Origin of the sequence: Amycolatopsis sp. FU40, assembly GCF_021903635.1 — a bacterium.
Lineage (GTDB): Bacteria > Actinomycetota > Actinomycetes > Mycobacteriales > Pseudonocardiaceae > Amycolatopsis > Amycolatopsis dendrobii.
Map to the genome: position 1 here is coordinate 8,692,925 of NZ_CP091381.1, position 227,059 is coordinate 8,919,983.

A 227,059-nucleotide genomic window follows, 5' to 3' on the forward strand; every position below is an offset into this window, starting at 1 on the left:
CCGCCGAACTGCTGCCCGCGCTCGCCCGCACCGCGCCGCCCGGCTGGACCGTGTCCAGCGTGGTCGCGCGGCACGCGGACGTCTCCGCGGCGCGGATCGAAGGGGTCGAGGGGCCGCGCGTGCTGCCGTTGCCGCCGAGGGCGCTGGTCGCGCTGTGGCAACTGGGCCTGCGCTGGTGGCCGGGCGGTGACGCGGTGCACGCGCCGACCCCGTTCGCGCCGCCCCGCGCCCCGGCTGGGCGAACACTGACCGTCACGGTGCATGACACCGTGCCGTGGACGCATCCGGAGACCCTGACCGCCCGCGGCGTCAGCTGGCACCGGTCGATGATCGCGAGGGCGGCGCGGCGGTCGTCCGGGCTGATCGTGCCGACCCGAGCGGTCGCCGACGAGCTGGCGGTGCTGCTGGACGTGGACGTCCCGGTGCGGGTCGTGCCGCACGGCGTGACCGTGCCCGAGGGGTCCGCGAAGCTGGATCTGCCGTCGCGGTACGTGCTGGCGGTCGGGACGATCGAACCGCGCAAGGGCATGGACGTGCTGGTCGACGCGGTGGCGCAGCTCGACGGCACGGACGAGGTCGGCGACGTCGGCCTGGTGCTCGCCGGCCAGCCCGGCTGGGGCGGCATCGACCCGGTGCGGCTGGCGGCCGACCGCGGCCTGAAATCGGTGCGGGTCCTGGGCAAGGTGACCGATGCCCAGCTGGCGACCGCGATGCGCGGCGCGAGCGTGCTGGCGATGCCGAGCCTCGCCGAAGGCTTCGGACTGCCGCTGCTGGAAGCGATGGCGATCGGGGTGCCGGTGGTGCACACGGACGTCCCGGCCCTGGTAGAGGTCTCCGGCGGGGCGGGGGTGGTGGTGCCGCGCGGGGATGCGGACGCGCTGGCTTGGGCGCTCAAAGAGGTGCTGCTGTCGCCGGACAAGGCCGCGGAGTTGTCGAAGCTGGGGCGTGAGCGGGCTCGGACGTTTACCTGGCGGGCGGCGGCTGAGGCGGTTTGGGCCGCGCATCGGCGGTCTGGCTGACGGGTCCGGCTGGCAGCTGCGGCGCCGGTCTGGCGGGCTGGGCGTCGGCGGTCGAGCGCCGGTCCGGGCTGCGATCGGGGTGACACGGTCGGGTGAACCCAGACGGGTGAGCGCAGGTGGGCGAGGGTGGTGGCGCCCGGAGTCGGCGGCAGTTTGCCGGTTCCTGACCTGTGCGGTGGGTGATCGCCGTACGCTGCACTCGTGACCGGTGATCCCCGTGTGCTGATCGACGCGACCGCGGTGCCCGCGGATCGGGGCGGGGTCGGCCGATACGTGGACTCGCTCGTCGGCGCGCTCGACCAGGACGGGGCCCGGCTGACGGTGGTCTGCCAGCCGCGTGACCTGCCGCTTTACAGTCAGCTCGCGCCCAGTTCCCGGATCGTCGCCGCATCGCCCGCGACCTCGACCCGCACCGCCCGGCTGACCTGGGAGCAAGCCACCTTGCCCCGGCTCGTGCGCCGGCTCGCCGCCGACGTCGTGCACTCCCCGCACTACACGATGCCGCTCGCCAGCGGGGCCGCTTCGGTGGTCACGCTGCACGACGCGACGTTCTTCACCGACGCGGTCCTGCACTCGTCGGTCAAGGCCCGGTTCTTCCGCGCGTGGACCGCCACCGCGCTGCGGCGGGCGACACTCTGCGTAGTTCCCAGTCACGCGACAGCGGTAGAGTTGGCCCGGGTGAGCCCGGTGCGGCACGCGGAGTTGGAGATCATCCATCACGGCGTCGACAGCGAACGCTTCCATCCGCCGTCCCCGGAGGAGATCGCGGCGGCGCGGAATGCGGTCGGGCTCGGCTCGACGCCGTATATCGCGTTCCTCGGGGCGCTTGAGCCGCGGAAGAACGTGCCCGCGCTGATCCGCGGTTATGCCCGCGCGGTCGCTGGGCAGCGGGACGCGCCGGCGCTCGTGCTCGCTGGGCAGCCTGGCTGGGACACCCAGGTGGAGCGCGCGCTGGACGCGGTGCCGCACCGGCTTCGGGTGATTCGCGCGGGGTATCTGCCGTTCGGGACGCTCGCCGGGTTCTTGGGCGGCGCCGAACTCGTGGCATACCCGAGCCTCGGCGAAGGCTTCGGGCTGCCAGTGCTCGAGGCGATGGCCTGCGGTGCCGCGGTACTGACCACGCGCCGCCTCTCCCTGCCGGAAGTCGGCGGCGACGCGGTCGCGTACTGCGGTGTCGGCGCGGGCGATGTCGCCGCGGCGTTGACGGAATTGCTCGCCGATCCGTCGCGTCGCTCAGTTTTGGCTTCCGCGGCGCAGCGGCGCGCCAAGGAATTCTCGTGGACGACAACGGCGGATCGGCACCGCGAGGCTTACGGAAAAGCCTGGCATCAGCATTTGCGCAACCGCTAACGGAGGCCGTAAAGGGTTTCCGCGTTGGCGTGCGCGATCTTTTCCCGGTCTTCCTCGTTGGGCAATTTCTCCAGGAATTCCGTGATGGCCGCGGCCTGGACCTGATGGAACGGGTAATCACCGGACAGCAGGATCCGATCGGTGGTAGTGTATTCGAGCGCGTTGCGCAGCATTCGCGGGACGAGCATTCCGCTGGTCGCCAGGTGAATGTTCGTGCGGAAATACTCGGAGACGCGACGTTCGAGATGCGTGGCCGTGTGCGACAGGCTGTCGATCCGGTCCAGCGCGAAGAGGACGACCTCGCCCCAGTGGCCCAGGACGACCTGCAGTCCGGGGTGGCGGTCGAACGTTCCGCGCAGGATCAGCCGGATGACGGCGAGCCCGGCCTCGTAGTGCCAGCCGAGGCCGTACGTGGCCAGCCCGAGATCGAGCTCGGGACTGAAACCGCGGTAGGAAGCCTGGCGGACGGATTCCACCGGGATCTGCGGGTGGACGAAGACCGGCCGGCCGAGCGCGGCGGCCGCGCCGAGCAGTTCGTCGTACGCGGGATCGTCGAGCGGACGGTCGCCGCTGCGGCCGTAGGACATGACCCCGACGTGCGCCGGATCCTTCGCGGTCCGTTGCAGTTCGGCGAGCGCCGCGTCCGGATCGGACATCGGCAGGGTTGTCATGGCGCGGAAGCGGTCGGGGTGCTTCGCGACCGCCTCGCTGACCAGGTCGTTCGCCTCGCGGCTCAGTTCGATGCCTTGCGGGACCGGGCATCCGTGCGTTCCCGGCGGCGCGATCGAGAGGATCTGGACGTCGATGCCCGCCTCGTCCATCCACGCGACGCGCTGGTCGCCGATGTCGAGCAGCCGCTCGGGAAGATCGCCCCGGTCGTTGTGCGCGATGCTCGGGTCGCCGGATTCGGTGCGCAGCATCCGGTCGATGCCGGGGGTGGTCCAGTGCTCCTCGATGGCGACGGTTTTCATCGGTCCCCTCTTTACGGCTGGTGGTTTCGAGATTACCAGCGTCGGTTAACGGGACTGGGACGTTTGCGGACGTGATGGGCGACCGCGACCGCTACTCCGCTCGCGACGAAGAATGCGGTGACCGCCGGATTCATGGATTTGGACAAACTCGGCGCGCTTTCCGGACTTAACGCCCACAGTGCGAGCACTCCGAGATAGACGGCGGCCAGTCCGGCGGACCACCAGCGCAGCGCGCGCGGCTGGGAATCGCGCAGGCTGGAGATGAGAAGCGCGATCAGCGGAATGCCGGAGAGCAGTGCGAACTGTCCGAGGACGAGAGCGGGGACGGACCAGGCAGTGATCAGGATGGGCAGCGAGGCGCGGGACGCGGTCATGACGATTCTCCTTCTCCGAGGTGTGTTCAGCGGCGAGCTTCGGCGGCGGTCTTCAGGTCGGCGAGCCAGAGGTCCAGGCCCGGGGCCAGGTATTTGATCGCGGTGGCCGGGTCGGCCTCGATCTGCTGACCGGTCCAGCTTTCTTCGGTGCGGACGACGACCCCGCCGCGCACCGGGACGAAGTTCCACACGTGCGTTCCCTTGTCGATCCGCAGGCCGTTGCCGATCGCCGGGCCGGACCACCGGACGCACTGGCCGGGTTTGACCTGGTGGACGGTCGACGTGATGACCAGCGTGGTGGCCGGCGTCGAGGGGGTGGCCGGAGCGGGCGTGGTCCAGCGGAACTGCGAACCGGGGTGCAGGCGACCGGGGTCGAGGCGCTGCACGCTTGTGAGCGGCTTTTGCCAGCGCGGCCAGCTTTCGACGTTGGTGTGCAGCCGCCACACAGTGCTCAGCGGAGCCTTGATGAAGGTCTCCGCGCGGTGGTGGAGCCGCGCGGCCGGGTTGATGCCTTTTCCTTGGCAGGTCAGGGAACCCGGGTGCGTGGTGGCGGCTTGGGCGGGCGCGGCGCCGAGCAGTCCGGCGGCGACCGGAAGGGCCAGCAGTGCGGCGCGCAGCCGCGGCTTGATGTTCGGCATTGGTGAACTCCATTAGTGATAGTTAATAGTCTTAACTCTGGTGAAGACCGTACAAGCTCCCGGCTGTGAACGTCAATAGCGGAAGTGAAGGAGCTTAACTACACTGGGCGGAGAGGAACGAAGGGGAACGGCCGATGACCGAACAGGCACCGCGGGAGCGCTACCGCGAGCAGGTGCGCGAGGAGATCAAGCAGCACGCTCGGCAGCAGATCGCCGAGGCGGGGCTGCCCGCGCTGTCGCTGACCGCGATCGCCAAGCAGATGAGCATGACCGTGCCCGCGCTGTACCGGTACTACCGCGGCCGGGACGAGCTGATCACCGCGCTGATCCGGGACGCGTTCCGGAGTCTCGCCGACACCGTCCGGGCAGCGGCGGATTCCGGGGCGGACCTGCTGGCACTGGCGCACGTCATCCGGGACTGGGCCAAGGCCGATCCGCAGCGCTACTTCCTCATCTACGGCACGCCGGTGCCCGGCTACCACGCGCCGCCGGACACGACGGCGATCTCCAACGAGGTCATGGAAGTCCTGATCGAGGCGAACGCGGCACTGGGCGAACCGGAGCCGGCGACGACGTTCCACGTGCACCTGGAAACCCATCGCGAGTGGGTGGACAGCGACACCGTCGGCACCGGCGCGGTGCGGCGCGCGCTGTCCTTCTGGACCCGCCTGCACGGGGTCCTGTCGCTTGAACTCGCCGGCCACTTCACCGGGATGAAGTTCGACCCGGCGCTGCTGATCGACGACGAGTTGGCAGAGCTGAAAGCGTAAGCGGAAGTGACTGCGGGTGACCGGGTCGGTGGGCTGACGTAGCCGTCGGTGAGCAGTGGACAATGGCGCGGTGACTGAGCAGCGCACGTATGGTGACCGCGTCGGCGTCGTGACCGTGACCTACTTCCCGGGCGAAACACTCGAGAAGTTCCTCGACACGCTCGACAAGGCGACTGACCGCGACGTGCACGTCGTCGTCGCCGACAACGCGTCCACCGACGGCGCTCCGGAGAAGGCCGCCGAACGCGAGAACGTGACGCTGGTCAGCATCGGCGAGAACGTCGGCTACGGAACGGCCGCCAACCGCGGTGTCGCGGCGCTCGACGACAGCTACGGCTGGGTTGTCGTGGTCAACCCGGACCTCGAATGGGAGCCGGGCTCGCTCGACGCGCTGATCGAGGTCGCCGGGCGCTGGCCGCGCGGGGCCGCGTTCGGGCCGCTGATCCACGACCTCGACGGCACCGTCTACCCGTCCGCGCGGCTGCTGCCGTCGTTCGGGCGCGGGATCGGGCACGCCGTCTTCGGCAAGATCTGGCCGAGCAACCCGTGGACCCGCGAATACCGCCAGGAAAACGCCGCGCCGACCGAGCGCACGTCCGGCTGGCTGTCGGGCTCCTGCCAGCTCTTCCGGCGCGAGGCGTTCGACTCCGTCGGCGGCTTCGACACCCGCTACTTCATGTACTTCGAGGATGTCGACCTCGGCGACCGGCTCGCGAAGGCGGGCTGGCAGAACGTCTACGCCCCGTCGTCGAGCGTGATGCACATCGGCGGCCACTCGACGGCGCGCGCCTCGGCGAAGATGCTGCGCGCCCACCACGCGAGCGCCTACCGCTACCTCGCCGACCGGCACCAGGGGCTGCTGTGGAAGCCGGTGCTGGCCGCGGTGAAGCTCGGGCTGGCGCTGCGGGTGAAGCTGGAGACGCGCAAGGGCTGAGCAGTCCGCGATGCCGGGACTCGTGCCCGGTGCCGCCCGTGCCCGTAGGTGCGTGCGGGAAACCCGGTCTCGAGGCAACAGCGGCGGCGGTCCGCAAAGGACGGGAGGGCGCCCGCTGTGCCTTCGCGGACGTCCGGATGCTCAGCCGCCGCAACACTTTGCGGTCGTAAAGATCGCTCGCGGGAGACGCGGCCTCCCGCACGGGAAGTCTCCCTGGGCAATCCGGGCAACCCGGGCCGAGGCAGACCCCGCGAGGATCACAGCCCGTCGAGCCGCCGGGACAGATTGGACCGTCCGCTGTTCTGCTTGATCGTCGGGACCAGGCCGGTCATTTCCTCTTCGGCCGGTTCCTTCAGCGGGCTCGCCACCGGCTTCGCCTGCGGGCGCGGGACCAGCGGCGTCGTCGTCTGCGGACCGGCCGGGCTCGGCACCGTCGGCTGCGGCGCGGTGTTCTGCTGCGCACCGGGGATTTCGAGCGGCCGCGTCGGCGTCGGCTGGGCCAGCGGATGCGGCGACGGCTGCGTTCGCGTGCCGCTGGCCAGCGGATGATCGTTCTCTTCGATCAGCGACGCGGGCAGCTGCGTCGTCGTGTCGGGGTCCAGCCCGGAGACCACCGAGGCGGAGATCTGCTGGGTGCTGGAGGAATCCATCGGAGACGTCATGTTGTCCGGCGTCACCACGAAGGCGCCGCGGGATCGTGCGCGTGCGAGCAAAGCGTCCGCGCGATCGCGGGGGTCCATTCCCCTCGGCCTCCCGACTGACCCGGGGCCTCTAGGGAAAGGCCCGCCTGTTTCCTGTCTAGGGTAGGCCCTCGGGGCCCGCGCCGCCCACGTTTCCCGCGGCTTGTCGCTCAGCGGTGCGTGATACAAAGGAGATTTCTGTGACGTCCGAGGTCGAGGTCGACGCCGTCGTACTGGTCGGCGGCCAGGGCACGCGGCTGCGCCCGCTCACGCTGTCCGCGCCGAAGCCGATGCTGCCGACGGCGGGAACGCCCTACCTGAGCCACCTGTTCTCCCGCATCCGCGCGGCCGGGATCCGGCATGTGGTGCTCGGCACGTCGTATCGGGCCGAGGTGTTCGAGGAGTACTTCGGCGACGGGTCCGCGCACGGCCTTGAGCTCGAGTACGTGGTGGAGGAGGAGCCGCTCGACACCGGCGGCGCCATCCGCAACGTCTACGACCGGCTGCGCGCCGACCACGCGATCGTCTTCAACGGCGACATTCTCTCCGGGGCCGACCTGCACGCCCAGCTGCGCACCCACCTCGACTCCGGCGCGGACGTGACGCTGCACCTTCAGCGCGTCCCAGACCCGAGCCGGTTCGGTTCGGTGCCGACCGATGGCGACGGGCGCGTCACCGCCTTCCTGGAGAAGACGCCGAACCCGCCGACGGATCAGATCAACGCCGGCTGCTACGTCTTCCGCCGTCCGGTGATCGAGACCATCCCGGCCGGGCGGCGGGTGTCGGTCGAACGCGAGACGTTCCCCGGGCTCCTCGAAAATGGCGCGCATCTGCATGGATTTGTCGATTCTTCGTACTGGCTCGACGTCGGTACCCCGGAAGCGTTCGTCCGCGGCAGTGCCGATCTGGTCCGCGGCGTCGCGCCCACCTCCGCGCTGGCCGGGCCGACCGGTGATTTTCTGGCGCTGGACGGGGCTTCCGTCTTCACTGGCGCGAAGCTCACCGACGGCACGACGATCGGTGCGCGGGCCGTCGTCGGCAAGGGCGCGACGGTCGCCGGCTCGGTTGTGTTCGACGACGCGGTGATCGGCCCGGACGCGATTGTGGAGAATTCGGTGCTGGGCCGCGGAGCACAGGTCGGCGAAGGCGTGGTGCTGCGCGGCGTGGTGCTCGGCGACGGTGCGTCCGTGGGGGCTGGCTGCGAACTGCTCGACGGCGTGCGGATCTGGCCCGGCGTCGCGGTGCCGGACGGCGGCATCCGGTTTTCGAGCGACGCGTGATGGAGTGGTGTCCGGGGTTTCCGGTGGATCTGGCACAGGTGCTGGGTCCGCTGAGCCGTGGGCGCGGGTCGCTGAACTTCCGGCGCGACCGCGGCGTCTGGTGGCTGGCCGCGAACACGCCCGGCGGCAAGGGAACGCTGGCGCTGCTGCACCGGCCGGACGGCGTCGTCGAGGCCGAAGCTTGGGGCGAGGGCGCGGACTTCCTGCTCGACGGCGTGCCCGCGCTGCTCGGCGCGGACGATGACGACACCGGATTCGTCGCGCACCACGACGTGATCGCCGCGGCCCGTCGCGACACGCCCGGCCTGCGGCTCGGCTCGACCGGCCGGGTGTGGGACGCGCTGGTGCTGGCGATCCTCGAACAGAAGGTGAGCGGCAAGGAAGCGATCCGGTCGTGGGCGGAGCTGTGCCGGTGGTTCGGCACGCGCGCCCCCGGGCCGGGACCGGACTTCCTGCGGGTGCCGCCGGATCCGGTCGCCATTCGGTCCATTGTGGACTGGAACTGGCACAAGATCGGCGTGGACGTGAAGCGCCGCACGGCGTTGATCGAGGCCGCCCGTGTCGCTCCGCGGCTGGAGGAAGCGGTGCGGCTGCGCGGGGCCGAGGGGCGGGCGTGGCTGCGCAAGGTGCGGGGCATCGGGGTGTGGACGGCGGCGGAGATCGCTCAGCGCGCGTGGGGCGATCCGGACGCGGTGAGCTTTGGCGACTACAACATTCCGGCGGTGGTCGGGCACACGCTGCTCGGGCGGGAGATCGACGACGAGGAGATGGCGCGGGTGCTCGCGCCCTACGCGCCGCAGCGGCAGCGGGCGATCCGGTATTTGGGTGCGGCCGGGGCTCGGCGGCCGAGGTTCGGGCCGCGGATTGAACTGCGGGATTACCGGGCGATGTGAATCAGCGCGGCGGGTACGGGTTCTGCGGACCCTGCGGCGGGTATTGCTGCTGCACACCCGGCTGCTGCGGGTACTGGCCCTGCGGTGAGTACTGCTGCTGCGGGACGTTCGGGTACTGCGGACCGGACGGCGGATAGCCGGGGTAGTTCTGCGCGGGATAGCCCTGCTGGCCCGGGTATCCCTGGCCGGGCGGTGGCGGGTAACCCTGCTGCGGCGGGAAGTAGCCCGGCGGAGGCCCTTGTTTCCGCTTGGCCGAAGCGCGCACCGCGACCACGATCGCGACCACCAGGAGCAGCAGGACGATGAGGTGCCAAGGCTGCACAGCCACGATGAAGGTCCTCCCTTGAGCGAGGCTTCATCGTAGTCCGCTCAGTCCGGGCGGAGCGGTGAAACACGTCAGCCCGGCGGGGGCTGCTGCGGCGGATACTGCTGCCCCGGCTGCTGCGGATACTGCTGTTGCGCACCCGGCTGCGGCGGGTATTGCCCCTGCGGCGGGTACTGGCCCTGCGGCTGCTGCCCGTACGGTGGCTGTCCCGGATACTGTCCCGGCCCGGCCTGCGGCGGCTGCTTCGGCCGTCCCAGGGTGAATTTCAGGATCAGCACCACTACCAGCAGCACGATCAGCGCGACCGGCAGGACGAGTTTCAGCATGGGGTTCCCATCGGATCGGGCACGGACGCAACGAATGCTAAAACCTCGCCGCGGTCAGCGCAGGGCAGCCGCCGCGATGGCCACGCCTTGTTCGGTCGACAGTCCCAAGCCCCGGATCACCTCGGCGTAGGCGGCCGCGGCGGCTTGCGCGCGCGACAGCGTCTCGTCGCCGGTCGCGCTGACGAAAGTGCCTGCTCTGCCTCGGGTTTCCAGCAGACCGGCTTCCTCGAGTTCGCGGTAGGCGCGGGCCACGGTGTTTGGAGCGATGCCCAGCTCCGCAGCCAGTCCGCGCACCGTCGGGAGTTTCGTGCCGACGGCGAGGGTGCCGTCGTTGATCTGGTTGGCCAGCGACGTCCGGACCTGTTCGAACGGCGGAACGGACGACGCCGGGTCGTAGGTGATGCTCATCGTCGCCGCCGTTTCTCCGCGGTGCCCAGGTCCATGCGCCAAGGTTAACGGGCCGCGGCGATCAGCTCGGCCAGATCTTCCGAACCCGCGGGCAGCGCGTCGACCGGCCACCAGCGCAGGTCGTCGGATTCCTCGCTGCGCACGGGTTCCGCGCCGGGCGGGGCGTGCACGGCATACCGGACGTCGAAATGCCGGGTGGGGACGCCGAGCGAGCAGGTGATCGGGTGGACGTCCAGGTGCACTGGCGTTTCCCCGATGACCAGGCCGCTCATGCCGGATTCCTCGGTGGCCTCGCGCAGGGCGGCTTCGGACAGCGACGCGTCGGACGGTTCGCAGTGGCCGCCGAGTTGCAGCCAGCGGCCGACGCGGGGGTGCAGGGTCAGCAGGACTCGCGTGCCCGTGGAGTCGAGGACTACCGCGGACGCGGTCAGGTGCCCGGCCTCGCAGGAGCGCTGGCAAGTGTCCGAACGCGACGCCAGGAAGCCGAGAAACGCTTGCCGCAGCGACTCTTGTGCCGCTGCCTCCGGCTTCCAGCCGGCCAGCGTGGCGACGGCGGATTCGTGCAGGGTCATCGTTCGATCAGCCAATCGCCGGTGGTGAGCGGTCCGCGCGGGGGAGCGGGTTCGGCCGGGTGCCCGATGGCGACCGCGCCGAGCGGGTGCCATTGGTCGTCCAGATCCAAAGCGGACCGCACCAGGTCGGCGGCGAAGATGGTCGAGCCGATCCAGCACGAGCCGAGGTCTTCGGCGGCCAGCGCGACCAGCAGGCCCTGCACGGCGGCGCCGGCGGCGACGGTGAACATGGTGCGCTCGTGCCGGTTTCGCCGGTCGTCGCGGTAGGTGTGCGCGCCCTCGGGCAGCAGGAACGGGATGACCAGTTCCGGTGCGCGATAAAGAATGTCGCCGCGGGACAGGCGCTTCGCGATCTGCTCGGGGGTGAAGCCGTCGCTGGTCAGATCGGCTTCCCAGGACGCGCGCATCGCGTCGAGGAGCTTGCGGCGCAAGCCTTCGTCGCGCAGCCAGATGAACCGCACGGGGTGCGTGTGGTGCGGCGCGGGCGCGGTCAGCGCGGACGCGACGGCGCGACGCAAGGCCTCGGGGTCGACGGGCTCGTCGCTGAACTGCCGGACGGAACGTCGGTGCGGGACCGCTTCCCGGCGGCCCTGCGCGATGGATTCGTTGGTGCCCAAGCGAAAGAGATCGGTCTCGCTCGGGCGGATCAGGCTCCGCGCGGTGGATCCGTCGTCGTGGATCCGCAGGCCGCGCACGACCGCCACCGGCAGTCCGCCGAGTTTGCCTTTCACCAGATCAGCCGCGGCGGCGATCTCGTCCGCGACCGCGATTTCCGTAACAGCCAGCTCGTTTCCCTGCGAATCGACCTGTCCGGCGTACCCGTGCAGCACGCGCAGGCCGGACGCGCCGATCGCGGCGTCCGTCTGGCCGACTCGCCAGGCGCGGCCCATGGTGTCGGTGACCACCACGGCCACCTCGACGCCCAGTCGTTCCCGCAAACCGTTGCGCAGCGCCAAAGCCGACGCGTCCGGGTCCGCGGGCAGCAACGCCACCTCGTCGCCGCGCACGTTCGACGCGTCGATCCCGGACGCCGCCTGGACGATGCCGAGCTGGTTCTCGGTGATCATCGTGCGCGCGATCCGGGCGACCACCCGCACCGACTCTTCCTCGACCAGCTTGCGCCGGGCCGCGTCGCGCGCCTCGGGGTCGCTCGGCACGCGCACGAGCCGTCCCTCGATTTTCGAGAACGCCTTGCTGGTCACCACGACCACGTCGCCGGAGCGCAGCCACGGCGCGGCGGACACGATCGCGCCGGTCAGATCGTCGCCGGGACGGAACTCCGGCAAGCCGGGGACCGGCAGGATCTCGATCTTCTGGGAAGCGTGGTCAGCCAAGAGAGACTCCAGCCACGTCGAGCGCCGCGCGGACCATGTCCGCCGTCGCGTCCACATCGGACATCAGCAGCGGCACCGCGCGCACGTCGACGCCGGGCACCTTGACCTCGTGATCCTCCGGCGCGACGAGCCAGCCGTCGAGCACGCCGCCCTCCGAACGCGCTCCGTAGTGGCGGCCGACCGCCTCCGCGGAGGTCTCCACGCCGATCGCGGTCAGGCAGGCGTCGGCCATGCCGCGCAACGCTTTGCCGCCGATGATCGGCGACACCCCGACGACCTTCGCCCGCGATTTCCGCAGCGCGTCGCGCACCCCGGGCACCCCGAGCGTCGTGCCGACCGACACGACCGGGTTCGACGGCGCGAACAGCACGACGTCCGCCTCGGCCAGCGCCGCCAGCACGCCGGGGCCGGGCTTGGCCTCGTCGTTGCCGACCGCGACGATCGAATGCGCGGGCACGCCTGCCCGGTACCGCACCCACCACTCCTGGAAGTGCACGGCCTTCTGCTGGTCCGGCTGCTCCGGATCGTCGATCACGACGTGCGTCTCGACCCGGTCGTCCGACATCGGCAGCAACCGCACGCCGGGCTGCCAGCGGTCGCACAGCGCCTCGGTGACCTGGGACAGCGGATAGCCCGCGCGCAGCATCCGCGACCGGATGAGGTGGGTCGCGATGTCCTTGTCGCCGAGCCCGAACCAGGTCGGCTCCGCGCCGTAGGCGGCGAGTTCCTCCTTGACCGTCCAGGTCTCGCCCGCGTGGCCCCAGCCGCGTTCGGTGTCGATGCCGCCGCCGAGGGTGTACATGCAGGTGTCGAGATCCGGGCAGATGCGCAGGCCGTGCATCCACACGTCGTCGCCGGTGTTCACCAGCGCGGTGATCTCGTGCGGGGACTCGGCCGACCCCTCCGAGCCGATCGCGGGCAGTCCGAGTGCGGTTTTGACCCCGAGCAGGAAGCGGGCGCCGCCCACCCCGCCAACCAGTACGACGATCTTCACGACTGGCGATCCTCGCACGTCCGCGGCGCCGGGCCCCAGTACCGGTACCTGTGGTGCTCCGAACAGCCCAGCGCGGAATACAACGCGAGCGCGCCGGCGTTGCCCACCGCCACTTGCAGGACCCACTGGCCGGCACCGTGCGCGCGGCCCCAGTCCGCCAGCGCGTGCAGCACTGTGGTGGCCAGGCCGCGGCGGCGAAACTCCGGCGCGACCGCGAGACGGGCGACGTGCAGCCAGTCGTCGACGACGGCTCCGCGCACCGCGCCGGCGGTGATTCCGTCGGCCAGCACCACGCCGTAGCCGACCTTTCCGGTGGTCACCACGTGCCACTGGGCGGAACTCGGCGCGGTGGTGTTCTCGGCCAACTCCCACCATTCCGGCGTCGCCTGGTCGAGGACCTCGGCACCGCGCGAGGGCCCGGACGGCAGCGGACCGGTCAGTACCGACACCCGGTGCCCAGCGGCGTGCTCGACCTGCTCGCGCCAGCCCGCCGCGGCCACCGCTCGCTCCAGTTCGCTGTCTTCCAGCACCTGGACCGCGGGCGGAATGCCGCGAGCGTGGGCGAAGTCACATACCGCCGCGAGCGCGTCCGGGACCGGACGGCCGGGGTCGCCGACGGCGAGTGCGCTGTTCGCGCGCCCGGTGAAGCCGTCCGCCCAGCGCAGAGTCCATTCTCCGAGCGGCTCCTCGACCACCGCGGGCCATGCTTTCGCGCACACGATTTCGAGCTTTTCCCGGGAGTTCACGGTTAGATTGTGACGGAGAGAGCTGTCCCGTTCCGCAGGAGAACCCCATGAGCTACGCGCGCAAGGACGACCGGCACAACGATGAGCTTGTCGACGAGATCGCCGACGGGTTCAAGCGGACTCTCGAAGAGAAACGCGAGGACGGCAAGCCCGCCGGACCCGCTTTCACCATTACCGGCGATGCCCGGAACGCGCCGAAACCGCGTCGCCGGGACCGCTGAGCGGCGCGGATCCGCCCCGTTTCCAGGGGTGGGATAAGGGTCGCCTAACCACCACCGGGGGCCAGGGAAGCGCGTAATGTCCGCACCGACCGGCCCAGCAGGAGAAGCCAGGAGTACGCAGTGACCTACGTGATCGCCGAGCCCTGCGTCGACGTGCTCGACAAGGCGTGTATCGACGAGTGCCCCGTGGACTGCATCTACGAGGGCGAGCGGATGTTGTACATCCACCCGGACGAGTGCGTCGACTGCGGCGCCTGCGAGCCGGTCTGCCCGGTCGAGGCCATTTACTACGAGGACGACGTCCCGGACAACTGGTCCGACTACACCAAGGCGAACGTCGACTTCTTCAACGAGCTGGGCTCGCCCGGCGGCGCCTCCAAGGTCGGCAAGACCGCGCACGACCCGGGGTTCATCAAGGCTCTGCCCCCGCAGGGCGAATGACCCGGCTGCCCGACTTCCCCTGGGATTCGCTCGCCGAGGTCAAGGCCCGCGCGCAGGCGCATCCCGGGGGCATCGTCGACCTCTCCGTCGGCACGCCCGTCGACCCGGTGCCGGACTCGATCCGCGCCGCGCTCGCGTCGGTGTCGGAGATCCCCGGCTACCCGACCACGCACGGCACGCCTGAGCTGCGCGAAGCGGCCGTGACGGCGTTGCGGCGGCGGTACGGGATCACCGGCGTCGAACCGGACGCGGTGCTGCCGACGATCGGTTCGAAAGAGGCCGTGGCCTGGCTGCCGCGGCTGCTCGGCTTCGGGCCGGGCGACGTGGTGGTCATCCCGGAGCTGGCGTATCCGACGTACGAGGTCGGTGCGCTGCTCGCGGGCGCCGAGGTGGTGCGCGCGGACGGGCTGACCCAGCTCGGCCCGCGCCGCCCGGCGATGATCTGGCTGAACTCGCCGTCGAACCCGACCGGCCGCGTGCTCGGCGTCGACCACCTGCGCAAGGTGGTCGAATGGGCGCGCGACCGCGGCACCGTCGTGGTGTCCGACGAGTGCTACCTCTCGCTCGGCTGGGAGGCGGAGCCGCTGTCGGTGCTGCATCCGTCCGTCCACGGTGGACAGACCGACGGCCTGCTCGCGGTGCATTCGCTGTCCAAGTCAGCGAACCTCGCGAGCTACCGCGCGGGATTCGTGGCGGGTGACCCGACGCTGGTGAAGACCCTGCTGGAGGTGCGCAAGCACGCCGGCATGATCGTGCCGCGCCCGGTGCAGCAGGCGATGGTGGCCGCGCTCACCGACGACGAAGCCCTTGCCGAGCAACGCGAACGCTATCGTGCGCGCCGGGTCGTGCTGCGGAAGGCGTTGCAGGACAACGGCTTCGAGATCACGTATTCCGAGGCTGGACTGTATCTCTGGGCCACGCGCGGGGAATCCGCGCAGGCCACGGTGGAATGGCTGGCCGAGCGCGGGATCCTGGTCGCTCCGGGCACGTTCTACGGGCCCGCGGGTCGCGATCACGTGCGGGTCGCGCTGACCTCGACGGACGAGCGCATCGAGGCTGCCGCGGAGCGGCTGGCGCAGGGCTAACCCCCCTTTGCAGACGTCCGTGAAGGGCTCCTTGAGGGAATCAGATTCCTTCAAGGAGCCCTTCACCGACCTTCGTATCGCGTACCAAGCCCGTCGGCCGGGCTAGTAGTCGCGGCCGGTGAAGCCGCGGTAGACGAACCGTGTGAGCGCCTCGATCGCTTCCTCGTCGGAGGGCTGGCTCCAGCCCGCGGGCGGCGGGGTCACCAGCCACATCTGCGCGAAGTTGTCGATCAGCTGGTACATCATCGCGATGGTGAGCTGGGTGTTCGCCGGGAGCCGCAAGCCGGCCGCGGTGACGTGTTCGAGGTGGCTCTCGACGTCTGAGGCCTGGGTGGCGCCGAAGTTCGCGTACGTGGCGGCGAAGTCCTCGTTCACCATCGCCGCCTGGCGCAGCGCGAGCATCGTGGGCGCGTTGGCGCGGTAGAAATCCCAGTACTGCCGCACGTGCCAGCGGACCGCGGCGGGATCGCTGAAATCGGACAGATGGCCCTCGGACGTGGCCTGCTGGTCGCTGTCCTCGGCCAGGTCGGCCAGCAGCGCGATCAGCAGTTCTTCCTTGCTCGCGAAGTGGTTGTAGAACGACCCCGCGGCGCGGCCGGCTTCCTTGGTGATGTCGGTGATCTTCGTGTTCAGGTAGCCCTTGGCCGCGAACACGCGCTTGGCCGCGTCCTTGAGCGCCGCTTCCGTTTCGGCGGCTTTGTCCCGGCGGCTCGTCGCTGTCATCCGGCACCTCCCTTGACGCGAACGCTATCAGCGGGCACTCTGAATCTGAATTCAGTGAATCAAGATTCAGTTTGACGGGAGAAGGTCATGACGGTGCTGGTGGCAGGGGCGGGCCCGACCGGGCTCACATTGGCGATCGAGCTGGCGCGGCGCGGGGTCGGCGTGCGGGTGGTGGACAAGGCGGAGCAGTACTTCGTCGGCTCGCGCGGGGACGGGCTGCAGCCGCGCACGATGGAGGTGTTCGAGGATCTGGGCGTGCTGGACGCGGTGCTCGCCGCGGGCGCGCCGCCGCATGAGATGCGCGTGTACCTCGACGGGGAGTTCACGATGGTGCGGCGGATGGCCGAACCGGTCGAGCCGACGCCCGCGGTGCCGTATCCGAACGCCTGGTTCCTCGGCCAGTCGCAGACCGAGGGGATCCTCCGGGACCGGCTGGCCGAGCTCGGCGTGCGGGTGGAGCTGAACACCGCGTTGACCGGTTTCACTCAGGACGAGGAGGGCGTCACCGCGGAGCTGTCGACGGGGGAGACGGTGCGCGTGGAGTACCTGGTCGGCGCGGACGGCGGGAAGAGCTTCGTGCGCAAGGCGCTGGGGATCGCGTTCGAGGGGACCACTGACGAGTCGATCCGGATGCTGCTGGGTGACGTCTCGGCGGAGGGGCTCGACCACGGCTCGGCGTACTGGTTCGCGAAGGCGGACGAGCCGATGTCCGGCGTGGCGTTCACGCCGCTCCCGGGGACGCCGTATTTCCAGTTCGCCTCCCCGCTCGGCGACGGCGACGCGGGCACCTCGCTGAGCGCGTTGCAGGAGCACTTGGACGCGGTGTCGGGCGGCGGGATCCGGCTGCTCGACCTGGCGTGGTCAACCGTGTGGCGGCCGAATATCCGGTTGGCAGCGGCATTCCGGAAGGGCCGGGTGTTCCTCGCCGGGGACGCCGCGCACGTCCACCCGCCGACTGGCGGGCAGGGGCTGAACACCGGCATCCAGGACGCGTACAACCTCGGCTGGAAGCTCGCCGACGGATCGCCCGAGCTGCTGGACAGCTACGAGGCAGAACGGCGTGCGGTCGCGGCGCGGGTTCTGGGGGTGAGCACTGCGTTGCTGGAGAAGTACAAGGAAGGTGCGGAGGACGCGCACGAACGCGGGCCGGAGACGCAGCAGCTCGATCTGACTTATCGGGGTGGGCCGCTTTCGCCGGTCGGAGTGGGGGCGCTGCGGCCGGGGGATCGGGCGCCGGACGCGCCGCTCGTGGACGCGAATGGCAAGAGCGTGCGGTTGTTCGAGTTGTTCCAGGGTCCACATGCGACAGAGCTCGTCTTCGGGGACGGGCCGCTCGGAACGGAGCATCCGGCGTATCGGATCCTGCCGCAAGGGGCTGCGGGGGAACTCGTGGACGCGGGCGGGCATGCGTATGCGGCGTATGAGGGAGCGCCGGGGAAACGAGTGCTGGTGCGACCGGACGGGTACGTGTGGTCGGTTAGCTGACCGCGTGCTCGGCGGCTTCGATGCGGTGCCATACGTCGCGCCAGACGGCGCGGGCGTGGGCGCGTTTGGCGAGTTCGTGTTCGACGATCCGGCCCGCGACGAAGCCGATCTCGGCGTCCGCGTTGGGGAGGACGCCGCGCACCTTCTCCGCGGCGAAGACCGCGTCCTGATGATCGCCCAGCACAGTCTGGAATTTGCGAGTCGCCTTGATCAGTTCGGACAGCTTCTCGGCCTGCTTCTTCTTCGCCGCTGACCGGGCCAATTCGGCGGTGTAGCGGAGTTTCTTGCCGTGGATGCGCAGCGCGTGCAGGTCGTCGTCCGGGGGATTCGGGGGCAGGGCGGCGACTGCGCGGGCCAGCTTGCGGTACGGCTTGCGCACGTCGGCGGCCAGACTGGGCTTTTCGGACGGTGTCTCGTCGATCTCGTGCTCGGCGGTGCGGGACAACTGGGCGATGCCCTGCAGCAGGGTCGCGTACCGGGGGCTCGACAACGCCCGGTTCAACCGGCGGCGGGCGGTGGTGCGTTCGGAGACGAAGCGGGACACCAGCCGTCGTCCGGCGGGCTGGTCTCGGACGTCGAAATCGGCGATCACGTCGCGCAGGTGTCCGATCAGGACGTCGTAGTCGCGGACCTCGCCGAGGACCTGGCCCAGCCAGCCGAGGTCGGCGCGCACCGGTTCCGCGGTGGGGCCGACCAGCGCGCTCGAGGATTTCAGCACGCTGCGCATCCGCCGCTGCGCGACGCGCATCTGGTGCAGTTCTTCCGGATCGGTCCCGGCCCGGGTGCCCGGTTCGCGAGACAACAATTCGCGCAGTTCGTGGTCGAGTTTGGCGCGGACGTGTGCGGCCGCCGGCGCCTCGGGGTCCGCCTTGGCCGGTTCGGCGGGGAGCCCGAGAGCGGCCGGCGTCGTCGGTTCCGGAGTACGGCGGCGGCTGGTCGCTTCGGAAGTCACCTGGTTAATGGTAGGTGAACGACGATCGGATCGGAGTCCGCCGAAACAGCGAGAGGGTGCGCTCCCGCGGCGGGAAGCGCACCCTCTCGAAGGCTGGATCAGTTGGCGTGCAGTGCTTCGTTCAGCTGGATGCCGACGCCGCCGCGCGGCACGACCTCGACCGCGCCGGTCGCGGAGTTGCGCCGGAAGACCGCGCCGGAGATGCCGGACAGTTCGCGTGCCTTGACCGTCTTGCCGTCGACCTCGACCTTGGTGCCCGCGGTGATGTACAGCCCGGCCTCGATCACCGAATCGTCGCCGAGGGAGATGCCCGCGCCGCCGTTCGCGCCGATCAGGCAGCGTTCGCCGACCGAGATGACCTCGGTGCCGCCGCCGGACAGCGTGCCCATGATCGACGCGCCGCCGCCGACGTCGCTGCCGTCGCCGACCAGCACACCCGCCGAGATGCGGCCCTCGACCATCGACGCGCCGAGCGTGCCCGCGTTGAAGTTCACGAAGCCCTCGTGCATCACGGTCGTGCCGGACGCGAGGTGCGCGCCGAGCCGCACGCGGTCGGCGTCGGCGATGCGGACGCCGGTCGGCAGCACGTAGTCGACCATGCGCGGGAACTTGTCCACGCCGTACACCGCGACCGCGCCGCGCGACCGCAGCCGCAGCCGGGTCTGCTCGAAGCCCTCGACCGGGCACGGGCCGTGGCTCGTCCACACGACGTTGGCCAGCAGGCCGAAGATACCGTCGAGGCTCTGCCCGTGCGGCCGGACCAGCCGGTGCGACAGCAGGTGCAACCGCAGGTAGACGTCATGGGCGTCGGCGGGCGCGGTGGCAAGGCTGCCGATCGTGACGCGCACCGCGACGACCTCGACACCGCGGTCGGTGTCCGGGCCGAGCAGCGCGGCCGCGGACTCGCCGAGCAACTCGGCGGTCTGCTCCGCGGTCAGCCGCTCGGTGCCGCTGGTGCCTGCGTCGACCAGCTTGGGGTGCGGGTACCAGGTGTCCAGCACGGTTCCGTCGGACGTGACGGTGGCCAGCCCGACGCCGACGGCGCCGGTCGTTTCGGGGTCAGGGGTCTGCTCGCTCACGCTGGTCACGGTAGCCGAAGCGGACCGGATCAACCCGTGGTGGCCAGCTGGTTCACCTTTTGCTTGACCTCGGTCAGCGCGGTCGAGATGGACACGAGCGCCTGCGTGCACGCCCCGCCCGCGGTCGGCACGGTGGTGCAGCCCGCCTGGCGGAACGCGCCGACCGCCTGGTCGATCGCGGTCGCGTCGCGGTCGAGCGGCTGGTTGACCGTCTTGCCCGCTTTCGCCAGCTTGTGCACCGAACCGGCGGTGTTGCCGACCTCGGTGACGTATTTCTCACAGCCCTTGGGCAGCTGGGTCTGCGGGCCGGTGAAACAGGCGTCGGCCGAGAGCGCTTCGAGCTTGGTCGGCAGGGCGTCCGGACCCGGATCGCCGGCTCCGGGACGGGCCTTGGGCCCGGCCTCGTTGCTGCAGCCGGTGAGGACGAGGGCGAGGACGCCGAGAGCGACCAGAGAGCTTCGCGTGCGCACGTCCTCACGGTAGCCCCCGCGCTGGCTGGGTACGGTGCCGGTATGACCTCCCTTGACCTGCGCGCCGATCCGGCCGAGCTCACCGCCGCCCTTGTGGATGTGTTCAGCGTCTCCGGGGAGGAGGGCAAGCTCGCGGACTTGGTGCAGGCCGCGCTGAGCGAGCAGGCTCCGCATCTGGAGGTCGTGCGCAATGGGGACGCGGTGTTGGCGCGGACCGATCTCGGCCGTCCTTCGCGGGTGATTCTCGCTGGGCACCTGGATACGGTGCCGGAGAATTCCAACCTGCCTTCCCGGCGTACTGGTGCTGGGGACGACGAGGTGTTGCACGGGCTCGGGTCGGTGGACATGAAGGGCGGGGATGCGGTCTTTTTGCATCTCGCCGCTACTTTGCCGGAGCCTCGGCATGATGTGACGTTTGTGTTTTACGACAATGAAGAGGTCGAGGCGGTCAAGAACGGTCTTGGCCGGATCGAGCGGGAACTGCCGGAGTGGCTGGCCGGCGATCTCGCGATTGTCGGGGAGCCGTCCAATGGCGTGATCGAAGCCGGGTGCCAGGGGACGTTGCGGGTTGAGGTGCGGACTTCTGGGGCTCGGGCGCATACGGCGCGGGCTTGGATGGGGTCCAATGCGATTCATGCGCTGGCGGAACCGTTGCGGCGATTGGCTGCATATTCGGCTCGGGTGGTGGATATTGACGGGCTGACTTATCGGGAAGGGCTGCAGGCTACTGCTATTTCTGGCGGGGTGGCTGGGAATGTGGTGCCTGATGCTGCTGTGTTGACGGTTAATCATCGGTTTGCGCCGGACCGCAGTGCGGAGCAGGCCGAGGCGCATGTGCGTGAGGTGTTTGACGGGTTCGAGGTGACGTTGGTGGATATGTCGCCTGGGGCGTTGCCTGGGTTGTCCGCGCCTGCTGCTGCGGAACTCGTGGCCGCGGCTGGGGGGTCTGCTGCGGCTAAGCTGGGGTGGACTGATGTGGCCCGGTTTGCCGCGTTGGGGATGCCTGCGGTGAATTTCGGGCCGGGGGATCCGACTTTGGCGCATACGCGGCAGGAGAATGTTCGGGTGGGGGAGATCCGGGGGGTTGCTGCTGTGTTGAGGAAGTTTCTTAGCTGAGTGTGCGGCTCGTCGCCTGGCGGCGACATTGCCCTCGGTGGGTGCGTGGGGCACCCCGAAGCTTGATTGTGCTGACCGCAGGGACGCTTCGTATCGGGGTGCGGGGGAGGGGCTGGGTGCCTCGATGGTTGGGTGCACCGGCTGCGGTTTGGTGAGTGGGGCTAGCGCCCCAATGTGGCATTGGGTGCGTGCGACGCACCCAATGTGGCGTTCGGTGCGTCTGACGCACCCAATGCCACATTGGGGCGCATTCCGGCGGGCCTGTGCGTTGAGCTGAGGCCGGGGCGGCGCCGTGCGCAGCACCCCGGCCCACAGCGGCTTTTACCTGCCTTGCAGGGACTTCACGTTGTCGCCGAAGGTCCAGCCTCGTGAGCCGTCCCAGTTGATCGACCAGTCCATCAATCCCTTGAGGCCTGGGACGCTTTGGTAGGCCTGCGAAACCGAGCCGGGATCCATGTAGCCGCCGCCCGCACCGGGCTGGGCGGGGAGGCCGGGGACCTGCTTGTCCACCGGGACGCGGATTGTCGTGCCTTGGACAGTGAGGCCCTTGTCCAGGCACTGGGTCTGCACGGTGAAGCCTTGCACGGTGCCGGCTTCGTAGCTGTCGCCGGAGCAGCCGTACATGGAGCCGTTGTAGTACTGCATGTTCAGCCACCACAGCTGGCCGTTGTCGGCGTACTTCTTGATGATCGGCAGGTATGCGCCCCAGATCGATCCGTAGGTGACCGAGCCGCCGGTTACGTACGCTGTTTCCGGGGCCATGGTCAGGCCGAAGCCGGAGGGCATCTGCGACAGTACGCCGTCGATGATGCGTTCCAGGTTGGCTTGCGAGGCGGACAGCGAATTGATGTCGCCGCTGCTCGACAATCCGGTTTCGATGTCGATGTCGATTCCGTCGAAATTGTACTTTTTCAGGATCGGCACGATGGTGCTGACGAACTTGTCGGCGACCGAGCTGGACGACAAATCAATGCCTGCCGCCGCGCCGCCGATGGACATCAGGATGGTGGCTCCGGCGTCTTTCGCCGCGCACATTTCAGCGGGCGTCGACACCTTGACCGTCGAGTCCATGCCGTCTTCCCACTGCACGGTGCCGTCGGAAAGGATTACCGGGAAGGCGGCGTTGATGACGTTGTAGCCGTGTGCGGCCATGCTGGGGTCGTTGATCGGCACCCAGCCCATGCCGGGGTGGACGCCGTTCGAGGCTCCGTCCCAGTTTTCCCAGTAGCCCTGCAGCACCGGGCCGGAGGGTCTCGGCTTGACCGCGCAGGTGTCCGACTGCGGTGCGACGGCCGCGGAGGCGGGGACGATTCCCGCGAGCGGCAGTGCGAGCAGGGCCGCTACTGCGGTCCCGAACCAGCGTGACTTCCGTCCGTTCATCACGGCTCCCGTCCCCGGTAACGGTGTTGCCGCAACGGTAAGCGGCGCGCTGGGGGATGCCTACCCCCGATCGTATGGTCTAGACAAATTCACGGCAGGTGGTCTGGACAAGTACAAACGCGGACCAGCCGGGCACGAGGCGCCGTGCCCGGCTGGTCCAAGGGGTCGGAAACCAGGGTGCGATTACCGCGTCAGCAGGCCCCGCTGTCGGTCCAGACGGCCCAGGAACCGGGCGCACCCGGCTCAGCGCCGACGGAGTACCACGACGAGGTCCACTTGTGGCTCTTGTACGAGACGACGTCGCCCGGACCGTAGAACGTGTTCGAGTCCCATGCCGTCACGCCGCCGCAGCCGCCGGGATTGCCGCTGCCCACGGTGAGCGTGAAGTCGGCGGTGTGGGTGGCGTTGGCGCCGGTCGCGGTGATCGTGACCTTGCTGGTGCCGTTCGGCGTGCTGGCCGTCGTGGCGATCGTGACAGTCGCGGTGGCGCCGGACTGGACGGTCGCCGGGTTGAACGTCGCGGTCGCGCCCGAGGGCAGGCCGCTCGCGGTCAGCTTCACCGACTGCGCGTTGCCGTTGGTGATCTTGGTGGTCACCGTCGACGTGGCCGACTGTCCAGGCTGGACAGTCGCGGTCGAGGGCGACAGGCTGACCGAGAAGTCGTTGCCCGCGGGCGGGTTGCCGGTGCAGGTGGCCTCACCGGAGACCGCGCCGACCGAAACCGCGTCCCACGCCGCCTTGGTGGCGTTGAACTCGGTGCAGCTGCCCGGGAACAGGTCGACCGCCGCCTGAAGGGTGGCCTTGCGGGCCGCCTTGTGGTTCCAGGACGAGGTCTTGTGCAGCAGGCCGTTGTAGAAGATCTTGCCTGCCTTCTGGATGCCGATGCCGGTGACGCTGCTGTTGTTGCAGGTCGGGCTGGAGGGCTGGCCGTCGGTCGGCGAAGAGCCTTCGGACAGCAGGTAGAACCAGTGGTTCTGCGGGCCCGCCGCCGCGTGCACCTCGGTGTTCGGGATCGACGACGAGTAGCAGTTCGGGTCGCCCTCGCGGCTCGGGTCGTACATGTAGCGGATCGGGCCGTTGCCGACCAGGTTCACGCCCTCGCCAACGGTGAAGTCCGGGGTGTCGACCGGGTTGTTCGCGTAGAACTCGGTCAGCGCGCCGAACACGTCGCCGGTGGACTCGTTGAGTCCGCCGTTCTCGTTGCCCGAACCCGCGCCGCCCGGCGTGTTCTGGAAGATGCCGTGCCCGAACTCGTGGCCCGCCACGTCCATCGACGTCGCCTGGCGCTGGTTGTCCTGCGAGTGCCCGAAGTGGGTGGACGAGCCGTCCCAGTAGGCGTTGACGTCGTTCAGGCCGACCGACGCCGGGAAACCGTTGCCGTTGCCGTCGATGCCGCTGCGGCCCAGCCAATCCTTGAGCATGTTCCACTCGGTCTGCACCGTGTAGAGCACGTCGACGCACCCGGTTTCGAGGTCGGTGCCCTGTCCGTTGCCCCAGTTGTTGCTGGACTTCGTGAACACCGAGCCGCCCTCGCGGCCGCAGCTGATGCCGGGCCGGGTCGAGTCGCGCATCGAGTACGAGCTGCCGGAGCCGCTGGTGTCGATGCTGACCTGGCCGGCGTAGTAGCTGTTGCCGTTGCCCGCCGCGGCGGGGGCCGCGGCGTTCGAAGCGGACTTCGCCGGGCTTTCGGCCTTCACGTCGTCGCGCTGGTCGAGGACCTTGCCGGTGGCGGCGTCGACGAAGACGTGCAGGTTGCTCGGAGCCTTCGCGGTGCGTCCCTTGACGACGACCTCGTAGGCCAGTTTCGGCTGTGCGCCGCCGAGGACGACCAGATCAGGCTTGCTCACCGTGCTCACGGTCGGCAACTGGCCGCGGGCGACCGAGGCCGCGCGCGCCGCGTCGACAGTGGGCTTGGTGCCCACGGTGATGGCCGCGCCCTCGGCGGAGTCGGTGCCGCGCACGCGGCCCGTTCCGTCGGCGACGATCACCGCATCCCCGCCGACGACCCGGAGGCCGTCGTAGGTGCGCTCGTAGGAGTTGTAATACAGCCCGGCGTCGCCCAGGGTGGTGCTGACGCGGTGCAGGCTTTCGGCCGAGCTCTTGCGGAGCCCGACCGCGCCTGCGGCGGCGACCCGGTCGGCGGCCGCGATCGCGGTGGCCTGCGGGTCTGCGGAGGGTTGGGCGGGGGCCGCGGATGCCGGGGTCACCGGCAGCGCGAGCAGGGAAAGGGCGAGACCGGCGACACTTGCGATGCCGGTGGCGAGCCCTCTTCTGGACGTCATCGACAGTCCTTTCGGGGTACACGATGGGGAAAAGCGCAACGCGTTGAGCTGGGCTGATCAGGCCGCGGACACCGTGAGTAAAAAAGCGCTCACGGGGGTGGTCAATGCGCTGAACGGACCAGCGGGACCCCGGGGGCGATCAGGACTATTCCCCGCAGGTGGCCTCGTAGCAGGGAAAACGCCGGTTTGGGACGGGTCGGGCGACTTTCGTAGGTAGTTCCTGACAACCGGCCGTTGGTAGGAGGACCGGAACCCGCTGGTGGTCCGCTTTCCCGCGTTCAGCCGCGGGCAACCGAGCCGTCACGCTCTGGTGCCGACGCGGGCGCCCGCCGCGGCCGAACGGCCCGTAGGCTTGGCTGGTGAGCGAACAGTCTGAGTTTCCCGACGGCCAGTACCCCGAACGTCCGGTGGAGCGGCACAAGGGCCCGGTGGTGCTCCGGCGCGATCGGCGCGACCAGGGCAGCACCACCGACCAGCGGCTGCTCGACTCGCGGGGGCCGAGCGACTGGGTGCACACCGACCCGTGGCGGGTGCTGCGGATCCAGGCCGAGTTCGTCGAGGGATTCGGCGCGCTGGCCGAGGTTCCGCGCGCGGTGACCGTGTTCGGTTCGGCCCGCACCAAACGCGACAACCCGGAGTACGAACTGGGCCGCAAGATCGGGGCCGCGCTCGCCGACGCCGGGTTCGCGGTGATGACCGGCGGCGGTCCGGGCGCGATGGAAGCGGTGAACCGCGGCGCGAACGAAGCGGGCGGGTTCTCTGTGGGGCTCGGCATCGAGCTGCCGTTCGAACAGGGCTTGAACCCGTGGGTCGACCTCGGCGTGAACTTCCGCTATTTCTTCGCGCGCAAGACCATGTTCGTCAAGTACTCGCAGGCGTTCATCTGCCTTCCCGGCGGATTCGGGACGCTCGACGAACTGTTCGAGGCGCTCACCCTGGTCCAGACCAAGAAGGTCACGAAGTTCCCGGTGGTCCTGTTCGGCACCGAATACTGGGGCGGGCTGTACGACTGGATCGAGAAATCTGTTCTGGGCAGCGGGAAAATTGGTGAGAAGGACCTCGCTCTGCTGCATCTGACCGACGACATCGACGACGCGGTGCGCGTCGTGCAGGAGTCTTATCAGGCTTGGGAGGACACGCACTGATGCGGATCTGTGTGTTCTGCGGTTCGGCGCAGGGCTTTTCGCCGGAGTACGCCGAAGCGGCGGCCGGTGTCGGGAAACTGCTGGCACAGCGGGGAATCGGCCTCGTTTACGGCGGCGCGAGCGTCGGCACGATGGGCGTGGTGGCCAATGCCGCGCTCGCCGCGGGCGGCGAAGTGATCGGCGTGATCCCGGAAGTGCTGTCGAACGTGGAAATCGCGCACGGCGGGCTCACCGAACTGCACGTGGTCGCCGACATGCACCAGCGCAAAGCGAAAATGGCCGCGCTGTCGGACGCGTTCGTGGCGTTGCCCGGCGGTGTCGGCACCCTCGAGGAATTGTTCGAGGTGTGGACGTGGGCGCAGCTCGGCATTCACCGCAAGCCGATCGGACTGCTCGACGTGGCCGGGTATTACTCGCCGCTGGTCGAGTTCGCCGATCAGATGCTGGAGAAGGGCTTCCTGCGGCCGGAGACGCGGGAGTTGATCAGTGTCGCGTCCGATGCGGAGAAGCTCGTCGACATCATGAGCCGCTCGGTCGGATAACGCGGCCTACGACGCTTTTTCGTCCGGCCGTTTGTGGTAGGTGTCGACGTATTCCTGCCCGGACAGTTCCAGAATCGCGTACATGATCTCGTCGGTCACCGACCGGCGGATCGCCGAGGACGAGTCCTGGCCCTCGTAGCGCGCGAAGTCCAGCGGCTCGCCGAACCGGACCCGGATCTTGGCGAGCCGCGGGATCCGCGCGCCGTTCGGCTGGATGCCCTCGGTGCCGTACAACGCGACCGGAACCACCTTCGCCCCGGTGGACAGCGCGAGCGCGGCGACGCCGGTGTGCCCGCGGTGCAGCCGTCCGTCGAGCGAGCGGGTGCCTTCGGGGTAGATCGCGAAGACGCCGCCGTCGGTGAGCACCTTGCGGCCCGCTTCGAGCGCGGCGAGCCCGGCTTGTGCGTTGCCGCGTTCGACCGGGACGTAGCCGAGCGCGTCGAGCGATTTCGCGATGAACCGGCCCTTGATGCCCTTGCCGGTGAAGTACTCGGCCTTGCCGAGGAACCGGACCTGCCGCGGGGTGGTGAACGTGATCACACCGGTGTCCAGCGCCGCCCGGTGGTTGGAGGCGAGCAGCACCGGACCGTCCTCGGGGATGTTCTCGACGCCCTCGACCTGAGGCCGGTAGAGCGCGCGGACCAGCGGTCCGAGCACGAAACGGACGAGCAGCGGCAGCAAGGGTTCTCCCTCCGGAGGATCGGGCACCGGCTCCAGCATGGCACGATCGCCTCCATGAGCTGGTTTCACCGTCGCACCTGGCAGGAGCCCGGGTGGAGCGCCGCGGACATCCTCGCCGCCAAACGCGGCCGGACCGTGTCGGTCGTGCTGCCGGCGCTGGACGAGGAGGAAACGGTCGCCGCGGTGGTCGCGTCGGTGCGCCCGCTGCTCGGCGGGGTGGTCGACGAGCTGGTGGTCGTCGACTCCGGCTCCACCGACGCGACGGTCGAGGTCGCCGCGGCCGCCGGGGCTCGCGTGGTGCGCCGCGAGGACGTCGTGCCGGAGCTGCCGCCGCGTCCCGGCAAGGGCGAGGTGCTGTGGCGCTCGCTCGCCGCGACGACCGGCGACGTCGTGGTCTTCCTCGACTCCGACCTGGTCGACCCGGACCCGGCGTTCGTGCCGTCGCTGCTCGGCCCGCTGCTCACCGAGGACGGGGTGCACCTGGTCAAGGGCTTCTACCGCCGCCCGCTGCGGCTGGAGAGCACCGGCGGCGGCCGCGTCACCGAGCTGCTGGCGCGCCCGGTGCTGTCCGCGCTGCGCCCGGCTCTTGGCGAGCTGGTGCAGCCGCTGGGCGGCGAGTACGCGGGCACGCGCGAGTTCCTGGAGTCGGTGCCGTTCGCCGGGGGATACGGCGTGGAGATCGGCCTGCTGCTGGACGCCGAGGAGCGCTACGGCCTCGACGGGCTGGCGCAGGTCAACCTCGGCGTGCGCAAACACCGCAACCGGTCGCTCCTGCAACTCGGCGTGATGGCCCGGCAGATCCTCGGCACCGCGCTGGCCCGCTGCGGGATGCCGAGCGCGGAGGCGGCGCGGTTCACGCAGTTCGTGCAGGTGTCCGGGGAGTGGGTGCCGGACGTGACGGAGGTGCCGGTGGCGGACCGGCCGCCGATGCGGGAGGTGCTGGCCGCCCGGCAGTGACCGGTCTGTCCACATCGGACTAGAGCGCGGTCTTTCATCGAGATGTCATCGCCGCACGCTACGTTCCGCAGCCGATCCGATTCGAGCAGCGGGGGCGATGGACGTGGCCGAACACCAGCTGGATCCCGGCAGTGCGCAGCGGCTGAAACTGCGCGATCTGGTCGTGCGGCAGCCGGACCGGAAGACCGTGCGGGTCTTCGCCGACGACGGCAGCCGGGACGGGTTCCTGGTCGGCTGGGCCGAGCTGGCTCCGCATCCTTTTCACGGGCGTCCCGCGTGGCAGACGGTCTACCGAAGCGTTCCGGGCGACGACTACAGCTACTGGCGCGGCGGAACTGCCCGCCGGGCTCATTACACGGCAATGGATTACGGGGGAAGCGACGAGATCCGCTTGGCGATCGACGAGATCCTCACGCTCGCCCGCTGGGGCGACGTCCTGGCCGACCGCGAAACCCGGGCCGGCCGGACCGGGACCTACACCGCCACGATGGACCCGGTGCAGGCCGAGTGGCTGGCCGGTCTCGACGAGCCGAAGGGGATCACCCACCTCGGCGGCGGGCGGGTCCGGCTCACGAATGTCGTCGTCGCGCTCTTCCGGGGTTCGCCGGAGTCGCAGCCGCACGTCGACGTCAACGACCTGTTCCACCTCGACCCGATGGATTCGCCGATCCAGCTCATCCGCGAACGGTGAGCGCCTCGCGCCGAAGCGCTGGCCGCCCGTCTTCCAGGGTGAGTACCTGGTCGAACCCGGCGACGTGCTCCGGCCGGTGCGTCACCAGCACGACGGTCCCCTTCGCCTGGGCGAGAACCCGCGCCAGGACCTCGTCGCCGTGCGCGGGATCGAGGCCTTCCACCGGCTCGTCGAGGACCAGGACCGGCGGTGCGGCCAGTACCGCGCGGGCAAGGATCAGCCGTTGCCGTTGACCGCCGGAGAGGGCGTCGCCGTCCTGGCCGGTGTCTCGGTCCAGCGGGAGGTCGAAGCCGGCGGTTTCGCAGGCAGCGCGCAGGTCGTCGTCGGTGGCCTCCGGGTTGGCGAGCAGCAGGTTTTCGCGGACGGTCGTGGCGAAGACGTGCGCGTCGGCGAGGGCGCCGGAGACGACGGCGGGGTGCGGTCCGGCCACGGGACGGCCGTCGACGGTGATCGAGCCGGACGTGGGGGAGACGAAGCCGAGCAGGACGTGCAGCAGGGTTGTCTTCCCGGCTCCGGACGGGCCGAGGATGCCTAGCCGGGTGCCGGGAGGCAGATCGAGGTCGACGCCTTCGAGTGCGGCTCGGCGGCCGGGATGCTGAACGCCGACGTTGGCCAGCCGGAAATGCCCTGGCCCGGGGATGGGTTCGGGGGCTGATTCCGGTGCGGAGAGGACGGCGCGCACCCGGCTCAGCGAGGCGCGGATTTCGGGGATTCGTTCGACGGCGGGGAGCAGCGGCAGGATCAGCTCGAACAGTGCCATCGTGGTCAGGGTGAGGGCGGCGGTGACCGGAATGCTCGCTGGGCTGAGCAGTGCGACCGCGGCGGTGGTCGCGAATTGCCCGGCCACTCCGGCGGCAGTGGTCAGGGCAAGGCGGCGGCCGGTGCGACGGGATTCCGCGGCCAGGTTGTGAATGATCGCGGTGGCGCGGGCTTTTTCTCGTTGTTCCCAGCCGTAGGCGATGAGTTCGTCGCGGCCGAGGACGAGTTCTACGGTGTGTTCGGCGAGTTCCTGCCGTGGCTCGGGTGCTTTGCTTCTCGGGATCAACAGCAGTCCTGTCGTGAGCAGTCCAATGAGGACGACTCCGGCGAGCGGAAGGCTTACCAGTCCGGCGAAGATCACCACCGCGAGACCGACGGCGCCCGCGACCACGGCCGGCAGCGCGAGCCGGAGAATGGCGTCCTGTACGGCGTCCACATCGGACACCAGGCGGGTGACCAGGTCCGCGCCGGAGTGTTCGGCGACGCGACGGGGGAGAAGGGCCTGGTACACCCGGGCCCGGAGGGAGCCGAGGTAGCGGAGGACAACGTCGTGTCCGGCAAGGCGTTCGGCGTAACGGAGCCCGCCGCGTGCCAAGGCGAAGACGCGCACGGCGACGATCGCGAGGGTGAGCGCGGCGAGCGGAGGTTGCTCGGCGGCGCGCATGAGCAGCCAGGCCGCGGTGCCGGTCAGGCCGAGTCCGGCGAGTTCGGCGCCGACGGCGAGCAGGGTCGCGCGGACGAGTTTCATGCGGTCACCCCATGTTTCAGTTCGACCGTCCGCGACGCGAGTGCCGCCAGCGCCGGTCGATGCGCGACCAGGACGGCGGTACGGCCGGGCAGCAGTTCCTTGGCGCCGGCCAGCACGGTCGCTTCCGTACGGGCGTCGAGGCGGGCGGTGGGTTCGTCCAGCAGGACGAGTCCGGCTTCGGTACGGGACAAGGCTCGGGCCAGTCCGACGCGTTGGCGTTGCCCGGCGGACAATCCGGCGCCTAGTTCGCCGATCTGGGTCGCGTAGCCGTCGGGGAGGTCGGCAACGATGTCGTCGACGCGCCGTCCGCCGGTGTTTTCCTTGAGGCTGCCGCGAAACAGGGTCGGACGTTGGGGCAGCCACGCGGTGTCGCGCAGCCAGGACGAGTGGTCGAGGTCGCGCAGGTCGACGCCGTCCACGAGCACCCGCCCGGAGGTCGGCTCGACGAAGCCCAGCAGTACGGCGAGCAGAGTGGATTTGCCGGAACCGCTCGGCCCTGCCAAGGCGAGGTGCTCGCCGGGATGAATCGTTAAGTCTACTTCGGACAGTGCGCGGGTTTCGCCGTAGTGCACGGAAACGCGGTCGAACACCACTTCCGGCGGGCCGAGGCGGCGTGTTTGCGTGCCAGATCGGCGCGTTGCCGTTGGCGCGCTGAGGATCTCCTTCACCGCGGTGAGTCCTTCGGCGGCGGCGTGGAACTTCGCTCCGGCGGCGCGCAGCGGCAGGTACGCCTCGGGAGCGAGGACCAGGACCAGCATCGCGGTGTGCGCGGTCATCGAGCCGGACAGCAGGCGGAACCCGATTGGTACTGCGACGAGCGCGATCGACAGGGTGGCGACGAGTTCCAGTACCAGCGCGGACAGGAAGGCGACCTTCAACGTCCGGATGGTGGCGTCGGCGTGTGCGTCGGCCATCTCGCGGACGATTCGGGTCTGGGCTTGCGCGCGGCCGAACAGCTTGAGCGTCGGCAAACCTCGAACGACGTCGAGGAAGTGCCCGCCCAGTCGAGTCAGCAGTGTCCACTGTGTACGTGCCCTCGTATGTGCGCCGATTAACGCGCCGAAGAGCGGGATCAACGGGACAGTCGCGGTGACGATCAAGGCGGAGGACAGGTCGGCAGTGAAAAGCTTTGCCAGTACTGCGACCGGCACCAGCACCGACAACACCATTGCGGGCAGGTAGCCCGTAAGGTAGGTGGCGGTCGCGTCGACGCCTTTGGTGATTCGCGTGGCGGTCACGCCGGGGTCGCCAGTCGCGTCCAGCAACCGGCGACGCATGGCTGCTTGCGCCGATGCCGCGAATCGACTGGTGAGCAAGCCCTGCGCGACGGTGAGCAGAAGCCGCGCCCCGACGGCGACGAACAGGGCGATCGAAACGCCGCCGCCGGTGAGCAGGGTCGCCAGCCCGTCCGCCTGGACGAGCACGGTGACAGCGGCGCCGACGCCCAGCACGGCGAGAGCCGCGAGGTAACCGCGAAGACCAGGCATGGCAAGACTCCTTTAGAAGTGCAGCAATGACTTCTCGTCGATCGGACGTCGATGTGCCCGCCAGGTCAGCCACTGCACGATGACCAGCACGAGCAGCGTGGGCGCGGCGAACCAGCCGATCACCGCGGCCATGTCCGGCGTGGTGGCAGCCTGGTCGACAGTCAGCTGGTAACCGGTGCCGGAGGACAGGACGACCGGGAATCGCAGCACACCGACCAGCAGTGCCGGGCACGCGCTCAGCAGCATGACGGCGGGCAGGGCCGACTGCGGTCGATTGAGTCCAAAGAGGACCACAAAGTAGGCTGCGAAGGCCACGGCGACAACCGCTAACGCAGCCCAGGAACCGCCGGAAACCGAGAACGCGCCCCAAATCGTCGCTCCAGCCAGGAAAACTCCGGCCGGCAGCAGGAACGACCGCGCCAGGCGCCGAACCCGCCCAGCGATCTCCGCCGGACCGCGCACTGCGAGAAAGATCAGCCCCTGCAAGCAGAACAGCGCGACAAACCCGAGCCCCCATAACACCGCGTACGGATTGAACAACGCCAGAATGTCGTCGACCGGACGTCCTCCCGCGTCGAGCGGGAGCCCGCGCACGAGGTTGCCGAGGAACAATCCCCACGAAACCGCCGTGACCAGCGCACCCGCGGTAATGGCGAACGTCCACGCGCGCCGGTTGCCCTCCGGATGCCGACTTCGCAGCTGCACCGCCGCGGTGAACGTGACCAAGCCCAGCAGCAACAGCACAACCAGCACGTAAGCCCCGGCGAACACGCGTCCCTCCAGATGCGGGAACGCGCCGAACAACACGCCGACCGCAGCAATCAGCCACACCTCGTTGGCCAGGAAGAACGGGCCGACCGCGCCGAGTACCCGCCGCTGTCCGGCTTCGTCGCGAGAGAGCGCGGGCAGCAGCATCCCGACGCCGTAGTCGTAGCCTGCCAGCGCGAAGTAACCGCCCAGCAGCAAACCGAGCACACCCCACCAGATCGTCACCACGGGTCACACTCCACTCAGGACGGGAAGTTCGGTCTCCGCCGCGGCGACGGCCGGACCGCGTTTGGCGATCCGGGCGAGCAGCACCCAGTCGGCGATGGCCAGTGCGGCGAACAACAGCGTGAAAGCAATGAAGGAGAACAGGATCTGCCCGCCGCTGACGTCGGCGACGGCGTCCGCGGTGCGCAGCTTGCCCCACACCAGCCACGGCTGACGGCCGATCTCGCGGACCAGCCAGCCCAGGATCGCCGCGATGAACGGCACGGCGATCCCCGGAACCATCAGGAAGAGCACCAGCCGAGCCCGCAGCAGCCGGTCGCGGAACAACAGCAGCGTGCCGATCAGCGCCGCGAAGAACGCGAAGAAACCGACATTGATCATCATCCCGAGCGGCAGCCCGACGGCCACCGAACCCTTGAACTTGTCCGGCTGATACCCGGCGACCTCGGCGAACTGCGCGAACCCGGCCTGGACCACCAGCACACTGCCGATCAGCGACGTCACGACACCGATCCGCAGCGACCGACGGAAGAAGTCGATCTCGCTGGTGCGCTTGAGAAAGTGGTACGCGCTGACGCCGGTCACGAAGAAACCGCCGGTCAGCAGTGCGGCCCCGATGACGTGCGGCAGCGACGCGACGAGCGCCGGGTTGGCGAACAACGCACCGAAGTCGTCCAGTCGCAGCACGCCGTTCTCCATCCGCGAGCCGACCGGGTTCTGCAGGAACGAGTTGGCGACCATGATGAACAGCGCCGACGCGTACGCGGTCAGCGTGACCAGCCACAGCACCACGAGGTGCAGCCACTTGTTCATCCGGCCGCGGCCGAAGATCCACACGCCGAGGAACGTCGATTCCAGGAAGAACGCCACCAGTGTCTCGATCGCGAGCGGTGCGCCGAAAACGTCCCCGGCGAACGCGGACAGCCCGGTCCAGGTCATCCCGAACTGGAATTCCATCACGATTCCGGTGACGATTCCGAGCGCGTAGTTGACCACGTACAGGCGGCCCCAGAACGCGGTCATCCGGTGCAGCTGCTCGCCTCCGCGCAGCGTCGCGCGGGTCTGCATGATCGCCACCATGGTCACCAAGCCCAGGGTGAGCAGCACAAACAGGAAATGGAACGAGGTCGTGGTCGCGAACTGGAGTCGCGCTATCGGCAGTGGGTCCATGCCGACGGAGCCTATACGTAGCGCGGCTACATGTAGCGGCAAAACCCATGAGATCGGGGTGATCTCAGGGTTTTTCCCGGACGGTTCCGGCGGGCGTGGAGATTAGCCTGCCAAGGTCAAGATGAGTAGACTGCCGACCTATGAAAGCGGACACGTTGCGCGGACACCTCGACGCGTTGCTGCTCGCCGTCCTCGACGGCCGCAAGCTGCACGGCTACGCGATCATCGAGGCATTGGCGCTGCGCAGCGACGGAGCGCTCGACCTGCCCACCGGCACGGTGTACCCGGCGTTGCGCCGGCTCGAGCGCGCAGGCTGGCTTGCCAGTGAGTGGGACGTGGTGTCCGGCCGCAAACGGCGCACCTACCGGCTCACTCGCGCCGGGCAGCAGGCGCTGGCCGCGGAACGGGTGCAGTGGCGGGAGTTCACCACGGTGATCGGTGGAGTGCTGGAACCATGACCACGACAAGCCAGACCGCGTTGAGTCCCATCGAGGCATACCTGGCCGAGTTGGACCGCGCGCTGATCGGCCGCCGCGGCACGAAGGCGGACCTGCTCGCCGAAGCACGCGACGGCCTGCGCGACGCCGCTGAGGCGTACCGCGAAGGCGGCTGGAGCGAGACCGAAGCACAACGCCGCGCGGTAGCGGATTTCGGCCAGATCCGCGAGATCGCCGGTGACTACCAAGCGGAACTGAGCATGCACAACGGCGTACGGACGCTGTGGCTGCTCGTGCTCGGCGTGCCCGCGATGCAGACGTCGTGGGAGGTGGCGCGCATCTTCACCTACGGCTCTTGGTCGCGACTGACCACGCCGAACCCCGGCTGGTACCCGTACGTCACGCAGTTCACCCACGCCGCGATCTACGCCGTGCCCTTCCTCGGCCTTCTCGCGCTGCTGGGCACGCGGTTCCTCAGCCGCCGGTTCGACGGCGTGCGCACGGCCCGGGCCTGCCGGACGCTCGGCGCGATCGCGGTGGGCCTCAACCTGTTCTCCGTGCTGCTGCTGATCGGAGCGACCGGTGTAGTCGACGCGGCGCGGCTGTTCCTGAGCGGTCCGTGCGGGCTGCTGATGGTCGCGTGGGTGGTCCTGTCGTTCCGACTTGCCGTGCTAGCGCGACGTTCCTGGCGGGGGTGTGCCACGATCGTCGCGTGACGACCGCGCTGATCTACCTCGTAGTCATGCTGCTGGTGGCCGCCGTGGTGTTCCTCCTGGCCGCTGTGGTGTTCGGCCGGGGCGAGGAACTGGCGCCGCTGCCGCCGGGCAGCTCGCCCACCCGTCTGCCCGCCGAGGACATCACCGGCGAGGACGTCCGCCAGGTGCGCTTCCAGCTCGTGTTCCGCGGCTACAAGATGTCCGAAGTGGACTGGGTGCTGCGCAGGACCGGCGTGGAACTGGACGAACTGCGCGAACGGGTCGCCCGCCTCGAGGCGGCGCAGCAGCCGCGCGAAGCAGCGCACCGGAGGCCGGCAGGTGAGTGACCTGGTGCTGTCGGTAGACGTCGCGGCACCGGCTGGCACGACCTGGCTCGCGCTCACCGACTGGGCCCGCCAAGGCGAGTGGATGCTCGGCACGCAGGTGCGGGTCATCGAAGGCAACGGCCGCAGCGTCGGCTCGAAACTCGCGGCCTTCACCGGCTTCGGCGGCATCGGTTTCACCGACACCATGGAGATCACGACCTGGGAACCCCCCTTGCGCTGCACAGTGCGTCACCTGGGCAGCCTCGTGCAGGGAACCGGTGTGTTCCAGGTCCTGTCCAAGGGAGCCGGCCACTGCACCTTCGTGTGGGCCGAACACCTCAAACTGCCCTTCGGCCTGCTAGGCCGCGCAGGCTGGCCCTTGGCGCGCCCCGCGTTCGCCCTCGGAGTGCGCCACTCGCTGCGCCAGTTCGCGAGGTTCGCGGAGAACTATTCAATGGGGGAACAATGACGGAACTGCTGGGCGAAGACGGCATCGCCCGCTGCAGCTGGGGCAACTCAGCCCCGGACTACGCGACGTACCACGACGAAGAGTGGGGTGTCCCGCTCCACGGCGAAGCTGAGTTGTACGAACGCTTGTGCCTCGAATCGTTCCAGTCCGGACTGTCCTGGATCACCATCCTGCGCAAACGCGAGAACTTCCGAAAAGCATTCCGAGGCTTCGCGCCGGAGAAGGTCGCCCGCTTCGGCGAGAAGGACGTCGAGCGCCTGATGCAAGACGCCGGAATCGTCCGCAACCGCGCGAAGATCGAGGCGGCTGTGAAGAACGCCCGCGCAGTCGCAGACCTGGACATCCCGCTGGACAAACTGCTGTGGTCCTTCGCCCCCGCGAAGCACCGCCGCCCCCGCACCATGGCCGACGTCCCAGCCATCACCGACGAGTCAAAGGCCATGGCGAAAGACCTGAAGAAGCGCGGCTTCGCCTTCCTCGGCCCCACCACCTGCTATGCCCTGATGCAAGCCACCGGCATGGTCGACGACCACGTAAAAGGCTGCTTCCGCGCCGCGTGAAGTCCGTAAGGCCCACCCTCACTGACTCTGTTTCACCCAGGGTTCCCCTCACGCCCCGCCCCGCCCCGCCCCGCTCCGCCCCGCCCACCCGCCGGAATGCGCCCCCAATGTGGCATTGGGTGCGTCAGGCGCACCGAACGCCACATTGGGTGCGTCGCATGCACCCAATGCCACATTGGGGCGTTAGCCCCCACCACCTACGACACCGCAGCCGGTGCACTCAACCATCGAGGCGCCCAGCCCTTCCCCAACCCCGATACGAAGCCGCCCCGCGGTTCGGGGGTGCTTGTCAAGGCATCTTTCCCGCCTAGACAAGCCACCCCAGACCGTCAGCACAATCAAGCTTCGGGGTGCCCCACGCAACCCCCTTTTTCAGCGGCGCAGCCGCCTACTTCCCCTGAAAGTTCGGCTTCCGCTTCCCCACGAAGGCCTCCACCGCCTCAGTGTGATCCGCAGTAGCCCCCAGAGCAGTCTGCGCAGCGTCCTCAGCAGCCAACGCCTCCTCCAGCGAAGACTCCGCCGCCACCGCCAGAACCCCCTTGATCTTCGCGTAAGCCACCGTCGGCCCAGCCGCGAGCTTCGCCGCCACCTTCTGCGCCCGGGCCGCCAGCTCCTCGTCCGGCACGACCTCCCCGACGAGCCCGATCCGCAACGCCTCCGCCGAGTCCACCGTCCGCGCCATCAGCATCAGCTCGGCAGCCCGCCCGTATCCGATCAGCCGCTGCAGCGTCCACGACGCGCCCGAGTCCGGCCCGAGGCCCACATTCGCGAACGCCATCAAGAACGAAGACGACTCAGCCGCGATCCGCAGGTCACTCGCGTACGCGAAGGCCGCCCCTGCCCCCGCCGCGGTGCCGTTCACCGCCGCGATGACCGGCTTCGGCATCCCGGTGATCGCCTTGACGATCGGGTTGTAGTGGTCGCTCACCGTGTGCAGCGGGGCCGGGTCGTTCGCCTGCAGCAGGCCGACGTGCTCCTTGAGGTCCTGTCCGGCGCAGAACGCCTTGCCGGTGCCGGTGAGCACCACCGCGCGGACGTCCGGGTCCTCGGCGGCCGCGCGCAGCTCGGCGATCAGGCGCTCCTTGAGCTCGACGGTCAGCGAGTTGTACGCCTCCGGCCGGTTCAGCCGCAGGGTGCGCACGCCGTCGGCGTCGGCGGTCAACAGGACGTCGGATGTGGTCACGAATTGCTCCTCTGAAGCGGCGGCTCGGGTTCTCGGGACTGAGTCTCGCACCCTCGGCGGGCGGCATACCAGCACCGATGCGGCGGCAAATGATCGGTCCGCGTTCGCGCCCGGGCGCTGATGAGGGACAATGGGGGACGAGACCCGGCTGGCATGGGAGTGCGCGACCCGGGCGCGCCGGTTGAGACGGAGGGAGCACGCTATGGCGGCCATGAAGCCCCGGACCGGAGATGGTCCCCTCGAAGTGACCAAGGAGGGGCGGGGCCTCGTCATGCGGGTGCCACTGGAGGGTGGCGGCCGGCTGGTCGTCGAGCTCTCCGCGGAGGAAGCGAAGGACCTCGGAGCCGCATTGCAGGAGGTCACTGGCTGACCTGCGCTCTCCCCGCTCTGTCCACTGTGCACCCCGGTCTCCTGATGGAGGCCGGGGTCGGTTCGTCTGCGCCCTAAGGTTGCTCGCTGTGCGTAACTCGCTACCACCCGTTCCCACGAAGCTGCCCGAAATCGAGGTCGTCGCCGCGACGCGCCGCGGAATCCCGCGAGCAGTGCTGGTCGCGCCGGCCGAGGCGGAGGAAGGCGCGGCGTACGGGACGAGCGGACGTACCGCCGAAGTACGCGAAGTGCCCGAAGACGGCGACGCTCCGCGCTGGGCCGCCGGTATCGGCGAAGGCGCGCCGAAGGACTTTCGACAGACCGGTGCCGCGTTGGCGCGCGCGTTCCGCGAAGCGGCCGGGAACCGTCCGATCCGGACAGTCCAGGTCGTACTGCCCGAAGACGCGACTGCCGAGCACGCGGCCGAGTTAGCGATTGGACTGTCGCTGGGCGGGTATCGGTTTGTGGTCACCGCCACAGAGCCGAAGCCGCCTGTACCCGCTGTACGCCTCGTTGTCGCGCACGAGCGCGCTGTGCCCGCGTACGCAAACGCTGTCGCCCGCGTACGCGTTCTTGCGGCGGCTGCTGCCTTTACGCGCGACCTCGCGAACACGCCGTCGAACATCAAGAACCCGGCGTGGCTGGCGAACACCGCGGCGAAGGTGCTGGGCGGCACGGTCGACGTGACGGTGCGGGACGAGAAGTGGCTCGCTGACAAGGGGTTCGGCGGAGTCCTGGCGGTCGGCGGCGGGTCGGCTTCGCCGCCGCGTCTGATCGAAATGACGCACCGTCCGCGCGGCGCGACGAAGCACCTGCTGTTCGTGGGCAAGGGGATCACCTTCGACACCGGCGGTCTTTCGCTGAAGCCCGCCGACGGCATGCACCTGATGCGCACCGACATGGCGGGCGGCGCGGCCGTGATCGCCGCGATGCGCGCGATCGGGGAACTGAAGCTGCCGGTGCGCGTCACCGCGCTGGTGCCCGCGGCGGAAAACCACGTCTCCGGCGGCTCGTACCGGCCAGGCGACATCGTGCGCCACTACGGCGGCCGGACCACCGAGATCGGCAACACCGACGCCGAAGGCCGGATGGTGATGGCCGACGCGCTCGCCTACGGAATCGCCCAGTTCAAGCCGGACCTGATCGTCGACGCGGCCACGCTGACCGGCGCGATGAAGGTGTCGCTTGGCCTGCGCACCGGCGGTGTCTTCGCGACGGAGGACGACCTCGCCGCCCGCGTGATCGAGGCGGGCGCTCGCGCCGGAGAGGCGTGGTGGCGGATGCCGCTGGTCGAGGACTACGCGACCGGCATCGAGGGCGAACTCGGCGACGTCCGGCAGGCCCCCGGCGGCCCGGGCGGGATCATGGCGGCGCTGTTCCTGCGCGAGTTCACTGCGGGGCTGCCGTGGGCGCATCTGGACATCGCGGGCCCGGCGCGCGCGGACAAGACGTACGACGACGTGGTGCCCGGCGCGTCCGGGTTCGCGGCTCGGACGTTGGTGGAGTTCGCGGCGTCTTACGAGGGCTAGTTCTTCGCCGCGAGTTCTTCTTCGCGGCGGGTCAGCACGATGGGGTCGCCGTCGGTGATCGCCACCGTGTGCTCCGAGTGCGCGGTGCGGGAGCCGTCGGCGGAACGGATGGTCCAGCCGTCCGGGTCGTAGACGATCTTGTCGGTCGTGCGCGCGAGCCACGGCTCCAGCGCGAGGGTCAGGCCGGGCCGGAGTTTCATGCCGCGGCCTGCCTTGCCGCGGTTGGACACGTGCGGTTCGCCGTGCATGGTGCGGCCGATGCCGTGCCCGCCGAATTCGGTGTTGACCGGGTAGCCGTAGCCGGTCGCGACCGCCTCGATCGCGGCCGAGATGTCGCCGAGCCGGTTGCCCGCCCGCGCCGCCTCGATGGCGGCTTCCAGCGCCTCTTCGGTGGCCCGGATGATCCGCTGGTCCTCCTCAGCGGGCGTGCCGACGATGACCGTGCGCGCGGAATCTGCTGCCCAGCCGTCGATGGTGACCGCGATGTCCGCGGTGAGCACGTCGCCGTCGCGCAGGGTGTAGTCGTGCGGCAGGCCGTGCAGGACGGCGTCGTTGACCGACAGACAGATGACGTTGCGGAACGGGCCCTCGCCGAACGACGGCGCGTAATCCCAGTAGCACGAGACGGCCCCGCGCCGCTTGATCATGCCGCGCACGTGGTGCTCCAGGTCCATCAGGTTGACGCCGACGTCGGCGAGCTTGCCGACCTCGGTCAGCACCTCGGCGATGAACCGCCCGGTCACGTGCATGCGGTCGATCTCCGCAGGCGTCTTCAGCTCGATCACGACTACCTCGCGTCCTCAAGTTCCGGTATTTCTATACCGGAAACGGTAGCACGGTACCGGGATACAAATACCACCCCGGTCGCTAGTCCGTCCTGCCGAGCACGTGGTCCCGGAACGCTTGGACCGCGGGCGAAAGCGGTTCCCCGGCACGCCAGGCGAGCCCGATCGTCCGGTGGACCGGCGGGTGCAGCGGCACCTCCGCGACCCCAGCAGGGGAGCCGGGTTCGAAGCGCGGCAGGAGCGCGACGCCAAGGCCGGCCCCGACGAGTCCGCGGACGGTGTCGGATTCCTGTCCCTCGAAGGCGACCTTCGGGGTGAAACCGGCGGCGGCGCAGAGGTCGTCGGTGATCCGGCGCAGGCCGTAGCCGGGTTCGAGGAGGACGAACGGCTCGTCGGCCAGCTCCGCGACGCGCACGCCGCGCCGTCCGGCCAGCCGGTGCCCGGCCGGGACCGACAGGTGGATCGGCTGCCGGTCGAGGACGACGGTCTCCAGCCGTTCGTCCTCGACGACCGGGGCGAGCAGGGCGAGATCGAGGTCCCCGGACACGAGCCGGTCGACCATGTCCTGCAATGAACCCTGCACGAGGGAAAACCGCGCGGTCGGGGCTTGTTCGCGATAAGTGCGCAGCAGTTCCGGCACTAGAGACCGGCCGAGCAGGTGCAGAAATCCGAGCACGACGCGGCCGCTCGCCGGTTCGATTTCCTCGCGCGCGAGGCGGACTCCCGCGTCGACCGCGGGCAGTGCGCGCTCCGCCGCGTCGGCCAGAAGTTCGGCGGCGCGGGTGAGCCGGACACCCCGGCCGTCGGGCACGGTCAGCGGCGCGCCGAGGGCCTGTCCGAGCGCGGCCAGCCGCCTGCTGACTGTGGGTTGCGGCACGCCGAGGATCTCGGCCGTGCGAGTGACGTTTCCGGTGCTTCGCAGCGTGGCCAGCAAACACAGGTGCGGGACGAGCTGCGCGGTAAGGCTCTCATTCGGCACAGTATGAATCTTGGCAGATGAACGTATTAGACGTATTGATTAGCCAAGCTTACTTTCAAGGTCATGCTCTCCTCCGCCCGTCGGGCCAAGGTCGCGGTCGCCGCCGCGGGCTTCACGTCGTTCGCCCTGCTCTACGCCCCGCAGGCGGTCCTGCCACAGCTCGCCGGGCAGTACCGCCTCGATCCCGGCGGCGCGGCGCTCGCGGTCAGCGTGGCGACCGGTGCGCTGGCGATCTCCGTGCTGCCCATCGCCGCGCTGTCGGAGGCGATCGGACGGCGGCCGGTGATCATCGCGTCCGTCGTGCTCTCCTCGGTGCTCGGGCTTCTGCTGCCGCTGATGCCGAACTACTCGCTGCTGCTGGTGCTGCGCGCGGTGCAAGGCGTCGCGATCGCCGGATTCCCTGGCGTGGCCACGGCTTATCTCGTGGAACGGCTCGGGAAGACCGGCGTCGCGGCCGCGGTCGGCGCGATGATCGCGGGCAACACCGTCGGCGGCATGACCGGACGGCTGGCCACCGGGTTCACCGCCGGCCCGTTCGGCTGGCGCGGCGCGCTGTACGTGGTGGCCGGGATTTCGCTGGTCTGCGCGGTCGTGACGGTGGTGACGCTGCCGCCTTCGCCGGCCCGGACAGGGGAGCGGCAGGGCCTTCGCGACATCGGCATTGGCCTGCTTTCCGCGGTGCGCCGGCCGGTGTTGCTCGCGCAGTACGCCGTCGCGCTGCTGGCCATGGGCGCGTTCGTCGCGCTGTACAACGCGGCGGGGTTCCGGCTGACCGGCGAGCCGCTGAACCTGTCGCCAGCGATCGCGTCGCTGGTGTTCGTGTCGTACGCGCTGGGCTCGGTTTCCTCAGCCACAGCCAACCGGTTGTCCGCGCGGATCGGCCGTCGACAGGCGCTGGTCGGCGTGCTGGTGCTGACCGCCGTTGGCGCGTTGCTGACGATTCCGGACTCGCTGCCGCTGATCGTCGTCGGCTTCCTTGTGCTGACGACGGCGTTCTTCGCGGCGCATTCGATCGCGAACAGCTGGGCCGCGGCCGACGCCCCGGAGAACGCGCGCGGCCAGGTCGGCGGGCTGTACATGCTCATGTACTACCTGGGCAGCAGCGTCGGCGGCGGGGTCGGCAGCGTGGTCTACGGGCGGGCCGGGTGGAGCTGGCTGATCGTGGCCGTCGTGGTGTGGCTGGGGCTGGCCGTGACGGTGGTGGCGGTGGGGACGCGGGCGCGGCGGGAGGCGCGGGTGCTGGTGGGGTCGTGAGTGCTAATCGCGGTTCTAACCGTGATTGCCACTCACGAGCAGGCCGTGGCCACCAGCAGTCCTCCGCCGACCGGCAGCAGTGCCGGGATCAGCCGCTCGTCCTCCCGCACGGCCCGCGCGACCTCGCGCAACGCCATCGTCTCCGGGTCGCGCCGGGCCGGGTCGGTGAGCCTGCCGCCCGCCAGGACCTGGTGGAACACGATCACCCCGCCGCGGCGCAGCAGCGCGACGCCCTGCTCGTAGTAGCCCGGGTACTCGATCCGCGCGGCGTCGACGAACACCAGGTCGTAGCCGCCCGGCGTGAGCCGCGGCAGGACGTCCAGCGCGCGGCCGACGATGAGCCGCATCCGGCCCGGCGGATAGCCCGCTTCGAGGAAGGTCTTGCGCGCCGCCCGCTGGTACTCCGGCTCGACGTCGATCGAGGTCAGCACGCCGTCGGCAGCCATCCCGCGCAGCAGGTACAGCCCGCTCACGCCGGATCCGGTGCCCACCTCCACGACCGCCCGCGCGGCGACCGTCGCGGCGAGAAACCGCAGCGTCGTGCCTGCTCCGGGGGCCAGCGGAGCGCAACCGAGGTCGACCGCGCGCAGCCGCGCGGCGGCCAGCACGTCGTCGTCGGGCAGGTACCCGTCGACCTGCTCGGCGCCGACCGCCCCGGTCTCGGCCGCCGCCTCTGTCCCCGAACTCACGCGCGAAGGTTAGCGCTGGTTGTCGATAAATCAGCGAAGGCTCCCTGGTAAGCGCCTTCCGGCCCGGGGCAAAGCCCGCGAAAACCCTGGAAAGGCCCTCGCCGGCCAACTTCTCAGGCTGCTCTCAGATCGGTCTCATGAGTTCCATAAGGAAGGCCGACAGACTGAGTCTCAACCACACGGGAACACCGTGTGCCCGGCCCGCGTTGGCAGAGGTGAAGAGGAGTTGACCCAGATGGAGGTGCCTGCTCCCCTGATGCAGAACGCCGAACTGCCGGAAGCCGCTCCGGTGACCGTGGACGCAGCCGAGGCGGCTTGGACGCCGCCCTCGTGGGACGAGGTCGTGCGCGAACACGCCGACCGCGTGTACCGGCTCGCCTACCGCCTCACCGGCAACACGCACGACGCCGAGGACCTGACCCAGGAGACGTTCATCCGCGTCTTCCGGTCGCTCGCGTCCTACAAGCCCGGCACCTTCGAGGGCTGGCTGCACCGGATCACCACGAACCTGTTCCTCGACATGGCGCGCCGCCGCTCGCGCGTGCGCATGGAGGGTCTGCCCGAGGACACCGACCGGATCGTCGGCGACGACCCGAGCCCCGAGCAGCACTACAGCGACACCCACCTCGACCCCGACTTGCAGGAGGCGCTCGACGAGCTGCCCCCGGAGTTCCGGGCCGCGGTCGTGCTGTGCGACGTGGAAGGACTGTCGTACGAGGAGATCGGCGCGACGCTGGGCGTCAAGCTCGGCACCGTGCGCAGCCGCATCCACCGCGGCCGCTCGGCGCTGCGCGCGTCGCTTGAGCGCCGTCGCGCGACCCGGGAGGAATCTGCGAAGGTGGCTGTATGACCGGCTGGCGTTTCGCCGAATCCCACCTCATGCCCGACGCGGTAGTCGCACTGGTCGACGGCGAGCTGACGCCGGTCGCGCACGACCGGGCTCTCGCGCACCTCGCGCGCTGCCCGGACTGCGCGGCGGAAGTGACCTCGCAGCGGCAGGCGGTCGCGGCGGTGAAGGACGCCGGTGCGCCGTCGATGTCCGCGGGATTCCTGGCCAGTCTGCGGTCCATTCCGGAACATACTGATCTGCCTGGTTCGCCGGACAATCTCGCGGTCACCGCGGACGGTCAGCTGGTGGCGATCCAGCGGCCGGACCGGGTGGCCGGGCTGCGTGACGCGGGCGTGCTCGGGGGTGCCGCGCCGTTGGGAACAACCGCGCCGCTCGGGCAGTCGGCGAACGTGCTCGGCGGCGGAAGGTTCGCTTTCAGCCGGAAGCGGGCGGCGCAAGGGGCCGGAGTCGTGGTGTCGGGGCTCGTGCTGAGCGCGCTCGCGCTCGTCGGGACCGCGGCGGATAGCGGGGAAGGGTCCGGCGGGACTGGTCCGGTGCGGGTGCCTAATGCGAATTTGCTGCCGGCGCATATGACTGTGCCCAAGACTGCGGAGGACGGGGCTTCGGTTGGGGAGCCTGAGTCCGAGGTGCCCGACGTGGTGCGGGCTGGGGCTGCTGTCGCGGCTCGGTAGGTCTCGGGCGGCTCGTCGCCTGGCGGCGACATTGCGCCCGGTCGTGCGGTGGGGCACCCGAAGCTGATTGTCATGACGGACGGCGGGTGCTTGTCAAGGCGGGAAAGATGCCTTGACAAGCACCCGCCGTCCGCATTTGGGCTTCGTATCGGGGTGCGGGGGCGGTGTGGGTGCACCGACAGTCGGTGCATCGGCTGCGGGTTGGTTGGTAGTGAGGGCTTGCGCCCCAATGTGGCATTGGGTGCGTTGGATGCACCCAATGTGGCGTTCGGTGCGCGGGACGCACCCAATGCCACATTGGGGCGGCATCCGGGTGGCGGGAGGGGCGGGGAGCGGGAGTGCAGGCAACAGGCATTTCACTGCGGTCTGGGCACACTTCTTCCTAGGCTTGGGTATCGTCGACTCCCAGCCGAACTGAACCGCATCCCGGGGAATGATGACCGACCAGCCGAACGCTAATTCTGATCAGTCCGGTGCCGTCGGAACGGACCGGTTGGGGCCTCGGCCGCTTGAGCGGCCCGCGGTCGACCAGCAGCAGGCTGCTGTCTTCGGGCGTCCGCACGGGGTCGAGGGGGCGTTCGACAAGCTTTACACCCCGGCGCCCAACGGGAACGGGCAGAAGCTCAATCTCGCGCCGCCTACGCCGGAGTCGCTGGCGGAGGCGTTCAGCCGCCCCGCGGGGGCTGAGGGCGTGCGGTTGCAGCGGCCGCTCGAGGCTTCCGGGGAGAGCGGCAGTTCCGAGGATCCGTTGTGGACGGACACCAGCGATCCGTGGCGTGATCCGGCGGCTGGGGCGGTGCTGGCCGGGCCCGCGGTCGTTCCGGAGGAGGACGAGGCCGAGAAGCCGAAGCTGCCCAGCGGTGCGCAGTTGAGCTTGCCTGAGGTGTTGTTCGGGCGGCGGGTGCAGCCGAAGGCGTTGGCTCTGCTCGGGGTTGTCGCGTTGGTGATCGGCGCGGTGGGCGGGCTGGTCGGCTGGTGGGTCGCGGACACGGGGTCCGCGTTGACCGGCAGTGCCACGATTTCCGAGGCGGAGGCGGCCAAGGAGCGGCCGCCGGGGTCGCTGGCGGACATCGCGCGGCGGGTGGCGCCCGCGGTGGTTTCGCTGGAAGTCGTCAAGCCCGGTGCGGACAGCGGCGAGCAGGGTTCCGGCGTGGTCATCGATCCGCAGGGGTACGTGCTGACCAACGAGCACGTGGTCGCGACCGCGGTCGGCGACGCGGCCACCAAAATCACCGCGGTGTTCAACGACGGGACGCGCACCGAGGCCAAGATCGTCGGCGCGGATCAGAAGACCGACCTCGCCGTGGTGAAGGTCAACGTGACCAATCCGGTCGTGATGCAGGTCGGGAAGTCGTCCAATCTGCAGGTCGGGGACGCGGTGATCGCGGTCGGTTCGCCGCTCGCGCTGCAGAACTCGATCACCGCGGGCATCGTCAGCGCGCTCGATCGGCCGGTCACCGCGGGCGGCGACAACGGGGCGGCTCCGGTCACCTATTCGGCCATCCAGACCGACGCGGCGATCAACCACGGCAACTCGGGCGGTGCGCTCGTCGACTCGACCGGGGCGCTGGTCGGGATCAACTCCGCGATCCGCTCGTCGAGCTCCGACGGCGGCAGCATCGGCATCGGGTTCGCCATTCCCAGCGATTACGCCATCAAGATCGCCAAGGCGCTGATCAAGGACGGCAAGGTCAAGCACGCCGACATCGGGATCAACGCGGCCTCGACGGTCGCCGGCTCGTCCACGATGGGCGCGCAGGTGCGCAACGTCGCTCCGGGCGGACCGGCGGCGGGCGCGGGGATCAAGGAAGGCGACGTGATCACCAAGGTCGGCGACCACGTCGTGCGCGACTCCGCCGAGCTGACCGTCGCGGTGCGCAGCCACGACCCCGGCCAGGTCGTCCCGGTGCAACTGGCCCGCGACGGCGCGCTGCTCGTGGTGGACGTCACGCTCGGGTCGGACTGACACCCGCTCTTGCTAACCCGGCCAAAAGCAGGCCGGCCCCCGCGCGGCAGGCAACCGTCGCTGCGAAGCCATTCGGCCGTGGCTGTGGTCGGGTTGGTAACGATCGGCACAGCCGGTGCAGTGCGACGTTCGGGCCTGCCGGGACGAGAAACGGCCCGGGTAGTCTTGGGCGGGGCAGCACCGAGCGGAGGTTTCACGGGTGTTCGACAGTGTCGGCTGGGGCGAGATCCTCGTGATCATCATCGCGGGGCTTTTCATCCTCGGACCCGAACGGCTGCCGGAAGCGGCGGCCTGGATGGCGAGGAGCGTCCGCAAGGCCCGCGACTTCGCGACCGGCGCGCGCGAGCAGCTGCGCGAGGAAATGGGCCCCGAGTTCGACCAGCTGCGCAAACCCCTCGAAGACCTGCGCGGATTGCGCAACCTCGACCCGAAGCGGGTCGTCACGCAGCACCTGTTCGACGGGGATTCGGACCCGCTGGGGCTGAACGGGTTCAAGAACGACCTCAACGGGAACGGGTCGAACGGGTCGAACGGCACCCCGACGATCAAGCCGCAGACCGCGGTGCCGCAGCCGGAGCCGTTGAAGCCGGGGGAGCGTCCGCCGGTGGATCCGGACGCCACCTGATTCCCGCTCACGACCAGCCAAGCCGACGCGCGACGCGCTGATCAGGCTGGGTAGCCTCAGGGCATCAGCTCAACCGACCCTGGAGGTTCCCGATATGTCACGCCGTGCGGCTGCGCTGGCCGGAACGATCGCTGCGGCCGCCTTCGCCGTCGCCGGGTGCAGTGCCGACGACGAGCCCAGCACCAAGGCGCCCGCCACCTACACTTCGGTGCCCGCCCCGGCGATGCCGTCCTCTTCGGCGCCGTCGAACGCTCCGTCGAGCGCTCCCGGGAACGGCAGTGCCACCGGTGAGCAGCCGAACGTCAAGCGCGGCGCGCAAACCGGCGAGGCGGGCGTCGACGTGCTGGTCACCGTCGCCTACCAGGGCGGGAAGGTCACGCCGCCGGCCGGCGTCGTCGACGTCAAGGTCGGCAACAAGGTGAAGATCCTCGTGTCGTCCGACCAGCCGCAGAACATCGACGTCCAGGATCTGCCCGACAAGTCGGGCGACGTGTCCGCGAAGAAGCCCGAGGACATCGACTGGACGGTGACCAAGCCGGGCGACACCAAGGTGACGCTCCGCGAGTCCGGCGCCGTCCTGGTGACGATCCACGCGGCCTGAGCGCACGAAAAGAGGCGTGCACCTGGACCAGGTGCACGCCTCTTTCGCTGAGCGGGGATCAGCGTCCGGCGGGGCTGACGTTCAGCATCATCCCGGCCAAGCCGCGCGCCCGGACCGACAGCTGCTTCGCCGCGTCCTTCAGCACCAGCGCCGCCGGGGCCTCCGGATCGGACAGCACGATCGGCGTGCCTTCGTCGCCCTGTTCGCGCAGGCGCGGGTCCAGCGGGACCTGACCCAGCAGCGGCACCGTGGATCCCACCGACTTCGACAGCGAATCCGCCACCGTCTGGCCGCCGCCCGCGCCGAAGACCTCGATGCGCTCGCCGGCCGGGGTTTCCAGCCACGACATGTTCTCGATCACGCCCGCGACGCGCTGCCGCGTCTGCATCGCGATCGCGCCCGCGCGCTCGGCCACCTCGGCGGCGGCCTGCTGCGGCGTCGTCACGACCAGGATTTCCGCGTTCGGGATCAGCTGCGCCACCGAAATCGCGATGTCGCCGGTGCCCGGCGGCAGGTCCAGCAGCAGGATGTCCAGGTCGCCCCAGAACACGTCGGCGAGGAACTGCTGCAGCGCGCGGTGCAGCATCGGGCCGCGCCACACCACCGGGGTGTTGCCCGGCGTGAACATGCCGATCGAGATCACCTTCACGCCGTGCGCCTGCGGCGGCATGATCATCGTGTCGACCTTGGTCGGCTTCTCGCGCGCGCCCAGCATGCGCGGCACCGAGTGGCCGTAGATGTCCGCGTCCACCACACCGACCGACAGCCCGCGCTCGGCCATCGCCACGGCCAGGTTCACCGTCACCGACGATTTGCCGACGCCGCCCTTGCCGGACGCCACGCAGTACACCCGCGTCATCGAACCCGGCTGCGCGAACGGGATCACCGGCTCCGCCGCGTCGCCGCGCAGCGATTTGCGCAGCTCGGTGCGCTGCTCGTCGCTCATCACGTCCAGCTCGACCCGCACGTCGGCGACGCCGGGGAGCTTCGAGACGGCCTTCTTCGTGTCCGCGGTCAGTGTCGCCTTCAGCGGACAGCCCGCGACCGTCAGGTAAATCCCGACGTCGACCACCCCGTCGTCGCCGACCGCCACGTCCTTGACCATGCCGAGGTCGGTGATCGGTTTTTTGATTTCCGGGTCGTACACGTCCTTCAGCGCGGTGCGGACGTCGTCGACGCTGGGGAGCTGCTGTGTACCAGTCACGCTTCCATCGTACGTACTGCCCAGTTCAGCTTTGCTTGGCCTTGCGCGGCTTGGAGTCCACGTCGAGATCGTCGCGCAGCCGGTCGAGTTCGCTGCGCAGGTAGTCGCGGGTCGCGACCTCGCCGATGGCCAGTCGCAGCGCCGCCAGTTCGCGGGCGAGGTACTCGGTGTCCGCCTTGGTCTGCGCGGCACGCGTGCGGTCCTCTTCCAGCGACACCCGGTCCCGGTCGTCCTGGCGGTTCTGCGCGAGCAGGATCAGCGGCGCGGCGTACGCGGCCTGCGTCGAGAACGCCAGGTTGAGCAGGATGAACGGGTACGGGTCCCAGCGCAGCGACACCGCGACCAGGTTCAGCGTGATCCAGACGACCACGATGAGCGTCTGCCAGAACAGGTACTTCCCGGTGCCGAGGAACCGCGCGACCCGTTCGGTGAACCGGCCGAAGGTGTCCGGGTCGATGTTCAGCCGCAGGCGGGCCTGGCTGCGGGGCTGGTCGAGCCTGCGGCCGGTCCTGAGCTCAGCCACGGTCGGCCTCCTCTAGAACAGCGCCGTCGGCGCCGTCAGTGACGTCGTGCAGTCCGGTTTCGCGCCAGTCGTCGGGCAGCAGATGGTCGAGCACGTCGTCGACGGTGACGGCGCCGAGCAGATGGTCCTCGGCGTCCACGACCGGGCCGCAGGCCAGGTTGTACGCCGCGAAATACCGGGTGACCTCGGACAGCGTCGCTTCCGGGCGCAACGCGGTGAGGTCGGTGTCCACCGCGCTGGCCACCAGTTCGGCGGGCGGTTCGCGCAGCAGCCGCTGGAAGTGCACGACGCCGACGAACCGGCCGGTCGGCGTTTCGGTCGGCGGGCGGCACACGAACACCATGCTGGCGAGCGCGGCGGGGAGTTCGGCGTTGCGGATGTGCGCCAGCGCCTCGGCGATCGTCGCGTCCGGCGTCAGCACCACCGGTTCCGGCGTCATCAGGCCGCCCGCGGTGTCCGACGAATACGCCAGCAGCCGTTTGACCGGCGCGGATTCCTCCGGCTCCATCAGTTCCAGCAGCCTGCTCTGCTCGGCGGGGGCGAGTTCGGCGAGCAGGTCCGCGGCGTCGTCCGGGTTCATCGCCTCGAGGATGTCCGCGGCGCGTTCCTCGGCGAGATAGGACAGCAGTTCCTTCTGGTCGTCCTCGGGAAGCTCCTCGATGACGTCCGCGAGCCGTTCGTCGTCCATCGCGTCGGCGACCTCGTGCCTGCGCTTCATCGGCAGGTCGCGCAGGGTCGCGGCGACGTCGACCGCGCGCATCGTGTCGAACAGCATCAGCAGCTGGCCCGCGCCTTGCGGCTGTCCCGCGAGGTCGGTGAGCCCGAGCCCGGCGACCTCGTTCCACGGCAGCACCTGCATCGCGGTGCGCCGCCTGCCCAGCGCCAGCCGGGCCGAGCGCTCACGGACGGCGAGTTTCGCCAGCACCCAGTCCCGCGTGCGGGTCGGCTCCATCCCCGCGTCGACCACGGTCACCCGGGTGTCCGCGCCGGTGAGCGTCGCGTGCGCGTCGAGGAGCTGGCCGCACACCAGCACCTCGTTGGGCCGCTGGTGGAAATGCCGCATGTTGACCGAACCCGTGGCCAGCGTCACGGCGTTCGGTTCGATCGAGGTGACCCGCAGCATCGGCACGAACACCCGCCGCCGGGTCGCCAGCTCCACGACCATGCCGAGGATCCGCGGCGGCTGCTGGTCCAGCCGCAGCCCGGCGACCACGTCGCGGACCTTGCCGATCGACTCCCCGTCGGGCCCGAACACCGGCAGACCCGCGAGCTGTGCTGCGTAAACCCGGTTTGTGCCTGCCATGGCGCCGACACTATCGGCTGGCGCCCGAGCGCGCTCGGGCCGCGACTCGGCGAATTCTCAGCCGGCCATGGCCCATCGGGTGAGCACGGGCAGCGCGTCGGCGGACGGGCCGTCGTCGTCCTCGGGCAATCCGCCGAAGTCGGCCAGATCCTGGGCGTGCCATAGCCGGTTCTGCACCGCCCGGACGAGCGTCCACGCCTTGGCGCGGTCGCGGTCCAGACCGCTCGCGGCGAGCTTCGAGTCCAGTGTGGATTCACTGAACCGGTTCCACAGCAACGAAAGCGCGCCGTATTCAAGGTCGCCCGCGAGCGGCTTCGGGTCGATCACCAGCCACGGTTCGCGGGTGCCCGACAGCACGTTCTCGTAGTGCAGGTCCTCGTTCACCAGCGCGTTTCCGGCCTCCGGACCGAGATCGCGGCACACTTCCAGCGCCGCGTCCAGCTCCCGGCGGGGGAGCGGTTCGCCCAGCTCCCGCCACGATTTCGGCAGCTCTTCGAGCAGTTCCTCCGCGATGCCGGGAAGCGTGCGGGTGAGCTCCGCCGGCGCGGGCACGGCGAGCCGGCGGGCGAGTTCGCTCATGATCTCGACGGCGGGCAGCAGCGGTTCTCCGTCGAGTGTTCGGCTGTCGTCGAGGCGCTCCAGCAGCATCGCGCCGTCCTCGGGCACGGATTCGTGCAGCAGCACCGAACCTCGACCGGCCCATGTGGACAGTGCGAGCGGTTCGTCGCGCGATTCCTCCTCCACCCAGCCGAGTTTCAGCACGACGCGGGAACCGTCCGCGCGCCGGGCGGGCTGGACGACGCCGACGTAGCCGTGCCGGGCGGTGTCCTCGAACTCCAGCTCCCACTTCCGGGCGTACCGCTGCGCGAGAGCGGGCAGCGACGCGAGCCACGGGACGGCTTCCGGGCCCAGCACCTTCGGGGCGCGTTCGGCGAAGAAAGGCGGGATTACCAAAACGGTCACAACCCCCATCGTGGTCGGCCGCGCAAGCCGTTTCCGGCGTTGTTCCGCGCGCGTACAGTGAACGGATAAGGGTTTGGCGAACCCGGGAGCTGCCATGATCGTCGAGATTGTCAGCGCAGTGGCCGTCGTGGGCGGGGTCTGGCTCGCCTCCGCGGTGCGCGTGGTCAAACAGTACGAACGCGGGCTGGTGTTCCGTTTCGGCCGGGTGCGCTCGCAGGTCCGCGACCCCGGGCTCGCGCTGCTGCTGCCGATAGCCGACCGCATGCAGAAGGTGAACATGCAGGTCGTGACGCTGCCGGTGCCCGCACAGGACGGGATCACCCGCGACAACGTCACTGTCCGGGTCGACGCGGTCGTGTACTTCAAGGTGGTCGACCCGGTGCTGGCCGTGGTCCACGTGCAGGACTACCGGTCGGCGATCGGCCAGGTCGCGCAGACGTCGCTGCGGTCCATCATCGGCAAGAGCGACCTGGACGACCTGCTGTCGAACCGCGAACGGCTCAACGAGGGCCTTGAGCTGATGATCGACAGCCCGGCGCTGGACTGGGGCATCCACATCGACCGCGTGGAGATCAAAGACGTCGCGCTGCCGGAGTCGATGAAACGCTCGATGTCGCGTCAGGCGGAGGCCGAACGCGAACGCCGCGCACGCGTGATCTCGGCGGACGGCGAACTGCAGGCGTCGCACAAGCTCGCCCAGGCCGCCGCGACGATGGCGGACACCCCGGCGGCACTGCAACTGCGGCTGCTGGAGACGGTGGTGCAGGTGTCGGCGGAGAAGAACTCGACGCTGGTGCTGCCGTTCCCGGTGGAGTTGCTGCGGTTCCTGGACGCGCGGACCGACCCCGCGGCGCCGGCCGCGAAACCGCCGGAGCCGCGGGCGGCCGCGGAGTCGTCGCCGGAAAAGACCAGCAACGGACAGGTCGCCCCGCGCGAGGGCGAGGCGAGCGACGTGCCGGATCAGCGGTCGAGGTAGCCGTTCAGGCCGAGGACCAGCAGTGTCACGAAGAAACTGCCCCACAGCGCGGCTGTGACGTAGCCGAGCACGACGGCCGACAGCGCCATGGAGCGCCCGCCCGCCTCGTTGCGGTTGGCCTTGGCCAGCGCGACGTGCCCCATCACGACGCCGGGGATCGCGAGAACGCAGGTCACCAGGCCGAGCACGGAGCACACCAGCGCGCCGGTCGCGAGCCCGCTGTCGCTGGTGTTCGGGTACGGCTGGTAGGCCGCGCCGTACGGCGGCGGAGCCGGGAAGCTCTGGTACGCGGGCGGCGGCGCGAACGGATCCGGTTGCGCCGCAACGGGATACGGCGGCGCGGGCGGTTGCGCGGCGGGGGTCGGCGGTTCGCCGGGCAGCACGGCGACCGGGCCGGGGTCGGGCGCGGTCCAGCCCGGCGGCGGAACCGGCGAGTCAGTCTCCGCAGCGGACGAGACGGCGTCCGCGGGAGCCTCGTACGGCGTGGGGTCGGAGGTGGCCGGCGGCTCGTACGGAGCGGGGTCCGCGGTCGGCGGCGGTTCGTACGGCGCCGGATCGCGGTCGGACGGAGTGGTCATCGGGGCTCCCTCGAGGTGCCGGGTTCACCCGAAGACGCTACCGGGTTCCGGGGCGGCATCAGCCGAAAACTCCCGACCGGACCAGCGCGGGCACGATCAGCGCGAGCAGGATGCCCTGGAAGATCAGCGCCGCGTACCCGACCACGAACCCGGCGAGCGCCAGCGCACCGCCGGTGCCGCGGCCGCGGCGGGCCCGGTGGAACGCGATGTGCCCCGTCACGATCCCCGCGACGGCCATCGGCGCGCACAGCATGAACCCGGTGATCGAGCAGACCAGCGACCCGATCGCGAGCCCCGCTCCTGGCGGCGGACCCTGCGGCGGATAGGGCTGGTGCTCGTACGACGGGTGCACGTAGCCGTCGCGGTCAGCGGGCTCCTCGCTGCCCTCGCTCATCGGGATCCTTCTCGCGGTTTCGGGTGGATCAGCAGCCTAACGGGGGAAACCGCGCCCTGGCGTGAGCACCCTCATAGCAGCCTGGGCCGGGAGCAGTCATACTCCCCGGTAACCCAGTGCCGGGAGCCCCGGTGCCGCCGCCGAAGGGAGCCCACCGATGGCCCGTCTCGCCAGGACCGCCGGTCTGACCGATGTGCAGCAGGAGATTCTGTCCACGGTGCGGTCGTTCGTGGACAAGGAGATCATCCCGCACGCGCAGGCGCTGGAGCACGCCGACGAGTACCCGGCCGAGATCGTCGAGGGCATGAAGGAGATGGGCCTGTTCGGGCTCACCATCCCGGAGGAGTACGGCGGCCTGGGCGAATCGCTGCTGACCTACGCGTTGGTGGTGGAGGAGATCGCGCGGGGCTGGATGAGCGTGTCCGGTGTGATCAACACGCACTTCATTGTCGCGCACATGATCACCCGTCACGGGACGCCTGAGCAGAAGCAGCACTTCCTGCCTCGGATGGCGACCGGCGAGGTGCGCGGCAGCTTCTCGATGTCCGAGCCGGACCTTGGCTCCGACGTGGCGGCGATCAAGACCCGCGCCCGCCGTGACGGCGACGACTACGTGATCGACGGCGCGAAGATGTGGCTGACCAACGGCGGTTCCTCCAACTTGATCGCGCTGCTGGTGAAGACGGACGAGGGCGCGGAGAAGGCACACCAGAACCTGACGACGTTCCTGGTGGAGAAGCCGTCGGGGTTCGGCGAGGTTCTTCCCGGGCTGACGATTCCGGGCAAGATCGACAAAATGGGTTACAAGGGCGTGGACACCACGGAAGCGGTGTTCGACGGCTTCAAGATCGGTGCGGATAAGGTGCTGGGGGAGGCTCCGGGCAAGGGCTTCTCGTACATGATGGACGGCGTCGAGGTCGGCCGCGTCAATGTCGCGGCGCGGGCGTGCGGGATCGCGATCCGGTCGTTCGAGCTGGCGATCGCGTATGCGCAGCAGCGTTCGACATTCGGCAAGCCGATCGCGCAGCACCAGGCGATCGCGTTCAAGCTCGCGGAGATGGCGACGAAGGTCGAGGCCGCGCACCTGATGATGGTCAACGCCGCCCGGTTGAAGGATTCCGGTGCGCGCAACGACGTCGAGGCCGGGATGGCGAAGCTGATCGCCAGCGAGTACTGCGCCGAGGTGACCCAGGAGGCGTTCCGGATCCACGGCGGTTACGGCTACTCGAAGGAATACGAGATCGAGCGCCTGATGCGGGAGGCCCCGTTCCTGCTGATCGGCGAGGGCACCAGCGAAATCCAGAAAACCATCATCAGCCGCGGCCTTCTGCGGGATTACAAAGCCTGACCCGCGCTTCGCCGGAGTTCGCGCGCTCCGCCGGTTCTTGACAAGATGGAACCCCTCGGACCGGACGAGCGCAGGTGATGATGGTGAGCAGTCCCTTTGGTGGCGGTCAAGGCCCGGCCGGGCTGCCGCGGCTCCCGACGCCGCCCACCGGCTGGCCGATCGGGTCGTACTCGACCTACGGCGAGGCGCAGCAGGCGGTCGATTTCCTGGCCGAAAGCGAGTTCGCGGTCACCGACGTGACGATCGTCGGCGTCGACCTGATGCTGGTCGAACGGGTCATCGGACGGCTGTCGTGGGGCCGCGTGCTCGCTGCGGGCGCGATGTCGGGCGCGTGGTTCGGCCTGTTCGCCGGGCTGCTGCTGGGGATGTTCGTCAACCAGGGCGGATTCACGCTGCAGCTGCTGACCGGACTGGTGCTGGGCGTGCTGTCCGGGCTGGCGTTTTCCGCGATCGGCTACCGCACCTCGCGCGGCCGCCGAGATTTCTCGTCGGCGAGCCAGCTCGTCGCCGGCCGGTACGACGTGCTGTGCCAGCCGCGCAGCGCGGAGCAGGGACGCGAGCTGCTCGCGAAGCTGGCACTGCGCCCGCCGCCCGCCACAGCCTGAACCCACCTCCTCGTGAGTGTTTATGCCGGTTCCAACCGGGATTGCCGCGCGCGACGCGCCTGCCACCGCATAAGTACCCACGGGACTTTTTCACCCGTCCTTCCGATGGTTCGCGCGCACCTGGCTGAATCGTTACCGACCCTGCTTGCGGCGGGTGATCGCCGGGCATAGGTTGACCGACACCGGTTGGCCGGTCGTGTCCTCCAGCGCGGCCTGCCGGCAACTGGCACGTCGGGGTGCTGGCTCGGGTCCGCCTCGTCGCGGCGTGCTGTCTGGGGGCGGTGCCGGACGGTGCCGTGTGCACACGCGAGGAGGCTTGAATGGGGAAGAAACGGCCCAGCGGCAAGAAACGAGGACCTACCCGCGCGGCGGCGCTGCTCGCCGCGGGCCTGGTGAGCAGCGGTCTGGTGGCGGGCTGCGGAACGGCTTCCGGGACGACGATCAACGTCTACTACTCCCCGGAGGACCATTTCCAGACCGTCGTCGACAACTGCAACAAGACCGCCGCCGGGCGGTACCGGATCGTCTACAACAAGCTGCAGCGCGGTTCGGACGACCAGCGGATCCAGATGGCGCGCAGGCTCGCCGCGGGCGACACGTCGATGGACGTGCTCGGGCTCGACGTCACCTGGGTTTCGGAGTTCGCCGAGGCCCGCTGGATCGACGAGTGGACCGGGCAGAACAAGACAGCCGCGTCCGAGGGCGTGCTCAAAGGCCCGCTGGAAACCGCGACGTATCAAGGAAAGCTCTACGCCGCGCCGAAGAACACCAACGTGCAGCTGCTCTGGTACGACGACCGCATCACCCCGACCCCGCCGAAGACGTGGGACGAGATGATGCAGATGTCGCAGAAGCTCAAGGGCGAGAAAAAACCGTATTCGATCGTGTTCACCGGCGCGCAGTACGAGGGCCTGGTCGTCATCTACAACACGCTGGTCGAATCGCTCGGCGGGCACATCCTGTCCGACGACGGGAAATCCGTCGTGATGGACGAGGGCGCGGTGCAGGCGCTGGAGCTGCTGAAGAAGGTCACGTCGTCGGGGATCACCGACCCTTCGCTGACGAACCAGAAAGAGGACGACGTCCGGCGGACGTTCCAGGGCGGCGGCGCCGCGTTCGAGCTGAACTGGCCGTTCGTGTACGCCTCCTACGCCGAGGAAAAGCCGCAGGACCTGTCGCACTTCAAGTGGGCGGTGTACCCGCAGGCGAAGGCGGGCATTCCGTCGAAGAGCACGATCGGCGGGTTCGACCTGGCGGTGAGCGCCTACTCGCAGCACAAGCCGGAGGCGTATGAAGCGGCGTTGTGCTTGCGCAGCAAGGAAAACCAGAAGGTGTCCGCGATCAACGACGGGGTGCCGCCGACGATCGAGTCGGTGTACCACGACGACACGCCGCTGGATCCGGCGAAGCCCGCGTCGGCGGACAACCCGAACATGGCCGAGAAGTACCCGATGCGCGACGCCATTCTGTCGGCGCTGAAAACCGCCGCGGTACGGCCGCTCACTCCGGTGTACCAGAACCTGTCCACGGTGATGTCGAAAATCATCTCCCCGCCGTCGGCGATCGATCCGCGGACGACCGCGCAGAAAATGCGGGAACAGCTCGATGACGCGCTCCAGTCGAAGGGAGTGATCCCGTGACCGTCCAGGATCCCGCCGCCGCCACGAAGGAAGCGGCGCACCGCAAGGGAAAGCCCGCGCTTTCCGAGGGCAAGAAGGCGGAACGGCGGCTCGGGCTGTGGCTGTGCGCGCCCGCGTTCCTCGTGATGATCGCGGTGACCGGATACCCGATCATCTATTCGGTCTGGCTTTCGCTGCAGCGTTACGACCTGCGGTTCCCGGCGAAACACGAGTTCATCGGCTTCGACAATTACGCCGCGGTGCTCACGAATTCCTACTGGTGGACCGCGTTCGGCACCACGATGTTCCTCACCGTCGTGTCGGTGGCGATCGAGTTCGTGCTCGGCATGGGACTCGCGCTGATCATGCACCGCACGCTCGTCGGCCGCGGGCTGGTGCGCACCGTCGCGCTGATCCCGTACGGCATCGTCACGGTGGTGGCCGCGTTCTCGTGGTATTTCGCGTGGACGCCCAAAACCGGGTACCTGGCGAACGCGCTGGGCGAGGGGGTCGCGCCGCTCACCGACCAGTGGCCGTCGCTGTTCATCATCATTCTCGCCGAGGTGTGGAAGACGACGCCGTTCATGGCGCTGCTGCTGATGGCCGGGCTGGCGCTGGTGCCGGACGACCTGCTGAAGGCCGCGGCGATGGACGGCGCGACCGCGTGGCAGCGGTTCACCAAGGTGATGCTGCCGGTGATGAAACCGGCGATCCTCGTCGCGCTGCTGTTCCGCACGCTCGACGCGTTCCGCATTTTCGACAACATTTACGTGCTGACCGGCGGCGCGCAGGACACCGGATCGGTGTCCATGCAGACCTACGACAACCTGGTCAAGGGGCTCAACCTCGGGATCGGCTCCACGATGGCGGTGCTGATCTTCATCACGGTGGCGATCATCGCGTTCCTCTTCATCAAGGTGTTCGGCACCGCCGCGCCCGGCACGGACGACGGGGGGAAGCGCTGATGGCTATCGGAGGTGCGGCCACCACCGGCCGCAAGGTCGGCTGGGGCCTGCTGAACATCCTGGTGCTGGTGTTCGCGATCGTCCCGGTGCTGTGGGTGCTTTCGCTGTCGTTCAAGACGAAAGCGACGCTCACCGACGGCAATTTCATCCCGGTGGAATGGACGCTCAAGAACTACGCGGACATCTTCCAGACCACCGAGTTCCTGCACGCGCTGGTGAACTCGATCGGCATCGCGGTGATCTCCACGGTCATCGCGGTGGTGCTGGGCACGATGGCCGCGTACGCGATCGCCCGGCTGGATTTCCCCGGGAAACAGCTGCTGGTGGGGCTTTCCCTGCTGATCGCGATGTTCCCGCAGGTCTCGCTCGTCACCCCGCTGTTCAACATCGAACGCGGGCTCGGCCTTTTCGACACCTGGCCGGGGCTGATCCTGCCCTACATCACCTTCGCGCTGCCGCTGTCGATCTACACGCTGTCCGCGTTCTTCCGGGAAATCCCGTGGGAACTGGAAAAGGCGGCGAAAATGGACGGCGCGACTCCTGCCCAGGCGTTCCGGAAGGTGATCGCGCCGCTGGCCGCGCCGGGCGTGTTCACCACGGCGATCCTGGTGTTCATCCTCTGCTGGAACGACTTCCTGTTCGCCATCTCGCTGACGTCCACCGAGTCGTCGCGCACGGTGCCCGCGGCGTTGTCGTTCTTCACCGGGTCCTCGCAGTTCGAGGACCCGACCGGCCAGGTGTGTGCGGCCGCGGTCGTCATCACGGTGCCGATCATCCTGTTCGTGTTGTTCTTCCAGCGTCGCATCGTGGCGGGGCTGACGTCCGGTGCGGTGAAGGGCTGACCCATGGCTGAAATCGTTCTCGACAAGGTTTCCAAGCGCTACCCCGACGGCGCGCTCGCGGTGTCCGAGGTGGACATCACGATCGCCGACGGCGAGTTCATCATCCTGGTCGGCCCGTCCGGCTGCGGGAAGTCGACCACGCTCAACATGGTCGCCGGGCTGGAGGACATCTCCTCGGGCGAACTGCGCATCGACGGCAAGCGGGTCAACGAGAAAGCGCCGAAGGACCGGGACATCGCGATGGTGTTCCAGTCGTATGCGCTGTACCCGCACATGAGCGTGCGGGAGAACATGGCGTTCCCGCTACGGCTGGCCAAAGTGGACGACAAGATCGTCCGGTCCAAAGTGGAGGAAGCGGCACAGATCCTCGACCTGACCCAGCATCTCGACCGCAAACCGGCCAACCTGTCCGGCGGGCAGCGGCAGCGGGTCGCGATGGGCCGGGCGATCGTCCGCAACCCCAAGGCGTTCCTGATGGACGAACCACTGTCCAATTTGGACGCCAAACTGCGCGGCCAGATGCGGACGTCGGTGTCGAAGATCCAGAAACAGCTCGGCACGACCACGCTGTACGTCACGCACGACCAGACCGAGGCGATGACCCTCGGCGACCGCGTCGTGGTGCTGCGGGCCGGGTACGTGCAGCAGATCGGTTCGCCGCAGTTCCTCTACGACAACCCGGCGAACCTGTTCGTGGCCGGGTTCATCGGCTCGCCGTCGATGAACTTCGTCCCCGCGACGCTCGAAGACGGCCAGCTGCGCAGTTCGCTGGGCACGACCCCGCTGACCGACCGGATCCGCCGGATGGCCGAATCGGCGAACGCCCCGCGCGAGGTGATCATGGGCATCCGCCCGGAGCACTTCGAGGACGCCGCCCTGGTCGAACCGGGCCGCGAGGGCGCGACGTTCACCGCGCACGTGGACGTGCTGGAGTCGATGGGCTCGGAAAAGTTCGCGCACTTCACCGTGGACGGCGAGGCCGCGACCTCGGCCGAACTGGCGGAACTGGCCGCGGACAGCGGTTCGGCCGACGTCCCCGGTGCGGAATCGCTGATCGTGGCCCGGCTGTCGGCCGAATCGGCGGCCGCGGAGAACCAGGACCTGCAAATCTGGTTCGACGCGGACAAGGTGAAGCTCTTCGACCCGTCCGACGGCCGAAACCTCACCTACTCCGACTGAACTGCCGGTCCGTGAAGGGCTCCTTGAGGGAATCAGATTCCCTCAAGGAGCCCTTCACGGACGTCAGGGGATTCGCGAAAAGATCGTCGCAGCAGCGGTGCGGGCGGCGGGGCAAGCCGCTTCCCCGCCCGCGCCGCTGGTGTCGACCACGCTCACCGTCGCCTGCTCCGCGCGTCCTGCGGTGGCCGGGGAAGGCTGCACCGTCCGGACCCGGCAGAACGCCCCGTCGGCCGCCACCCGCGCCGTCCGGTTGCCGAGCGTTTCCGACGGCCCGGCCGGAGCCTGCCGCACCACCGCGAACTCCAGGCTCACCTTGTCGAGGATGCAGGAATGCCCGGCGAGCCCGGCGGTCGCGTCGGCGCCCTGCGCTCCGGCAGCGCTGAGAATCGCGCAGGAGTCGACGCGGCCCCAAGAGCGGTCCGGCAACTGCGGATGCCGTACCCGCTTGCCGGTCACCGCGTCGAGCACTCCGCCGACCACATCGTCCGCCGCGGTGCACCGATCCTCCGCATTGCCGCGGTCATCCTTGTCGGTGATCGAGACGGCCAGCCGAACCCCGTCAGCGAACGTGACGGCCCGCCCGCACGTCCGCTCGGGCACGAACCCGGCCTGCTGCACGGAAACCCCGTCCGGCACCTGGCCCGGGTACGCGTAGGCCTGCACATTGGGATCGCGATCGGCGGCAAGCGGCCCGATGGTGACCGTCCGGGGCCGCCCGGACTGCACGAAGTCCGCCTGGCAAGCGGTGAACGACGAATCCGGCGTATCGGCGGTGGTGTTCTTGAGCCGCTTCGGGTCGAGGAGGCTGCAGTAGTCGAGCGTGGAGAAGTCCCCGAGCGCCGCGATCGCGGTCAAGGGCACCGGCGTGGACTGCGCCTGCGGCGTCGTCGGGGCAGACTCCGCGGAACATCCGGCTGCCGCGACGAGAAGCACCGAACAGCCGACTGCGAGGACTCCGAGTGGGTTACGCACGGGGTGCAGTATCACCGTGGGTGGCGAAAAATCCAGCCCCCGCCGGGAAATCCCACACTTCGCTGTGTCATCACCGCTGGTCGGGCGGCTTCGGTGGGAAGCGGTGAGTCCGAAAGCCGGGCCGCGGTTCGCCGCACGAAGGCGAGGGCTGTGGGCGGTCCCGCTCGACCGGCCTGACCACGTGCGGCTGGACAACGTCCCGTGGTTCGCCCGGAACGCGGCCGAAGGCGACGTCTTCCGCGTCGAACGGGACGAGGAGGGGGTGCTCCGGCCGGTCGAACGGGTGGAATGGTCCGGGAACTGCACCATCCGGATGATCGTCTGGGCGGCTGGACCGTTCGGCGGAGACCTTGGCCGGGTGCTCGACCATTTCGCCCCGTTCGGCCTCGAAGGCGAACAGTTCGGCCAGTTCGGCATGGTGGGGTTCACGGTCCCGCCGGGAGCGGACCTCGCCGAGGCGAAGCGTGCGCTCGACGCGGGCCGGGCAGACGGTTCGTGGGCTTACGAGGAGGGCTGCGTCAGCGAGGAATGGCTAGCGGCCGGGCTCTGACCTGCGAGTTCCCGCGGCAACCCCGATTCCGCCCCCGGGTCGCACCCCATCCCCTTAGGGGTGCGGATCGTCCCCCGGAGCGATGTGCCCGGACGCCGGACGTGGTGACATGGAGGTACGAACCCAAACGGGAGGGGAACACGATGACCGCACCTGTCACTCACCGGCTGAGCCGGCCGCGGGAGGGGCGCATGATCGGCGGCGTCTGCGCCGGGCTCGCCCGTCGCTTCGGGACCACGCCGGGCAAGGTCCGCGTGCTCGCGCTGCTGTCGTGCCTGCTTCCGGGGCCGCAGTTCGTCGCGTACCTGATCCTGTGGGCCATCATCCCCAGCGACTGAGCCAAACAGACCACTGTGATCGATCGGCCATCTCCCGCCACCGCACGGGAGGGGGCCCTTCTCATTTCCGCTCGGCGGAAAATCGCTCCCAGGCCGATTGCCGGGTCACCCCGAGCGCCTCGCCGATGCGCGCCCACGCCACGCCGCGCGTCCGCAGCAGGTCCACCTGTTCCTGGATCCGCGCGTCCGTCTGCGCGCTGACCTTCGCCATCCGCGGGATGCTCTCCAGGATCTCCTCGTCCGATTTCCGCTCCCACAGCGTCACTTCGGGCGTTCCCGGTTCGTGTTCCCCGGCCAGGATCTGTTCGCACAATCCGACGCAGCCGTCGCAGATGTAGACGCCGGAGCCGGCGATCAGCTTGGCCACCTCGTCGGCCGGTTTGAGGCAGAACGAGCAGTACGAAGTCATCAACAACCTCCCTGGTGTCAGGGCTAGCCTGACACGTCAGGAGTCGCCTGACAAGTCACTGCCGCGAGCGCAGCGTCTCGATGACCTCCTCGTCCCAGCGGTGCGTCCGGATCAGCCGGTACCGCTCGCACGCGACCCACAGGTACGCCTCGGCCTCGGTGCGGTCGCCGATCAGATCCGCTTGCTTCAGCATCGCTACGACCGGCGTGAATTCCTCGTCGAACCAGCGTTGCGCGACGGTCGCGCGGTCGGTGAAGCGGCCTTCGTCTTGCATGAGCCGGAAACCCCACGCTTCGACGTGCTCGCCCAGTTGCGCGTAATTCCACGGATCGGTCACCAGCACCGAAGCGCGGGCGTGCCCGGACAAGGGGACTCGTTCCAGGAACAGCCGCCGGTAGTCCTTCACGATCAAGTCGCCGCGATACCGGATGCCGCTCGGATTCAGCTTGGTGCGCACGACCGTCACTGAAGCTTCTATTGTGGACAGTCCCTGCGCCAAGGCGACCGAAACCCGGTGGTGACCGTCGATGATGAAGTGCAGTTCGCCGATCCGGTACACCTCGATCGGCGGGATCGCCTCACCGCGGCGGGCGGCGAGCGCGAGCCTTTCCCAGCGTTGCCGGACCCGCGCGGACGTCGGACGGAAGCGGCGGTCGAAATCGCGGCTACGGTCGACGGTGCCGACGATCGAGTCCAAAGTGATCACGCGGGTCCCGATCCGAGCCTCGCTGACGTAACCGAGCGCCTGCACCACTTCGTGGAACGGCAGCATGATGTTGACGTCGTCAGGCTCGCGGCGCAGCCACGTGGAAAGCCGCGACAGCACCTGCCGGCGGCGGGCTCGCAGGAAGTCGTTTTCGGCGTCAGCACGCGGGAAACCGGTCGGTCGGGTCATCGCGGGAACTCCATCACCTGATAGCCCACCACATTGCGGATCCGGGTGTGCCCTGCCATGCGGTCGGGCACCGGTTCGCCGTGCGGGTGGATGTGTCCGTGCAGCAGCCACTGCGGCCGCAAGGTGTCGATGGTGCGGTGCAGACAGGTGAAACCTTGGTGCGGCGGATCTTCGCGGTCGCCGAGATGCCGCGGCGGCGAATGCGTCAGCAGGATGTCGATTCCGTTGCCGTCGCGCCATTTCCGCCAGCGGAACCGGCGCTCCAGTCGCCGGGCCCGGCGCGCCTGCTGCCGCTGCGTCCACTGATTCGGGCCGTCGCGGTAGCGGATCGAACCGCCGAGTCCGGCGATCCGGAGACCGGCGATGTCGACGATCCGACCGTCGGCGTTGATTCCGCCCGCGGGGCCTGGCCATTCGGTCGGGAAACCGTCCTTCATGGACAGTCCGCCGTAGCGGGTGTAGCCGCTCAGGTCCGGGTCGTGGTTGCCGGGGACGAACACGCACGGCACGTCGAGCATGCCGGCGAGGAACTCGAGATACGCGAACGGCAGATCGCCGGCGGCGACGACGAGGTCGACCCGCAGCGATCCGACCGCCGAGGTCCACAGCCGCTCGTCGGCCTCGTCGGCCACCACCAGCGCTTTCGGCATGCGCCAAGGTTACGGCGCACGCGGCGTCACTTCATGCCGTGCGCGAACCCGGGGTTGAGCGCGATCATCGCGACGATGCCGACGATCCACATGAGGCAGAGGGCCAGAGCCCAGAACTTGAGGTTGGACAGCAACCGGGACATGACGAGACAAACCTCCTGCAACCGGGGGAAGAAAGGGGGACCGCGAGGGGCGGCTACAGCCAGCCGTTCTTCCGGAATATTCGGTACAGCAGCAGACAGATCGCGAGAATGATCGTGACCACGATCGGATAGCCGAACTGCCAGTGCAGTTCGGGCATGTAGTCGAAGTTCATGCCGTAGATGCCCGCGACCATCGTGGGCACCGTGATGATCGCCGCCCACGCGGTGATCTTGCGCATGTCGGTGTTCTGCTGCAGCGAGATCTTCGCGACGGTCGCGTCGACCAGGGTGCTGAGCAGTTCGTCGAACGCCGCTACGCGTTCGGACACGGTGGCGAGGTGGTCGGCGACGTCGCGGAAGTACGAGCGGACCTCGTCGGGCACCAGCCGCGTGTAGCCCTCGGCGAGCCGCGACACCGGCGTGGCGAGCGGGACCACCGCGCGCCGCAGTTCGAGCACTTCCCGCTTCATCAGGTAGATCTGCTCGGCGCTCACCGACGAACGCGGCGCGAACACCTGCGCCTCGATCTCGTCGATGTCCGCCTCGATCCGGCTGGTGACCTCCAGGTAGTGGTCGACCACGTGGTCGGCGATCGCGTGCACGACCGCCGCCGCGCCGAGGGCGAGCCGTTCCGGGTCGTCGTCGAGATCACGGCGCAGCCGGGCGAGCCCGGAGTGGTTGCCGTGCCGCACGGTGATCACGAAATCGCGGCCGAGGAACACCATCAGCTCGCCGGTTTCCACGATCTCGTTCGCCGTGGTCGGCGACTGGTGCTCGACGTAACGGACTGTCTTCAGCACCAGGAACAGCGTGTCGTCGTAGCGCTCCAGCTTCGGCCGCTGATGCGCCTCCAGCGCGTCCTCGACGGCCAGTTCGTGCAGGCCGAAGGTGTCCGCGATGCCCTGGATCTGGTCGGAATCCGGCTCGTGCAAGCCGATCCAGACGAAACCGGCGTGCCGCTTGCGCACCTCGCGAATCGCCTCGGCGTGCGTCCAGCGCCCTGGCAGCCGCTTGCCGTCGACATACACCGCGCAATCGACGACATACGCCGACAGCGGCACCGGGATCGGCCGGTCGAGATTGGCCTTGGCCCGGTTGTTGCCGCGGCCGCGAAGGCCGCCAAGCGAGGGAATGGCAGGCATGGGTTCTCCTGGGCAGACGTCGTGAAGCACGAAGACGACGGCCAGGCGGACTGCGGAGTCCGTCCGGCGGCACCGTGAGTTCCCGGACGCAGGCCTACCAGGAAGGGAGAAGGCCGGCCGGCGAGGCGGGAACGCACGTACTACTAGGGAGCGGACTATCACCACTGCTCATGAGCGGTTCCTCACCTCCTTTCGGCCGGGGCACGCCAGGGCGTGCGACGTGGCAGGGGTCGCGTTGACGCGCGATCACCGATGGTCGAGGGTACTCCTCACCACGGATACGTGTCGCACCTGGTTCGGCAGGTGTTACCCGGACAGGAGGCGAAAGCGTGCAATTCGGCCGGTATTACGAGGAGTTCGAGGTCGGCGCGGTCTACAAGCACTGGCCCGGCAAGACCGTCACCGAATACGACGACCATCTGTTCTGCCTGATCACGATGAACCACCACCCGCTGCACCTCGACGCGCACTACGCGGGCGAGACGACCGATTTCGGCAAGAACGTCGTGGTCGGCAACTACATCTACTCGCTGCTGCTCGGCATGTCGGTGCCCGACGTGTCCGGAAAGGCCATCGCGAACCTCGAGGTCGAATCGCTCAAGCACGTGAAGCCGACGTTCCACGGCGACACGATCTACGGCGAGACCGAGGTGCTCGACAAGACCCCGTCGAAGTCCAAGGACGACCGGGGAGTGGTGTACGTCGAGACTCGAGGGTACAAACAGGACGGCACCATCGTGTGCATTTTCCGGCGCAAAGTGATGGTGCCGAAGCGGTCCTACGGCGACACCCGCGGCGGGGAACAGCCCGGCCGTCCGACGCCGCACGAGTGATCGATCCGCCGCGAAGAGGAGCACGGGTGGCCATCGCCCTGGAGAAGATCAAGCAGACGCTGCGCAGGTTCGCCGAGACGGAGGCGCGCGGGGTTTCGCCGCTGTATGACCACCTCGCCACACACGCGGCCGAGGACGACGACGTCGCCGCGCTGCTGACCGACGCCCGCGGCGGCGAAGCGCGCGGGACCTTGCTGTTCGCCGCCGCGCACCGGCTGGTGCAGGCGGATCCGATCCACCCGCTGTCGCGGTATTACCCGTCGGTCGGCGGTTTCGACGGCGTCGACAGCGAGACGTGGCCGCTGTTCCGCTCGTTCCTGCTGGAGCGCGCGGACCAGGCCCGCGAGATCATCTCGACCCGCTACACGCAGACGAACGAGGTGCGCCGCGCCGCGCTGCTGTACCCGGCGGTCGCGGCGGCGGCGAAGGAAGCGGGCGGCAAGATCGCGCTGCTTGAGGTCGGCTGCAGCGCGGGGTTGCTGCTGGGGCTCGACCGGTTCGGCTACCGCTACCAATGCGACGGCGGGGAGCAGCTCACGGCCGGACCGGCGAAGGCGGCGGTCGGGCTGCACTGCGCGATCGACGTCGCGTCCGGTGCGAAGCTGCCCAAACTGCCCAAGAAGGTCGCCGTGGCGGCCCGAGCGGGCCTGGACCGGGCACCGGTGGACCTCTCGGACGAGGACGAGCTGGCGTGGCTGGAGGCGTGCGTCTGGGCTGATCAGGTCGACCGGATCCGGCTGCTGCGCACGGCTGCCGCGGAACAGCGGAAGCACGCGCCGGAGCTGATCGCCGGGGACGCGGTGGACGACCTGGCGTCAGCGGCGTCGCGGTTGCCTTCGGAACTGCCGTTGGTGGTGCTGACGAGCCACGCGCTGGCCTACGTCTGGGATCGGCGGGCGGATTTCGTGGCCGAGCTGGCGCGACTGTCCTCGGCCCGGCCGGTGTGGTGGGTGAGCCAGGAGTTCTACCGGGCTGGGCTGGAGAACGTGCTGCCCGGCCGGGACGACCTGTCGCCGGACGGTTCGGACGCGGGTGAGCCCGCGATGGCGGTGCTGGGGCTGACGACCTGGATAGACGGGAAACCCGAGGCCCGCGCGCTGGCCAGGACGGCGCCGCACGGGCAGCGGATGACCTGGCTGGCGTGAGGGTGTCTCGTGAGCGGCGATCCCGGTGAGAACCGTGATCGCCGCTCACGACACCCCTCGGCGCCGTGAGTAACCTGTGTCACATTCACCCCATCAGTCACACTGCTCTGCCCGCGCCGGGGCCGCCGGACCGATGCGCGTCCGGCGATATCGAATACGCGTTCCGCGCATTTTCGGTGCTCATCGCGGATGCATGAACGATGGGGAAACTTTCCGACAACTCCGCAATCGGTTCCGAATCGCGGGAGCCGCGGTCGGCAATGGGGAAATAACCGCTCCGGATTACGCGGCGGGCAACTCATTCCAGTCACGCAGGGTTACGAGCAGCTGGTCCACCAGGTGGCCCGCTTCGTCCAGATTGACCAGTTCGGCCGAGTTGACCCACCGCGCGTCGGTGGCGTCGTCGCCCGCGGTGAGGATTCCGCCGGTCCACGTGCATTCGTAGTCGTGGATGTCGTAGCGGCCGCGGCGGACCGAGCCGGCCAGTGTGTGCGGTCTCACGTCGAGTCCGGTCTCCTCGCGAAGCTCCCGGACCACCGCTTCGTAGTCCGTTTCGCCCGGTTCCACGCGCCCGCCGGGCAGCGACCACTGGCCTTTCCCCGGCTCGTTCGCGCGCCGGATGAGCAGGAGTCTGCCCTGGTCGTCGAACACAATGCCGCCGACGCAGCGCTCGAGGCCGTCCATGCCGCGACGGTAGCCGACCTCGGCCGCACCCCCTAGCGTTCGGGAACCTGTACACGGAGAGTAGCCGTACGGTACACTTCGAGCGCCTGGCTGACCCATGCGCGGGACTTTCCTCCCGCGTGAGTGGTCAGTGCGGTACAACGTAGAAAGTCAGTTTTCCGGGTGTCATGGAAGAGACGGGATTGATCGCTGTGAACGCGAAGAAGCTTGCGGGACTCGTGGGTATCGCGTTGGTGCTGTTCTTCGTGATCGCTCAGCCGGGCCATGCTGCTGGTCTTGTCAGCAACATTGTGGACTTCCTCCGCAGCTCGGCCGAATCGGTGATCACGTTCGTCAGCAACATCTTCCACTGACGACAGGGGATACCCTCGAACCATGTTCGCGCCACGCGACCCTGACGAGTACCTCCTCGACACCGAGCGGCGGGTCATCCGGATCCGCCGCCACTGGGCGGTGCTCCTCTGGGACACGTTCGAGGCAGCCGCGCTGCTGATCGTGTGCGTGCTGGTGTCGTATCTGCTGCCGCCCTCGATGTGGGTGGTGCAGAACATCCTCTGGTACGTCGCGCTGGCGGTGGTGCTGCGGTTCGCCTACGTGATCATCGAATGGTGGGTCGAACGGCTGGTCGTCACCGACAAACGGTTCGTGATGACCACCGGCGTCTTCACCACCAAGGTGCTGATGATGCCGATCAGCAAGGTCACCGACCTCACCTACCAGCGTTCGGCCTGGGGCCGGATGCTGGGCTACGGCACGATGGTCGTCGAATCGGCGGGCCAGATCCAGGCGCTGAACCGGATCGACTACCTGCCGCGGCCCGAGGAGTTCTACGACACGATCTCCGAGCTCGTGTTCGGCGACAAGCAGAAGCAGGCCGAACGGTTCTCGATGATCAAGGCACAGCGCGCGGCGCGGGGCAAGAAGCCGGTCGGCTGACCCCGGGCGCGTCGGCACTGGTCCCGGCGCCGAGGTGACGCAGCGCATCGTCGAGAATAGGTCCGATGCGCATCGACCTGCACGCCCACTCCACGGCCTCCGACGGTACCGACAGCCCTGCCCAGCTCGTCGGCGCTGCCGCGCGTGCCGGTCTCGACGTCGTCGCGATCACCGACCACGACACCACCGCGGGCTGGGAACCGGCCGCAGCGGCCCTTCCCGCCGGCCTCACGCTGGTGCCGGGCGCGGAACTGTCGACGGTCTCGATCGACCCGGACACCGGCTACGAAATCAGCGTGCACCTGCTCGCGTACCTCTTCGATCCGGCCGCGCCCGCGATCGTCGCCGAACAGACGAGGCTGCGGATCGAACGGCGCACCCGGTTGCGGCGGATGGCCGAGCGGATGGCGGCCGACGGCCTCCCGGTCGACGCCGACGAAATCCTGAGCTTGCTGCCCGAGGACTCGCCCGCGGGACGGCCGCACCTCGCGCAGGCGCTCGTCCGCGCCGGTCTGGTCAGCTCCGTCGACGAGGCTTTCGGCGACTATCTGCACAGCCGCCGCGGCTACTACGTCGCGCGCCGCGACACTCCGGTCGAGGAAGCGATCGACATGGTGACCGCGGCCGGCGGGGTTACCGTGATCGCGCACCCCTTCGCGTTCAGCCGCGGCGCGACGATCAGCGAGGACACCCTGCGTGAGCTGGCGGCGCGCGGGCTGACCGGCGTCGAGGTCAACCATCCCAACCACGATCCGGCCACCCGGGTGCGCACCCGCGAACTGGCCGACGAGCTGGGCCTGGTCCGCACCGGGTCCAGCGACTACCACGGCACGAACAAGACCATCGGGCTCGGCCAGGAAACGACCGAACCGGACCAGCTGGAGGAATTGGTGGGGCGGGCGACCGGCTTCCAAGTGGTGAAGGGCTGAGATGGCCGTCTCGGATTTCTTCGACGCGAAGCTCTTCATGAGCGCGACGATCACCCTCGTCGTCATCATGGACCCGCCGGGCACCGTGCCGGTGTTCCTGAGCCTGGTCGGCCGCAAACCGATGGCGACGCGGGTGAAAGCGGCCCGGCAGGCGGTGCTGGTGTCGCTGCTGGTCATCTCGCTGTTCGCGGTGGCGGGGCAGGCGATCCTGGCGTATCTCGGCATCGGCATCCCGGCGCTGCAGGGCGCGGGCGGCCTGCTGCTGTTGCTGATCGCGCTGCAACTGCTCACCGGCAACGCGGGCAGCAACGAGCCCGAGGCGGCCGAGGACGTCAACGTCGCCCTCGTCCCGCTCGGCACACCCCTGCTGGCCGGTCCCGGCGCGATCGCGGCGACCATCGTGTTCGTCCGGCAGGCCGACGGTCATCTGGGCGCGTACATCGCGCTGGCGCTGGCGATCGTGACCGTGCATTTCGTGCTGTACACCTGCATGCGCTTCTCCGGCGTGGTCATCCGGCTGATCAAGGAAAGCGGCATCACGCTCCTGGCGAAGATCGCCGGCCTGCTGCTCGCCGCGATCGCCGTCGAGCTGGTCGCGAATTCCGTGCAGGGCTTCATCGCGGGCGGCTAGCCCACGCCGGAAAGTGTCGGTGGGGGTGCGTAGCGTGGGCGTCGACGGAAGGGGGCGGCGTGAAAGAACAGATGGGGTTCGACTTCGGCGTCGAGCAACCGCAACGGCTCACCAAGGTGTCGCCTGCGCGGCTGAGCACCTTTGACGATTGCCCGCGCCGGTACCGGCTGGCTTATCTCGACCGGCCGACACCGCAGCGCACCGGGCCGTGGGCGCACAGCACGCTGGGTGCGGTGGTGCACAACGCGTTGCGGGCGCTTTTCGACCTGCCGGTAGCGAAACGGACGCCGCAGCGCGGGATCGCGCTGGTGTCCGAGCACTGGAAGGACGCCGGTTTCGCCGACGACGACCAGGCCGCGCGCTACCGTGCGCGCGCGAAGGGCTGGGTCGCGGAGTACGTCGAGGACAACGACGTCAGCGACGACCCGGTCGGCTTGGAACGCTGGGTCTCCGCGCCGGTCAGCACGACCGGCGGCCGCCCGACGATGATCATCGAAGGCCGAGCCGACCGCATCGACCAACGCGGCGGCGAACTGGTGATCGTGGACTACAAAACCGGCCGCCGAGCCCCGGACGAACACGAGGCCCGCGCGTCGCAAGCGTTGGCGATGTACGCCGTGGCCGCCACGCGCACTTTGCGCATGCCGTGCACGAAGGTCGAACTGCACCATCTCCCGTCCGGCACGATCGCCGCGGCGGAACACACGCCGGAAACCTTGAAGCGCCACCTGGAACGCGCCGAGGAGACCGCGGGAGATCTGCGGTTGGCAGCAGATACCCTTGACGCAGGCGGCGACGGAGACACGTTGTTTCCCGCCCGCCCCGACCGCCGCTGCGCATGGTGCGACTTCCGCCCGAGCTGCGTGGCGGGACAGCAGACCGCTCCTGCCGCGCAACCGTGGGATTTGCTTGCGCCGTAGGGGTTTCCCGAGACGTGGATTGGATCCGAGAATCGTGGCGTCACCGGACATCGAGAAAACCGCCCGCGGTGGGGCTGGTGCTGCGCGGGATCGCGGTGTCGCCCGTGACGGGTCGGGGGTTCGCGGCGTAGCGAGGAAGGATTCTGGCGCTGTGGCGACGGAACTTGCTGCGGGGCATGGCGGGGTCCGTGACGGCCGTGGTGTCAAGGACGCCGGCTCGCATGCTGTCGGTGCGGCGAGGCAGAACATGCGCGGGGCCGCGGGGTCGCCTGGTGGCGGTGGACGCGATAGCGGGGCAGTGGGCAGTGGTGTCGCGGCGGAGGATCGTGCTCTGACTGGTGCTGAGGCGAAGCGCACTGCCATGGCATCGCGGAGTTCTGCGACGGACGACAGCGCCGCGGTTGAGGTTGTCCATGACTCCGCTGCCGCCGATGGCCTTGTGCCCGGCGAGGATGCGGTTGTCCATGATTCGGCGCTGCTGGAAAGCGCGGTCGACGACGATGCGGCAGAAGCCAAGGCGGCACCCGAGCGCCACGAATCGTCTGTCAGGCGTAAGCCCCGTGGGCGCTGGTGGCGCGGGTTCACCGGATCGGTCGCCGCGGGGCTGGCCGTCCTGGCGATCGGGGTGCTCGTCGTGGGTGTGCTGTGCCTCGTCAACGGCGCACCCGGGCCGGGTCCGCTCAAACTGGCCGGACATCCCGTCGCGGCGGTGATCGCGCTTGTGCTGCAACGGGTCGCCGACCGTCGCGCGGGGAAAGCGGCGGTCGGTGCGGGGGTTGGGGTGCTCGTCGTCGCGGGTGTGGCGTTCAGTTTGTTGTGGTGGTTCTGAGGACGGTCAGCGCAGGGCGGCGAGCGTCGGGCCGCGTTGTTCCAGCAGTACTGGGCCCAGCGCGGTGAGGCGGACTGGGCCCGAGTAGGCGCCGCGGTCGATGCCGACTGTGCGTAGCGTCGCGCCGTTCATTTCGTTCAGCACTGCCAGGCCGCCGCGGATGGGCACTACCAACTGGGTCGCGAAGGTGATTCCTGGGCCGAGCGTGCCGTCCAGGGTCCACCGCGGGGACAGGTCGTCTCGGGACAGGGCAACGGTTTTGGAGCCGGTGTACCAGTAGATCCCCGCGGCGGTGCGGGTCGTGGCCTCGGTGCCGCCGACTGGGTCGTTCGCGGTGTCCGCGTCGGGGAGATCCATGGGGTAGGCGGCTTTTTGCGAACCGTCCGCGCCGTAGACGACGTACAGGTTCTGGTCGGGCAGCAGCACGCCGGTGAGATCGCCTGACATCGCGATGACCCTGGCCCGCTTGCCGGCCAGCAGGGCGGTGTAGGTGACCTTCGGTTCGTCCTCGTGCTCGGCGGTTGCCTTGTAGACGGTCAGGCGGTCCGTGCGGTCGCCGGGGCAGCGTTCGATCACGCCGATTTTGTCGGCGGCCGCTGCTACCGTTCCGTAGGTGCAGTTGGGGCGGGGTTGCTTGTTCGCGTTTTGCAGGAACGGGACTTTGCCGTACTCCATGCTCTTCACGAGATCGTCGCGCCACGTGTCGAGGAGATGTTTGCCGGTCGTCGTGACGTGGCTGCCGTCGTTGACGAGACGGGTGCCCAGTTCGGCGTCGCCGTTGCGCTGAGCGGTGATGCGGCCGGTGGCGGGGTCGAGCTGCGTGACCTCGCTGCAGCCCATTGTCTTGTGGTACACGGCGTTCACCCGGCCCCATGCGGCGTCCACAGTGCACAGTTGCAGGTTTTCGCGGGTGTAGTGCCAGCGGATCTGCCCGGTGAGCGGATCGCGACCGGCGACCTCGCTGCCGTCCGCGGTGGTGACGGTGTCGGACTGGCCGATCGGGATCGGCGTCGCGGAACTCGGGGCCTGCCACAGCTGCGTCATCGACCCGGGCACGGAGGTCGGCGGTGTGGGGAGAGCGTGCGGCGGCTCGGCCAGCGCGCGGCTGGTGTGCAGATTGTCGCTGGTGGCGGCGACGATCGCGGCGACCACCGCGACCACGACGACGATCGCCCCCGCGATCAGCCGATCCCGCCCCCGGTTCCACGGTGAGCGGCGGGCTTTCCCCGGCTGCGCAACGGAATCCGGGGCGGCGGGCTGGCGGGGGAGGAGATTCTCGGAACCGTAGGGCTCGGCGGAGCTGCTGACCCCGGCGGGTTCGTCGGTGACGCGCGCGATCGGGCCGGTGCGTTCCTCGGGAGTGACCGGGGGGATCGCGGCGTGGGTGCCTGCGGTGGAAGTTTTTTCGGTGGCTGGCCCGGCCGGGTCTCCGGCTTGCGGGCCGGAAGCGGCCGGCGCGGCGGGAGTGCTTCCGGCAGCACCGGGGACCGCCGCGGCGGGCCGGTGGGGCTCAGCGGAGGCTTCTTCGCCAGTGTGTGCGGCGGAGTCTCCGGCTCGCGGGCCGGGCGCGGTCGATGCGGCGGGAGTGCTTCCGGCCGAGCTGGGAGCTGCGGTGGGCCGGTGGAGTTCGACGGAAGAGTCTTCGTCAGCGTGCGCGGCGGAGTCGCCGGCCTGCGAGCCGGAAGCGGCCGATCCCGCGGAAGCGTTTCCGGGAGCGGGCGCAGCGGAGCCCGCGGAGGGCTCATTTGCTTCGGCGAAAGATTCTTCGGCACCTGGTATCGCCGAGTCTCCAGCCTGCGAGCCCGAAGCGTTCCCGGCAGAGCCAGCCACAGCGGAGCCGGCAGACGGCGAAACCGCGCCCCGGTCACCGGAAAGCGACTCGCCCGGACCAACCCCAGCTGCACTCTCATCCGACACCCGCTCCCCGGCCGGAAGGTCCGGCCGGGGGCGTTCGTCGGGATTCGCGGGAGTGCCCGCTACGTTCGATCCGGGTTCGGGGGGCGTTTCGTCGGTGCCGTTCCCGTGGTCGTTCACGTAACTGACTCCCGGTGTGTCGCTCAGTCTGCCGACGCAGGTGTATCAGATGCGGACGGGCGGCGGCGACGGCGGCGGCGTGCCGGACGGTCTCCGGTCTCCCCGGAGTCGGACGTCGTCGCGGGGGTGGCGTTGCCGGTGGAGGTCGCCGGGCCGGTCGCGTCTGCTCCCGAGCGGGTGCGGCGGCGGGTCCGGGGGCGGTCTTCCTGCTGGTCAGAGGCAGCCGAGGCGGCGTCAGCGGCCTCGATCGCGGCGGCGGAGCGGGCGCCGCCGCGGGTTCGCTTGCGCGGGGCGCGGTTGCGTTTGCGCGGGGCTTCCTCCTCCGCTGACGACGAACCCGTCGAAGCAGAGCCGCGGCGGCCTCGGCGCTTGCCGCCCAGGTCTTCTTCCTTCTCGGCCGACAGGCCGGCCCGCGTGCGCTTCGACAGCGGCAGGCGGCCCTTCGTGCCCTCCGGGATGCCCAGGTCGCTGAACAGGTGCGGCGACGACGAGTACGTCTCCACCGGCTCCGCCAGGTCGAGGCTCAGCGTGTCCGAGATCAGCTTCCAGCGCGGTTCCTCGTCCCAGTCGACCAGGGTGATCGCGACCCCGGTGCGACCCGCGCGGCCGGTGCGGCCGATGCGGTGCACGTAGGTCTTCTCGTCTTCCGGGCACTGGTAGTTGATCACGTGCGTGACGTCGTCGATGTCGATGCCGCGCGCCGCGACGTCGGTCGCCACCAGCACGTCGACCTTGCCCGAGCGGAACGCGCGCAGCGCCTGCTCACGCGCGCCCTGCCCGAGGTCGCCGTGCACCGCGGCCGCGGCGAAACCGCGTTCCACCAGGTCGTCGGCCACCTTCTGGGCGGTGCGCTTGGTCCGGCTGAAGATCATCGTGAGCCCGCGGCCCTCGGCCTGCAGCGCCCGCGCGATCAGCTCCGTCTTGTCCATCGAGTGCGCCCGGTAGACGAACTGCGCCGTGCGCTCGTGGATCGCGCCCGCGTCGTTCTCCTCGGCGCGGATGTGCGTGGGCTGGTTCAGGAACGTCCGCGCGAGCGTGATGATCGGGCCCGGCATCGTGGCGGAGAACAGCATCGTCTGCCGCTCGTCCGGCACCATCCGGAGGATCCGCTCGATGTCCGGCAGGAAGCCGAGGTCGAGCATCTCGTCGGCCTCGTCGAGGACGAGCCCGCGGATCTTGCCGAGCACCAGGTGCTGCTGTTCGGCCAGGTCGAGGAGACGGCCCGGGGTGCCGATGACGACGTCGACGCCCTTGCGCAGCGCCTCGATCTGCGGCTCGTACGGCCGGCCGCCGTAGATCGCCAGCGTGCGGATGCCGAGGTGTTTGCCTGCGCCCTTCAGGTCGTTCGCGACCTGGATGCACAGCTCGCGCGTGGGCACCACGACCAGCACCTGCGGGGTGCCGTCGCCGGGCACCTGCACGCGGTGCAGCAGCGGGACGCCGAAGCCGAGCGTCTTGCCCATGCCGGTGCGGGCCTGGCCGATGAGGTCGTCGCCGGCCATGGCGAGCGGCAGGGTCAGCGCCTGGATGGCGAAGGTGCGCTCGATTCCGGCTTCGCCGAGCGCCTTGACGATTTCCGGTTTCACTCCGAACGACGCGAACGTCGGCGACTCCTCGGTCACCGGGGCACCGGCCTGCAGCGGGTGCGACGTGTCCAGCGCGGCCGGTCCGTTTTCGCTGTGCTCGAGGGCGACAGCGGCGGTGGCCTGCACGGTTTCGGTCTGTTCGGTTGTGGACTGTTCTGCGGTCAGGGTGATCGCCTCTCTCGTGACCAGCGCGCACAGGCCGGTTGTCACTCGACACTCGACCGGGGGCCTGACTCGCACCGCGGCCTCTTCTGCGGAGGCCAGTGGCGCCGGAGCCGCCCTCCCGGGAATGCCGCTGGGAGGCGTGCACGCACACTTTCGGCGAACCCCGGTCGCCCTGGTGGCACCGGCCGTTCGCCTGGTTCCCGCCGCTCCTGGAACCCTTAAGAAAAAGGCGGTCCGGCGCGGCGAAGCTTCTGTTTATCCGTCCGCAGTGTAGCTGGTCAGGTGTTTTCCGGGGAATACCGGGAGCGGCGGCGCGGCGTGGGATCGGTCTCTTCACGGCGCGGGCCTGCGGTTCGGCGATACCCTCGTCGCCGTGACCGACCCCGCCGAAGCTGCCGCGCCCCCCACCTCCCCGCCTGCGATCAGCGAAGGCGTCGTCGACCTGCTCGGCGTGATCGCCTACCTGGAGCTGTCCGCGTTCGACCGGATGGCCGAGGACGCCCGCAGCGCGCCGACGCTCGCCGGCCGCGCCGCGCTCGCCTCGATGGCGGCCGCCGAGATCGGGCACCTCGATCTGCTGACGAAGCATCTGGCCGCGAACGGCGTCGCGGTCGAGGACGCGATGGCCCCGTTCGTGTCGCAAGTGGACGCCTGGCACGGCTCCACCCGGCCGAAGTCGTGGCTGGAGTCGCTGGTCAAGGCGTATGTCGGGGACGGGCTCGCGGCCGATCTCTACCGCGAGATCGCCAGCTGGCTCGACCCGGAGACCAAGGACCTGGTGCTGACCGTGCTCGCCGACACCGGGCATTCGGCGTTCGCCGAACGCGAAGTCGCGGCCGGGATCAAGGCCGATCCGAAGGCCCGCGACAAGCTCGCGCTGTGGGGCCGCCGGCTGCTCGGCGAGGCGCTCACCCAGGCGCAATACGTGGTGGCCGAGCGCGATGGCCTGGCCGAACTGATCGTCGCCGGGTCCGGTGACCTCGCGGGAATCGGCGCGCTGTTCCGCCGGTTGCAGCAAGGGCACACCAAGCGCATGCAGGCGCTGGGGCTGGGCTGAGCGAGTGGTCGCGAGTCACCTTCTGGTCGCACGCCACCGCGTCGGCCCGCTTCGGTTAGCCTTGCCGGGCGTAGTCACAACGAGTTTCCAGCGGAGGTCCCACGTGGAGGTCAAGATCGGCATCAAGGACACGCCGCGCGAGCTGGTGGTGTCCAGTGGCCAGACTCCCGAAGAGGTGGAGAAGCTGGTCGCCGAGGCGCTGACGGCCGGTGACGGGCTCTTCCGCCTCAACGACGAGAAGGGCCGCAAGTACCTGGTCCCGTCCGACCGCATCGCGTACGTCGAGATCGCCCCGTCCGACGTCCGCAAGGTCGGGTTCGGCGTCGGCGACTGATCGAGCCGAGCTTTAAAGGTCCGTGAAGGGCCCCTTGAGGGAATCAGATTCCCTCAAGGGGCCCTTCACGGCTTTCCGGGGACCGGTCAGGCGGTGGCCTCTTCGACCTCGGCCAGTGTTTTCGGGACCGAGAACGGCGGTGTGGACGTGCCGGTGAGCCGGTAGCGGCCCCACGGGTCCGGATCGGACAGTTCGCCCTCGGCGGTGTGCTCGCCGATACGCACCTCGCACGCCTTCTTGCGCCCGCCGACCGCATCGGCCAGCTTCGGGTTCGCGGCGACGCGGCCGTACCAGTGGTAATAACCGTCGATCGGCTGGAAATAGCCGCGCAGATCGACGTCCGCGGCGATTTCCGTGCCGTCGACGACCAGCGTCGCCGAGCCGGTGTAGCCGTCTTCGTCGCTCATCCGGGGTCCTCTCGTCAGCCGGCCTCGTCGCCGGCGGCGGTGTCGTTCTCGGTCCGTCCGAGCTGGACGACCTTGTTCTCCTCGAGCGGCAGGTTCGGGTCGATCACCACGCCCTGCTGACGGGTGAGCCCGTCGATCGCCGCCCAGATGATCTGGGTGAGGTACTCGACCACCGAATCGCGGCCCATCGAGCGCCGGTCCAGCCACCATTCGCCGGTGCTCTGGACCATGCCGACGATGCCGTGCGCCCACGGTTCGGCCGCGCCGGAGTCCATGTTGAACATCCGCATGTAGTCGCCGAGCAGGGCGGTCAGCGCGGTCGCGATGACCTCCTTGTCCTCCGCGACGACGTCCGAATCGGTGGTTTTGCCCGGCAGTCCGCCGTGTGCCAGCAAGCGGTACAGGTTCGGATGTTCTTCGATGACGCCGAAGAACGCGTCGAGCGCCATCCGGATCCGCGGCACCGGCGCGAGTTCCGCGTTGATCGCCGGGATCAGCCGTTCGAAAAGGATCTCCGTGCCGCGCTGGCCGAGTGCGACGTACAGGTCGGCCTTGTCCTCGAAATGCCGGTACAGCACGGGTTTCGTGACGCCCGCTTCCGCGGCGACGTCCTCCATGCCGAGATCCGGACCGTGTGCGTCGAGCGCGCGCAGGGCCGCTTCGACGAACTCCGCGCGACGGGCGATGCGGTGCTTGCGCCAGCGATCGCGGCGGGCGTCCCCGGTGCTCGTTTCGGTGTCGGCTGCCTGCTTGCCGGACTGCTTGCTGGAGCGCTTGACACGTTCGATCACGGCGGTCATGCTACCAGAGGTAACTGTTACCACGGGTTACATGTTCTGGAGCACAGTTCCCGTGGCGACAGGCGGGACGCGGCTTCTCGATTCAACGGCGAGTCAGGCGCTGGAAGGGGCTGATGATGACGCGGACGCTCAAGGTGACCGACCGGGAGGCGACGGCACAGCGGTTGCTGAAGTCGGCGGCGAACAAGTTCTACGACCCGGACGTCGACATCGACTGGGACGCGCCGCTGGTCGAGGGCAAGCGGTACATCCTGCCGGAGCGCTCGTCGCTCTACGGCACCCCGCTGTGGGACCGGCTGAGCCCGGAACAGCGGATCGAGCTGGGCAAACACGAGATGGCCAGCATCGCGACCACCGGGCTGTGGTTCGAAATCCTCCTCATGCAGATGCTGCTCAAGGAGGTCTACGAACAGGACCCGACGACGGCGCACGCGCAGTTCGCGCTCACCGAGATCGCCGACGAGTGCAGGCACTCCACGATGTTCGCGCGGATGTCCGCGCGAATCGGCTGCCCGACCTACGGTCCGGTGCCGGTGCTGCGGCAGTTCGCGAAGCTGATGCCGACCATTTCCTACGGCCCGGCGCGCTACGGCGCGATCCTGGTCGCCGAGGAGGTGCTCGACCGGCTGCAGCGCGAGCAGATGAACGACGAGGAGATCCAGCCGCTGGTCCGGATGGTGAACCGGATCCACGTGCTGGAGGAGGCGCGGCACGTCACCTTCGCCCGCGAGGAAGTCACCCGCGGCATGGCGAAGCTCGGCCGCGCGGAGGTCGCCTACCAGCAGTTCAGCATCGCGCTGATCTCGTACTTCGTGACGCGGGCGTTCATCAACCCGAACGTCTACAAGGCGGTCGGGATCCGGCCGCGCGAGGGCGTCGAGACGGCGCTGAACAACCCGCACTGGCGCGCGACGATCGCGTGGGCCGGGGAGAAGATCATGCCGTTCCTGCAGGAGTCCGGTCTGGTCGGGTTGCCAGGGAAACCGTTCTGGCGCAAGTCTTTCCTGTTGCCGGAGGGCAAATGACCACCGCCGACGTACTTTTTCCCGCGGAGGCGAAATGACCACCGCCGACGTACTTTTTCCCGCGGAGGCGAAATGACCACCGTAGAGCGGTTGCGGAATCCCGCCCGTGAGCACCGGTTCGTGACCAGTGACGGCTGTGCGCTGCACGTCGAACTGAGCGGCCCGGCCGACGCCGCGGTGACGCTGGTGCTGGTGCACGGCTGGACGCAGGACCACCGCACGTGGGACGGCGTCATGGACCACCTCGGTCCCGGTGTCCGTACCCTGCGCTACGACCTGCGCGGGCACGGCGGTTCCGCGCCCGCGACCAAGGAAACCGGGACGATTCCGCGGCTGGCCGACGATCTGGCCGAGCTGATCGCCGCGCGCGTGCCGTCGGGTCCGCTGGTGCTCGCCGGGCATTCGATGGGCGGCATGACCATGATGGCGCTGGCCGAACGGCATCCGGACCTGGTCCGGGACCGGGTGGTCGGCGCGGCGTTCGTGGCGACGTCCTCGGGGCAGATGGACCGGATCACGCTGGGGCTGCCCGGAATGGCTGGCCAGTTCTCCGCGCGGTTCGAGCGCAGGCTGGCGAAAGCGTTGTCGCACCGCAAGGGCGAGCGGCTGCCGTTGAGCCCGGCGATGGTGCGTTCGGGGGCGCGGTTCCTCGTGTTCGGGGAGCACCCGCGCCGCGCGGACCTCCGGCTGGTGGCGGATCAGCTGCTGTGCGCGCATCCGGCGAGCCTCGGCGCGTTCCAGGACGCGATCTCGACGCATGACCGGCGCGTCGCGCTGGCGACTTTGCGCGGTACCCCGTCCGTGGTGCTGGCGGGGGAGAAGGACCGGCTTTGCCCGCTGCCGCACGCGAAAGTGATCGCGGACGAGCTGCCGGACGCGGAGTTTGTCCGGTTTCCCGGTGCTGGGCACATGTTGCCGCAGGAACGGGCGGCCGAGGTCGCGAAACGGATCGGGGGGCTCGTGAGTGTTCATGCCGGTTAGAACCGGCATGAACACTCACGAGAGCCACCTGCTCGTAACCGTGCGCGTTCAGCCCTTTCGCGCTCGTACCTGACTGTCGGCTGTTCCCGGCCGCCCGGCGCTGTCACGCTGGGTGGCTGGGATGTCGCCGACAGACAGGACGGGGCATGGGGCAGCCGCTGAGCGCGCACGTCAACCGGAGCCTGATGGCGATTTCCCGGCGGGCGGAAAGCGTGGACCGGCACACGCTGGCCAAAACCTTCGTGGTGGCCGGGTCGTTTTCGGCGATGCTGCATTCCGCCGACCACCAGATCCTTTACGGCCGCCGCGGCACCGGGAAAACGCACGCCTTGCTGTACTTGGCCGATCTGGTCGAGGAGACCCACGACGTCGCGGTGTACCTGGATTTGCGCACCATCGGCTCCACCAGCGGCCTGTACGCGAATCAGCAGCTGCCGGTGCCGCTCCGGGGGACTCAGCTGCTGGTCGACACGCTGGAAGCGGTGCACGAACAGCTGCTGACCACGGCGATCGAGACGAGGGTTTCCGATCAGGAAGGCTTGTTGCAGGGCCTGGACGAGCTGACCGAGGCGGCGACGACGGTCGAGGTCGTCGGCAACGTCGAGCGGGAGACGACCGTCGGGGGTTCCGCGGAGCAGTCGACCAGCGCCGGGGCCTCGGCGTCTTGGGGACCGGGCGGTCCGCGTGGTCAGGTGACGATGTCGGGAAGCAGCCGGCATTCGGTGACAGCTTCGGATCGCTTGCGGCGCACCGGAACCGAGCATCATCAGGTCATCTTCGGGCCGCTCAGCCGGGCACTGGCGCGGATCACGGCCGCACTCGCACCAGCCCGGCTGTGGTTGCTGCTGGACGAGTGGAGTGCGATTCCCCTTGAGCTGCAACCGTTGCTGGCGGATCTGCTGCGCCGCAGCGTGCTGCCGACGCACGGGACGACGGTCAAGATCGCGGCGATCGAACGCCGGTCCCGGTTCCGCGAACCAGGTTGCGCAGGCGATTACGTCGGCATCGAGGCCGGCGCGGACGCGGCCTCCGCGGTCAGCTTCGACGACGTGCTCCTGTTCGACCACGGCCGAACCCAGTCGAGACAGTTTTTCGCCGAGCTCTTCCTCAATCACGTACGACCGCGGATGCCGGTGACCGACGACGCCGCGGAATTCGTGGCGACGGCGTTCAGCCGCACCGCGTTTCCCGAACTCGTGCGCGCGGCCGAGGGGGTGCCCCGCGACGCGATCAACATCGCCGCGTTGGCCGCGCAGCACGCGAATACGGCGACGATCGGGATCCGGCACGTCCGGCAGGCCGCGCAGGATTGGTATCTGCGCGACAAATACGCCGCCATCGCCGGGAACGAACCGGCCTTGACGACGCTTCGCTGGCTGGTGGACGAGGTGGTGGGCCGACGACGCTCGCGTACTTTCCTGCTCGACCACGCCAGCGGCGCGCACGACGAGACCATGCGCGATCTGTACGACGCCAGGCTCGTTCACTTGGTACGGCGCGGGATCGTCAACCGAAAGCGGCCGGGAACGCTCTACGACGGGTTCGCCATCGACTACGGCTGCTACGTCGCCTTGTTGTCCGACAGCGAACAACCGTCGCGGCGAAGCAAATCCGACGCCTGGCTGACCGATTCCCGCGGCGCGGCACCAGACAGCGGCCACCTCGAGCAACTGCTGGTCGAGCTGCCCGGGACGGCGAGATCGGTGCCCCGCCAGCGAAAACCGCGCGAATGACTAGCGGAGCCGTTCGAGCGCGGCGACGGTGGCCGGGACGTCTTCCCAGATCGGCGAGTGCCCGGTCCCGACGGTGACGAGTTCGCTGTCCGGAAGGTGGTCGACAAGGTGCTGGGCGTCCGCGAGCGTGCGGGCGCGGTCGTGGATTCCGTGCAGCACCGTGACCCGGCAGCGGATCGACGCGAGCCGCGGCGTGAGGTCCAGATCCCGTTGGCTCGTCAGGGCTTCCAGCGCGGCTTCGGCCGGGACGCGGGCGGCGTAGCCGAGCAGTTCAGTGCGCAGATCCGGCGGCAACGGAGTGGCGAAGGACCGGTCGAGGACGGCCGCGTGCAGGTCGGGGCCCCATTCGGCGGCGATCGTGGCGAGGATCCGGTCGACGTCGCCGTGCCCGCGCATGTGCGCGCCGGTGTTCGCGAGCAGCAGCGCGGACACCAGTTCCGGCCGGGTGGCCGCGACCATCGCCGCGATACAGCCGCCAGTGGAGTGTCCGATGAGAGTGACCGGGCCGCCGTGCTGGTCGATCCGGTCGGCGACTCGCGCCGCGATGTCCTCGATCCCCCACGGACCCGGTGCGGTCATCCAGTCGACCGCGTCCAGCCGGTCGGGCAGCGCGGCCGCCAGCGGTGCGTATATCCGTGGGCTGCACAACGTGCCCGGCACCGCCACGACGGGCACGGACTCAGTTGTCCTTGAGCGGGAAACCGCCGCCGATGCCGCGCCAGGCGAGGTTCGCGGTGAGCGCCACCGCGTCCTCGCGGCTCATCGACTGGTTGTGCTGCAGCCAGTAACGCGCGCTGACCTGGCTCATCCCGACCAGGCCGACCGCGAGCAGGCGGGCCTTCTCCTCGTCCAGCCCGGCGTCGGAGGTGATCGTCTCGGTGATGGCCTCGACGCTGGCCGAGGTCGCGCGGTCCACCGCCTCCTGCACGGCGGGTTCGCCGCGGAGATCGGATTCGAAGACCATGCGGAACGCGCCGGCGTCGTTGTTCACGAAGTCGAAGAACGCGCCGACCGTGGCCGGGACGCGCTGGCGGTTGTCCGTGGTGGAGTTCAGCGCGCCCTGCACGCGGCCGACAAGGTCGTCGACGTGGCTTTCCAGCAGCGCGATGTACAGGTCGAGCTTGCCGGGGAAGTGCTGGTAGAGGACCGGTTTGCTGACCCCGGCCTCCTCGGCGATCTCGTCCATCGCCGCCGCGTGGTAGCCGTGCTCGGCGAAGACGCGCTGCGCGGCCGTCAGCAACTGGGCCCGGCGCTCGGTCCGGGGCAACCGGACGCCTCGTTGCAGTCGCGCCATCTCCGTCATTCTTCCTCCGTCCGCAGCCTTCGCCGGGCGGGTTCACCACCGCGTGAAGTGAACCTGACATTACTCGTGGGTACGCCCGAAATGCCAAGGGTCAGGCATCCTGGACTGGTGACGACCACGACCTCCCGCCCCGCCACCGCGGCGGCGGTCCGCCCGCCGGTGACCCAGGTGCCATTGTCGACTACGCCCCTTCCGCCGCTCGACGGGGCGCTGCCTGCCTGGCCGGGAACGGTCGAAGACGGCCTGCACATCCGGCACACGCCCGGTCCGGACGGCACGCCCGCGGTCTACGTGCACGGGCTCGGCGGATCGTCCACGAACTGGACCGACCTCGCCGCGCTGCTCGCCCCCACTGCTTCCGGACAAGCCGTTGACCTGCCCGGATTCGGCTATTCGGAACCCGAGGAAGGATTCGCCTACAGCCTCGACGACCACGCCGAGGTCATCGCGAGCAAGCTGGAGCGGCTCGGCAAACCGGTGCATCTGCTCGGCAACTCGATGGGCGGCGCGATCTCGCTGCTGGTCGCGGCACGGCGGCCGGAGCTGGTGAGAACTCTCACGCTGATTTCCCCGGCGATGCCGGACCGCCGCCCGGACCCGCGCAGGCTGTCCGATCCGCTGATGGCGCTGGCCTATCTCCCGGTGGTCGGGGCGAGGGTGCGCCGCCGGATGGCCGGGATGACCGCCCGCGAACGCGCCGCGCAGGTCATCAAGCTGTGCTTCCACGATCCGTCGCGCTTCCCGGACGCCCGGCTGGACGAACTGGTCGAGGAGCACGCCGCGCGTGCCGGGTTCCCGTGGGCGCTGGCCGCGATGGAGCGCAGCACGTTCGGCATCTTCCGGCGCTGGACCGCGCTCGGCGCCGCGTCGCTGTGGTCGGTCGCCAAACAGGTCGAGGCCCCCACGCTGGTGGTCTGGGGGCTCCACGACCGGGTGATCTCGGTCAAGCGCGCGCTGCGGACGGCGCAGACGATTCCCCGCGCCCGGATGCTGGTCCTCCCGCGCACCGGACACGTTGCGCAGATGGAACGCCCGCAGGTAGTGGCCAAGGCCGTACTGGGTCTCTGGGAGGGCGCGGACAAGGGCTCCTGGTAGCCCGGACGGGGGACCGCGGATCGCCGGGGAGCCCGCCAGTCGCTGCCGGGAACGTCGCCGCCGTGTGGCACCCTGGGTCGGTGGACCGGCTGAAGCAGGACGCGCGAGCGAAGGACCGGCGGGGCCCGACCGCCGGGTCGGCCCGGCGTTCAGCGTCCTCCGGATCCGGCGATGCGGAGGCCGACTCTCCGCGCGTCGGCCAGTACCGGCCCGCGCGCAAGCCCGCCCAGCGCGTGGGCGAGGACCGGTACCGGCCGGGCAGCAGGCGCACCAGCGCCGAGCCGCTCGCCGCCGCCTGGAAGCCCAAGGACGGCGGCTCCGAGAAGCGCCCGGCTCCGAAGAAGAAGCAGTCGCCGTTCGGCCGGTTCGTGAAGACCTACGGCTGGCGCGTGTACGCGCTGCCGATCCTGGCCGTGATCACTGTGCTGGTCGCTGTCAACACCGCCACCAGTTCGCCCGAGGCCGGCACGGCCGGCAGCAGCGGCGAAGTCGCGTCCGGCGACACGTCCTCGGGCGCGATCGACGGTGGCGGCGGCATCCCGGAGAACCCCGCGCAGCCGGTGAATCTCAACGTGCCCACCGCCGACCTGCCTGCCGGCGGCAATTTCACGCAGACGGGCAAGGGCACCTGGCACGTCGTGCCCGGGTCCAGCGACGTTGTGGGCAAAGCGGGGAAGCTCTACACCTACACCGTCGAGGTCGAGGACGGCATCGATCCGGCGAGCTACGCCGGCGACGACAGCTTCGGAACCGCGGTGCAGGGCATTTTGTCCGATCCGCGCAGCTGGACCTGGAACGGCGAGATCCGGTTGCAGCGGGTCGACTCGAGCTATCCGAACCCGAGTTTCCGGGTGAGCCTCACCACGCCGGACACCACGCACCGGCCGGACGCGTGCGGGTTCCAGATCAAATTCGAGGCCTCCTGCTACCGGCGCAGCATGGGCCGGGTGCTGATCAACTTGTCGCGCTGGGTGCGCGGCGCGAAGGTCTACATGTCCGATATGACCGGGTACCGGCAGTACGCCATCAACCACGAGGTCGGGCACGCGCTGGGCAACAACCACGTGGGCTGCCCAGGAAACGACCAGCCGGCTCCGGTGATGATGCAGCAGTCGTTCGGCGTCGCCGACGACTACGTCGCGATGCTGAACAACATCCCCGGCGGCGACAAGGGCAAGGTCGCCGCGGACCACCGCGTGTGCAAGCCGAACGCGTGGCCGAACCCGACCCCGCCGGGCCAGTAACAACGTCCCACGATCTGAGAGCAGGGAAGTGTCCCTTGCGAGCGGGCGTTGAACATACTGGGATCGACTACGCGACCCGCGCGAGTATGGAGGACCCGATGTCAGACACGGCACTGCCGCCGCTCGTCGAGCCGGCAGCCGAGCTCACCAAGGAAGAGGTGGCCCGGTACAGCCGTCACCTGATCATCCCGGACGTCGGGGTGGTCGGGCAGAAGCGGTTGAAGAACGCGAAGGTCCTGGTCATCGGTGCGGGCGGGCTCGGAAGCCCGGCGCTGCTGTACCTGGCGGCCGCCGGCGTGGGCACGCTCGGCATCATCGACTTCGACGTCGTCGACGAATCCAACCTGCAGCGCCAGGTGATCCACGGCCAGTCCGACGTCGGCAAGCTCAAGGCCGCGTCGGCGCAGGAGTCCATCGCCGAGATCAACCCGCTGGTCAAGGTGCACCTGCACACCGAGCGGCTCGAATCGGCGAACGCGCTGGAGATCTTCGAGCAGTACGACCTGATCCTCGACGGCACGGACAATTTCGCGACCCGGTACCTGGTCAACGACGCGGCGGTGCTGCTCGGCAAGCCGTACGTGTGGGGTTCGATCTTCCGGTTCGAAGGCCAGGTGAGCGTCTTCTGGGAGGACGCCCCGAACGGCAAGGGTCTCAACTACCGGGATCTGTACCCCGAGCCGCCGCCTCCCGGCATGGTCCCGTCCTGCGCCGAAGGCGGCGTACTCGGCGTGCTGTGCGCGTCGATCGGCTCGATCATGGTGACCGAGGCGATCAAGCTCATCACCGGCATCGGAGAGCCGCTCCTCGGGCGGTTGATCTCCTACGACGCGCTGGAGATGAAGTACCGCGAGGTCAAGATCCGCAAGGACCCGGAGACCCCGAAGATCACCGAACTGATCGACTACGAGGCCTTCTGCGGCGTCGTGTCGGACGAAGCCGCCTCGGCCGCCTCGGGCAGCACCCTGACCCCCGCGGAACTGAAGGCCAAGTTCGATGCGGGCGAGGACTTCGCCCTGATCGACGTCCGCGAGCCGCACGAGTACGAGATCGTGAACATCAAGGGCGCCACGCTGATCCCGAAGGACCGCATCCTTTCCGGCGAGGCACTGGCGGAGCTGCCGCAGGACAAGCCGATCGTCCTGCACTGCAAGTCCGGCGCCCGCTCGGCTGAGGCACTGGCAGCACTGCATGCAGCAGGCTTCAAGGACGCCACCCACCTGGGCGGCGGAGTCCTGGCCTGGGCCCGGCAGATCGACCCAAGCCTGCCGACTTACTGAGCACGTCTGTCCGTGAAGGGCTCCTTGAGGGACTTAGATTCCCTCAAGGAGCCCTTCACGGCTTTTCGCGGTACGTGCGCCACCCTCACTGACTCTGTTTCACCCAGGGTTCCCCTCACGCCCCGCTCCGCCCCGCCCCGCCCCGCTCCGCCCCGCCCACCCGCCGGAATGCGCCCCCAATGTGGCATTGGGTGCGTCAGGCGCACCGAACGCCACATTGGGTGCGTCGCATGCACCCAATGCCACATTGGGGCGTTAGCCCCCACCGCCTACGACACCGCAGCCGGTGCACTCAACCATCGAGGCGCCCAGACCGTCAGCACAATCAAGCTTCGGGGTGCCCCACGCAACCACCCCGGCAAGGTCGCCGCCAGGCGACGAGCCGAATCACCGACCAGCGAGTCTCCCCGGGAACCACGCCCACCCCGGGGTAACCTCCCCCTTTGTGCGGTCAACCCTCGAACGTCCCTCCGAACGCGTCTGCTCCGCGTTCGGCAGCGACGCCGACGCCATCACCCTTCTCCCGGACTCCGAAACCTGGCACGCCGGAGACGTGGTCTTCAAACGCGTCACCGACCGCTCTCAAGCCCTCTGGACCGCCCGAGCCCTGGACTTCGCCGAAGACCCCGGCCTCCGCATCGCCAAACCAGTCCGCTCGCGAGACGGCCGCTGGATCGTCGGAGACTGGTCAGCCTGGCGCTACCTCCCCGGTGCCGCCGAGCACCGCTGCGACGAAGCAGTCCTCGCCGCGGTACGCCTGCACCGGGCAACGGCAGACCTTCCTCGACCGGACTTCCTCTCCGCACGCGACGACATCGACGCGATAGCCGACCGAATCGCCTGGGAAGAACAAGACCGTCCCCTCTCCGAGGAGAAAGGCGGCCGCTGGTTCGAAATCCTGGCCCCGGCCCGCCGCCCGATCAAACTCCCGCACCAGGTCGCTCACGGCGAACTCCTGGCCGGCCTGCTTTTCGACGGCGACGCAGCCCCCGGCGTAGTCGATTTCGTCCCGTATTACCGCCCAGGCGAATGGGGTGCGGCGATCGCCGCGGTCGACTCGCTGATCTGGGGCGGCGCGACCGGAGCCCTCTTGGAGCGCTGGGCTCACCTCCCCGAATGGCCCCAGCTCCTGCTGCGTGCCATCCTCTTCCGTCTCGCGTCACACGCATTGGACCCCAAGTCCACGAATGCCGCATTGGACGGCCTGCGCGCAGCGGCCCGCGAGGTCAGCGCGATCCTCTGACTCACCGCGCACCCCCGGTGTGACGGCGGGCAATGTCAACTGCCTGAAACATTCCGGCACTTCGAGGTAACACGGCGTCCTTACCGTCGGGTCATCGCCGACTCGAGGAGCGCCTGTGCCGCACGTCGACACACATTGCCCGTACTGCGCTCTGCAGTGCGGGATGCGCCTGGACGAGACCCGGGTCACGCCAAGGAACTTCCCGGTCAACGCGGGCGGCCTGTGCCAGAAAGGCTGGACCGCCGGCGCCCTGCTGAAATCCGGCGCACGCCTGAGCTCCCCGCTGCTCCGCCGCGACGGGGAACTGCAGCCGGTCCCCTGGGACGAGGCACTGGATTTCGTCGCGGACCGGCTGCTGGCCTCGCGTCGGGACCACGGCGCGGATTCGGCCGCCGTGTTCGGCGGCGGCGGACTCACGAACGAAAAGGCTTACCTGCTCGGGAAATTCGCTCGGGTCGCGCTCGGAACGTCGCAAATCGACTACAACGGCCGATTCTGCATGTCCTCGGCCGCCGCGGCCGGGATGCGCGCGTTCGGGGTGGACCGCGGACTTCCGTTTCCGGTAACCGATCTTGCGAACGCGGATGTCGTGCTGCTCGCCGGGGCGAACCCGGCCGAGACGATGCCGCCGTTCATGCAGCATCTCGATAGTGCGGAACTGATCGTCATCGACCCGCGTCGCACGCCGACAGCCGAGCGGGCCGCCCTGCATCTCGCGCCGGCGCCGGGCACGGATCTCGCGCTGGCGTTGGGAATTCTGCACGCGGTCGTCGCCGAGGGACACCTGGACAAGTCCTATGTGGATCTTCGGACGTCCGGATTCGACGAAATGTGGCGCATTGCCGCGACGTGGTGGCCGGAACGGGTCGAGCGGGTGACCGGGGTCTCGGCCGCGGATCAGCGGCAGGCCGCGGAAATGCTGGCTCGGGCAGGCAACGCATACGTGCTTACTGGGCGTGGGACGGAGCAACACGCTTCGGGCACCGCGACAGTCGGCGGGTGGATCAATCTCGCCCTCTCGTTGGGATTGCCCGGTCGCGCCGGATCCGGCTTCGGCTGTCTGACCGGGCAAGGCAACGGCCAGGGCGGACGCGAGCACGGGCAGAAAGCGGATCAGCTGCCGGGCTACCGCAAGATCGACGACCCGGCGGCGCGGGCGCATGTCGCCCAGGTTTGGGGCGTGCCAGCGGAAAGCTTGCCCGGACCCGGACGGTCGGCGGTCGAACTGCTCGACGAGCTGGGCGATTCGATCAAGGCATTGCTGGTGTTCGGGAGCAATCCGGTGGTGTCGGCACCGCGCTCGTCGCGTGTGCAGGATCGGTTGGCCGGTCTGGATCTTCTCGTGGTGGCGGACTTCGTCCTGTCGGAAACCGCGGAGCTGGCTGACGTGGTCTTCCCGGTCCCGCAATGGGCCGAGGAGGAGGGCACGCTGACCAACCTCGAAGGTCGAGTCCTCTTGCGGCAACGCTCGATCGAGCCGCCGGACGGAGTGCGCGGCGATCTGTCGTTGTTGCGGGATCTCGCAGTCCGCATTGGACAACCTGCGGAGAGGTTCCCGGACGAGGCGGGGGAGGTCTTCGAGGAGCTGCGTGCCGCGTCGAAGGGCGGAGCCGCGGACTACTCCGGCGTGACTTACCAACGATTGCGGTCCGGAGAAGCGTTGCACTGGCCGGTTCCGGACGAGACGCACCCAGGCACGCCGCGAATGTTTCTCGACGGTTTCGCGCATCCGGACGGCCGGGCACGGTTCGCTGAGGTTGACCACAGCGGACCCGCTGAGCTGCCGGACGAGGCTTTTCCGTTGCAGGCCACGACCGGTCGCGTATTGCAGCACTACCAATCCGGAGCCCAGACCCGCCGGATCGCGGAGTTGACGGCGGTCGTGCCAGAGGTGTTCGTCGAAGTGCATCCGGATACCGCGGCGCGGTCCGGACTGGCCGACGGCGACCGTGCGCTGGTGCGATCGCGACGCGGGGAAACCGTCGCGCGGGTGCGGTGCGTGCCGTCGATGCGGGCGGACCTCGTCTTCCTGCCGTTTCACTTTCCCGGTGCGGCACGGGCGAATCTGGTGACCAACCCGGCGCTCGACCCGGTGAGCCGGATGCCGGAGTTCAAGGTGTGCGCGGTGTCGTTGGCGAGGGCGGAAGCATGAGCGCGCGGAACGTCGTCATCATTGGTTACGGAATGGCCGGGGCCCGGCTCGCCGACGAGATCCGGCGGCGCGATCCGGAAGGCGACCGAGTGCGGCTGACCGTGCTCGGCGAAGAACCGCATCCGGCCTACAACCGGGTGCTGCTGTCCACTGTGGTCGCAGGCGGGATGAGTCCGGACACGGTGCGGTTGCACGATTCCGAGTGGGCCGCGCAGACCCGGGTCGATCTGCGGCTCGGAACCAGGGTGACGCGGATCGACGCGGTGCGCCGGGTCGTCTGCACTGAAACTGACGAATTTCCTTACGACGCGGTCGTTCTCGCGACCGGAGCCGCGCCTTGGCTGCCGCCGGTCGAAGGGCTCGAACTCGGACCGGAGGTCGTGGCGTTCCGGACGCTGGACGACTGCGCGCGCATCGTGGACGCCGCTCGTCCGGGCGCGCCGGTCGCGGTACTCGGCGGCGGGCTGCTCGGCCTGGAAGCCGCACGAGGGCTGGCCGGTCGCGGAGCGAACGTGACCGTGGTGCATCCGCAGCCGCACGTCTTGGAGCGGCAACTGGATTCCGGCGCGGGCCGGGTGCTGGCCCGTCGGCTGGCGGAGCTGGGCGTGACGTTCCGGTTCGAGGTGACGGCCGCTCGGCACCTGCCCGGAGACGGTCTGAAACTCGACGACGGCAGCTTCGTTCCCGCAGACCTGGTCGTGGTCGCGGCCGGAGTCCGCCCGGAGACGTCGCTCGCCGAAGCCGCCGGGCTGGCGGTGGACCGCGGAATCCTGGTGGACGATCTGCTCCGGACCAGCGACGGCCGCATCCACGCGCTGGGCGACTGCGCGCGGCACCCCGGTGCGCCACCGGGATTGGTGCAGCCCGCGTGGGAACAGGCCGCGGTGCTCGCGGATCTGCTCACCGGCTCGGACGCCACAGCGCGCTACCGCGGCACCCGCACGGTAACCCGGCTCAAGGCCCGCGACATCGATCTCGCCGCGCTCGGCGAAACGCAGGTGACCAGCGAGGACGCCGCCGCCGAGGTCGTGACCTTCGACGATCCGTCCGGCGGCAGGTACGGCAAACTGGTCGTCCGCGGCGACCGGGTGACCGGTGCGATCCTGCTCGGCCTGCCAGACGCGGCGGCGACCGTGACGCAGCTGCACGACCGGGGCACTCCGGTACCCGAAGACCGGCTCGCGGTGCTGCTCGGCCGTGCGCTGCCCGCGGGCGCGCCAACGGCGGCGAGCCCAGCCGATCTTCCTTCGTCCACAGTGATCTGCCGCTGCAACGCGGTGACCAAAGGCCGGCTGATCGAAGCCTGGCGGGGTGGCGCCACCGACGCTGCCGCACTCGCCCGCACCACCCGCGCCACCACGGGATGCGGCAGCTGCCGCGACACGGTCGGCGCGGTCGCGGACTGGCTGGCCGCGCAATGACCGCCCCCGGTAACGAGGAGGACGCCATGACCCGCCGTTGGATCGAGCATTGGGATCCCGAGGACGACGAGTTCTGGGAAACGACCGGCAAGCGCGTCGCCCGGCGCAATCTGTGGTTCTCCGTGTTCTCCGAGCACATCGGCTTCTCGATCTGGACCTTGTGGTCGGTCGTGGTGCTGTTCATGGGCCCGGCCTACGGGTTCAGCGCGGCGGACAAATTCCTGCTGGTCTCCACCCCGACCGTGGTCGGCGCGATCATGCGGATCCCGTACACCTTCGCGGTCGCGCGCTTCGGCGGTCGCAATTGGACAGTCATCAGCGCCGTGCTGCTGCTCATTCCGACAGTGCTGACCGCCATAGTGCTGCACCCGGGTACTTCGCTGGGCACGTTCGTGCTGATGGCCGCGCTTGGCGGGGTCGGCGGCGGCAACTTCGCGTCCTCGATGGCGAACATCAACACCTTCTATCCAGAACGGTACAAGGGCTGGGCGCTCGGATTGAACGCCGGCGGCGGAAACCTCGGCGTCGCGGTGATTCAGCTCGTCGGACTCCTCGTCATCGGCACCGCTGGTGCGACCGCGCCGCGATTGGTCCTGTACATCTACCTTCCCCTGATCGTCATCGCCGCGACGTGCGCCGCGTTGTTCATGGACAACTTGGCCAGTGTTCGCGGTGACACCAAGGCCATGCGCGAGGTGGTCCGTTATGGACACACCTGGGTGATGTCGCTGCTGTACGTCGGCACGTTCGGTTCCTTCATCGGCTACAGCTTCGCTTTCGGTTTGGTGCTGCAGAACCAGTTCGGCCGGACGCCGTTGCAGGCGGCCGCGGTGACGTTCCTCGGTCCGCTGCTGGGTTCGCTGTCCCGGCCGATCGGCGGATGGCTGTCGGACCGCATCGGCGGCGGTCGCGTCACCTTCGCGACATTCGGGGCGATGGCGTTGGCGACCGTGGTCTTGGTGCTGGCTTCTTCCGCGGACTCGCTGGCGACGTTCACCGCCGCGTTCATCGTTTTGTTCGTGCTCACCGGAATCGGCAACGGATCGACGTACAAGATGATCCCGGCGATCTTCCAGGTAAAGGCGCGGGCCGCGATTCAAGCCGGTGCGGACGAGGCGACGGAATTGCGCAACGCGCGTCGGCTGTCCGGGGCATTGATCGGCTTGGCAGGTGCGATCGGCGCGCTGGGCGGGTTGTTCATCAACCTCGCCTTCCGGCAGTCGTTCGCCGAAGCGCACAGCGGCGTTCCGGCGTTCGTCGGATTCCTGGTCTTCTACGCGGTGTGCGTGGGTGTGACGTGGTTCGGCTACCTGCGCAAGCCGGCGGTGCGTGCGCAGGTGGCGTTGGCAGGAGCGGAGGTCTGAAATGCCTACAGTGGTGGTCGCCGGGCACGGCATGGTCGCGCACCGGTTCGTGGAGGCACTTCGCGCGGCAGACGCGGCGGGCGAGTGGCGGGTCGTCGTCTTCGGTGAGGAGAACCGTCCCGCTTACGACCGGGTCGCGTTGACCTCCTATGTGGACAGCTGGGATCCGGCCGCCTTGGCGTTGCCTGGCTCGGATTACGCAGACGATGACATGGTCGAGCTTCGGCTTGGCGAGGTCGTCGTGTCGGTGGACCGCGAAGCCAAGACGGTGACGACAGCTTCCGGACACGTCGAGCGGTACGACTCGCTGGTGCTGGCGACCGGTTCGCGTCCGTTCGTACCGCCGGTGCCGGGGCGGGATCTGCCGGGCGTGTTCGTGTACCGGACGATCGAAGACCTCGACGCGATTCGTGCCGCAGCTGAACGGCAGGGCCGCGGCCGCCGTGCAGCGGTGGTGATCGGCGGTGGTCTCCTCGGTCTGGAGGCGGCGAAGGCGTTGCGGGACATGGGGTTGTCGCCGCATGTGGTGGAGATGGCACCGCGGCTGATGCCGTTGCAGGTCGACGACGGCGGCGGCGGTCTGTTGCGGCGGCTCATCACGAACCTTGACGTAACCGTCCACACTGGAACCTCGACGGACGCGATCGAGGCCGACGGCTCGCGGTTGCTGGCCCGGCTGGGCAACGGTACGGAGCTGGACGTCGACCTGGTGGTCTTCTCCGCCGGTGTCCGTCCTCGGGACGACTTGGCCCGGGAGTCCGGTTTGGACGTTGGCGAGCGCGGTGGCGTGCTGGTCGACGCGACGTGCCGGACCAGCGACTCGGCGGTTTACGCGATTGGCGAGTGCGCGGCGGTCGAAGGCCGGGTGTATGGCATCGTCGCGCCCGGGTACGCGATGGCGGAGGTGGTCGCGGCACAGCTCACCGGCACGACGGCGAGTTTCCCCGAACCGGACACCGCAACGAAGCTGAAGCTGATGGGCGTGGACGTCGCCAGTTTCGGCGACGCGCACGCGGCCACCGAGGGCTCGTTGGAAGTCGCGGTGAACGACGCCGTGGCCGGAACGTACAAGAAGCTCGTGGTGACTGACGACGGCCGGACGCTGCTCGGCGGGGTCCTGGTCGGCGACGCGGCGGAGTACAACACGCTCCGCGCGCTGGTCGGGCGTCCGCTGCCCGCCGACCCGGGCGCGTTGCTCGCCCCGGCCGGCGGCGGTGCGGCGGTCGGCGTGGACGCGTTGCCGGACGAGGCGCAGGTCTGTTCGTGCAATGGCGTTTCCAAGGGCGCGCTGACCCGGGCGATCACCGAGGACGGTTGTGATTCGGTCGGGAAACTGAAGGCGTGCACGCGGGCGGGAACGTCATGCGGCTCGTGCGTGCCGATGCTGGCCAAGTTGCTGAACGCGTGCGGGGTCGAGCAGTCGAAGGCGTTGTGCGAACACTTCGCGCAGTCTCGTGCGGAGCTGTTCGAGATCATCCGCGCGACTCGGATGACGACGTTCAGCGAGGTCGTGAGTCGGTACGGCACCGGGACGGGGTGCGCGGTGTGCAAGCCCGCGGTGGCGTCGATCCTGGCGACGCTGGGCAACGGGCACATCCTCGGCGGCGAGCAGGCGGCGCTGCAGGACACGAATGACCGGTTCCTCGCGAACATGCAGCGCAACGGCAGCTACTCGGTGGTACCGCGGATTCCCGGCGGCGAAATCACGCCGGAGAAGCTGATGGTGATCGCACAGGTCGCGCAGGATTTCGGGCTGTACACGAAGATCACCGGCGGACAGCGGATCGACCTGTTCGGGGCCACGGTGGACCAGTTGCCGGACATCTGGCGGCGACTGGTCGACGCGGGCTTCGAGTCCGGGCATGCGTACGGCAAGTCGTTGCGGACGGTCAAATCCTGTGTCGGCTCGACCTGGTGCCGCTATGGCGTCCAGGACAGCGTGGGATTGGCGATCGATCTGGAGCTGCGGTATCGCGGACTGCGGTCGCCGCACAAGATCAAGGCCGGGGTATCCGGATGCGCGCGTGAATGTGCTGAAGCGCGCGGCAAGGACTTCGGCGTGATCGCCACCGAACACGGATGGAACCTCTACGTCGGCGGCAATGGCGGAGCGACGCCGCGGCACGCGGAACTGCTGGTGTCTGATGTGGATACCGAGACGCTGGTCCGCACGATTGACCGGTTCCTGATGTTCTACGTGCGCACGGCGGATCGGTTGCAGCGCACGGCACCGTGGATCGAGGAGCTCGACGGCGGACTTGACCACCTGCGTGCGGTGATCGTGGACGACAGCCTCGGCATCTGCGAGGACCTGGACGCGGCGATGGCTAAGCACATCGAGGGCTACACCGACGAATGGCGAGGAGTGCTGGAGGATCCGGACAAGCTGGCGCGGTTCAGTTCGTTCGTGAACGCGCCGGGGACACCGGACCCGTCGATTTCGTTCCGGGCGGAGCGGGAGCAGAAGATCCCGGTGCTGCTGGGAGTTCCGGAGGTGCGACGATGACCATGACTTCATCCTGGACGGCGGTCTGCGCGGCGGGGGCCATCCCGGAGTTCTCCGGAGCGGCAGCACTGATCGACGGTCAGCAGGTCGCGGTGTTCCACGCCGGCGACGGTTGGTACGCACTGTCCAATTGGGATCCGTGCAGTGGTGCGGCCGTGCTGTCGCGCGGGATCGTCGGCGACGCCGGGGGAGAGCCGGTGGTCGCGTCGCCGGTCTACAAAGAACGGTTCTCGCTCCGCAGCGGCGCGTGCCTCGACGCGGAAGGGGTTTCGGTGCCGGTGTATCCGGTTCGCGTACGGGACGGGGTGATCGAGGTGGGCTCGCCGTGACGGACGTCCGGCCGCTGGCCGGGTTCACGGTGGGAATCACGGCAGCGCGCCGGGCTGAAGAGCTGGGCGCGCTGCTTGTGCGCCAGGGCGCTGCCGTCCGGTATGGACCCGCGATCCGGATCGTGCCGCTGGCCGACGACACCGAACTGCACGCGGCGACGATGCGATTGCTGGAGTCGCCGGTGGACATCGTGGTGGCGACGACCGGGATCGGGTTCCGCGGATGGATTGAGGCCGCGGAAGGCTGGGGTCTCGGCGAGAAGGTGCTCGACCACCTGTCGAACGCTTCGCTGTTGACGCGCGGCCCGAAGGCGGCTGGAGCGGTGCGGACGGCCGGGTTGGCGGAGGACTATTCGCCTGCGTCGGAAAGCAGCGCGGAGCTGTTGCAGTACTTGACGCAGTCCGGAGTGGACGGACGCCGGATCGCGTTGCAACTGCACGGCGAGCCGCTGCCGTACTTTGCGGAGACCCTTCGGCAGGCGGGCGCTGAGGTGATCGAGATCCCGGTGTACCGCTGGGTGGCTCCGGCCGATCCGGGACCGCTGGACCGGCTGTTGGACGCCGTTTTGGAAGGAACGATCGACGCGCTGCCGTTCACGAGCGCGCCCGCTGCCGCGTCCACTGTCGCGATGGCGCGGCGGACCGGTCGGCTCGGTGCGTTGATCGAGGTGTTGAGCAGCCGTGTGGTCGTGGCGTGTGTGGGACCGATCACGGCCGCGCCGCTCGCTTCGCTGGGTATTTCGACTGTCCAACCGCTACGGTCGCGGATCGGCGCGCTGGCGAGAACGGTTGCGGACGCGTTGGTCACAGCCTCGCCGACGCTGTATGCCGCCGGTCATGTGTTGCAGATCCGCGGCACGGGTGCGCTAGTCGACGGCGAATGGCGCGAGATCGCTCCAGCGCCGATGGCGCTCCTGCGCGCGCTCGCGCGACAGCCCGGCCGAGTGGTCGCGCGCCGGGAGTTGTCCGCCGAGCTTCCCTCCGGCGGCGAGGCGCACGCGGTGGAGACGGCGATCGGCCGGTTGCGGACGTCCCTCGGCGGTACCGGGGTGGTGCAGACAGTGGTCAAGCGTGGTTATCGGTTGGCGATGAATCCCGGCGACACCCCAGCGCCGATCGGCTAGCCTCGACACGGTGCGGATGGTCCCGATCCCGCCGGGAACGGTGACGCTCACCGACCGGCGGACAGAGCGCAGCTGGACAGTCGAGGTGCCCGCGTTCGAGCTTGGCGCGTTCCCGGTCACTCAGGAGCAATACGACGGCGGCGGTCGTCTGCCTGCCGTCGAGGTGTCCTGGTTGGACGCGGTGCGGTTCTGCAACGCACTGTCCGAACGGGACGGACTGCCACCGGCGTATCGGCTTGACGGCGGCGACGTGGAGTGGGACCGGTCTTCATCGGGCTACCGGCTGCCTACGGAAGCCGAATGGGAACACGCCTGCCGAGCGGGCACTGCGGGCCCGAGGTACGGCGACCTGGACGAGATCGCCTGGTACGAAGGAAACTCCGGCGGTCGGCTGCATCCGTCCGGTGAGAAGCTTCCGAACGCCTGGGGCGCCTACGATCTGCTCGGCAACGCCTGGGACTGGTGCTGGGATCTCTACGATCCGGCGGTCTACGGCGAGTACCGGGTGCTCAAGGGCGGCGGCTGGGCGGACGAGCACTGGAGTGTCCGGGTGTCGGTGCGTCGCCGGAGCCACCCGACGTTCCGCGTGGACGATGTCGGCTTTCGCGTCGCACGGTCCAGTTAGGACTGCGCGGAGTCCCACCAGGACAGAATCCGGGTGCCGTACAGCGTCAGCCACTTCGAAGGTTCCCCGGCCGGTACGTCGACCTCGAACCACATGTCGCCGCGCAATCGACCGTCCTGTAGCCAAGTTCCGTCCGGCTGCCGGGCGGCGCGAACCCGTTCGACGGCGTCGGCGAGACGCGGGTCCGGCGGAACGTCGTCCACAATGGCGGCTTCGCGGAAGTGCTCGAGGGCGTTGATCGCGCTGTAGTGCCACCGCATCGGGTACGCGAAGTGGTCGACCCAGGACGCCACCTGCTCGCCAGTCGAAAGCCGATACAGCAGGCGGCGTTCGAGCAGGTACTCCTCACCGGCGCGGCGGGCGGCGTGCGTCTCGTCGGTGCCGCCGGTCGCGATGTCGTAGGCGAGCAGGCCCTTCACGGCGTTCAGCGTCGAGTGGAAGGACGAGCGCTTCGACCCGTCGACCCATTCGCAGTTCCAGCCGCCGTCGGCCAACTGGTGTTCGGAGAACCAGCGGGCGAGCTGTGAGACGTCGACGCCGAGCCAGCCGCCGTTCGCGAGGGTCCAGGCATTGATGCAGACGTCGACCTCACCGCCCCAGTACGGCAAATTTTCGTATTCCCATCGGGAATTCTCAGCGATCAGCTCGGCGGTGCGGTTGGCGCGCAGGACCGCCGGATCCATGCCCCATTCGCGCAGCATGGTGAGCGACCAGGTGGTGGCCGTCCACGGCTGTCCGGTATCGGGGCCGGACTCGAATCGCGCCGGGAAGTAAGCGCCGCCAGCCCACTGCCCGTCCGGGTCCTGCCGGGCGAGGAGTCGCGCGCCGAAGCCCTCGGTCGCGATCTTGTGCCGGGTGGCCGTCCAGACTTCGGGCGGCGCGTCCGCTAAGTCCCGTTCGACCTGCCAGCGCAGCGTCGGATCCGAGTCGAGCAGCCATTTCAGCACGTCAGAACTTTAGCCCGCCGGTCAAGCCCAGGTCACGGAAAAGTCCTGGTAACCCCGTGCGGACGCGGCCCGGGCCGCCTCGTCCTCGGCCGCGGCACGGTCCGCGCGACGGAGCGGATCGAATTCGGCCAGCGTGAAAGCCAGTCGTTTGCCGGACGCCTTCATCCGCCAAGTACCCAGAATCTCGCCGTCGACTAATAACGCACCAGGGCTGCCGAGAATTTTCCACACCTCTTTCGCTCGCGCTTTGTCCGGAACGAGGACGGCTTTGTCGCGACTCTGCGTATACGGATCGAGCGGAGGCAGCAGACGCACTCCGGCGGGCGACGGCGGGTTCTCCAGCGCGGCCAACTGATCATCCGGGATGAAGGCTCGCCGGCTGTCCACTTTGACCTCGGTAACCGCCGATGGCCAAGTTTTGGTTATGCAGGTCTTCGCAGTGCCGACGAAACCGGCCGCGTCACCCGGCGTAGCAGGTCCGTTGAAGCGCAAATACTGCTGAAGCACCCGCGAAACCGCCGCCGGAACCGGACGCGTGGACATCCGTCCGCGACCCTCCAGCGGAGCGAGCGTCGCCGGACTCTGCCCGGCTTCGAGCCGCGCCCCGCCGTGGAGAGAAGCGACGCGCATGAGCTGTTCGTGCACGTGGGTCGCGTTGCAGGGGCGGCACCACCGGCTGAAGGAGGATGGCAGCAGCTTCGTGATTTCCCCGCTCACCACACCCTTGGTCATCGGCTTGGTGACCACCTTGCGGATCGCCCGCGCGGTCGTGAACACAATGTCCACAGGGGACTCGTCGGCTGCCTGGATGTCCTTTTTCTGCCACAGCATCCGCGCCAGCGCGTCCGGATCGTCGATCGGCACCAAGGCGGCTGTCAGCTCCGGCAGATCCGCACGCCGGTGAAAATGCGGCGCGCCCCGGTGCGACCACACCAGGGCGAGCCGCTGATCGTCCACAAGAGACTCCGGCGTGACCGGATCCGGCATCCGGGCCGCCAGCGAGAGCAGGGCGGTGTCGCGCATGCTGTCCTGCAATCCGAGGTCCAGCAACGGCAGGTCGTGCGGATCGGCGACGGAGCGGTGCAACCCCTGCTCGGCGATCCGGTACGCCAGCGCCTGTTCGCGCGACACCTCCAGCATCCCGGCCTCCTTCAGATCGTGTAGTCGAAGGTGTAGGACACGGTCGGCTCGCCCAGTACGCCGTGCACGGTGCCGGTGCCGCGGATGCCCGCCAGTTCGCCGGTGCCGGAACCGGCCACGACCTCGAATTCCGAGCGGATGCTCTTCGGGTCGAAACCCCATTCCTGGCGGACGATGAACGTGCCGCGGCGGCCGTCGACTGTGCCCTCGAACCGGTCGTAGCCCGGCGACGTGGTCGCGCCGCCGTCGTAGCCCTCGCCCGGGTAGTACAGCAGGTAGTCGCCCGTGGCCGCACCCTCGATCACGCCGGAGTACTCCATCGCGGCGTGCACGTAGGCGACGCGCGGCCCGCCCTCCTCGCCGCTCGCCACGTGCTCTTCCCACTTCGTCATGCCAAACGTGTTCATGCCGCTCACTCAATCACCCATACCTGCCATCTTGTGTCAGGTATTTCAGTCATACTTGCCGCATGCGTGCCGGCCGTTTGCTCACCGTGCTTCTCCTGCTGCAGAACCGCGGCCGGATGACCGCCGAGGAACTGGCCGCTGAGCTGGAGGTTTCCGTCCGGACGGTGTACCGGGACATCGAGGCGCTGTCGGCCTCGGGCGTGCCGGTCTACGCCGACCGCGGCCGCAGCGGCGGCTACCAGCTCGTCGACGGCTACCGGACCCGGCTGACCGGCCTCAACGAGGACGAAGCCCAGTCGCTGGCACTGGCCGGACTCCCGGTCGCGGCCGCGGAGCTGGGGCTCGGCACGGTGCTGGCGGCGGCGCAGCTCAAGCTGTACGCCGCGTTGCCCCACGAACTGCGCAGCCGCGCCGGCCGCGTCGCCGAACGCTTCTACCTCGACGTTCCCGGCTGGCATCGCGGCATCGAAAGCCTGCCGACCCTGTCCGCCGTCGCCGACGCGGTGTGGGCCGGACGGCGGGTCCGCGTCCGGTACGAACGGTGGGGCCAACGCGAGGTCGAGCGAGTGCTGGAGCCGCTCGGCCTGATCCTCAAAGCGGGCAACTGGTACCTCGCCGCACGGTGCGAGGGGACCGATCGCACCTACCGGATTTCGCGCATCCACGAGCTGACCGACCTCGGCGAGGAGTTCGAGCGACCGGCGGAATTCGACCTCGCTCGTTACTGGCAGGAGTGGTCAGAGCAGTTCGAGCGCCGGATGTACCCCCGAAAGGCGACAGTCCGCCTCTCGCCGCGCGCCCAAGCTCTCGTACCGTTCTATGCGGGCAGCGTCGGCGCCCGGGCACTTCGCGAGGCAGTCGCCGCCGGAGCGGAACCGGACGGCGACGGATGGTTGACGATTGACCTGCCGGTCGAACCGGGAGAAGCGGCGATCGGCGAACTGCTGCGGTTCGGGCCGCATCTGGAGGTGCTCGCGCCGGAGGAGTTGCGGACGGAGCTGGCGGCGGCGATCCGGGAGATGGGGCAGGCGTATGAGTGACTCGGACGGGGTGCTGTCCGGTGGGTTCGTCGGAGGCGGGGAGAGCTGATTGGGATGCTGCGGTGGCGCGGGTGCGGGGCTCGGCGGGTTTTGCCGGAAAACGGGGTGAGCGGATGATCGGGATACTGCCGGTGCGCGGTGCGCGGTTCGGCTGGCAGCCCGGCGGGTTCTCCCTGGAGATGGAGCGAGCGGACTGGCGAGCTGGCGCTGCTGCGTAGTGTCACGGAAGTTTCGTGGGCGGCGTGCTGGTGGCTGCCCGGCGGGTTCTCGCCGGAGACGGGACGAACGGATGGGTGAGCTGATCAGGCTGCGGCACGGTGCGGGGCCAGGCGGACTTCCCCGAGAGACGGAGCGAGCGAATGGGTGAGCTGGACGGCGTGCGAATCGGCGTCACGGCCGAGCGGCGCGCGGACGACCTGATCGGCGCGTTGCTCCGGCACGGCGCGGAGGTCCGGCACGCGCCGACGATCACGATCGTCCCGCTGGCCGATGATCCGGAGCTGCGTCGCGGCACGGAAGCCGTCCTCGCCGCGCCGGTCGACCTCACCGCGGTCACCACCGGAGCCGGGTTCCGCGGCTGGCTTGACGCCGCCGAGGGCTGGGGACTTCGCGAAGCGCTGCTGGACGCCCTGGCCGGGTCGCGCATCTTCGCGCGCGGGCCGAAAGCGGTCGGCGCGGTGCGGGGTGTCGGCCTGCGCGAGGAGTACTCCGCGCCCGGCGAGACCAATGACGAGCTGTTCGGCGCGGTCGCTGAGGCCGGTGTCGAGGGCGCGCGCGTCGCGCTGCAACTGCACGGCGCGCCGCTGCCGGAGTTCACCGATCCGCTTGCTGCGGCCGGGGCGTCGGTGCTCGCCGTGCAGCCTTACCGCTGGCACACGCCGCCGGATCCGGCGCCGGTGTTCTCGTTGATCCGCGAGGTGCTGTCCGGAGAACTGGCCGCGTTGGTGTTCACCAGTGCCCCGGCGGCGACGAATTTCCTGGCTCTCGCTGACGAAACCGGCCACGGCGCGGAGCTGCGCGAGACCCTGCGCGGTGGCACGGTCGTCTGCGCGTGCGTTGGTCCGGTGACAGCGGCGCCGTTGGAGGCAGCCGGGATCAGCACGTTACAGCCGGAGCGTCAGCGGCTCGGTGCGTTGGTGAAGCTGGTGGTCGCGAAGCTCGGTTAGGACGCTTCGGCCTGCTGTCGTCCCGCGGCTTCTTCGCTGAGGCCTTGTCGCCAGTAGCCGGTGAAGCAGATGGCTGTCTTGTCGAAGCCGCGTTCACGGACGAGGTGTCGTCGAACGAGCTTCACGACGCCTGCTTCGCCGGAGACCCACGCGTACGGCGTGCCGTTGGGCAGCTCGGCCGCGCGTACGGCGTCTACGAGCGCTTCGCCATGCGTACGCGCACCGCGGACCACCCAGTGCACCTCGACGGCACCGTTGGTCTCGAAGGTCTGTCGCTCCGCGCGGTCCGGAATCTCGATGTACACCGACGCGCGCGCCGACTGTGGCAGCCTCTCGAGAATCCCGCCGATCGCGGGCAGCGCGGTCTCGTCGCCGACCAACAGTTGCCAGGTTGTCCCGTCCGGCACGTCGTACAGCCCGTGCGGCCCGAGGAACGCCACCCGGCCGCCGACCTCCGCCTGCCCGGCCCACGTCGAAGCCGGGCCGCCGCTCTCCTCGTGCAGCACGAAGTCGACGTCCACCTCGCCGGTCTCCGGACGCGCCGCGCGCACCGTGTACGTCCGCATCGGCGGCCGGACGTCGTCGGGCATCGCGAGGTACCGGCGATACCAGGACAGGACGTCGTCCTCGCCCGTCTCGGCGGGTGGCAGGTGCGGCTCCTCGTGGCCGGGGAGGGGGAAGAACACCTTCACGTACGCGTCCGGCGCCGCCGGGCCCGCCGCCGCGAGACCCGGGCAGTCGAAGGTGACGCGGGCCATGTGCGGGGTGACCCGCCGGACCGCGGTGACCCTGCCGGGGTGGTAAGTCAGGACGCTCATGAGGTGAGGCTAACCTAAAACGGGCGGCGCGGGCTATGGCCGGGGAGGATGGCGGACGCCACGGTCCTCCGGGGCGGAACCAGTTCGCGCCCCAATGCCACATTGGGTGCGCTGGGCGCACCGAATGCCACATTGGGTGCATCTGACGCACCCAATGTGGCATTGGGGCGGTTGCTTGCCGGGCCGCATGCCGCCGGTAAGTCGTCGAGCGGAGGCGGTCGGCCGAAAGCGTCGTCCGGAAGCCGTCGAGGGAACCGCCCCGCAGAAGCCGGCGTGCGGAAATAGTCGTGCGGAGCTCTAGAACAAGCCGGGCGGCTCGTCCTCCCCGGGCTCGTCCCCGTCCGGTCGCCAGCGGTACTTCCGCAGGTCCACCTTTTCGCCGTCGGCGAGCACGCCCTCGGCGCGCAGTCGCTCCAGTTGTTCGTGCAGCAGGTGCGGTGCGGGGGTTCCGTTAGCGCGGAGGATGCGGTGCCAGGGCAGGTCGTGGCCGTCCTCGGCGAGCGCGCGGCCGACCATGCGCGGAGAGGGGGCACCGGAGAGCGCCGCGACGTCGCCGTACGTCGCGACTGTCCCCGCGGGTACGTCGGCGATGACTGCGCGTATCCGCTCGTGCAGTTCGTCGTTCATGACCCGGGGAATGATAGTCCCGCCGAGGGGTGTGCCGGTGCGCCACCCGGGTGAGCGGGCATGGTTCCATCGCTGATGTGCACGTGCGGAGAGCGGGAAACGGGCAGGCGCGGCTGGTGCGCCCGCCGGTCCCCGCCGCACCCACGTTCACCTGGGACGAGGACGCTCGACGGCTGCTGTCGGCGCCCGCTGGATTCCGCCGCGTGCTGGGCGGGCCGGGCACGGGCAAGACGGCGCTGCTCGCCACCGCCGCCGCGCGCCGGATCGCCGAGGGGGCGGATCCGGAGAGCGTGCTGCTGCTCACGACGTCCCGCCGGGCGGCCGACGCGCTGCGGGCCGACCTCACGCGGCGGCTCACGTCGGACCCGGATCAGGAGTCTCCGCTGCCGCGCACGGTGAGTGAACCGCTCGTGCGCACAGTGCATTCGTACGCGTTTTCGTTGCTGCGCCTGGAAGCTCGCGCCGAGGAGCTGCCGCCGCCGCGGTTGCTGGCCGGGGCGGAGCAGGACGTAGTCGTGCGCGAGTTGCTGGAGGGCGACCTGGAGGAGGGCGCGACCGGCTGGCCCGAACAGCTGCGTCCGGCGCTGACCGTGCCCGGATTCGCCGAGGAGCTGCGCGACCTGCTGATGCGGGCGGCCGAGCGCGGGCTCGGACCGGAGGATCTGACCGAACTCGGGCATCGCCAGGACCGCGAGGAGTGGATCGCGGCGGGGCAGTTCTGGGCGCAGTACGAGGAGGTCACCCAGCTGCAGGGGGCGGGCGGCAACGCGCTCGGCCTGCCCGCCGCGCCCGCGCTCGACGCGGCTGAGCTGGTGACGTCGGCGTTGCTCGCGCTGGAGGACGACGAGGAGCTGCGCGAACGCGAGCGCGGCCGGGTCCGGCATTTGTTCGTGGACGACGCGCACCACCTGGATCCGTTGCAGGTCCAGCTGATCCGCACGATCGGGCACACCGCGGAGGAGTTCGTGGTGGCCGGCGATCCAGACCAGTCGGTGTTTTCCTTCCGCGGCGCGGACCCGAAGCTGTTCGCCGATTCCGACAACGACGGCGACCGGACGGTCATGCTGACCACCTCGCACCGGCTCGCTCCGACGGTCCGGGCGGCGGTCGCGAAGCTCGGTGCGACGTTGCCCGGTGCCTCGCCGCACCGGAAATTGGTTACGCCGCAAGGGAAACGCGGCGGCAAGGTGCGGGTTCGGCTGATGCCGACTCCGGCCGCGGAGGCCAGCTGGATCGCTGACCAGCTTCGGCGGGCGCATCTCGTTGACGGGGTGCCGTGGTCGGAGATGGCGGTGCTGGTGCGGTCTCCGGCGCGGACTTTCCTGGTGCTGCAACGCGCTTTGCGCGCGGCCGGGGTGCCGATCGGTTCCGCTACGGAGGAATTGCCGTTGGCGAAGCACTCCGCGGTACGGCCGTTGCTGGCGGTGTTGCGGATCGCGGCGGAGCCGGAATTGCTCGACGTCGATATCGCGGAGATGTTGCTGTCGTCTTCGCTCGGCGGGGCGGATCCGTTGGCGCTGCGGCGGTTGCGGCGCGGTCTTCGTCGGCTGGAGCTGGCGGGCGGCGGGCAGCGTTCGAGCGACGAGTTGCTCGTGGAAGCGTTGCGGGGCGGGGACATTCTCGTCGGTCTCGCGGACAACGAGGCGTTGCCGGTTCGCCGAGTCGGCAAGCTGTTGAGCGTTACGCACCAGGCGGTGAGCCGCGGCGAAGGCGTCGAGCAGGTGCTGTGGGAGCTGTGGCAGGCGAGCGGGCTGCAGGAACGTTTGCTGCGGTTGGTGGATCGCGGCGGCTCGCTCGGTGCGCAGGCTGATCGCGACCTGGACGCTGTGGTGGCGTTGTTCGATTCGGCAGGCCGGTATGCCGACCGGTTGCCTAAGGCGAGCGTCGCGGCATTCGCGGACTATCTTTCGTCGCAGAACATCGCGGGCGACACTCTCGCTCCGGCAGCGATTCCGGGTGAAGGGGTTTCCCTGCTGACGGCGCACGCATCGGCGGGCCGCGAGTGGACAGTGGTCGCGGTCGCCGGGGTGCAGGAGGGCGCGTGGCCGGACCTGCGGCTGCGTGGCTCGTTGCTGGGTGTCGAGCGGCTGGTCGACCTGCTGTCCGGAGTGGACGAACACGACAAGGTGTCCGCCATCGCGCCGATTCTCGCCGAAGAACGGCGGTTGTTCTACCTGGCGGCTAGCCGCGCGCGGCGGACGCTGCTGGTGACCGCGGTGGCCGGGGAGGACGAGCAGCCGTCCCGATTCCTCGACGACCTTGAAGAGAACGGCGCCGACGACGGAATGCTCGACTCCCGGATGAAGCCGCCGGGCCGGTCGCTCGTGCTGGCCGAATTGGTCGGCGAGCTGCGCGAGGTCGTGTGCGACGACAAGACGGATCCAGAACGCCGGAAGCGGGCGGCGAAACAGCTCGCCCGGCTGGCCGCGGCTGGGGTTCCGGGGGCGCATCCGGACACGTGGTACGGATTGATGGAAGCGTCCACAGCGGACCCGGTGCACGGGCCCGGCGACCTGATGCGGATCTCGCCGTCCACTGTGGAGATTCTGGTGAAGTGCCCGCTGCGCTGGCTGATCGAGCGGCACGGCGGCAGTGATCCGGCGCAATTGGCGGCGGTGACCGGAACTCTCGTGCACGGTTTGGCGCAGGCGATCGCGGGCGGCAGCACTGAGGAGCAGATCCAGGCCGCGCTGGACGAGGCGTGGGTGCGCGTGGACGCCGGCGCGCCGTGGTTCTCCCGGCGCGAACGGTCCCGGGTGGAGCAGATGTTGCGCAACTTCGTGTCGTGGCTGGAAAAATCGCGACAGGAGCTGATCGAGGCCGGGGTCGAGCAGGACATCGAGGTCGAGTTGCCGATGGGCGACGAAGAGGTGCGCGTGCTGCTGCGCGGACGGGTCGACCGGGTCGAGATGGACAAGGACGGCCGCCCGGTGATCGTGGACATCAAGACCGGCAAGGTCCCGGTGTCCGGCGCGGACGCGGAGAAGCACCCGCAGCTCGCGGCGTACCAGCTGGCGGTGCTGCTGGGCGCGGTCGAGGGCAAGAAGACGCCCGGCGGCGCGAAACTCGTGTATGTCGCGAAGGGGAACAACAAGACCGGGGCCACTCAACGGGATCAGCCGCCGATGGACGAGGACAACGGGCGCGAGTGGCTGGAACTCGTGCGCTCGGCCGCGGCCGCCGCGGTCGGTCCGGACTATCAGGCGCACGAGAACGCCGACTGCGACCGGTGCCCGGCGCGCGGGTGCTGCCCGTTGCGTCCGGAAGGGCGTCAGGTGACCGGACCGTGAGCCCGGTGGTCATCGCCAACCCCGTCGGACCCGCGGAAATCGCTGACGCACTGGGGTTGCACCGTCCGACGCCCGAGCAGGCGACCGTGATCGCGTCGCCGGTCGAGCCGTCGCTCGTCGTCGCGGGCGCGGGTGCGGGCAAGACCGAAACCATGGCCGCCCGCGTGGTCTGGCTGGTGGCTAACGGAATCGTGAGCCCGGAACGGGTGCTCGGCCTGACCTTCACTCGGAAGGCCGCGCGTCAGCTCGGTGAGCGAGTGCGGGCGCGGTTGCGGCGGCTTGCCGGTTCGGGGCTGTTGGAGCGGATTGATCCGTCGGGCGCGTTGCGGGCCACTGTGGTCGCCGGTGAGCCAACGGTGCTGACTTATCACGCGTATGCCGGGCGTTTGCTGTCGGAGCACGGGCTGCGGCTTCCGGTGCAGCCTGGTGTCCGGTTGCTGTCGGAGACTTCGTCGTGGCAGCTGGCGCATCGCGTGGTGTCCACTTGGGACAATGACCTGGACACCGACCGGGTGCCGCCGACGGTCACCGCGCAGCTGCTCGCGTTGGCCGGTGAACTTGGCGAGCATCTGATTTCGACGGAGAAGCTCGGGCAGTACACGGAGTGGCTGTGCGAGGTTATCGAAAACGCTCCACGGGCCAAAGGCCAGCGCGCCTCGCTGCCGGTGAAGTTGCAGGAAGTTCTCGCGGCCCAACGGTTTCGGCTGGCTCTGCTGCCGTTGGTCGAGGACTATCATCGCCGAAAACGGGCGGAAGGCGCGCTTGACTTCGCGGATCAGATGTCCCTCGCGGCGCAGTTGGCCGATGGATATCCGGCAGTGGTGGCGGGGGAGCGCGAGCGGTACGGGGCGGTGCTGCTGGACGAATACCAGGACACCGGGCACGCGCAGCGAGTGTTGCTGCGGTCGCTGTTCGGCGGCGTTGAGCATCCGCCGATGCCGGTGACCGCGGTCGGTGACCCGGCGCAGGCGATTTACGGCTGGCGTGGCGCGAGTGCGGCGAACCTGCCCCGGTTCACCACGGACTTCCCGCGTCGTGGCGAGGAACGGCTCGAAACCGCGCATGAGTTCGGGCTGCTCACCAGCTTCCGCAACCCGCCGGAAATTCTGGAACTGGCCAACGCGATCTCGGAACCGTTGCGCCGCCGCGGACTTGGCGTCGAACGGCTGCGCGCACGGGACGGTGCCGGTCCGGCAGACATCGCGGTCGCGCTGCTGCCGGATGTGCGCGCGGAACGGGAGTGGGTCGCCGACGCGATGGCGCAGCGTTGGCATGCGGAGAAGGAGGAATCCGGCAAGCCGCCGACCGCTGCGGTGCTGGTGCGTCGACGTGCGGACATGGCGCCGATCGCGGCGGAAATGCGGATGCGCGGGCTGCCGGTGGAGGTCGTGGGCCTCGGCGGATTGCTGGACGAACCGGAGGTCGCCGACCTTGTGTCCACGCTGCGGGTGCTCGCCGATCCGCTGGCCGGGAGCGCGGCCGCTCGATTGCTGACCGGTGCTCGCTGGCGGATCGCGGCGGCGGACGTCGCTGCGTTGTGGCGGCGGGCCAACGAACTCACCTCGCCCGAGCCGCGCGCGAAGGAGGGCGACGAGCCGGAACTGGTCGCCGAACGCGCGGAACAGGCCGGGCTGATCGACGCCGTCGACGAACCCGGTGCGCCGGAGCGTTATTCCGCGGAAGGTTACCGGCGAATTCGCCGGCTGGGCGCGGAACTGACGGCGCTGCGTCGTCGGCTGGATCAGTCGCTGCCGGAATTGGTGGCGGACGTCGAACGCACGATGCTGCTTGATGTCGAATCGCTTGCCCGGCCCGGGTCGGCGGGCCGCGCGCATTTGGACGCGTTCGCCGAAGTCGTCACTGATTACGCGGAGACCGCGCCGACGGCGACTCTGTTGTCCTTTGTGGACTATCTGAACACCGCGGCACATGCGGAAGACGGACTCACGCCCGGTGAGGTGCAGGTCGTTCCGGACCGGGTGCAGGTGCTCACCGTGCACTCCGCCAAGGGGCTGGAGTGGGAAGTGGTGGCTGTCCCGCATCTGGTCGCTGAGGTGTTCCCGGGCAAACGTCGTTCGTCGTCGTGGTTGCGTACTTCTACCGCGTTGCCCGCGCATTTGCGGGGTGACGCGGCGGATCTGCCGAAACTGCAGATCGCGGAAGGGTACGACCGCAAGGAAGTGCAAGAAGCGCTGGAACTGCACGAGGAAGGGTTCGTCGCCCGCGAAGCCGACGAGGAACGACGATTGTGTTACGTCGCGCTGACTCGTTCCGAGCGCGCGCTGCTCGTTTCCGGGCATTGGTGGAACGAAAGCAGTACCCGGGCCAAGGGGCCGTCGATCTTCCTCTCCGAGATCGCCGAGGTGATGAACGAGGCCGATCCGCCGCTGGGCGTGGTGGACCTCTGGGCCGAGGAACCCGAGGAGGGCGAGGAGAACCCGCTGGTCGCGGACTCCCGGACGGCGCAGTGGCCGGTGGATCCGCTGGGCGACCGGCGATCGGGTGTCGCTACCGGGGTGGATCTGCTGCTGGCGGAAATGGCCGCGCTGGAAGAGGAACCGGAGTCCGAACCGGAGGCCGAGCCGCTTCCGGCCGCTGACGACGACGAGATTCCGTTGCCTCCCGAACCCGAGGACGAAGAAGACTATCTGCCGGACGACGAATACTTCGAAGACGACGAGGACGTCATCGATCCGGAAGACCCGGACGGCTGGGCTGCCGACACCGACGTTCTCCTGGCCGAACGCGCCCGCTCGCAGTCCACAGTGGATCGCGTTGCGCTGCCCGCGCAGCTGAGCGTGAGCCAGTTGGTGGACCTGGCGTCCGACGCGGACGCTCTCGCGCAACGCCTCCGACGACCGCTTCCGTTGCCGCCCAACACGTTCGCTCGTCGTGGCACCGCGTTCCACAGCTGGCTGGAGCAACGGTTCTCCGGCGACCGGCTGCTGGAGATCGACGACCTCCCGGGCGCGGCCGACGTCGGCGAAGCCCCGGACACCGATTTCGAGGCCCTGCAAGAAGCTTTCGAGAACAGCGAATGGGCCGACCGGGTCCCGGTCGCCGTGGAGGTGCCGTTCTCCGCGGACGTCGAAGGCATTACCTTGCGCGGCCGAATGGACGCGGTGTACGCGGATCCCGACGGCGGCTGGACCGTCGTGGACTGGAAGACCGGTTCTGTTCCGTCCGAAGAACGGTTGCCGGCCTTGGCCATTCAGCTCGGTGCGTACCGATTGGCGTGGGCGGCGCTGAAGAAAGTCCCGGTGGAACGCGTACGCGCGGCCTTCCACTATGTCCGGCATGGACACACGCTGCGCCCGGCAGACCTGCTGGACGCGGAAGGCCTGCGGGCCCTGCTGCGCAACGTTCCGCAGGAATAGCGGCTAGGCCCGATCCCGGACGGTCAACGCCCAGCTCACCAACGGCCACTGCAACGGCAAGCGCAGCCACGCGACCGCGCGCTCCCGAGCCGGACGGCCGCGCCGCTGATAATCCAACGCCATTTTCACATTCCCCGGAAAGACTCCGACGAACAGCAGCGCCGCGGCCAACCCGCCGAGCCGGCGAGTGCGCGGCAGCGCGATCCCGGCGGCGACGGTCAGCTCGGCGGCCCCCGACGCGTACGTCCAGGTGCGCCGGTCACCGGGCAATTCTTTCGGGACCAGCGCGTCGAACGGCTTCGGCCGGGCGAAGTGCAGGACGCCCGCCCCGGCGAGGAGGGCGGCGAGAAGAAGCGCCGGACGTTGCGACGCGCGAGGCTCGGACATGCGGCAAGCCTGCCACAGCATGATCGCCGCGACGGGTGTGCGGGTGCTCCGATTGGGTTATCCTCCCGGCTGTGAGTGACGCCGAACGCGCGCGGGGAGCCGGTGCATGAAGGCCTTGAAACGGCTGCCCCTGAACGTCCGGTTGAACGACCGGCCCGACCACGAGCTCGTCGGCGTGATCCGGATGCCGGAGCTGACAGTCAGCCCGATGCGGGCGATCGTCAAGCGGATCATCGGGGCGCTGCTGGCGCTGCTGGCGACGGTGCTGATCGTCTATCTCGACCGGGACGGCTACCGCGACGCGAACGGCGACGGCCTCTCGCTGCTCGACTCGCTCTATTACGCGACAGTTTCCCTCTCGACCACCGGCTACGGCGACATCGCTCCGGCCACCGCGTCCGCGCGGCTGGTGAACGTCATCGTGATCACGCCGCTGCGAGTGCTCTTCCTCATCGTCCTCGTCGGGACCACCCTGGAAGTGCTCACCGAGCGCTCCCGGCAGGCGTTCAAAATCCAGAAGTGGAGGACGAAGGTGCGTGACCACACCGTCGTCGTCGGTTTCGGCACGAAGGGCCGCTCGGCGGTCAACGCGCTGCTCGGCGACGAGGAGGTGCAGGCCAACCGCGTCGTGGTCGTCGACACCGACCAGCAGGCGCTGGACGCGGCGAGCGCGCTCGGCCTCGTCACCGTGCACGGCTCGGCGACCAGGGCGGACGTCCTGCGCGTCGCGGGCGTGCAGCACGCACGAGCCGTAGTGGTCGCGCCGAACCGCGACGACACCGCCGTGCTGGTCACCCTCACCGCGCGCGAGCTGGCCCCGAAAGCGCACATCGTGGCGTCGGTGCGCGAGGCGGAGAACGTGCACCTGCTGAAGCAGTCCGGGGCGAACCAGGTCGTGGTGTCGAGCGAGACCGCCGGGCGGCTGCTCGGGATGGCGACATCCACTCCGCTTGTAGTGGACATGGTCGAGGACCTGCTGACCCCGGAATCCGGACTGGCGATCGCCGAACGCGGCATCGAACCGAGCGAGGAAGGCGGCTCGCCGCGGCACCTGGCGGACACGGTGCTCGGCGTGGTGCGCGACGGGGTGCTTTACCGGGTCGACGCCCCGCAGGCGGACGCGCTGGAGCCGGGGGACCGGCTGCTGTACGTCAAGAAGGTCACGCAGGCGGATCAGATCCAACGCTGAGGTTCGGCGGGGCCGCCGGTTCTGGGGCCGGCCTGCTGTGGCGTTGTGTGCGTGGAGCTGTCCCCGGTGCAGAGGCGCGGTCCTCGGGGCCCGCGCCAATGCAGCATCGGGGCGCTCTCCCGGGCGGCTCGGGCCGGGTAGCGGCGAGGCTGGGCGGGCGGCGGCGGACCCGGCCTCGGCCGGGGTCCCCCGTGCGCGGGCACCTCACTGGGTTTTGCCCCCGGCATCTGGAAGCATGGCGTCGTGCAGGTTTCCGACCCCCCGCATAAGAGCCCCGTCAAGCGGTGGCTCCAGGTGGGCATCCCGGTGGCGGTCGGGGTGCTCGTCGTGGTCCTGGTGTGGCTCGCCGGCCCGGGGATACTCGGCATCCGCGCGAAGTCCCCCGGTGCGCCGGTGGACGCCCAGATCACCAAGGCCGTCGACTGCTCCGTTCCCGGTGCCGCCGAATCGGTCTCGTTCCAGCTCGGCGGCAAACCGCGGCAGGGCACCCTCGACAGCTGCGGGCACGGCAAGGACGAGCATCTCCAGGTGCTGGTCCCGGACGACGCCCCGGCGGACGGCACGGTCTCGGTCACCATGCCGGACGCCACCGCGGGCGCGCAGGATCTTCGCGCGCCGATCGCGCTGGCGCTGCTGGTGTTCGCCTGCTTCTGCGGCGGGATGTATGCCTACCTGGTGATCCGCGGTCCGGGCAAGCTCGCGCTGCTCAGCTGACGCGTCCAGCACAAACAGCCGAACCACTGCGTCTGTAGTGCCCGCCCGTGAACCACCAGCTCAGCTGACGTCCGAGGCGGAAGCGGCGAAGGTGTTGCAGTCGGCGATCCGGTTGTCCTTCGCCCCGGCCCGCCACCACTGCGCGTAGTGCGCGTTGGTGCCGTGGTCGTGGCTGCGGGAAGTGTTGTCCCCTCGGGTTTCCTGGTCGTTCCAGGCCTTGTTGTACATGTCGCGGGTGATCGTGCCGCCGCGGTCGACGTGCGCGCCGAGGAACATTCCGGAGAAGCACTGCGCTTGGAGTTCTTTGCGGCGCGACATGTCGAGGCCCTCGGGGCTGTTCTGCCCGGCCGCGTAGATCTTCTGCCACGCGGCGTCCATGATGCCCGCGACTTCCTGCACGTGGTGGCCGTACTCGTGGGCGAACAGCGCCAGGTAGACGCCGGGGTTGTTGCCGTACTGGTCGGTCTGCAGGCCCTTGAACGGGACGTACAGATTGTTCTCGCAGTAGTACGCCGCGGTCGCGATGCCGACCTGGATGGTGCCGCATTCGGTGTCGAAGCTCGGCCCGGTCGGGAAGTGCAGCGCGGGCGGCGTGAACGGCAGGTTGTAGGACTCGAGGAACGGGCCCCACGCCGCGTCGAGGCATTTGCTCGCGGCGGTGAAGAAGGCTTCCGCGCCGTCCTGCGTGCTCGTCCACGGCGGCAGGTTGCAGACGCGGTTCTGCAGGCCTGCGTTCGGGTCTTGCAGGATCGGGTGGTCGGCCAGCTTGAGGATCTTGTGCGGGCCCGCGCTGGCGGAGGTGCTCGGGCTTTCCGACGGACTGGTCGGCGTGCTCGACGGGGCGGACGAACCGCTGGTGGGCGGCAGCTCGTAGGCGGACGACGGCGACGGCGGAGCGGCCTGGTAGCCGGCGTTGCTCGGTCCCGGCCCGCGGTTCAGCGAAACGATCGCCACGACGCCCAGCGCCAGCACCGCGACCGCGCCGAGGCACAGCCCGACGATCAGCCCGGTCGGCTTGCGCGGCGGCACCGGATAGGACGGCGGCTGCTGCTGCCACGGCGGTCCCTGCGGCGGCGGACCCTGAAACGGCGGCTGCTGCCCCTGGTACGGACCCTGTCCGGGCTGGGCCTGGTAAGGGCCTTGCGCCTGGCCCGGGTACTGGCCCGGCGGCACCGGTCCTTGGCCCGGCACCGGCGGCGGTTGAACGGTCCCGCGTGGCGGCACCTGGCCGTAGGGCGGTTGCGTCATCAGGGCAGTCCCGGTGGGTCTCGGCGCGGGCCGGGCGTCCCCCGGCTTGCCGTTCAGCATATCGGGGGATGCCCGGCCCGCCGCAGCACTTCGCCGGACTGGCTCCCCGCCCGGACGTCCCCCCAGGTCTGGCCGGGTGCGGACGGCTCTGGAAGAGTGACGGCAGCAACCGCAGGGCCGTGCAGACGAGGGGCTCCGATGACAAACTCACCCGGTGCGCCCGGGCCGGGGGACGACACGCCTACGCCGAGCCGGGGCTTCGCCAGTCCCGATCCCGGCGCGTCCGCCGCCACCCCGCCGCAGACCGGCGAAACGGACAACCCGTCCGGTGCCGGAACTTCGTCGTCCGCCGGCGAAAACGCCGCGTCGACCGGGACGAATCCGCCTGCCGGGACGAACCGGGCCGGGGCGGATCCTTCGGCTGCCAGCGAAAACCCGGCTGGTTCGGCGCCGCAGCCGGGCGGCGAAAGCCCGGCTGGCGCGACTTCGCCTTCAGCCAGCGAAAACTCCGCTGGTGCGACCTCGCGGCCGAGTGGCGAAAGCGCGGTCGGCGAGACTCCGGCCGGTGATAATCCGGCGACGTCGCAGCCGGGATGGGCGAGCCCCGCAGGCGCGGGCAGCGAGAGCTCGTCGGGAGTGCCTTCGTCCTCCGGTGCCGTTCCGCCGCCTCCGGCAGGCAGCGGTCAGTGGCAATCCCCGGGCCAGCAACCGATTCCGCCGTACCCCGGCACCCCCTACGGCCGCCCCGGCCAGGGCTGGAACCCGAACGGGCTGGGCAAACCGGGCGTGATCGCGTTGCGCCCGTTGAACGTCGGCGACATCCTCGACGGCGCGATCACCGCGATCCGCCGGTATCCGCTGCTGATCCTCGGGGTGTCCGCGGTCGTCGCGGTGGTCGCGGCGGGGCTGAACCTCGTCGCGTCGCTGTGGCTGGTGCCCGATTTCAACCGGGTTACCCAGCTCGGTCCGGCCGCGACGCAGCAACAGCAGCTCGACGCGCTGTACAGCCTGCTGGGCTCCACGCTCACCGCGCTGCTGCCGGTGCTCGTGATCTCCATGCTGGCGCAGACTTTCCTCACCGGTTTCCTGACCGTGGTGATGGGCAAGGCGGTGCTCGGCCGCCCGGTCGACTTCGGTTCGGCGATGCGCGAAGCCGCGCCGCGGCTGCTGCCGCTGCTGGCGGTCACCATCCTGTACACGCTGGCCACGATCGTCGCCGCGGCGTTCTGCCTGATTCCCGCCGTGCTGCCGTATGTGTTCTGGTCGCTCGCCGGTCCGGCGCTGGTGCTGGAGCGCGGCACCATCGGGCAGGCGTTCACGCGTTCGCGCCAGCTCGTGTCGGGCATGTTCTGGCGGGTGTTCGGGATTCTGCTGCTGGCGGGCGTGATCAGCTGGCTGATCTCGGCGATCATCAGCGTTCCGTTCAGCCTCGGCTCGGGCGCGTTCAGCGGCATCTTCGACCCGCAGGCGACCCTGCCGAAGGTCACGACCGGCAGCCTGGTGCTGCAGTCGGTCGGCAAGGTCATCGCGGAGACGATCGTCATGCCGTTCACCGCGCTGGTCACCGTGGTGCTCTACATCGACCAGCGGATGCGCCGCGAGGGCATGGACATCGAACTGGCGAGGGCGGCGGGCATCCAGCCGCCGCAACCGCCGCAGCAGGCGTGGTGATCGGCCTTCTCGCCGACGTCCCGGTCGACATCGACCGGGGCCCCGCCCGGCTGCGGGCGATCCAGGAACTGACCGATCCGGGTTATGCCGCGGCGCAGCCGGGCCTTCTCGAACGCGTCTGGCAGTGGCTCGGACAGCGGATTTCCGAGCTGTTCGACGCGTTGTCCGGGGTTCCCGGCGGCCCGCTCGGCCTGCTGCTGGTGCTGGCGTTGGTGATCGTGCTGATCGTCGTCGTGCGGCTGCGGGTGGGCAAGGTCGGGCGGTCGGCCACAACGTCCGGCGAGGTGTTCAGCGGACGGCGGCGAACCGCGGACGAGTACCGGAAAGCCGCCGAGGAGGCCGCCGCTCGCGGCGATTTCGCCGACGCGGTGCGGGATCGGTTCCGCGCGCTCGTGCGGGCGATGGAAGAGCGCGCGCTGCTCGACGTCCGCTCCGGCCGGACCGCGGACGAAGCGGTCGCTGAGGCCGGGAGGTTCCTGCCGGATCTGGCCGTTGACCTCACCGCTGCCGCGCGGCAGTTCGACGACGTGCACTACGGCGGACGGCCGGGCACCGAAGCCGCCTACCGCACGTTGTCCGAATTGGACGAACGCGTCCAGCGCGCACGACCGGTTTTGGCGGACGCATGAGCACAGCTGTTTCGCCGGATCTGCGCCGAATCTGGCGTGGCGCCCGGGTTCCGTTGGCGCTGCTCCTGCTCATCGTGATCATCGCACTGGCGATTGTGCTCAGTCGCGGCGAACAGACCAGCGGCGAGTTCGACCCCGGTTCCTACGAACCGCGCGGCAGTCACGCACTAGCGCATTTGCTGGAGCAGGAAGGCGTTCAAATCCGCGCCGCGCATTCGCTCGCCGAAGCACGCGAGGCCGCCGACGGCGGAACCCTGCTGATCACCAACCCGCAGCTGGTGCCCGCGAACGGGTTGGCCGATCTGCGCCGCCGGGTCGCGCATCTCGTGCTCGTCGCGCCCGGATCGATGTCGTTGGGGATGGCCGCGCCGACTGTTTCCTCGGCGGGGACAGGAGAGGTCCGTACGCTGCAACCGGGTTGCACGGTCGGCGCGGCAGTCAGCGCGGGCTCGGTCACGCTTGGCGGACGCCATTACCGCACGGACGACAAGACGGCGCGGGCTTGCTACCGCGATGACGGCGACCCGACGTTCGTGCAATTGGCCGACCGGACCGGCACCGTGACCGTGCTCGGCTCGGCCGAGGCGTTCACCAACGACCAGATCGCCAAGGAAGGCAACGCGGCGTTCGGCATGCGGCTGCTGGGCGATCACCGGCAGCTGGTCTGGTACGTACCGTCCACAGAGGACCCCGCGCTGGACGGCGAAAAGAAGCCGTTCGTCGACCTGATCCCGCCCGGCTGGCGCTACGGCGCGCTGACCGCGGGAATCGCGATCGTTCTGTTCGCCCTGTGGCGGGCGCGACGGCTCGGGCCGGTGGTGCGGGAACCGCTGCCGGTGGTCGTGCGGTCGGCGGAAACGGCGGAGGGCCGGGCCCGGCTGTACCGGCGGGGCGGCGCGACCGGGCACGCGGCGGAAACCCTGCGCGAGGCGGCCAGGACACGGTTGCGGAAGAGACTGGGATTGCCGCGCGACGCCGGCCCGCCCGCGGTGGTGGAGACGGTGAGCGCGCGGACCGGCCGGGCGCCGAACGAGGTCGGGGCGGTGCTGTACGGCCCGCCGCCGTCCGACGAGGCGGCGCTGGTGCGGCTGGCGGACGAACTGGACGCGGTGGAACGAGAGGTGGAGCGTTCTTGAGTACCGAACAGATGCAGGACGCGCGGGCGGCCCTGATCGCGTTGCGCACCGAGGTCGGGAAGGCCGTGGTCGGCAACGACGCGGCCGTCACCGGGCTCATCCTCGCGCTGCTCTGCCGGGGGCACGTGCTGCTGGAAGGCGTGCCCGGCGTCGCGAAGACGCTGCTGGTGCGGGCGTTGGCGGCGTCGCTGGACCTGAAGACGACGCGCGTGCAGTTCACCCCGGACCTGATGCCGGGCGACGTCACCGGGTCCATTGTGTACGACGCGCACAGCGGCGAGTTCTCCTTCCGCGAGGGCCCGGTCTTCACGAATCTGCTGCTGGCCGACGAAATCAACCGGACGCCGCCGAAGACGCAGTCGTCGCTGCTGGAGGCGATGGAGGAGCGGCAGGTGTCGATCGACGGCGCCTCGCGGCCGCTGCCGGATCCGTTCGTCGTGGTAGCGACGCAGAACCCGGTTGAGTACGAGGGCACCTATCCGTTGCCCGAGGCGCAGCTCGACCGGTTCCTGCTGAAGCTGACCATGCCGGCTCCGTCGCGGGAGGACGAGATCGGCATTCTTTGGCGGCACGCACAGGGTTTCGACCCGCGCGACCTCGCCGCCGCGGGCGTCCGTCCGGTCGCCGGGGCGGCGGATCTCGCTGCCGCGCGGGAGGCGGTCGCGAAGGTGACCGTCGGCCCGGAAGTGATCGGCTACGTCGTCGACCTCTGCCGTGCGACCAGGGAACTCCCGGCGGTGCGCATCGGCGTTTCTCCTCGTGGCGCAACGGCTTTGCTCGCCGTGACGCGTGCGTGGGCGTGGCTGTCCGGCCGGGAGTACGCGACCCCTGACGACGTCAAGGCGCTCGCCCGTCCCGCGCTCCGGCACCGTCTCGACGTGCGGCCCGAAGCCGAACTCGAAGGCGTGACCTCGGACGGCGTCCTCGACCGGGTGCTGGCCTCCGTGCCGGTGCCGCGCTAAATGGCAGTCACCGGGCGGCTCGGGCTGCTGGCGCTCCTGGGGGCGCTGGTGGTCGGGCTGCTGTTCCCGTCCGGAACCGGCGTCGCGGTCGTGGTCGCGGTGCTGCTGGTGCTGGTCGTCGTGGACCTGGTGCTGGCCGGGAGTGTGCGGGCGCTGCGATTTTCGCGCAGCGGCACCACTTCCGTCCGGCTGGGGGAGCCCGCCGAGGTCACGCTCACCGTCACGAATCCCGGCGGACGCACCGTTCGCGGCTCGCTGCGAGACGCCTGGCCGCCGAGCGCCGGTGCCGACGACCGGCACGCGCTGACGGTTCCGCCCGGCGAACGGCGTGCGTTGACGACCGCGCTGCTCCCGACCCGACGCGGCGACCGCATCGCGGCAAGGGTGACCGTGCGCGCGGTGGGCCCGCTGGGATTGGCCGCGCGGCAGGGTTCGCACGAGGTGCCGTGGACGGTTCGGGTGCTGCCGCCGTTCCACAGCCGCAAGCATCTGCCTTCGCGACTGGCCCGGCTGCAGCAGCTGGACGGTCGCAACGCGGTGCTGATCCGGGGCCAGGGCACGGAATTCGACTCCCTGCGCGAATACGTCATCGGCGACGACGTGCGGTCGATCGACTGGCGCGCGACGGCCCGCGCGTCCGACGTGATGGTGCGGACGTGGCGTCCGGAACGCGACCGGCAGGTCGTTTTGGTCCTGGACACCGGCCGCGTCTCAGCGGGCCGAGTCGGTGACGCACCTCGGCTGGACGCGGCGATGGACGCGGCGCTTTTGCTGGCCGCGCTCGCTTCCCGCGCGGGGGACCGGGTCGACCTGGTGGCTTACGACCGGCGAGTGCGGGCGTCGGTGCCGAACGCTGCGACGCCGTCTCTGGTGAACGCCTTGGCCACGATCGAACCGTCCCTGGTCGAGACGGACGCGCGGGGCATGGTGGCGGAGGTGCTGCGACGGACCCGTCGGCGGGCTTTGGTGGTGCTGTTGACCGGGTTGGAACCGGCTCCGTTGCAGGAGGGGCTGTTCCCGGTGCTGGGCTCGCTGACCGCTCGGCACGAGGTGCTGGTGGCTTCGGTGGCCGACCCGCGGGTCGCGGAGATGGCGGCCTCGCGGGGATCGGCGGAGGCGGTTTACGACGCTGCCGCGGCCGAGCGGGCATTGGCGGATCGGGAGTCTTCGGTGGCGTGGCTGACCCGGCACGGGGTCGGCGTAGTGGACGCGGTGCCGGAAGAACTGCCGCCCGCCCTCGCCGACCGCTACCTCGCCCTGAAGGCGGCGGGCCGGTTGTAAGTACGTGAGGGAAGCAGATTCCCTCACGTACTTCTAGCCAGCCTCGGGCAGGGCGTCTCCGGCGGCGCGCCGGTCGACATCGCCTGTTTCGCCGCCAAGCGCGGCTCGCCGGCCCAGCGTGAACACGTACGTCAGGAACAGCAGCTCCACCACCGCGCCGATGCCGATGCGCAGCCACGTCGGCCACCCCGACGGCGTCACGAACGCCTCGATCACGCCCGACACCAGCAGCACGCACGCCAGCCCCAGCGCCATCACCACCACTGACCGGCCCTGCTCGGCCAGCGCCGCGCTTCGGGACCGTCGACCCGGATCCACGACTGTCCAGCCGAGTTTCAGACCGGTTCCCGCCGCGATGAACACCGCCGTCAGTTCCAGCAGACCGTGCGGCAGGAGCAGGCCCAGCAGCACGTCGCCGCGGCCAGCCGAGGACATCAGGCCGATCGCGACCCCGGCGTTCAGCGAGTTCATCCACAGCGCGGCGATCACCGGCAGGCCGAGCGCGACGCCCAGGAACAGGCACGTCGCCGCGACCCAGGCGTTGTTCGTCCACACTTTCGCCGCGAACGACGCCGCTGGGCCGTTCGAGTAGTACGTCTCGTATTGGCCGCCCGGCGCGGTCATCGCCTTCACCTCGTCCGGCGACACCAGCGACGCGCGCACCTGCGGGTCGCCGGCGATCCAGACGCCCAGCACAGCCATCACCGCGACCGACAGCAGCGCGGCCGGGATCCACCAGCGGCGGCTCAGGTAGACCGCGGCCGGGAAGCGGTGGGTGAAGAAGAGCGCGACCTCGCGCCACGCCGGGCTGTGCGAACCGGCCACCGCCGAGCGGCCGCGCGCGACCAGCGCCGACAGCCTGGCCAGCAGGGCCGGGTCGGGTGCGGTCGAGCGGATCATCGACAGATGCGTCGCCGCGCGTTGGTACAGCGTGACCAGTTCGTCCGCCTCCAGGCCGGTCAGCCTGCTCCGTCCGGCGAGCTCGCCGAGCCGGTTCCATTCCGCGCTGTGCGCCGCGACGAACACGTCGACGTCCACCGGCCACCTCCTCTCCCGCCAGGATAGAGGCAGGCGCTCTACGCTGGCCTCGTGCAGGAAGAGTCCGATCTCGTCACCGGTGAGGCCGTCGTCCTCGACCTGCGGGTGGCGAAGCTCGCCAGCCGCGCGGTCGCGATGCTGCTGGACGTCCTCGTCCAGGCCGCGTTGCTGCTGCTCGTGCTCGTCGCGCTGATGCTGACCGCGGGGTCGTTTGACTCGGCGCTCACCATCGCGCTGATGCTGACCGCGTTCGTGCTGGTCGTGATCGGCTACCCGGTGCTGTTCGAAACGCTCAGCCGAGGCCGTTCGCTCGGCAAACTCGCGCTCGGCCTGCGCGTGGTGCGCCTCGACGGCGGTCCGATCAGCTTCCGGCACGCGCTGACCCGCGCGCTCGCCGGCTTCTTCGTCGACTTCTGGGCGCTCGGCTTCCTCGGCGCGGTGGCCGTCATCGTGTCGCTGACGTCGTCGAACGGCCGCCGCGTCGGCGACTACCTCGCGGGCACCCTGGTGATCCGCGAACGCGTGCCGCAGTCTGCGCAGGCGATTCTCGCGGTGCCGCCCGGTCTCGAAGCGTGGGCCGCGCACTTCGACCTCAGCGGCCTCACCGACGACCTCGCCATGGCCTCCCGCCAGTACCTCGGCCGCTACCACGAACTGCGCCCGGAAGCGGCCGCGTCGCTCGGCTTCAGCCTGGCGCAGCAGGTTTCCGCGGCGATCGGGGTGCCGCTGCCCTACGGGATGCCGCCGTGGGTCTTCCTCACCGCGGTGCTGGCCGAACGCCGCAATCGCGACCACGCCCGGATCGCGCCGACGCAGTACGGTCCGCCCGCCTACGCACCGCCGCCCGTTCCGCCTCCGGCTCCGCCGAAGTCCGACAACCCCTTCACTCCGCCGAGCTGAGGACATGCTCGCCGACGACGTCACCGTCACCACCGCGCAGGACGGTCAGCTCACGGTCATCGAGCGCATCGTCACCGACGCCCCGGCCATTCACCGCATCGCCGAGCGAGTACCGGTCACCGACGACGAGGACCGGCTTTACTCGATCACCGAGCTGCACGTCTCGGGTGCCGCTTCCGCTGAGGGAACGACGGTCACTGTCACCGGGCCAGCGACCGTGATGTACACAGTGGACGGTGCGGTCGCCGCCGGGCAGGTCCGGTTTCAGCTCACCGGGGGCTGGGACCGTGCGGTCGATCGGGTCACCGCCGCGTTCAGCGGACCGGAAGTGTCCACTGCGGATTGTTACGCCGGTCAGCCGGGATCGTCTCGGCAGTGCACGTTCTCCGAACTTCGGAGCGGGGGAGCGCATGCCGAACAGAACGGGCTGCGCAAAGGGGATCGGATCGATCTGGCGGTCCACACCGGACCGTTGCCGGAGAACGCCCGGTTTCTCCCGACCGGACCGTTGGCCGCCTTCGCACCGGGATTTCCTTCTGTCCTCAGTGGCCTTGCGTTAGTGTTCTACCTGGTCATCGGTGCCGCTGTGCTGCGTCGTCGCGCCAGGAGTGGTGAACTCGACCTCACCGGCACGGTTCTCGATCTCGTCGCCCGCGGGCATCTGCACATCGCTGACGGTCAGGTCAGCCATGGCGAAGCCGATCCGCTCACGCCGTTCGAACAAGCGGTCAAGACGGCATTCCCGCCGGGTCCGCTCGCTGCCGCACGGCCGGATCAGACGGAACTGCGCGCCCTTCTCGACGCCGAAGCGCATCGCCATGGCCGGCTGTCCACGAAGCAACCGCACGTCCGCCGAGCCGGGCTCATCCTGGCCGCTGCGGGCATCGTGACGACCGTCGTCCTCGCCTTCACCGTCGGCGAGGCGCTGATCGGCGTCGCGCTCCTGATCGCTGGAATCGCCACCTCCCTGGCCGCTCCGCTGGTTCACCCCCGCCGTGGTCGCGCGTTGGGGCGTCCGACGGTGCGGGCCGAATCTCCGTTGGCGGCGGAGATCGACGCGATCCAGGCCATGGCCGAACGACGCTCGGCGGTGGCCGCGCAATGAAACTCGCCGCCCTGCTGTTGCTCCCATTCCTCTGCGCGACGCCCGCTGCGGCGCAGGACCGGCCGTCGTTGCCCGGTCTGCCGCAGAGCGTCGAAGTAGCCCTGAAAGTCCAGCGCGACGGCAGCCTTTCCGTCACCGAAGCAGTCTCGGTCCCGCGCGACACCTCGATGACCCGCACCATCCCGTTGCGCGCCAACGACCGCGTCCTCGGCATCCGCGACATCAGCATCGAAGGCGCGGGCAACGCCGAATCCGGCAACGACCAGGTGACCTTCTACCTGCGCGGCGGAACGTCCGTGCTCCGGTACACAGTGGACGGTGCGGTCGGCACGAGCCTCGGCGTCGAGCACGTGACCTGGGACGTCGCCGGCGGCTGGGACACCCGCCTCGAACTGGTCCGCGCGACCTTCGCCGCGCCCGCCATCCCGGACGCGCTCAGCTGCCTCGCCGGTCCGCCCGATTCGACGACCCGCTGCGGCGCCGCGCAGATCGACCACTCCGGCCTCACTCGCGTCTCGGTGCCGAAACTCCAGCCCGGTTCCCGCGTACAGCTGACCGCCGAACTCCCCGGCGGCACAATCGCGCCGACCGAGAAGCTCATCCCCGCCGGCCCCTTCGCCGCGACCGCACCGGTGTGGTGGGCATGGCTGGCCTTCGCCGTCCTGGCGATCGCCGGTGCCGTCACCGTGTTCGTACGCCGCCGACGCGACCAACAGCCCGGCCACGCCACCGCCGTCAAACTCCTCGACAACGGCCGCTTCTCGTCGCCGGATGGCGTGCTCCCCGGACACGTAGGACCGCTTCTCACCGGACGCGTCAGCTCCGTCGACCTAGCCGCGACAGTGCTCGACCTATGCGTCCGTAACTACCTATGGGTCAGCGAAGTCGGCACGCGCAGTTGGGTCCTCGTACGCCGCAACCCGCCCGACGAACACCTCACTGCCTTCGAGCGCGCCGTGTACGCAGCCGCCGTTCCCGGCGAAGCCGCGACGCTCGCTGAAGTCCGCGAAGGAGGCGTACGCGAGCTAGTCGCCGACACGGTCCGTCGCGGCTGGCGCTACCCGAAGCGACTGTCGAAGATCGGCCCGCGGCTATGTGGGTACGGCGTCTTCCTCACTGTCCTGCTGGCCTTCACCGTCGGTTACGCACAACTTGGGTTGGTGCTCCTCGCCACCGGCATCGCGGTGACGGCAGCCGCACGTCTCTTGCCGGAGCGGACGAAGGCCGGCCTAGACCTCAGAGACCGCCTTCTCGGCCTTAACGCACAGCTTCGGACAATGGAAGCGCCAGACGACGAACTGCTCGCCTCTCGCGCGCTCCCGTACGCGTACGCGCTGGGCGAAGCAGACGCTTGGCTAGTTAACGTTTGTTCGCTGTCGGCGTACTGGTACGGCGGCTCCGGCGAGGACGCCGTGCCGTTGGCGCGGACCAGCGGATTCGTGGCCGCGCTGACCGCCGCGTTCGAGGGCGCGAGGCACCTCCGACCGGACGAGCCGAAGACGCCCGCGCCTGCGTAGGGTGGAGGCATGGCCGATCCCGAGCTCTTCCGTTTCACGATCGACAACGGTCTGCGCGTGGTGCTCGCTCCTGACCCGACCGCGCCGGTGGTCGGGGTCAGCGTGCACTACGACGTGGGCTTCCGTTCCGAGCCGGAGGGGTTGACCGGTTTCGCGCACCTCTTCGAGCACCTGATGTTCCAGGGCAGCGAAAGCCTGGAGAAACTGGCGCACTTCCGGCACGTGCAGTCCAGCGGCGGCACCTTCAACGGTTCCACGCACCCGGACTACACCGACTACTACGAGGTGCTGCCCGCCGCGGCGCTGGAACGCGCGCTGTTCCTCGAGGCCGACCGGATGCGCGCGCCGAAGCTGACCGCGGAGAACCTGGCGAACCAGATCGAGGTCGTCAAGGAGGAAATCCGGCTGAACGTGCGCAACCGGCCGTACGGCGGATTCCCGTGGATCCTGCTGCCGCCGGTGCTGTACTCCACCTTCGCCAACGCGCACGACGGCTACGGCGCCTTCGAAGACCTCGAGGGCGCGACGCTGGACGACTGCGCCGCCTTCTTCGACACCTTCTACTCGCCCGCCAACGCGGTGCTGACCGTCGCGGGCGATTTCGAAGTGGAAGAGGCCAAGGCGCTCGTCCAGAAGCACTTCGGCGACGTTCCGCACCGGCCGGCTCCGGTGCGTCCGTCGTTCTCCGAGCCGCTGCCCACCACGCAGCTGCTCGGCGAGCACACCGACCCGCACGCGCCGCTGCCCGCGCTGGCGGTGGGCTACCGGATGCCGGACCCGATCAACGACCTCGACGGCTACCTCGCGTACCTGGTGCTGGCGGGCGTGCTCACCGACGGTGACGGCTCGCGGCTGCAGCAGCGGCTGGTGCACGTCGAACCGCTGGTGGTCGACGTGGGCGCGGGAGCCGGGCTCTTCGGCCCGTTCGAGGCGCGCGACCCGGACACGTTCACCATCACCGCGATCCACCCGCCGGACGTGCCGCGCGAGCGCGTGCTGGCCGCGCTGGACGAGGAGCTGGAGAAGCTCGCGTCCACGCCGCCGGACGAACAGGAACTGAAGAAGGTCACCGCGCGCTGGGCGGCGAGCCTGCACGCGGAGCACGACCGGCTCGTGTCGCGCACGCTGGCGCTCGGCGCGTTCGAACTGCTCTACGGCGACGCGTCGCTGGTCTACCAGCTCGCCGACCGGCTGTCCGCGGTCTCCGGCGAGGCTGTGTCGGCGGCGGCGAAGGCGCTGCGCCCGGACGCGCGCGCCGTGCTCGTCGTGAAGCCCGCAAGCACCGAAGGGACGGAACAGTGACCTCGGCTGAACAGGTCAAAGCCGCACACCGCAGCGCCGAGGAGATCGGCCGCACCGTCGCCGGACCGCGTCCGCTGCCCGCACTGGGGCACCAGCGCGCCGCCGCGGATCTGTCCCATGTGGACACCACGCTGTCCAACGGGCTGCGCGTGCTCGCGGTGCGCAAGGCGAGCGTCCCGATGGTCGAACTGCGGCTGTGGATCCCGTTCGCGGGCGAGGACCGGATGCACGCGGCCACCGCGGAAGTGCTCGCGGAAACCGTGCTCACCGGCACCGCGCGGCGCGACCGGGTGGAAATCGACGCCGAGGTCGCGCTGATCGGCGGCGACCTCAACGCGGGCGTGGACCCGGAGCGGCTGTACTTCGGCGGCACCGCGCTGTCCGACGGCCTGCCGACGCTGCTGGACGTGCTCGGCGACGTGCTCACCGGCGCGACGTACGGCGACGCAGAGGTCGCGCGCGAGCGGGAGCGGCTGATCGAGCGCATCGCGGTCTCGCGGACGCAACCGCGCACCATCGCGCGCGAAGCACTGCAGAAGCACCGGTACGGCGACCACCCGGCCACCCGCGAGGTTCCGCAGGCTGAGGACGTGGCCGAGGTGACTGCCGAGCAGGTACGCGCGCTGCACACCGCTTCGGTGCTTCCGCGCGGTGCGGTGCTCGTGCTGGTCGGAGACCTTGACCCGCAAGAGGTTCCGGCCGAACTGGAGCGGGCGCTCGGCGGCTGGAAGTCGGACCGTTCGGCTGTCGTGCTGCCGCCGTTGCCCGCGCTGACCGGCGGCAACGTCCTGCTGGTGCCGCGTGCCGGCGCGGTGCAGTCGCAGATCCGGCTGTCCGCGCAGACGGTGCCGCGCGTCGACCCGCGCTACCCGGCGCTGCAGCTGGCGAACCTGGCGTTCGGCGGGTACTTCTCCTCGCGGCTGGTGGAAAACATCCGCGAGGACAAGGGATACACCTACGGCGCGCACTCGGGCTTCGAGTTCACCGGCGACACCGCAGTGGTCAATGTGGACGCGGACACCGCCAACGAGGTCACCGCGGCGGCGTACCTGGAAACCCGCTACGAGCTGTTCCGGCTCGGCACCGTGCCGCCGACCGCCGAAGAGGTCGAATCGGTGCGGCAGTACGCGATGGGCTCGCTCGTCACCGGCACGTCCTCGCAGGGCGGGCTCGCCGGACAGCTGATGGCACTGGCGTCGAACGGTCTCGGCATCGAGTGGCTGCAAAGCCACCCGGAGCGGCTTGCGGCGGTCACCGCGGACCAGGTCGCCGAAGCCGCGGCGGAATTCTTCGCGCCGGGCCGGTTCACCGGCGTCGTGGTCGGCGACGCGGACCTGCTCGCGCCGAAGCTGGCCGCGCTCGGAGTTTCCACCAGTGAGACGGACCGATGAGCGTTCCGTTCGAACTAGGGGCACTGCCGACGCTGTCGCGTTCCACAGTGGACCGTCAGGAAACCTTGCGCACCAACCCCGAGCGGCTCGCCGCGAAGTGGTCGGAAGCCCGCGTGGTGCTGCTCGACGACACCGGCCGCACGCCGGTCGTCGAGGGCAGCTGTTCGCTGGCCACCCGCAAGGCGATGGACTTCGGCACCGAACCGCCCGCCGACGCGGTGTTCCTCGGCGAGTGGGAGGACGTCGACTACTGGTCGCTGCCCGGCAGCATCGAAGGCGACGTCGACAGCGTGCGGCTGGCGGGCAGCTGGGGCGTCATCGAAGAGGTCCCGCGCGCCAACGGCGAGCTGTGGGTCGAGTTGCGCGGTTACGGCGAGCGGCTGGACGACACGTCGGCCGGGCTGTTCACCACCGCGCAGGCACTGCGGCACTGGCGGCGGCAGTCGCGCTTCTGCACCCGCGACGGCTCGCCGACGCAGCTGATCCAGTTCGGCTGGGCCAGCCGCTGCGAAGCCAAGGGACACGAGGAATACCCGCGCACCGACCCGGCGGTGATCTGCCTGGTGCACGACCTCGACGGCGCCAACGGTTCGCACGTGCTGCTCGCGCGGCAGCCGATGTGGCCGCCGGACCGGTATTCGGTGCTCGCCGGATTCGTGGAGGCGGGGGAGTCCCTGGAGGGCTGCGTCGTCCGCGAAATCCGCGAGGAGGCCGGGATCGAGGTCGGCGACGTGCGGTATCTCGGCAGCCAGCCGTGGCCGTTCCCGCGCTCGATCATGCTGGGCTTCACCGCGCGCGCGGACCGCAACGCGCCGCTCGTCCCGGCCGAGGGCGAGATCGAGGAGGCGCTGTGGGTGTCCAGGGAGGACGTCCGGGCTGCGTTCCGGAATGCCGGGAGCGGGGTGCCGACGCCGATCGCTGGCGGTGCGTCGAACCTGCTGCTGCCGGGGAACTCGTCGATCGCCCGGGTAATGCTGAAGGCATGGGCGGAAGCTGAGGAATGACGGTCAGGCGAGGGCTCGCGTCCGGCGACGCGGGCCCTCGCCTGTTTTCGGAAAGCAGGCAGCTGCCGTCGGTTCGTGCCGCGCAGCTTGATTCTCTCTTGCCCGACCGCGTAGCTGGCTCCGTCTGAGCCACCGCGGTCCGCGCTCGTTCGGTCCCGGAAATCCCGGACCACGCCGCTCCGCCGGTCTGGACCGCGTACGGTCCGCGCTCGCCCGGTCACCCTGTGCCGGTCGCCGGCATCCCGCGGTATCAAGCCGTTACCCCGCTGTTTCCCGAGCCCATTGACGCCGTGTGGCCGCGCTCACTACAGTCCCGGAAAACCGTCTGTAAAGTTTCCTAATAAAGGAGCAGCCAGGTGCGAGCCGGCAGTCCGCGAACGTTGCGCGAGATGAACGACCGCGCGGCGATCGAGGCGTTGCTGCGGAACGGGCCGATGACCCGGGGCGAGCTCGAGGCCGCCATCGGACTGTCCAAACCCGCCACCGCGCAGCTGCTCACCCGGCTTGAGCAGGACAATCTCGTCGGCAAAGCCGGGGAACGGGCCGGTGGCGGACGCGGACCGCGCGCGCAGCTGTGGGCGGTCAACGGCGCGCTCGCGCACGTCGCGGCCGTCGACCTCACCCCGCGCGTCGCGGACTTCGTGGTCGCTGACGTCGCCGGGGCCGTGCTCGCCGAGTACCGCGTGCAGCTTCCGGTGGCCGAGGACGCGGACGTCGTCGGCTCGTTCGGGCAGGCGCTGCGCCGGGTCACCAAGGCCGCGGGCATGCAACTCGACGATCTGGCCAATGTGGTCATCGGTGCGCAGGGCGCGTTCGATCCGCGCACCGGTTTGCTGTCCTCTGCCCCGCACATCCCGGGCTGGCTCGGGTTCGACGTGCCGAAGCGGCTGAGCGACGAACTCGGCGTGACGGTCAAGATCGAGAACGACGTGAACCTTGTCGCGGTTGAGGAAATGACCGTCGGCAACGCACAGGACGTCGACGACTTCGTGCTGGTGTGGCTGTCCGAAGGCGTCGGCGGCGCGGTCGTCATCGGACGGCGGCTGCTGCGCGGCGCGACCGGTGGCGGCGGCGAGATCGACTGGATGCGCGTCCCCGATCCGGCCACTGTGGACACTGGCGACAGCTGGCCCTCCGCCGGCGCCCGGTACGGAAACCTGGTCGACTCGTCGGCGATCGTCCGGCTCGCCAAGGCGCACGGCATCTCCGCGGACAGTGGATGGGACGCCGTCACGCAGGCGCGACGTACCGCACACCAAGGGTTTCTGGACGATCTCGCGCGGCGCGTCGCCAGCGGGGTCGCCAGCCTCGTCGCGGTCGCCGACCCGCAGCTCATCCTGCTGTGCGGCGAGACCAGCCGCGCCGGCGGAGACGAGTTCGCCGAGATCGTCGCGGAAAAACTGCACGAACTGGTCCTGCCGCGCACGCCGGTCGGCGTCGCTTCGGTGCAGGGCAACGCCGTGCGCGCCGGTGCGTTGCAGTCCGCGCTCGCCACCGCCCGTGAGGACGTCTTCGGCGTCGTCACCCCCACGCTCCTCGGGCCGCGTCGGTCCGCCGGAGAGCAAGCCCCGTCCCCGACCGAGTAGACCCACCCGAAGGACAGGAGGGTTCATGTCCGCTCCCACCCGCACCCGGAGAATCGCGCGCAAGCGCGGATCTCTGCTGCTCAGCGCCGTCGCGGCGAGCACGCTGCTGGCGACCGCCGCGTGCGGTGCCGCCGCGCCCGCTGGAGGCGGTGACGCCGCGGCCCCGCCGAACAAGGACGACAAGCTCACCATCACCGTCTACAGCAAGTTCACCGACCGCGAGTACGGCGTGGTCACGAAGGCGCTGGACAAGCTCAAGGCGAAGTTCCCCAACATCACCATCAAGCACGAGGGGAACCAGGACGACGACAAGCTCACCCAGTCGATCCGCGGCGGCAACCCGCCGGACGTGGCGATCTCGTTCTACACCGACAACCTCGGCGCGTGGTGCTCGACCGGCAGCTTCCAGGACCTGAAGCCCTACATCGAGCGCGACAAGATCGATCTCGAGCAGATCCCGCAGGCGGTCCGCGATTACACGTCGTACCAGGGCAAGCGGTGCGCGATGCCGATGCTCGCCGACGTGTACGGGTTCTTCTACAACAAGGCGCAGTTCGCGGCCAAGGGCATCGCCGGTCCGCCGAAGAACACCACGGAACTGTTCGAGGACGTCAAGAAGCTCACCGAGTTCAACCCGGACGGTTCGATCAAGACCGCGGGCTTCCTGCCGTCGATGCCGTTCTACGCCAACCAGGCGCAGTACTGGGCGCCGAACTTCGGGGCCAAGTTCATGGGCCCGGACGGGAAATCGTCGCTCGCCTCCAGCCCTGGCTGGAAGGAGATGTTCCAGTTCCAGAAGAAGCTCATCGACTTCTACGGCGGGCACGAGAAGGTCGAGAAGTTCAAGGCCGGCCTCGGTGACGAGTACTCGAAGGACAACGGTTTCCAGACCGGCAAGCTGTCGATGATCTACGACGGCGAGTTCCGCACCGCGTTCATCAAGGACCAGGTACCCTCGCTCGACTACGGCACCGCTCCGGCTCCGGTGCTCGACAGCCTGGCGAGCCAGTACGGCGGCGGGTTCGGCACCGGCACGATCATCGCGATCCCGAAGGGCGCGAAGAACCCCGGTGCGGCGTGGGAGCTGATCAAGCAGGCCTCGCTCGACACCGACACCCTCGTCGAGATGGCCAACGGCCTCAACAACGTGCCGAGCACCAAGGATTCGCTGAACTCGCCGAATCTGAAGATGCCGCCACAGTTCAAGACCTTCACCGACATCTACAACAGCGGCAAGCTGGTCGCCAACCCGACCACGCCGATCGGCGACGCGTTCCTCAAGGCGGTCAACGACTTCGCCGAGAAGTGGCAGGCCGGGTCGGTTCCTGATCTGGACGCGGGCCTCAAGAAGGTCGACGCGCAGATCAACGACGAACTGGCGCAGAAGGGCGCCGGCGGATGACCACGCTGACCGCGGCGGAATCCGGAACCTCCTCCGCGCCGAACCAGGCGCGGAGGGGGTCTCCCCGGGCCAAGCGCCGGCGCACGGTGTTCTGGTTCATGGCGCCGGCGACCCTCGGGTTCCTCATCTTCTTCGCCTACCCGCTCGGCGCGACGCTGTTCTACTCCTTCACCCGCTACGACCTGATCAACCCTCCACAGTGGATCGGGTTCGACAACTACGTGCGCATGTTCACCAGCGAACCGCTGGTGAAAACCGCCGCGTACAACACGTTGTGGCTGGTGATCATCCTGACCGTCTGCCGGGTGCTGTTCTCGCTCGGCGTGGCGTCGGTGATTTCGCGGCTGAAGTCGGGCGTCGGCCTCGTCCGCACGCTCTGCTACCTGCCCGCGCTCGCCCCGCCCGCGGCCGCGACGCTCGCGTTCGTCTTCGTGTTCAACCCGGAGTTCGGTCCGGTGAACCGATTCCTGCGGCTCGTCGGCATCGACGGCGGATTGTGGTTCAACAGCCCGGAAATGTCGAAGCCCGCGCTGACCCTGCTCGCGCTGTGGGGTTCGGGCGAGCTGATGATCATCATCCTGGCCGCGTTGCTGGACGTTCCGGCCGAGCAGTACGAGGCCGCGGAACTGGACGGGGCCGGTCCGGTGCGCCGGTTCTGGCACGTGACGCTGCCGTCGATCTCGCCGGTGCTGCTGTTCGGCGTGGTCAATTCGATGATCTACGCACTGCAGTTCTTCACCCAAGCGATCGTCGCCGCGTCCGCTTCCGCGGGTACCGCGGACGTAGCGGGGAACTCGAAACTGATCGGTGCGCCGGAGAACTCGACGCTGACGTACCCGATCTGGTTGTACGTCCAGGGTTTCCGGTACTTCAACATGGGTTACGCGGCCGCGATGGCGGTGCTGCTGTTCCTGGTTTCCGCCGGGTTCACGTGGCTTTTGGTGAGGCAGATGCGCAAGAACCAGCATCAGGAGGAGGGGGCATGAATATACCCTTGCGGCAGCCTGTTCACGGCCCCGACCGGGTGCGAGCGCCCCGCATGAGCGGAGTGGGCGCATGACCACGATTTCGGCCCCCGCGCCCCCGGCTCCTCCGGTGCATCCGCGGGAGAAGTTCAAGCGGCGCTGGGACAAGAAACTGTCCTTTGTGGCCACGCACGCGGTCGGCATCGCGCTCGGCGTGATCTTCATGCTGCCGTTGCTGTTCGTTTTCCTCACCTCGGTGATGAAGAGCGACCAGGCGATGACGTCCAGTCTGTGGCCGACCGAATGGCATTTCGAGAACTTCATCGAGGTGTTCAAGAAGGCCCCGCTGCTGGAGTATTTCGGCAACAGCCTGCTGTACTCGGCGCTGGCGACGGTCGGGGCACTGGTCTCGGCGATCCCGGCGGCGTACGGCTTGGCGAAACTGCGGTGGCGCGGGCAAAACCTGTGCTTCATGCTCGTCGTCGTCGCGATGATGCTGCCGCCCCAGGTCACTGTCGTTCCGCTGTACGACCTGTGGGTGCGGCTCGGGTTCACCGGCACGCTGGTGCCGCTCATCGTGCCGTACTTCTTCTTCGACGCCTTCTCGATCTTCCTGCTGCGGCAGTTCTTCCTGACCATTCCGAAGGACTACCTCGAAGCGGCGAAGATCGACGGCTGCAACGAGTTCCGGGTGCTCACGCGGGTGCTGATCCCGATGGCGAAGCCGGGGATCGCGGCCACCGCGATGTTCTGCTTCCTGTTCACCTGGAACGACTATTTCGGCCCGCTGCTCTACACGGGCGAGAACAAAGACAACTGGCCGCTTTCACTGGCGATCGCGTCCTTCCGAGGCATGCACCACGTCGAATGGAACCTCACGATGGCCGCCACCGCGCTGATCATGCTGCCGGTGATCGTGCTGTTCGTGTTCGCGCAGAAGTCGTTCGTCAAGGGCATCACGTTCACGGGAGTCAAGGGATGAAACTGGCAGTGGTCGGCGGTGGGTCCACCTACACGCCGGAGCTGATCGACGGCATCGCCGGGCGGCGGGCCTCGCTCGACGTTGACGAGATCGTGCTGATCGACCCGGACGCCTACCGGGTCGAAGCGGTCGGCGATTTCAGCCAGCGGCTGCTGAACCACGCGGGGCATTCGGCCCGCGTGCGCACCACGGCGAACCTGGAGGAAGGCGTCGACGGCGCGTCGGCGGTCCTCATCCAGTTGCGCGTCGGCGGCCAGAAGGCACGCGCGTCGGACGAGACGTTCCCGCACCTGTGCGGTTGCGTCGGCCAGGAAACGACCGGTGCGGGCGGTTTGGCGAAGGCGCTGCGCACGGTGCCGGTGGTGCTCGACATCGCCGAGCGCGTGCGCAAGGTCGCCGGTGACGACACCTGGATCGTCAACTTCACCAACCCGGTCGGCATCGTCACTCGCGCGCTGCTGCAGGAAGGCCACCGTGCGGTCGGCCTGTGCAATGTCGCGATCAACCTGCAGCGCAAGTTCGCGAAGCTGCTCGGCGCTTCGACCGGCGACGTCAAGCTGGTCCACACTGGACTGAATCACCTGAGCTGGGAGCGCGGCGTACTGGTCGACGGCGTCGATCGGCTGCCGGAACTCCTTGCCCAGCACGCGGAATACCTCGGCGAAGAGGTCAGCGTGCCGGTCGAGTGGATGCAGCGGATGCAGGCCGTGCCGTCGTACTACCTCAAGTACTACTACTCGCACGACGCGCAGGTGGCGAAGCAGCAGACCGAACGCCCGCGCGCCGAGGTGGTCAGCGACGTCGAGGAAGAACTGCTGAAGATCTACCTCGACCCGGAGCAGGTCACGAAGCCGGAGTCGTTGGAGAAGCGCGGCGGCGCTTACTACTCGGAGGCGGCGGTGCAACTCGTGCACGCGCTCACTTCCGGTGGCGCGGCCGAGGAACACGTGGTGAACGTCCGCAACAACGGCACGTTCGATTTCCTGCCGGACGACGCGGTGATCGAGGTCTCGTCCACTGTGGATTCCGCGGGCGCGACCCCGATTCCGCAGTCCCCGGTCGACCCGCGGTTCGCCGGGCTGATCGCCGGGGTCACGGCGTACGAGTACCTGGCGCTGGACGCCGCGATCAAGGGCGGCCGGGACCGAGTCGCCGACGCGCTGCTCGCGCACCCGCTGGTCGGCCAGTACGCCAAGGCGGACCAGCTCGCGGACGAACTGGTCGCACGCAACCGGGATTTCCTGCCCTGGGCGCGGGCATGAGCGACACCGTCGTCGCGATCGACGGGGGAAACAGCAAGACCGAGGTGCTGGTGGTTTCGCGGGACGGCGTCGTGCTCGGCGCTTCCCGCGGCCCCGGCGTTTCTCCCCAGCGGGTCGGAGTCGACGGATGCGTTGCCGCACTGGAAGAATTCGTCCGGGAGGCCCTCCGCTCCGGTGGCTTGCCCGCTGATCCGCCGTTCGCCGCGCACACGTCGGCCTACCTGGCCGGTCTCGACTTCCCCCGGGAAGAAGAGGCGCTGCACGAGGCTTTGTCGGCGCGCGGCTGGAGTTCCACTTTGGACGTCGGCAACGACGTGCTGGCGCTGCTGCGGGCCGGAAGTTCCGACGGCACCGGGGTAGCGGTGGTGTGCGGCGCGGGCATCAACGGCGCCGGCTTCGCCCCGGACGGCCGGTCGTACCGTTTTCCCGCGCTGGGCAAGGTGTCCGGCGACTGGGGCGGCGGGTACCGGCTGGGCGAGGAAGCTTTGTGGTGGGCCGTGCGCGCCGAGGACGGTCGTGGACCGCGGACTGCGTTGGAATCGGCGGTCGCGGAGTACTTCGGTGCTGCGACACTGCTTGATGTGGTGCAGGGCCTGCACTTCGAGGAGATCGACGCCGCGAAGATCCACGGCCTGTGTCCGCTGCTGTTCGAGGTGGCCGCGGCTGGCGACGAGGTCGCTCAGGACGTGGTGACGCGGTTCGCCGAGGAAGTGAGCCTGCTGGTGGCCGCGATCTTGCGCCGCCTGGACCTCACGACGTCCGCTCCCGAGGTGATCCTCGGCGGCGGTGTGCTGACTGGAGTCGGCGCGTCGGTGATCGCGGACATCGAACGCCGCTGCTTGAAGGTGGCGCCGCGGGCGCAGGTGCGCGTGGTGGAGGTGAACCCGGTGGTCGGAGCCGCACTGTTCGGTTTGGACGAGATCGGGGCTTCTGACGCCGCGAAGGCAGCTTTGAAGGCTGCGACGCAACGCGCGTGAAAATGGGGTGGCTGCCCGAAAGCAGCCACCCCGCTCTCGTGTCAGGCCGTGAGGTTCTTGCCCGTCTCCAGAACGGACTTCAGGTCGGACAGGACCCACGCCCAGCCGCCGCCCGCGTTCTCGCCAGGGCCGGCGTTGATGTCTTCGTGCGCGCCGGACACGAGCGCCGCGTGGTTCGGCGCGCCGGTGACGTCGTGGGTGACGGTGAGCCGGGTTCCCGCGGTCTGCGTTTCCTCGATGTCATAGGTGAGCGTGGTGTACGGCTCGGCGACGAGGCTCGGGTCCATCTGCAGTTTCCAGGTGATCACCAGCTTGCGCGGCGGATCGGCCTCGAGTACCTCGCCGTCGAGGAGATCGCTGGTGAAGCCCGAATCGATGAACGCCTGGGTCGGCTTGGTGCGGTGCTTGCCGCCGCGTTTGAGGTCGAAGTCGGCGAGGCCGGTGTAGCCGTACTTCGCCGTCCATTCCGGCTTGGTGATGGCGTCCCACACCGCCTGCGGGGTGGCCTTGATGTAGACGCGGTTGACCTGCACGGTCGTGGTGTCGCTCATTTTCCTGGCTCCTTGACGGTTTCTTCGGCTTCGAGCTGGGCCTTGAGGTCCAGCAGCGCCGAGCTGTGGTGTGCGGTGTACTTGTCGATCCAGCGGTCGTGGATCTGGCGGATCGGGACCGGGTTCAGGAAATGCCGTTTCTCCCGCCCCTCCTTGCGCGAGACGACCAGTTCGGCCTCCTCGAGCAGCTTGAGGTGTTTCATCACCCCGAACCGGGTCATGTCCACTTCGGACTCCAGCTCGGTGAGCGTGCGGCCGTCACGCGCGTAGAGCAGGTCGAGCAGGAACCGGCGGGTCGGATCCGCCAGAGCCTTGAAAACCAGGTCCTCGTCGGGCACGCACCGAGAATAGGTGACCAAAAGGTCACATGTCAACCGGCGAGGCAGAGGGAGCGCGAATCTCGTCGACGGCCGTACGGGTGACGTTTGGTCTAGATGCGTCACATCCCGGCCTGCGGGCGGTACCTTCTGGTTTGCTGGCCCGCTGGGGGAGCCGCGACAGCGAAGACGGGGGAAATGTGCATCGAACGAGGATTCTTTTCATTGTCATGTCGGCCATTGCCGCGGTGATATTGCCGTCGGCGGCGTACGCCAGTGCGGCGGACCTGCATGATTGTCCGGACGACTATTTCTGTGTTTGGGAGGAGCCGAACGCGACCGGGCACTTCGCCAAGTTCCAGCTCGGCTCGTCTGATCTCGCGAAACCAATCAACGGGCACGTTTTCAACGATCAGATCTCGTATGTGTGGAACCGCACCACGAGCGTGTGGTGCGTCTACCGGGACTCGGGCTACTCGGGCGGTTCGTTGCGAATCTCGGTGGAGTGGCAAGGCCCGCTCGGTCCGCGCTACAGCTTCGACAACGTGGTCAGTTCGCTCAGATCGTGCGCATGAGGCAGGAACCAAGGGGAGGACGGGAAATGAAGAACGCGGTGAAGATGGCGACGGTGCTCGGGCTGATATCTTCGGCTGCGGTAGCGGTCGCGCCTTCGGCTTCAGCCTCGGCGGCCGCGCAGACGTGCCAGTTCGGCAACGAGTACGGGCACGTTGTCCGCGGCGGTGATCTGTATTACGGCGGAGATCTGGTGGGCACAGTCGCGGTCTGCCGCGATGACTCGTACAACTATTGGGGCTATCTCGGGTTTCGGGAAAAGCTCACGGCCAGCCAGTGGGCGCAGGCGACGCTGTACCGCGAACGCGACACAGTTCCGGCGGATTCAGTCAACTGCGACAGCAAGGGCGGCAATGGGAACGTGGGTGCGTTCCAGCGGGTGTGCTGGACCCCCAAGGTCAGCGGAGTGAGCGGCCACTACACCTTTCTCGCGACCGGCGAGCTGTACAGCAGCCACACCGGCACCCGGTTGGCAATCGGTTCCACCGGCGATTTCGCCCGTTAGCGAGGTGGGCCGAACGGCCGCGGCGGGACTTCCGCCAAAGGAAGACCCGCCGCGGCCGTGAAGGGAATCAACCAGCGCTAAAGCAGTGCGCCCAACGGCAGGATCAGCGCGATCGCCACCACCGAGATCACCGTTTCCATGACCGACCAGCTCTTCAGCGTCTGGCCGACCGACATCCCGAAGTACTCCTTGACCAGCCAGAACCCGGCGTCGTTCAGGTGCGAGAAGAAGAGCGACCCGGCACCGATGGCCAGCACCAGCAGGGCGTTGTGCGTCGGATCGAGCGTCGCGGCCAGCGGGGCGACGATGCCCGCCGCGGAAACCGTCGCGACCGTCGCCGAGCCCGTCGCCAGGCGGATCGCCACCGCGACCAGCCAGCCGAGCAGCAGCGGGGAGAGGTCCGCGCCCTTGGAGAGGCTGGTGATGACGTCGCCGACCCCGGCGTCGACCAGGGTCTGCTTGAACCCGCCGCCCGCGGCAACGATCAGCACGATCCCGGCGATGGGGCCGAGGGAATCGCCGATGATCGACGACAGGCGTTCCCGGTTCAGTCGCGCGGGACGGCCCAGCACGACCATGCCGACGAGGACCGCCAGCAGCAGCGCGACGAGCGGGTCGCCGATGAAGTCCAGGACGCGGCGGGCCGGGTTTCCCTTGTCCGCCAAGATGTCCGCGAGTGCCTTGGCCAGCATCAGGACCACCGGCAGCAGCACCGTCGACAGGGTCGCGAAGAAGCTCGGCCGGTGCTTTTCGTCGGTGCTCTCGGATTCCGGGACCAGCCGGGCGGGCGGCGCGGCGTCGGGCACCATCTTCGCGGCGAGACGGCCGAACAGCGGACCGGCGATGATCACCGTGGGAAGGCCGACCAGCAGGCCCAGCCCCAGAGTGAGGCCGACGTTGGCGTTCAGCGAACCGGCGGCGGCCAGCGGGCCGGGGTGCGGCGGGATCAGGCCGTGCAGCACCGAAAGTCCCGCCAGCGCCGGAATTCCCAGCAGCAGCAACGGTTTTCCGCTGCGCTTGGCGACCAGCAGCACCACCGGGATCAGCATCACGAGGCCGATCTCGAAGAACATCGGCAACCCGATCAGCGCGGCGACCAGCGCCATGGCCCACGGCAGCCCCGGCCCGCGGACCCGGCCGAGCACGGTGTCGACGATCCGGTCCGCGCCGCCGGAATCGGCGAGCAGTTTGCCCAGCATCGCCCCGAACGCGATCAGCACGCCGACGGACGCGACGGTGCTGCCGACGCCGTTCGTGAAACTCTTGAGCAGTTTGTCGATCGGCATCCCGGCGACCAGGCCGAGCACGCCGGAGCCCAGCGTGAGCGCGAGCAGCGGATGCAGTTTGACCTTGCTGATCAGCACCACGATTACGGCGATGGCGAGCACCGTGGCGACGATCAGGCGGGTGTCGTGGCCGGTCCAGCCGGCGGCGAGGGTGTTCATGCGGACTTCCGGAAGGCGGTCAGGGCCGACTCGACGAGATCGGCGGGCGGGAGGCTGATGTCGAAGGTTTCGCCCGGCTCGTCGGGCTCGAGCGGTTCGAGGTCGGCGAGCTGGGAATCGAGCAGCGAGACCGGCATGAAGTGGCCGCTGCGGGTCTTCATCCGCTCGGCGAGCAGGTCGCGCGAGCCGTGCAGGTGCAGGAACCACACGTCCCAGCCGCCGCGCAGCACGTCGCGGTAACGCCGCTTCAGCGCGGACGAGCTGACCACGCCGCCGCTTTCCTGGTGCTCGGCGATCCACAGCGCGATCGCGGCGAGCCACGGCTCGCGGTCCTCGTCGGTGAGCGGATGGCCCGCGGTCATCTTTTCGATGTTGGCCTGCGGGTGGAAGGTGTCCGCCTCGGCGTACTCGACCCCGAGCTCCTCCGCGACCGCCTTGCCGACCGTCGTCTTGCCCGAACCCGATACGCCCATCACCACGATGACTGTCATGCGCACCTCCCACGTCTTTGTGCCCTGGAGAGTCAAACTCAAAAGTACTACTTAATCAAGAAGAAGTAGTACTTAATCGAGTCAGAGGGTTAAGTTAAGCCCGTGGGGAATGATCGGCACGAGGACATGCTCGACGAGCTCGGCGCGGCCATCGCCAGCGGCGAGCTGGCGCCGGGCGCGGTGCTGCGCTCGGAGGAGCTGCAGGAGCGGTACGGGGCGTCGCGGACGGTGGCCCGCGAGGTAGTCCGGGTCCTCGAGACGATGGGATTGACCAGCAGCCGCCGCCGCGTCGGGGTCACCGTCCGCGAGCCGGCCGAGTGGAACCACTATGACCCGAGGCTGATCCGCTGGCAGCTCGACGGCGCCGACCGGCCGACCGCGCTGCGCACGCTGACCGAGCTGCGTTCAGCCGTCGAACCGTGCGCCGCCCGGTTCGCCGCGGTCCGCGCGACCCCGGAGGAGCGCGGACGGCTGCGCGCGCTGGCGGTGCATCTCCAGCGCACGGCGCGGGCTCGGGATCTTGACGCCTTCCTCGGTCACGACGTCGCATTCCATGATCTGCTGCTGTCCGCGTCGCGGAATCCGATGTTCGCGCAGCTGTCCTCAGTGGTCGCCGAAGTGCTCGCCGGGCGCACCGAACACGGCCTGATGCCAGACGAACCGCAGCCCGAGGCGGTCGCGCTGCACGTCGAGGTCGCCGAGGCGATCGACCTGGCCGACCCGGTCCGCGCCGAACGCGCGATGCGCGACATCGTGGAGCAGGCACGCGAGGAAATCGCCGCCGCGGTGTCGAGTAATCTCGGCGACTGAATCGTCCACGTTCGGGGGGCTACAGGTGAGCGCGGCGCGCGCGATCGGCTTGATTCTCGGTTTGGCCGCAGACGGAGCACTCGGCGACCCGCGGCGACGTCCGCCGGTCACCGCCTTTCGCCGGGCAGTCGCCGCCACCGGTTCGCGGCGCGCGGCCGGTCTCGGAATCGCTGGCACGGCCGTCGCGGCTGGCGTGCTGGTCGAGCGCACCGGCCGCCGCAGCCCGGTGCTGCAGGCGACCGCGACGGCAGTGGTGACCTGGGCGGTCGTCGGCGCGGCCGGGCTGGCTGCGCAGGGGACGGAATTGGCTCGCGATCTCGAAGAGGGCCGTCTCGAACCGGCGCGCGACACACTGTCCGAATTGGACCCGCGCGTCACCGACGGGCTGAGCACGATCGGGCTTTCCCGTGCGTCCGTGGAAACTCTGGCCGAGAACACGTCCGAAGTGGTCGTGACCCCGCTGCTGTGGGGCGCGGTCGCGGGCGTGCCCGGGCTGCTCGCGGCGCGCACGATCGGCTTGCTGCGCCGACTGCTTCCCGGGCACTGGGTGATCGACCGGCTTGACGAACTCGTCCACCTCCTGCCGACCCGGGTGGCTGCCGGGTTGACGGTTCTGGGCGCGCCGGTGGTCGGCGGTTCGGCCGGTGGAGCGTGGCGGGCTTGGCGGCGGGACACGATCGCGCATCCGAGCCCGAACGCGGGCCGGGTCGAGGCGGCTTTCGCTGGGGCGCTGGAGATCCGGGTCGGCGGGCGGACTGAGTATCCCCACGGCGTGGTGGAGTTGCCGGTGCTGGGGGTCGGCCGGAATCCGGATGCCGGGCACGTGACGCGTGCGGTGGAGCTGTCCCGGGTGGTGGGCTGGCTGGCCGCGGGGACGTCGGTGCTCGTGGCCGTGCTGACCGGATTGCGCCGCCGAAACCCTTGAGCTGTCACGGTTTCAGGTGCGCGATGGCTTCCGCGTCGTTGAAACCGTCCCGTTCGGACAGCAGCGCTCCGATCCGCTGCCGGTCCTCGGATTTCTTGTTCCCGCCGTATTTGAACTTCGCCCGCACCTCGGTCACGGTCAGCTCGACGCCGCGAATCCCGGGCAGCAGCCGCCGGTCCGGAGCGTCCACAGCGGACACTGGGGTGCGCTTGCCGTCCGGTTCGAAGTGCGCCAGCTGGTGGTTCAGCAAGGCGGCTTTCTCCTCGGGATCGTCGACGAGCCGGACGTCGCAGGCCAGCTGCACGCTCGCGTAGTACGACGTGGGCACGCCGAGTGCGGGATCGTCGGCGGTGTTCCAATCCGAGCGGATGTAGGCGTAATCGCCGGTTACGGTCAGCAGGGCGCGCGGGTGTTCCTCCAGCAGCGGCCACACCGGGTTCGGCCGGGCGAGATGCAGGCGGACGGTCGCGTCGCCGTCGAAGACGAAGTGCGTCGGCACCACCACGGGGAGATCACGGCCGCGGCCGCCGGCGACCAGTTCGCCGAAATCGTGTCCGGCGAGCCATTCCCGCCATTCGTTCTCGTCCGCGGCGTCCCAGGGGTGGATCAGCATGCGATCAGTATCAGCGCCGCAAGTGGCACCGACAAAGAGCCATTTTCCCGAGAAACGACCAGGCCACTCAGGCGGTCGGCGAGTACTCGTCCTCGTCTTCGGCGAGCATCTCCGCGACGGACTTGCGCCGGCCCCGCTGCGGGCGCTCGGTGGTCAGTGCGCCGCCCGGACGCAGCTCGCGGATCGTGAAGTACAGCCAGCCCAGCAACGCCATCGTGCCGAACGCCAGCCACTGCAGCGCGTACGAGAAGTACGGGCCTGACTCCAGTTGTGGCAGTGGCAACGGGCTGAGCACGCCGGGCTGATTCTGGTCGAGCTGGAAGTACCCGGGCCGGATGGTCAGGCCGGAAGACTTCGCCACCACGCGCGAGTCGACGGTGTAGCTCTGCAGCTTCCCGTTCGTCGACGCGTCGGCGAACGCTTCGCGGTTCTTCGGGTCCGTCTCGTCGCTTCGCACGCGCGCGACGACCGTGACCTGTCCGCCCGGCGCTGCCGCGTACGGGAGCACGCCCGAGTCACTGCTGAGCCCCACGTAGCCGCGGTCGATCAGGTAGACAGTGCCGTCAGTGGCGCGAAGCGGTGTGAGGACCTCGTACGCGCCTTGGCCCTGCACAGTGCGCAGCCGTGCGACAACCTCGGCCGAAGGCAGGTACGTGCCGGTGATCGACACGAGGTGCCACTCGGTGTTCTTGTCCGGCTTCGTCCCTGGCGGCAGCAGCTGTGCCGCAGGTGCCGGCTTCGCGGTGAACGACGTGGTCAGCGCGTTGTTCTGGGTGACCTGCTCGCCGTCGCGGCGGAACTGCCACGGGGCCAGCAACGTGTAACAGCAGATGGCGAAGGTGAACACCACCACTGTCAACGCCAGCCATCCCGGCCGGAGCAGAAACCGCAACCGCACCCCTCTACGGTAGGCCGTCGCGTTCCGTGCGCGCACCCGGACCGGACGTCACGCCTGTTCGCGGACCCAATCCAGCAGCCCCGGCACGCTCCGCTCGATCATCCCGAGCACGTCCTCGAAGCCGTCGTCGCCGCCGTAATACGGGTCCGGCACCTCGGCGCCTTCCGGAGCGGACGGGTCGAACGACCGCAGCAGCCGCACCCGCGAAGGGTCCTCGACGCGGGACTGCAGGAAGCCCAAGTGACTCTCGTCGGCGGCGAGCAGCAGGTCGGCTTCGAGGTCTTCGTCGCTGACCTCGGCCGCGATGTGCTCGGTCGGGTAGCCATGCGCCTTCAACGTCGCGCGCGCCCGCCGATCCGCCGCCTCGCCGACGTGCCACGGACCGGTGCCCGCGCTGGACACATCCACGGCGTCCGCGAGGCCCGCGTCGGCGAGCTTCTTGCGGAAGACGAGTTCCGCCATGGGGGAGCGGCAGATGTTTCCGGAGCAGACAAACACCAGCTTGGGCATGGTCCGCAGTCTCTCAGAGCGACCGTGCGAGGATCCCCAGGTGCCTGCATTAGCCGAGATCATCGCCGTCCTCGAACGCAGTTACCCGCCCCGGCTGGCGGAAAGCTGGGACGCGGTCGGGCTCGTCTGCGGAGACCCGGCCGAGGACGTCACCCGGGTGCTGTTCTGCGTCGACCCGGTCGAGCAGACCCTTGCCGAGGCCGAGGAATTCGGCGCGCAGCTGATCGTCGCGCACCATCCGCTGCTGCTGCGCGGCGTGCACGGCGTCCCCGCGGACACTGCCAAGGGCTCGCTCGTGCACCGCATGATCCGCGGCGGCATCGCGCTCTACTGCGCGCACACCAATGCCGACTCGGCCGACCCCGGCGTGTCCGACGCGCTCGCGCAAGCCATCGGCCTCGAGGTCGACCGGCCGCTCGACCCGCACGAACCCGGCGGAGCCACCGGGATCGGCCGCATCGGGCACCTGCCTGCCGCGGAGCCGTTCGCGCAGTTCGTCCAGCGGGTCGCCGACGCGTTGCCGGCCACCGTGCCCGGCGTGCTCGGCGCGGGCGACGCGGACCGGCTGATCCGCACCGTCGCGGTGTCCGGCGGCGCAGGCGACTCGTATCTCGCGACGGCGACGGCCGAGGGTGTCGACGCGTACGTGACAGCGGATCTGCGCCACCATCCGGCTGGCGAACACCTCGCGTCCGGCGGAACCGTGCCCGCGCTGGTCGGCTTGACGCACTGGGCCAGCGAGTGGCCGTGGTGCGGACAGGCCTCGGCCCTTGTCGGCGCGGCCTTTGCGGGTACCGTCGAAGCTCACGTCTCCACGCGGTGCACCGACCCGTGGACCATCCGCGCTACCGCCCAGTAACTAAATCAGGGAGCACAGTGAAGGCCGACCCCGCCGTCCAGCGTCAGCTGCTCGAACTCGCGAAGGTGGACGCCGAGCTTTCGCGCGTCGCGCATCGCCGCCGCACTCTGCCCGAGCTCGCCGAGATCGAGGCCGGGGAGAAGACCGTCCGGGAGAAACGCGACGCGCTGGTGTCCGTCGAGACCGCGACGTCCGACCTCGACCGGGAGATCGCCCGGCAGGAGAAAGAGGTCGAATCGGTGCGGGCGCGCGAGGACCGCGACCGCAAGCTGATGGAGTCCGGTTCGGTCGGGGCCAAGCAGATGACCGACATCGAGCACGAGCTGCAGACGCTCGGCCGCCGCAAGGGCGCGCTCGAGGACGACCTGCTGGAGCTGATGGAGCAGCGCGAGGCGCTGGGCCTGGACGCGCAGCGCACGAGCGCCGAGGTCGACAAGGCGGTGCAGGCGGTCGAGGCCGCCGCGGCCCGCCGCGACGAGGCGTTCAAGGACCTCGACACCACCGAGGCCCGGCGCAAGGAGGACCGCGCGAAGCTGCTGCCGCGCTTCCCGGAGCCGCTGCTCAAGCTGTACACCCGCGTCTACGACCACAAGGGCATCGGCGCGGCGCTGCTGCGGGCCCGCCGGTGCGGCGCCTGCCAGCTCGAACTCGACCGCAACACCATCTCCGAGATCAAGGCCGCGGCCGAGGACAGCGTCGTGCAGTGCGACAACTGCGGCGCGATCCTGGTCCGCACACTGGAGTCGGGCCTGTGACCGAACGGGCGATCGTCGAGGCCGACGGCGGCTCGCGGGGCAACCCCGGCCCGGCGGGCTACGGCGCGGTCGTGAAGGACGCGGCGACCGGCGAGGTGCTCGCCGAACGCCATGAATACCTCGGCATCGCCACGAACAACGTCGCGGAGTACTCCGGGCTCGTCGCCGGGCTCGCCGCGGCCGCCGAACTCGGAGTGTCCATTGTGGACGTCCGGATGGATTCGAAGCTCGTGGTCGAGCAGATGTCCGGCCGCTGGAAGATCAAGCACGCCGCGCTGCAGCCGCTCGCCGCACAGGCACGCGAGATCGCGGCGGGCTTCGAGCGGGTCGGCTACACCTGGATCCCGCGCGCGGAGAACTCGCACGCGGACCGGCTCGCGAACCTCGCCATGGACAGCGCCGGATCCGGCGCGACCTCGCCCGCCCCGGTCGCCGAGACGCGGCCGAAGGCCAAGGCCGCCGAGCCGGACCGGGTGTCCCCGGCGGGCTGGACCGGGGCCCGCGGCACGCCCACCAAACTGCTCCTGCTGCGCCACGGCCAGACCGAGATGTCGGTCGACCGCCGCTACTCCGGGCGCGGCGACGTCCCGCTCACCGAGCACGGCCGCGGCCAGGCCGCCGCGGCCGCCAAACGGCTGGCCGCGATGCCCGGGCTGATCGGCGAGGACGGCGAACCGGCTCCGATCGTCTCGTCGCCGCTGATCCGCACCAAGCAGACCGCGCAGGCCGTCGCCGACGCGCTCGGCGGCCGGGTCGAGACGCATCCCGGGCTCATCGAGACCGACTTCGGCGAATGGGAGGGGCTCACCTTCGGCGAGGCCGCCCAGCGGGACCCGGAACTGCACCGCTGCTGGCTGAGCGATTCGTCGTGCCCGCCGCCCGGCGGCGAGAGCTTCGACGCGGTCCACGAACGCGTCGGCAAGGCCCGGCGCGATCTGGTGGAGCAGTACGACGGGCGCACCGTGCTCGTGGTCAGCCACGTGACGCCGATCAAGACCCTGCTGCGGATGGGGCTCGACGCGGGGCCGTCGCTGCTGTTCCGGCTGCACCTCGACCTGGCGTCGCTGTCGATCGTCGAGTTCTATCCCGACGGCAACGCCTCGGTCCGGTTGGTCAACGACATCTCGCATCTGTCCTGAACCAGGCAAATATGACGTGGATCACGGTCGGGGATGACGTGTGAAACGGCCCGAATGAGGTATTGGCTAGAGTGCGGTGTCGACCGCGGCGCCGCGGCGCAGGTCCCGGCCGGGACTTCAAGGGGGGCGCAGGCTCGTGCGTTTCTTCGGCAGCATCCGCAAGTGGAAACAGTGACGAGGACATGACGGCTAGCGCACTCACCGCAGTATCCGAGCCCGACCTGCCGGGGGAGAAGACGACCGATCCGCCGGCGCGGTTCAAGCTCAGCTGGCTGGCGTCGACGCTGGCGGTGCTGGCCGGCGTGGCCGCGGTCGCCTGGCACGCCACCCGCTACGGGCACTGGATCGTCGACGACGCGGCCATCACGTTCTCCTACTCGCGCAGCGTCGCCGAAGGACTCGGCCCGGTGCTGGCCCCCGGCCAGCCGCCGGTGGAAGGCTTCTCGGATCCGACCTGGATGATCCTGCTCGCGCTGGGCAAGGTCGTCGGACTGTTCGACAAGGGCCTGCTGTTCGGCATCCCGGACTACGTGCTGTTCCCGAAGCTGCTCGGCCTGTTCTTCACCGCGGGCATCCTGGTGCTGTGCCACCTGGTGGCGCGGCAGGTGTTCCGCAGGCACGCGTGGGCGATCACGCTGGCGACCGGCCTCGGGCTGGCGGCGATCCCGTCGTTCGTGATCTGGGTGGTCTCCGGTCTCGAGAACTCGCTGTTCGCGTTCCTCACCACCGCGCTGGCCGCGCTGCTGTTCACCGCGCTGCGCAAGGAAAACTCGCTGTCGTTCAAGGTCGCGATCGTCGCGGGCGTGCTCGTCGCCGCGGCCGCGCTGACCCGGCCGGAAGGCCTGATCTACGCCAGCGCGTACCCGATCGTCCTGCTCTTCGGCGTGAAACGCGAGGGATTCTGGCCCAGCTTCCGGTCCGCGCTGGTGTCCATCGCGGCGTTCGCCGTGCTGTTCGGCGGCTACGTCGTCTGGCGCTACACGGAATTCCACCGGCTGCTGGCCAACCCGTCGGTCGCCAAGAAGCAGGGCCTGCCGACGTTCGGCTCGATCATCCGGCCGCACCAGCTGGTGGAGTACCTCGGCATCGCGCTGACGCTCGTGCTGCTCGCCGTGGTGGTGTGGGCGCTGGTCAAGGCGCCGTGGCGGCGTCCGCTGATCGGACTGGTCACGCCGCTCGCGCTCGGCGTGATCGCGTACGGCGTGATGGTTCCGGACTGGATGGCCCAGTACCGCTTCGCGACGCCCGTGTGGGTGCTCGGCACGCTGTGCGGCGTCATGGCCTTCGCCGAGTTCGTGCGTTCGCTGCCGAAGGTGCAGTGGCGTGCGGTCGCGGCGCTCGTGCTGGTGGCCGCGGCGGTCCCGTCGGCGATCGGCTTCGCGGGCCACGACGAGGAATTCGTCAAGAGCCCGACCGTGCCGGCCTGCCTGATCGCCGACCGCTTCGGCCGCGGCTTCAACACCTACGCGGACATGCTCGGCCTCCAGCAGGCGTCGCTGCTCCTGCCGGACCTCGGCGGCTCGTCGATGACCAGCAGGCTCGACCTGGTCGACATGGCCGGCCTGGTCAACGCGCCGATCGCGGACCTCACGCACAAGGAAGACATCGCCGGCCTGCGCGACTACGTGTTCGACACGGTCAAGCCGACGTTCATCCACTCGTGGGGCCCGTGGGCGGACGGCAACGGCATCACCGTCGACCCGCGCATCGACCGGGACTACCTGCCGATCCTCGTCTACCCCGGTCCGGGGAAGCGCAACGGCGACTTCGTCCGCAAGGACGCGGTGACCGATCCGGCGAAGCTCGCGGCGGTTCAGCACTACGCGCAGGTGACGATGATGAACGTCGAGGCGCAGCGGTTCGGGGACGGGCTGGACGACTGTGGGCCGACGTTGTCCCGGGGGAGCACGATCGCGCCTCGGGGTTAGCGGGCTAGCCACAGTGCACACGTCGCCGCTGCCAACGACAGCGGTGTCGTGAGCGCCCCGAGCTTCAGGAATTCGCTCACCGGCGGATGCTGTCCATGCCGGACGACAACCCGTCGCCACAACAGCGTCGCCAGCGAACCGAGATAAGTCGCGTTCGGACCGATGTTCACGCCCAGCAGCACGGCGAGCAGCACGCCCTGATTCGGGTGCGGGCCGAGGACCGACAGCAGGATCAGCGTCGCGGGCAGGTTGTTGACGACGTTCGCCAGCACGGCCGCGATGGCCGCGGCGAGGAGCAGTTCGGGCAGCCCGGCGGTCGTCGGCAGGAGACTGCGCAGCAGGCCGCCAAGGACATGCTCGTCGACTGCTTCGACCACCACGGCGAGGGCGAGCACGAAGAGCACCAGCATCGGGGACGCCTCGGTGACCACCTGCCAGGGCCGGATCTTCCGCTCCGCCAAGGCTTTCGCGGCGAGGACGAGCGCGGTCAGCGCGGCGATCCAAACCGGCTCGACGTGCACCAGCTGTCCCGTCGCGAAGCCGACCAACATGACCGCCAGCACGATGAGGGTGAAAACCGGTGCGCGACGGTGTTCGGGCTGACGAGTGCTAGGCGGTTCGCGGAGGTCCTTGCGGAAGAACCAGGCGAACGCGGCGAGTTCGACGGCGAGCGTGACCAGCCAGGGCAGCGCCATCAACGCGGTAAAACCGGCGAAGGTGAGGCCGGAAGCGGTGAACGCGAGCAGGTTCGTCAGGTTCGAGACCGGGAACAGCGTGGAAGCCGAGTTGGCCAGGTGCGCGCACGCGTAGACGTGCGGTCGCGCGGTGAGTTTCAGCTCCGCGGCGGTGGCGAGGACAACCGGGGTCAGCAGGACGACAGTGGCGTCGAGGCTGAGAACGGCGGTGACGATCGCTGCCGCGGCGAAGGTGAGCAGCAGGAGCCGAGGTTGTCGTCCGCGGCAGATCTCGGCTAGTTCGGCGCCTAGCCAGGTGAAGACGCCTTCCGCCGCGGCGAGATGGCTGACCAGCAGGATCGCTGCGAGAAAGCCCATCGTCGGCAGCATCTGGACGACCCGCTCGCCCGCTTCGTGCGGCGAAGTCAGGCCGAGCGCGAGGGCGACACCGGCGGCGGGGACCGCGAAGACAGCTTCCGGCAGGCCGCGCGGACGCGCCATGGCGAACCACAGCGTTCCGGCCAGAAGCAGCAAGGAGAGGGCACCGTTCACCCCCGAACGCTAGCCGCCGCGAGAACTCAGATCCCCGCCGGTTCCGGGACTCCCGCGCCGCGGTCGAGCACCCGCTCCTTCTCCCGGATCACCGGCAGCACCTCCCGGCCGAAGTGCTCGACGTCCTCCAGATAGTGCAGAAACCCGAGCAGCAACAGGTTCGCGCCGCGCTTTTTGTACTCGATCGCCCGGTCCGCGATCTGCTCCGGCGTCCCGATCAGCCCGGTCCGGAACCCGTCGTTGTACTGCACCAGGTCCGCGAACTCCGAATCCGCCCACATGCCCTTGGCGTCCGAAGTGGACTTCCCGGCCTGCTTGACCGCCGAGCGGAATCCTTCGACGGCGGGCACGTTCGCCTTCGCCACGATCTCCCGCAACACCTCGCGCGCCTCGGCTTCGGTCTCGCGGGCGATCACGAACCCGTTGAGCCCGAAGCGCACCGCGTGGTCGTTCTCCGCGGCGTACCCGCGCACCTCGTCGACCTGTTCGCTGAACCCGGCGAAATCCTTGCCGTTGCTGAAATACCAGTCCGAAACGCGACCGGCCAGCTTGCGCGCCGCGGTGGAGTTGCCGCCCTGGAAGACTTCCGGATGCGGCCGTCCTGGACCGGCGACCGGTTTGGGTTTGATGTCGAAATCGCGGATCCGGTAGAAGTCGCCGCCGAACTCGGCGTGGTCGTCGGTCCACAATTGCTTGAGCACGCGGATGAATTCTTCCGAGCGGCGGTAACGCTCGTCGTGTTCGAGCCACGGTTCGCCAAGTCCGGTGAACTCGTCTTTGAACCAGCCGCTGACCACGTTCACCGCGGCCCGGCCGCCGGAGATGACGTCCGCGCTGGCGATGAATTTCGCCAGCACACCCGGCTGCCACAGTCCGGGGTGGACGGCCGCGATGACCTTCAGCCGCTGCGTCGCGAGCAGCAGCGCCAGGCTGAAACCAGTGGATTCGTGCTGGTAGGCGGCACCGTAGCTGGCGGTGTAGCGGACCTGGGTGAGCGCGTAGTCGAAGCCGTTGTTCTCGGCGAGCACGGCCAGGTCGCGGTTGTACTCGTAGCCCCAATCGGTGCGCTGTTCGATGTCGCTGGTGACCAGGCCGCCGCTCACATTCGGGACCCAGTAAGCGAATTTCAAGGGTTCGGAGAGTTCAGGTGCGGTCATGCCGGGGAGTGAAACAGCGGCCGGAAAGAGGGTCAACGCGCGTCCACGCGGTGGAATGTGCCAGCCGGTGCCCGGGGCCGCGCGTGCTCCCGGGTACGCTGTTTCGGCGGACGAGCTGGCAGGACGGTCGCGGCCCGGGTTCTCCCGGTCCGAGGAAAGTCCGGACTCCGCAGGGCAGGGTGGTTGCTAACGGCAACCCGGGGCGACCCGCGGGACAGTGCCACAGAAAACAGACCGCCCCCGTCTCACGGCGGGGGTAAGGGTGAAACGGTGGTGTAAGAGACCACCAGCATCCCGGGTGACCGGGATGGCTCGGTAAACCCCACCCGGAGCAAGGCCAAGAGGGAGTTCGCTCCTGCGCAGGCGATCGAGGGCGGCCCGCCCGATGCCTGCGGGTAGGCCGCTGGAGCCTGCCGGCGACGGCAGGCCGAGATGGATGACCGTCGCCCGGTCCGCCGCGAGGCGGCCCGGGAACAGGATCCGGCTTACATGCCAGCTCGTCCGCCCGATCGCTACGATCGGGCGCATGGGTCAAGCCGTCGCCGCCGCTGTCGCCTTCCGGACCACCTTCGACGCTCTGCACGCTCCCGTCTACTTCGCGCCGGAGACGCAGCAGCGGCTCGCCGCCGCCGGGCTCAAACCGGGGTCGATGACCTACTTCGCCAGCCGCGCCGCGGCGATGGGCGCGGTCGGGCCGGGCACGGTCACCGCCACCTTCTACAGCTTCAGCCCCAGCCTGATCGCCCACTTCGTCCCGCGCGTGTGGACGATCGCCAGCCCCGAAGCCGTGCTGGAAGCCCGGCTCACCGCCGTCGACGAGATCTACCGCAGGCTGTTCGGCGAGGAGACGCTCGCGTCCGCAGAGGTCGCCGAAGCGGCCGAGCTCGCCAGGGAAGCCACCGGGGGCTGCCGTCCGGAAGGGCGTCCGCTCTACGCCGCGCACGCGGACCTGGATTGGCCTGAACAACCGCACCTCGCGCTCTGGCACGCGGTCACCCTGCTGCGCGAGCACCGAGGAGACGGGCACGTCGCGGCGCTGACCGCGAATGGCCTGCCCGGTCTCGAAGCGCTGGTCACGCACAGCGCGACCACGAACGGCACCCCGCCGGACACCGCCAAGCGCACCCGCGGCTGGAGCGACGAGGAATGGGACGCGGCCGCCGCCCGGCTGACCGCCGACGGAATCCTCGGCGCGGACGGCGCGCTCACCGAACGCGGACTGGCGTTCCGCGAACGCGTCGAGCTGGCGACGAACGCGGCGGCGGAGGGTCCGTGGCAGCACCTCGGCGAGGAGAAGGCGGCCCGGCTGGAGCAGCTGTGCGCTCCGCTCAGCCGCCGGGTGATCGAAGCGGGTGCGATCCCGAGCGCGGCGTTCCGGGTCTGATCCGGGAGACGGTCCGGAACTGCCCGGGATCACGCTTTGTAGTGAACAAATGCGCACATCGGACGTGATGGTGACCGTTATCGCATCAGAGAGTGATCAATTCCAGATTGTTTTCCAGTCCGGTTGTCACTCACCGGACTCGCGGCGGAACGCCGATCGGGGCATGCCACACTGGTGCCTGCCCGACACGCCGGTCCGGGGCGCACCGAGAGTGAGCGCCGCACGTTTCGCGGAGCCGCACCGCCGGAAGACTGCGCAATCCGGGTGGCTTGGGTTATTCCGGAGCACCCTTGCCACGATGATGGAGGGCGAGGAATCCTGACCATCGGACCGCAGTACCCGCCCATTGACCACAAGTCGACATCTACGCAGCGCGCTTTGACCATTACCCCTTGTAACGCCATGATGGTGTTCGTAGCTTCGCCGAAGCCAGAACAGCGCGGCGCCCGCCGTGCACCGGGAGTATCGCGATGACCAGCATGACCGCCCTCGAGACGTTTGTGGCCGAAGGGCTCAGCACCGGCAACGTCCGGACCTGGCTGCTCGACAACATCATCCCGCTCGTGCTGCTCGCGGTGGCCCTGCTGCTGCTGTGGCTCGGCGGCGGCAAGGGCGACAACGCGGGGGTCATGCGGCGGCTCGCCGGCGTGGTCATCGCGCTCGCGATCATCGGGCTCGCGGTCAGCGGCGCGGGCGTGAACGTGGGCCAGTGGATCGCCGGCCTGTTCACCGGCTGAGGCGGGGCAGGCGTGCGGATCAGGACCGATGACGAGGTGTACCGGGTCGATGCCGTGTGGCTCGGCCCGCCGAAGGCGACTTTTCCCTGGCGAGCCCGATATGTGGCATGGCTCGTCGGCATTCCGGTCTTCCTGGTCGTGCTCACCGTGGAGCGGTGGGTCGGCTGGAGTTTCGGGTTTTTCTCCACGGCGTGGGCGTTCGTGGCCACGATCGTGATCACCAGGCTGATCACCGCCAAGATCAGCCACGAGCGCCCGCTGGGCGCGGTGATCGCGATGGCGGGCCAGGAACTGCGCACGCCGAGGGAGCGGACCTCGGGCGCGGGCGGCGCGGTGAGCGCCAGCCGGGTCCGGGTGCGGGCGGAGCGCCCGCTGCCGAAGCACAAGAGAAGGCGGCAGTACCAGCACCGCGACCCGCGTCGCGGCGCAGGCACGAGTGCCGGGAAACAGGGAGCACCACGAGCGCGCCGGAGCCGCCCCGCGGCTCGGGCCGGGAGGTAGTCGTTGTTCGGTCGCGGCGGAAGCCGAGGGAAGCGGGAGCAAGACGTCCCTGCCGGTGCGTGGAACGCGCCCCCGCAGGGCCGTCCGCCGTCCGGCGGCAGCAAGTCCGGCGGCAAGGGCCGCAGGCTGCCCGGTGAGCAGGCGATACCGGCGTACACGCCGTCGATCGCCGCGCGCAGCATCGACGGGCATCTGCTGCGCACCGGGTACGAGGTGTACGCCTGGTACCGGCTCGCGCCGCAGCGCTGGTCGTTCCGTTCCGATTCGCAGCGCCGCGACCTGATCGCGGCCATCGCGGGCCAGTACGCCGAACTGCAGGGCCGCTGGCTGCACCTGCGCGTCACGAACCGGCCGTACCCGATCCGGATGTGGGCCGAGGCGCATGTGCACAACGCGGTCGGCAGGCCGAACGACGTGCCGGGCGCGCTGTCGTTCGACGACTACCTGATCGGCGAGCAGCAGCAGCTGATGGGCCGCTCGATGGCGGAAAAAGAGGTCTACCTCGGCGTCCAGGTGCAGACCCGGCGCATGGTGGACCGCGCGGTCGAACGCGCCGCGCCGGTGCTGCGCCGGATCCTGCCCGAGGCGGTCGACGCCGAACTGGCCGCGCTCGACTCCGAGATCGAGCACCTCGACCAGGTCATCGGCAGCGCCGGGCTGGAAGGCCGCCCGGTGCACGCCGAGGAGATGTCCTGGCTGATGCACCGTTCGTGCTCGCTCGGCCTGCCCGCGCCGCGGAACATGCCCGCGGTGCCGGGCGCGGCGTGGGAGCCCGAGGACCTCGCCAGCTTCACCGACGCGGCTGATTTCCACGCCGACCCGTACGCGCCCACGGTCACCGTGCGCGGCCGGACCGGGTCCAACGCCGGTGTGTCGCGGCATCTCGCGGTGCTCACCGTCGGCCAGATGCACGGGCTGCAAATCCCCGAGGTCGACGACCCGTGGATCCAGCACGCGGACCGGCTGCCGGCGGCGGTCGAGGTGTCCGCGCGGATCTACGTGCGGCGGCCGGAAGAGGTGTCCGGCGAACTGCAGCGGCAGATGAACAAGGTCCGCTCGCAGGTCAAGCACTACACCGACGAGCACGAGCTGGAGCCGCCGCAATCGCTGGCTCGGCAGGCCGGCCGGGTGCTGGAGATCGACGACGAGATGACGTCGGGCTTCACCGCGCTCGCCACGCGCGTGCGGTCCTGGTGGCGCCTCGCGGTGTCCGGCCCGACCGAGCGCGACGCGCTGCGGCTGGCCCAGCAGCTGCTGGATCTGTACAAGCCGAAGATCGCCATCGAGCATCCGGAAGCGCAGTACGCGATGGCCAGGGAGTTCATCCCGGGCGAGCCGCTGGCCTCCGGCGCGTACATGCGCCGCGGTTCGGTGGTGTGGACGGCTTCGGCGGTGCCCACCGCGACCGCGGAGGTCGGCGACCGGCGCGGCATCCTGCTCGGCGAAACCGTCACCGCGACGCGGCGGCCGGTGGCCTGGGATCCGTGGATGGCGCAGGAAATCCGCGACGGATCGGGCCTCACCGCGATGGTCGCCGGTCTCGGCGGCGGCAAGTCGTTCCTCGGCGGCGGCATCGTCTACAAGACGCTGCGCGCCGGGGCGCACTGGACGATCCTCGACCCGTCCGGCCCGCTGTCTCGGCTGTGCGAACTGCCGGAGATCCGGCCGTACGCGCGGCCGATCAACCTGCTCAACGCCCAGCCGGGCATCCTCAACCCGTACCGCGTGGTCGCCGATCCGCTGATCGAGCACTTCATGGACGAGGAGGACCCGGAACGCTCGTGGCGGCGCGAAAAGGCGCTGGCCGGGGCGACCCGGCGCCGCCTCGTGCTCGACGTGCTCACCGGCGTGCTGCCGTACGAGGTGTCGCGGATGGCGCAGACCCGGATCGTGCTGCTGCGCGCGGTGCGCGCGGTCGGCGGCCGGTTCGACGCCGACCCCGGCCAGGTCATCGACGCGCTGCGGCGGGATTCGAGCGAGCACCACGAGCACGCGGTCGTGGTCGCGGACTTCTTGGACGAAATGCGCGAGCGGATGGCGCTGCTGATCCCGGAAACCGACGCGGACCCGTACGCCGAGACCCGCGACGACCGGATGACCGTGCTGACCATGGCGGGGCTGACTCTGCCGAAGGACGGCGTGCCGCGCGAGTACTGGACCGACGCCGAATCGCTCGGCGTGGAAATGCTGAACCTCGCGGCGTGGCTGACCCAGCGGTCGGTGTACGAGAAGCCGAAGGAACTGCGCAAGGGCGTCTGGATCGACGAGGCGTTCTTCCTGTCCGAGGTGCCGACCGGGCGCGTGCTGATGAACCGGTTCGCGCGTGACTCGCGGAAGTGGAACGTCCGGGTGCTGCTGTCGTCGCAGATCCCGGCGGACTTCCTGAAGATCCAGGGTTTCGTGGCGCTGCTGGACTCGGTGTTCGTCGGCAGGCTCGACGACGACGACGCCCAGGCGGACGCGCTGCGGCTGCTGAAGGTGCCGGTCGGCGTGGGCTACGAGCAGGTCGTCGCCGCGCTCGGCCGCCGCCCGGGCGCCCAGCGCGGGCTGGAACGCGACATGGAACCCCGGCAGTTCATCTTCGGCGACGGAGCCGGCGGAGTGGAACGCATCCGCGTCGACTTCTCCGGCCCGCATCTCGACTCGTTGCGCGCGGCCATGGACACCACCCCTGGCTCGCCAGACGCGCGCGGCAAATCCGGCAAGGAACTCGTGGTACCCCACGAGGACGAGCCCAAGCCGCACGTCCCCGCCCCACCGGAGGACGACGAGCTGGAACACGACTTCGAACTCCAAGCGGAACTCGAGGTCGGGCTCGCCGACGAGCAGCTGCTGGGCTCGCCGGACCCGCTCGCGTCCGAGACCGGCGAGGTGGAGGGTGCAGTGCGCAACGGACGGCAGGAGGACCGGCACGCCCGCGCCGGCGGCAAGGGCGGCGGCACCGGCAGGGATGCCGCATGAACCCCGGTGATCCGGGCCGGTCCGCGCCGGCCGTGAGGAGGCCTGCGTGAACACCGTCTTCACGCTGGCGTTCGTCCTCGCGTTCGCCGCCGGCTGGCACACGCTGCGCAAACGCGTCAAGGAAGGCCCGAAGCCGGGCGGCCGCCGTCCGAGCAGGCGGGCGTCATTGCTGGCCGTGGTGGCGGTGATCGGGCTGCAGACGGTGCTGTTCGCCCCGTCGGCGAACGCGGCGGCTTGTGGTGAATCGCCGAACCCGGAGCGGCCGGGAGCGGGCATGGTCGGGGCGCTCGACCCCGCCGAAGGCCACGGCGAGGCGGGCAGTCCGTACATCGATTACAGCTACGCCGGGTTCGTGTGGAACACCTATCAGACGAACTGCACGGCGTTGTCGGCCATTGCCTCGCCGAGCTCCACGATCGACACCTGGGCGGGCAACCAGCTTTTCAACGTCGGCAAGAACATCGTCGGCGCCACCAACTCGCTGCACTACACGGTGCTCGAGGGCGGTCTGCTCAACCCGATCTACAACGCGGTGAAGTCCGGCGCGGAGAAGGTCTACAACAACATCTACACGCAGTTGTTCGGCCTGGTCGCGCTGATCATGTCGATCATGTTGTTCCGCAACATCTGGCGCGGCGACCTGGCCGGGGTCAGCAAACGGGCGCTGTACGCGATGGCGGGTGTATGGCTCGCTGCCTCGTCGCTCGCGATGCTGAGATATTTCGATCCGATCGACAAAGCGATCGTGCAGACCACCACGAACATCCAGGCCGGGTTCGTGGACGAGTCCGAGAACCGGGTGGTGCGGCACATCCTGCCGACCGACCTGCACAACGAAGTGGTCTACAAGAACTGGATGCGCGGGGAGTTCGGGTCGCCGGACGCGCCGCAGGCAGCCCAGTACGGCCGTCCGCTGCTCGACGCACAGGCCTTCACCTGGCAACAGTTGCGCAACGGCGACGACGGCAAGCAGAACGTCGTCGACGCCAAGAAGGCCGCCTTCAAGGACATCTCCACGAAACTCGGCCCCGCCACCGGCTACTTCACCGGCGAGGCAGGCGGCCGCACCGGCGCCGGGTTCCTCGCACTGGGCCAGAGCCTCGTCTACTCGCTTTTCCAGCTGCTGGCCAAGGCGTCCGTGCTGCTCGCGCAGGTGCTGATCCGCCTGTTCGCGCTCACCGCGCCGCTGATCGGGCTGGTCGCGCTGCTGAACCCGGAGATCCTGCGCCGCGTGCTCAAGGTCGCCGGCGGCATCGCGTTCAACCTGGTCGTGCTGTCGGTGCTGGCCGGCGTGCACGCGCTGCTGCTGCAGGCGATCTTCGCCGCGGGCGACGGGCTCAACCTGCTGACCAAGATGGTTCTCGCCGGGCTCATCACCGTGCTGTTGTTCCTCGTCGGACGCCCGGTGCGGCGGCTGTGGCAGATGGTCGAGATGTCGGTCAGCATGGTCGGCGGCGCGGTGCCGTCGCCGGGCGGCGGGCTGTTCTCCCGGTTCCGCCGGAAGAACGAGCCGACGCCGCAGGACCAGTTCTGGCAGAACGTCCGCGACACCGACGACGTCGTGGACGGCGACCAGCGCGGCCCGATCGGCGCGACCGTCGGCGGCGGCCGGTACCGGCCCGAGGCGGCGGTTTTCGCCAGCTCGCAGCGGCTCGACAACGGCTCCCGGGCGGCTCGGCCCGCCGCGGCCTGGTCCGGTGCTCCGTGGCCGGGCGCGGTCGGTCCCGCGCAGTCCGCCGCGGGTGCGCTGCCCGCGGGCGGCGGGGGCGGTGCGCCGGCGTTCGGCCAGTACCACCCGGTCGCCGGTGCGCCCGGCGACTACGTGATGGCAGGCGCGCGGTGGCCGGTCAAGGAAAGCCGTCAGGTCGACACGTCCCCGGTCGCCGACCGGCGGTGGAGCGACGAACCGGAACCGGTGGTCGTCCCGTCGCGGATGAGCGCGCCGGACCGCGGGTATTCGGCTCCGGCCCCGGACCAGCCGGGGTTCACCGTGCCGACGCAGGGCATCCGGGCCCAGCCGCGGCGGGTGGATCCCGAGGTCGTGGCCGGGAAACCGGTGTTCGTGCTGTACCGCCCGTCGCGCGGCATCGAGGTCCGCGACACCGACCAGGTCATGGGGCGGTGAGGCGATGCCGATCCGCACCAACCGCGGCCGGACCGCGGTCTACCGCCGCCTGTGGGGCTTCCCGCTCCGTTCGCCCCGGCACCTCGTGGGCACGCTGGTGTTCCTCGCCGTGGTGATCACCGCGCTGGGGGTCGGCCTGCCCAAGATCCTGGGCAAACCGGCGTCCGCGCATCCGGGAGCGGCTCCGCCGAACTCCTCGGCCGGGCCGCACACCGGCGTCGCGGCCCCGGTGCCGAGCACGGAAACCCTGCCGACCCGGCTGTCGCAGCCGCTGGTCACCCCGACCTCGGCGCCCCCGAGCACGGACGCGCTGAACATCGCGAAACAGTGGGCGACCGCGTGGGTGCGCCATCCGGCGGGCATCTCGAACGCCGACTGGCTCAACGGGTTGCGCGCGTTCACCACTGACGAGTACCTCCCCGTCATGTCCACTGTGGACCCGGCGAACATCCCGGCGACCAAGGTCACCGGAGATCCGACGGTCGCGCAGTCCTACTCCAGTTCGGTCAAGGTCGTGGTCCCCACCGACGGTCCGAAACTCAGCATCACCGTGGTCAAAACCGCCGCGGGATGGCGGGTGTCGGACTATGACCAGGCGAGCTGACCGTGAAGCTGGCCATTCTCGTCTCGGTGGTGATCGCCGCCGTTTTCGCCACGGTGCTCACCACCAACGTCGTGCAGAAAGCGGTGACCGACCAGCAGCAGGCGGCGGCCGGCGGGATCGCGCTGACCTCGTGCGACGCCGCGATCGGCCCCACCCAGCCCGGCCAGCCGGAACAGGGCGGGGCGGACGCCGCGGAACTCGACCAGGAGTCGCGCAACACGGTCGCGCTGATCATCTCGATCGGCAAGCAGCGCAGCCTCGCGCCGCGCGCCTGGCAGGTCGCGATCCAGGCCGGGATGACCGAATCTCGGCTGCACAACGTGAACTACGGCGACCGCGATTCGCTCGGCATCTTCCAGATGCGCCCGTCGATGAACTGGGGCAGCGCGGCCCAGGTCACCGACCCGAACTACGCGATCAACAAATTCTTCGACGTCCTGCTCGGCGTCCCGGACTGGGAGAACCTGCGCCCCGGCGACGCCGCGCAGCGGGTCGAACGGTCCGGGTTCCCGGACCGTTACCACCGGTGGGAGGCCATGGCGGCCTCGCTGGTGCAGAACCTGGGCCAGATCGCCGACGTGGTCGGCTGCGGGCAGGGCATGGGAGCCGCGCTGCCGCCGAGCCAGGCCGCGGCGCAGGCGATCAAGTTCGCGCTCGGCGAGCAGGGCAAGCCCTACATCTGGGGCGCGACCGGCCCGGATTCCTATGACTGTTCCGGCCTGATGCTGCGCGCCTACGAGTCGGCGGGCGTGATCCTGCCGCGGGTGTCGAAGGACCAGTACAAGGCAGGCGCGATGCTGCCGGTGCGCGAAGCACAGCCCGGCGACCTGATTTTCCTCGCCACCGACCCGGCCGACCCGACGACCATCCACCACGTCGCGATGTACCTGGGAGACGGCAAGATCGTCGAGGCCCAGCAGACCGGCGTGCCGGTGCACGTGCGCCCGTTCTCGTTCGACGAGCACGAAGTCGTGCCGCAGGCGGTGCGCCCCGGCGTCTAGCATGGGTGCGGGAGGCACCGGCTCTTGACCCGCGGGTGCCCAGTACCGCGGGTCCGGATTCACCCCGAAGTCGCGGCCTGTCCACGAGCACGTGGCCGCGCGCTGGCAGAGGATGGCACACGTGGCACGGAAATTCGGCAAGCGAGGCAAGACCGGCCAGAGCGAGCCCCAGGACCCGGCGGCGCTGTTCGGCGCACCGCAGCCGCCGCGCCAGTCCGCGCACCCCGCGTCCAGCACCCCGTTGGCGGACCTGCTGAACCAGGGAATGCCCGGCGTCGACGGCGGGTACGTCGTCCTGCCGCGTTCCCTGGCCGAGGGCATGTCGCTTCCATGGCAACAGCAGATGGCGGCTTTGCTGGCCCAGTTCCATGCCGAGCACGCCCGGTTGTCGTGGCCGGTGTACCGGGTGGTCCCGTCCCGCTACGAGCGCCTGGTGGATCTGGACGAGGAGCAGTTGGCCGAGGCGGGCTACCTGGTGGAGATGGACGCCGAAGGGGAGATGGTCTACCGGGAACGGAGCGGCCGGAAGGTCCAGGACCCGGACCGGACGACTGTGCTGGTGTCCTGCCTCGACCCGATCCCGCGTCCGGCTGCGGCTGGTCCGGTGCCTTCGGGGGAGGCGCCGCCGGTGGGGCCGCTGGCCGCGGCGGTGCCGATGAATATCGGGCCCGCGCCGGTTTGGCGGTCTTCGGCTCCTGAGGGGGCGGTGGGGAAGCAGCCGAAGCCTGTCCAGGCCGCGGCGGCTCCGGGTACTTCGGAAGTCAATGGCCCGGCCCAGGCTCCTTCGCCGCCGGAAGCGCCGGTTTCGCCAGCTGAGCAGGCCTCGGAAGCCGCTGGTCCGGAGACAGCCTCGGTTCCTGCCGAGGAGACACCTCAGCCCAGTCCGGTTGTCGAAGCTCCGGCCGAAACTGCCGCTCCGCCTGCGGCAATACCGGCCGACTCCGCCGCGCAGCCCTCGATGCCCCCTGCTGCCCCAACGCCGGTCGATCCGCAGTTGCAGGCGAGGCAGGCATGGCAGCCGAAGCCGTACGTGCATGAGCCGCGTCAGCCCGCACGTCCGGCGGAACCGTTGCCGCAGCAGGGGAATCCGGCTGTTCCGCCGCACGGTCGGCATGAGGCGGCCCCGCCGTCCGGTTGGCATGGGCAGAACCCGGCGGTCCAGCAGAGTCAGGCTCCGCAGCCCGGGGCGCAGCAGTACGGCGCGGGTTCGCCCCCTGCTCAGCCCGCACCGGCGACACCGCCGGCGCCTGCGGCTCAAACCCCGCCCGTGCAACAACCGGTCACTCCGCCGGTGCCCACCGCGGAACCCGCACCTCCGCCCGCGTCCGGTGCGGCGCAACCGGTTCCGCCCGCACCTCCGGTACCGCAGGTTCCGTCGGCGACTGGCGCGGAGCCGATGAACCCGCCTGCACCTGGTGTGCCGCAACCGGTTCCGCCCACGAATCGTCCGGTGCAGCCGACGGCTCCCGCCGCACTCAACGTGGAGTCGGCGAATCCGCCTGCGCCTGCCGCATCACAACCGCTCCCTCCTGCGCAGCACCAGTCACCGCCAGCCGGTCCTGACGCGGAGTCGGTGACCCCGGCCGCGAGTCCTCCGGTGCAGCAGACGGCTCCTGCCGCTCCTAACGTGGAGTCGGCAAATCCGCCCCCTCCTGCCGCGCCGCAGCCGCCCCCGCCCGCTCCGGCGCAGCAGCCGACGGCACCTCCCGCGCCCGGCGCGGAGTCGGTGAACCCGCCTGCCCCTGCTGTTTCGCAGCAGCCCCCGCCCGCGAATCCTCCGGTGCAGCCGACGGCACCTCCCGCGCCCAGTGCGGAGTCGGCGACCCCGCCCGCCCCCGCCGTACCGCAATCCTCCGCGAATCCTCCAGCGCAGCCACCTCCCGCGGCGGGCGCACCGTTCCAGTTGCCGCAGCCCAGCGGCCGCCGCCGGTCGGCTGAGACTGGGCCGGACGGGCGGCCGTTGCCAGTCTTCCCGGGGCAGGAGACTGGTCCGGCCGGGCCGCCGCCGTCGCGGACGTATCGGGAGGAGCTGCCGGTCTTCCCGGGCAAGGAATCAGCGGTGCCGCCGGTGCCGGATTACGGCGCTTCCTCCCCGGCGGACGACGCGGCGACCCCGCCGCGCGGCATTCCGGTCGGGGACGCCCGCGACTGGTTCGACGAGCACCCCGACCACAGGGACGACGGTCCGGCCGACTTCGGGCCCACCGGGCAGCCCACGGAGGTTCCGTTCCGCTGGCGCAAGTGAGCGGGCAGGTGTCAGGCTGAACCCATGTCTGACGACCCGAATCCGGACCAGGGCTGGTACTACAACACCCGCACCCACGAAGTCGAGCACCTGGAGCGCAGCCGCGGAGTCGACCTCCTCGGCCCTTACCCGGACGAGGCCACGGCCCGCCGGGCGCTCGACATCGCCCGCGAACGCACCCGGCAAGCCGACGCCGCCGACCGCTCCTGGGACGGCGACTGACGAGCGGGAAAACCAGTTCTGGCGAGGCTGGGAAGCCGGGCAGCAGGAAACCGCCGACCGGACTGGGCGTCCGGTCGGCGGCGAGAACCCTTCGGTTATCCGGCTACCAGCGCCGGGTCCAGTACGAAGTCCGGGTCCACCTGCTCCGCCAGATCCGTCCCCGCGCGCCCGTTGCCCCAGGCCCGCGCGTTCCGCAGGTGGAATTCCACGCCCTGCCGCTGGTACCGGTTCCAGTCGCGCGGCGTGGTGTCCACCAGGTCCTGCATCGCGGCCAGCGTCGCCAGGTTGCGCGGTTCCAGTTCGCCGATCGGCCGGGTCGTTCCGCGTTCGGCGGCTCGGACGTGGCTCGACGTCGTCATCCAGCCCAGCAGAGCCGAACCCAGTTGCTCGGTCAGGAAGTCGACGTCGTCGCCGTCGGTGACCTTGTTGCCGACCGCTACCAGGTGCACCCCGAAGTCCCGGGCGTGATCCGCGTACTGACGGTAAACACCGACGCTGCGCAGGGTCGGTTCGCACACCAGGAACGTCACGTCGAAGCGGGTGAACAGGCCCGAGGCGAACGCGTCGGCTCCGGCGGTCATGTCCATCACGACGTACTCGTCCGTGCCGTCCACCAGGTGGTTCAGCAGCAGTTCGGCCGCGCCGACCTTCGAGTGGTAGCAGGCCACGCCGAGGTCGTCCTCGTCGAACTGGCCGGTGACGCCCAGCCGGACGGCGCCGAGCGGGCGGAAGCAGGCGTCGAAGATCGGGTTGTCCTCGAACGGCCGCACGAGCCGGGAGCCGCGGCCGGGCGGGGTCGTTTTGATCATCGCGTCGGCCGAGGGGATCCGCGGGTTGTCCCCGCGCAGGTACTCCTTGATCAGCGGCATGTTGTCGCCGAGGGTCGGCCACGCCAGCGCCTGTTCCTCGGTCGCGCCGAGGGCCACCGCCAGATGCTGGTTGATGTCGGCGTCGATCGCCAGCACCGGTTTGCCCGCAGCGGCCACATAAGAGACGAACAGCGACGAGAGCGTGGTTTTCCCGCTGCCGCCCTTGCCGACGAACGCGATCTTCACCGATCCGGCCCCTTCTGAAAATGAAGACGATTATCAATGCCAGGCAGGCTACACCCGACCGGCCCGCGCCCGAACGGGCGATCACCGGCGGTTCGGCGGGATAGTGTTGGACCGTGCCGCCACTCGTGCTGAGGACACCAGCGTCGGGAGGGGACTTCGGTCGTCTCCGGGCGGAGTTCGCGCTGCCGGAGTCGTTCGGGCCCGCGGTACTCGCGGAGGCCGAAACGGCGGTGCTCGATCCGCTCGCGTCGGCGGGCGGCCGTGAAGACGCCACCGACCTGCCGTTCGTCACGATCGATCCGCCCGGGTCCAAGGACCTCGACCAGGCGATGGTGATCGAGCGCAACGGCAGCGGGTTCCGGGTGCAGTACGCGATCGCGGACCTGGCGGCGTTCGTCCCGCCGGGCGGGGCGCTCGACCACGAGGCGCGGCGGCGCGGGCAGACGCTGTATCTCCCGGACGGCAACGTCCCGCTGCATCCGCCGGTGCTGTCCGAGGGCGCGGCCAGTCTGCTGCCGGGCGAGATCCGGCCGGCGGTGCTGTGGACGATCGACGTCGACGAGGCCGGGGAAATCGCCGCCACCCGGGTTCGGCGGGCGCTGGTGCGCTCGACCGAGCAGTTCGACTACGAAGGCGTCCAGTCGTCGCTCGACGCGGGACGGCCGCATCCCTCGGTGGCGGCGTTGCCGGAGCTCGGCCGGTTGCGGCGGAGTCTCGCGGTGCAGCGCGGCGCGGTCGAATTGCAGCTGCCGGAGCAGGAAATCAGCGGCGACATCGACGGCGGCTGGATTCTCGCGCGCCGCCCGCGGACGGTCGTCGACGCGTGGAACGCCGAAATCTCTTTGCTCACCGGGATGGCGGCCGCGCGGATCATGATCGACGCCGGGATCGGGGTGCTGCGGACACTCCCGTCCCCGGAGCCGGACGCGGTGGAATGGCTGCGCCGCTCGGCGACGGCGGTCGGGCTGGCTTGGCCGGTCGAGCTGACGGTGTCCGAGTTCCTGTCTACTTTGGACCCGGGACAGCCCGCGTCGATGGCGTTGTACGCGGACACCACGCGGTTGTTGCGGGGCGCGGGTTACACGGCCTTCGCCGGGGAATTGCCCGCGGTCACTACGCACGCCGGGATCGGCGGGGCGTACGCGCACGTCACGGCGCCGATTCGGCGGCTGGTCGACCGGTTCGGCACCGAGGTGTGCTTGGCGGTGACGGCAGGCCGCGAGGTGCCGGAGTGGGTGCGCGAGGCGTTGTCCGAGGTACCGGCGCATATGTCCGCTTCGGACAGTCTGGCCGCGCGGGTCGAGCGTGCGTGCATAGATCAGGTCGAAGCGTGGGTACTCGCAGAGCATGTCGGTCATGAGTTCACCGCGGTGGTGCTGCGCGCGGACGAGACGCGGGCGGAGATCCTGGTCGAGAACCCGCCGGTGATGGCGAAGTGCTCCGGCGAGAAGTTCCCGGAGGGCGAGCGGATCGCGGTGCGGCTGACCGAAGTGGACGTCGAGCAGCGGAAGGTGTCGTTCGAACGGGTATGAGGAACGCGGAACTGGTCGATGATCTCGGCGAGCCGGTGCCGATCGAGGGCCCGCCGCGGCGCGTGGTGTCGCTGGTGCCGTCGCTGACCGAGGCGGTCGAGGCGAGCGCGCCGGGGCGGCTGGTCGGGGCGACGGACTATTGCACGCATCCGGCGGATCTGGACGTGGCACGGGTCGGCGGGTCGAAGTATCCGAAACTCGACCGGGTGCTGGCGCTCGAACCGGATCTCGTGCTGGCGAACTCCGAGGAGAACCGGCCGGAGGACGTGGAAACCCTTCGTGCCAACGGGATCCCGGTGTTCGTCATGGCCGCTGCGGAGTCGGTGCCCGCCGCGCTGGGATCGTTACGGCGGATTTTCGCCCAGGTGTACGGAATTGACGAACCAGAATGGCTTGACACCGCGGACGAGCTGTGGCGCGAAGTAGCGCCGGTGCGGTATCGCGCGGTGATTCCGGTGTGGCGCAAGCCGTGGATCGTGTTGGGGCGCGACACCTTCGCTGGTGACGTGCTGCGCCGGGTCGGGATCGATAACGTCTACTCAGGACACTCCGAGCGTTATCCCCGGCCCTCGCTGGAAGAACTCCAGAAGACCGGGGCCGACCTGGTCGTACTGCCCGACGAGCCGTACGAATTCACCCAGGACGACGGCCCCGGCTTCTTCCCGGAGATGCGCCCGGTGCTGATCTCCGGGCGCTACCTCACGTGGTACGGACCGTCTCTCGTGGACGCCTACGCGGCGCTCAGAGAGTCAATCCAGTAAGGACAGTGACGCGCTCTTCGGTGAAGTCGGCCATCGCCGCGGCCGGGCCTTCCCGTCCGACGCCGGAGTCCTTCACGCCGCCGTAGGGCATCTGGTCGGCGCGGAAGCTCGGCACGTCGCCGACCAGCACGCCGCCGACCTTGAGCCGTGCCGACACGTCGAACGCGGTCGGCAGGTCGCGGGTGAACACGCCGGTCTGCAAACCGAAGCGGGACGCGTTGATCCGCTCCACGCCATCGTCCACAGAGGACACCCGGACCAGCGAAACCACCGGGCCGAACACCTCGTCCGCCATCACTGAAACGTCCTCGGGAACCTCGGAGAGCACGGTCGGCTCCACCGTCGCACCCGAACGGCCGCCGCCGGCCAGCAGCTTGGCGCCGGCGACAACCGCGTCGGTGACCCAGGTTTCGACCCGCGAAGCAGCCGCCTCGTTGACCAGCGGGCCAACGTCGACGCCGTCCTCGCGCGGGTTTCCGGTGCGCAGCGCGGCAACCTGCTCGAGGACCTTCTTCTGCAGCTCGTCGTAGACGTCGGTGTGCGCGTACACGCGCTGTACCGAAATGCACGACTGTCCGGCCTGGTACATGGCGAACGTCGCGATCCGCTGCGCGGCGAAGTCCAGATCGGTCCAATCCGGACAGACCAGCACCGCACCGTTGCCGCCGAGTTCCAGCGCGACGTGCTTGCGCGGCACGGTGTCGCGGATCGCCCAGCCGACCGGCACCGAGCCGGTGAACGACACGACCGGCAGCCGCGGGTCCTTGACCAGCTCGGCGGTTTCCTCGTTGCCCAGCGGCAGGATCGACCAGCTGCCCGCCGGAAGATCGGTCTCGGCGAGGATCTCGCCGAGCAGCAGCGCGCTCAGCGGCGTCGCCGGGGCGGGCTTGAGCACGATCGGCGCGCCGACCGCGATGGCCGGGGCGACCTTGTGCGCCACCAGGTTCAACGGGAAGTTGAACGGCGTGATGCCCAGCACCGGACCGCGCGGCACGCGCCGGACGAGCGCGAGCCGTCCGGTGCCGCCCGGGTCGGTGTCGAGGCGCTGCAGTTCGCCGGAGAACCGGCGAGCCTCCTCGGACGCCCAGCGGAACGTCGACACCGCACGGCCGACCTCGCCGCGCGACCACTTCAGCGGCTTGCCCGATTCGGCGGTGATCAGCTGCGCGATCTCCTCCGTCCGTTCGGAAAGCCGCCGCGAGATGTGGTCGAGCGCGCCCGCGCGGACGTGCGCGGGCAGCGTCGCGAACTCGTCGGCGACGTCGGCGGCGGCCTGGACCGCGGCCTCCACTTCGGACGGTCCGGGCACGTAGTGCGAACCGGCTTCGGAACCGTCGAACGAATGCCGGACGACGGTCGTTTCGCTGCTGGTTACCGGCTTTCCGGCCACCCAGAACGGGAAAGTCACTTGCGGGCCTCCGTGGCGATCGCGTACTCGAGAACGGCGAGGCCTTCGTCGAGCAACTCGTTGGACAGGGACAGCGGGGGAAGCAGGCGGACGACGTTGCCGTACGTGCCGCAGGTCAGCACCACGACACCCTGCGCGTGGCAGGCGGCGGCGATGCGCTTGGTGAGGTCGGCGTCCGGCTCGTTCGTGCCCGGCTTGACGAATTCGGCCGCCAGCATCGCCCCGCGTCCGCGAATATCGCCGATCACGCCGGTTTCCGTGGCCAGCGCCCGAAGCCGCGGCAGCACCAGTTCCTCGATGCGCTTCGCGGAACCGGTGAGGCCGTCCTCGCGCATGGTCTCGATCGCGCCCAGCGCCGCGGCGCACGCGATCGGGTTGCCGCCGTAGGTGCCGCCGAGCCCGCCCGGGCCGACCGCGTCGAGCAGTTCCGCGCGCCCGGTCACCGCGGCGAGCGGCAGCCCGCCCGCGATGCCCTTGGCCGTGCACACCAGGTCGGGGACGACGTCCTCGTGCTCCGAGGCGAACCAGTTTCCGGTGCGGCAGAAGCCGGTCTGCACCTCGTCGGCGACGAACACGACGCCGTTCGCCTGGCACCACGAGGAAATCGCGGGCAGGAAGCCGGGTGCGGGCTCGATGAACCCGCCCTCGCCCTGGATCGGTTCGAGCACGACGGCCGCGACCTGGTCGCCGCCGATCTGCTTCTCGATCCGGTCGATCGCCTGCCGCGCGGCCTCCGGGCCGGCCAGCCCGTCGCGGTACGGGTACGAGCCCGGCACGCGGTAGACTTCGGGCGCGAACGGGCCGAAACCGTGCTTGTAGGGCACGGATTTCGCGGTCATGCCCATGGTCAGGTTGGTGCGGCCGTGGTAGGCGTGGTCGAACACCACGACGGCCTGGCGACCGGTGGCGGTGCGGGCGATCTTCACCGCGTTCTCGACCGCTTCCGCGCCGGAGTTGAACAGCACCGACTTCTTCGCGTGGTCGCCCGGCGTCAGCTCGGCCAGCGCCTCGCAGACCTCCACGTAACCCTCGTACGGCGTCACCATGAAACAGGTGTGGGTGAACAGCGATGCCTGTTCGCGTACCCGGTCGACCACCTCGGGCGCGGAGTGCCCGACGCTCGTCACCGCGATCCCGGAACCGAAGTCGATCAGCACGTTGCCGTCGGCATCGGTGAGCAGGCCGCCGCTGGCGGAGGTGATGTAGGCGGGCAGCGTGGACGCGACCCCGGCGGCGACCGCGTTCGCGCGGCGCTCTTGCAGCGCCCGGGAGACGGGGCCGGGGATCTCGGTCTGCAGCCTGCGCTGCCGGGGTGCCGGAGCCTGCGGCTCGGCGGCGGTGCTGGTGGTCATGCCGCTCCTGCGTCGCGGTTCGTGAGTGCTGATCCCGGTTAGAACCGCGATAGGCACGCACGAGCTGTGAACTGGTCGCCCTCAGAATGGCCTCTGCACTGCCCACCGTCAGCCTGCCGTTCTGTCTAACTTGGCAGTTATAATTGGCCGTTATGGCACTCACCCTGCGCGCCCTCGCCGCCGAACCCGCGCTGGGCCTGCGCGTGGTCGCGGGCGAGGCCGGGCTGGACCGCCCGATCGGCTGGGTACACCCCACCGAGCTGACTGACCCGCAGAGCTTCCTCGAAGGCGGCGAACTGCTGCTCACGACCGGTTTGACGCTCTACAGCGCGACGTACGCGCCTTACGTCCGGCGGCTCGTCGACGCGGATGTCGCCGGGCTCGGTTTCGGCGTCGGGCTGAGCCACGCGAAGGTGCCGGACGCGTTGGTGGCGGTCGCTGACGAGGTCGGGTTGCCGGTACTGGAGGTGCCGAGGAAGACGCCGTTCATCGCGATCACCCGTGCGGTCTCCCGGTCGGTCGCGGCCGACGAGTACGCCGCGACGGTGCGGATCGGTCGCGCCCAGCAGGAGTTGACCCGTACCGCGGTCGGGCGCAGCGGTGCCGGGGGAGTGGTGCGGCGGCTCGCGAGGCTCATCGACGGCTGGGTCGTGCTTTACGACTCCGCCGGACGCGTGCGTGAGGCGTCGTCGGCCAAAGCGCGCAGCGTCGGACTGGACGTCACCGGCCTTCGCGCGGGCACGCGCGTGGTTTCGCATGGCGACGACGAGGTCGTCATCCAGACTCTGCACACCCGGGGTGCGCTGGCGGTCGGTACTGCGGAACCGTTGGACAGCACCGGACGGCATATCGTCAACACCGCGGTATCGCTGCTTTCCCTTGCCCTGGAACAGGATCGCGCACAGCGGCTTTCGCTGTCGCAGTTGCATAGCGGCGTGCTGGAACTGCTCGCCGCCGGACAAGACGAACTGGCCCGCGAGGTGGTACCCGACCTTCCGCCGGAACCGTGGACGGTGCTGGCCGTAAAAGGGAGCAAGGCCGCCCGAAACACCCTGTACGAACGGCTGGAAACCCTTGCCGGGCAGGTGTTCGCCGCGCATCGCGGGGACAAGTTGATCGTCCTGGCGGAGAACGACGAGGTAAGCGCGATCGTCGCGGAGACCGGAGAGTTCCACAGTGGACTGTCCGCCGGAGAGTTCCCGACCGCGTTAAGGCAAGCGGAAGAAGCAGCGGAAGCGGCACGGACCCAGCGCGTGCCGATGCTGCGCTACGCCGATCATGCCGGGGCCGGGCTCCTCGGCCTGGTCGATCATCAAGCCGCGCAAGCGTTTTCCGATCAGCTGCTCGCGCCGGTAAGGGAATTCGACCGGACCGGCCGCGGCGACCTGGAACTGTCGCTGCGCTGCTGGCTCGAACACCACGGCCATTGGGACCTCGCCGCGACGAAGCTCGGCGTGCACCGGCACACCTTGCGCAACCGCGTCACCAAAGCCGCCGACCTGCTGGGCCGGGACCTCGACGCGCCGGGCGTCCGCGCGGAATTGTGGTTCGCGCTCCAGGTCAGGTCGTGACCAGCAGCGTGATCGGCGAATCCCCGCAGCGCCGCAACGTCATCCCGCCCGGCGCCGTATACGGTTCCGCGCCGGATGCCCACCAGGCAGGCACGTCGATCTCGCGCACCAGCGACCCAGTCGCCTTCCGCACGCTGTTCGACACGATCACCCGTCCCTGCGCGTTCAGCAGCGCGGCCGTCCGGCCGAGTGCGCGCAGCCGCCGGCTCACCGTGCGCTCGAACTCGCGCACATACACGTCCGCACCAACGACTCCGGCGAATTCCTCACCGCGCGTAACGGGCACGGTGAAGGTCAGCGTGTACTCGTCGGTGCAGAGATAGTCCACGTATGGCCCATTGACATGCCGCCGCCCGCTGTCGCGCGGGACGGTGAACCAGGATTGCCGCGTGTAGTCAAGGAAATTGGGACTCTCCGGATCGAGGCTGATGAACAGCTGTTCCGGCGAACCGTCGTCGGTGCGGCACGAGGTCCACCATTCGAAGCCGAGTTCTTGATCGGCAAGGACATTCGGCGCGCTCACGAAGCCCGCGCCGACCACCAGGCCGCCGAGCGCCTCGATGACCTGCGGCCGGATCGTGTGCAGCGCTTCGGCGGACAGGTCGCCGGATTCGGCGAGCAGGGTCTCGGCAGCGGCGAGAACCGGCTTCAGGCGCGCGAAAATCTCCTCGACGAGGGCGGAAACCTGGGTCACTACCTCTTCGCCGGTCAGCGTGTGGGTGTCGGTCACGATGCTCACCTCGTGATGCGGGTCATCGGAGCTTACGGCGTTTCGAGGGTCAGGTGCAGATCCGCGAGCCGGTCGAGCGCTCCGAGGAGGTGGTCTTCGGTCAAGGCGCGCGCCCGGTCGCCGTCGGCCGAGGCGATCGCGGAGACGATCGCCAGGTGCTCAGCGTAGGACCCGCGGCAGGTTTCCTTGTCGCCGAGGGGCGCCCACAGCAGTACGCCGTGTTCGCTCTGCAGCTGAACTTCCTGGTTGGTGAGCCGCGGGGACTGTGCGGCGGCAGCGACTTCGAGGTGGAAGTGCCGTTCCGCGCGGGTCGCGTCGGGGCCGCTCGCGCCGAGGAGGTCTTCCGCGGTGAGGCGCAGCCGTTCGAGATCTTCGGGAGTGCTGCGTTCCGCGGCGAGTTTCGCGGCCGAGCCCGCGACGGCGAGGTAGTGGTCGCCGAAGTCGCGAAGTTCAGCCATTGAGACCAATCGCAGGCGTTCGGCCCACGAGCTCTGTGCGGGCCAGTCCGGGGTGCGCACGAAGCTGCCGCCGCCGCGTCCGCGCCGCGTTTCGACGAGACCCTGCTGCCGCAGCACCGCGAGCGCCTCGCGCACGGTGACCGTGGAGACGCGGAACTGCGCGGCGAGTTCGGCCTCGCTCGGCAACTGCTCGGCGTCGTCGAGGAGACCGAGCGTGATGGCGTCGAACAGCCGCGCCGCGACCGCTTCCGCGCGCCCCACCTGTTCAAGCGGAGCGAACATCGCCAGTCGTGCGCTGTTCGACATCTCCTTGCGCATCGTTGGTCCACCCGTCTCGGCATCCGTTGGTGCCAATCCTGCCCCAGGGCCTTGTCATTTGAAATATGGAGTTATATGTTTCATCCTGCCACGGAGAGTCAGGAGGCGCACGCGTGCAGGAGTTGAAGCACTACGTCGGCGGGACCTACGTCGACTCGCTGTCCGGAAAGGTCGCGGAAATCGTCGACCCGGTTACCGGCCGTGCGTACTGCACCGCGCCGGTGGCCGGCGCCGAGGACGTGGACCGCGCGCTGAAGGTCGCCGCGGAAGCGTTCGAAAGCTGGCGCGAGACCACCCCGGCGCAGCGGCAGCTCGCACTGCTGAAGATCGCTGACGCGCTCGAGGCGCGCGGCGAGGAGATCATCCGCGTCGAAGCGCAGGACACCGGCAAGCCCTTCGCGCTGACCATGGAGGAGGAGCTGCCCGCGGTCATCGACCAGGTGCGCTTCTTCGCCGGTGCCGCGCGCGTGCTCGAAGGCCGCTCGGCAGGCGAGTACATGGAAGGCCACACGTCGTTCATCCGCCGCGAACCGGTCGGCGTCTGCGCGCAGGTGACGCCATGGAACTACCCGCTGATGATGGCGATCTGGAAGATCGCGCCCGCGCTCGCCGCGGGCAACACCATCGTGCTCAAGCCGTCCGACACCACGCCCGCCTCCACGCTGCTGCTCGCCGAGATCTGCGGCGAGCACCTGCCCGCGGGCGTGTTCAACGTGATCTGCGGCGACCGGGACACCGGACGGGCGTTGGTGGAGCACGACATTCCGGCGATGGTGTCGATCACCGGTTCGGTGCGAGCGGGCATCGAGGTCGCCGGCTCGGCGGCGCACGACGTCAAGCGCGTGCACCTCGAACTCGGCGGCAAGGCACCGGTGATCGTGTTCCCGGACGCCGATCTCGAAGCGGCCGCCGAAGCCATTGCCGCGGCCGGGTATTTCAACGCGGGCCAGGATTGCACGGCCGCCACTCGCGTGCTGGTCCATGACGACGTGCACGACACTTTCGTCAACGCGCTCACCCGCCAGGCCGAGGCGAACAAGACCGGCACGGGCGAGGACGTCGCCTTCGGTCCGCTCAACAACGCCGCACAGCTGGAAAAGGTCTCCGGGTTCATCGACCGGCTGCCGGAGCACGCGACCGTCCACTGTGGAGGACGGCGATCCGGCGACGAGGGCTATTTCTACGAGGCCACCGTGGTTTCCGGTCTCCGCCAGGACGACGAGATCATCCAGAACGAGGTCTTCGGCCCGGTCATCACGGTCCAGCGGTTCACCGAGGACGACGAAGCGCTCAAGCACGCCAACGGGGTTCCCTACGGTCTCGCCTCCTCGGTGTGGACCAAGGACCACCAGCGCGCCATGAAGTTCTCGGCGAAGCTCGACTTCGGATGCGTGTGGATCAACACGCACATTCCGCTCGTGGCCGAGATGCCGCACGGCGGGTTCAAGCGGTCCGGCTACGGCAAGGACCTCTCGCTGTACGGCCTGGAGGACTACACCCGCGTCAAGCACGTGATGAGTGCGCTGTAGCCGTCGTGACCAGATCCATCGGAAGGCCTGTCATGCCCCATCAAGCCCCCGCCGAGACCCGGCCGCCGGGAAGGCGTCCGCAGACCGGGCAGCCGGCGATCCGGCTCACCGGACTGGAAAAGCACTTCGACAAGGTGCGCGCCGTGGACGGGGTCGACCTCGACATCCCGCCCGGCGAGTTCTTCTCGATGCTCGGCCCGTCCGGTTCCGGCAAGACCACCGTGCTGCGGATGATCGCCGGGTTCGAACTGCCCACCGCGGGCACGATCGAACTCGAAGGCAAGGACGTCAGCCAACTGGCTCCGTTCGACCGCGACGTCAACACGGTTTTCCAGGACTACGCGCTCTTCCCGCACATGACGGTGCAGCAGAACGTGGAGTACGGCCTGAAAGTCAAGCGGGTCGCGAAAGCGCAGCGCCGCGACCGTGCGAAGGAAGCGCTGCGCACGGTGCGGCTGGAGGACTTCGGCGACCGCAAGCCGTCGCAGATGTCCGGTGGGCAGCGCCAGCGGGTCGCGCTCGCCCGCGCTCTCGTAAATCACCCGAAAGTGTTGCTTTTGGATGAACCCCTTGGCGCACTTGACCTGAAGCTGCGCCAGACCATGCAGGTCGAGCTCAAGCAGATCCAGCGCGAGGTCGGCATCACCTTCGTCTTCGTCACCCACGATCAGGACGAGGCGCTCACCATGAGCGACCGGATCGCCGTGTTCAACGCGGGCCGCATCGAACAGGTCGGTACTCCGGTCGAAGTTTACGAACGCCCGGCAAGTGCTTTCGTAGCAGGGTTTGTCGGCACATCGAACCTGCTCAGCGGGCGCAGCGCCGAGGCGGTGATCGGCAGGCCGGGCGTCTACAGCATCCGGCCGGAGAAGATCCGCATCGACGGAGACCTTGCGTCTCCGGCCGGTCCCGGAGAGACTTCTGCGACCGGTTCGGTTACGGATGTCGTTTATGCCGGTTCGACGGTGCGCTACGCTGTCGCGCTCGATGCCGGGGGCCAATTGTCCGTTGTCCGCCAGAACACCAGCGAGCCGACCGAGTTCGCCGACGGTCGCGTCCGCCTGCGCTGGCGCCGCGAACACAGTTTCCGGGTCCCCGAAGCCGGCTAGTTCCTCACGGGAAGGTTTCTCTCGCTATGAAGAACAGGAAGACGCTGCTCGCAGGACTGTGCGGCGTAAGCCTCCTGCTCGCTGCCTGCGGCACCTCGGGCTCCGACTCCAAAGCGGGGTCGGCGCCGGGCGCACAGGGCTTCACGCCGCCGAAGCTGAACGCGCTGACGCAGCTCGGACAGCCGGAAGGCCAGCTGAACGTGCTCGCGTGGCCCGGTTACGCGGAAAACGGCTCGAACGACCCGAAGGTCAACTGGGTCACGCCGTTCGAGCAGCAGACCGGATGCAAGGTCAACGTCAAGCCGTTCGGCACCTCGGACGAGGCCGTGACGCTGATGAAGACCGGGCAGTACGACGTGGTTTCCGCGTCCGGCGACGCCTCGCTGCGGCTCGTCGCCTCGGGTGACGTCGAGCCGGTCAACACCGCGCTCGTCCCGAACTACAACGACATTTACCCGTTCCTCAAGAACAAGTCGTGGAACAGCGTCAACAACGTCGCCTACGGCATCCCGCACGGCTGGGGCGCGAACGTCCTGGCCTACCGCACCGACAAGGTGCAGCCGGAGCCGAAGTCGTGGTCGCCGATGTTCGACGAGAAGTCGCAGTTCAAGGGCAAGGTCATCGCCTACGACTCGCCGATCTACATCGCCGACGCCGCGCTGTACCTGATGGCGCACCAGCCCGACCTCGGCATCAAGAACCCGTACGCCTTGGACGACAAGCAGTTCAAGGCCGCCACGGACCTGCTCAAGAAGCAGCGCCCGCTGGTCGAGGAGTACTGGTCGGACTACCTCAAGGAAACGCAGTCGCTCAAGAGCGGCGACGGCGTGATCGGCACGGCCTGGCAGGTGACGGTGAACCTCGCGAAGAGCGAGGGCGCGCCGGTCGCGGCCACGGTGCCGAGCGAGGGTGCGACCGGCTGGTCGGACACCTGGATGGTCTCCGCGAAGTCGCAGCACAAGACGTGTGCGTACAAGTGGATGGACTACATCACGAGCCCGAAGGTGAACGCCCAGGTCGCCGAGTACTTCGGGGAGGCCCCGGCGAACTCCAAGGCCTGTGCTGAGTTCAAGGACAAGTCGCTGTGCGACACCTACCACGCCAACGACGCCGCGTACGCCGCCAAGATCCAGTACTGGACCACGCCGATCCCGCAGTGCCTCGACGGCCGCACGGACGTCAAGTGCAAGGACTACGGCGACTGGACCCGGGCCTGGACCGAGATCAAGGGTTGATGTGACTCTCGCGGATGCCGGTACCCACCGCGCCGGCATCCGCGAGCCCGCCGGGGGCTGCGGGCCCTCCCCAATGTTCCCGCAGCCCTCGGCTTTTCTCCCTTCCACACCCGAAAGCGCTAAGACATGACCGCCGTGAGCCCGCCGAGTCACCGCATCTCGGCTTTCTTCCACCGCAAACCCAAGCTGCGCCTCGGACTTCTCCTCACCGCGCCGATGCTCTGGCTCGGCCTGGCCTACCTCGGCGCGCTCGCCGCCCTCTTCATCACGGCCTTCTGGTCCACCGACGTCTTCACCGGCAAGGTGGTCACCGACTGGTCCTTCGACAACTTTGTCACTCTTTTCAGTGATTCCGTTTATCGCACGATCACGTTCCGCACCGTCGGCATCGCGCTGCTGGTGACCGTGATCGACGCGGTGATCGCGTTCCCGATGGCGTTCGCCATGGCCAAACTCGCCTCGCCGCGGGCGCAGCGGCTGCTGGTGATCATGGTGATGACGCCGCTGTGGGCGAGCTACCTGGTGAAGGCGTACGCGTGGCGGACCCTGTTGTCCGGCAACGGAGTCCTCAACTGGCTGCTGAACCCGCTCGGCATCTCCGGCCCGGGATACGGTGTCACCGCGACCGTGATCACGCTGTCCTACCTCTGGCTCCCGTACATGATCCTGCCGATCTACGCGGGCCTCGAAAAGCTTCCGACGTCCTTGGTGGACGCTTCCGGCGACCTCGGCGCGAAATCGTTCCGCACGTTCCGTTCGGTGATCCTGCCGCTGACGTTCCCGGCGATCGTCGCGGGTTCGATCTTCACCTTCTCGCTGTCGCTCGGCGACTACATCGCGGTGAAGATCGTCGGCGGTACTTCGCAGATGCTCGGCAACGTCGTGTACGACAACATCGGCGCGGCCAACAACCTGCCGTTCGCCGCGACCGTCGCGACGGTTCCGGTCGTGATCATGCTCGTCTACCTGGCCGCGGTGCGTCGCACCGGTGCGCTGGACAACCTCTAGGAGACCGCCGTGCGGATGTCGAAACCCGCCCGGGTGCTGTTGTGGACCGCGCTCGGCATCGGATTCGCGGTGATCTATTTCCCGCTGCTGGTGGTCCTGCTGAACTCGGTCAACGCCGACACCACGTTCGGCTGGCCGCCCAAGAGCTTCACCCTGGAATGGTGGGGCCGGGCGATCACCAACGAGGGCGCCCTGCACGCCTTGTGGACCAGCGTCATCGCCGGGCTCTCGGCGACCGCGATCGCTTTGGTGCTCGGCACGATGGCCGCGTTCGCATTGCAGAAGTACCGGTTCTTCGGGCGCAACTCGTTGTCGCTGCTGGTGATCCTGCCGATCGCGCTTCCCGGCATCGTCACCGGCATCGCGCTGAACAACGCGTTCCGCACGATCTTCGGCCTCGATCTCGGCCTGATGACGGCGATCATCGCGCACGCCACGTTCTGCATCGTGGTGGTGTTCAACAACGTGGTCGCCCGGTTGCGCCGGATGGGCGGGAATCTCGAAGAAGCGTCCATGGACCTCGGCGCGGACGGCATGACGACGTTCCGCCTGGTGACGTTCCCGATGCTGCGATCCGCTTTGCTGGCAGGCGGTTTGCTGGCGTTCGCGTTGTCGTTCGACGAGATCATCGTGACGACCTTCACCCTTGGCACCGGCATGGAAACGCTGCCGATCTGGATCTACAACAACCTGTTCCGCCCGAACCAGGCCCCGGTGGTCAACGTGGTCGCGGCGGTGCTGATCATCGTCTCGACGGTGCCGGTTTACCTGGCACAGCGGCTTTCCGGCGGCGACAGCTCCAGCGGCGGCCGGATCTAGCTCCGAAGGTCCGTGAAGGGCTCCTTGAGGGAACCAGATTCCTTCAAGGAACTCTTCACGGCTTTCAGCGGAAGCCGTCCGTAGCCTCGCGGAGAGCGGCGAGAATGCCGGGATCAGTGACCGCGTGCCCCGCGGATTCGGTGAGTTTCAACGTCGAACCAGGCCAAGCGCGGTGCAACTGATATGCCGTAATCGGCGGGCACACCGCGTCGTAACGCCCCTGCACCAACACTCCGGGAATCCCGGCGAGCCGTCCGGCGTCCCGGATCAGCTGGCCTTCTTCCAGCCAAGCGCCTTGCTGGAAGTAGTGCACGGCAAGGCGAGCGAATGTCAGCGCGAACTGCGGATTCGCGTATTGGTTCACAAAGGACTGTTGCGGCAGCAAGGCCACCGTCGCGCCTTCCCAGACGCTCCAAGCGATCGCGGCCCGCTCGCGCACCGCACGGTCGGGGGAGTGCAGCAGTTCCGCGTACCCGGCGAGCGGATCTTCCTGCTGCCGCTCGTCCAGCGGCTCGAGGAAAGCGTCCCACTCCGCGGGGAAGAGATTCGCCGCCCCGCCACGATAGAGCCAGTCCAGTTCCCGTTGCCGCACGGTGAAGATCCCGCGCAGCACCATTTCGGACACCCGCGAAGGATGGGTTTCCGCATACGCCAGCGCAAGCGTCGAACCCCACGACCCGCCGAACAGCAGCCACCGCTCGATGTTCAGCCGTTCGCGCAGCAGCTCCATGTCGGATACCAAGTGCCACAACGTATTCGCCGACAAGCTTTCGCCCGCGTTGGGTGTGCTGCGACCGGCGCCGCGCTGGTCGAACAGGATGATCCGGTACGCCTCGGGGTCGAAATGCCGCCGGGTCATCGGGGCGGTGCCGCTTCCCGGCCCGCCGTGCAGCACCACCACCGGCTTCCCCCGCGGGTTGCCGGCTTCCTGGCAGTAGATCCGGTGCCCGTCGCCGACGTCCAGCATTCCGTCGGCGCGCACCGGGATCGGCGGGTAAAGCTCGTCCATACCGGACACTCTTCCCGAACCCCGGCAGCCGCACCACACCTGGGGTCGTGAGTGTTCCTGCCGGCGAGAACCGGCAGGAACACTCACGAGGAGGTGGGTGGGGGCCCGCCCCCGCCGCCGGGCTGAGCGGGCCCCCGTCTGTGATCGCGGTCAGCAGCCTGGTGTCGTGGCCACGTTCGCGAAGCCCTTCCCGGCGTTCGTCACCTTGTTGCTGGCGCAGACCTTGTTCCCGGTGGCCGCTTTGACCACGTAGAAACCGTAGGCCGAGGGCGCCTGCACGTCCGCGGTGTTGTCCGAGAAGGTGTTGTCCTTGCCCCAGCCGTCGAGCTGCACGTGGACCTCGAACGACCCGTAGGTGGCGTCGTGCACGAAGACCTTGCTGCCCTTGTTGCCGGTGACCAGGTACCCGTTGCCCTTCACGTCGACCCAGCTGTCGGCGTAGTTCTCGCCGCTCTGGCCGGTGCCGTCGAAGGTGTTGCCGCGCAGTTCGCCGCCGGTGGTGCCTTCCTTGACGTCGATCGACTCCGCGCGCACGTCAGGCCCGATCTTGTTGCCGATCGCCTTGTTGCGGTCGCTGTGATCGGGCTGTCCGTCCGGCCAGTTGCTCTTGGCCGAACCGAAGTAGATGCCCTCGCCGAAACCGCCGTTTTCCTTGCCGGTGTCGGAGATTTCGGAGTTCTGCACGACGTTGTCGCTGCTGCCGTGCTGGAAGTGGATGCCCTCGTTGCCGATGCCGGTCACCTTGAGCCCGTCGACCAGCGTGTGGTTGACGCCGAGCGCCATCACGCCTTTCTGGCCACCGGTGACGGTGAAGCCGGACAGCGTCCAGTAGCTGCCGGTCAGTTCGATGGTACGGCCGCCGGACGCCTGCACGACCGCGCTGCGCGGGCCGGTGAGCGTGATCCGCCCGTTCGCGGTGCCGCTGGCGGCGGCCTTGAAGTTGCCGGTGTAGGTGGTGTTCGCGGCCAGCTGGATCGTGGTGCCCGGCTTGGCCGAGGCCAGCGCCGTCTTCAGCTCGGCGGAATTCTTCACCGGGACGGTCCCGGCGGACGCCGCGGGTGTGGCGAGTGCGAGCAGTGCTGCGGCTCCGGCGGTTGCTGCCAGAACTCGATCGCGGACGCGCATTCCAACCCTCCTCGTCGAGGCTCGATGACTTCGGATGCGGCGTGCGCTCACGCTAAGACATCGAGAGAACACTGGTCAAGTACATGATTGATGTTCATGGATGTGAACAGAGTGAACAAAGCGTGGCCGGAAAGTGTCGCCTGCTTCTGTTCCCGCCCGGCTTGCTCGGAGTTAACCCGGTCCTCGGTAGCTTTTCCGCGGAATGCCCGAACTGCGGCGAGAAAGGCTTCGTGAATGTCCGCGGTCAGCTACCTCGAGTCCATTGTCGTCGGCGCTTTGCAAGGCGTGTCGGAATTGTTTCCGGTGTCCAGTCTCGGGCACAGCGTCCTGTTGCCCGCGCTCGTCGGCGGAAGCTGGGGACGCGACCTGAGCATCGGGAAGGATTCGCCGTACCTCGCCGTGCTCGTGGCGATGCACGTCGCCACCGCGATCGCGCTGATCCTCTTCTTCCGGCGCGACTGGGTGCGCATCGTCACCGGCCTGTGGACGTCGATCCGCCGTCGTGAGGTCCGCACGGCCGACCAGCGGCTCGCGTGGCTGCTCATCCTCGCCACGATCCCGGTCGGGATCGCCGGGCTGCTGCTGGAAAGCCTGCTGCGCGACGTCCTCGGCAAACCGGTGCCGTCGGCGATCTTCCTCGCCCTCAACGGCGGTGTGCTCTACGCCGCGGAGAAGTTCTCCCGGAAGCCCAAGACGGCGGTCGCGCGCGAGGAGGAGACGATCGACTTCAGCGCCGAGGACACTATGGTGATGCGCGCGGTGACCGTCGACGAGGCCACCGACCTCCGGCTGTCGAAGCTGAGCGTGAAAGAGGCCGTGCTCATCGGTTCGGCGCAGATTTTGGCTCTGCTGCCCGGAATCAGCCGCTCCGGCATCACCATGGTGGCCGGTCTGCGGCGCGGGCTCGACCACGAGGACGCCGCCCGGTTCGCCTGGTTGCTGGCCACGCCGGTGATCCTCGCCGCGGGCGCGCTGAAGATGCCGACGCTCTTCACGCCGGAGAACAAGCCGTCGCTCGGTCCGGCACTGGTCGGCAGCGTGGTGGCGTTCATCGCGTCCTACATTTCTGTCCGTTTTCTGACGAAATACTTTGAAACGCGCACCTTGACCCCCTTCGCCATCTACTGCGCCGTCGCCGGAATCGGCAGCCTGATCTTCTTCGCGGTGTCAGGGGCGGCGTAAGGCGCAATTTCGCCGGGTGCACACTGAACGCATCGAAATCGTGCCTGACCTGCCGCCGCTGAGCGGATCGACGTTGTTCACGGCCTGGACCTTCGACGTCCCGGCCGTGGTCGTCGCGCTCGCGCTAGGCGTCGGGTACGTCGCCGCGGCCCGCCGTCAGGAGTGGTCAGCGGGGCGGACCACAGCGTTCCTCTCCGGGCTGGCCACGCTCGTCCTCGTCACGTGCTCGTTCCTCGGCGTGTACGACACGACGCTGTTCTGGGTCCGCGCCACGCAGAACACAGTCCTGCTAATGGTCACGCCGCTGCTTCTGGCGCTAGGCGCGCCCGTGACGCTGCTGATGCGCACCGCGCCGCCCAAACTCGCCACCTGGCTGCGTACGCACGGCCGTGGCCGCTTCGCGCAGTTCATCACGTTCCCGCTGTGCGTCACCGTGGTGCTGATCGCGCCGTTCCTGCTCATCTACCTGACACCGCTGTACGAGCTTTCGCTCGACTCGGCGGTCGTCGGCGGCCTCGTACGCGTAGCGCTCGTACTGGCCGGTTTCCTGTACTTCTACAGCCGCGTACAGCTCGACCCGACGCCGCGCAACGGCTCGCACCTGGTGTCAGTGTGGATCTCGTTCACCGAAGTGGTGTTCGACGGCGCGCTCGGCCTCGTGCTGTGGCTCGGCCCGCTGCTCGCGCCCGCGCACTACGACGCCGTGCACCGCGACTGGGGCCCGGACCGGCGCACGGACCAGATCATCGGCGCGGGCGTGCTGTGGATCGGCGGAGACGTCGCCGGGCTGCCGTTCGTCGGCGCGCTCTTCATCAGGTGGGCGCGCGACGACGAAAAACGGGCGAAACGGCTCGACCGGAAATTGGACGAGGAGGCAGCGGCAGGCGAGGCGCCGGCGAAGGGATTGTGGTGGGAGAACGATCCGGAACTCGCCGAACGGTTCCGCCGCTCGTGAGTGCCGGCTCGCACCGGCACTCACGAGGCAGCTCAGTGGAACGCGTGCTCAGGCGCCGGGAATTCGCCGCGCCGGACGTCCTCGGCGAACGCCGTCGCGGCACTCTGCAGCACCCCGGCGACGTCGGCGTACCGCTTCACGAACCGCGGCGCCTTGCCGCGGCGCAGCCCGGCCATGTCCTGCCAGACCAGCACCTGGGCGTCGCAGTCCGGACCGGCTCCGATGCCGACCGTCGGGATCTTCAGCTCGTGCGTGACACGCTTCGCCGCTTCGGCGGGGACCATCTCCATCACGACCGCGAACGCGCCGGCTTCCTGCAGCGCCAGCGCGTCGGCGAGCAGCTTCTCCGCCGCTTCGCCGCGCCCCTGCACCCGGTAGCCGCCGAGATTGTGCTCGCTCTGCGGGGTGAACCCGATGTGGCCCATGACCGGGATCCCGGCCGAGGTGAGCGCTTCGACGTGCGCCGCGAACCGGTGCCCGCCTTCGAGCTTGACCGCGTGCGCGCGGCCCTCCTTCATGAACCGGACGGACGTGGCCAGCGCCTGCTCCGGGGAAAGCTGGTAGGAGCCGAACGGCAGGTCGGCCACCACGAGCGCCCGTTTCGCCGCCCGGGTGACCGAGCGGACCAGCGGGAGCAGCTCGTCGACGGTGACCGGCAGCGACGTGTCGTAACCGAACACGTTGTTCGCCGCGGAGTCGCCGACCAGCAGCACGGGGATGCCTGCTTCGTCGAAAAGCTCGGCGGTATACATGTCGTAAGCGGTGAGCATCGGCCACGGTTCGCCGCGGTCCTTCAGCTCGCGCAGATGGTGAATCCGGACTTTTCGCGGCTTGGCCGGCCCGGCTCCCGTCGCGGGGCCGGTTCCGTAAGGGGCGGCCACCTCGCCGGCGGCGCCGTCGGGGTGGGCAGACTGGGCAGACATCGTCGTCGACCGTCCTTCCCTCGAGGCCTCGCTGAGGTCCCCGGGTCGTGGAGTCAGTACCGGACACAGCGTGACACGCGCGCCGGAGGGCCCCAAGGTCGTGCGACCAGCTTCACACGGCCGGGTAGCGACAACCGTTTTGCCTCCTGTGACGTCTTGATAGGCATCGGGCCGATATGCGCTCGGTGGTGAGAAGGTCCGGCGCGTCCCCTAACGGTCGCGCCGCAAGAAAGCCCGGCTGCCGCCCCACCGCCTCCCTCAACGGAGCGGCTGCGCCGCCCAGGAAGGATCCAATGGGAACCCCAGTGAGCTCCCGCCCGCGCAGCCTCGGCTGGAAGGCCCGCGCCGGCGGTCTCGTGGCCACTGTCGTGCAGCTCGCAGCGCTTTTCTCGGTCGTGCTGCTGCTGGCAGGCGGACGGCACGGGCACTTGCTGAACGGCATCGACATGGCATTCGGCGTGGTGAGCGTGCCGACCAGTTCGAGCCTGGTGATCGTGCTGCTGCTCGTCGTGCTCGGGGCGGCGCTGCGCAGGCGCAAGAAGGCCGCGCTGTACGTGCTCGTGCTGTTCCAGGTCGCCGGCCTGGTGACCACGCTGGTCCTTCAGGCGCTGCTGCTGTGGGCTCCCGACCTGCTGACCCTCACTGCCCGGCAGATGCGCCACATCCCGACCCAGGTCGGCGCGCTCGCCATCGCCGACGCGATCTCGATCCTGCTGATCGTCTTCCTGCTGTCGCTGCGGCCCGCGTTCCCCGCGCGGCTCGCCCCTGGCGCCTGGTGGAACGGGCTCACCGTGCTGTTCGTCGGGTTCCTCGGGGTGATCGTGCTCGGCTGGGCACTCACCGAGGTGTTCCCGGGCAGTCTTGGCGACGCGTGGGAGCGCTTCGCTTGGGTGGTCAACCACGCCACCGGCGAAAACCTGCAGTTGCGCCGGATCGGCGTCGGCGAGGGCCCGGCGTGGATCGACGTGGTTCTCGACCTTGGCGCGACCTTCGTGTCCACCGCTGCCCTGTACACGCTCTTTCGCGGCGTACGCAGCCGTCGCATTCGGACAGACGACGAAGAGCTGCAGTTGCGTCGTCTGCTGGGGGAGTTCGGCGAAGACGACTCTCTCGGCTACTTCGCTACGCGTCGCGACAAGAGCGTCATGTTCGCGCCCAACGGCCGCGCCGCGGTGACGTACCGTGTGCTCGCCGGGACCACCGTGGCGAGCGCGGACCCGATCGGCGATCCGGACGCATGGCCGGATGCAGTGCAGGCGTGGCTCCACGAAGCGCGTACGTACGGCTGGACGCCAGGTGTGCTCGGCGCGAGCGAGAAGGGCGCGAAGGTGTACGCCGCCGCGGGGCTGCGCGCGCTGCAGATCGGCGACGAAGCAGTCCTCGACGTCCGCGAGTTCTCGCTTACCGGCCCCGAACGGAAGTCCGTGCGGCAGGCAGTGAAACGGATCCAGCGCGCCGGGTACACCGCGCAGGTCCGGCGGCACAGCGAAATCCCCGAAGACGAGATGGTGCAGTTGCTCGCCCGCGCGCAGCAATGGCGCGTCGACGAGACCGAACGAGGCTTTTCGATGGCGCTCGGTCGGCTCGGCGACCCGAGCGACGGCCGCAGCGTGATGGTCGAGGCGTACGACGCGCGCGGCGAACTGCGCGGCCTGCTGTCGTTCGTTCCGTGGGGCCGCCGAGGCCTTTCCCTCGACCTGATGCGCCGCGACCGGGACGCCGAAAACGGGCTCAACGAGTTCATGGTCGCCGAAGTCGTCTCGGCCGCCCAGCACATCGGCGCACAGCGGATCTCGCTGAACTTCGCGATGTTCCGCGCGGTGTTCTCCGAAGGCGAGCGGATCGGCGCTGGTCCGGTACTGCGCGCGTGGCGGGCGGTGCTCGGCGTCGCGTCGCGGTTCTTCCAACTGGAGTCGCTGTACCGGTCGAACGCCAAGTACGGCCCGGAGTGGGAACCGCGGTTCCTCTGCTACTCCTCGGCACGGCGGCTCCCGCGAGTCGGCATCGTCGCGGGCGCGCTGGAGGGCTTCGTGCCCACCGGACGCGCGCGGTCGCTGCGCCTGGAGAACGTGGGGGAGGACTTCGTCGCACAGGTCCGGCGGATCGACGAGGAAGCGGCACAGGTCGTGCCGCGCGCCAAGCGCCGTCCGGAACAGGTCCGCGTGCGAGTGGCCAAAGTGGACAAACTGCGGGAACTCGGGGTGGACCCGTACCCGGTCGGCTTCTCCCGCGAAGACCACCTCGGCGACATCGTGCACTCGTTTTCCGGACTGGAACCGGACTCTCACACCGGAAAACGCGTCCGGGTGGCCGGACGGGTGCTTGCCCTGCGCACCCTCGGCGGGCTGTGTTTCGCGCGGATCAAGGACTTCTCCGGCGAACTGCAGCTGATGCTCGACGCGAAGGTCTTCGACCTGACCGGCTGGCGCACCGGCGTCGACCTCGGCGACCACGTCGGCGTGAGCGGCGAGGTCATCACCTCCCGCCGCGGCGAGCTGTCGGTGCTCGTGGACGAATGGACAATCACCGCGAAGTGCCTGCACCCGTTGCCGGACAAGCGAAAGGGCCTCACCGACCCGGAGACGCGCGTCCGTCAGCGCTACCTGGACCTGGCGGTCAACCCCGACTCCGCGAATATGCTCCGCCTGCGCTCGACGGTCGTCCGCGCCGTCCGCGAACGCCTGCACCAGGGCGACTTCCTCGAAGTCGAAACCCCCATGCTGCAAGCCATCCACGGTGGCGCCAACGCACGGCCGTTCGTCACGCACATCAACGCGTACGACATGCGGATGTACCTGCGGATCGCTCCGGAGCTGTACCTGAAGCGCCTGTGCGTGGCCGGCGTCGAGCGGGTTTTCGAGCTGAACCGGAACTTCCGCAACGAGGGCGTCGACGCGACCCACAACCCGGAATTCACGATGCTGGAGGCGTACCAGGCGTACGCGGACTACAACGCGATGCGCCACCTGATGCGCGACCTGATCCAGTACGCCGCCGAAGCCGCGTACGGCGCACAGATCGTGCGACGCCCAGACGCCGACGGCCGCATCGTCGAACATGACATCTCCGGCGACTGGCCCGTGATCCCGGTGCACAAAGCCGTCTCGGACGCCTTGGGCGAGGAAGTCGACTCACACACGCCCGTCGCGACCTTGCGAAAACTGTGCGCCGCCGCCGGGGTCCCGGTTCCGGAGGAAGCCAGCGCGGGCGACCTGGTCCTGAAGGCACACGAGCACCTGGTCGAAGGCTCGACGGTCCTGCCGACGTTTTACACGGACTACCCGACCGAGGTCTCCCCGCTGACTCGCCAGCACCGGATCGACCCGCTCCTGGCCGAACGCTGGGACCTCATCGCGTTCGGCTCGGAAGTCGGAACCGCGTACACGGAGCTGACCGACCCGCTGGAACAGCGCCGCCGGTTGGAGGCACAGTCGCTGCGCGCCGCGAGCGGTGACGTCGAGGCGATGGAGCTGGACGAGGACTTCCTGCTGGCGTTGGAACACGGCATGCCCCCGACCGGCGGACTGGGCCTCGGAGTGGACCGCCTGCTGATGATGCTGAGCGGAACGTCCATCCGGCAGACGGTGCTCTTTCCGTTCGTCCGCCCGCAGGGGTGAGGGCTGGTTCCGCGCTCCTTGACCGGGTCGTGCGGGGAGTCCTGAGGGAATCAGATTCCTTCAGGTTCCCCTCGCAGACGACAATGCGGCTCTTGCCATCGGCTGGCCAGTGACGAGCCAGCCTGGGTTTGCCAGCCTTTCGTCCTGGGCAGACGGGCCTTGACCGCTTCCCGGCGTGGTGCCTTCAAGCCCTGGCATTGGGGCTGGGGGCGCTGATTTGCTCCCGGCGTCTGCGGCCGCATCGCCAGTTGCTCGCGAATCCTCGGCCGCCGGAATCCGTTCCTCCCGTCAGCCCGCGGACCCCGGCAATCGCGGGCAAGCAGCCGCAGCCGGTCGTCGGCTGCCCCGGCCGTCTCTTGTCCCGAGCGGATCCAGGCGTCTCCCGCGGCAGCCGCCCCGGCCGTTCCCGCGACCAGCCGTCGTCGGTGGCCAAGCCCGGCCGCCACTCCCTGCCCTCGCCAAGCTCGGCCGAACCTGATCCCCCGGTGCCGAGGCGGGTATTGGCCGTCCGCCAACCACGATCCGGTAACCTCCACCAGGGATTCGGTGCGTGAGTTCGTGGTAGCGGATGGTGTCCGGAACCTCTGGGAAGTCACGGGTGTGACACCATCCGGCACTTCGTCGCAGAGATTCGCTTAGGGTGGGCAAGTGCGTGCTGCGCGGGTGGCTTTGATAGTCCTGCTCGGACTCGGTTTGGCGGGGTATTCCGCGTGGCTGCTGGAGTTCTTCATGCAGACCGGGGTCTCGCTGACCGAACAGCCGGTCTGGGATCTGTTCTACGCGCAACCGGTCTTCTCGGTCGCGACGGGAATCGGCGGTCTGGCCTTCTTCTTCACCGGACCCGCCCTCATGCGGCTCGCGCCAGCAACTTGGAGCGGGCGGCTGACCTCGGTTTCGGTGTCAGCGTTCGGGATCATGCTGATGGTGTACGCCGGGGTCCCGGAGACCGTGGTGACTCCCTATCTGCTGAGCGCGGCCGTCGCCGTCGGGGCGTTGAGCCTCGTCTTCTGGTGGCCGTCCGGCTGGCGCGCCTGCGCGGTGGCTTGCCTGGTGCTCGTGCTGGTCGCGTGGGCGCTGGTGGTGGCGTCGACGCTGGCCGGGCACCTGGAAGGCGTCTTCACCCGGGTGCAGCTCCTGGTACACGCGGCGCAGGTCGTGATCGGCGGCGCGTACGTCGTGCAGACCCCGGTTCCGGTCCGCGGCCGAAAATTGTCGGTGGCGGGTGCGATGCTGCGGAGCAACAGACACCGGAAGTGAGGCCACCATGGCTGGCAAAGTCTCCCCGACCCCCGACGAACGCGGCGGTTTGCTCGGTTTCCTGGCACAACAGCGTCAGGCGATGAAGATCGCCACGTACGGCTTGACCGACGACCAGGCGCGCGCCGTGCCCAGCGCGAGCGCCCTGAGCGTCGGCGGCCTGCTGAAACACGTGTCGTCCACCGAAAGCGGCTGGATAGACCTGGTGCTGAAAATCGAGCCGAAGCCCTTCGCCGAAAGCGTGGCGACCTACCAGGAAAACTACCGCCTCGGCCCGGACGAGACGCTGGAATCGGCGATCGGCGCCTACGACCGGGTCGCCGTCCGCACCGAAGAGGTCATCGCCGGGATCGCGGACCTCAACCAGGAAGTCCCCATCCCGAAGGGCGTGCCCTGGTACCCGGACGACGCGTCCGCCTGGTCCGTGCGCTGGGTGCTGCTGCACCTGATCGAGGAAACCGCCCGACACGCCGGCCATGCCGACATCGTCCGCGAGTCCCTGGACGGAGCCACCGCCATGCCCCTGCAAGCGGCGGCAGAAGGCTGGCCGGAGACGGACTGGCTGAAGCCCTGGAAACCGGCCGAATGAGCTGAATAGCGCGGCGGGGTCAGTCGCTCGTTGGCACCGGAGTCATCCAGGCGGGGTTTCTCGGCTTTCGATTGCGGTTGGGCTGGTTTGGCTGCCTGGGCGGGTTACTGGGAACTGCTCGGGCGGGTGGGCGGACTGACCGCTCGGGCAACTGAGGCCCGAGCCGTCCGGGCCGGGTTTCTCGGACGGCTGTTGGCGGTCTGGCTGGCGAGCACGCTGGACCGGCGCCACTTCGTCGGTTGGCGAGGCGATCGCTCGAGCCATGCCGGAGTCGCCCGAGCCGGATTCCGGCGGGTCCGGCCTGGTTCGGGTCGGCTCGGTCGACGGGCTGGTCACGCGGGCAGCTGCGCCGGAGTCGTCCGGACCGGGTTTCTCGCACGGCTGTTGGGAGTCGAGGAATCGGGCGCGGCTGCCGAGCACGGCTCCGTCGGTCGGCGGTCTGCAGCGGCCACCCGGTTGATCCGGGAGTTGGCGTGGCCCTCGGCGGCGGTCTGGCGCGGCTGCCCTCGGGAGGCTGACGGTCGGAGCTGGGTGGCCTGGTCGTTCGGCTGCGCGAGATAGCCGGTTGGGGGTGGTGCGCTCGGTTGGCGTCCAGCGGCACTGGGGGTGCGGCTGGAATCCGGCCGAGTGCGCCCAAGCTCCAGGCAGGCCAAGGCATTCCGCCGGGGTTTCCGTAGCCGACGCGTCAGAACAACATCGGCTCCTCCGGAAACGCCCCTTCGATCACCAGCATCCGCCGTTTGGTCTCGACCCCGCCCGGTGCCGAAAAGCCGCCAGGATTCTTGCCCGCGCCCAAAACCCGGTGGCACGGCACGATGATCGGAAACGGATTGCTCCCCATCGCCTGCCCGACAGCCTGCGCGGAGCCCGGTGCACCCAGCTGATGCGCGATGTCCCCGTACGTCAGCACCTTCCCGGGCGGAATAGCACGCGCGACGTCGTACGCGCGCCGGTTGAAGTCCGGCACATCCCGGTAATCCAACGGAGCCGCGCGCAGATCGCGAGCCTCTCCCGACAGCAGCGCGACGACATCCTCCACCACCGCACGCAGTTCGTCCGGCACCGGTGATTCCACCGCGTCCGGGAAGCGCTTCGCGAGGTGTGTGCGCGTCCGCTCCGCCGTACTCCCCGGCAGCGCGGTTCCGATCACCGCACCGTCCCGCCAGGCGAGGCCGCACGCCCCGATCGGGGTGTCGAACACCGTGTACCCAACCGTCATCTGCCCAGCGTACGACCCGGCACCGACAGAAACTGGCGAGAAAACGACACGACCCTGGAGCCCCCGGCCGACCCGCGGCAGCTGATCATCTTCGCGGCCGAAGACGAAGACTTGCCCGCGGCACCGGAAAGCCAGCCCGCGGCACCGCCCCTGCATTCAGCAACGCGACCGATGGTGTCCGGCGGGAGCTGCCAGCGCCTGAGGTCTCAGCCAGCCGAGCTGAAACTGGTCGGCCGAGCCGGAAATCCCGATCAGCCTGGTTCGCCCAGCCAGCCGCGTCCGGCTCCCCGCCAACCCGGTCAGGCAGAGGCCGGAAACTCGGCAAAGCGTGCTCGAGACGCTGGTCGGCACCTGAGACCTCCGCCAGCGTGCCGAAATCCAGCCATCTACAGCCTGACAAGAGCCCGGCAAACCGCGCCGGAACTCAGCAGCCCAACCGTGGCAGGCAACCCCGCCAACCGCGGCCAAGCACAATCGAGCCGGAACCCCCGATCAGGACTTCCGTTCCCGCCAGCCATTGGTCATCGGAAGCCGCCGGTCCCGCCCGAACGCCTTGAAGGTGATCTTCGTGCCCGGCGGATACTGCCGCCGCTTGTACTCGGCCCGGTCGACCATCCGCACGACCCGGTCGATCGTCTCCGGATCGAACCCCGCCTCGATCAGATCCGCGTACCCGCGGTCGTTCTCGACGTAATCGTCCAGGACATCGTCCAGAAGTTCGTAATCCGGCAGCGAATCCGAGTCCTTCTGGTCCGGCCGCAGCTCAGCCGAAGGCGGCTTCGTGATCGAGTTTTCCGGGATCGGCGGCGTTTCCCCGCGCTTGGCCGCCTCCTCGTTCCGCCACCGCGCCAGCTGCCACACGTGCGTCTTGAACAGGTCCTTGATCGGCGCGAACGCTCCGACCGCGTCGCCGTAGATGGTCGAGTAGCCGACGGCCAGTTCGGTCTTGTTGCCGGTCGCCAGCACCAGGTGTCCGTCCAGATTGGACAGAGCCATCAGCAGCATCCCGCGCACCCGCGCCTGGATGTTCTCCTCCGCGAGCCCGGTCAGCTGCAGCTGGTTGACATAAACGTCGACCATCTCGCCGATCGGCTCGACCCGGTAGTGTGCGCCGATCCGTTCCGCCAGGTCCGAAGCGTCATCCCGCGAGTGCGAGGACGAGTACTTCGACGGCATCGAAACGCCGTACACGTTGTCGCCGCCGAGTGCGTCCGCCGCCAGCGCCGCGCAGACCGCGGAGTCGATTCCGCCGGAGAAGCCGAACGTGACCGTCGAGAAGCCGTTCTTGTGCACGTAGTCGCGCAAGCCGACGACCAGCGCCGACCAGACCTCGGCCTCGTCCGACAGCGGTTCGCTGATCGTCGGAGCGACCAGCGGCGAGTATTCGACCAGCGGCGAGTCGTTCAAAACCCGCCGGTGCACTTCCAGCCCGTCGAAGGAGCCCGTGGCGGCCGCGTTCGCAGCGGGCAGGTCCAAGTCCAGCACCAGCAGGTGCTCCACGAACTGCGGTGCCCGCGCGAGCAGCGTCCCGTCCGCGCCGACCACCAGCGAGTCGCCGTCGAAAACCAGGTCGTCCTGGCCGCCGACCTGGTTCGTGTACACCAGCGGCGCGCCCGCTTCAGCCGCGCGGCGGGCGATCAGCGGCAGCCGCTGTTCGTCCTTCGACCGTTCGTACGGCGACGCGTTCGGCGCGACCACCAGGTCGACCCCGGCCTTGCCCAGTGCGGAGATCGGACCGCCGTCCTGCCAGATGTCCTCGCAGATCACCATGCCGATGTCGACGCCGTGCAAGCGCAGCACTTCGAGTTCGGTGCCCGGTTTGAAATACCGGTGCTCGTCGAACACGCCGTAGTTCGGCAGGTGGTGCTTGAACTGCCGAGCCACGACCTCGCCGCGGTAGAGCGCCGCCGCGGCGTCGCGCGGGCCGATCTCGTCGTGGTCGAGGTAGCCCACGTACGCGAGCACTTCGCCGCAGCCCGCCTCGTCGAGCCGGCGTGCCAGTTCGGTCACCGAGCGCCGGGACGCGTCGGCGAACGTGCGCCGGAGGGTGAGGTCCTCGACCGGGTAACCGGTCTGGGACATCTCCGGGAACACGACGACGTGCGCGCCCGCCTCGGCGGCCTTGCGGGTCCACTCGACGGTGAGCGCGGTGTTCCCGTCGATGTCGCCGACGGTGGTGTTGACCTGGGCCAGTGCGATGCGCAGTTGCGGCATGCCGCCATTCTGTCCCACCGCGCCGACAGAAACTACGCAGAGGTGAGCCAGAGAACGGCGAAGGGCCCCTCACCCGCGGCGAGGGGCCCTCCGAAAGGGCGAGGGGCCCTCCGAAAGAAGGAATCAGGACTTCTTCATCCGCATCATGCTGCGCACCTTCTTGACCGTCTGCTCGAAGTCCGAGTCGAACGGGTTGTCGTGCACCAGGTACGTCCACGTCGTGTTCGCGCGCCGCACGCCGACCTCGGCGAGGTCGAGGCCGTTGTCGGTGATCTCGGCTTCCTCGAGCGTCTTCGCCGCGCGCGAGGCGGATTCGGCGATGATCTTGTGGAACTCCGGGATCGCCGCGCGGTGGAACTCGTCCAGCGGCGTCTCGCGGGCCAGCGCGCGCAGGTGGATGCTCTCGCGCACGTCGGTGAGGTACGCCAGGTGGTCCGACCACAGCTGGTCGAGGTGGAACAGCCGGACCTCGCGGCACACCTGCTCGAGCCGGTCGGAGTCGTCCAGCTTTTCCTTCAGCTCGGCGAACTTCTCCGGCTGCGCCTGCTCCAGTTCCTCCGCGGCGAGCCCGGTGTGCAGCACCTTGTCGCGGTGTTCCAGCAGTTCGGCGCGCTGCCGCTCGATCAGCCGGGTGTAGCGCCAGGTGTTGCGGTGGATTTCCAGGTCGACGCCCTCGGCGACGCGCTGGGCGTGGTTGAGCTGCCGGTGCGCGGCCGGGTCGGTGATCTCGCCGGTCTCGGTGTCCGCGTCGATGCCGTCCGGCAGGTCCGGCGCGTTCGACAGCACCAGGTCGTCGTTGAGGCTCGCGAAGAAGATCGCGCTGCCCGGGTCGCCCTGCCGTCCGGACCGGCCGCGCAGCTGCCCGTCGAGCCGGCTCGACGGATACCGCGCGGTGCCGATCACGTGCAGGCCGCCCAGTTCGGCGACCTCTTCGCGGGACGCGCCGTCGCTGCCGCCGAGCCGGATGTCGGTACCGCGGCCCGCCATCTGCGTGGACACGGTGACCGCGCCCTTCTTGCCCGCCTCGGCGATGATCGCGGCCTCTTCCGCGTCGTTGCGCGCGTTCAGCACGACGCACGGCAGGTCGACCTTCGCCAGCTTTTCCGCCAGCTCCTCGGACTCGGCGACGTCCTGGGTGCCGACGAGAATCGGCCGCCCGGTCTCGTGCACCGTCCGGATTTCCTCCTCGATCGCGCGCAGTTTCTGCGACGGCGAGGCGAAGACGCGGTCCGGCTGGTCCTCGCGGACGTTCGGGGTGTTCGGCGGGATGACCGCGACCTCGAGCTTGTAGAACTCGCGCAGCTGCTCGGCGACCGCCACCGCGGTACCGGTCATGCCCGCGACCTCCGGGTAGCGCGCGAGCAGCGCCTGCACGGTGATCGAGTCGAGGATTTCGCCCCGGTCGGTGGCGGTGACCTGCTCCTTCGCCTCGACCGCGGCCTGGAGGCCGTCCGGCCAGCGCTGCAGTTCGGCGACGCGGCCGCGGGCGGCGTTGATCAGCTGCACCTTGCCGTCGCGGACCAGGTAGTCGACGTCCCGGGTGAGCAGGGCGTGCGCGTGCAGAGCGACGTTCACCGCGGCGAGCCGGTCCGAACCGGACTCGTCGTACAGGTCGACGCCGCCGAGCGACTTCTCCACGACCGACGCGCCCGCGCTGGTCAGCCACGCGTTGCGGCCCTCGGAGTCGGTTTCGTAGTGCAGGCCGAGCCGCAGCCGCCGGACGATCTTGGCGACCTCCTCGTCGGCGTCGTTGTGGTCGATCGAACCGGCCATGACCAGCGGCACGCGCGCCTCGTCGACCAGCACCGAGTCGGCCTCGTCGACGATCGCCACCTCGGGGGCCTTCTGCACCAGGTCGTCGGGGTGGGTGACCAGGCGGTCGCGCAGCACGTCGAAGCCGATTTCGGCGACCGCGCCGTAGGTGACCTCCTTGCCGTAGGCCTCCTTGCGCTCCTCCTTCGAGTGCGCCGGTTCGACCCAGCCGACGGTGACGCCGAGCAGGTCGTACACCGGGCCCATCCACTCCGCGTCGCGGCGGGCGAGGTAGTCGTTGACCGTGACCACGTGCACGCGGCGGCCGCGCAGCGCGTACCCGGCGGCGGCCAGCGCACCGGCGAGCGTCTTGCCCTCACCGGTCTCCATCTGCACGACGTGGCCGGTGAGCAGGCCCATGGTGCCGAGCAACTGCACGTCGAAGGCCCGCTCGCCGAGTTCGCGCCGGGCGGCCTCGCGGCCGAGCGCGCAGATCTCGATCAGCTGGCTGTCGGTGAACGAGGCGGCCCCGCCGATGGCGTCCCGCAGCTTGCCCGCGCGCTCGGTGAGCTCGGCGTTCTCGAGTTTTTCCAGCTCCGGCTCGAGCTTCTCGACGGCGGGCAGCAGCGCTTCGTAGCGGGTCAGCTCGACGCTGCCCGGCCGCTGGATGATCCGGCGGAGCCGCTTGCCCACTCGGCTGATCAGTGCCACCCCTGGTCTCCTCGTGTCGATGTGTCTCCGGTCGCACCCGCACTGCCCAACGCACCGACGGTGCGTTCGAGTTCCGCGCCCGGATGGCACGATCAAACCGTGCCACGTCATCCCAGCGCCAGCCCGAAAGTCCATCCGTTCGTCGCGTTAGCGGCTGCCGGCCTGCTCGCGACCACGCTCGTGGCGTGCTCGTCGAAGCCCGGCCAATCCGCACTCGCGCCGACGGTCGAATCGCACGCGCCGGTGGGCCCGGTGCCCGCCGGACTGGAGCGGTTCTACGGGCAGAGCGTGTCCTGGTCCGCGTGTGCACCCTACGCGACCTCGGCCGACGCCCGGTCGGCGTTCAAGGCGCAGGGAATCGAGTGCGGCCGCCTCACCGTTCCGTTGAACTATGACAAACCGGACGGGCAGACGATCACCATCGGCGTGCTGCGGCACCGCGCGAGCGATCCCGGCCAGAAAATCGGTTCGCTCGTGGTGAACCCGGGCGGACCGGGCGCTTCGGGCATGGTCGCCGCGGCGGGCCTGATGGACCAGGTGTCGAAGTCCGATCTCGGCGACCGGTTCGATCTCGTCGGCTTCGACCCGCGAGGCATCGGTGCGAGCGAACCGCAGATCAAATGTCTGACCGGACCCGAGCGCGATGCCGACCGCGCCGACGACAGCGAGACCGACGGTTCTCCCGCGGGCGTCACGAAGCAGGAAGCGGAGCAGAAGGACTTCGCCGCGAAGTGCACACAGCGGACGAAGTACGGCGACGACATGCTCGCGCACGTCGGTACTCGCGACGTCGTCAAAGACATGGATGTGCTGCGAAGCGTCCTCGGCGACGAGAAGCTCACGTACCTCGGCTACTCGTACGGCACGCGCATCGGGTCCACGTACGCGGAGACCTTCCCGAAGAACGTGCGCGCGCTCGTCCTCGACGGCGCTGTCGACCCGACGCAGAGCCCGGAGGACTCGCTCGTCGCGCAGGGCCAGGGCTTCGGCGGTGCGTTCAACGAGTTCGCGAAGTGGTGTGCGGCGCGTCAGGACTGCGCGCTCGGCAACAACCCGGCTGACGCGACGAAGCAGTTTCAAGACCTCACGCGCCGGCTGATCGACTTCCCGGTTCCGGTCGGCGACGGTCGCAAGCTGTCGTACGACGACGCCACCACCGGTGCCATACAGGCCCTCTACCAGCAGAATCTCTGGGAGTACCTGAATACCGGGCTGAACGAGCTGAAGCTCCAGCGCGGCACCACGCTGGAGAAGCTGGCTGACATCTACAACGAGCGCAATCCGGACGGCAGCTACGGCACCACACAGGACGCCTTCATCGCGATCCGCTGTGTCGACGACCCGCGAGTCACCGACCCGAAGCAGATCCTCGAAGGCCAGGAGAAATACGTAAAGGCCGCGCCTTTCCTCGACGACGGCCGCCAGGCCAGCTCCGCCCGTGACGCGTGCGCGTTCTGGCCGGTGCCGAACACGTCGAAGCCGCACGAGCCGAACGTCGAAGGCATGCCGAAGACGCTGACGATCTCGACGACGAACGACCCGGCGACGCCGTACCAGGCGGGCGTGAACCTCGCGAAGGCGCTGAAGGGGTCGCTGCTCACCTTCGAGGGAACGCAGCACACGGTGTTCCTGCAAGGCAACGCGTGCGTCGACAAGGCGGGCACCGCCTACCTGATCGACGGCACGACGCCGCCGGACGGGACTCGCTGCAAGGCCAGCTGAGGTTGGTGGCTCGCTTCGGCGGGCCACCAACCAGGTCGTCAAGGCTGCTGGTCGGTCAACAGCACCTCGTACATCACCGGACTGTCGCGCTCCGTCGCCGGTGGCACCTGCAGCCACATCCGCGCGAAGCGGCGCGGTTCCGCGACCGTCACCCAGATCTTCACGTTCACGTCGGCGTGGATCTGCGGTACCAGCTTCGCCGCGACCGCCTGGGGCACGGTTCCGCCGACGCGATAGCCGTCGACGTGCTGGATCGTCTCGCGGATCTCGGTTTTCGGCTGCTGGAGCGAGTCGAGAAGACGGATCAGACCGCCGTGCGGGCCGAGGAACCGGTCGACGGTGAAGGGTATGGGGCCGTTCGTTTCGCGACCCTTCGTGTCCTTCGTGGTCGCGGTGTGCCCGGCGACGGTGAACGAGAACGACCGATCGGTGAATTCCGCGCTGCCGCTCGCCTGCCCGCCGCGTTGGAGGGTCGCGTTGCCGACGAGCTTGGTCATCGGCAGACCGGGCAGCACTCCGTTGACGCCGACCGAGAAGTGCAGGCTGGCGACCTTGGCGAAGTTCGTCTTGGCGGCGGCGAGCAACCCGTCCGCCGCGGGCAAGGGGGGTGCCGCGGTGCAACCGCCGACCAGCCCGAGGAGCAACAGGGCCGGCAGGACACGTCGGCTGAGCATGGCCGAGAGCCTACTCGGCTGGCCCGATCCTTTCGGATAGTGTCCTTCCGGCCACTGTCGACGAGGCCTCCGGCGCACCAGACTCACTGCTCGTGACCGTTGAGACTCGTCCTGCCCGCCGCCTGCACCGCGCCTGGTTCGTCGCGGCGGCCGCGTTCGTCGCACTCCTCGCCGCCGCTGGCTTCCGCGCCGCGCCGGGCGTCCTGATCGATCCGTTGCACGAAGAGTTCGGCTGGTCCCGCGCCACGATCGGGTCCGCCGTCTCGGTCAACCTCGTCCTGTACGGCCTCTTCGCGCCCTTCGCCGCCGCGCTGATGGAGCGGTTCGGCATCCGCCGCGTCGCGGCCACCGCGCTGTGCGTCGTCGCTCTCGGCGCGGGCGGCACCGTCTTCATGAGCGCCAGCTGGCAGTTGATCCTCTGCTGGGGCGTGCTCGTCGGCCTCGGCACTGGCTCGATGGCGATGAGCTTCGCCGCGATGGTCGCGACGCGCTGGTTTATCCGCCACCGCGGCGTCGTGACCGGCGTGCTCACCGCCGCCGGGGCGACCGGACAGCTGATCTTCCTGCCCTTGATCGCGTCGCTCGCGGCGGACGACGGCTGGCGGACAGCGTCCATGGTCATCGCCATCGCGGCTCTCGCGGTGGTCCCGGTCGTGCTGCTGGCCGTACGCGACCACCCCGCCGACATCGGCACTGTCGCGTACGGAGCGCCTGAAGACGCCGAAGTGGCGCGTCCGGCGCCGAAGGTCGGCACGGTCCGCCGCGGGCTGTCCGTGCTGTTCCAGGCCGCGCGCACCCGGACGTTCTGGCTGCTCGCTGTCGGGTTCGCCATCTGCGGGGCGACCACGAACGGGTTGGTCAGCACGCACTTCGTCCCCGCCGCGCACGACCACGGGATGCCGCAGACGACCGCGGCGAGCCTGCTCGCGCTGGTCGGCGTCTTCGACGTGGTGGGAACGATCGCGTCGGGATGGCTCACCGACCGTGTCGACCCGCGAATCCTGCTCGGCGTCTACTACGCGTTGCGGGGAGTTTCGCTTGCCCTGTTGCCGCAGCTGTTCACGAATTCGGTCCAGCCGAGCATGTGGGCGTTCATCCTCTTCTACGGCCTCGACTGGGTCGCGACCGTCCCGCCGACGGTCGCGCTCTGCAGCCGCTCCTTCGGCGAGGCCGGTCCGATCGTGTTCGGCTGGGTCTTCGCCTGCCACCAGCTGGGCGCGGCGTTCGCCGCCTCCGCCGCCGGCGCGGTCCGCGACCAGTTCGGCGATTACGCGATCGCCTGGTACGTCGCCGCCGGGCTCGCGGTCATCGCCTCGGTCGCGTCGCTGTCGATCAGCCGATCAAGAAAATCTCAGAAAGCCCAGCTCGCGCAGGTGGCGTGAATCCGCCGCCGATGTGGGTGACCCGTGAAACATGGCGTTAACACGTGCTGGTTAGGGTTCGGCCATGGATCGCCAGCAGGAATTCGTGCTCCGCACTTTGGAAGAGCGCGACATCCGTTTCGTCCGCCTGTGGTTCACCGACGTGCTGGGATTCCTGAAGTCCGTCGCGGTCGCGCCCGCCGAACTGGAGGGCGCGTTCAGCGAGGGCATCGGGTTCGACGGCTCGGCCATCGAGGGCTTCGCGCGCGTCTACGAATCGGACATGGTCGCCAAGCCCGACCCGTCCACGTTCCAGGTGCTGCCGTGGGAGACCCCCGACGGCGGCCCGTACTCCGCGCGGATGTTCTGCGACATCGCGATGCCCGACGGCTCGCCGTCCTGGGCCGACCCGCGGCATGTGCTGCGCCGCCAGCTGTCGAAGGCCAGCGAAGCCGGGTTCACCTGCTACGTGCACCCGGAGATCGAGTTCTTCCTGCTCGCCAACCTGCCCGACGACGGCAGCGAGCCCGAGCCCGCCGACAACGGCGGCTACTTCGACCAGGCCAGCCACGCCACCGCGACGCACTTCCGCCGGCACGCGATCGAGACCCTCGAGGCGATGGGCATCTCGGTCGAGTTCAGCCATCACGAGGGCGCGCCGGGCCAGCAGGAAATTGACCTTCGCTACGCCGACGCCCTCACCATGGCCGACAACGTGATGACGTTCCGTTACGTCGTCAAGGAGGTCGCGCTGACCCAGGGCGTGCGCGCGACCTTCATGCCGAAGCCGTTCACCGACCAGCCCGGCTCCGGCATGCACACCCACGTCAGCCTGTTCGAAGGCGACCGCAACGCGTTCTACGACGCGGAGGACCCGCACGAGCTTTCCGAGACCGGCAAGGCGTTCGTCGCCGGTGTCCTGCACTACGCCAAAGAAATCTCCGCCGTCACCAATCAGTGGGTCAACTCCTACAAACGGCTGATCAGCGGCAGCGAGGCGCCCACGACGGTGTCGTGGGGGAGGGCGAACCGCTCGGCGCTCGTGCGCGTGCCGATGTACTCGCCGGGCAAGGCCTCGTCGCGGCGCGTCGAGATCCGGACGCTCGATTCGGCGTGCAACCCGTACCTGGCCTACTCGGTGATACTGGCGGCGGGGCTGAAGGGCATCGAAAAGGGCTACGAGCTGCCGCCGCCCGCCGAGGACAACATCTGGCAGCTGTCGGACTCCGAACGCCGCGCCGCCGGTTACTCGCAGTTGCCGCAGAACCTCGGCGAGGCGCTCGCCGAGATGGAGAAGTCCGAGCTGCTGCCGGAAGCCCTCGGCGAGCACGTTTATGACTTCTTCTTGCGCAACAAGCGGGTCGAGTGGGACAACTACCGGAGCGCGGTCACCCCGTACGAGCTCCGGACCCTGCTGCCGATGCTCTGAACCGGGCCCCGGGCCGTGCTCCGACGTTGGGGAGGCATCGGAACATGGGAAAAAGACTGCCCGCCGTACTCGTCGCACTGGTCGCGGCGGCGGGCTTGGCCACCGCGCCCCCGGCGGTCGCGATGCAGGGTGACCACTCGGACCCGGCTGAGCTGCACTTCGACCTCGACCGCGCCGACATCCCGTCGCTGCAGCACCGGATGGCGACCGGCCAGCTCACCGCGACCCGTCTGACCAGCGCTTACCTCGCCCGGATCCGGGTGCTGGACCCGAAGGTCAACGCCGTCCTCGCGCTCAACCCGGCCGCGCTCGCGCAAGCCGCGGCCAGCGACGTCCGGCACCGGACCGGCCGCACCCGCGGTCCGCTCGACGGGATCCCGGTGCTGGTCAAGGACAACGTCGACACCCACGACCAGCAGACCACCGCCGGTTCGCGCGCGCTGCGCAGCCGTCCGGCCAAGGACGCCACGCTGATCACCCGGCTGCGCGACGCGGGCGCGGTGATCCTCGGCAAGGCGAACCTGTCGGAATGGGCCAACTTCCGTGCCGCGAAGCCGACTTCCGGCTGGTCCGGCGTCGGCGGGCAGACCAACAACCCGTACGTCCTGGACCACAACCCGTGCGGGTCGTCCGCCGGATCCGCGGCAGGCGTCGCCGCGTCGCTCGCGCAGGTCGCGATCGGCAGCGAGACCGACGGGTCGATCGTGTGCCCGGCCGGGATGACCGCGACGGTCGGCCACAAACCGAGCCTCGGGCTCGTCAGCCGCACCGGCGTCGTTCCGATCTCCGCGGAACAGGACACGGCGGGACCCATCGCGCGCAACGTCGTCGACACCGCGTTGACGCTCTCGGTGCTGCAGGGCCGCGACCCGTCCGACCCGGCCACCCTGCGCTACCCCTCGACCCAGCCGACTGACTACGCGAAACTCCTCCGCCCCGGCGTCTTGCGCGGCGCCCGGATCGGACTGTGGCGGCTGCCGGTGCTCGGCCCGGACACGGATGCCGTGGTCAGCAAGACGAAGGCTTCGCTGGAACGCGCGGGCGCGACGGTCGTCGAGGTCAACCTGCCGTACCAGGACCGGCTCTCCGAACTGGAGTTCCCGGCGTTGCTGACCGAGTTCCACCGCGACATCGACGCCTACCTCGCCACGCGGCCCACCGGCCCGCGGAACCTGGCGGACCTCATCGCGTACAACCGCGCTGACCCGCTGGAGCGCACCTGCTTCGCTGGCCAGGAGCTGTTCGAGCAGGCGCTCGCCGCGCCCGGCCCGCAGGATCCGACCTACCTGAAGAACCGGGCGGAGCTGACCGACCTGTCGCGCCGGTCGCTGGACGAGACCCTCGCGAAGTACGACCTGGACGCCATCGCGTCGCCGACGAACCCGCCTGCTTGGAAGACGGACTGCAAGGTCGGCGACAACGACGTGATCCCGTCCTCGACGCCTGCCGCGGTGGCGGGCTATCCGGACGTCACCGTCCCGGCCGGTTCGGTCGGACCGCTTCCGGTGGGGATTTCGTTCATGGGCGGACAGTGGACGGACGGCAAGATGCTGGCGCTGGCCGCGGACTACATGCGGGTCGCGCCGGTCCGGGTTCCGCCCCGGTATCTGCCCAAGCTGCCTGGGTAAACCGTCCGGGGTTGCCCGGAGCGGGTGAAGGTTTGTGGCGGCCGCCGGTCAGTGCCTCGCACTGGCCGGCGGCTTGCGTTCGGGCGAGCTGGCTTGCGCCTGGATGACTGGACAGTGCGCTGACCTGCCGAATTGGGTTGGCGGCCCGGGTCTTCGGCAGCGAGCGGCTTGGCTGAGGGGGAGACCTGGGTCACTCGGGGCCTTTCCGGGGCCCCTCCGAGCGCAGTCCGCGGCCCTCGAACCGGTCGGATCAGCCCGCCGGCGGCGCTCTGACCAGGGGCGATGTCGTTAAGTGGCCCCCCTGTTTTCGGGTGGTTGGAAGGCATGTAATCTTCTCTTCGTCGCCAGGAACACCGGGCCGGCGGGGCCGAAAGCCTCACCGACCAGGAGCCAGGGCCGAGCGGGTTGACACCGCGAAACGGACCAGGTAATGTTCAGCGTCGGCCCACGAGCGGCCGCCGACTCCCTACGACTAGCCTTGTAGGTACCGGCATGCTCGACCAAAAGCTTGAAATAACGCATCGAGCTTGGCCTGGTTGATTCCGGGGCTGGTTCGGGGTGTGTTGCTTGAGAACTCAACAGTGTGCTAGTGAACTAAGCCAGTAGAGCTTATATGAAACCCCCTCGTCGGGGTTTCCTTTGAGAATGATTGAGAAGTAGTCTCGATCGAACTGTTCATTGTTGGAGAGTTTGATCCTGGCTCAGGACGAACGCTGGCGGCGTGCTTAACACATGCAAGTCGAACGCTGAACCGGTTTCGGCCGGGGATGAGTGGCGAACGGGTGAGTAACACGTGGGTAATCTGCCCTGTACTCTGGGATAAGCCTGGGAAACTGGGTCTAATACCGGATATGACCTTTCACCGCATGGTGGGGGGTGGAAAGTTCCGGCGGTATGGGATGAACCCGCGGCCTATCAGCTTGTTGGTGGGGTAATGGCCTACCAAGGCGACGACGGGTAGCCGGCCTGAGAGGGTGACCGGCCACACTGGGACTGAGACACGGCCCAGACTCCTACGGGAGGCAGCAGTGGGGAATATTGCACAATGGGCGCAAGCCTGATGCAGCGACGCCGCGTGAGGGATGACGGCCTTCGGGTTGTAAACCTCTTTCGCCAGGGACGAAGCGCAAGTGACGGTACCTGGATAAGAAGCACCGGCTAACTACGTGCCAGCAGCCGCGGTAATACGTAGGGTGCGAGCGTTGTCCGGAATTATTGGGCGTAAAGAGCTCGTAGGCGGTTTGTCGCGTCGGCTGTGAAATCTGGAGGCTTAACCTTCAGCGTGCAGTCGATACGGGCAGACTTGAGTTCGGCAGGGGAGACTGGAATTCCTGGTGTAGCGGTGAAATGCGCAGATATCAGGAGGAACACCGGTGGCGAAGGCGGGTCTCTGGGCCGATACTGACGCTGAGGAGCGAAAGCGTGGGGAGCGAACAGGATTAGATACCCTGGTAGTCCACGCTGTAAACGTTGGGCGCTAGGTGTGGGCGACATTCCACGTTGTCCGTGCCGTAGCTAACGCATTAAGCGCCCCGCCTGGGGAGTACGGCCGCAAGGCTAAAACTCAAAGGAATTGACGGGGGCCCGCACAAGCGGCGGAGCATGTGGATTAATTCGATGCAACGCGAAGAACCTTACCTGGGCTTGACATGCGCCAGACATCCCCAGAGATGGGGCTTCCCTTGTGGTTGGTGTACAGGTGGTGCATGGCTGTCGTCAGCTCGTGTCGTGAGATGTTGGGTTAAGTCCCGCAACGAGCGCAACCCTTATCCTACGTTGCCAGCGCGTCATGGCGGGGACTCGTGGGAGACTGCCGGGGTCAACTCGGAGGAAGGTGGGGATGACGTCAAGTCATCATGCCCCTTATGTCCAGGGCTTCACACATGCTACAATGGCTGGTACAGAGGGCTGCGATACCGCGAGGTGGAGCGAATCCCTTAAAGCCGGTCTCAGTTCGGATCGCAGTCTGCAACTCGACTGCGTGAAGTCGGAGTCGCTAGTAATCGCAGATCAGCAACGCTGCGGTGAATACGTTCCCGGGCCTTGTACACACCGCCCGTCACGTCATGAAAGTCGGTAACACCCGAAGCCCATGGCCCAACCCGCAAGGGAGGGAGTGGTCGAAGGTGGGACTGGCGATTGGGACGAAGTCGTAACAAGGTAGCCGTACCGGAAGGTGCGGCTGGATCACCTCCTTTCTAAGGAGCACAACACATCCACGTTTCCCGGGATACCCGGGGCCAGAGGCGTGGGGTGGGCACGGTTTAACACCCGCACGCGGTGTTGCCGGGCTTGCTCAAGGAATTGTGGAACTACTGGTTAAGGCTCATCGCGGTGGGGACGCCGCCGGTTAGTACTGCGGCTTGCCGCGTGGAAGACCGGTCGCGGATCCGGGTGGTGGGTTGTTTGCTGGCGCGCTGTTGGGTCCTGAGGCAACACACGTTGTTTCTGGTGTGGTGTTTGAGAACTGTAGAGTGGATGCGAGCATCTTTGTGGTCAAGTTGTTAAGGGCACATGGTGGATGTCTTGGCTTCAGGAGCCGATGAAGGACGTGGGAGGCTGCGATATGCCTCGGGGAGCTGTCAACCGAGCTGTGATCCGAGGATTTCCGAATGGGGAAACCCAGCACCAGTGATGTGGTGTTACCCGCCGGTGAATATATAGCCGGTGCGGAGGGAACGCGGGGAAGTGAAACATCTCAGTACCCGCAGGAAGAGAAAACAAAAGTGATTCCGTGAGTAGTGGCGAGCGAAAGCGGAAGAGGCTAAACCGTTTGCATGTCAAGCTGTCAGGCGTTGTGCAGGCGGTGTTGTGGGACCCACCTTGGAGAGACTGACATTTCTCCGGATGTACGCGATGGTTAGCGGAACGCCTTGGGACGGGCGGCCGGAGCGGGTGAGAGCCCCGTACGCGAAAGCTGTTGTCGTAGGTCTTGGTGGTGTTCCCGAGTAGCAGCGAGCTCGTGGAATTTGCTGTGAATCTGCCGGGACCACCCGGTAAGCCTAAATACTTCCTGGAGACCGATAGCGGACGAGTACCGTGAGGGAAAGATGAAAAGTACCCCGGGAGGGGAGTGAAAGAGTACCTGAAACCGTGTGCCTACAAGCCGTCAGAGCTCACTTGTTGGGTGATGGCGTGCCTTTTGAAGAATGAGCCTGCGAGTTAGTGCTGCGTGGCGAGGTTAACCCGGGTGGGGTAGCCGTAGCGAAAGCGAGTCTGAATAGGGCGATTGAGTCGCGTGGTCTAGACCCGAAGCGGAGTGATCTACCCATGGCCAGGGTGAAGCGACGGTAAGACGTCGTGGAGGCCCGAACCCACTTAGGTTGAAAACTGAGGGGATGAGCTGTGGGTAGGGGTGAAAGGCCAATCAAACTCCGTGATAGCTGGTTCTCCCCGAAATGCATTTAGGTGCAGCGTCGCGTGTTTCTTGCCGGGGGTAGAGCTACTGGATGGTCTAGGGGCCTTACCGGGTTACCGAAATCAACCAAACTCCGAATACCGGTTAGTGAGAGCGCGGCAGTGAGACGGCGGGGGATAAGCTTCGTCGTCGAGAGGGAAACAGCCCAGAACACCAGCTAAGGCCCCTAAGTGTGTGCTCAGTGGGAAAGGATGTGGGATTGCCCAGACAACCAGGAGGTTGGCTTAGAAGCAGCCACCCTTGAAAGAGTGCGTAATAGCTCACTGGTCAAGTGGTCCTGCGCCGACAATGTAGCGGGGCTTAAGCACACCGCCGAAGCTGTGTCACTCGTGCGATACATCCGCCAATCTTTCGGGGTTGGTGCAGTGGCACGGGTGGGTAGGGGAGCGTCCTGCATCCAGGGAAGCGGCCGCGGAAGCGAGTCGTGGAGGGTGCGGGAGTGAGAATGCAGGCATGAGTAGCGAATGCAGAGTGAGAAACTCTGCCGCCGGATGACCAAGGGTTCCTGGGCCAGGCTAATCCGCCCAGGGTAAGTCGGGACCTAAGGCGAGGCCGACAGGCGTAGTCGATGGACAACGGGTTGATATTCCCGTACCCGAGCATGTGCGCCCATGGCGAGGCGGTTGACACTAACCACCCGAAGCCGCGGTTGAAGTCTTCGGACGGATTCCGTGTGTGGAGCGTGGGACCTGATTCCGTAGTAGTCAAGCGATGGGGTGACGCAGGAAGGTAGCTCCGCCAGGCGATGGTTGTCCTGGTGTAAGCGTGTAGGCCGTCATGTAGGCAAATCCGCATGGCACATAGGCTGAGACGTGATGCGTAGCCGTTTGAGGCGAAGTGGGTGATCCTATGCTGTCGAGAAAAGCCTCTAGTGAGTGCATGCACGGCCCGTACCCCAAACCAACACAGGTGGTCAGGTAGAGAATACCAAGGCGATCGGGTGAACTGTGGTTAAGGAACTCGGCAAAATGCCCCCGTAACTTCGGGAGAAGGGGGGCCAAGCATCTTGAAGTCCCGTGCGGACGGAGGGGTGGTTGGCCGCAGAGACCAGCGGAAAGCGACTGTTTACTAAAAACACAGGTCCATGCGAAGTCGCAAGACGATGTATATGGACTGACGCCTGCCCGGTGCTGGAACGTTAAGAGGACCGGTTAACTCACTTTGTGGGTGAAGCTGAGAATTTAAGCGCCAGTAAACGGCGGTGGTAACTATAACCATCCTAAGGTAGCGAAATTCCTTGTCGGGTAAGTTCCGACCTGCACGAATGGCGTAACGACTTTCCGGCTGTCTCGACCACAGGCCCGGCGAAATTGCATTACGAGTAAAGATGCTCGTTACGCGCGGCAGGACGGAAAGACCCCGGGACCTTTACTATAGTTTGGTATTGGTTTTCGGTTCGGCTTGTGTAGGATAGGTGGGAGACTGTGAAGCGCTCACGCTAGTGGGTGTGGAGTCGTTGTTGAAATACCACTCTGGTCGGATTGGGAATCTGAACCTCGGACCATGATCTGGTTCAGGGACAGTGCCTGATGGGTAGTTTAACTGGGGCGGTTGCCTCCTAAAGGGTAACGGAGGCGCCCAAAGGTTCCCTCAGCCTGGTTGGCAATCAGGTGTCGAGTGCAAGTGCACAAGGGAGCTTGACTGTGAGACAGACATGTCGAGCAGGGACGAAAGTCGGGACTAGTGATCCGGCACCTCCTGGTGGAAGGGGTGTCGCTCAACGGATAAAAGGTACCCCGGGGATAACAGGCTGATCTTGCCCAAGAGTCCATATCGACGGCATGGTTTGGCACCTCGATGTCGGCTCGTCGCATCCTGGGGCCGGAGTAGGTCCCAAGGGTTGGGCTGTTCGCCCATTAAAGCGGCACGCGAGCTGGGTTTAGAACGTCGTGAGACAGTTCGGTCCCTATCCGCCGCGCGCGCAGGATACTTGAGGAAGGCTGTCCCTAGTACGAGAGGACCGGGACGGACGGACCTCTGGTGTGCCAGTTGTCACGCCAGTGGCATGGCTGGTTGGCTATGTTCGGAAGGGATAACCGCTGAAGGCATCTAAGCGGGAAGCCTGTTCCAAGATGAGGTATCCCACCCCATGTGGGTTAAGGCCCCCAAGAGACGATTGGGTTGATAGGCCAGAAATGGAAGCACAGTAATGTGTTGTCGAGTTGACTGGTACTAATAGGCCGAGGACTTGCCCACAAAGATCGCTCGCATCCACTCTACGGTTCTGAAACACCACGCCGGCTGTCACTCATGTGGCGGGTGTGTGTTGTTTCGGAGTGTTTCGGTGGTTTTAGCGTCAGGGAAACGCCCGGTCCCATTCCGAACCCGGAAGCTAAGCCTGACTGCGCCGATGGTACTGCAACCGAAGGGTTGTGGGAGAGTAGGACACCGCCGAACTCAACCTGACAGTCTGGGCCCCGGTCCGAGAACCCCCGTGGTTCTCCCGGGGCCCAGACTCATATCCGGACCCAAGACAAGGCCCGAACCCGTTACCGGGGTTCGGGCCTTCATCATGTCCAGGTCACAGCGGCAGCCCGCGGCCTCGGACGGGAGACGAGAACACCAGCGAGGTCGTCGTCTCGCCGTAGCGCTGAGCCCGTTCTACAAACAGCTCCAGCTCCGCAGTCGTGCGGCAGTGCACGCGGAGCAGCCAGCATTCGTCACCGGTGACGTGATCGGCGTCCGTGATCTCCGGCAGCGGGAGGATCACCTCCCGGAAGCGCGGGCCGTCCAGGCTGCGGACCCGGACCCGGACGATCGCCTGGATCGGGCGACCCAGCTTTTCCGGATCGACGCGTGCTGCGTAGCCGGTGATCACCCCGCGCTGTTCCAATCGGCGTACCCGTTCGGTCACGGCCGGCGCGGACAGTGAGACTCGGCGGCCGAGTTCCGAGAACGTCAGGCGGCCGTCGGACTGGAGCAGCCCCAGCAGGTGCCGATCAACATCGTCGAGGTCCACCTCGGCACCCTCTCAGAAACTCCAGGCCAACTGCCGTCCAGACCCGGAAAACCCTGGTGAAGACGGCGGAACACCTGGATCTTCCCCTGTCCGGGACCAGGATTGGAACGAGAGGATCGACACCGTGAAACCGCGCATCCTCTCCCTTCCCCACGAAGCCTCCAACGCCGTCGAGTACTTCGGTGGCGAGCTCGCCTTCGAGGTCGACCCGGTCGACCTCGCCCAGGACCTCGCCGACGGGCGCACCGACGGCTACGTCCTCGTCGAGACCCGCAGCCCAGGGGCGTACGCCGAAGCTCACCTGCCGGGCGCGATCTGTTTGCCGTACCGGGAAATGACCGAGGAAAGCACCCGTGACCTCGACCGGAACCTCGTCTACGTCTGCTACTGCGAGAGCATCTACTGCAACGCCGCCACCCAGGGCGCGTACCGGCTCGCGCGGCTCGGCTTCACCGTGAAACGCCTCTCCGGCGGCATTACGACCTGGCTCGCGCACGGCTATCCGACAGAGTCCGAGCAGCCCGTACCCTGGACGCCGTGACTCGTCTGCTCATCATCCAGCCCGATGCCAGCGATCCCGTCGGCCCGCTCGGGGAGTGGCTCACCGAGGCCGGCGCGGAACTCGACGTGCGGCTGCCGCCGGAGCAGGAGCTGCCGTCGAGTCTCGACGGGTACGACGGGTTGATCTGTCTCGGCGGCGGCATGGGCGCGCTTGACGACGCCAAGCATCCCTGGCTCGCCGACGTCCGGAAGCTGCTCGCCGCCGCGGCGGGGAAGGCCGTGCCGACGCTCGCGCTCTGTCTCGGTTCACAACTGCTCGCCGTCGCGACCGGCGGGCAGGTCGCGGAGGGCGAGTCCGGGCCCGAGGTCGGGCCGGGGCTTGTGTCCAAGAAGGACGCCGCGTGGGTCGATCCGCTCTTCGCGGACATGCCCTTCCTCCCGGACGTCCTGCAGTTCCACCGCGACGTCATCACCGTTCTGCCGCAGAGCGCCGAGCTGCTCGCGTCCACTCCGAAGTACCCGCACCAGGCCTTCCGGATGAACCGTTGTGTCTACGGTGTCCAGTTCCACATCGAGACCACGCCGGACGTCGTCCGCGCCTGGGCCGAGGCGGAGCCGGAAATGGCGGAACTCACCCGTCCGGGCGCGCTGGAGGAGGAGACCCTGATCTCTGCGCACGCGGAAATCGCCGAGACGTGGCGTCCGTTCGCGCGCCGGTTCGTCCAGTTGGCCGCCGGGCAGCTGGAGCCGGCTCCGGAAAGTCAACGCCAGTTGCCGCTGGCTTAACGGATGATGTCGGAATCACTTACGGCGAGTTAACGGTTCACCCAAACGGTCAGGTACCTTGCGAGAGGTATTTCCGTAGGGTTCGGAGGTCGGGGTGGACCCCTCGCTGCTCGTTGTCGTCGTGATCTGCACGGCGCTGGTTTTCGATTTCACCAACGGCTTCCACGACACGGCGAACGCGATGGCGACCTCGATCGCCACCGGAGCACTCCGGCCCCGCGTCGCCGTCGCGATCTCCGCGGTGCTGAACCTGGCCGGCGCGTTCCTGTCGGTCGAGGTCGCGAAAACGATTTCCAGCGGTCTCGTCGACGAGACGAGGATCGGGCCCGCCATCGTGTTCGGCGGGCTCATCGGGGCGATCGTCTGGAACCTCTTCACCTGGTACGTCGGCCTGCCGTCGAGTTCGTCGCACGCGCTGTTCGGCGGCTTGATCGGTGCGACCTGGGTGTCCGCGGGCGCGGATTCCGTCCACTTCGCCAAGATCGTGGACAAGGTGCTCGTGCCGGCCGCCGCCTCCCCGATCATCGCGGGAGTCGCGGCGGCAGCGGTTACTTACCTCGTCTACCGGTTCCTGGTGCGCAAGCGCGGCGGCCGGGGGTTCCGGGTCGGACAGATCGTCTCCGCGTCGCTGGTCTCGCTCGCGCACGGCACCAACGACGCGCAGAAGACCATGGGCGTCATCACCCTGACGCTCGTTGCGGCCGGTAGCCTCCCCGCTGGATCCGCGCCGCCCGTCTGGGTGATCATCAGCGCCGCGTCCGCGCTCGCGCTCGGCACGTATCTCGGCGGCTGGCGGATCACCCACACCCTCGGCAAAGGCCTCACCGACATCGAAGGCCCGCAGGGCTTTTCCGCGCAGACCAGCAGTGCGGTCGTGATCCTGCTGTCCTCGCACCTCGGGTTCCCGCTGTCGACCACGCACGTCTGCTCGGGCGGCATCGTCGGTTCCGGCGTCGGCCGCCGGGAGGCTCCGGTGCGCTGGCGGATGGCGGGCCGGATGGTGCTGGCGTGGCTGTTCACGCTGCCCGCGGCGGCGATCGTCGGCGCGGCGGCGGGCAAGATCGCCTCGCTCGGCGAGGCCGGGACCATCGCGGTCGGCGTCGCCGGCATTCTCTTCGCGGCCGGGATTTACCTCCTTTCCCGCCGCAAACCCGTCACCGCGCACAGCTTCCAGGTCCCCGAGCCCTCTGCCGCCGATACCGAACCGGACCGCCTGGCTGCCTGAACCGGCCCGGCTCCGGCTACGGTGTGAGCGATGGCAGAGCGCGCGCGGACCACAGCTTCGGCGGCCAGGTACGGCTTCACCGACACCCGGGCCGACGGTCAACTGCGCGCCGCGGGCTGGTGGACCGAAGGCGGACCCGCCGACGGCGCCACCGACGTCCTGCTCGCTCTCTCCCGTGCCGCGGACCCGGACCTCGCGCTGGCTGGGCTCGACCGCATTCGCGAGGCCGACGAACCCGGTTGGCCCGAGCTGGACAGCACGCTCCGCGAGAACCGCACGTTCCGCGGTCGGCTCCTTGGCGTGCTCGGCACCTCCACCGCGTTGGCGGATTTCCTCGTCGCCAATCCGGGCGAGTGGCGTTGTCTCGCGGACAACCGGTGCACCGACCCGGCGAAGTTCGCGGAGCGGCTGCTTGAGCGGGTTCGCCAGGACGACGGGACGTACGCCACCGGGACCGCCGCGGAGCATGAGCTGCGGGCTGGCTACCGCGGGCTGCTGCTCGGCATCGCCGCCGCTGACCTCGGCCACCTCGTCGAACCTGGGTTGGAGCACCCGCAGTTCCGGGACGTGGCCAGCGAACTGACCACTCTCGCCGAGGCTTCGTTGCAGGCCGGGCTGGTGGTCGCCGAGCAGGAGGTCGGCGCGTCCGCCGAAGGCGCGCTCGCGGTGATCGCGATGGGCAAGACCGGCGGCCGCGAGCTGAACTACGTGAGCGACGTCGACGTCATCTTCGTCGGGGCCGGCGACCTCGGCGTCGCGACCCGGCTGGCCAGCACGATGATGCGGCTGGTCGGCAACGCGTGCTTCGAGGTCGACGCGGCGTTGCGGCCGGAAGGCAAGAGCGGCGCGCTGGTGCGCACGCTCGAAGGGCACACCGCGTACTACCAGAAGTGGGCGAAGACCTGGGAGTTCCAGGCTTTGCTGAAGGCGCGTCCGGTGGCCGGCGACGCCGAGCTGGGCCGTCAGTACGCGGAGATGGTCGCGCCGATGGTGTGGTCGGCCGCGGACCGCGAGAACTTCGTGACCGAGGTTCAGCAGATGCGCCGGCGGGTGGAGGACCACGTCGCGTCGGAGCATCTCGAACGCGAGCTGAAGCTGGGTCGCGGCGGATTGCGCGACGTCGAGTTCGCCGTGCAGCTGTTGCAACTCGTGCACGGCCGGGTGGATCCCGCGCTGCGCTCGTCGTCCACTTTGGAAGCCTTGGCCGCGCTGGGCGACGGCGGGTACGTCGGCCGCGCGGACGCGGCGGAGATGAGCTCGTCGTACGAGTTCCTGCGCACCGTCGAGCACCGGCTGCAGCTGCGCCGGTTGCGGCGGACGCACCTGTTCCCGGCCGCGTCGGACACCGATGAGCTGCGGATTCTAGCCCGCGCCTGTGGGATTCGGCCGGTTCGCGGACGCAGCCAGGGCGAGGCGCTGCTGGCCGAGTTCCGCCGCCACGCGCAGGGGATTCGGCGGCTGCACGAGAAGGTTTTCTACCGTCCGCTGCTGCAGTCGGTGGCGAATGTGCCGACGGAAGCGTTGCGGCTCACCACGAAACAGGCCGCCAGCCGGCTCGCCGCGCTCGGGTACGCCGCGCCAGAAGGGGCGTTGCAGCACATCAAGGCGCTGACCGCCGGGGTGTCGCGGCGCGCGGCGATTCAGCAGGCGCTGCTTCCGGTGTTGCTCGATTGCCTGGCTGATACGCCGGATCCGGACGGTGGGCTGCTTTCGTATCGCAAGGTTTCCGAGGCGCTTCAGGACACTCCGTGGTACCTGCGGGTGCTGCGTGACGAGGGCACTGTCGTGGAGCGGCTCGCCTTCTTGCTCGGCACGTCGAACCTGGTGCCGGACCTGCTTGTCCGCGCGCCGGAAGTGCTTCAGCTGCTGGGAGATCCGGCTCGGTTGACTGGACGTACGCCAGCCGAAGTGGCGACGTCGCTTCGGGCCGCCGTACGCCGTCAGCCTGGGTTAAGCGCTGCTGTCACCGCTGCTCGGTCACTGCGTCGCCATGAGCTGCTTCGCGTCGCGTGCGCGGATTTGTTGGGACTGCTGGATGTTCCGTCGGTCTGCGAAGCGCTGTCGAGCGTGTGGGTCGCGGTGTTGCAGGGAGCGCTGTCGGCGGCTTATCGGCAACGGCAGGCTGAGCTGGGGCGTACTCCGGCGACGATCGCGGTCATCGGCATGGGACGGCTCGGCGGGGCGGAACTGGGCTACGGTTCGGACGCCGACGTGCTCTTCGTCTGCGAACCCGCGGAAGGCGTCCCGGACGCCGAAGCGGTGCGGTTCGCCTCGTCGGTCGCGGAGACGGTGCGGAAGATCCTCGGCGCGCCGAGTGCGGATCCGGCGCTGGTCGTCGACGCGGACCTCCGGCCGGAAGGACGCAGCGGGCCGCTCGTGCGGACGCTGGACTCGTACCGCGCGTACTACCAGCGCTGGGGCGAGGTGTGGGAATCGCAGGCGTTGCTGCGGGCCCGGTTCGTCGCCGGGGACGAGGAGCTCGGCCAACGGTTCATCTCGATGATCGACCCGTTGCGCTATCCGGAAGGCGGGCTCGACCCGACGGACGCGCGCGAGATCCGGCGGATCAAGGCCCGGGTGGAGACCGAACGGCTCCCGCGCGGAGCCGACCCGACACGGCACACCAAACTAGGCCGCGGCGGTCTCGCCGACGTCGAGTGGACTGTCCAGCTATTGCAGTTGCAGCACGCGCACGAGGTGCCTGGCCTGCGGACGACGTCGACCCTCGACGCGCTGACCGCCTTGGCCGAGGCGGGCCTCGCGCCGGCCGAGTCGGTGGACTCGTTGCGCGAGGCCTGGCTGCTGGCCACGCGCGTGCGCAACGCGACGATGCTGGTGCGCGGCAAAGCGGCGGACGAGGTGCCCGGCACCGGCCGCGACCTGGCCGCGGTGGCGCGCGTGTTCGGCTACTCGGTGGACGATGACCCCGGCGAGTTCCTCGACGCCTACCGCCGTGTGACGCGGCACGCGCACGCCGTGGTCGAGGAACTCTTCTACGACAACTAGCCTGGACTTCGTGACCGACCGCGAACCGTTCCGCACCCGGATCAAGGTGCGCCACTACGAACTCGACACGCTGGGCCACCTGAACCACGCCGTGTACCACTCGTACGGAGAGGTTTCGCGACTGGAAGTCTTCGAGGCGGCCGGCGACCGGAACCTGCGCGAAGCGCGTCTCGCGCCGGTGCTGCTCGAGTCGAACATCGTCTACCGGCGGGAACTGCGCGCCGGGGACGAGGTGGACGTGACCTGTGACGCCTCGTTCGGCGACGGCAAGGTGTTCTGGATGACCTCGCGCATCGTGAAGCTGGACGGGACGCTGTCGGCCGAGATCAAGTGCACGCTGGGGTTGATGGATCTGGAGAAGCGCAAGCTGGTGCCGGACCCGCGGGGGCATTTCGAGCGGGCCGGGATTGATCTGAAGGTGCTGTCCACTTCGGAGTGAGGCTTCGGGGCGGGTCCGTGCGGGCCACCTTCCCGGATTCTGATTCCCTCGGGGTTCCCCGCACGGACTTCGCCGTGGTCAGTCCAGCCGCATCCCGTGCCACACCAGATCCACCACCGCGTCGGTCTCCGCTTTCCAATCTCCTTCCGGGGTAAGGAAAAACAGCCCGCCGAGACCGCGCATCAGGGTTTCCGTCTTCAGGTCCGGCCGGATCGTGCCCGCCTCCGCGTTCGCCTTGCGGAGGGTGTCGAGCGCGTCGAGCATCCGCGCGTAAGCCTGCGTCGGCAGTTCGCTCTGCGAGGCGCGCAACGCGTTGGCCAGCCCGCGTTTCGTCATCATGTAGTGCGCCAGGTAATCCACGATCCAGACGCGCAGCGCCTGAGCGGGGGAATGCTCGGCGAGTAATTCGGGCACGATCTCGACGAGCTGGTTCACCTCGCGTTCGTAGACGGCCAGCACCAGCGACTCCGGCGTGGGGAAGTGCCGGTACACCGTGCCGACGCCGACGCCCGCCTCCTTGGCGACCGCGTTGAACGACACTTCTCCTGCCCGGCTCACGGTTTCCGCCGCCACCGCCAGGATCCGTTCGTGGTTGCGCCGGGTGTCCGCCCGCCGCGGGCTCACCGGCATCGCGCCTCCCGCGTGACTTCGCCTGCTTGGCCTGGAGCTGCTCCAGCACCACCTGGAGCAGCTCCACTTCGTTGCGTAGCGGATTCTAATCCGCTAGCCTCGGTCAAAGCGAGCCAAGCGGATGAATATCCGGTTTACCCCGGACGGCTCGTGTTCCCGAAGGGCCGTCACCACCACCATCACGCCGCAGGACGTCCGCCGCGGACGGACTGCGGGAAAGCGAACCCTACTGTGGACATTTCCCTTGAAGTCAATGGAAGAACCGAGCAGCTCAGCGTCGAGCCGGGAGTGACCCTCCTGGACGCGCTGCGCGAGCGGCTCGCCGTCACCGGCCCGAAGAAGGGCTGCGACCGCGGTCAGTGCGGCGCCTGCACCGTGCACGTCGACGGCAAGCCGGTGCTGTCCTGCCTCACGCTCGCGGCCGCTGTGCGCGGTCCCGTCACCACCGTCGAAGGACTGTCCACTGAGGACGAACTGCACCCGGTGCAGCAGGCGTTCGTGGATCAGGACGCGCTGCAGTGCGGGTTCTGCACGTCCGGGCAGGTGATGTCGGCGGTCGCCGCGGTGCGCGACGACGTGTCCGACGTGCGCGAGTTCATGTCCGGCAACCTGTGCCGTTGTTCGGCGTACCCGAACATCGTGCGCGCCGTGGAGCAGGCGAGGCAGGCCGATGCGACCGTTTGAGCTGACCGCACCCGCCACCGTCGAGGACGCGCTGGGCAGCGCGGGCACCTATCTCGCGGGCGGCACCACCCTCGTTGACCTGATGAAGCTCGACGTCCTCACGCCGCAGCAGGTGGTGGACATCAACGACCTGCCGCTGCGGGGCATCGACACCGCGGACGGCCTGCGCTTCGGTGCGCTGGAGCGGATGGGCGACATCGCCGCGCATCCCGGCGTGTACCCGGCGATCTCGCGCGCGCTGTTGCTCAGCGCGTCGCAGCAGCTGCGGAACATGGCGAGCATCGGCGGAAACCTGATGCAGCGCACGCGGTGCTCGTACTTCCGCGACGTCGCCATGCCGTGCAACAGGCGTTCGCCGGGCAGCGGCTGTTCGGCGATTTCCGGTGTCAACCGGATGCACGCGATCTTCGGCACCAGCGATTCCTGCGTGGCCACCCACGCCAGCGACGTCGCGGTCGCGCTGGTCGCGCTCGACGCGGAGGTCGTACTGGCCGGTGCCGAGGGCGCCCGGACGGTCGCGCTGACCGAGTTCTACCGGCAGCCGGGCGACACCCCGGAAATCGAGCACGACCTGCGTCCGGGCGAGCTGATCACCGAGGTGCGCGTGCCGCGGCTCGACTGGGCGGAGAACTCGACGTACGTCAAGATCCGCGACCGGCAGTCGTACGAGTTCGCGTTGTGCTCGGCGGCGGTCGCGCTCGACGTGCGCGACGGGAAGATCGCCGACGCCCGCGTGGCGGCGGGCGGAGTCGGGACGGTGCCGTGGCGGCTGCCCGCCGTGGAAGAGGCGCTGCGCGGCGCGGAGCTGACCGAAGAAGCCTTCGCTGCCGCCGCCGCGGTAGCCGTCGAGGGGGCAAAGCCGTTGCCCGGCAACGTGTTCAAACCTTCGCTGCTGAAGCGGACGATCGTCCGCGCGCTGCTCGAACTGACCGAAGGGAGCCGGGCATGAGCGCGCGGCTGGACGGTCCGCGGAAAGTCACCGGCCAGGCCGATTACGCGCTGGACCGCACGTTCCCCGGCATGCTGTACGGGTACATCGTGCTCAGCACGATCGCGCACGGCGAGATCACCGCGATGGACGTGACCGCGGCGAAGAGCGCGCCCGGGGTCGTGAGCGTCTACAGCCCGTTCGACCCGCTCGAGCTGCACCCGTACAAGTCCCAGCTGATGGGGGACCTGTGGCTGCCGCTGCACGACCGGGACGTGGTGTTCTACGGGCAGCCGATCGGGCTGGTCGTCGCGGAGACGTTCGAACAGGCACGGGACGCGGCGGGGCTGATCGAGGTCTCCTACCAGGAAAAGCCCGCGCTGACGTCGATGGAGGACGGGCTCGCGACGGCGGAGGACGCACCGGAGAGCCGGGGCAGCGCGCCGTCGATCGAGGTGCTCGCCGACGGCGTCGAGTCCATCGCGGACGCATTGGCGCGGAGTTCGGTCGTCGTTTCGGAGACCTACCGCACCGCGACGCAGAACCACGCCGCGATGGAACCGCATTCGGCGGTCGCGAAGTGGGACGGCGGCGAGCTCACGCTTTACAGCGGAAACCAGGCCAGTTACCTGCAAGCCATGGAAATGGCCGGGGTGCTGGGCATCGAGCCGTCGGCCGTGCACGCGGTGAACCCGTATGTGGGCGGCGCGTTCGGCGGCAAGGCGGGCACCTCGGCTCCGGGGATGCTGGCCGCGGCCGCAGCCAAGGCGCTCGACCGTCCGGTGAAGTGTGCGCTCACCCGGGAGCAGGTGTTCACGGCGACGGCGAACCGGCCGGCCACGGTGCAGAAGATCGCACTGGGCGCGGATCGCGACGGCACGCTGATCGCGGTGCAGCACGACTCCTGGTCGGCCACGTCGATGAGCCGGTCCTTTGTGGAGCCGACCTCGCACGGCACCTCGCGCGAGTGGTACGCGACGCAGAACCTGTCGATCAGCCAGAAAATGGTGCCGCTGCACATCCCGCCGGGCACATTCATGCGCGCGCCCGGGGAGGCGTCGGGTTCGTTCGCGCTCGAAAGCGCCATCGACGAGCTCGCGATCGCACTGGAGATGGACCCGATCGAACTGCGGAAGCGCAACAGTTCGCTCGCTCCTCCCGGCGTCGATCTGCAGTGGTCGAGCAAGCACCTCGACGAGTGCTACGAGATCGGGGCGCAGCGATTCGGCTGGGCGAACCGCTCGCCGCGCGGGCACGTCGACGGGGACTGGCTCGTCGGCATGGGCACGGCGACCGCCATGTTCCCGGGGCTGCGCTTCCCGGCGACGGTCGAGATCGTGCTCAACGCGGACGGGACCGCGGACGTGTCCACTGGCGGGGCCGACCCGGGCACTGGGCTGCTCACCGTACTGGCCACGATCGGGGCCGAATCCCTCGACATCGACCCGGAACGCGTCACCCCGCACCTCGGCGACTCCCGGTTCGCGCCGGGCGGCATGTCCGGCGGCTCGACCGCCACGGCGAGCACCGGCACCGCGATCATGCTCGCGGCCACCGAACTGCTCGACGAGTTGGTGGCGCTCGCCGCCGAGCCGGGCGCGCCGTTCGAGGGCGAGGTCGTCACGTACGCCGAGGGCTTGCTGCACGGCAACCACGGCACGATGCCGTTCGGCGACCTGCTGCGCGCGATCGGCCGGGAATCCTTGTCCGCCAAGGGATCGTCGGCTCCGGGCGAGGAGATGACGAAGCATTCGTTCAGCTCGTTCGGCGCGCAGTTCTGCGAGGTCCGAGTGCACCGGCTGACCCGCGAGGTCCGGGTGTCGAGGATGCTGGGCGTCTTCGACGGCGGCCGGATCATCAACCCGACGCAGGCGCGGAGCCAGCTGTCCGGCGGCATGATCTGGGGCGTGTCCGCGGCCTTGCACGAGGGACTGGAAGTGGAGCCGAGCGGACGCCCCGCGAACGCGGACTTCGCGAGCTACCTGCTGCCGGTCAACGCCGACATCCCGGAGATCGACGTCCAGTTCGTCGAGTACCCGGACACGCTGCACAACGCGGTCGGAGCCCGCGGAGTCGGCGAGATCGGCGCGGTGGGCATGGCAGCCGCGGTGGCGAACGCGGTGTGCAACGCGACCGGGATCCGGGTGCGGAGCATTCCGATCATGATCGAGGATTTGCTGGTGGAGTGACCGAGAGGGGGCGTCCGGATGCGGGCGTCCCCTCCCTGGTCGCCCGGTGGGGCTTGGTGGGTGGTGTGCCGAGGTCCGGCGTGCGAATACCTCGACGCCGTGGCGGGCTCTCGCATGCTGGCGTCTGCCGGGGTGTGCGCTGGCGCGGCGCGGTTGGCGGCGCTGGAGTGCGTGCTGGTAGCGGCTAGCCGACGCATGACGCGTTCGCTGCGCCCGGCACCGTAAAACGCCAGTCTCGAAGCGAACGCAGTTCTGGCCCGGGGTGCGGAACTGCTCCGCGGGCCCATTCGCCTTTTGCCCGCAGTCGGAAATATGTTCTCAGCTGTGCGGCGGGTGGTCTGCCCTCGGCTGGTGCGGACGCGTTCTCCGCAGATCGGCGACCAGATTCCGAGCGCACTCTCCCCGCCGGGAAAATGCGCTCGTGCCTCAGCCCGCAAGCAGTATGTCTGGCTTCGCGGGCACTTTTCGCAGAGTCTGGCCGTGGCTCCGAGGCTGAGCCTGATCAGCCGGGCAGCTGAGCCCCGTCCGGAAAGTCGGTGGACCGGCTCAGCTCCGCCCATTCCTCGATCTCCTTGTCGACCGCCGCGCGGCCGTTCGCGATGAGGCGGAGGGCGTCGGAGCCGAGGACCAGGTGCGCGGGCGGGTTCGGGACGTCGAGGATGTGCAGCACGGCCTCGGCGGCCTTGCGCGGGTTGCCGAGCTGTTTGCCGCTGGCCGCTAGGCGGTGGTCGCGGATCGGGTTCATCACCTGGTCGTAGTCCGGCACCGAACGCTCGGTGCGGACCATCGACCGGCCCGCCCAGTCGGTGCGGAACGATCCCGGCGCGATCGCGGTGACGTGCACGCCGAACGGAGCGACCTCCTTGCCGACCGTTTCGAGAATGCCTTCGACGGCGTACTTGCTGCCTTGATAGAAGGACGTGCCCGGCACGGTGATCAGCCCGGCCATCGAGGTGACGCCGAGGATGTGCCCTCGCCGCCGCTGCCGCAGGTACGGCAGCACCGCCTTCACCGTCGCGACGACGCCGAACACGTTCACCTCGAACTGCGCGCGCAGTTCGGCCATCGTCGACTCTTCGAAAACGCCTTCGTGGCCGTACCCGGCGTTGGCGATGACGACGTCGATCGGGCCCACTCCGGCCTCGATCTCGTCGACGGTCCGGAACACCGCGTCGTCATCGGTGACATCGAGGATGCGCGCGAGCGACTTCCCCGGCTGGAGCTGTTCGAACTCCGCGGCGTCGGCCTGCTTGCGGACGGTGCCGACGACGGTGTGGCCGGCTTGGAGCGCGGCCTCGGCGAACGCCCGGCCGAGGCCCGAGCTGGCGCCGGTGATCAGGAAGAGCTTGGTCATGAAGCGAACTCTACACCGTGTTGATAAAAATCTGCACTGCGTCAAAAATAGTCGGCGTGATAGAACGGGCAGGTGGAAGAGCAGGACACCCGCTCGCGCCGCCGGACCGCTCCGACCAAGGGCGACCTGCGCGAACGCGCGATTCTCGACGCGGCGGAGCAGCAGTTGAACTCGACCGGCGGGGCATGCATGACCGTCGCGACGATCGCGCAAGAGGCCGGGATCACCCGGGGTGCGCTCTACTTCTACTTCGGGTCCAAGAACGAGGTGCTCGCCGCGCTGGTCGAGCGGACGGTGGCCAAGCTGCGCGCCGAGGTCGACGCGGTGGACGCGGCCGCTTCGGCTCCTGGCGAGGCGGTCCGGCGGGGGATCGGGCAGACCGCGCGGATGTGGCGCGAGCACGGCACGGTGATGCGCACGGCGGTCGAACTCTCCCCGTCGGTTCCGGCGATCGACCAGGCGTGGCGCTCCGCGGTGGTCGCGCTCGCCGACACCATGCGAGGCGTCGCCGAGCGCGCCGGGCTGCCTTCCGGAACCGCGGCGGAGGTTGCCTCGGCGTTGGTCTGGATGACCGAACGCGTCTTCTACCAGGCGTTTGCCGCGGGCAGCTCGCTGGACGACGCGGCGGCGACGCTGACCCGAGTCTGGCTGTCCGCGCTCGGTCTCCCGGTCTAGCTCACCGCGACGGCGACCTTGCCCGTGGGCGGCCGCCAGCAGGACCGCCTTCGCCCAGCACCTCCCACGCCGCCCGGCTCGAAATCGCCCGCACGAGGATCCGATGAGTTTCCCCGGCAAGCGGGCCTGGTCATCGCCACCCGGCGCGGCAAACGGACCTGCTGCCGCCGCGACGAGGAGAACAGCGCCCGTCTCCTGGAAACCCTGCGCGACGTGTTCTAGGCCGGGGTTGCGAGGCCGGTCGAGGTCGTGCCCGCGCGGACCAGGCGGGGGCGACATTGGGGCAACGATGGCTCTCCGCGGAACTTCCGGGCAACGGGATTCGGTGCTTCACGTCTTTGGGGGCAGAGATTCGCCAAAAGACACGGGGAGCGCGAAATGGGATTCACCGCGATGAAGTCGATGAAGCTGGTCCTGGCCGGCGGGGCGGTCGCCGCGACCGCTTTGCTTTCCGCGTGCAGCGGAAACAATGTCGACGGAAATGGTTCCGCGGCGAAGAGCGTTTCCGACGCGGCGGCGGTCAAGCAGAACACCCAGGGCGGTTCGGCCGGTGCGGCGGGCACCGCGGCCACGTCGAACGGCGATGTGAACTGCAGCAAGCACGGCGGGCAGGTCGGCCCGGCGGACGGCAAGCAAATGGATCTGATCGCGGTGCAAAGCGCCAACGGAACCATTCCCGGCTGCACCGAAGCATTCAATGTGATGACGAAGTACTACGAATTGGCTCCGTCGCAGGGCGAAGGCCCAGGCCACCGGGTTCTCGGCATTGAAGGGCGCTGGGACTGTGCCTTGGGCGCGGAAGAGGAATTCACTCAGGGTGTGGTGAACTGCGGCAAGGACGGCGGCACCGAGTTCATGATCAAGACCGCGCCGACCGGGGGCGCGGGCCAGCAGCCCGCCGCACCGACGCGCCGCTTCCCGAACACGACGCAGACCGTGCAGTTCACCGGATTCGACCGTTCGGTCAACATGGCCCAGTTCCAGCTGGTCACCTGGAAGAAGGGCGGCTCGGACGACGGCCAGTTCGTGCCGGCCGACGCCAAGACCTACCGGCTCCCGGTGAGCAAGACCGCGCAGGTCTTCGGCGCGGCCGAACTGTGCCCCGGCGGCGAGGTCGCCCTCGACCCGCAGGGCCGCGGCACGAACCCGTGCACCGAGCAGGCCCTGATGGAGGCGCTGACCGGCGCGAAGCAGCTGCACGCCGAAATCCACGTCGACAAGAACGACAACATCGACGTCGTCAAGGAGCTCTACCGCCCCTGAGCGGACAGGTGACGCGAACCGGCGGCCGGGTATTCCTGGCCGCCGGTTCGCGTTATGCGCCGAGTTTTTGTTGCCCGGCGTCGAAACTGCGCAACGCGGCGCCGACGGCCGCGGCGACAGTGATCTCGTAGACCTCGTCTTCCTGGTATTTCGTCTTCAGCTCAGCGAAATCGGCGTCAGTGAGCCGATAAGACGCGTCGCGGACCTTCTCCGTGAAGGGTTGCAACGGCGCGGGCAGGCCGTCCCCAGTGGCTGCCGCTGTGCGAAGCGCCGGGTCGGTCACCGCGGGCGCGGTGAACACGGAGTACCGCATGTTCTCCACCGGATCCTCGTGCTCGTCAGCCGGGCCGCCGGCGAGCAGGAAACCGGGGAACCGGTACCCGAACCGGTGCAGCGCCCGGGTTCCGCTCTCCAGCTGCCCTTCGCGAAGCACAAACCCGAACGCGTTCGCGAGCCGGTTCACGACGTTCCACACCAGATTCACCCGCAGCGCTTCCCGGATCGCCGCCTGCGGAAGATCCGGCAGGGCGATCTGGTCCGGGTTCAGCGTGACGGTCTCCAGGAACGCCTGAATCGTGCGCACCTCGGGCCGCGCCGCGTCCGGTCGCGACGGGTCGATCTCGCCTTGTCCGGCGATCCGGGTCAGCTCCGCGTGCGAGTCGACGCAGAACGGGCACTCGTGCAGCACCGCCGTGGACATGGCGAGGAATTCGCGTTCCCCGGCGGTCCAGTACGACGGACCGCGCATCGCCGGGGCGGTGAGATCCAGCAGCGGCCGGGTGAGGAAGCCGGGACGGTACAGCAGCATCTTCACGATGTCCGGCGGCTGTTTCGACGTGATCGACAGGAACAGCTTGGCCCGCAGGCGATGCCCGTTGTCGAGAATGGATAGTCTCATCAGGACTCCAAGGTGGCTAAGCGGCCCGCGAGGAATCGCCGGTCGGCTGGGTTGACAGCGAGTTCGTGGGCGCGCCGGTACGCGGTCATCGCCTCGGCGGTACGGCCGAGGCGGCGCAACAGGTCGGCGCGCGCGGCGTGCATCAGGTGATACCGGTCAAGTCCGTCGATCCCGTCGATGAGCGCCAGTCCTTTCTCCGGGCTGGTGGCCATGGCGACCGCGACGGCGTGGTTCAACGCGACGACCGGAGACGGATTCATTTCGGACAATCGCTGATACAGCCCGGCGATCGCTGCCCAGTCGGTGTCCGCTGCGGAACGAGCTTGCGCGTGCTGGACGGCAATCGCGGCTTGCACCTGATACGGCCCAGGATTCTCGAAGCGCAGCGCACGGTCCAGCAGCCCGATCGCTTCGGCGAGTTCACCCTGGTCCCAGCGACTTCGGTCCTGGTCTTCGAGCAACACGACGTCGCCGCTGGAGGTGTAGCGAGCGGCGGTGCGCGAATCGTGCACGAGCAGGAGCGAAACCAGGCCGAGCGCCTCGGGCTCGTCCGGCATGAGCGTCGCGACCAGCTTCGCCAGCCGGATCGCTTCCTGTTGCAGCTCCCGGTGTTCCGGCGCGGTGTAGCCTTGCGTGAAGATCAAGTACAAAACCGCCAAGACCCCGGACAACCGCTCGGACAGCAGATGATCGGCCGGCACGGCGAGGCTGATCCCGGCGTCGCGGATCTTGCGTTTCGCCCGCACCAGCCGCTGCGCCAGCGTCGCCTCGCTGACCAGGAACGTCCGCGCGATCTGCCCCGCGGTCAGCCCGGCCACCGCTTGCAGGGTCAACGCGACGCGCGCTTCCTCGGCGAGCGCGGGGTGGCAGCAGGTGAACACGAGGCTGAGCCGTTCGTCGCCGATCGCGAGCAGGCTGTCCTCGGACGGTTCCACCGCGACCTCCGGCTGTTCCCCGAGCTGAGCGAGCTTCTCCAGGCCGCGGCGGGCGCGCCGGAGCCGGTCGATCGCACTGTTGCGGGCGGCGGTCAGCAGCCACGCGACAGGGTCGTCCGGCGGCTCGTCGCCCCAGTTGCGCAGGGCGAGCGCGCAGGCGTCCTGGAGCGCGTCCTCGGCGAGTTCGAAGTCGCCGAGGACGCGGACCAGCGCCGCGAGCATCCGGGCCCGGTGCTCGCGATAAACCTCCCGCAGCAGCGGCGAGGTCATGCCTGGTTGGTCAGCCCTGGCACGCCCGCGACCGGGCGCACCTCGACGGTGCCGACCGCGGCCATCGGGCACAGCGCGGCGAGTTCGAGGGCTTCGTCGAGATCGCGGCAGTCGAGGACGTAGACGCCGCCGAGATGCTCGTGGGTCTCCAGGAACGGCCCGTCGGTGATCAGCGTCTTCCCGTCGCGGACGCTGACCGTGGTGGCGGTGTGCTCCCCTTGCAGTGGATGCTCGGACACGAACGCCCCGCGCCGGCGACACTCGTCGGCGAACGCGTTCACCCTGGCCAGCGCGTCCGGGAAGGCCGGATCGCCGGGTTCCGGGCGGTCGCAGTTGTAGATCACCAGCAGGTACAGCATGTGTCCTCCGAGGGCCGGTTCCGGCGAGTTCGTTAGTGGAAGACGAACGCGTCGACCGTAACTCGACAGCGCGAGCCGGGCTTCTCGGAAATTCCCGGAGAACGGAGAACGGCGGGCCCGGGGGAGCCCGCCGTTCTCGTGAGGAGGGGATCAGCCCTTCTGCCACAACGCTGGCGCGTTGGGCGGTTCCCAGCCCGGCTGGGCGGTGTGGCCTTGCAGGCACACGTAGCTGACCCCGTTGAACGTGACGCGGGTGCCCGCGGGGTACGACTTGCCCGCGGTCCAGGACGTCCCGCCGGGCTGGCCGGTCGGCGACGTCGGGCTCGTCGAGGGCCCGCCGGTCGGCGTCTGCTGGACGTTGAGCACGAAGTCGAACGCGGCCTCCTTGGCGTTGTTCGGGGCGTCTCGCACGGTCATGAGCAGCCGCGAGTCGAAGATGGTGTCGGTGTTGTTCCGCGGCTCGCCCGGGAAGTACAGCTGCGTCGTCAGGATCGGCTCCCCGGGAGCCTGCACCTTGACGTGGATGTGCCGTGTCCGACCGGGGTAGAGGCCGGGCACGATCGTGGTCAGCTTGAACTCGCCGAGGTCGTTCGTGTACTGGTGGCCGCGGAAGGTGTAGCCGACGTTGTCGTACGCGCCGTTCACGTCCGCCTGCCAGAAGTCCAGCAGCGCGCGGCCGACGGGCTGGCAGGACAGCCCGAACACGTATCCGCTCACGGTGAGCCGCTGGCCCGGGGTGTTGGCGTCGACGAGCACGCTGCGTTCGGGGGAGTCCGGCTTGAAGTACGGGCCTTCGGTCTGGTCGATCGTCGGCTCGTCGCCGTCGTGGCAGTACGGGGTCGGCTCGACCTTCTGCCCGCCGGCGAAATTCGTGCGGGCCAGGGCGGGACCGCCGACGAGTGCGACCGGCGCGGCGACTCCGGCGGCCAGTGCGGCCTTCAGCACTGCCTTGCGGCTGAACTTTCTGTCTTCGTCCATGCCTGCTCCTCGGTGGGGGCTCGGGATTCCCCTCGACGGTAGGGAGGAGATCAGCCCGCAGCGATGGACGGAGTCATGCAGTCGTGGTGAATCTTCGGGGCGGTGTCGCCGGTGCGGCGGAATCCGCCGGGGCTCAATCCGGTTTCGCGCCGGAAGAACCGACAAAAGTAGGCCGGATCGGCGAATCCGACGCGGCTGGCCACCTGCCGCACGGACAGATTCGTCCGCAGCAGGAACCGTTTCGCCTCCTGGGTCCGCGCCTCGCGCACCAATTCCGCCGCGGTACGCCCGGTTGCCGCCTTGACTGCCTCGGTGAGGTAGCCGGGAGTGACGCCGAGCCGTTCCGCGTGCGCACGCACCGACCACAGTCCCAGCTCGGATTTTTCGGCCTGCTGCGCGAATTCCGCCGCTACCGCGCGGGCGCGGGCCGGGGCCGGCGCGGGCGGAATCCCGGGAAGCCGGCCGGCGCGCACGATCAGCACGTGCAGCAGTGCGCGCAGCACGGATTCGCCGTCCTCGCCGCCGCGGCGGAATTCCTCCTCGAGTTCGGCGATCAGCCGCGCGGTCCGGTCGTGCTCGGCTCGGTCCAGTCGCAGCCACGGCCGTTCGCGCAGCCTGCGCAGGGTTTCGCGGTCGGCTGGATGGTCGAACAGGAAATCGTCGGTGAACAGCACGACCGATCCGGCGAGTTCGCTCGCCTCCCAGTGGTGCACCTGGCCCGGCGTGACGACGCCGAGGTGCGGCGGGCTCAGCTCCCATCGCGTCAGGTCGACCACGTGCGCGCCGGTCCCTCCGGTGACGAGCACGATTTCGTAGAAAGTGTGCCGGTGCGGGAATTCCGCCCTCGACAGCGGGCCCACCGCGTCGAAAGACCCGACCGCGAACGGCACCGCGTCGGGCGCGGGCACCTCAAGCCGGTGCAGCGGAAGTTCACCGGTCTTGACCGGTCGGCAGCACATTCCCGGGGGCACCGTCGTCCCTCGCATCAGTCCGTCCTTTTCGCCGGTTTCGGAACGAAAAGTCTAGACCAATTTCCGGGCGGACACCTCCGACGGAAGTATCAGTACTGTGCCGGATGGTTACTGATCCGACCACAGTCACGGCCTATGACTTCGCTGCGACGGTTGCGTGCCGCTTCGGGGGCGGCCTGCTTTTGGCCGGATCAGTAACTCGGCGGAGTGACGCTCACGAGGAACCGGGCGGTGGTCCGGCCGTCGTTGCGGAAGCGGTGCGGGATGGTCGAATCGAAATGGCAGCTGTCGCCGGTCTTGAGCACGTGCGTCTGCTCGCCGACCTGGACGGTCAGCCGTCCGGCGATCACCACCACGCATTCCTCGGACGGATGCGAACGCAGTTCGTCGGACGAGGCGCCGCCGGGTTCGAGCACGCCTTCGAGCACCTCGAGCTTCGCGCCGCCGGGCGACGCGCGGGTGTAGGTGATCGCGTGGTGCGGCGAGGAGATCCGGTACCGGTCGTCGTGCCGGATCACTGCGACGGTTTCCTCTTCCGGCTCCTGGAACAGGCTGAACAGCGGGATGTCGAGCACCTCGGCGATCCGCCGCATGGTTTCCAGGCTGGGGTCGGTGACGCCCCGCTCGACCTGGCTGATCAACCCGGTCGACACTCCCGCCTGGTCGGCAAGCTGGCGCACGGTCAGCCCGCGCAGGGTGCGGAACTCGCGGATCCTCGTCACGGTCACCCGATCATTATCATCAAACGGCGCTCCGGTGCAGGTCACCGGCCTCCGCGGGTCCCGCTGGGCGGTCCCCCGCCCCGACCTCGACCGCGGCTCGCGACGGCGGCCGGGTCACCAGGCTGACCGCCACCGTCACGATCAGGTTGACGACGAGCGCGGGCAATCCGACGACGGTTCCGGGTGGCATCGTGTGCGCGACGAGCGAGCCGAGCGCGGGCACGCCGACGATCAGCCCGCCGCACAACGCACCCGCCGCCAGCCCTGGCGCGGTGACCCGGCGCCACAGCATCGAAAGGAACAGCGCGGGAGCCAGCTGTCCGACGGCGCTGTACACGTTCGTCATGATGCTCAACAGTTTTTCGTTGCTGTGCGCGACAAGAAGTACGGAAAGCGCAGTGAAAACGAGAACGCCCACGCGCATCGCAGTCAGCGACGAGGCCCATTTCGTCGACCGGGCCCCGAGCACGTTGCGGGTGAACAGACTGCTGGCCGCGAGCACGAGCACCGCGGTCGGCACCAGCGCGACGAGAATGCCCGCGCCGCCGAGCAGTCCGATGACCCATTCCGGGTACTTCTCGCGCACGAAAATCAGCAGCGACGCGTTGGCCTGTTTGTCGGTCAGCTTCGGCAGCGCGAGCACCGCGGCGAGCGCGATCATCACGATCAGGACGTAGAACAGCGAATACAGTGGCTGGACCACCTGATTGCGGCGGATCGTCGCGACGTCCTTCGCGCTGTACGAGACCTGGAACATGTGCGGCAGCGCGAACGAGCCCAGCGGCGTGAGCAGCAGGAAGCTCATCCACCACCACGTGTTCGTCGCGGTCGAGCCATGGAGTCCGGGCAAGGTCGCGCCGCTCGGATGCGCTTGCTTCATCGCGTCGAACACGCCGAGCGGACCGCTCACCCCGGTCGCGTTCGCCGCGCCGATCGCGACCACGAGCAGGATCGCGATCAGCAGCACGTCCTTGACGATCGCGGTGAACGCGGCGCTGCGCATCCCGCCGACCAGCACGAATCCCGCGACCAGCACGCCACCGGCGATGACGTAGACCAGCGACGGAACCTCGCTGCCGAACAGGCTCGCCAGGATCAGGCTGAGCCCGGTCAACTGCACCTGCGCGTACAGCAGCAGCGCGACGATGCCGAAGACGGCGACCAGGCCGCCGAACCAGCGGGCTTCGAAGCGGGTGGTGAAGTAATCGGCCATGGTGACCAGGCCGTGCTGCTTGCCCGCGCGCCAGATCTTCGGCACCACCCAGTAGCCGACGGCCGCGGTCAGCACGACCGTGCCGAGGACGTAGAACCCGGGCGCGCCGTTGCTGAACACCCCTTGCGACGCGCCGAGCA

Annotated in this window: 211 protein-coding genes, 3 rRNA genes and 1 other RNA gene (2 of these 215 cut by a window edge); 132 read left to right on the forward strand and 83 right to left on the reverse strand. The window is 69.0% G+C overall.

Annotation, left to right across the window (positions count from 1 at the left end; all coding sequences use genetic code 11):
* Both L3Q65_RS41220 and L3Q65_RS41225 read left to right on the forward strand, forming a co-directional pair.
* A protein-coding gene (locus tag L3Q65_RS41220) for a glycosyltransferase family 1 protein (RefSeq protein WP_182894425.1) crosses the window boundary here: on the forward strand, positions 1-1,019 show its 3' portion. The gene continues 67 nt to the left of window position 1, outside the view; only the last 1,019 of its 1,086 coding nucleotides appear in the window; its start codon lies off the left edge, out of view; it ends in the stop codon at positions 1,017-1,019.
* Between the two features lie 219 nt (positions 1,020-1,238).
* On the forward strand, positions 1,239-2,369 hold the full coding sequence (locus L3Q65_RS41225; RefSeq protein WP_182894663.1) for a glycosyltransferase family 1 protein: 1,131 nt from the start codon (positions 1,239-1,241) through the stop codon (positions 2,367-2,369).
* On the opposite strand, the gene L3Q65_RS41230 is transcribed toward L3Q65_RS41225, so the two are convergent.
* Genes L3Q65_RS41230 through L3Q65_RS41240 form a run of 3 tightly spaced genes read right to left on the reverse strand, consistent with a single transcriptional unit; the run spans position 2,366 to position 4,352 of the window.
* Positions 2,366-3,340 (reverse strand): amidohydrolase family protein, encoded by a 975-nt coding sequence (locus L3Q65_RS41230; protein WP_182894424.1) that lies wholly within the window; start codon positions 3,338-3,340, stop codon positions 2,366-2,368. The two genes, L3Q65_RS41225 and L3Q65_RS41230, sit on opposite strands and share 4 nt — an antisense overlap.
* Positions 3,341-3,372: 32 nt before the next feature.
* A complete protein-coding gene (locus L3Q65_RS41235) occupies positions 3,373-3,714 on the reverse strand; it encodes a hypothetical protein (protein ID WP_182894423.1) in 342 nt (113 codons plus the stop codon).
* 26 nt (positions 3,715-3,740) lie between these two features.
* Positions 3,741-4,352, reverse strand: a complete 612-nt coding sequence (locus L3Q65_RS41240; protein ID WP_237598065.1) for an SRPBCC family protein — start codon at positions 4,350-4,352, stop codon at positions 3,741-3,743.
* 134 nt (positions 4,353-4,486) lie between these two features.
* Here L3Q65_RS41240 and L3Q65_RS41245 point away from each other — a divergent pair, with 134 nt between their 5' ends.
* The gene (locus L3Q65_RS41245) at positions 4,487-5,122 is read left to right on the forward strand and encodes a TetR/AcrR family transcriptional regulator (protein WP_237598066.1); all 636 of its coding nucleotides are present in this window, start codon (positions 4,487-4,489) and stop codon (positions 5,120-5,122) included.
* A 70-nt stretch (positions 5,123-5,192) separates the two neighbouring features.
* A complete protein-coding gene (locus L3Q65_RS41250; RefSeq protein WP_182894420.1) occupies positions 5,193-6,056 on the forward strand; it encodes a glycosyltransferase family 2 protein in 864 nt (287 codons plus the stop codon).
* 257 nt (positions 6,057-6,313) lie between these two features.
* Here the strand turns inward: L3Q65_RS41250 and L3Q65_RS41255 are convergent, their stop codons facing one another.
* Positions 6,314-6,796: a hypothetical protein gene (locus L3Q65_RS41255; protein WP_182894419.1), complete on the reverse strand. Its 483-nt coding sequence runs from the start codon at positions 6,794-6,796 to the stop codon at positions 6,314-6,316.
* A gap of 140 nt (positions 6,797-6,936) precedes the next feature.
* Between L3Q65_RS41255 and L3Q65_RS41260 the strand changes: the two genes are divergently transcribed.
* The gene (locus L3Q65_RS41260) at positions 6,937-8,016 is read left to right on the forward strand and encodes a sugar phosphate nucleotidyltransferase (protein ID WP_237598067.1); all 1,080 of its coding nucleotides are present in this window, start codon (positions 6,937-6,939) and stop codon (positions 8,014-8,016) included.
* Positions 8,016-8,909, forward strand: coding sequence for a DNA-3-methyladenine glycosylase (locus L3Q65_RS41265; RefSeq protein ID WP_237598068.1), 894 nt, complete (start codon positions 8,016-8,018; stop codon positions 8,907-8,909). Before L3Q65_RS41260 ends, L3Q65_RS41265 begins: the two co-directional genes overlap by 1 nt.
* Before the next feature lies 1 nt (position 8,910).
* Here the strand turns inward: L3Q65_RS41265 and L3Q65_RS41270 are convergent, their stop codons facing one another.
* The 7 genes from L3Q65_RS41270 to L3Q65_RS41300 all read right to left on the reverse strand — a co-directional run bounded on the left by L3Q65_RS41270 (position 8,911) and on the right by L3Q65_RS41300 (position 13,614).
* Positions 8,911-9,237, reverse strand: coding sequence for a hypothetical protein (locus L3Q65_RS41270; protein WP_237598069.1), 327 nt, complete (start codon positions 9,235-9,237; stop codon positions 8,911-8,913).
* Between the two features lie 68 nt (positions 9,238-9,305).
* Positions 9,306-9,560, reverse strand: a complete 255-nt coding sequence (locus L3Q65_RS41275) for a hypothetical protein (protein WP_237598070.1) — start codon at positions 9,558-9,560, stop codon at positions 9,306-9,308.
* A 54-nt stretch (positions 9,561-9,614) separates the two neighbouring features.
* The gene (locus tag L3Q65_RS41280; RefSeq protein WP_182894414.1) at positions 9,615-9,968 is read right to left on the reverse strand and encodes a GntR family transcriptional regulator; all 354 of its coding nucleotides are present in this window, start codon (positions 9,966-9,968) and stop codon (positions 9,615-9,617) included.
* A 44-nt stretch (positions 9,969-10,012) separates the two neighbouring features.
* Positions 10,013-10,540, reverse strand: coding sequence for an NUDIX hydrolase (locus L3Q65_RS41285; RefSeq protein ID WP_182894413.1), 528 nt, complete (start codon positions 10,538-10,540; stop codon positions 10,013-10,015).
* Complete coding sequence (locus L3Q65_RS41290) at positions 10,537-11,931, reverse strand: coenzyme F420-0:L-glutamate ligase (RefSeq protein WP_370648149.1); 1,395 nt, start codon at positions 11,929-11,931, stop codon at positions 10,537-10,539. Before L3Q65_RS41290 ends, L3Q65_RS41285 begins: the two co-directional genes overlap by 4 nt.
* Positions 11,867-12,868 (reverse strand): 2-phospho-L-lactate transferase, encoded by a 1,002-nt coding sequence (cofD, locus tag L3Q65_RS41295; protein ID WP_182894411.1) that lies wholly within the window; start codon positions 12,866-12,868, stop codon positions 11,867-11,869. Before cofD ends, L3Q65_RS41290 begins: the two co-directional genes overlap by 65 nt.
* Positions 12,865-13,614: an N-acetyltransferase gene (locus L3Q65_RS41300; protein ID WP_182894410.1), complete on the reverse strand. Its 750-nt coding sequence runs from the start codon at positions 13,612-13,614 to the stop codon at positions 12,865-12,867. Before L3Q65_RS41300 ends, cofD begins: the two co-directional genes overlap by 4 nt.
* Before the next feature lie 47 nt (positions 13,615-13,661).
* Between L3Q65_RS41300 and L3Q65_RS41305 the strand changes: the two genes are divergently transcribed.
* The 3 genes from L3Q65_RS41305 (at position 13,662) to dapC (ending at position 15,361) form a co-directional block, all read left to right on the forward strand.
* Complete coding sequence (locus L3Q65_RS41305; RefSeq protein ID WP_093575832.1) at positions 13,662-13,835, forward strand: hypothetical protein; 174 nt, start codon at positions 13,662-13,664, stop codon at positions 13,833-13,835.
* A gap of 120 nt (positions 13,836-13,955) precedes the next feature.
* Positions 13,956-14,276, forward strand: coding sequence for a ferredoxin (gene fdxA / locus L3Q65_RS41310; protein ID WP_009072848.1), 321 nt, complete (start codon positions 13,956-13,958; stop codon positions 14,274-14,276).
* Positions 14,273-15,361, forward strand: a complete 1,089-nt coding sequence (gene dapC / locus L3Q65_RS41315; RefSeq protein WP_237598071.1) for a succinyldiaminopimelate transaminase — start codon at positions 14,273-14,275, stop codon at positions 15,359-15,361. Before fdxA ends, dapC begins: the two co-directional genes overlap by 4 nt.
* A gap of 102 nt (positions 15,362-15,463) precedes the next feature.
* On the opposite strand, the gene L3Q65_RS41320 is transcribed toward dapC, so the two are convergent.
* On the reverse strand, positions 15,464-16,084 hold the full coding sequence (locus L3Q65_RS41320; protein ID WP_182894408.1) for a TetR/AcrR family transcriptional regulator: 621 nt from the start codon (positions 16,082-16,084) through the stop codon (positions 15,464-15,466).
* Positions 16,085-16,171: 87 nt separating this feature from the next.
* On the opposite strand from L3Q65_RS41320, the gene L3Q65_RS41325 reads away from it, so the two are divergent.
* Complete coding sequence (locus L3Q65_RS41325; RefSeq protein ID WP_182894407.1) at positions 16,172-17,569, forward strand: FAD-dependent monooxygenase; 1,398 nt, start codon at positions 16,172-16,174, stop codon at positions 17,567-17,569.
* Here L3Q65_RS41325 and L3Q65_RS41330 read toward each other — a convergent pair.
* The 3 genes from L3Q65_RS41330 to L3Q65_RS41340 form a co-directional block, all read right to left on the reverse strand.
* The gene (locus L3Q65_RS41330; RefSeq protein ID WP_182894406.1) at positions 17,562-18,521 is read right to left on the reverse strand and encodes a CHAD domain-containing protein; all 960 of its coding nucleotides are present in this window, start codon (positions 18,519-18,521) and stop codon (positions 17,562-17,564) included. The two genes, L3Q65_RS41325 and L3Q65_RS41330, sit on opposite strands and share 8 nt — an antisense overlap.
* Positions 18,522-18,619: 98 nt before the next feature.
* A complete protein-coding gene (gene dapD / locus L3Q65_RS41335) occupies positions 18,620-19,600 on the reverse strand; it encodes a 2,3,4,5-tetrahydropyridine-2,6-dicarboxylate N-succinyltransferase (protein WP_182894405.1) in 981 nt (326 codons plus the stop codon).
* Between the two features lie 29 nt (positions 19,601-19,629).
* Positions 19,630-20,070, reverse strand: coding sequence for a hypothetical protein (locus L3Q65_RS41340; RefSeq protein WP_237598072.1), 441 nt, complete (start codon positions 20,068-20,070; stop codon positions 19,630-19,632).
* Positions 20,071-20,112: 42 nt separating this feature from the next.
* On the opposite strand from L3Q65_RS41340, the gene dapE reads away from it, so the two are divergent.
* Entirely contained in the window at positions 20,113-21,186 is a 1,074-nt protein-coding gene (gene dapE / locus L3Q65_RS41345) for a succinyl-diaminopimelate desuccinylase (protein WP_182894403.1), read from the forward strand.
* A gap of 321 nt (positions 21,187-21,507) precedes the next feature.
* Here dapE and L3Q65_RS41350 read toward each other — a convergent pair whose 3' ends face one another.
* Together L3Q65_RS41350 and L3Q65_RS41355 are read right to left on the reverse strand one after the other, a co-directional pair.
* Positions 21,508-22,566 (reverse strand): chitinase, encoded by a 1,059-nt coding sequence (locus L3Q65_RS41350; RefSeq protein WP_182894402.1) that lies wholly within the window; start codon positions 22,564-22,566, stop codon positions 21,508-21,510.
* 191 nt (positions 22,567-22,757) lie between these two features.
* Positions 22,758-24,848 (reverse strand): M4 family metallopeptidase, encoded by a 2,091-nt coding sequence (locus L3Q65_RS41355; protein ID WP_237598073.1) that lies wholly within the window; start codon positions 24,846-24,848, stop codon positions 22,758-22,760.
* Between the two features lie 359 nt (positions 24,849-25,207).
* On the opposite strand from L3Q65_RS41355, the gene L3Q65_RS41360 reads away from it, so the two are divergent.
* Together L3Q65_RS41360 and L3Q65_RS41365 are read left to right on the forward strand one after the other, a co-directional pair.
* Positions 25,208-25,993 carry a TIGR00730 family Rossman fold protein gene (locus L3Q65_RS41360; RefSeq protein ID WP_182894400.1) on the forward strand — a complete coding sequence of 262 codons (786 nt, stop codon included), beginning with the start codon at positions 25,208-25,210 and terminating at the stop codon, positions 25,991-25,993.
* Positions 25,993-26,535, forward strand: a complete 543-nt coding sequence (locus L3Q65_RS41365; protein ID WP_182894399.1) for a TIGR00730 family Rossman fold protein — start codon at positions 25,993-25,995, stop codon at positions 26,533-26,535. The genes L3Q65_RS41360 and L3Q65_RS41365 overlap by 1 nt, the downstream gene beginning before the upstream one ends.
* Before the next feature lie 6 nt (positions 26,536-26,541).
* Here the strand turns inward: L3Q65_RS41365 and L3Q65_RS41370 are convergent, their stop codons facing one another.
* Positions 26,542-27,216 carry a 1-acyl-sn-glycerol-3-phosphate acyltransferase gene (locus tag L3Q65_RS41370; RefSeq protein WP_182894662.1) on the reverse strand — a complete coding sequence of 225 codons (675 nt, stop codon included), beginning with the start codon at positions 27,214-27,216 and terminating at the stop codon, positions 26,542-26,544.
* A 54-nt stretch (positions 27,217-27,270) separates the two neighbouring features.
* On the opposite strand from L3Q65_RS41370, the gene L3Q65_RS41375 reads away from it, so the two are divergent.
* Together L3Q65_RS41375 and L3Q65_RS41380 are read left to right on the forward strand one after the other, a co-directional pair.
* Complete coding sequence (locus L3Q65_RS41375; protein ID WP_182894398.1) at positions 27,271-28,173, forward strand: glucosyl-3-phosphoglycerate synthase; 903 nt, start codon at positions 27,271-27,273, stop codon at positions 28,171-28,173.
* 97 nt (positions 28,174-28,270) lie between these two features.
* Entirely contained in the window at positions 28,271-28,864 is a 594-nt protein-coding gene (locus L3Q65_RS41380; RefSeq protein ID WP_182894397.1) for a hypothetical protein, read from the forward strand.
* Here L3Q65_RS41380 and cydC read toward each other — a convergent pair.
* Genes cydC through L3Q65_RS41400 form a run of 4 tightly spaced genes read right to left on the reverse strand, consistent with a single transcriptional unit; the run spans position 28,848 to position 34,021 of the window.
* Positions 28,848-30,371, reverse strand: a complete 1,524-nt coding sequence (gene cydC / locus L3Q65_RS41385; RefSeq protein ID WP_237598074.1) for a thiol reductant ABC exporter subunit CydC — start codon at positions 30,369-30,371, stop codon at positions 28,848-28,850. The genes L3Q65_RS41380 and cydC overlap by 17 nt on opposite strands.
* A complete protein-coding gene (gene cydD / locus L3Q65_RS41390) occupies positions 30,368-31,858 on the reverse strand; it encodes a thiol reductant ABC exporter subunit CydD (RefSeq protein WP_237598075.1) in 1,491 nt (496 codons plus the stop codon). The genes cydC and cydD overlap by 4 nt, the downstream gene beginning before the upstream one ends.
* A 12-nt stretch (positions 31,859-31,870) precedes the next feature.
* Positions 31,871-32,854 (reverse strand): cytochrome d ubiquinol oxidase subunit II, encoded by a 984-nt coding sequence (locus L3Q65_RS41395; RefSeq protein WP_237598076.1) that lies wholly within the window; start codon positions 32,852-32,854, stop codon positions 31,871-31,873.
* A 3-nt stretch (positions 32,855-32,857) separates the two neighbouring features.
* Positions 32,858-34,021: a cytochrome ubiquinol oxidase subunit I gene (locus L3Q65_RS41400; RefSeq protein ID WP_237598077.1), complete on the reverse strand. Its 1,164-nt coding sequence runs from the start codon at positions 34,019-34,021 to the stop codon at positions 32,858-32,860.
* Positions 34,022-34,161: 140 nt separating this feature from the next.
* Between L3Q65_RS41400 and L3Q65_RS41405 the strand changes: the two genes are divergently transcribed.
* From L3Q65_RS41405 to L3Q65_RS41425, 5 genes are read left to right on the forward strand one after another with little or no spacing between them, the layout of a single operon-like run.
* Entirely contained in the window at positions 34,162-34,479 is a 318-nt protein-coding gene (locus L3Q65_RS41405; protein WP_037815937.1) for a helix-turn-helix transcriptional regulator, read from the forward strand.
* On the forward strand, positions 34,476-35,174 hold the full coding sequence (locus L3Q65_RS41410; RefSeq protein ID WP_182894392.1) for a permease prefix domain 1-containing protein: 699 nt from the start codon (positions 34,476-34,478) through the stop codon (positions 35,172-35,174). The genes L3Q65_RS41405 and L3Q65_RS41410 overlap by 4 nt, the downstream gene beginning before the upstream one ends.
* On the forward strand, positions 35,171-35,500 hold the full coding sequence (locus L3Q65_RS41415; RefSeq protein ID WP_182894391.1) for a DivIVA domain-containing protein: 330 nt from the start codon (positions 35,171-35,173) through the stop codon (positions 35,498-35,500). The genes L3Q65_RS41410 and L3Q65_RS41415 overlap by 4 nt, the downstream gene beginning before the upstream one ends.
* On the forward strand, positions 35,493-35,948 hold the full coding sequence (locus L3Q65_RS41420; protein WP_043831994.1) for an SRPBCC family protein: 456 nt from the start codon (positions 35,493-35,495) through the stop codon (positions 35,946-35,948). The genes L3Q65_RS41415 and L3Q65_RS41420 overlap by 8 nt, the downstream gene beginning before the upstream one ends.
* Positions 35,945-36,508: a DNA-3-methyladenine glycosylase I gene (locus L3Q65_RS41425; RefSeq protein ID WP_067585755.1), complete on the forward strand. Its 564-nt coding sequence runs from the start codon at positions 35,945-35,947 to the stop codon at positions 36,506-36,508. The genes L3Q65_RS41420 and L3Q65_RS41425 overlap by 4 nt, the downstream gene beginning before the upstream one ends.
* A 388-nt stretch (positions 36,509-36,896) precedes the next feature.
* On the opposite strand, the gene L3Q65_RS41430 is transcribed toward L3Q65_RS41425, so the two are convergent.
* Complete coding sequence (locus tag L3Q65_RS41430) at positions 36,897-37,691, reverse strand: enoyl-CoA hydratase-related protein (RefSeq protein ID WP_182894390.1); 795 nt, start codon at positions 37,689-37,691, stop codon at positions 36,897-36,899.
* Positions 37,692-37,893: 202 nt separating this feature from the next.
* Here L3Q65_RS41430 and L3Q65_RS41435 point away from each other — a divergent pair, with 202 nt between their 5' ends.
* Together L3Q65_RS41435 and L3Q65_RS41440 are read left to right on the forward strand one after the other, a co-directional pair.
* Positions 37,894-38,061 (forward strand): DUF3117 domain-containing protein, encoded by a 168-nt coding sequence (locus L3Q65_RS41435; protein ID WP_005155393.1) that lies wholly within the window; start codon positions 37,894-37,896, stop codon positions 38,059-38,061.
* A gap of 88 nt (positions 38,062-38,149) precedes the next feature.
* A complete protein-coding gene (locus L3Q65_RS41440) occupies positions 38,150-39,589 on the forward strand; it encodes a M17 family metallopeptidase (protein ID WP_182894389.1) in 1,440 nt (479 codons plus the stop codon).
* Here the strand turns inward: L3Q65_RS41440 and map are convergent.
* Together map and L3Q65_RS41450 are read right to left on the reverse strand one after the other, a co-directional pair.
* Entirely contained in the window at positions 39,586-40,374 is a 789-nt protein-coding gene (gene map, locus L3Q65_RS41445) for a type I methionyl aminopeptidase (protein WP_182894388.1), read from the reverse strand. The two genes, L3Q65_RS41440 and map, sit on opposite strands and share 4 nt — an antisense overlap.
* Positions 40,375-40,456: 82 nt before the next feature.
* On the reverse strand, positions 40,457-41,353 hold the full coding sequence (locus tag L3Q65_RS41450; RefSeq protein ID WP_182894387.1) for a LysR family transcriptional regulator: 897 nt from the start codon (positions 41,351-41,353) through the stop codon (positions 40,457-40,459).
* A 63-nt stretch (positions 41,354-41,416) separates the two neighbouring features.
* On the opposite strand from L3Q65_RS41450, the gene L3Q65_RS41455 reads away from it, so the two are divergent.
* Positions 41,417-42,607 (forward strand): MFS transporter, encoded by a 1,191-nt coding sequence (locus tag L3Q65_RS41455; protein ID WP_182894386.1) that lies wholly within the window; start codon positions 41,417-41,419, stop codon positions 42,605-42,607.
* 32 nt (positions 42,608-42,639) lie between these two features.
* On the opposite strand, the gene L3Q65_RS41460 is transcribed toward L3Q65_RS41455, so the two are convergent.
* Positions 42,640-43,296 carry an O-methyltransferase gene (locus L3Q65_RS41460; protein WP_182894385.1) on the reverse strand — a complete coding sequence of 219 codons (657 nt, stop codon included), beginning with the start codon at positions 43,294-43,296 and terminating at the stop codon, positions 42,640-42,642.
* Positions 43,297-43,531: 235 nt separating this feature from the next.
* On the opposite strand from L3Q65_RS41460, the gene sigE reads away from it, so the two are divergent.
* From sigE to L3Q65_RS41485, 5 genes are all read left to right on the forward strand, one after another.
* Positions 43,532-44,146, forward strand: coding sequence for an RNA polymerase sigma factor SigE (sigE, locus tag L3Q65_RS41465; protein ID WP_182894384.1), 615 nt, complete (start codon positions 43,532-43,534; stop codon positions 44,144-44,146).
* Positions 44,143-44,817 (forward strand): anti-sigma factor, encoded by a 675-nt coding sequence (locus tag L3Q65_RS41470; RefSeq protein ID WP_237598078.1) that lies wholly within the window; start codon positions 44,143-44,145, stop codon positions 44,815-44,817. Before sigE ends, L3Q65_RS41470 begins: the two co-directional genes overlap by 4 nt.
* A 436-nt stretch (positions 44,818-45,253) precedes the next feature.
* Positions 45,254-46,783 (forward strand): S1C family serine protease, encoded by a 1,530-nt coding sequence (locus L3Q65_RS41475; protein ID WP_182894382.1) that lies wholly within the window; start codon positions 45,254-45,256, stop codon positions 46,781-46,783.
* Positions 46,784-46,982: 199 nt separating this feature from the next.
* Positions 46,983-47,408, forward strand: coding sequence for a Sec-independent protein translocase protein TatB (gene tatB / locus L3Q65_RS41480; protein WP_182894381.1), 426 nt, complete (start codon positions 46,983-46,985; stop codon positions 47,406-47,408).
* A 94-nt stretch (positions 47,409-47,502) separates the two neighbouring features.
* Positions 47,503-48,009, forward strand: coding sequence for a hypothetical protein (locus L3Q65_RS41485; protein ID WP_182894380.1), 507 nt, complete (start codon positions 47,503-47,505; stop codon positions 48,007-48,009).
* 58 nt (positions 48,010-48,067) lie between these two features.
* On the opposite strand, the gene L3Q65_RS41490 is transcribed toward L3Q65_RS41485, so the two are convergent.
* The 4 genes from L3Q65_RS41490 to L3Q65_RS41505 are packed head-to-tail and all read right to left on the reverse strand — an operon-like array spanning position 48,068 to position 52,002.
* Positions 48,068-49,213 (reverse strand): Mrp/NBP35 family ATP-binding protein, encoded by a 1,146-nt coding sequence (locus L3Q65_RS41490; RefSeq protein WP_182894379.1) that lies wholly within the window; start codon positions 49,211-49,213, stop codon positions 48,068-48,070.
* A gap of 25 nt (positions 49,214-49,238) precedes the next feature.
* Entirely contained in the window at positions 49,239-49,736 is a 498-nt protein-coding gene (locus L3Q65_RS41495; protein WP_182894378.1) for a DUF1003 domain-containing protein, read from the reverse strand.
* The gene (locus L3Q65_RS41500) at positions 49,729-51,039 is read right to left on the reverse strand and encodes a magnesium transporter MgtE N-terminal domain-containing protein (protein WP_182894377.1); all 1,311 of its coding nucleotides are present in this window, start codon (positions 51,037-51,039) and stop codon (positions 49,729-49,731) included. The genes L3Q65_RS41495 and L3Q65_RS41500 overlap by 8 nt, the downstream gene beginning before the upstream one ends.
* 57 nt (positions 51,040-51,096) lie before the next feature.
* Positions 51,097-52,002, reverse strand: a complete 906-nt coding sequence (locus L3Q65_RS41505; protein ID WP_182894376.1) for an aminoglycoside phosphotransferase family protein — start codon at positions 52,000-52,002, stop codon at positions 51,097-51,099.
* 94 nt (positions 52,003-52,096) lie between these two features.
* Between L3Q65_RS41505 and L3Q65_RS41510 the strand changes: the two genes are divergently transcribed.
* Complete coding sequence (locus L3Q65_RS41510; RefSeq protein WP_237598079.1) at positions 52,097-52,978, forward strand: slipin family protein; 882 nt, start codon at positions 52,097-52,099, stop codon at positions 52,976-52,978.
* Here L3Q65_RS41510 and L3Q65_RS47525 read toward each other — a convergent pair.
* Together L3Q65_RS47525 and L3Q65_RS41520 are read right to left on the reverse strand one after the other, a co-directional pair.
* On the reverse strand, positions 52,963-53,556 hold the full coding sequence (locus L3Q65_RS47525) for a DUF4190 domain-containing protein (RefSeq protein ID WP_182894374.1): 594 nt from the start codon (positions 53,554-53,556) through the stop codon (positions 52,963-52,965). The two genes, L3Q65_RS41510 and L3Q65_RS47525, sit on opposite strands and share 16 nt — an antisense overlap.
* A 58-nt stretch (positions 53,557-53,614) precedes the next feature.
* Positions 53,615-53,950, reverse strand: a complete 336-nt coding sequence (locus L3Q65_RS41520; protein WP_237598080.1) for a DUF4190 domain-containing protein — start codon at positions 53,948-53,950, stop codon at positions 53,615-53,617.
* 157 nt (positions 53,951-54,107) lie between these two features.
* On the opposite strand from L3Q65_RS41520, the gene L3Q65_RS41525 reads away from it, so the two are divergent.
* From L3Q65_RS41525 to L3Q65_RS41550, 6 genes are all read left to right on the forward strand, one after another.
* Positions 54,108-55,298, forward strand: coding sequence for an acyl-CoA dehydrogenase family protein (locus tag L3Q65_RS41525; protein ID WP_182894372.1), 1,191 nt, complete (start codon positions 54,108-54,110; stop codon positions 55,296-55,298).
* Positions 55,299-55,375: 77 nt separating this feature from the next.
* Complete coding sequence (locus L3Q65_RS41530; RefSeq protein WP_182894371.1) at positions 55,376-55,903, forward strand: general stress protein; 528 nt, start codon at positions 55,376-55,378, stop codon at positions 55,901-55,903.
* Between the two features lie 320 nt (positions 55,904-56,223).
* Positions 56,224-57,543 carry an ABC transporter substrate-binding protein gene (locus L3Q65_RS41535; protein ID WP_182894370.1) on the forward strand — a complete coding sequence of 440 codons (1,320 nt, stop codon included), beginning with the start codon at positions 56,224-56,226 and terminating at the stop codon, positions 57,541-57,543.
* Entirely contained in the window at positions 57,540-58,487 is a 948-nt protein-coding gene (locus L3Q65_RS41540) for a carbohydrate ABC transporter permease (protein ID WP_093576741.1), read from the forward strand. The genes L3Q65_RS41535 and L3Q65_RS41540 overlap by 4 nt, the downstream gene beginning before the upstream one ends.
* Positions 58,487-59,329: a carbohydrate ABC transporter permease gene (locus L3Q65_RS41545; protein ID WP_237598081.1), complete on the forward strand. Its 843-nt coding sequence runs from the start codon at positions 58,487-58,489 to the stop codon at positions 59,327-59,329. The genes L3Q65_RS41540 and L3Q65_RS41545 overlap by 1 nt, the downstream gene beginning before the upstream one ends.
* A 3-nt stretch (positions 59,330-59,332) precedes the next feature.
* The gene (locus L3Q65_RS41550) at positions 59,333-60,508 is read left to right on the forward strand and encodes an ABC transporter ATP-binding protein (protein WP_182894368.1); all 1,176 of its coding nucleotides are present in this window, start codon (positions 59,333-59,335) and stop codon (positions 60,506-60,508) included.
* A gap of 63 nt (positions 60,509-60,571) precedes the next feature.
* Here L3Q65_RS41550 and L3Q65_RS41555 read toward each other — a convergent pair whose 3' ends face one another.
* A complete protein-coding gene (locus tag L3Q65_RS41555) occupies positions 60,572-61,480 on the reverse strand; it encodes a hypothetical protein (protein WP_237598082.1) in 909 nt (302 codons plus the stop codon).
* A 103-nt stretch (positions 61,481-61,583) separates the two neighbouring features.
* Here L3Q65_RS41555 and L3Q65_RS41560 point away from each other — a divergent pair, with 103 nt between their 5' ends.
* Together L3Q65_RS41560 and L3Q65_RS41565 are read left to right on the forward strand one after the other, a co-directional pair.
* A complete protein-coding gene (locus tag L3Q65_RS41560; protein ID WP_237598083.1) occupies positions 61,584-62,030 on the forward strand; it encodes a DUF4265 domain-containing protein in 447 nt (148 codons plus the stop codon).
* 143 nt (positions 62,031-62,173) lie between these two features.
* On the forward strand, positions 62,174-62,368 hold the full coding sequence (locus L3Q65_RS41565; protein WP_009072943.1) for a PspC domain-containing protein: 195 nt from the start codon (positions 62,174-62,176) through the stop codon (positions 62,366-62,368).
* Positions 62,369-62,429: 61 nt separating this feature from the next.
* On the opposite strand, the gene L3Q65_RS47530 is transcribed toward L3Q65_RS41565, so the two are convergent.
* The 4 genes from L3Q65_RS47530 to corA all read right to left on the reverse strand — a co-directional run bounded on the left by L3Q65_RS47530 (position 62,430) and on the right by corA (position 65,607).
* Positions 62,430-62,777: a ClpX C4-type zinc finger protein gene (locus L3Q65_RS47530; protein ID WP_182894366.1), complete on the reverse strand. Its 348-nt coding sequence runs from the start codon at positions 62,775-62,777 to the stop codon at positions 62,430-62,432.
* A gap of 55 nt (positions 62,778-62,832) precedes the next feature.
* Positions 62,833-63,672 (reverse strand): chromosome partitioning protein ParB, encoded by an 840-nt coding sequence (locus tag L3Q65_RS41575; protein ID WP_182894365.1) that lies wholly within the window; start codon positions 63,670-63,672, stop codon positions 62,833-62,835.
* Positions 63,669-64,322: a metallophosphoesterase gene (locus tag L3Q65_RS41580; protein ID WP_237598084.1), complete on the reverse strand. Its 654-nt coding sequence runs from the start codon at positions 64,320-64,322 to the stop codon at positions 63,669-63,671. Before L3Q65_RS41580 ends, L3Q65_RS41575 begins: the two co-directional genes overlap by 4 nt.
* Positions 64,323-64,518: 196 nt before the next feature.
* Positions 64,519-65,607, reverse strand: coding sequence for a magnesium/cobalt transporter CorA (gene corA, locus L3Q65_RS41585; RefSeq protein ID WP_037815877.1), 1,089 nt, complete (start codon positions 65,605-65,607; stop codon positions 64,519-64,521).
* Positions 65,608-65,936: 329 nt separating this feature from the next.
* Between corA and L3Q65_RS41590 the strand changes: the two genes are divergently transcribed.
* Both L3Q65_RS41590 and L3Q65_RS41595 read left to right on the forward strand, forming a co-directional pair.
* A complete protein-coding gene (locus tag L3Q65_RS41590; RefSeq protein WP_037815874.1) occupies positions 65,937-66,440 on the forward strand; it encodes a MaoC family dehydratase in 504 nt (167 codons plus the stop codon).
* 32 nt (positions 66,441-66,472) lie between these two features.
* Positions 66,473-67,585 carry a DUF2332 domain-containing protein gene (locus tag L3Q65_RS41595; RefSeq protein WP_370648238.1) on the forward strand — a complete coding sequence of 371 codons (1,113 nt, stop codon included), beginning with the start codon at positions 66,473-66,475 and terminating at the stop codon, positions 67,583-67,585.
* A gap of 282 nt (positions 67,586-67,867) precedes the next feature.
* On the opposite strand, the gene L3Q65_RS41600 is transcribed toward L3Q65_RS41595, so the two are convergent.
* Positions 67,868-68,269, reverse strand: coding sequence for an NUDIX hydrolase (locus L3Q65_RS41600; protein WP_237598085.1), 402 nt, complete (start codon positions 68,267-68,269; stop codon positions 67,868-67,870).
* 167 nt (positions 68,270-68,436) lie between these two features.
* Between L3Q65_RS41600 and L3Q65_RS41605 the strand changes: the two genes are divergently transcribed.
* From L3Q65_RS41605 to L3Q65_RS41630, 6 genes are all read left to right on the forward strand, one after another.
* On the forward strand, positions 68,437-68,622 hold the full coding sequence (locus L3Q65_RS41605) for a hypothetical protein (protein ID WP_037815868.1): 186 nt from the start codon (positions 68,437-68,439) through the stop codon (positions 68,620-68,622).
* 22 nt (positions 68,623-68,644) lie between these two features.
* Positions 68,645-69,205, forward strand: a complete 561-nt coding sequence (locus L3Q65_RS41610; protein WP_009072960.1) for a PH domain-containing protein — start codon at positions 68,645-68,647, stop codon at positions 69,203-69,205.
* Between the two features lie 65 nt (positions 69,206-69,270).
* Positions 69,271-70,134 (forward strand): PHP domain-containing protein, encoded by an 864-nt coding sequence (locus L3Q65_RS41615; protein WP_182894361.1) that lies wholly within the window; start codon positions 69,271-69,273, stop codon positions 70,132-70,134.
* Between the two features lies 1 nt (position 70,135).
* Complete coding sequence (locus L3Q65_RS41620) at positions 70,136-70,765, forward strand: MarC family protein (RefSeq protein WP_182894360.1); 630 nt, start codon at positions 70,136-70,138, stop codon at positions 70,763-70,765.
* A gap of 71 nt (positions 70,766-70,836) precedes the next feature.
* Complete coding sequence (locus L3Q65_RS41625) at positions 70,837-71,685, forward strand: PD-(D/E)XK nuclease family protein (protein ID WP_182894660.1); 849 nt, start codon at positions 70,837-70,839, stop codon at positions 71,683-71,685.
* A gap of 361 nt (positions 71,686-72,046) precedes the next feature.
* Positions 72,047-72,514: a hypothetical protein gene (locus L3Q65_RS41630; protein ID WP_182894359.1), complete on the forward strand. Its 468-nt coding sequence runs from the start codon at positions 72,047-72,049 to the stop codon at positions 72,512-72,514.
* Positions 72,515-72,520: 6 nt separating this feature from the next.
* On the opposite strand, the gene L3Q65_RS41635 is transcribed toward L3Q65_RS41630, so the two are convergent.
* Both L3Q65_RS41635 and L3Q65_RS41640 read right to left on the reverse strand, forming a co-directional pair.
* A complete protein-coding gene (locus L3Q65_RS41635) occupies positions 72,521-73,852 on the reverse strand; it encodes a hypothetical protein (protein ID WP_182894659.1) in 1,332 nt (443 codons plus the stop codon).
* Positions 73,853-74,571: 719 nt separating this feature from the next.
* Positions 74,572-76,170: a DEAD/DEAH box helicase gene (locus tag L3Q65_RS41640; protein WP_237601002.1), complete on the reverse strand. Its 1,599-nt coding sequence runs from the start codon at positions 76,168-76,170 to the stop codon at positions 74,572-74,574.
* Between the two features lie 502 nt (positions 76,171-76,672).
* Between L3Q65_RS41640 and L3Q65_RS41645 the strand changes: the two genes are divergently transcribed.
* On the forward strand, positions 76,673-77,356 hold the full coding sequence (locus tag L3Q65_RS41645; protein WP_182894358.1) for a ferritin-like fold-containing protein: 684 nt from the start codon (positions 76,673-76,675) through the stop codon (positions 77,354-77,356).
* 103 nt (positions 77,357-77,459) lie between these two features.
* On the forward strand, positions 77,460-77,690 hold the full coding sequence (locus tag L3Q65_RS41650) for a DUF3107 domain-containing protein (RefSeq protein WP_009072973.1): 231 nt from the start codon (positions 77,460-77,462) through the stop codon (positions 77,688-77,690).
* Positions 77,691-77,776: 86 nt separating this feature from the next.
* On the opposite strand, the gene L3Q65_RS41655 is transcribed toward L3Q65_RS41650, so the two are convergent.
* Both L3Q65_RS41655 and L3Q65_RS41660 read right to left on the reverse strand, forming a co-directional pair.
* Positions 77,777-78,097 (reverse strand): DUF4873 domain-containing protein, encoded by a 321-nt coding sequence (locus tag L3Q65_RS41655; protein WP_182894357.1) that lies wholly within the window; start codon positions 78,095-78,097, stop codon positions 77,777-77,779.
* Positions 78,098-78,111: 14 nt separating this feature from the next.
* Positions 78,112-78,897: a TetR/AcrR family transcriptional regulator gene (locus L3Q65_RS41660; RefSeq protein WP_037815860.1), complete on the reverse strand. Its 786-nt coding sequence runs from the start codon at positions 78,895-78,897 to the stop codon at positions 78,112-78,114.
* A 116-nt stretch (positions 78,898-79,013) separates the two neighbouring features.
* On the opposite strand from L3Q65_RS41660, the gene L3Q65_RS41665 reads away from it, so the two are divergent.
* The 3 genes from L3Q65_RS41665 (at position 79,014) to L3Q65_RS41675 (ending at position 82,636) form a co-directional block, all read left to right on the forward strand.
* On the forward strand, positions 79,014-79,922 hold the full coding sequence (locus L3Q65_RS41665) for a diiron oxygenase (RefSeq protein WP_067586114.1): 909 nt from the start codon (positions 79,014-79,016) through the stop codon (positions 79,920-79,922).
* Between the two features lie 72 nt (positions 79,923-79,994).
* Positions 79,995-80,903 (forward strand): alpha/beta fold hydrolase, encoded by a 909-nt coding sequence (locus L3Q65_RS41670; RefSeq protein WP_182894356.1) that lies wholly within the window; start codon positions 79,995-79,997, stop codon positions 80,901-80,903.
* 146 nt (positions 80,904-81,049) lie between these two features.
* Positions 81,050-82,636 (forward strand): ATP-binding protein, encoded by a 1,587-nt coding sequence (locus L3Q65_RS41675; protein ID WP_220508086.1) that lies wholly within the window; start codon positions 81,050-81,052, stop codon positions 82,634-82,636.
* On the opposite strand, the gene L3Q65_RS41680 is transcribed toward L3Q65_RS41675, so the two are convergent.
* Positions 82,637-83,311 (reverse strand): alpha/beta fold hydrolase, encoded by a 675-nt coding sequence (locus L3Q65_RS41680; protein WP_237598086.1) that lies wholly within the window; start codon positions 83,309-83,311, stop codon positions 82,637-82,639. It lies immediately after the preceding gene.
* A 4-nt stretch (positions 83,312-83,315) separates the two neighbouring features.
* Positions 83,316-83,939 (reverse strand): TetR/AcrR family transcriptional regulator, encoded by a 624-nt coding sequence (locus tag L3Q65_RS41685; RefSeq protein WP_009072985.1) that lies wholly within the window; start codon positions 83,937-83,939, stop codon positions 83,316-83,318.
* Between the two features lie 81 nt (positions 83,940-84,020).
* Here L3Q65_RS41685 and L3Q65_RS41690 point away from each other — a divergent pair, with 81 nt between their 5' ends.
* The 11 genes from L3Q65_RS41690 (at position 84,021) to L3Q65_RS41740 (ending at position 98,322) form a co-directional block, all read left to right on the forward strand.
* The gene (locus L3Q65_RS41690) at positions 84,021-85,034 is read left to right on the forward strand and encodes an alpha/beta fold hydrolase (RefSeq protein WP_220508085.1); all 1,014 of its coding nucleotides are present in this window, start codon (positions 84,021-84,023) and stop codon (positions 85,032-85,034) included.
* An 80-nt stretch (positions 85,035-85,114) separates the two neighbouring features.
* On the forward strand, positions 85,115-86,278 hold the full coding sequence (locus L3Q65_RS41695; protein WP_182894352.1) for a DUF3152 domain-containing protein: 1,164 nt from the start codon (positions 85,115-85,117) through the stop codon (positions 86,276-86,278).
* 98 nt (positions 86,279-86,376) lie between these two features.
* The gene (gene moeZ / locus L3Q65_RS41700; RefSeq protein ID WP_182894351.1) at positions 86,377-87,558 is read left to right on the forward strand and encodes an adenylyltransferase/sulfurtransferase MoeZ; all 1,182 of its coding nucleotides are present in this window, start codon (positions 86,377-86,379) and stop codon (positions 87,556-87,558) included.
* A gap of 445 nt (positions 87,559-88,003) precedes the next feature.
* Positions 88,004-88,801 carry a TIGR02569 family protein gene (locus L3Q65_RS41705; protein WP_182896383.1) on the forward strand — a complete coding sequence of 266 codons (798 nt, stop codon included), beginning with the start codon at positions 88,004-88,006 and terminating at the stop codon, positions 88,799-88,801.
* 115 nt (positions 88,802-88,916) lie between these two features.
* Positions 88,917-90,953 (forward strand): molybdopterin oxidoreductase family protein, encoded by a 2,037-nt coding sequence (locus L3Q65_RS41710; protein ID WP_182896382.1) that lies wholly within the window; start codon positions 88,917-88,919, stop codon positions 90,951-90,953.
* A complete protein-coding gene (locus L3Q65_RS41715; RefSeq protein WP_237598087.1) occupies positions 90,950-92,374 on the forward strand; it encodes an FAD-dependent oxidoreductase in 1,425 nt (474 codons plus the stop codon). The genes L3Q65_RS41710 and L3Q65_RS41715 overlap by 4 nt, the downstream gene beginning before the upstream one ends.
* 26 nt (positions 92,375-92,400) lie before the next feature.
* Positions 92,401-93,738, forward strand: a complete 1,338-nt coding sequence (locus L3Q65_RS41720) for a NarK/NasA family nitrate transporter (RefSeq protein WP_237598088.1) — start codon at positions 92,401-92,403, stop codon at positions 93,736-93,738.
* Position 93,739: 1 nt separating this feature from the next.
* Positions 93,740-96,244: a nitrite reductase large subunit NirB gene (gene nirB, locus L3Q65_RS41725; RefSeq protein ID WP_237598089.1), complete on the forward strand. Its 2,505-nt coding sequence runs from the start codon at positions 93,740-93,742 to the stop codon at positions 96,242-96,244.
* Entirely contained in the window at positions 96,241-96,573 is a 333-nt protein-coding gene (gene nirD / locus L3Q65_RS41730) for a nitrite reductase small subunit NirD (protein ID WP_182896378.1), read from the forward strand. Before nirB ends, nirD begins: the two co-directional genes overlap by 4 nt.
* A complete protein-coding gene (locus L3Q65_RS41735; protein WP_237598090.1) occupies positions 96,570-97,697 on the forward strand; it encodes a uroporphyrinogen-III synthase in 1,128 nt (375 codons plus the stop codon). Before nirD ends, L3Q65_RS41735 begins: the two co-directional genes overlap by 4 nt.
* A gap of 16 nt (positions 97,698-97,713) precedes the next feature.
* Complete coding sequence (locus tag L3Q65_RS41740; protein WP_370648239.1) at positions 97,714-98,322, forward strand: formylglycine-generating enzyme family protein; 609 nt, start codon at positions 97,714-97,716, stop codon at positions 98,320-98,322.
* Here the strand turns inward: L3Q65_RS41740 and L3Q65_RS41745 are convergent.
* Genes L3Q65_RS41745 through L3Q65_RS41755 form a run of 3 tightly spaced genes read right to left on the reverse strand, consistent with a single transcriptional unit; the run spans position 98,319 to position 100,816 of the window.
* Positions 98,319-99,269, reverse strand: coding sequence for a squalene cyclase (locus L3Q65_RS41745; protein WP_237598092.1), 951 nt, complete (start codon positions 99,267-99,269; stop codon positions 98,319-98,321). The two genes, L3Q65_RS41740 and L3Q65_RS41745, sit on opposite strands and share 4 nt — an antisense overlap.
* Positions 99,270-99,290: 21 nt before the next feature.
* Positions 99,291-100,409 (reverse strand): winged helix DNA-binding domain-containing protein, encoded by a 1,119-nt coding sequence (locus L3Q65_RS41750; protein ID WP_237598093.1) that lies wholly within the window; start codon positions 100,407-100,409, stop codon positions 99,291-99,293.
* 11 nt (positions 100,410-100,420) lie between these two features.
* Positions 100,421-100,816, reverse strand: a complete 396-nt coding sequence (locus L3Q65_RS41755) for a DUF3224 domain-containing protein (RefSeq protein ID WP_182896374.1) — start codon at positions 100,814-100,816, stop codon at positions 100,421-100,423.
* A 62-nt stretch (positions 100,817-100,878) separates the two neighbouring features.
* Here L3Q65_RS41755 and L3Q65_RS41760 point away from each other — a divergent pair, with 62 nt between their 5' ends.
* Together L3Q65_RS41760 and L3Q65_RS41765 are read left to right on the forward strand one after the other, a co-directional pair.
* Positions 100,879-101,856 carry a YafY family protein gene (locus L3Q65_RS41760; RefSeq protein WP_237598094.1) on the forward strand — a complete coding sequence of 326 codons (978 nt, stop codon included), beginning with the start codon at positions 100,879-100,881 and terminating at the stop codon, positions 101,854-101,856.
* A gap of 359 nt (positions 101,857-102,215) precedes the next feature.
* Entirely contained in the window at positions 102,216-103,022 is an 807-nt protein-coding gene (locus L3Q65_RS41765) for a uroporphyrinogen-III synthase (RefSeq protein WP_182896372.1), read from the forward strand.
* Here the strand turns inward: L3Q65_RS41765 and L3Q65_RS41770 are convergent.
* Both L3Q65_RS41770 and L3Q65_RS41775 read right to left on the reverse strand, forming a co-directional pair.
* The gene (locus tag L3Q65_RS41770) at positions 103,019-103,840 is read right to left on the reverse strand and encodes a siderophore-interacting protein (protein ID WP_182896371.1); all 822 of its coding nucleotides are present in this window, start codon (positions 103,838-103,840) and stop codon (positions 103,019-103,021) included. The two genes, L3Q65_RS41765 and L3Q65_RS41770, sit on opposite strands and share 4 nt — an antisense overlap.
* A gap of 297 nt (positions 103,841-104,137) precedes the next feature.
* Positions 104,138-104,467 (reverse strand): MGMT family protein, encoded by a 330-nt coding sequence (locus L3Q65_RS41775; RefSeq protein ID WP_067585909.1) that lies wholly within the window; start codon positions 104,465-104,467, stop codon positions 104,138-104,140.
* Between the two features lie 116 nt (positions 104,468-104,583).
* Here L3Q65_RS41775 and L3Q65_RS41780 point away from each other — a divergent pair, with 116 nt between their 5' ends.
* Positions 104,584-107,757 carry an ATP-dependent DNA helicase gene (locus L3Q65_RS41780; protein WP_182896389.1) on the forward strand — a complete coding sequence of 1,058 codons (3,174 nt, stop codon included), beginning with the start codon at positions 104,584-104,586 and terminating at the stop codon, positions 107,755-107,757.
* Complete coding sequence (locus L3Q65_RS41785) at positions 107,754-111,134, forward strand: ATP-dependent DNA helicase (protein WP_237598095.1); 3,381 nt, start codon at positions 107,754-107,756, stop codon at positions 111,132-111,134. The genes L3Q65_RS41780 and L3Q65_RS41785 overlap by 4 nt, the downstream gene beginning before the upstream one ends.
* Positions 111,135-111,137: 3 nt before the next feature.
* Here L3Q65_RS41785 and L3Q65_RS41790 read toward each other — a convergent pair whose 3' ends face one another.
* The gene (locus L3Q65_RS41790) at positions 111,138-111,521 is read right to left on the reverse strand and encodes a DoxX family protein (protein WP_182896369.1); all 384 of its coding nucleotides are present in this window, start codon (positions 111,519-111,521) and stop codon (positions 111,138-111,140) included.
* 106 nt (positions 111,522-111,627) lie between these two features.
* Between L3Q65_RS41790 and L3Q65_RS41795 the strand changes: the two genes are divergently transcribed.
* Both L3Q65_RS41795 and L3Q65_RS41800 read left to right on the forward strand, forming a co-directional pair.
* Positions 111,628-112,710, forward strand: coding sequence for a TrkA family potassium uptake protein (locus L3Q65_RS41795; protein ID WP_182896368.1), 1,083 nt, complete (start codon positions 111,628-111,630; stop codon positions 112,708-112,710).
* Positions 112,711-113,004: 294 nt separating this feature from the next.
* On the forward strand, positions 113,005-113,424 hold the full coding sequence (locus L3Q65_RS41800; protein ID WP_237598096.1) for a hypothetical protein: 420 nt from the start codon (positions 113,005-113,007) through the stop codon (positions 113,422-113,424).
* A gap of 60 nt (positions 113,425-113,484) precedes the next feature.
* Here L3Q65_RS41800 and L3Q65_RS41805 read toward each other — a convergent pair whose 3' ends face one another.
* Positions 113,485-114,672, reverse strand: coding sequence for a neutral zinc metallopeptidase (locus tag L3Q65_RS41805; protein WP_237598097.1), 1,188 nt, complete (start codon positions 114,670-114,672; stop codon positions 113,485-113,487).
* A gap of 198 nt (positions 114,673-114,870) precedes the next feature.
* On the opposite strand from L3Q65_RS41805, the gene L3Q65_RS41810 reads away from it, so the two are divergent.
* The 5 genes from L3Q65_RS41810 to L3Q65_RS41830 are packed head-to-tail and all read left to right on the forward strand — an operon-like array spanning position 114,871 to position 120,351.
* A complete protein-coding gene (locus L3Q65_RS41810) occupies positions 114,871-116,343 on the forward strand; it encodes a hypothetical protein (protein WP_370648150.1) in 1,473 nt (490 codons plus the stop codon).
* Positions 116,337-116,972 carry a DUF4129 domain-containing protein gene (locus L3Q65_RS41815; RefSeq protein ID WP_237598098.1) on the forward strand — a complete coding sequence of 212 codons (636 nt, stop codon included), beginning with the start codon at positions 116,337-116,339 and terminating at the stop codon, positions 116,970-116,972. Before L3Q65_RS41810 ends, L3Q65_RS41815 begins: the two co-directional genes overlap by 7 nt.
* Entirely contained in the window at positions 116,969-118,108 is a 1,140-nt protein-coding gene (locus tag L3Q65_RS41820; protein ID WP_182896364.1) for a DUF4350 domain-containing protein, read from the forward strand. Before L3Q65_RS41815 ends, L3Q65_RS41820 begins: the two co-directional genes overlap by 4 nt.
* Positions 118,109-118,119: 11 nt before the next feature.
* Positions 118,120-119,070, forward strand: a complete 951-nt coding sequence (locus tag L3Q65_RS41825; RefSeq protein ID WP_237601004.1) for a MoxR family ATPase — start codon at positions 118,120-118,122, stop codon at positions 119,068-119,070.
* Complete coding sequence (locus tag L3Q65_RS41830; RefSeq protein WP_182896363.1) at positions 119,071-120,351, forward strand: DUF58 domain-containing protein; 1,281 nt, start codon at positions 119,071-119,073, stop codon at positions 120,349-120,351. It abuts the gene before it with no gap.
* Between the two features lie 33 nt (positions 120,352-120,384).
* Here the strand turns inward: L3Q65_RS41830 and L3Q65_RS41835 are convergent, their stop codons facing one another.
* A complete protein-coding gene (locus tag L3Q65_RS41835; protein ID WP_182896362.1) occupies positions 120,385-121,389 on the reverse strand; it encodes a stage II sporulation protein M in 1,005 nt (334 codons plus the stop codon).
* Between the two features lie 51 nt (positions 121,390-121,440).
* On the opposite strand from L3Q65_RS41835, the gene L3Q65_RS41840 reads away from it, so the two are divergent.
* The 12 genes from L3Q65_RS41840 to L3Q65_RS41895 all read left to right on the forward strand — a co-directional run bounded on the left by L3Q65_RS41840 (position 121,441) and on the right by L3Q65_RS41895 (position 135,782).
* A complete protein-coding gene (locus L3Q65_RS41840) occupies positions 121,441-122,289 on the forward strand; it encodes an RDD family protein (protein WP_182896361.1) in 849 nt (282 codons plus the stop codon).
* Positions 122,290-122,293: 4 nt separating this feature from the next.
* Complete coding sequence (locus tag L3Q65_RS41845) at positions 122,294-123,394, forward strand: DUF2207 domain-containing protein (protein ID WP_237598099.1); 1,101 nt, start codon at positions 122,294-122,296, stop codon at positions 123,392-123,394.
* Positions 123,391-124,911 (forward strand): DUF2207 domain-containing protein, encoded by a 1,521-nt coding sequence (locus tag L3Q65_RS41850; RefSeq protein ID WP_237598100.1) that lies wholly within the window; start codon positions 123,391-123,393, stop codon positions 124,909-124,911. Before L3Q65_RS41845 ends, L3Q65_RS41850 begins: the two co-directional genes overlap by 4 nt.
* A 9-nt stretch (positions 124,912-124,920) precedes the next feature.
* Complete coding sequence (locus tag L3Q65_RS41855; protein ID WP_182896358.1) at positions 124,921-126,213, forward strand: pitrilysin family protein; 1,293 nt, start codon at positions 124,921-124,923, stop codon at positions 126,211-126,213.
* A complete protein-coding gene (locus L3Q65_RS41860) occupies positions 126,210-127,604 on the forward strand; it encodes a pitrilysin family protein (RefSeq protein WP_237598101.1) in 1,395 nt (464 codons plus the stop codon). Before L3Q65_RS41855 ends, L3Q65_RS41860 begins: the two co-directional genes overlap by 4 nt.
* Positions 127,601-128,608, forward strand: a complete 1,008-nt coding sequence (nudC, locus tag L3Q65_RS41865; protein WP_237598102.1) for an NAD(+) diphosphatase — start codon at positions 127,601-127,603, stop codon at positions 128,606-128,608. The genes L3Q65_RS41860 and nudC overlap by 4 nt, the downstream gene beginning before the upstream one ends.
* A 356-nt stretch (positions 128,609-128,964) precedes the next feature.
* On the forward strand, positions 128,965-130,194 hold the full coding sequence (locus L3Q65_RS41870; protein ID WP_370648151.1) for an ROK family transcriptional regulator: 1,230 nt from the start codon (positions 128,965-128,967) through the stop codon (positions 130,192-130,194).
* 25 nt (positions 130,195-130,219) lie between these two features.
* Complete coding sequence (locus tag L3Q65_RS41875; protein WP_237598103.1) at positions 130,220-131,596, forward strand: extracellular solute-binding protein; 1,377 nt, start codon at positions 130,220-130,222, stop codon at positions 131,594-131,596.
* Positions 131,593-132,582: a carbohydrate ABC transporter permease gene (locus tag L3Q65_RS41880; protein WP_182896354.1), complete on the forward strand. Its 990-nt coding sequence runs from the start codon at positions 131,593-131,595 to the stop codon at positions 132,580-132,582. The genes L3Q65_RS41875 and L3Q65_RS41880 overlap by 4 nt, the downstream gene beginning before the upstream one ends.
* 70 nt (positions 132,583-132,652) lie before the next feature.
* Positions 132,653-133,543, forward strand: coding sequence for a carbohydrate ABC transporter permease (locus tag L3Q65_RS41885; RefSeq protein ID WP_182896353.1), 891 nt, complete (start codon positions 132,653-132,655; stop codon positions 133,541-133,543).
* Positions 133,540-134,805: a 6-phospho-beta-glucosidase gene (locus L3Q65_RS41890; protein WP_182896352.1), complete on the forward strand. Its 1,266-nt coding sequence runs from the start codon at positions 133,540-133,542 to the stop codon at positions 134,803-134,805. The genes L3Q65_RS41885 and L3Q65_RS41890 overlap by 4 nt, the downstream gene beginning before the upstream one ends.
* Positions 134,802-135,782, forward strand: coding sequence for an N-acetylglucosamine kinase (locus L3Q65_RS41895; protein WP_182896351.1), 981 nt, complete (start codon positions 134,802-134,804; stop codon positions 135,780-135,782). Before L3Q65_RS41890 ends, L3Q65_RS41895 begins: the two co-directional genes overlap by 4 nt.
* Before the next feature lie 41 nt (positions 135,783-135,823).
* On the opposite strand, the gene L3Q65_RS41900 is transcribed toward L3Q65_RS41895, so the two are convergent.
* The gene (locus L3Q65_RS41900; protein WP_182896350.1) at positions 135,824-136,333 is read right to left on the reverse strand and encodes an SRPBCC domain-containing protein; all 510 of its coding nucleotides are present in this window, start codon (positions 136,331-136,333) and stop codon (positions 135,824-135,826) included.
* Positions 136,330-136,671 (reverse strand): helix-turn-helix transcriptional regulator, encoded by a 342-nt coding sequence (locus L3Q65_RS41905; RefSeq protein ID WP_182896349.1) that lies wholly within the window; start codon positions 136,669-136,671, stop codon positions 136,330-136,332. The genes L3Q65_RS41900 and L3Q65_RS41905 overlap by 4 nt, the downstream gene beginning before the upstream one ends.
* A 29-nt stretch (positions 136,672-136,700) precedes the next feature.
* On the opposite strand from L3Q65_RS41905, the gene L3Q65_RS41910 reads away from it, so the two are divergent.
* On the forward strand, positions 136,701-137,225 hold the full coding sequence (locus L3Q65_RS41910) for a peptidase inhibitor family I36 protein (protein ID WP_182896348.1): 525 nt from the start codon (positions 136,701-136,703) through the stop codon (positions 137,223-137,225).
* Positions 137,226-137,251: 26 nt separating this feature from the next.
* Positions 137,252-137,728, forward strand: a complete 477-nt coding sequence (locus tag L3Q65_RS41915) for a hypothetical protein (RefSeq protein WP_182896347.1) — start codon at positions 137,252-137,254, stop codon at positions 137,726-137,728.
* 77 nt (positions 137,729-137,805) lie between these two features.
* Here L3Q65_RS41915 and L3Q65_RS41920 read toward each other — a convergent pair whose 3' ends face one another.
* Positions 137,806-139,173, reverse strand: coding sequence for a gluconate:H+ symporter (locus tag L3Q65_RS41920; RefSeq protein ID WP_237598104.1), 1,368 nt, complete (start codon positions 139,171-139,173; stop codon positions 137,806-137,808).
* The gene (locus tag L3Q65_RS41925) at positions 139,170-139,664 is read right to left on the reverse strand and encodes a gluconokinase (protein ID WP_182896345.1); all 495 of its coding nucleotides are present in this window, start codon (positions 139,662-139,664) and stop codon (positions 139,170-139,172) included. The genes L3Q65_RS41920 and L3Q65_RS41925 overlap by 4 nt, the downstream gene beginning before the upstream one ends.
* Before the next feature lie 126 nt (positions 139,665-139,790).
* Here L3Q65_RS41925 and L3Q65_RS41930 point away from each other — a divergent pair, with 126 nt between their 5' ends.
* Positions 139,791-140,474, forward strand: coding sequence for a FadR/GntR family transcriptional regulator (locus L3Q65_RS41930; protein WP_182896385.1), 684 nt, complete (start codon positions 139,791-139,793; stop codon positions 140,472-140,474).
* Between the two features lie 25 nt (positions 140,475-140,499).
* Positions 140,500-141,399, forward strand: a complete 900-nt coding sequence (locus L3Q65_RS41935) for a CobD/CbiB family cobalamin biosynthesis protein (RefSeq protein ID WP_237598105.1) — start codon at positions 140,500-140,502, stop codon at positions 141,397-141,399.
* A gap of 4 nt (positions 141,400-141,403) precedes the next feature.
* Here L3Q65_RS41935 and L3Q65_RS41940 read toward each other — a convergent pair whose 3' ends face one another.
* The 3 genes from L3Q65_RS41940 to L3Q65_RS41950 all read right to left on the reverse strand — a co-directional run bounded on the left by L3Q65_RS41940 (position 141,404) and on the right by L3Q65_RS41950 (position 143,420).
* Positions 141,404-142,012: an FMN-binding negative transcriptional regulator gene (locus L3Q65_RS41940; RefSeq protein WP_182896343.1), complete on the reverse strand. Its 609-nt coding sequence runs from the start codon at positions 142,010-142,012 to the stop codon at positions 141,404-141,406.
* 67 nt (positions 142,013-142,079) lie between these two features.
* On the reverse strand, positions 142,080-142,910 hold the full coding sequence (locus L3Q65_RS41945) for an SURF1 family protein (protein ID WP_182896342.1): 831 nt from the start codon (positions 142,908-142,910) through the stop codon (positions 142,080-142,082).
* A 48-nt stretch (positions 142,911-142,958) separates the two neighbouring features.
* The gene (locus L3Q65_RS41950) at positions 142,959-143,420 is read right to left on the reverse strand and encodes a low molecular weight protein-tyrosine-phosphatase (RefSeq protein WP_182896341.1); all 462 of its coding nucleotides are present in this window, start codon (positions 143,418-143,420) and stop codon (positions 142,959-142,961) included.
* A 40-nt stretch (positions 143,421-143,460) separates the two neighbouring features.
* On the opposite strand from L3Q65_RS41950, the gene L3Q65_RS41955 reads away from it, so the two are divergent.
* The 4 genes from L3Q65_RS41955 to L3Q65_RS41970 all read left to right on the forward strand — a co-directional run bounded on the left by L3Q65_RS41955 (position 143,461) and on the right by L3Q65_RS41970 (position 148,101).
* Positions 143,461-144,279, forward strand: coding sequence for a Nif3-like dinuclear metal center hexameric protein (locus tag L3Q65_RS41955; protein ID WP_182896340.1), 819 nt, complete (start codon positions 143,461-143,463; stop codon positions 144,277-144,279).
* 17 nt (positions 144,280-144,296) lie between these two features.
* The gene (locus L3Q65_RS41960; protein WP_182896339.1) at positions 144,297-145,034 is read left to right on the forward strand and encodes a zinc ribbon domain-containing protein; all 738 of its coding nucleotides are present in this window, start codon (positions 144,297-144,299) and stop codon (positions 145,032-145,034) included.
* On the forward strand, positions 145,031-146,173 hold the full coding sequence (locus tag L3Q65_RS41965; RefSeq protein ID WP_182896338.1) for a bifunctional RNase H/acid phosphatase: 1,143 nt from the start codon (positions 145,031-145,033) through the stop codon (positions 146,171-146,173). The genes L3Q65_RS41960 and L3Q65_RS41965 overlap by 4 nt, the downstream gene beginning before the upstream one ends.
* Before the next feature lie 182 nt (positions 146,174-146,355).
* Complete coding sequence (locus tag L3Q65_RS41970) at positions 146,356-148,101, forward strand: hypothetical protein (RefSeq protein ID WP_237598106.1); 1,746 nt, start codon at positions 146,356-146,358, stop codon at positions 148,099-148,101.
* Here the strand turns inward: L3Q65_RS41970 and L3Q65_RS41975 are convergent.
* Together L3Q65_RS41975 and sfnG are read right to left on the reverse strand one after the other, a co-directional pair.
* Positions 148,098-149,276 (reverse strand): SLC13 family permease, encoded by a 1,179-nt coding sequence (locus L3Q65_RS41975; protein ID WP_220508639.1) that lies wholly within the window; start codon positions 149,274-149,276, stop codon positions 148,098-148,100. The two genes, L3Q65_RS41970 and L3Q65_RS41975, sit on opposite strands and share 4 nt — an antisense overlap.
* Before the next feature lie 77 nt (positions 149,277-149,353).
* Positions 149,354-150,484, reverse strand: coding sequence for a dimethylsulfone monooxygenase SfnG (gene sfnG, locus L3Q65_RS41980; RefSeq protein ID WP_182896335.1), 1,131 nt, complete (start codon positions 150,482-150,484; stop codon positions 149,354-149,356).
* Positions 150,485-150,595: 111 nt separating this feature from the next.
* Between sfnG and rnpB the strand changes: the two genes are divergently transcribed.
* From rnpB to L3Q65_RS42030, 10 genes are all read left to right on the forward strand, one after another.
* Positions 150,596-150,988, forward strand: an RNA gene (rnpB, locus tag L3Q65_RS41985) — RNase P RNA component class A.
* 22 nt (positions 150,989-151,010) lie between these two features.
* Positions 151,011-151,868 (forward strand): hypothetical protein, encoded by an 858-nt coding sequence (locus L3Q65_RS41990; protein WP_182896334.1) that lies wholly within the window; start codon positions 151,011-151,013, stop codon positions 151,866-151,868.
* A gap of 470 nt (positions 151,869-152,338) precedes the next feature.
* Positions 152,339-152,605, forward strand: coding sequence for a hypothetical protein (locus tag L3Q65_RS41995; protein ID WP_037815757.1), 267 nt, complete (start codon positions 152,339-152,341; stop codon positions 152,603-152,605).
* A gap of 12 nt (positions 152,606-152,617) precedes the next feature.
* Positions 152,618-153,106, forward strand: coding sequence for a hypothetical protein (locus L3Q65_RS42000; RefSeq protein ID WP_182896333.1), 489 nt, complete (start codon positions 152,618-152,620; stop codon positions 153,104-153,106).
* A 3-nt stretch (positions 153,107-153,109) separates the two neighbouring features.
* A complete protein-coding gene (locus L3Q65_RS42005; protein ID WP_182896332.1) occupies positions 153,110-156,067 on the forward strand; it encodes an ATP-binding protein in 2,958 nt (985 codons plus the stop codon).
* 46 nt (positions 156,068-156,113) lie between these two features.
* On the forward strand, positions 156,114-158,192 hold the full coding sequence (locus tag L3Q65_RS42010) for a magnesium transporter (RefSeq protein WP_237598107.1): 2,079 nt from the start codon (positions 156,114-156,116) through the stop codon (positions 158,190-158,192).
* A 4-nt stretch (positions 158,193-158,196) separates the two neighbouring features.
* Complete coding sequence (locus tag L3Q65_RS42015) at positions 158,197-158,796, forward strand: hypothetical protein (protein ID WP_182896330.1); 600 nt, start codon at positions 158,197-158,199, stop codon at positions 158,794-158,796.
* Between the two features lie 2 nt (positions 158,797-158,798).
* Positions 158,799-159,797 (forward strand): C40 family peptidase, encoded by a 999-nt coding sequence (locus L3Q65_RS42020; protein WP_182896329.1) that lies wholly within the window; start codon positions 158,799-158,801, stop codon positions 159,795-159,797.
* Between the two features lie 121 nt (positions 159,798-159,918).
* Complete coding sequence (locus tag L3Q65_RS42025; RefSeq protein WP_237598108.1) at positions 159,919-162,042, forward strand: hypothetical protein; 2,124 nt, start codon at positions 159,919-159,921, stop codon at positions 162,040-162,042.
* 24 nt (positions 162,043-162,066) lie between these two features.
* On the forward strand, positions 162,067-162,264 hold the full coding sequence (locus L3Q65_RS42030; RefSeq protein WP_037815747.1) for a hypothetical protein: 198 nt from the start codon (positions 162,067-162,069) through the stop codon (positions 162,262-162,264).
* A gap of 95 nt (positions 162,265-162,359) precedes the next feature.
* On the opposite strand, the gene L3Q65_RS42035 is transcribed toward L3Q65_RS42030, so the two are convergent.
* On the reverse strand, positions 162,360-163,319 hold the full coding sequence (locus L3Q65_RS42035; RefSeq protein WP_182896327.1) for an ATP-binding protein: 960 nt from the start codon (positions 163,317-163,319) through the stop codon (positions 162,360-162,362).
* Between the two features lie 113 nt (positions 163,320-163,432).
* Here L3Q65_RS42035 and L3Q65_RS42040 point away from each other — a divergent pair, with 113 nt between their 5' ends.
* Both L3Q65_RS42040 and L3Q65_RS42045 read left to right on the forward strand, forming a co-directional pair.
* A complete protein-coding gene (locus L3Q65_RS42040) occupies positions 163,433-164,851 on the forward strand; it encodes an RNB domain-containing ribonuclease (RefSeq protein WP_370648152.1) in 1,419 nt (472 codons plus the stop codon).
* On the forward strand, positions 164,848-165,612 hold the full coding sequence (locus L3Q65_RS42045) for a helical backbone metal receptor (protein ID WP_237598109.1): 765 nt from the start codon (positions 164,848-164,850) through the stop codon (positions 165,610-165,612). The genes L3Q65_RS42040 and L3Q65_RS42045 overlap by 4 nt, the downstream gene beginning before the upstream one ends.
* On the opposite strand, the gene L3Q65_RS42050 is transcribed toward L3Q65_RS42045, so the two are convergent.
* Positions 165,593-167,020: an aldehyde dehydrogenase family protein gene (locus L3Q65_RS42050; protein ID WP_237598110.1), complete on the reverse strand. Its 1,428-nt coding sequence runs from the start codon at positions 167,018-167,020 to the stop codon at positions 165,593-165,595. The genes L3Q65_RS42045 and L3Q65_RS42050 overlap by 20 nt on opposite strands.
* The gene (gene gabT / locus L3Q65_RS42055; RefSeq protein ID WP_182896324.1) at positions 167,017-168,372 is read right to left on the reverse strand and encodes a 4-aminobutyrate--2-oxoglutarate transaminase; all 1,356 of its coding nucleotides are present in this window, start codon (positions 168,370-168,372) and stop codon (positions 167,017-167,019) included. Before gabT ends, L3Q65_RS42050 begins: the two co-directional genes overlap by 4 nt.
* A gap of 152 nt (positions 168,373-168,524) precedes the next feature.
* Between gabT and L3Q65_RS42060 the strand changes: the two genes are divergently transcribed.
* Complete coding sequence (locus tag L3Q65_RS42060; protein ID WP_182896323.1) at positions 168,525-169,943, forward strand: PucR family transcriptional regulator; 1,419 nt, start codon at positions 168,525-168,527, stop codon at positions 169,941-169,943.
* Here L3Q65_RS42060 and L3Q65_RS42065 read toward each other — a convergent pair.
* The gene (locus tag L3Q65_RS42065) at positions 169,933-170,673 is read right to left on the reverse strand and encodes a cache domain-containing protein (RefSeq protein WP_182896322.1); all 741 of its coding nucleotides are present in this window, start codon (positions 170,671-170,673) and stop codon (positions 169,933-169,935) included. The two genes, L3Q65_RS42060 and L3Q65_RS42065, sit on opposite strands and share 11 nt — an antisense overlap.
* Positions 170,674-170,705: 32 nt before the next feature.
* Positions 170,706-171,449, reverse strand: coding sequence for a FadR/GntR family transcriptional regulator (locus L3Q65_RS42070; protein WP_182896321.1), 744 nt, complete (start codon positions 171,447-171,449; stop codon positions 170,706-170,708).
* A 113-nt stretch (positions 171,450-171,562) separates the two neighbouring features.
* On the opposite strand from L3Q65_RS42070, the gene L3Q65_RS42075 reads away from it, so the two are divergent.
* The 5 genes from L3Q65_RS42075 to L3Q65_RS42095 all read left to right on the forward strand — a co-directional run bounded on the left by L3Q65_RS42075 (position 171,563) and on the right by L3Q65_RS42095 (position 177,149).
* Positions 171,563-172,978, forward strand: a complete 1,416-nt coding sequence (locus L3Q65_RS42075; RefSeq protein WP_182896320.1) for a gamma-aminobutyraldehyde dehydrogenase — start codon at positions 171,563-171,565, stop codon at positions 172,976-172,978.
* 32 nt (positions 172,979-173,010) lie between these two features.
* A complete protein-coding gene (locus tag L3Q65_RS42080) occupies positions 173,011-174,087 on the forward strand; it encodes an ABC transporter ATP-binding protein (protein WP_182896319.1) in 1,077 nt (358 codons plus the stop codon).
* Between the two features lie 26 nt (positions 174,088-174,113).
* Positions 174,114-175,322 (forward strand): ABC transporter substrate-binding protein, encoded by a 1,209-nt coding sequence (locus tag L3Q65_RS42085; protein WP_043834899.1) that lies wholly within the window; start codon positions 174,114-174,116, stop codon positions 175,320-175,322.
* Between the two features lie 126 nt (positions 175,323-175,448).
* Positions 175,449-176,330, forward strand: coding sequence for an ABC transporter permease (locus L3Q65_RS42090; protein ID WP_182896318.1), 882 nt, complete (start codon positions 175,449-175,451; stop codon positions 176,328-176,330).
* 15 nt (positions 176,331-176,345) lie between these two features.
* Positions 176,346-177,149: an ABC transporter permease gene (locus tag L3Q65_RS42095; RefSeq protein ID WP_220508625.1), complete on the forward strand. Its 804-nt coding sequence runs from the start codon at positions 176,346-176,348 to the stop codon at positions 177,147-177,149.
* Positions 177,150-177,213: 64 nt separating this feature from the next.
* Here the strand turns inward: L3Q65_RS42095 and pip are convergent, their stop codons facing one another.
* Both pip and L3Q65_RS42105 read right to left on the reverse strand, forming a co-directional pair.
* On the reverse strand, positions 177,214-178,158 hold the full coding sequence (gene pip, locus L3Q65_RS42100) for a prolyl aminopeptidase (protein WP_182896316.1): 945 nt from the start codon (positions 178,156-178,158) through the stop codon (positions 177,214-177,216).
* Between the two features lie 150 nt (positions 178,159-178,308).
* The gene (locus L3Q65_RS42105; RefSeq protein ID WP_182896315.1) at positions 178,309-179,283 is read right to left on the reverse strand and encodes a right-handed parallel beta-helix repeat-containing protein; all 975 of its coding nucleotides are present in this window, start codon (positions 179,281-179,283) and stop codon (positions 178,309-178,311) included.
* A gap of 234 nt (positions 179,284-179,517) precedes the next feature.
* Between L3Q65_RS42105 and L3Q65_RS42110 the strand changes: the two genes are divergently transcribed.
* Both L3Q65_RS42110 and L3Q65_RS42115 read left to right on the forward strand, forming a co-directional pair.
* Positions 179,518-180,465 carry an undecaprenyl-diphosphate phosphatase gene (locus L3Q65_RS42110; RefSeq protein ID WP_182896314.1) on the forward strand — a complete coding sequence of 316 codons (948 nt, stop codon included), beginning with the start codon at positions 179,518-179,520 and terminating at the stop codon, positions 180,463-180,465.
* A gap of 16 nt (positions 180,466-180,481) precedes the next feature.
* Positions 180,482-181,420: a cytochrome c oxidase assembly protein gene (locus tag L3Q65_RS42115; RefSeq protein ID WP_182896313.1), complete on the forward strand. Its 939-nt coding sequence runs from the start codon at positions 180,482-180,484 to the stop codon at positions 181,418-181,420.
* Between the two features lie 32 nt (positions 181,421-181,452).
* Here the strand turns inward: L3Q65_RS42115 and panB are convergent, their stop codons facing one another.
* On the reverse strand, positions 181,453-182,343 hold the full coding sequence (panB, locus tag L3Q65_RS42120; RefSeq protein ID WP_182896312.1) for a 3-methyl-2-oxobutanoate hydroxymethyltransferase: 891 nt from the start codon (positions 182,341-182,343) through the stop codon (positions 181,453-181,455).
* Between the two features lie 293 nt (positions 182,344-182,636).
* Between panB and lysX the strand changes: the two genes are divergently transcribed.
* The 3 genes from lysX (at position 182,637) to L3Q65_RS42135 (ending at position 187,806) form a co-directional block, all read left to right on the forward strand.
* Positions 182,637-185,960, forward strand: coding sequence for a bifunctional lysylphosphatidylglycerol synthetase/lysine--tRNA ligase LysX (gene lysX, locus L3Q65_RS42125; RefSeq protein WP_237598111.1), 3,324 nt, complete (start codon positions 182,637-182,639; stop codon positions 185,958-185,960).
* 648 nt (positions 185,961-186,608) lie between these two features.
* Positions 186,609-187,217, forward strand: coding sequence for a hypothetical protein (locus L3Q65_RS42130; RefSeq protein ID WP_182896310.1), 609 nt, complete (start codon positions 186,609-186,611; stop codon positions 187,215-187,217).
* Between the two features lie 7 nt (positions 187,218-187,224).
* A complete protein-coding gene (locus tag L3Q65_RS42135) occupies positions 187,225-187,806 on the forward strand; it encodes a DinB family protein (RefSeq protein ID WP_237598112.1) in 582 nt (193 codons plus the stop codon).
* Between the two features lie 685 nt (positions 187,807-188,491).
* On the opposite strand, the gene L3Q65_RS42140 is transcribed toward L3Q65_RS42135, so the two are convergent.
* The 3 genes from L3Q65_RS42140 to secA2 all read right to left on the reverse strand — a co-directional run bounded on the left by L3Q65_RS42140 (position 188,492) and on the right by secA2 (position 193,702).
* Entirely contained in the window at positions 188,492-189,025 is a 534-nt protein-coding gene (locus L3Q65_RS42140) for a methylated-DNA--[protein]-cysteine S-methyltransferase (protein ID WP_182896308.1), read from the reverse strand.
* A 492-nt stretch (positions 189,026-189,517) separates the two neighbouring features.
* Positions 189,518-191,239, reverse strand: coding sequence for an NAD+ synthase (locus tag L3Q65_RS42145; protein ID WP_182896307.1), 1,722 nt, complete (start codon positions 191,237-191,239; stop codon positions 189,518-189,520).
* A 123-nt stretch (positions 191,240-191,362) separates the two neighbouring features.
* Positions 191,363-193,702, reverse strand: coding sequence for an accessory Sec system translocase SecA2 (secA2, locus tag L3Q65_RS42150; protein WP_237598113.1), 2,340 nt, complete (start codon positions 193,700-193,702; stop codon positions 191,363-191,365).
* Between the two features lie 99 nt (positions 193,703-193,801).
* On the opposite strand from secA2, the gene L3Q65_RS42155 reads away from it, so the two are divergent.
* A complete protein-coding gene (locus tag L3Q65_RS42155) occupies positions 193,802-195,424 on the forward strand; it encodes an alpha/beta hydrolase (protein WP_370648153.1) in 1,623 nt (540 codons plus the stop codon).
* A gap of 38 nt (positions 195,425-195,462) precedes the next feature.
* On the opposite strand, the gene L3Q65_RS42160 is transcribed toward L3Q65_RS42155, so the two are convergent.
* Entirely contained in the window at positions 195,463-196,098 is a 636-nt protein-coding gene (locus L3Q65_RS42160; RefSeq protein WP_237598114.1) for an LppX_LprAFG lipoprotein, read from the reverse strand.
* Positions 196,099-196,190: 92 nt separating this feature from the next.
* Between L3Q65_RS42160 and L3Q65_RS42165 the strand changes: the two genes are divergently transcribed.
* The 6 genes from L3Q65_RS42165 (at position 196,191) to rrf (ending at position 206,331) form a co-directional block, all read left to right on the forward strand.
* The gene (locus tag L3Q65_RS42165; RefSeq protein WP_182896303.1) at positions 196,191-197,480 is read left to right on the forward strand and encodes an MFS transporter; all 1,290 of its coding nucleotides are present in this window, start codon (positions 196,191-196,193) and stop codon (positions 197,478-197,480) included.
* A gap of 64 nt (positions 197,481-197,544) precedes the next feature.
* A complete protein-coding gene (gene glnA / locus L3Q65_RS42170) occupies positions 197,545-198,888 on the forward strand; it encodes a type I glutamate--ammonia ligase (protein WP_037368721.1) in 1,344 nt (447 codons plus the stop codon).
* Between the two features lie 44 nt (positions 198,889-198,932).
* On the forward strand, positions 198,933-200,516 hold the full coding sequence (locus tag L3Q65_RS42175) for an amidase (protein ID WP_237598115.1): 1,584 nt from the start codon (positions 198,933-198,935) through the stop codon (positions 200,514-200,516).
* 678 nt (positions 200,517-201,194) lie between these two features.
* Positions 201,195-202,714 (forward strand): 16S ribosomal RNA (locus L3Q65_RS42180).
* Positions 202,715-203,010: 296 nt separating this feature from the next.
* Positions 203,011-206,130 (forward strand): 23S ribosomal RNA (locus L3Q65_RS42185).
* 84 nt (positions 206,131-206,214) lie between these two features.
* Positions 206,215-206,331, forward strand: a 5S ribosomal RNA gene (gene rrf, locus L3Q65_RS42190).
* Together the 16S, 23S and 5S rRNA genes form the textbook arrangement of a ribosomal RNA operon.
* Before the next feature lie 124 nt (positions 206,332-206,455).
* On the opposite strand, the gene L3Q65_RS42195 is transcribed toward rrf, so the two are convergent.
* Complete coding sequence (locus tag L3Q65_RS42195; protein ID WP_182895381.1) at positions 206,456-206,893, reverse strand: Lrp/AsnC family transcriptional regulator; 438 nt, start codon at positions 206,891-206,893, stop codon at positions 206,456-206,458.
* 124 nt (positions 206,894-207,017) lie between these two features.
* Between L3Q65_RS42195 and L3Q65_RS42200 the strand changes: the two genes are divergently transcribed.
* From L3Q65_RS42200 to L3Q65_RS42220, 5 genes are all read left to right on the forward strand, one after another.
* Entirely contained in the window at positions 207,018-207,434 is a 417-nt protein-coding gene (locus L3Q65_RS42200; protein WP_182895380.1) for a rhodanese-like domain-containing protein, read from the forward strand.
* Positions 207,431-208,180, forward strand: coding sequence for a type 1 glutamine amidotransferase (locus L3Q65_RS42205; RefSeq protein ID WP_237598116.1), 750 nt, complete (start codon positions 207,431-207,433; stop codon positions 208,178-208,180). The genes L3Q65_RS42200 and L3Q65_RS42205 overlap by 4 nt, the downstream gene beginning before the upstream one ends.
* Positions 208,181-208,274: 94 nt before the next feature.
* On the forward strand, positions 208,275-209,405 hold the full coding sequence (locus L3Q65_RS42210; RefSeq protein WP_182895378.1) for an inorganic phosphate transporter: 1,131 nt from the start codon (positions 208,275-208,277) through the stop codon (positions 209,403-209,405).
* A 30-nt stretch (positions 209,406-209,435) separates the two neighbouring features.
* Positions 209,436-212,411, forward strand: a complete 2,976-nt coding sequence (locus L3Q65_RS42215) for a bifunctional [glutamine synthetase] adenylyltransferase/[glutamine synthetase]-adenylyl-L-tyrosine phosphorylase (RefSeq protein ID WP_182895377.1) — start codon at positions 209,436-209,438, stop codon at positions 212,409-212,411.
* Positions 212,412-212,421: 10 nt separating this feature from the next.
* A complete protein-coding gene (locus L3Q65_RS42220) occupies positions 212,422-212,850 on the forward strand; it encodes a thioesterase family protein (RefSeq protein ID WP_237598117.1) in 429 nt (142 codons plus the stop codon).
* Positions 212,851-212,928: 78 nt separating this feature from the next.
* On the opposite strand, the gene L3Q65_RS42225 is transcribed toward L3Q65_RS42220, so the two are convergent.
* The gene (locus L3Q65_RS42225; protein WP_182895375.1) at positions 212,929-213,480 is read right to left on the reverse strand and encodes a TetR/AcrR family transcriptional regulator; all 552 of its coding nucleotides are present in this window, start codon (positions 213,478-213,480) and stop codon (positions 212,929-212,931) included.
* A gap of 231 nt (positions 213,481-213,711) precedes the next feature.
* On the opposite strand from L3Q65_RS42225, the gene L3Q65_RS42230 reads away from it, so the two are divergent.
* Genes L3Q65_RS42230 through L3Q65_RS42240 form a run of 3 tightly spaced genes read left to right on the forward strand, consistent with a single transcriptional unit; the run spans position 213,712 to position 217,281 of the window.
* Complete coding sequence (locus tag L3Q65_RS42230; RefSeq protein ID WP_182895374.1) at positions 213,712-214,164, forward strand: (2Fe-2S)-binding protein; 453 nt, start codon at positions 213,712-213,714, stop codon at positions 214,162-214,164.
* Positions 214,151-215,113 carry a xanthine dehydrogenase family protein subunit M gene (locus L3Q65_RS42235; protein ID WP_182895373.1) on the forward strand — a complete coding sequence of 321 codons (963 nt, stop codon included), beginning with the start codon at positions 214,151-214,153 and terminating at the stop codon, positions 215,111-215,113. Before L3Q65_RS42230 ends, L3Q65_RS42235 begins: the two co-directional genes overlap by 14 nt.
* Entirely contained in the window at positions 215,110-217,281 is a 2,172-nt protein-coding gene (locus L3Q65_RS42240; protein WP_182895372.1) for a xanthine dehydrogenase family protein molybdopterin-binding subunit, read from the forward strand. The genes L3Q65_RS42235 and L3Q65_RS42240 overlap by 4 nt, the downstream gene beginning before the upstream one ends.
* 502 nt (positions 217,282-217,783) lie before the next feature.
* Here L3Q65_RS42240 and L3Q65_RS42245 read toward each other — a convergent pair.
* Positions 217,784-218,635, reverse strand: a complete 852-nt coding sequence (locus tag L3Q65_RS42245; protein WP_182895371.1) for an oxidoreductase — start codon at positions 218,633-218,635, stop codon at positions 217,784-217,786.
* A 72-nt stretch (positions 218,636-218,707) separates the two neighbouring features.
* Between L3Q65_RS42245 and L3Q65_RS42250 the strand changes: the two genes are divergently transcribed.
* Positions 218,708-219,310 (forward strand): TetR/AcrR family transcriptional regulator, encoded by a 603-nt coding sequence (locus tag L3Q65_RS42250; RefSeq protein ID WP_237598118.1) that lies wholly within the window; start codon positions 218,708-218,710, stop codon positions 219,308-219,310.
* Between the two features lie 378 nt (positions 219,311-219,688).
* Positions 219,689-220,573, forward strand: a complete 885-nt coding sequence (locus L3Q65_RS42255; protein WP_237598119.1) for a hypothetical protein — start codon at positions 219,689-219,691, stop codon at positions 220,571-220,573.
* A 52-nt stretch (positions 220,574-220,625) separates the two neighbouring features.
* Here L3Q65_RS42255 and L3Q65_RS42260 read toward each other — a convergent pair whose 3' ends face one another.
* From L3Q65_RS42260 to L3Q65_RS42290, 7 genes are all read right to left on the reverse strand, one after another.
* Positions 220,626-221,471 carry a hypothetical protein gene (locus tag L3Q65_RS42260; protein WP_237598120.1) on the reverse strand — a complete coding sequence of 282 codons (846 nt, stop codon included), beginning with the start codon at positions 221,469-221,471 and terminating at the stop codon, positions 220,626-220,628.
* On the reverse strand, positions 221,471-222,676 hold the full coding sequence (locus L3Q65_RS42265; RefSeq protein WP_237598121.1) for an RNA polymerase sigma factor: 1,206 nt from the start codon (positions 222,674-222,676) through the stop codon (positions 221,471-221,473). Before L3Q65_RS42265 ends, L3Q65_RS42260 begins: the two co-directional genes overlap by 1 nt.
* Positions 222,673-223,035, reverse strand: coding sequence for a YciI family protein (locus L3Q65_RS42270; protein WP_237598122.1), 363 nt, complete (start codon positions 223,033-223,035; stop codon positions 222,673-222,675). The genes L3Q65_RS42265 and L3Q65_RS42270 overlap by 4 nt, the downstream gene beginning before the upstream one ends.
* Positions 223,036-223,185: 150 nt before the next feature.
* The gene (locus L3Q65_RS42275) at positions 223,186-224,013 is read right to left on the reverse strand and encodes a carbohydrate-binding protein (protein ID WP_182895365.1); all 828 of its coding nucleotides are present in this window, start codon (positions 224,011-224,013) and stop codon (positions 223,186-223,188) included.
* 50 nt (positions 224,014-224,063) lie between these two features.
* Complete coding sequence (locus L3Q65_RS42280; RefSeq protein WP_182895364.1) at positions 224,064-224,999, reverse strand: AraC family transcriptional regulator; 936 nt, start codon at positions 224,997-224,999, stop codon at positions 224,064-224,066.
* Between the two features lie 176 nt (positions 225,000-225,175).
* The gene (locus tag L3Q65_RS42285) at positions 225,176-225,712 is read right to left on the reverse strand and encodes a helix-turn-helix domain-containing protein (RefSeq protein ID WP_182895363.1); all 537 of its coding nucleotides are present in this window, start codon (positions 225,710-225,712) and stop codon (positions 225,176-225,178) included.
* A 13-nt stretch (positions 225,713-225,725) separates the two neighbouring features.
* Positions 225,726-227,059, reverse strand: the 3' portion of a protein-coding gene (locus L3Q65_RS42290) for a sodium:solute symporter (protein ID WP_237598123.1). 172 nt of this gene lie beyond the right edge of the window; the window shows 1,334 of its 1,506 coding nt (coding positions 173-1,506); its start codon lies beyond the right edge, outside the window; its stop codon occupies positions 225,726-225,728.

What these genes read in the sequence shown, in the direction of transcription:
- L3Q65_RS41230 (WP_182894424.1), bottom strand. Translation starts at nt 3,340, where the DNA reads ATGAAAACCGTCGCCATCGAGGAGCACTGGACCACCCCCGGCATCGAC.
- L3Q65_RS41235 (WP_182894423.1), bottom strand. Translation starts at nt 3,714, where the DNA reads ATGACCGCGTCCCGCGCCTCGCTGCCCATCCTGATCACTGCCTGGTCC.
- L3Q65_RS41240 (WP_237598065.1), bottom strand. Translation starts at nt 4,352, where the DNA reads ATGCCGAACATCAAGCCGCGGCTGCGCGCCGCACTGCTGGCCCTTCCG.
- L3Q65_RS41245 (WP_237598066.1), top strand. Translation starts at nt 4,487, where the DNA reads ATGACCGAACAGGCACCGCGGGAGCGCTACCGCGAGCAGGTGCGCGAG.
- L3Q65_RS41255 (WP_182894419.1), bottom strand. Translation starts at nt 6,796, where the DNA reads ATGGACCCCCGCGATCGCGCGGACGCTTTGCTCGCACGCGCACGATCC.
- L3Q65_RS41265 (WP_237598068.1), top strand. Translation starts at nt 8,016, where the DNA reads ATGGAGTGGTGTCCGGGGTTTCCGGTGGATCTGGCACAGGTGCTGGGT.
- L3Q65_RS41275 (WP_237598070.1), bottom strand. Translation starts at nt 9,560, where the DNA reads ATGCTGAAACTCGTCCTGCCGGTCGCGCTGATCGTGCTGCTGGTAGTG.
- L3Q65_RS41280 (WP_182894414.1), bottom strand. Translation starts at nt 9,968, where the DNA reads ATGAGCATCACCTACGACCCGGCGTCGTCCGTTCCGCCGTTCGAACAG.
- L3Q65_RS41285 (WP_182894413.1), bottom strand. Translation starts at nt 10,540, where the DNA reads ATGACCCTGCACGAATCCGCCGTCGCCACGCTGGCCGGCTGGAAGCCG.
- L3Q65_RS41290 (WP_370648149.1), bottom strand. Translation starts at nt 11,931, where the DNA reads ATGTGGACGCGACGGCGGACATGGTCCGCGCGGCGCTCGACGTGGCTG.
- L3Q65_RS41305 (WP_093575832.1), top strand. Translation starts at nt 13,662, where the DNA reads ATGAGCTACGCGCGCAAGGACGACCGGCACAACGATGAGCTTGTCGAC.
- dapC (WP_237598071.1), top strand. Translation starts at nt 14,273, where the DNA reads ATGACCCGGCTGCCCGACTTCCCCTGGGATTCGCTCGCCGAGGTCAAG.
- L3Q65_RS41320 (WP_182894408.1), bottom strand. Translation starts at nt 16,084, where the DNA reads ATGACAGCGACGAGCCGCCGGGACAAAGCCGCCGAAACGGAAGCGGCG.
- L3Q65_RS41325 (WP_182894407.1), top strand. Translation starts at nt 16,172, where the DNA reads ATGACGGTGCTGGTGGCAGGGGCGGGCCCGACCGGGCTCACATTGGCG.
- dapE (WP_182894403.1), top strand. Translation starts at nt 20,113, where the DNA reads ATGACCTCCCTTGACCTGCGCGCCGATCCGGCCGAGCTCACCGCCGCC.
- L3Q65_RS41350 (WP_182894402.1), bottom strand. Translation starts at nt 22,566, where the DNA reads ATGAACGGACGGAAGTCACGCTGGTTCGGGACCGCAGTAGCGGCCCTG.
- L3Q65_RS41355 (WP_237598073.1), bottom strand. Translation starts at nt 24,848, where the DNA reads ATGACGTCCAGAAGAGGGCTCGCCACCGGCATCGCAAGTGTCGCCGGT.
- L3Q65_RS41365 (WP_182894399.1), top strand. Translation starts at nt 25,993, where the DNA reads ATGCGGATCTGTGTGTTCTGCGGTTCGGCGCAGGGCTTTTCGCCGGAG.
- L3Q65_RS41375 (WP_182894398.1), top strand. Translation starts at nt 27,271, where the DNA reads ATGAGCTGGTTTCACCGTCGCACCTGGCAGGAGCCCGGGTGGAGCGCC.
- L3Q65_RS41380 (WP_182894397.1), top strand. Translation starts at nt 28,271, where the DNA reads ATGGACGTGGCCGAACACCAGCTGGATCCCGGCAGTGCGCAGCGGCTG.
- cydC (WP_237598074.1), bottom strand. Translation starts at nt 30,371, where the DNA reads ATGAAACTCGTCCGCGCGACCCTGCTCGCCGTCGGCGCCGAACTCGCC.
- cydD (WP_237598075.1), bottom strand. Translation starts at nt 31,858, where the DNA reads ATGCCTGGTCTTCGCGGTTACCTCGCGGCTCTCGCCGTGCTGGGCGTC.
- L3Q65_RS41400 (WP_237598077.1), bottom strand. Translation starts at nt 34,021, where the DNA reads ATGGACCCACTGCCGATAGCGCGACTCCAGTTCGCGACCACGACCTCG.
- L3Q65_RS41405 (WP_037815937.1), top strand. Translation starts at nt 34,162, where the DNA reads ATGAAAGCGGACACGTTGCGCGGACACCTCGACGCGTTGCTGCTCGCC.
- L3Q65_RS41410 (WP_182894392.1), top strand. Translation starts at nt 34,476, where the DNA reads ATGACCACGACAAGCCAGACCGCGTTGAGTCCCATCGAGGCATACCTG.
- L3Q65_RS41425 (WP_067585755.1), top strand. Translation starts at nt 35,945, where the DNA reads ATGACGGAACTGCTGGGCGAAGACGGCATCGCCCGCTGCAGCTGGGGC.
- L3Q65_RS41435 (WP_005155393.1), top strand. Translation starts at nt 37,894, where the DNA reads ATGGCGGCCATGAAGCCCCGGACCGGAGATGGTCCCCTCGAAGTGACC.
- L3Q65_RS41455 (WP_182894386.1), top strand. Translation starts at nt 41,417, where the DNA reads ATGCTCTCCTCCGCCCGTCGGGCCAAGGTCGCGGTCGCCGCCGCGGGC.
- sigE (WP_182894384.1), top strand. Translation starts at nt 43,532, where the DNA reads ATGGAGGTGCCTGCTCCCCTGATGCAGAACGCCGAACTGCCGGAAGCC.
- L3Q65_RS41470 (WP_237598078.1), top strand. Translation starts at nt 44,143, where the DNA reads ATGACCGGCTGGCGTTTCGCCGAATCCCACCTCATGCCCGACGCGGTA.
- L3Q65_RS41475 (WP_182894382.1), top strand. Translation starts at nt 45,254, where the DNA reads ATGACCGACCAGCCGAACGCTAATTCTGATCAGTCCGGTGCCGTCGGA.
- L3Q65_RS41485 (WP_182894380.1), top strand. Translation starts at nt 47,503, where the DNA reads ATGTCACGCCGTGCGGCTGCGCTGGCCGGAACGATCGCTGCGGCCGCC.
- L3Q65_RS41500 (WP_182894377.1), bottom strand. Translation starts at nt 51,039, where the DNA reads ATGGCAGGCACAAACCGGGTTTACGCAGCACAGCTCGCGGGTCTGCCG.
- L3Q65_RS41510 (WP_237598079.1), top strand. Translation starts at nt 52,097, where the DNA reads ATGATCGTCGAGATTGTCAGCGCAGTGGCCGTCGTGGGCGGGGTCTGG.
- L3Q65_RS47525 (WP_182894374.1), bottom strand. Translation starts at nt 53,556, where the DNA reads ATGACCACTCCGTCCGACCGCGATCCGGCGCCGTACGAACCGCCGCCG.
- L3Q65_RS41520 (WP_237598080.1), bottom strand. Translation starts at nt 53,950, where the DNA reads ATGAGCGAGGGCAGCGAGGAGCCCGCTGACCGCGACGGCTACGTGCAC.
- L3Q65_RS41525 (WP_182894372.1), top strand. Translation starts at nt 54,108, where the DNA reads ATGGCCCGTCTCGCCAGGACCGCCGGTCTGACCGATGTGCAGCAGGAG.
- L3Q65_RS41530 (WP_182894371.1), top strand. Translation starts at nt 55,376, where the DNA reads ATGATGGTGAGCAGTCCCTTTGGTGGCGGTCAAGGCCCGGCCGGGCTG.
- L3Q65_RS41535 (WP_182894370.1), top strand. Translation starts at nt 56,224, where the DNA reads ATGGGGAAGAAACGGCCCAGCGGCAAGAAACGAGGACCTACCCGCGCG.
- L3Q65_RS41545 (WP_237598081.1), top strand. Translation starts at nt 58,487, where the DNA reads ATGGCTATCGGAGGTGCGGCCACCACCGGCCGCAAGGTCGGCTGGGGC.
- L3Q65_RS41550 (WP_182894368.1), top strand. Translation starts at nt 59,333, where the DNA reads ATGGCTGAAATCGTTCTCGACAAGGTTTCCAAGCGCTACCCCGACGGC.
- L3Q65_RS41565 (WP_009072943.1), top strand. Translation starts at nt 62,174, where the DNA reads ATGACCGCACCTGTCACTCACCGGCTGAGCCGGCCGCGGGAGGGGCGC.
- L3Q65_RS47530 (WP_182894366.1), bottom strand. Translation starts at nt 62,777, where the DNA reads ATGACTTCGTACTGCTCGTTCTGCCTCAAACCGGCCGACGAGGTGGCC.
- L3Q65_RS41575 (WP_182894365.1), bottom strand. Translation starts at nt 63,672, where the DNA reads ATGACCCGACCGACCGGTTTCCCGCGTGCTGACGCCGAAAACGACTTC.
- L3Q65_RS41580 (WP_237598084.1), bottom strand. Translation starts at nt 64,322, where the DNA reads ATGCCGAAAGCGCTGGTGGTGGCCGACGAGGCCGACGAGCGGCTGTGG.
- corA (WP_037815877.1), bottom strand. Translation starts at nt 65,607, where the DNA reads ATGCCTGCCATTCCCTCGCTTGGCGGCCTTCGCGGCCGCGGCAACAAC.
- L3Q65_RS41600 (WP_237598085.1), bottom strand. Translation starts at nt 68,269, where the DNA reads ATGGACGGCCTCGAGCGCTGCGTCGGCGGCATTGTGTTCGACGACCAG.
- L3Q65_RS41605 (WP_037815868.1), top strand. Translation starts at nt 68,437, where the DNA reads ATGGAAGAGACGGGATTGATCGCTGTGAACGCGAAGAAGCTTGCGGGA.
- L3Q65_RS41610 (WP_009072960.1), top strand. Translation starts at nt 68,645, where the DNA reads ATGTTCGCGCCACGCGACCCTGACGAGTACCTCCTCGACACCGAGCGG.
- L3Q65_RS41615 (WP_182894361.1), top strand. Translation starts at nt 69,271, where the DNA reads ATGCGCATCGACCTGCACGCCCACTCCACGGCCTCCGACGGTACCGAC.
- L3Q65_RS41620 (WP_182894360.1), top strand. Translation starts at nt 70,136, where the DNA reads ATGGCCGTCTCGGATTTCTTCGACGCGAAGCTCTTCATGAGCGCGACG.
- L3Q65_RS41625 (WP_182894660.1), top strand. Translation starts at nt 70,837, where the DNA reads ATGGGGTTCGACTTCGGCGTCGAGCAACCGCAACGGCTCACCAAGGTG.
- L3Q65_RS41630 (WP_182894359.1), top strand. Translation starts at nt 72,047, where the DNA reads ATGGCATCGCGGAGTTCTGCGACGGACGACAGCGCCGCGGTTGAGGTT.
- L3Q65_RS41655 (WP_182894357.1), bottom strand. Translation starts at nt 78,097, where the DNA reads ATGAGCGACGAAGACGGCTACACCGGCTCGGCGACGCTGGTCGTCGAC.
- L3Q65_RS41660 (WP_037815860.1), bottom strand. Translation starts at nt 78,897, where the DNA reads ATGACCGCCGTGATCGAACGTGTCAAGCGCTCCAGCAAGCAGTCCGGC.
- L3Q65_RS41665 (WP_067586114.1), top strand. Translation starts at nt 79,014, where the DNA reads ATGACGCGGACGCTCAAGGTGACCGACCGGGAGGCGACGGCACAGCGG.
- L3Q65_RS41670 (WP_182894356.1), top strand. Translation starts at nt 79,995, where the DNA reads ATGACCACCGTAGAGCGGTTGCGGAATCCCGCCCGTGAGCACCGGTTC.
- L3Q65_RS41675 (WP_220508086.1), top strand. Translation starts at nt 81,050, where the DNA reads ATGGGGCAGCCGCTGAGCGCGCACGTCAACCGGAGCCTGATGGCGATT.
- L3Q65_RS41685 (WP_009072985.1), bottom strand. Translation starts at nt 83,939, where the DNA reads ATGACGGAGATGGCGCGACTGCAACGAGGCGTCCGGTTGCCCCGGACC.
- L3Q65_RS41690 (WP_220508085.1), top strand. Translation starts at nt 84,021, where the DNA reads ATGCCAAGGGTCAGGCATCCTGGACTGGTGACGACCACGACCTCCCGC.
- moeZ (WP_182894351.1), top strand. Translation starts at nt 86,377, where the DNA reads ATGTCAGACACGGCACTGCCGCCGCTCGTCGAGCCGGCAGCCGAGCTC.
- L3Q65_RS41715 (WP_237598087.1), top strand. Translation starts at nt 90,950, where the DNA reads ATGAGCGCGCGGAACGTCGTCATCATTGGTTACGGAATGGCCGGGGCC.
- L3Q65_RS41720 (WP_237598088.1), top strand. Translation starts at nt 92,401, where the DNA reads ATGACCCGCCGTTGGATCGAGCATTGGGATCCCGAGGACGACGAGTTC.
- nirB (WP_237598089.1), top strand. Translation starts at nt 93,740, where the DNA reads ATGCCTACAGTGGTGGTCGCCGGGCACGGCATGGTCGCGCACCGGTTC.
- nirD (WP_182896378.1), top strand. Translation starts at nt 96,241, where the DNA reads ATGACCATGACTTCATCCTGGACGGCGGTCTGCGCGGCGGGGGCCATC.
- L3Q65_RS41740 (WP_370648239.1), top strand. Translation starts at nt 97,714, where the DNA reads ATGGTCCCGATCCCGCCGGGAACGGTGACGCTCACCGACCGGCGGACA.
- L3Q65_RS41750 (WP_237598093.1), bottom strand. Translation starts at nt 100,409, where the DNA reads ATGCTGGAGGTGTCGCGCGAACAGGCGCTGGCGTACCGGATCGCCGAG.
- L3Q65_RS41755 (WP_182896374.1), bottom strand. Translation starts at nt 100,816, where the DNA reads ATGAACACGTTTGGCATGACGAAGTGGGAAGAGCACGTGGCGAGCGGC.
- L3Q65_RS41760 (WP_237598094.1), top strand. Translation starts at nt 100,879, where the DNA reads ATGCGTGCCGGCCGTTTGCTCACCGTGCTTCTCCTGCTGCAGAACCGC.
- L3Q65_RS41765 (WP_182896372.1), top strand. Translation starts at nt 102,216, where the DNA reads ATGGGTGAGCTGGACGGCGTGCGAATCGGCGTCACGGCCGAGCGGCGC.
- L3Q65_RS41770 (WP_182896371.1), bottom strand. Translation starts at nt 103,840, where the DNA reads ATGAGCGTCCTGACTTACCACCCCGGCAGGGTCACCGCGGTCCGGCGG.
- L3Q65_RS41775 (WP_067585909.1), bottom strand. Translation starts at nt 104,467, where the DNA reads ATGAACGACGAACTGCACGAGCGGATACGCGCAGTCATCGCCGACGTA.
- L3Q65_RS41790 (WP_182896369.1), bottom strand. Translation starts at nt 111,521, where the DNA reads ATGTCCGAGCCTCGCGCGTCGCAACGTCCGGCGCTTCTTCTCGCCGCC.
- L3Q65_RS41795 (WP_182896368.1), top strand. Translation starts at nt 111,628, where the DNA reads ATGAAGGCCTTGAAACGGCTGCCCCTGAACGTCCGGTTGAACGACCGG.
- L3Q65_RS41805 (WP_237598097.1), bottom strand. Translation starts at nt 114,672, where the DNA reads ATGACGCAACCGCCCTACGGCCAGGTGCCGCCACGCGGGACCGTTCAA.
- L3Q65_RS41810 (WP_370648150.1), top strand. Translation starts at nt 114,871, where the DNA reads ATGACAAACTCACCCGGTGCGCCCGGGCCGGGGGACGACACGCCTACG.
- L3Q65_RS41820 (WP_182896364.1), top strand. Translation starts at nt 116,969, where the DNA reads ATGAGCACAGCTGTTTCGCCGGATCTGCGCCGAATCTGGCGTGGCGCC.
- L3Q65_RS41825 (WP_237601004.1), top strand. Translation starts at nt 118,120, where the DNA reads ATGCAGGACGCGCGGGCGGCCCTGATCGCGTTGCGCACCGAGGTCGGG.
- L3Q65_RS41830 (WP_182896363.1), top strand. Translation starts at nt 119,071, where the DNA reads ATGGCAGTCACCGGGCGGCTCGGGCTGCTGGCGCTCCTGGGGGCGCTG.
- L3Q65_RS41845 (WP_237598099.1), top strand. Translation starts at nt 122,294, where the DNA reads ATGCTCGCCGACGACGTCACCGTCACCACCGCGCAGGACGGTCAGCTC.
- L3Q65_RS41850 (WP_237598100.1), top strand. Translation starts at nt 123,391, where the DNA reads ATGAAACTCGCCGCCCTGCTGTTGCTCCCATTCCTCTGCGCGACGCCC.
- L3Q65_RS41855 (WP_182896358.1), top strand. Translation starts at nt 124,921, where the DNA reads ATGGCCGATCCCGAGCTCTTCCGTTTCACGATCGACAACGGTCTGCGC.
- nudC (WP_237598102.1), top strand. Translation starts at nt 127,601, where the DNA reads ATGAGCGTTCCGTTCGAACTAGGGGCACTGCCGACGCTGTCGCGTTCC.
- L3Q65_RS41875 (WP_237598103.1), top strand. Translation starts at nt 130,220, where the DNA reads ATGTCCGCTCCCACCCGCACCCGGAGAATCGCGCGCAAGCGCGGATCT.
- L3Q65_RS41880 (WP_182896354.1), top strand. Translation starts at nt 131,593, where the DNA reads ATGACCACGCTGACCGCGGCGGAATCCGGAACCTCCTCCGCGCCGAAC.
- L3Q65_RS41885 (WP_182896353.1), top strand. Translation starts at nt 132,653, where the DNA reads ATGACCACGATTTCGGCCCCCGCGCCCCCGGCTCCTCCGGTGCATCCG.
- L3Q65_RS41890 (WP_182896352.1), top strand. Translation starts at nt 133,540, where the DNA reads ATGAAACTGGCAGTGGTCGGCGGTGGGTCCACCTACACGCCGGAGCTG.
- L3Q65_RS41895 (WP_182896351.1), top strand. Translation starts at nt 134,802, where the DNA reads ATGAGCGACACCGTCGTCGCGATCGACGGGGGAAACAGCAAGACCGAG.
- L3Q65_RS41900 (WP_182896350.1), bottom strand. Translation starts at nt 136,333, where the DNA reads ATGAGCGACACCACGACCGTGCAGGTCAACCGCGTCTACATCAAGGCC.
- L3Q65_RS41910 (WP_182896348.1), top strand. Translation starts at nt 136,701, where the DNA reads ATGTCAACCGGCGAGGCAGAGGGAGCGCGAATCTCGTCGACGGCCGTA.
- L3Q65_RS41915 (WP_182896347.1), top strand. Translation starts at nt 137,252, where the DNA reads ATGAAGAACGCGGTGAAGATGGCGACGGTGCTCGGGCTGATATCTTCG.
- L3Q65_RS41920 (WP_237598104.1), bottom strand. Translation starts at nt 139,173, where the DNA reads ATGAACACCCTCGCCGCCGGCTGGACCGGCCACGACACCCGCCTGATC.
- L3Q65_RS41925 (WP_182896345.1), bottom strand. Translation starts at nt 139,664, where the DNA reads ATGACAGTCATCGTGGTGATGGGCGTATCGGGTTCGGGCAAGACGACG.
- L3Q65_RS41930 (WP_182896385.1), top strand. Translation starts at nt 139,791, where the DNA reads ATGCTCGACGAGCTCGGCGCGGCCATCGCCAGCGGCGAGCTGGCGCCG.
- L3Q65_RS41940 (WP_182896343.1), bottom strand. Translation starts at nt 142,012, where the DNA reads ATGCTGATCCACCCCTGGGACGCCGCGGACGAGAACGAATGGCGGGAA.
- L3Q65_RS41950 (WP_182896341.1), bottom strand. Translation starts at nt 143,420, where the DNA reads ATGCCCAAGCTGGTGTTTGTCTGCTCCGGAAACATCTGCCGCTCCCCC.
- L3Q65_RS41970 (WP_237598106.1), top strand. Translation starts at nt 146,356, where the DNA reads ATGACGGCTAGCGCACTCACCGCAGTATCCGAGCCCGACCTGCCGGGG.
- L3Q65_RS41975 (WP_220508639.1), bottom strand. Translation starts at nt 149,276, where the DNA reads ATGGCGCGTCCGCGCGGCCTGCCGGAAGCTGTCTTCGCGGTCCCCGCC.
- sfnG (WP_182896335.1), bottom strand. Translation starts at nt 150,484, where the DNA reads ATGACCGCACCTGAACTCTCCGAACCCTTGAAATTCGCTTACTGGGTC.
- L3Q65_RS41990 (WP_182896334.1), top strand. Translation starts at nt 151,011, where the DNA reads ATGGGTCAAGCCGTCGCCGCCGCTGTCGCCTTCCGGACCACCTTCGAC.
- L3Q65_RS41995 (WP_037815757.1), top strand. Translation starts at nt 152,339, where the DNA reads ATGACCAGCATGACCGCCCTCGAGACGTTTGTGGCCGAAGGGCTCAGC.
- L3Q65_RS42015 (WP_182896330.1), top strand. Translation starts at nt 158,197, where the DNA reads ATGCCGATCCGCACCAACCGCGGCCGGACCGCGGTCTACCGCCGCCTG.
- L3Q65_RS42030 (WP_037815747.1), top strand. Translation starts at nt 162,067, where the DNA reads ATGTCTGACGACCCGAATCCGGACCAGGGCTGGTACTACAACACCCGC.
- L3Q65_RS42045 (WP_237598109.1), top strand. Translation starts at nt 164,848, where the DNA reads ATGAGGAACGCGGAACTGGTCGATGATCTCGGCGAGCCGGTGCCGATC.
- gabT (WP_182896324.1), bottom strand. Translation starts at nt 168,372, where the DNA reads ATGACCACCAGCACCGCCGCCGAGCCGCAGGCTCCGGCACCCCGGCAG.
- L3Q65_RS42060 (WP_182896323.1), top strand. Translation starts at nt 168,525, where the DNA reads ATGGCACTCACCCTGCGCGCCCTCGCCGCCGAACCCGCGCTGGGCCTG.
- L3Q65_RS42070 (WP_182896321.1), bottom strand. Translation starts at nt 171,449, where the DNA reads ATGCGCAAGGAGATGTCGAACAGCGCACGACTGGCGATGTTCGCTCCG.
- L3Q65_RS42080 (WP_182896319.1), top strand. Translation starts at nt 173,011, where the DNA reads ATGCCCCATCAAGCCCCCGCCGAGACCCGGCCGCCGGGAAGGCGTCCG.
- L3Q65_RS42085 (WP_043834899.1), top strand. Translation starts at nt 174,114, where the DNA reads ATGAAGAACAGGAAGACGCTGCTCGCAGGACTGTGCGGCGTAAGCCTC.
- L3Q65_RS42090 (WP_182896318.1), top strand. Translation starts at nt 175,449, where the DNA reads ATGACCGCCGTGAGCCCGCCGAGTCACCGCATCTCGGCTTTCTTCCAC.
- L3Q65_RS42095 (WP_220508625.1), top strand. Translation starts at nt 176,346, where the DNA reads ATGTCGAAACCCGCCCGGGTGCTGTTGTGGACCGCGCTCGGCATCGGA.
- pip (WP_182896316.1), bottom strand. Translation starts at nt 178,158, where the DNA reads ATGGACGAGCTTTACCCGCCGATCCCGGTGCGCGCCGACGGAATGCTG.
- L3Q65_RS42105 (WP_182896315.1), bottom strand. Translation starts at nt 179,283, where the DNA reads ATGCGCGTCCGCGATCGAGTTCTGGCAGCAACCGCCGGAGCCGCAGCA.
- L3Q65_RS42110 (WP_182896314.1), top strand. Translation starts at nt 179,518, where the DNA reads ATGTCCGCGGTCAGCTACCTCGAGTCCATTGTCGTCGGCGCTTTGCAA.
- panB (WP_182896312.1), bottom strand. Translation starts at nt 182,343, where the DNA reads ATGTCTGCCCAGTCTGCCCACCCCGACGGCGCCGCCGGCGAGGTGGCC.
- lysX (WP_237598111.1), top strand. Translation starts at nt 182,637, where the DNA reads ATGGGAACCCCAGTGAGCTCCCGCCCGCGCAGCCTCGGCTGGAAGGCC.
- L3Q65_RS42135 (WP_237598112.1), top strand. Translation starts at nt 187,225, where the DNA reads ATGGCTGGCAAAGTCTCCCCGACCCCCGACGAACGCGGCGGTTTGCTC.
- L3Q65_RS42140 (WP_182896308.1), bottom strand. Translation starts at nt 189,025, where the DNA reads ATGACGGTTGGGTACACGGTGTTCGACACCCCGATCGGGGCGTGCGGC.
- L3Q65_RS42145 (WP_182896307.1), bottom strand. Translation starts at nt 191,239, where the DNA reads ATGCCGCAACTGCGCATCGCACTGGCCCAGGTCAACACCACCGTCGGC.
- L3Q65_RS42160 (WP_237598114.1), bottom strand. Translation starts at nt 196,098, where the DNA reads ATGCTCAGCCGACGTGTCCTGCCGGCCCTGTTGCTCCTCGGGCTGGTC.
- glnA (WP_037368721.1), top strand. Translation starts at nt 197,545, where the DNA reads ATGGATCGCCAGCAGGAATTCGTGCTCCGCACTTTGGAAGAGCGCGAC.
- L3Q65_RS42175 (WP_237598115.1), top strand. Translation starts at nt 198,933, where the DNA reads ATGGGAAAAAGACTGCCCGCCGTACTCGTCGCACTGGTCGCGGCGGCG.
- L3Q65_RS42215 (WP_182895377.1), top strand. Translation starts at nt 209,436, where the DNA reads ATGGCAGAGCGCGCGCGGACCACAGCTTCGGCGGCCAGGTACGGCTTC.
- L3Q65_RS42225 (WP_182895375.1), bottom strand. Translation starts at nt 213,480, where the DNA reads ATGCCGGTGAGCCCGCGGCGGGCGGACACCCGGCGCAACCACGAACGG.
- L3Q65_RS42235 (WP_182895373.1), top strand. Translation starts at nt 214,151, where the DNA reads ATGCGACCGTTTGAGCTGACCGCACCCGCCACCGTCGAGGACGCGCTG.
- L3Q65_RS42240 (WP_182895372.1), top strand. Translation starts at nt 215,110, where the DNA reads ATGAGCGCGCGGCTGGACGGTCCGCGGAAAGTCACCGGCCAGGCCGAT.
- L3Q65_RS42245 (WP_182895371.1), bottom strand. Translation starts at nt 218,635, where the DNA reads ATGACCAAGCTCTTCCTGATCACCGGCGCCAGCTCGGGCCTCGGCCGG.
- L3Q65_RS42255 (WP_237598119.1), top strand. Translation starts at nt 219,689, where the DNA reads ATGGGATTCACCGCGATGAAGTCGATGAAGCTGGTCCTGGCCGGCGGG.
- L3Q65_RS42260 (WP_237598120.1), bottom strand. Translation starts at nt 221,471, where the DNA reads ATGAGACTATCCATTCTCGACAACGGGCATCGCCTGCGGGCCAAGCTG.
- L3Q65_RS42265 (WP_237598121.1), bottom strand. Translation starts at nt 222,676, where the DNA reads ATGACCTCGCCGCTGCTGCGGGAGGTTTATCGCGAGCACCGGGCCCGG.
- L3Q65_RS42270 (WP_237598122.1), bottom strand. Translation starts at nt 223,035, where the DNA reads ATGCTGTACCTGCTGGTGATCTACAACTGCGACCGCCCGGAACCCGGC.
- L3Q65_RS42275 (WP_182895365.1), bottom strand. Translation starts at nt 224,013, where the DNA reads ATGGACGAAGACAGAAAGTTCAGCCGCAAGGCAGTGCTGAAGGCCGCA.
- L3Q65_RS42280 (WP_182895364.1), bottom strand. Translation starts at nt 224,999, where the DNA reads ATGCGAGGGACGACGGTGCCCCCGGGAATGTGCTGCCGACCGGTCAAG.